Source organism: Jezberella sp., assembly GCF_964834465.1.
This window is the reverse complement of sequence record NZ_CBAZRM010000001.1, coordinates 1-230,686: the sequence shown is the minus strand read 5'-3', so window position 1 is coordinate 230,686 and position 230,686 is coordinate 1. Positions and strand designations below refer to the sequence as shown.

The following is a 230,686-nucleotide window of genomic DNA, read 5'->3' as shown; positions in this document are numbered from 1 at the left end:
AGCCTGTCCATCTGGTTCCGGATGTCGATGCAATGTTGATGATAGAGCCAGCACCTTGTGCCTCCATGATGGGCAAGACATACTTGCACGCCAGGAAGACGCTTTTAAGGTTGTGATTGATCTGGCTGTCGAAGACCTCTTCCGTCATCTCAACTGGGCCGCCAGCTGCAGAGCCACCCACATTGTTCACGAGAATATCAATCCGGCCGTATTGATCGAGGCATTGCTCAACGATGGTTTTGATTTGCAGACTTTGCGTCACATCGCATACGGCAGTAACCATTTGACCCCCGACGTCACTAACCCGAGCGACCGTTTCGGTCATACGCGTCAGCTCTCGGTCGATACCAAATAAGTGAGCGCCTTCTTCAGCGAATCTCACCGAGATGGCTCTGCCATTGCCCCAGCCGGGTCCGACTGATCCCGCCCCCATAATGAGAGCGATTTTTCCTGCTAGCCGACCACCCATTCATTATCCCTTTTTTGAGACGACTGCGTTGATTGCGAACGATTTAAAAATGGCAATACCATCAGCCGCTTTGACACCATTGCCTTCAGCGAACACAAAAAGTGGGTTGATTTCGCATTCGATCAAATGATCATCCAAACAGCTCACAAGTTCTGAAAACTGAACGATTGCTCGCACTAAGCTCATGACGTCACACTTTGGCCTGCCGCGATAACCATTCAAAAGAGGCCATGTTTTGAGCCCCTTGAGCATATCGAGCACCTCAGTTTCTTGTAGCACGGTACCGGGGGTGAGCAATCTGATACTCGTATCATTGAAAAGCTCAGCGGTAACGCCGCCCATGCCCACCAAAATGCCTGTGCCCAGAGGATCGCGGTGCATACCGATCATAAACTCGACGCCGTCTCGCGCCATTTCTTGAACCAAGACCTGGTCGATATTAACCCCAGCACGTATTCTCACGTCAGAAATCATGGTCGCCATTCGGTCCGGGATATCCTCCACCTCGAGGTTCAATGCGACGCCTCCCACCTCGGTTTTGTGCAGAATGCTGTTGGACACTATTTTCAGCACCAGTTGACCTTTAAATCCTTGCAGAGACTGCATGTGTGGATTCGCTGCGTCAAGAACCGCTTCTCTGACACTTGGGATGCCGAAGAGGGAAAACAGCTGCTTTGCTTCATGCTCATTAAGCGAGCCGCCCAGAGATGCTTTATCCAACCGTGGAGGCAACTGAGCCAAGCGCGGTTTGAGGGTGATACCCGCTTTCAGTTGATGCACGTGCAACATGCTCTTTAACGCGACACTGCAACTTTCTGGCTGGGTGTACGCTGGAATCCCTTGCTTGGTCATCAATGCGGCTGCCACCGGTGAGTGCGGACTGACATAGGCGATCACCGGTTTGTCGCTGGTTGCCATGCAATCCCGCACCGCGCTCGCCATGAGATCTGGCATGGCTAAACTGGATGAACCAAGGATGAGAATCAACGCGTCGTAGTTCGGGCTATCCAATAATGCACGAATCGCACCACGCAAAAGGTCGGGTTGTAGTCCAGCCAAGGTAACGTCAATGGGATTGCGATCCAGCACGGCTTGATCGCCTGGTTGTAAGGCACGCAGGCGCTCTGCTGTGATCTCATCTGGCGCCGGTGTTTCAAAACCGTTTAGGCCTAAACTGTCTGCCACCAATGTACCAGCGCCTCCTGTCGATGTGAGGATGGCAATGCGATTGCCCGCAAGGACTCGGCCTGAGGTCAACGCAGCTGGGATATCTAAGAAATCAGAGAATTTTTCTGCACGGATAATGCCGACCTCTTTGAAGAGTGCATCGTACATTTTGTCGGTGCCGGCTAACGCGCCTGTATGTGAAATCGCGGCTTTCATGCCCGCTTCTGATTTCCCAACTTTGTAGACAACGATGGGCTTGCCGGCCTGCTTAGCTCTGAGTGTCGCAGCCCGAAATTGTTGAGGACGTCGAATGCTTTCGACGTATAACAAAATCACGGTTGTGTGCGGGTCATCCGTCAGATAATCAACGAAATCGGCTAAACCCAGATCAGCTTCATTGCTGGTTGATACCAACTTGGCGAGGCCGATCCCTGCCGCAGCGGCACGTGACAGCAATGACCCCAAAATGCCACCACTTTGCGAGATCACACTGACTGAGCCTTTGGGGAAATCACTCATTTCAAGGGCGCTACTCGGCGATAGCGGGATGTCGTCAGTGACGTTGACCATGCCTATCGTATTAGGTCCGAGAATCCTCATGCTGCCCGCAGCGGCAACCAGCGCCTCTTGTCGCTTTAGACCCTCTGGCCCATGCTCTGCAAAGCCACTGGTTAGTGCGATCGCTACTTGCGTCCCCAGAGCGGCCAACTCGCTGACAGCATTCAGGGCTTTATCGGTTCCCACCAAGATGATCGCAACGTCAGGTATTTCGGGTAGTGAACCTATGTCTGGGTAACAAACCAGCCCGGCAATTTCTTTAACACGCGGATTGACGGGATAGATCTTGCCCCTGAAATGATGCTTTTGCAGATAGGCGATCGGGCGCCCAGCTGTTTTCTTGGGATCTGTTGATGCGCCAATGACCGCAATGCTGTTTGGCGCCATGAGCTTTCTGACTGCGTCCGTCATGTCACGACCCTATGCTTGACTGGCCACTGCGGCTTTATTTAAAAACGCCATCACCGCAGCTCGGTGTTCAGCACTTGTGTAGCAAATGCCCTGGGCCTGACTGCCTTGAGCAAAGACTTGAGCTGACGTCGTCTCGAACGTTTGGTTGAGAATGGTTTTGCCCAGCGCCAAAGCCGTCGGTGACCCCTTGCTTAATTCTGCAGCCCATGTTTGAGCGTCTCGCACAAGCGTCCCTGCGCTCGCGATGCGATCGATAAGACCGAGACGGCACGCTTCATCAAAGTCGACTGGCTTACCTGAAAAAATCAACTCCTTCGCTTTTGCCAAGCCTACGCGTCGGGGTAAAAAGTACATCCCGCCGCCATCAGGAATGATGCCGCGATTGATATAAGACCAGGTGAAATTCGCGGCTTCGCTGGCAATAATAAAATCACATGCCAGCGCGGTATCAGCACCCAGACCCGAGGCAGATCCGTTGACGGCCGCAATGACGGGCTTGGGCATTGTATGCAACAGAGACACCGCATGATGGACACGTTGTTGCCGGTGCCAGCCATTGAAACCGATCTCGCCGGGAGGCGCTTTCATGCGTTTTTCCATGCCTGAGATGTCTCCCCCTGCACAAAACCCCTTGCCCCGTCCAGTGAGCACCAGCGCACGAATATCTTTGGTGGCGGTAATCATTTCCAGCGCCTCAATAAGTTCACTTCGCATATCGTCATTCATAGCGTTGCGCTTGTCAGGCCGGTTTAGATAAAGTGTGGCGATACCCTCTTGCACGGTCAAATCAATTAGGGTGAAGCTCATCTCAATTCCTTCAGTGATTGGTTCAGTTTTGAATTTGGGTTCAATGATGTGCGGGTTAGTCTTCGGTGATGTGAGCGTCTTTGATGACTGCTCGCCAACGCACCTCTTCGGCTTTCTCGAACTGGTCGAAATCTTGGGGTGTCCCTGTTTTAATCACGAGTCCTTCGCTTTCCACCTGGTTTTTGAAATTGCCGGACTGCGCTGCCCGGGTAATCACGGTGTTCAGTCGATCGATCACGTCCTGGGGGGTACCCGCAGGCGCAAAGACGCCATACCAACTGCCCGCCGAGTAGCCCGGTACGCCACTTTCAGCAATCGTGGGTACTTTGGCTAGTACTGTACTGGATGATCTATCGATTGTTGTCACGCCGAGTGCACGTAGCTTGCCTGACTCGATCAAATTGCCAACGGCCGAGGAGGTCGCGAACATCATATCGACTTGACGCCCCATTAAGTCGGTCAACGCTGGAGCGGCGCCTTTGTACGGAACATGCAATAACGTCGTCCCCGAGAGGGAGGCAAACAATTCTCCTGCAAGGTGTGCAGACGTCCCGCTGCCTTGAGAGGCGTAGGATAGTTTCCCTGGATTCGCTTTTGCAGCCGCTAGCAATTGGTTGACCGTTCGATAGGGGCTGGCAGTGGCCACCACTAAAACGTTGGGCGAGATGCCGATTAAGCAAATGGGCGCAAAATCTCTATCTTGGCTGTACGGCAATTTGGCTTTGAGGCTTGAATTAACGGCATGGGCGAAGGTAGCCATGACTAGGGTGTATCCGTCGGGCTTGCTCTTCGCGAGCGCGTCAGTGCCAATAATCGTGCCGCCGCCCGGCTTATTTTCAATGATGACGGTTTGATGCAATTCGTCGGTCATGGCGCCACCGATCACACGCGCTATCAGGTCGGTACCGCCTCCTGCGGCAAACGGCACAATCAATTTAATAGGGCGGTCGGGATAGGCAGCCAATGCCAGGGTAGTGACCGCAGAGGTTGCGAGCACCAAAAGACTCTGCCAAATATGACGAAGTAGCGCGAAGAAAGACAAGCTCATTCTCGATCAGTAAAGTTGTTCAAAGGATGTGCTGTCAGTATGCGGCTTTGTCGAACAGAATCTATGATTTAATTCCACCAGATGGAATTAAAAAAAGACTACGACACCGCCAACCGATCGCTTCTCAGAGGGATCGAAATCCTGCGTTGCTTCAAACCAGGGATGGGTTTGCTGGGAAACGGTGAGATTTCAGAAAGAACGGGTCTGCCAGCCTCAACGGTTAGTCGCTTAACTCAAACACTCGTTCAAGCGGGGTTTTTAGAGCACGACTCACAGCAGGCTGCGTATCGGTTGGCTCCCCCTGTACTTAGTCTGGCGCGTGCATTTAAGACGGCGTCAACCGCCTTAGCCGTTGCCGAACCGTTAATGCGCACCGTGTCAGAAAGCTTAAAATTAAACGTCGGCCTCGCGGTCGCGGATCGTCTTGAAATGGTTTACCTTGAATCGATTCGCTACACGAGAAGTGTGGCGCTGCGAACGGTCGCGTCTGGTCAGCGGGTACCCATCGAACGAACGTCGCTGGGTCAGGCTTGGATTGCGCACTTAGATCCGCGCTCAAGGGCCGAACTATTGGCAGCACTAAGGCGACAAAAACTAAAAAACTGGATTCACATCGAGAATGAAATCAGCAACGCAATACAGTCTGTTGCTAACAAGGGCTATTGCACGGCGTCTTGGTTGCCCGAAGTTTCGGCAATTTCAACCCCCGTTCGGCTGTTAAATGGTGTGCGGGCTTCACTTAATTTAAGCACATCGCCTGATCGGATGCTGAAAGACGGGATTGAGATTTATGCGTCGGATTTGCTCGAACTAAAACATAAAATAGAAACCACGTTGCACCGAGATTAACGATCACGTTAAGCGGTTAAGCGATACAAGCGTTGCGGATTTTCGATCATGAGTCCATGTATTGACAGGATGCCTTGCGTCAAGTATTCGAGGCCAGCCAGGCCGAGTTTCACAAGGCCATCGACCGAACGTTCTTTTGGTTGATGACAGCAAATTACGGATCTTTGATGGGTTTGGTGGGGTTTCTAGGCAAGCATTTTGTCGAAAACCTGACCCGTTAGCATGGCTTCATGCCATTCTGCAGCTGTTTTCAGTATGATGCTGTAAGCCAGCGCTAGCTCGGCTCGAGTTGTAACACTTTGTTCAACTTTGTTAACAGATCCATTCTCCGCTTCTGAGCATCATCTCTATGATTTCATCGAAAACAGCGTTGCCTTTTCGCACCATTTTGCTGGGAACCCTGGTCGTACTGATGGCAATGGGTACGCGAGCAACCTTTGGTTTGTTCATTCAGCCCATGGGGCTAGCGCATGGATGGGGGCGCGAGATTTTTTCGATGGCGTTCGCTTTGCAAAACCTGACGTGGGGGTTTGGCGCAATTGGTGCTGGCATGATGGCGGATCGACTCGGCTCAGGCCGCACGATCGCGATGTGTGGCGCGCTGTACGCCGTCGGTTTGATCGCCAGTCGGTTTGCGATGACGCCGACTCAGCTCTACATGAGTGCCGGTTTTCTGGTGGGTCTCGGGCAGGCTGGGACGACGTTTGCAGTTATTCTTCCGGTGATTGCCCGAACGGTTGCGCCTTCTTCACGAAGCACGGCGATGGGGATTGCGAGCGCGGGTGGTTCGTTAGGCCAGTTTCTGGTGGTCCCGACAGGTCAGTTCCTGATCACGAATCTTGAATGGACGGGTGCTTACTGGGTTCTGGCCCTGTTTGTTTCTGTGTCTTTGCCTTTATCATGGTTTTTGAGAGGTAAGCCAGAGCAAGCAGAGGGTTCGGGGCCTAGGCAATCCATGTTGTCAGCAATTAAACAAGCATTCAGGCACCCGAGTTTTCATTTGATCTTCTGGGGCTATTTTGTTTGTGGATTTCACACGGCCTTTATCACGCTGCACCTTCCGTCCTTCGTCGTCGACGCGGGTCTCAATGCTGGGACAGGTGCGGTAGCCATTGGATTGATTGGCCTATTCAACGTGATAGGTTCGTTTAGTGCCGGCAAGCTGGGTGGTATCTACAGTAAGAAAAACCTGCTCGCGATTATTTATGCGATGAGAGCGTTGGGTATTCTGTGGATATTGTGTATGCCCATGAGCGTTTGGGTGGTCTATGTCTTCGCTGGTTGGATGGGATTGTTTTGGCTCGGCACTGTTCCGCTGACCCAAGGTTTAATCGGACAAATTTACGGTATGCAATTTGCCGCGACGTTATCTGGCATTGTTTTTCTTGGCCACCAACTCGGCAGCTTCACTGGGGTGTGGTTAGGCGGTCGTATCCAGGCGGTAACGGGCAGCTATGATTTAGTCTGGTGGATGGGCATTGCACTGGCATTGATGGCTGCTGTCCTTTGCCTGCCCGTCCGAGAAAAGCCACTCGGCGTTAAACCCTCCTCGGTCATGGCCTAGTCCGCTGCGTGTACCGATGCGAGTGAGAAACCTAGATCGTGAACAGGTAAAGAAAAGCTGGGTTCACTTTGCCGGTTATCTGTTGTTGTCGTTGGTCCTTGCCGTTGGTCTGTGGGCGTACACCAGCCCTGAAATGAGCCTTCACTGGGATAGCATCGCATCGATGTGCGGTTTTTAAGATGACCGATTTGCGTGTGGATCTGGCGATGCTGGGCGACGTTGAGCTTGATGCCTTGACAGGCGATACGGCTCGATCGACCGTCGTCCTCACCATTAACAATCGCCAGAGTCGTCGCTTGAGGACGTCCATGGCTGCTACGATGATAACGCCCGGCACAGTCATCGAAGTACCTACCGTGATGCCTTGGTCAAATTGGTTGCCTCACCTGTTGAGACAGGCAAGCTTTGAGGCTGACTTAGCTTCACCGGCAGCCGTTCTTGATAGCTTTGGGGCACTGGCGCTATGGGTGAAGACGATTGAAGAGGCAGAGGGCGAACAACGATTGTTGGATGTCAATCAAGCTGCAAAGTTAGCTCAACAGGCAGATACGCTGATCGATGATTGGGCGATAGAAGTCGCAGCAGAGGAGAGCACTGAAGAGCATGAAACGTTCTGTCGCTGGCAGGACTGTTATCGTCAGCAGCTTCATTCGATAGGCGCGCTTGATCGCAATACCTTGGTTCAACGGGTATTGTCATTGATTCAAGCGCGGGCTATAGGCTTGCCTAAAACGCTTGTTTTGGCTGGCTTTTCCGAGCTTTCGCCTCGGATGGTAGACGTACTAACTGCGTTGCAAGCACAAGGGGTTTCGTTAAGAAGGCTGACAGAACGAGCGCGCGTTGTCCAAACGCCAAGTTGTATAGTGCTTGAAACACATCAGGATGAATGGACGGCAGCTGCTCGCTGGGCAAAAGAACGTCTGCAATCTGATCCCCAGGGAAAGTTTGCAATCATCGCTGTCAGTCTTGACATGGACGCACCCTACGCAAGGCGCACGCTCGACGATGTACTTACGACAGACGTGGGCGTTCTACCCTATAACGTTGCAGTGGGTAGACCGCTGAGCGAATGGGTGCTGGGCCGAGCTATGTTGTTATGGCTTAAAACATTTGCACAGTTCTCTACTGCCTTGACGACATCCCCAAGGGATTTAGGTGCTGCCTTACTGGTGGGGCACTGTGCAGGCCATGCGGCTGAAGCCGGCACTCGCGCTGCGATTGACGTTCGCTGGCGCAATGCTGAAGAGCTCAGCATCACGCTGCAAGCCTGGCAAAAGCACATTGAAGTCGCCGAACAGCTGGCTACTGGTTGGAATATGGCGTTTCAGCAGTGGCAGAACGGTGAAACGCGGATGAATTGCCTGGGTTGGGGGCAACGATTCCGTCGCACGCTGGGGTTGCTCGGCTTCCCCGGGGAACGAACACAAAGTTCTGTGAATTACCAAGTAACAGAAGCGCTCGACACGTTAATTGATCGTTTCGCTCGGTTGAGTGCGACGCTTGGGGCCATTGATGCCCATGAGGCACTGTCTTGGTTGAGTCGTTTGGCGCGCGCCAGTATATTTCAACCGCAACACGATGCTGCCTCCCGGTTGGATGTACTTGGTTTGCTGGAAGCTGAGGGTGGGGATTGGGATGCCGTGTGGCTACTGGGATTGTCAGACGAAGCGTTTCCTGCAGCGCCCAATCCAAACCCATTTATTCCGGTGTCGGCACTGTCTCGAAGTTCAGCGCCCAGATCAACGGCTGAGCGTGAACTTCAATGGGCTCAACGCATGTTTGAACACCTCTGCTCTGTGGCGCCGGTCATCATGACCAGTTGTGCCAGCCGCGACGGCGAGCGAGAACTTCGGCCGTCACCCGTTCTTCAGCGAGCTATCAAATTTAAGAACGACTGGATCCAGGCTTCTGCTCAAAGCGTGCTGCTGGAATTAGAAACGTTTGAAGATCAACAAGGGCCGGCCGTTGCGGACGGCGAGAAGATTAAAGGCGGCGCTAATTTACTAGTGACCCAGGCACGCAATCCGTTGTGGGCGTTTTTTCAATATCGTCTCGGCGTTAAAGGGCTAAAGCCGTACGCTGAAGTGCCATCTAAAACGATACGAGGCAGCTTCATTCACAAAGTGCTTGAGCGGCTTTGGTCAGAATTAAAGGATCAAAATGCGTTAAGCAGTCGTATTGCTGACGATTCTCTGCATGATTTATTAAGAGACATTGCGACTGAGGCGGCCCACTCAGCTTTAGCTCAACTACCCAAGCGCTTGCAACAAATGGAAATCGAACGAGACCTTCCGTTGATTCGTCAATGGCTTGAAATAGAGTCTCAGCGTGTTCCGTTTCAAGTAAAAGGGGTTGAAGTGACTCAACAGTTGAGTCTCGGTGCTCACCAACTTGAGCTGGTGATTGATCGGATTGATTTGCTGGAAGATGGCACGCAAGTCATCATTGATTACAAGTCGAGTAGTGTCTTGACGTCTGTGCTGAAGGATTGGGATGGTGAGCGGCCGGTGAATGTTCAATTGCCAATTTACGCAGGTATTTTGGTCGAACAAGCCAACGATGCTAAGAGCGTGGCCGCCCTGATGCTGGTGCAAATACATTCAAAACAAACGCACGACATCGATCGTGATAAGACGAAAAGTGTGTCAGGGCTAGCGAGTGCTGATATTGGCATTGCTGGCTTGCTTGTCTTGCCTCACGAAAAAGAGTTTTCGGGTCGAAACTGGGAAAGCGCGATGACCAAGTTGCAGCAAGATGTTCAGGTGCTGATTCAAGAGTTCGTTTCAGGCTGCGCACGCAATGAATCCCTGGGTAAAGATGACCTGACCTATTGCGACATCAAACCCTTACTGCGTTGCTATGATCGCGATGAGGATGCAGATGGCTGAGCAGCAACCGCAAGATGCGCTGGCTCGTGCGCAGGCAATTGACCCTAGATATTCTTTTATTGTCCAGGCACCTGCTGGTTCGGGCAAAACCGAATTACTGACGGATCGAATTCTCGCGCTGTTAGCGACCGCATCCAGACCCGAAGAAATCATTGCGATCACGTTCACGCGCAAGGCGGCTGCGGAAATGCACGCGCGGGTGCTCAAAAAATTAGAGCTTGCGCGTGACAACGTTGAACCTAAAACCAGCTATGAGCAACGCAGCCTCACCCTGGCAAAGGCTGCCTTGGCACGCAGCGAAGAACAATGCTGGCAGCTGCTTGACCACCCAGCGCGGTTGTCAATTAAAACCATTGACTCGCTCTGTGCAAGTCTGGTGCGCAGCATGCCTTGGCGGTCTGGGCTGGGTGGGATGCCTAGGGTTGCAGAGGACCCTAATGAGCACTATCTCGCGGCTGCAACAGAGGTCTTTAACGCCGTCGACAGCAAACCTTCGGTCGCCAAGTTGCTTGACCACATGGATGTAGACGTTCAGGCGGCCTGCAGTGCTGTGGCAAAAATGCTCTCGCAAAGAGATCAATGGATGACATTGTTACCGACCAAGCTCGACGACAAGGACCGAACCACGTTAGAGCATCATTTCGCTCAAGCAGTTAATGAAGAACTCTCAAATATCCCCGCTTTGATGCCGATGGGGTACGCGCAAGAACTAGCCCCCTTGATTCGGCAAGCGGTGGCCAATCTGTCGACCAGCGAAAAATATCAAGCGGCCTACCAGCAGCTGCACTGTTTGCAGGATTGGGATGGGCAAGCGTTCAGAACTGATTGCTCTGATTTGCCTCGTTGGCGAGCCTTGGCTGAATTGCTGATCACAGGCTCAGGCACCGTCAGAAAAGTCATCAATGCGAGGCATGGCTTTGAACCTAAGACGGACTATTGCAGGGACTTTAACGCCTGGCTAGCCAGCAACGGCGGTGGAGACGAGCCAGCATGGGCACAAGCCCTGAATGCATTGGATCACCTGGTTGATGCAAAGTTTTCTGAGGCGCAGTGGGAGATCCTCAAGGCTCAGTTTGAATGCCTGTGGTCAGCTGTCGCTCACCTCAATATCCGATTTTCAGCCTTCGGCGAGGTGGATTTTACAGAGATCGCACAACGAGCGCTTTACGCGCTGGGTCATGCAGAAGATCCCACTGAGCTGCTGCTGAAGCTTGATTCGAGCATCCGGCATTTACTGATCGATGAGTTTCAAGATACCAGTTACACCCAACTTGAGTTGCTAAAGGGACTTACCTCTGGTTGGCAGGAGGGTGACGGCCGGACGCTGTTTTTAGTTGGTGATCCCATGCAATCGATCTATCGGTTTCGTAAAGCCGAAGTCGGCCTGTTTCTAAAAGTACGCGACGAGGGTTTGGGTGATTTGCAGCTCACGCCATTGCAGTTAACCGATAATTTTCGGTCCAGAGCGGGCATCGTGAGTTGGGTGAATTCGATGTTCACCAACGTTTTCCCTAAACAAGATGATCTGCTGGGTGGTGCCATCAAGTACGCGCCGTCGGTTGCTTTCAATGAAGGTGATGCTGAGCCGGCGGTACGTGAACACTTCATTATTTCGGATGATATTCAAGCGCCGACGAGGCAGCTTATTGGTCTGGTGAAAGGAGCTTTGGCGGCTGCGCCTGATAGCGAGCACCCCGTGGCAATTTTGGTGCGGACGAGGTCTAACTTGCGCGGCGCTACTGAACTGTTGGCCAAAGAGAAGTTGCCTTATCGGGCTGTCGAACTAGTCACCTTGAATCAAAGGGCCTATGTTGTTGACCTTGTACAAATCGTCCGTGCGCTTTGCCACGTCGGTGATCGAGCGGCGTGGTTGGCTGTGTTGCGGTCACCGTATTGCGGATTGACCCTGTCGAGCTTACACGCTTTGTTTGCCGGCGACAGGCGAGCCGTGATTGATATTTTAGAAGATGTGTTGGCGAAAGATCGTGATACGAGTCTTAGCCGGGCCGAGCAACTACTTGAGCCAGATCAATACGCCAGGCTGGTGTTTGTTGGCCAAGTCTTGATTGCAGCGGTTCGCGAAGAGACCGCGGAAGTGTTTGCTCGTCAGGTACAACGCGTCTGGTTGCAGCTCGGCGGGCCAGGGCTTGCTCGACAATCGGGTGATCTAAGCGACGCAGAAAGTGTCTTCAGGCTGATTGAACGACTTGCCCCCTACGGTGGTTTGGATCTGGACGTCTTTGAATTGCGCCTGACCAAGTTGTATGCATCGTCAGATGAGCAAAATGCTGACGCGTTAGACGATGGGCGATCTAAGGGTGTCATCGAGGTGATGACCATGCATAAATCTAAAGGATTGCAGTTTGACACCGTGATTCTTTTTGGCTTGCATGAAAAGGCAAAAGGTGATGACACACCGCTCGTGCGAGTTGAAAACGTTGATGGCCGTTTGCTCGTTGGCCCCATCAAATCCAGAGCAGAGGATACGGCTGACCCGTACTCCAATTTTTTGGGACAGCGAGAAAAACGTCGCGCAAGTCATGAGGTAGACCGGCTTCTGTATGTCGCGGCGACCCGCGCCAAAAAGATACTTCATTTGGTTGCTCGGGTAAAAGTCAATCCTAAGGACTCGACGATGGTAGCAGCACCCGAAGCGTCGAGTTTGCTGGCAAGGTTGTGGCCGTTTGTTCAGCAACCTGAGCCATCGCCTGAGCAACAGACGCAGGATATCCAAGCGCCAATGCCATTCCATCGCGTAGCTACGCTGCAGCGACGAGCGATCGTCCCAGTGATGCCGTTGGCGCAAGGGCCCGCGAGACCTCCTGTTGACCAAGACGACAACGGTATGCGTAAGAACAACCAAGCGTTTGTTTGGGGGGCAGAACCGGGTCGCGAAAGGCTGGTTGGCAGCGTCGTGCACGAATGGTTGGCTTATATCGGCGAGAGCGGTCTTGGACGCTGGACGACCGAACGCGTCGTCGGCAAGGCCGAGACGATTGCGCGTCAGTTGAGCGCCAGTGGATTAAGCCCTGAACAGTCGAATATCGGGGCCCAAGAAGTTGTCGAAATTTTGAAGGCGATGTTGACCCATGATCGTGGGCGACGCTTACTTGGATCAATGGCAGCAAGACGTGAGTGGGCTTTGCTCGATGAAACAGGTAAAGTTTCAATCATGGATCTGGCGCTGGATGCAGGCGATCACTGGTTGGTTGTGGACTACAAAACCGGCAGACCTGCCCAAGCAGAGCCGGTGTCAGTGTTTGAACAAAAAATGCTTGCCCGCTATAAACCTCAGTTGCAACGATACTGTGAACAGCTCTTTGCGTTTGATGGACGCCCGGCGAAGGCTGCCCTGTACTTCCCGATAGATGATCTTTGGGTAGAAATGGATTAGCCCTGTTAGAATGCTGGCTGGCGGGCCCCTTCGCATGGCTCGGCGGCAAACCTGGTCAGGTCGGGAACGAAGCAGCCATAGTCGTGCAGAGTTAGTGCCGAAGTCAGGCTCGCCTCCCTCTTTTTGTCGGTGTTAAGCAACGCCCATGTCATATCTCGTTTTAGCCCGTAAGTGGCGCCCTCGCACCTTTGAGACCCTGGTTGGCCAGGATCACGTTGTGCGGGCGCTCACGCATGCCCTCACGACCCAACGTCTTCATCACGCCTGGTTGTTTACCGGTACCCGTGGGGTCGGGAAGACCACGTTATCGCGAATTCTGGCTAAATCCCTGAACTGTGAAATCGGCATTACGGCCACCCCCTGTGGCGCCTGTCAGGCTTGTGTCGAAATCGACGCTGGTCGTTTCATTGATTATGTCGAACTGGATGCTGCCTCTAATCGTGGCGTCGACGAGATGACACAGTTGCTTGAGCAAGCCGTCTATTCCCCGAGCTCTGGCCGTTTCAAGGTATACATGATCGATGAGGTGCATATGCTCACCGGGCATGCGTTTAACGCCATGTTAAAGACCCTCGAAGAACCGCCGGCACACGTCAAGTTCATTTTGGCAACGACTGATCCGCAAAAGATCCCGGTCACTGTGCTTTCACGCTGCCTACAGTTCAATCTCAAGCAAATGTCGGGTGAGTCAATTGTTGGGCATTTGCAGTTTGTCTTGGGGCAAGAAAATATCCCGTTTGAGCTACCAGCGTTGCGCATGCTCGGTCAAGCGGCTTCTGGATCAATGCGCGATGCACTGTCTTTGACGGATCAGGCTATTGCCTATAGCGCAGGCGACTTGACCGAGGTCTCTGTTCGAGGGATGTTGGGGACAATCGATCAAAAACATTTGATTCGTCTGCTCGATGCCTTACGTGCTGGGCAAGCCGGGGCTGTGCTCGAAATTGCTGATGAATTGGCCACCCGGGGGCTGTCATATCGGGCAGCGCTGGCCGATCTCGCAATACTGTTGTCTCGTATTGCCATTGCACAAAGAGTGGGTAAAGTGGCTGACGAGTCAGATCCTTTGACCGATGATATCCGCCGGCTTTCGCAAGTGTTGCCTCACGATGCCGTTCAACTCTTTTATACCGTTGCCGTACATAGCCGGTCTGAGTTAGCGATTGCGCCGGATGAGTATGCCGGATTTGTGATGTCATGCTTGCGTATGTTGTCGCTTTATTCAGATCCATCAGCAGACACTCGTGCGACGACGGGCAACTCGAGCGTCGTTGCGGCTGAGGCTCAGTCGCCTGCCCCCGCGCAACCGCAAACCGCACCCACGCAAGCCGCACCCACGCAAGCCGCACCCACGCAAGCCACACCCACGCAAGCCGCACCCACGCAAGCCGCACCCACGCAAGCCACACCCAGGCAAGAGGTGCCACCTCCTCCTCGTGCGCAGGTCATTTCAGAGGTAGCTCAAGACGAACCACCTGCGTGGGTAACTGCTGCGTTTGAAGACACGATTGAGGCTGCGACAGATCCTGTCATCGAGCAGATCATCGACGCGACCATGTCACCGGCTGGTGAAGCACAGATAGTTGAACCAACGTCCAATCTGGCTGACGTGGCAATCAAAATGGATCAGCCTTGGGCTAGTTTATCGGCCTCATTGCAACTGTCTGGCATGGCGGCTCAACTTTCCAGACAATCTGAGTTCGTGAGCGTTTCGGGTAACACGTTGACCCTTAAAGTGGCGACGAAAGCGTTGTCTGAGGGGGCCGCTGTTGATCGGCTGAAATCTGCCTTGTCAGCTTATTTCGGTGTCAACGTGCAATTGCGCTTTGAAATTGGGGCTGGGTCTGGGCTATCTGCCCACGCCATCGATGTTGCTGCGCAGAACGCCCGCCAGAAAGCTGCAGAGGATATTGTGCAACAGGATGCGTTTGTACAAGTATTGGTCAAAGAATTTGGCGCTCAGGTGATACCGGGATCTGTTCAACCTGGCCCGACACTTCAGTAACTTCAATCTTATCTGGAAAAATAATCATGATGAAAGGACAAATTGCTGGCTTGATGAAACAAGCGCAGCAGATGCAGGAAAACATGAAAAAGGCGCAAGACGCGCTGGCTGACATGCTCGTTGAGGGCGCCTCCGGCGGTGGTCTGGTGAAAGTCTCAATGAGTTGCCGACACGACGTCAAACGTGTCACCATCGATCCCACGCTGTTAGCGGATGATAAAGATATGCTTGAGGATCTTGTAGCGGCCGCATTCAACGACGCGTTGCGTAAGGCGGAAGCAACCAGTAGCGAAAAAATGGCGTCCGTGACTGCCGGAATGCCATTGCCCCCCGGGATGAAGTTGCCGTTCTGATGGTGTCTCGTCTTTCAGAGCCTCAATCGCTGTTGGCTTTGGTCGAAGCGCTTCGTCGCCTGCCTGGTGTTGGTGAGCGGACGGCGAGCCGCATGGCATACCATCTGTTGCAACACGATCTGCAGGGCGCGCAACACCTTGGCCTTGCACTGAGTCATGCAGTGGCGCAACTTCGTCACTGTGAACAATGCAATAGTTTCACCGAATCCACCCTGTGTGGTACTTGTCAGCACCCCGAACGTGATTCAAGCTTGCTCTGTGTTGTTGAGACACCCGCTGACCAAAACTCGATTGAAGCGACACATGGCTACGCCGGGTTGTACTACGTTCTGATGGGGCGCCTGGCGCCCCTTGAAGGCATGGGCCCCACTGAACTCGATTTTGACCGCGCGCTGGCGCGAGCGACGAACGGTGTCGTCAAAGAAGTCATTCTTGCCACCAGTTTCACCGCGGAAGGTGAGACAACGGCTCATTACCTCTCCGAAGCCTTGAGATCTAAGGGATTAAAAGTCACTCGTCTAGCGCGAGGGGTGCCAGCGGGCAGTGAACTCGAATATGTCGATGCCGGCACGGTTGCGTGGGCGCTCATGGAGCGAAAACCCACCTAGACCAGTCTCGCGAGGTTAAGCGTGGGTTGCGATTTCCCTAAGGGTAAACGGCTAGGCAAATCAGAGAGACGTTATGCTCAAATAAGGACAGAAAAATTTAGAGAGGCTGATATGTCCATTTCACGCAGACAATTGATCAAATTAGCAGGTTCAGCGAGCCTTTTTTCGTTCGCGCCAGGTCTGGTGCTCGCGCAAAAGCTCGAAAAACCCAGCGTCCATATCGCGGTGGGCGGCAAAGTGGGCACCTACTATCAAGCACTGTCAATTGCCGAGCAACTCGGCTATTTCAAAGACGAAGGCTTAGACGTCAAAATTTCCGATTTCGCGGGCGGGTCAAAAGCGCTACAAGCGGTAGTTGGTGGTAGCGCAGATGTGGTCTCAGGGGCCTTTGAACACACCATTAATCTGCAGGCGAAAGGGCAGTTTTTTAGATGTGTTGTGCTGCAGGGACGCTGTCCCATGATGACACTGGCAGTCTCTCGAAAGAACATGCCAAACTTCAAAACTGGCGCAGACTTGCGAGGCAAGAAAATTGGTGTCACCGCACCTGGGTCTTCAACCAATATGCTGGCAAGTTTTTATCTGGCGAAAAATGGTCTCAAAGCGACCGATGCTTCGTATATCGGGGTGGGTACAGGCGCTGGTGCCATTTCAGCAATTAAGGAAGGCAATATTGATGCCATCTCTAATCTCGATCCAGTCATCACTGCACTTGAAGAGTCAAATGATATTCAGGTCATTGTAGACACTCGCCGCATGAAAGACTCTGCGGAGATCTTTGGCGGCAACATGCCTGCTGGTAGCCTGTATTTGCCGCAAAGTTATATTGACGCCAACCCTAAGACAGTTCAGGCGTTGGTTAATGCGATGGTGCGCGCGGATAAATGGATTGTCAAAGCTGGCCCTGCGGCAATCACTAAGGCGTTACCATCGAGCTACTTTCAGGGCCAACCCGACCTCTATACGAAAGCAGTTGAAAAGTGCATGGAGGCAATGTCTCCCGATGGTTTGATGCCAGCCGATGGCCCTGCGACCGCGTTAAAAGCGCTAATTGCCTTCAGTAACGATGTTCGTGACGCCAAAATCGATCTCGACAAAACATGGACCAATGACTTTGCCCAACTGGCGAACCAGAAATATCCTGAGGTGAAAGTCTAACTGACACACGATTCACTCTGATTGTCGCCGTCGAGATTTTGTTGAATATGAATCAGTCTCTTGCACCCGCCTTATCTTTAAAAGACATCACTTGCACGTTCGTATCTCGTGATGATCCGAAGGCAAGATATACCGCTGTCGCCAACACAACGCTGAATGTCGCACCGGGTGAGTTCGTGTCGGTTGTCGGACCGACGGGTTGCGGCAAGTCAACCCTGCTTAACGTGGGCGCTGGCTTGCTCAATCCTTCAACCGGGACGGTCGAGATCTTTGGCGAGCCATTGCAGGGCATTAATAGGCGCGCTGGCTACATGTTTCAAGGTGAGGCGTTGTTGCCTTGGCGCTCTGCTTTGGCTAACGTCACCGCCGGGTGCGAGTTTGCGGGTATGCCGAAGGCGCAGGCACAGGAAGAGGGGCGCTTGTGGCTTAAACGAGTTGGTCTCGGTGGGTTCGAAGACCGTTATCCACATCAAATGTCTGGAGGAATGCGCAAGCGTGCGATGTTGGCGCAAACGTTGATTCGCGACCCTGACATCATTTTGATGGATGAGCCATTCTCGGCGTTGGACATCCAAACTCGGCAATTGATGGAAAATGAAGTGCTGGAGTTGTGGATGGCCAAGCGCAAAGCGGTGCTCTTTATCACCCACGATCTGGATGAAGCCATTGCCATGAGTGACAGGGTCGTCGTGTTATCGGCAGGCCCGGGGACTCACCCAATCGGAGAGTTCGTCATCGACTTGCCTCGACCTAGAGATGTCGCCGAAGTGCGGATGCAGCCGCGCTTTATGGAATTACACACCGCCATTTGGGCGGTATTGCGTGAAGAAGTATTGAAGGGCTATGCCCAGCAAAAGCGGGCGTAACATGTGGGCGTTCATGAAACCAAATTCAAAACTATCGCTGCGCGTGTGGCAACTGGCAATACTGGTCGTCCTATTGGTCGTATGGCAAATCGCCTCCCAAGACCAGAAAATTGCTTTCTTTTTTGGCAAACCGTTGGGCGTTTGGCATCGAATTTGGGATTGGTTTTTTGCAAATGGCGATATCTATAGCCATTTGGCGATTACGTTGACTGAGACGATCCTCGCTTTTTTTATTGGCACATCATCTGGGCTGGGTGTGGGGCTTTGGCTTGGGCTCTCGCCGATGGCCAGCACCATTCTAGATCCGTTTATCAAAGCGGCGAACTCGATGCCTCGAGTCATTCTGGCACCGATTTTTGCCATGTGGTTTGGTCTGGGCATCTGGTCAAAAGTAGCGTTGGCCGTCACGCTCGTCTTCTTTATCGTCTTCTTCAACGTCTACCAAGGGGTACGCGAAGTCAGTCCAACGCTGTTGGATAATGCCCGAATGCTGGGAGCAGACAGACGTCAATTACTCAGACAGGTGTATTTGCCGTCAGCCACGAGCTGGGTTTTCTCAAGCCTTCATACCTCAGTGGGTTTGGCTTTTGTTGGTGCGGTGGTGGGTGAGTATCTTGGCTCTGCTTCAGGCGTGGGGTATCTGATCCTGCAAGCCGAAGGCAGTTTGGATGTTGATACCGTGATCGCCGGCATTATTGTCTTGACTGCATTTGCCGTGATTCTGGACACCCTTGTGGGTGCCCTTGAAAAGCATTTAATGAAGTGGCAACCTAAGTCCGGCGAAACTGAGAAACTTTAATCAAGTCGTCCAGTTTGCGCGAGTCGGCGACAAAAGCGCGGATTCCCTCAGACAGTTTGTCGCTGGCCATCGCATCTTCGTTCATCGCGAATCTGAAGTGTTTTTCATCGATCGTCAATTTGGCTGGCTTGTGCCTTAGCGCGAAGTCAGCGTTGAGTCGTGTTGTGACTTCGCCTTGTGTGTCTTGTAACTGGCGCAGCAATTCGGGGCTGATGGTGAGCAGATCGCAACCCGCCAGTGAGAGGATCTGACCCGTATTTCTAAAACTCGCGCCCATGATCTCTGTAGAAATGTCGAAAGTTTTGTAATAAGCGTAGATACGAGAGACGGAATTGACGCCTGGATCGTTGTCCCCCGACTGAGCCGCTTCATCCCACCGGTCACCTTGAGATTTCTTGGCCCAGTCGTAAATTCGGCCCACAAAGGGTGAAATCAACTGCACTTTCGCCTCGGCACAAGCCACGGCCTGTACCAATGAGAACAGAAGCGTCAGGTTGCATCGTACGCCTTCAGTCTGTAAGACACGCGCGGCTTCGATGCCTTCCCAGGTTGCGGCGATTTTGATCAAGACGCGGTTTCTCGAAAATCCGGCACTTTCGTACAGCCCGATGATGCGGCGAGCGCGTTCGACCGTTGCCCTTGTGTCAAACGAAAGCCTGGCGTCAACTTCTGTTGAAACCCGACCCGGAACGATCTTGAGAATTTCACTGCCGAACGCAACCAGCAGATGATCGACTAACTCATCTGTCTCTGCCTCGGGGTGGGCGATCACGCAGCGATCCAGCAGTGGACGGTAGGCTTGCTGTTGCACCGCTTTCAAAATAAGGGACGGGTTCGTGGTGGCGTCTGTCGGTTGGTATTGTTTCATGGCTTCAAAATCACCGGTATCGGCCACGACGGTGGTGTGAGTGCGAAGTGAGTCGAGTAAACTGGGCATCGGCTATAATTCCAAGGTTTGCTTACAGATTTTTGAGACCGGGGTGATTGTGTTGTCAAGACTATTTTCAGAGGTGGCTGGTGTGGCCACTGGTGGATTCTATCGGTTTCCACCTGCAATTCTAGCCTTGGCGGATGGCACCGTGTTCAGAGGGGTGTCGATTGGTGCCCCGGGCCATACAGTAGCCGAGATTGTTTTCAATACGGCGATGACGGGCTATCAAGAGATTTTGACGGATCCAAGCTACAGCGGGCAGGCCGTGACCCTGACCTATCCTCATATTGGTAACACGGGTATCAATCGAGAGGACGTCGAGTCAAACAAAGTACATGCAGCCGGGTTGATCGTTCGTGATTGCCCCGCACGTGTTTCAAATTTCCGGGCCACACAATCTTTGCCAGACTACCTGAAGGATCAGGGGGTGGTAGCCATCGCTGAAATTGATACGCGCAAGCTCACGCGCATTCTTCGTGAGGGCGGTGCGCAGGGTGGCTGCATTCTTGTGGGTGACGATGTTGAAAAAGCATTGGCGCTGGCGCGGGGTTTTTCTGGGATGGCCGGGCAAGATCTTGCCAAGGTAGTATCTTCAACCGAGGTGTCAACTTGGACAGAATCAGTTTGGCATCTGACCACAGGTTTTGGCAGCTTTGACGAGGTGGCAAAAGCCAAAGCTGGCGAGCACTTGCCACACGTTGTTGCTTACGACTTTGGCGTTAAATCCAATATTTTGCGGTTACTCACTGAGCGTGGCTGCCGGATCACGGTAGTGCCTGCGCAGACGACGGCAGACCAAGTCCTTGAACTGAAACCAGATGGGGTGTTCTTATCCAACGGCCCTGGCGATCCAGACCCTTGCGATTACGCGATTGAAGCCACGAAGGTGTTTTTAGCCCGCAAGCTGCCAGTCTTTGGGATTTGTCTCGGTCATCAAATCATGGGCTTAGCACTGGGCGCAAAGACCGTCAAAATGAAAACCGGTCATCACGGGTCAAACCATCCCGTGCAAGATTTGGCGACCGGTCGTGTTTTCATCACGGCGCAGAATCACGGTTTTGCGGTTGACGCAGCGACGCTGCCTGCCAATGCTCGGGTGAGCCATGTTTCGTTGTTTGACGGCACCTTACAAGGATTTGAATTGACTGATCGGCCTGCTTTTTGCTTTCAGGGCCACCCCGAAGCTAGCCCCGGCCCGCACGACATCATCGTCCTGTTCGACAAATTCATGGGCCTGATGGCCAACCAAAAGTAAAGATTTCAACATGCCTAAGCGTACCGACCTAAAAAGTATCCTCATCATTGGCGCTGGCCCGATCATCATTGGTCAGGCTTGCGAATTCGATTACTCAGGCGCTCAAGCGTGCAAAGCGTTGAAAGCCGAAGGTTATCGAACCATTTTGGTCAATAGCAATCCCGCGACGATCATGACCGATCCGGAGACGGCAGATGTCACCTACATCGAGCCAATCACCTGGCAAGTCGTCGAAAAAATCATTGAAAAAGAGCGCCCAGATGCGGTTTTGCCGACTATGGGTGGTCAGACAGCCTTGAATTGCGCACTCGATCTGGATAAGTTCGGTGTGCTCAAAAAATACAATGTCGAACTGATTGGCGCCAACGCTCACGCCATTGAGAAAGCTGAAGATCGTCAGAAGTTCAAGACCGCGATGACGGCAATTGGTCTCGAATCAGCCTACTCAGGGGTTGCTCACAGCCTCGAAGAGGCCTGGGAAGTACAAAAGAAGATTGCAGCCCAGACAGCCACCAGCGGGTTCCCCGCAGTGATACGCCCAAGCTTTACGCTAGGCGGCAGTGGCGGCGGCATTGCCTACAACGCAGAAGAGTTTGACACAATTTGCCGCCGTGGTCTTGAGGCTTCGCCCACAAAAGAGCTACTCATCGAAGAGTCGTTGTTAGGGTGGAAAGAATTTGAGATGGAAGTCGTGCGCGATAGCGCGGATAACTGCATTATTGTTTGTGCCATTGAAAATCTCGACCCAATGGGTGTTCACACGGGTGACTCAATTACCGTGGCCCCAGCGCAAACCTTGACTGATAAAGAATATCAGATCATGCGTAATGCATCGATTGCTGTGTTACGAGAAATCGGCGTTGACACGGGCGGCTCTAACGTTCAGTTTGCCTTGAATCCAACCAACGGTCGCATGATTGTGATCGAGATGAATCCTCGTGTGTCGAGATCGTCTGCGTTGGCCTCGAAAGCCACCGGTTTCCCGATTGCAAAAGTGGCGGCGCGTCTTGCGGTTGGTTACACCCTGGATGAGCTTAAAAATGAAATCACGGGTGGGGCGACACCTGCGTCGTTTGAGCCAACCATCGACTATGTTGTGACCAAAGTCCCCCGGTTTGCCTTTGAGAAGTTTCCGACAGCCGATGCACGACTGACCACACAGATGAAATCCGTGGGCGAAGTCATGGCAATTGGTCGTACCTTTCAAGAGTCGTTCCAAAAGGCCTTGAGAGGTCTCGAAGTCGGCGTTGATGGATTGAATCAGAAAACCATCGACCGCGAAAAAATCCAAATTGAATTGGGTGAACCCGGACCGGACCGGATCTGGTATGTGGGTGATGCCTTTGCACAAGGCTTTACCTTAGACGAAGTCCATCAATTGACCAAGATTGACCCCTGGTTTCTGGCGCAGATTAAAGAGATCGTCGATATTGAACTCGCCCTTGAGCAGAAAACAGTGGCCGACATTGATGCGGACATCATGCGGCAACTCAAGCGTCGTGGGTTCTCCGATCGTCGGCTTGCCTTCTTGCTCGACACCTCCGAGACCGAGATGCGCAAGTTGCGTCACCAGTTCAATGTTCGCCCCGTCTTTAAGCGCGTGGATACTTGCGCCGCTGAGTTTGCGACCAATACCGCCTACCTGTACTCGACCTATGAACAAGAGTGTGAGGCCAAACCAACCGATAAAAAGAAGATCATCGTGTTGGGCGGTGGCCCTAACCGAATCGGGCAGGGGATCGAGTTTGACTATTGTTGCGTGCATGCTTCACTTGCGCTGCGTAACGATGGTTTTGAAACGATCATGGTCAATTGCAATCCCGAGACCGTTTCAACCGACTACGACACATCAGATCGCTTGTATTTTGAGCCGGTGACACTTGAAGATGTGCTTGAGATTGTTCATGTCGAAAAGCCCGTCGGTATGATTGTGCAATACGGTGGTCAAACACCACTGAAACTTGCCCGCGCCCTTGAAGCAAACGGGGTGCCGATCATTGGAACAAGCCCTGAGTCGATTGACGTGGCAGAAGATCGTGAACGGTTTCAGAAGCTGTTGCATAAACTGGGTCTGCGTCAGCCGCCCAACCGCACTGCGCGCACTGAGGGTGAAGCGTTGGCTCATGCGCAAGATATCGGTTATCCCTTGGTGGTTCGCCCCAGTTATGTCTTAGGCGGTCGTGCAATGGAGATCGTGCATGAACAGGCTGACCTAGAGCGTTACATGCGCGAAGCTGTCAAAGTCAGTAATGACTCGCCCGTTTTGCTCGATCGTTTTTTGAATAACGCCACGGAAGTCGATGTCGACTGTTTGTCTGACGGTCAACAGGTCTTCATCGGTGGTGTCATGGAGCATATCGAACAAGCGGGTGTCCACTCGGGTGACTCGGCATGCTCCCTGCCGCCTTATTCCTTGTCGCAGGACGTGATTGAAGAAATCAAACGGCAAACCGCGTTGATGGCTCGAGCGTTAAACGTCAACGGGTTGATGAACGTGCAATTTGCGGTGCAAGATGGTGATGTTTACGTGCTCGAGGTCAATCCTCGCGCGTCCCGAACCGTGCCGTTTGTCTCGAAAGCGACGGGATTACAGTTAGCGAAAATTGCAGCACGAGCGATGGCCGGCCAAAGTTTGGCCTCCCAAGGGATTACGAAGGAAGTGATTCCACACTATTTCTCTGTCAAAGAGGCGGTTTTCCCCTTTGTCAAATTCCCTGGTGTGGATACTATTCTTGGCCCTGAGATGAAGTCCACTGGCGAGGTGATGGGGGTTGGGACCAGTTTTGGTGAAGCATTCGTCAAGTCACAGCTTGCTGCCAGTGTGAAGTTGCCTGAGACTGGGGTTGCGTTCATCAGTGTTAAAAATCAGGATAAGCCGCGGGCCATTGAAGTTGCCCAAGGATTGCACAAGCTGGGCTTCAAATTAACGGCAACCCGTGGCACGGCGGCGGCCATTGCGGCGGCAGGGGTTCCTGTCACGACCGTTAATAAGGTTGCTGAAGGCCGGCCGCATATTGTGGATATGCTGAAAAATGGCGAGGTCTCACTGGTGATCAACACCGTCGAAGAGCGTCGCAATGCCATTACCGATTCACGTGCCATACGCACGCAATCGTTGGCTGCGCGCGTCACCTATTACACGACGATCGCGGGCGCTTGGGCTGCGGTTGAAGGCATGCAATATCTTCGCGAAAGCCATGGTTTAAAAGTCTATTCATTGCAAGAGCTGCACAAGTCCCTGAACTCCTGACAACGCTAACCCTGATGATGTCATGAGCGAACTACCTTACAGCAATATTCGTATCCTTGACATCAGCCAAGGCATTGCCGGCCCTTACTGTGCACACGTGCTTTGGCAGCAGGGTGCAGACGTCATTAAGGTAGAGCCACCCGCAGGCGATTGGGGGCGTTATGTCGGCACCACATCCGGTTCGCAAAGTGCCGTCTCAATTCAGTTCAATGCTGGCAAGCGCGGCTTGGCGTTGGACGCCCGTTCAGCAGCAGGTCAAAAAGTATTAATTGAACTTGCGCTACAAGCAGATGTCGTGGTGCAGAATTTTCGGCCCGGTGTTGTTAACCGTTTGGGGATGGCGTACGACACGCTGAGTAAACTTAAGCCCGATTTAATCTATGTTTCTATCAGTGGTTATGGCGATGATGGCCCGTATGCGGATTTCCCGGCGACTGACTCAGTGATGCAAGCCGACAGCGGGCTCATGGTGAGTAACCAGGACGAGCACGGGGTTCCGAGAAGAATTGGTTTGCTCACGGCGGATATTGCCACAGGCTTGTATGCTTCACAGGCGCTTTCAACGGCACTTTATCAGCGCTTAGCGAAAGGCGTTGGTACGCACGTCAAAGTCAATTTGTTTGAAGCCTGCGCGGCGTTTCAAGGCATGATCTTTCTTGAACATGCGTTGACCGGTGGGCAACGGCCCTTTGGCGCTGTGACTGCGCCGAATGGGATTTTCAAGACCCGTGACGGCGTGCTGACGGTTGTCACGGTCGGGAATGAACATTTTGCACGACTCGCCAGAGCGCTAAAAAATCCAGAGTGGATCACGGATCCTCGTTACAAAGAAAATAGCGACCGCATGCAAAACCGCGATGTTTTACATTCAGCGGTAAGCGATCTGCTTTCAAGAGAGACCACAGAGTATTGGATGCGAGTGTTGTCAAGCAATGAAGTCTTGCATGCACCCGTTCGTCAATATGACGATGTCATCAATCATCCACAGGCCAAGCATTTAGGGACGTTCGGTTCGATCGTGCAAAATGGCATTGGTGAGTTGCCCTATCTTGGCTTGCCGACAACGCCCTACCGTCGTGGCACCACAAGTGCCCCTGGCATTGGTGAACACTCATTGCAAATTTTGCATGAAGCGAAGGTTGATTCGGCGACCATTGCGCAATTGCTCAAGGATGGCGTAATTGTTCAGTTGAATCAATAAGGAGACTTGCATGACAACGATTTTCTTGGCGACAAACTCTTTGAAGACCTTTGCCAAACCGATTGCTGCAGGATTGTTATTGATGACGGGATTTGCCGGCCTAGGCGCGCCAACTGACGCAGGGGCGCAGCCTTACCCCAACAAGCCCATCAGAATGATCGTGCCCTACCCCCCTGGTGGCCCCACAGATCTGACGGCGAGGGTGGTTGCGGCCGAGATGAATCAGTCGCTTGGACAGTCAATCGTCGTTGATAACCGCCCTGGCGCAAGTGGCATGATTGGCGCTGAGCAGGTGTCGAAGTCGGATCCAGATGGTTATGTATTTTTGGCAAATGCATCACTGCACGTCATTAATCCGTTTATTTATCCCGACATGCATTTTGATGCGCTAAGGGATTTTGTTCCGATCACCCAGTTAGCCTCAGTGCCATTGGTATTAGTGGTTCCGATGGATTCGCCCATTAAAACGGTCAAAGATCTTGCTGATTTTGCGAAAAAGAATCCGGGCAAATTGAATTTTGGTTCTTCTGGCAGCGCCTCTGCCCAGCAGTTAGCCGGAGAATCATTCAAGATTGCGGCAGGCGTTCAGATGCAGCACGTTCCCTACAAGGGAAGTGCGCCCGCCTTGGCTGATCTGGTCGGTGGCCAAATTCAATTGATGTTTGACTCGCTGCCCTCAGCCATGCCTTTCATTAAGTCCGGCAAACTTCGAGCGCTAGCAGTGACGACTGCTCAGCGCGCCAAAGCCCTACCTGATTTGCCAACAATTGCAGAGTCGGGTTATCCGGGTTTTGACATTGCTACGTGGTATGGCTATTGGGCACCCAAGGGTACGCCAGCGGCAATTGTTGATAAGCTCGCTCACGCAGCACAACTGGCGCTTCGTCAACCAGCAGTGATTCAGGCGTATACCAATATGGGTGCTGAACCGGTTGGGTCGACGCCTGCCGAGTTTGCACACTACAACGAGTCTGAAACAAAAAAATGGGAAGTTATTGTTCGTCAATCTGGCGCAAAGGCTGATTAATGTTTGTTTTCATTACCGGCGCCAGTAGCGGCCTAGGGCAAGCGTTAGCAAAGCGCTACGCAGCGCAAGGCGCGACGCTAGGGCTGGTGGCAAGACGAATCGACAAGCTCGAGCAACTTTTGGCCACGCTGGGTGAGCCAGCCACCTCAGGTCATCATTGTTATGGCCTGGATGTACGCGATCGAGTCGCTTTACATGAGGCGGCCAGAGACTTCATACAAAAAGCAGAGGCACTGGGTCAACAGGTGGACGTTGTGATTGCTAATGCGGGCATCAGCGCTGGCACACTCACTGACAAGCCAGAGGATTTCGCCGTATTTGAAGAGATCTTTGACACTAATGTGCTCGCCCTTGTTGCCACCTTCGAACCGTTTACGTCTGCGATGATTCGCACAGGTAAAGGTTGTCTCGTTGGGATGTCGAGTGTTGCCGGCGTCAGAGGATTGCCCGGTGCGGGGGCTTACAGTGCTTCTAAAGCGGCCGTCTCGGCGTATTGCGAAAGTTTGCGCTTAGAACTCAGACCAAAAGGCGTCCAAGTCGTCACGATAGCACCCGGTTATGTCAAAAGCGAAATGACTGCAAAAAATGCGTATCGCATGCCATTTCTGATGGAGGCAGACGCCTTTGCCGCTCAGGCGGTCCAAGCCATTGAGCAACGAAAGTCGTTCACCGTTATTCCGTGGCAGATGGGATGGGTTGCCAGCGTGTTACGCGTTTTACCGAATTGGCTCTATGACCGACTCTTGATGAACGCGCCACGTAAAGCGCGCAAGAGCAGTTAAACGCCTATCTCATCGCCCGTGGCTGTGTTGAGATGGGTGACTCGACCCCACTCGAGCATGCTCCAACCTTCAGGCGAAACTTGAATTCGATTGATGCTTGCGTTCAATAAAGACGCTTGGCGTGGTTCGCTGAGGCTCACTTGATTCGCCTGACGCCAGGCGATATCCAACGCACCGCCGTGACTCACGACTAGAACAACTTGCTCTGGATGCTTCGCCGCGATCTCTTCAAGGGTGTTGATGACTCGGTGATGGAATGCCTGAAGCGTTTCACCACCTTCTAGGTTGGCGTGCGACTCGCGGCTACGCCAAGCCTTTGCGGCGACTGGCTGGTATTGATCCATTTCGTCATACAACAGGTTCTGCAACACCCCAAAATGACGTTCACGCAGGCCTTGGTGCAGGATAGGCGAGAGGCCCAGGGGCAGTGCCGCAATGTGTGCGGTGTGCTGCGCGCGCTGCAGATCACTCGCATAGACCGCATGTATCGTTTTGCCCTGCGATTGAATTTTTGCCAAATAGTTGCCCAATGCAGCGGCTTGTTGTTCGCCCGTGATATTCAAAGGAATGTCTTCCCAGCCCTGAATACGTCTTTCGACGTTCCAGGAGGTCTCGCCGTGTCGGACTAACCAGATCTCGGTCATTGCGGGTATCTCATGTTTAAGAGTTATTGCTCAGCGAAGGCGCGTTCAATCACGAAGTCACCCGGTTTTGTGGTGTTGCCCTCATGAAACCCTTTCGCTTCAAGCATTACTTTCAGATCCTTGAGCATGCCGGGGCTACCGCAAATCATGACGCGATCAGCCGCAGGAGTTAACTCAGGCAACCCCAGATCCGAAAAAATCTTACCACTGTCAATTAAGTCTGTGATGCGACCCATGTGATGAAAAGGCTGACGAGTCACCGTTGGGTAATAGCGCAATTGCTTGCTGATTCGCTCGCCCAGCAATTCGTGTTGAGGTAGGTCGTTGACTAGCAGCTCGTGATAGGCAAGCTCATCGACCTCCCGGACGCCGTGAACCAACACGATTTCCTCGAATTTCTCATAGGTCTCAGGGTCGCGGATGATGCTCATAAAAGGCGCAAGGCCGGTCCCAGTCGCCAACAGATAAAGCCGTTTAGCGGGTAATAAATAATCAATGAGCAAGGTCCCTGTGGGTTTGCGACCCACAATGATTGTGTCGCCAACTTGTATATGTTGCAATCGTGAGGTTAGAGGCCCGTCTTGAACTTTGATACTAAGAAATTCAAGATGCTCTTCATAATTCGGGCTAACAATGCTGTAGGCCCTGAGCAGCGGTTTTCCGTTGACCCGCAAGCCAATCATCGTAAAGTGACCATTGCTGAATCTAAGCGATCGATCTCTTGTCGTAGTGAAGCTAAATAATCGATCAGTCCAATGGTGAACTGTCAGGACGCGTTCTTCGTTAAATGCACTCATAATGATCTTTAAGCTTTAAGGGTCGGGTGTAGAAGGGTGGCAGCCACGCTCGGATGCTAAGTTTAAAGGCGGGTTAGGGCAACGCATATTTAGTTATATGCTTCTAACCACGGCTTAGTCGTTGTCGTATTTTAGCCGTGTGCAACGAGATGACCGCATTACAATGCAGTTGATAATCTTAGGAGAATAAGATGCAAGGCAAGATGTTGAAAGGCTTGGCAACAACCTTCGTCGGCGTAACGCTGTTATGGTCAAGCGCGAGAGCTGCCGATGGCGTCATTAAAATCGGTGAAATCAATAGCTATAAGGCACAACCCGCTTTTCTTGAACCCTACAAAAAGGGGATGCAACTTGCCGTAGATCAGATCAACGCCACGGGGGGCTTGCTTGGAAAAAAAGTCGAATTAATCACGCGTGACGACAATGCGACCCCCGGTGATGCCGTTCGCGCTGCAGAAGAGCTGCTCTCTCGTGATCAAGTGGACGTGTTGACGGGGTCTTTTCTGTCGCATATCGGCCTGGCCTTGACGGATTTCGCCAAACAGAAAAAAGTCTTTTTTCTAGCCAGCGAGCCGCTCACTGACAAAATCGTTTGGGATAACGGTAATGACTACACGTTTCGACTGCGCACATCGACCTACATGCAAGTCGCCATGCTGGTGCCAGGTGCGGCGGCGATGAAGAAAAAGCGTTGGGCGATTGTCTATCCCAATTACGAATACGGTCAGTCAGCGGCAGCGACATTCAAAGCATTGCTCAAAAAGGCACAACCCGATGTCGAGTTCGTGACTGAACAAGCGCCTCCACTGGGTAAGCTAGATGCGGGTAGTGTCGTGCAAGCGTTGGCTGATGCAAAGCCAGACGCTATTTTCAACGTGTTGTTTGGTGCTGATTTAGCGAAATTCGTTCGTGAGGGCAACACACGCGAGATATTCAAAGGGCGTGAAGTGGTGAGTTTGCTCACGGGCGAGCCTGAATATCTTGATCCTCTGAAAGATGAATCGCCCACGGGTTGGCTCGTGACTGGCTATCCTTGGTACGGCATTCAAACGCCGGAACATGCCGCCTTTCTCAAAGCCTATCAGGATAAGTACAACGATTACCCGCGCATGGGATCCATCATTGGCTACAGCGCGATGATGTCGATTGCGCAAGGGATTAAACAAGCCAATGGGGTCTCAACCGACAAACTTATTGCCGCATTCAAAGGCTTGAAGGTCACGACGCCATTTGGCCCCATTACCTACCGTGCACAAGACCACCAGTCGACCATGGGTAGTTTTGTCGGTCGTACAAAAAACGAAGCCGGCAAAGGGATCATGGTTGACTTCGCCTATGCAGAGGGGGCAAGTTACCTACCTTCCGATGCAGACGTCAACCAGTTAAGACCCGCTCATTAATCACGGCCTGTCTACGATCAACGTGCCTTATCCATGATGGATGTGTCCAGTTTCGTTTTTCAATTATTGAACGGGCTGGCGTCCGCGTCGTCACTATTTTTGGTTGCAGCGGGTTTGTCCCTGATCTTCGGTGTGACGCGGGTGGTGAACTTCGCGCATGGCTCGTTTTTCATGCTGGGCGTCTATCTAGCCTATTCGTTCGTCAATCAATTCAGTTTTGCGTTCGGCTATTGGATCGGATTGTTGTTGGCGGCGACCGTCGTGGGCTTATTAGGCGCCGTTGTTGAACTTGCCTTAATGCGGCGCATCTATCGAGCGCCTGAACTGTTTCAACTGCTGGCTACGTTCGCATTGGTGCTCGTGTTGAAAGATGCTGTGTTGTGGATATGGGGACCGGAAGCGTTACTTGGCCCGCGCGCGCCAGGGTTTAAGGGCTCGATTGACATACTGGGCAGGTCGTTTCCTCAATACGATTTGCTGCTTATCCTGGCTGGCCCGCTTGTGCTGGTTATGCTCTGGTTGCTGTTGACGCGCACCCGCTGGGGAACACTGATTCGCGCTGCGACACAGGATAGAGAAATGCTCGCGGCCCTTGGCGTTAACCAAGTGTGGTTATTTACTTCGGTGTTTTTTTTAGGGGCTTTTCTTGCTGGTCTGGGTGGCGCATTGCAGCTGCCTCGCGAACCTGCCAGCCTTGACTTGGATCTCACGACTGTCACGGCAGCCTTTGTCGTGGTTGTGGTCGGCGGCATGGGTTCAATACCAGGCGCTTATATCGCGGCACTCTTACTGGCCGAATCAAAAGCTGTTTTTATCTGGTTGGGTAACGTTGAGTTACTGGGCATCACGCTTTCTTTCTCGAAACTGACCTTGGTGGTCGAGTTTCTGATCATGGCCTTGGTGTTGGTGATCAAACCCTGGGGCTTGCTTGGCCGCCCATTATCGCAGGTACGCGCATCAATGAATGCGGATCCGTCATTGACATTGACCAAGCCCGCTAGCAAGCTCATCTCTTGGCTATTGGTGCTTTGCCTCTTGATGCTACCTTTGATGGTCAGCGCAACATCCTACACGCTCGTGCTTGGCATTGACTTATTGACGGCAGCGTTATTTGCAACCAGTCTTCATTTCATGATGGGCCCCGCTGGGCTTCACTCTTTTGGCCATGCTGCCTATTTTGGTCTGGGCGCCTACGGTGCCGCATTGTTGGTGCGCGGTTTAGGTTTGCCCATGGAGGTTGCGCTGTTGACGGCACCGGTTGTGGCGACACTGGGTGCCTTATTGTTTGGCTGGTTCAGTGTGCGTTTGTCGGGTGTTTACCTTGCGATGTTGACCTTGGCGTTTGCGCAGATTATGTGGGCCGTTGTTTTTCAATGGGATGATTTCACCGGTGGTAGCAACGGTTTGACGGGGATCTGGCCTGCTCAGTGGTTATCGTCCAAACCTGCGTACTATCTGCTGACGCTCTTGACGGTTGGGGCGGCGATCTGGTTGCTGCGTCGAATACTCGTGACGCCCTTTGGGTTGTCCATGCGTGCCGCGAGAGACTCTGCCTTGCGGTCCGAAGCGATCGGTCTGAATGTCAGTCAAATACAGTGGCGCGCCTTTGTGGCAGCGGGTTGTTTTGCTGGCCTTGCAGGGTCTTTGTTTGCTTTCTCCAAAGGAAGCATTTCGCCGGATGTGATGTCCATTGGGCGTTCGGTCGACGTACTTGTCATGGTGTTGTTAGGTGGGCTGCAGGCATTGTCTGGTCCCATCGTCGGAGCAGTTGCATTTACCTGGTTGCATGATGTGATTGCACGCAATACAGAATATTGGCGTGCCCTGTTGGGCGCGGTCATCTTGTTGCTTGTCTTGCTGTTTCCGCAAGGGATCGCCGGATACGTTCAGCGATATTTCGCCAGGTGGCGCAGATGACATTGTTAACAGTCAAGGGTCTGACGAAGTCGTTTGGTGGTGTGACTGCGGTGGACGACGTTGATTTTGAGTTGCAGGCCGGCGAGATCCTGGCCTTGATTGGTCCGAATGGGGCCGGTAAGTCAACGATGTTTAACCTGTTGAATGGCCAACTGAAGCCAGACGCAGGATCCATTGTTCTCGACGGGCAACGTATTGTTGGACAGCCACCTCGTAAGATTTGGCGCCTTGGCGTCGGAAGAACTTTTCAAATCGCTCAGACCTTTGCCTCGATGACCATCCAAGAGAATGTGCAGATGGCCTTGCTGTCTGCGCATGGTAAAGCGGCTGATGTGCTGCAGACCGTTGGCGCTTATGCCTTAGAGCGAACCAATGTGCTCATTGAACAAGTCGGCTTGAGCGACAAAGCACAATGCTCGTGTGCGACGTTGGCCTATAGCGATTTAAAACGTGTTGAACTCGCCATGGCTATTGCCCACCAACCATCGTTGCTGTTGATGGATGAGCCCACGGCGGGCATGGCGCCATCAGAGCGACACCGTCTGATGACATTGGTCAAGCAATTAGCGGCCGAACAGAAGATGGCGGTCTTGTTCACGGAACACAGTATGGATGTGGTGTTTGCCTACGCAGATCGCGTCATGGTGCTTGCCCGAGGAAGGTTGATTGCTAATGGGTCGCCTCAAGCGATTCGAGGCGCCCCTGAGCTTGCGGAGGTCTATTTTGGGACTGGCGCTAGTTTTGAGGCATTGCCGACCGAGCAGGTTGTCGTCCCCAATTCGCTGCCGAATCAATCCGCAGCGATCGAATTACTCACAGTTCAGGGGTTATGTGCCTGGCACGATCAAGCGCAGACGCTGTTCAATATTGATTTGTCCGTCAGTCAGGGCGAAGTGATCGCGTTGATGGGACGCAATGGTGCTGGTAAATCCACGACGATGAAAGCAATGATGGGATTGATGGCGCGACGCACGGGGTCGGTCAAGCTACGAGGTGAGGATATTTCGAACTTGACAACCCACCAGATCGCCATGCGAGGGATTGGATTTGTTCCGGAAGATCGTCGGATTTTTACCGGATTGACTGTGCTCGAAAATCTTGAAACCGGCAGAAAAACCGCGCGCCAGGTAGCCAGTGACTGCTCGTCACAGCCAGTCGCTTGGACTCAGGAATCCCTCTTCGCGTTATTTCCCAACCTGGCTGAGATGCCTAATCGACTCGGCGGGCAGATGAGTGGCGGCGAGCAACAGATGTTGACCGTGGCTCGTACTTTGATGGGAAACCCTTGCCTGATACTGTTGGATGAGCCATCTGAAGGCATTTCGCCCGTCATCGCCGAGCAAATGATTAGCGCTATTTTGCGCTTGAAGGCGCTGGGTGTGGGCATATTACTGAGCGAGCAGAATATGCGGTTTGCAGAGCTTGTGGCTGATCGCGTCTACGTTCTTGACCACGGCAGTGTCTGCTTTGCTGGATCCATGAATGAGCTGTTGCAGAATCCAGAAGTTCAAAGAACCTCTTTGAGTCTCTGATTGGTGCAATTTTTAGGCTTGGTCAAGCTTGGCTTGCATTTAAGTCAAAGATTGCTCAAAATAGAGGGTCTGTTGATTGCCCCGGTTCCGACCAGAGCCGGGGTTTTGCTTTTTTGGATTTGATATGGCTACTATTCCTCTTACCGTACGCGGGGCCGAGCGTTTGCAGGCTGAGTTGCATCGCCTTAAGACGATTGAGCGTCCTGCTGTTATCAGTGCGATAGCCGAGGCCCGCTCTCACGGCGATTTGTCCGAAAACGCCGAATATGACGCAGCCCGCGAGCGTCAGGGTTTTATCGAAGGTCGTATTAGCGAGTTAGACGGCACCTTGTCCAATGCTCAGTTGATTGACCCTGCCGCCCATGATGCCGATGGGCGTGTCGTGTTCGGCTCTACCGTCGAAATTGAAGATTTGGATTCGGGCGACAAGGTCACGTATCAGATCGTCGGTGATGTCGAAGCTGACATCAAAGCTAACTTGATTTCGGTGTCGAGCCCGGTTGCTCGTGCCATGATCGGCAAATCAGAGGGCGACGTGGTGTCAGTCAACGCCCCGTCAGGCGTTCGCGAGTACGAGATTGTCAGCGTTAAGTACGTATAAGTTAAGGTCTTTTTACACCTGCGCGTTTGCGCGCAGGGGCACCACTTGCCAAGCCTCGACGCGCACCTGACTTCAGTGACATGGCACTACGACGCGGAATGTCGTGCGCTGAGCTTGTCTTGGCCGGTCGAGTAGAAGGTCGGCCAACGCGATCCCCAGAAAAAACGGCTGAATACGAAAATTTCGGTTTCTCTTCGGCAGCCGGTTGCTCTGATCGATTGGCCCGTCTGCTCGGTTTCGTCAGTTTTTTGCCGTTGGCCGCCATCTTCTTGGGTGTGTGAGGCTCGTTGGCTTTACGTTTCGTGCTAACGGGTTTCGGGGGGGCGAGGTAAGTGCTTTGCTCACCTGGCCGAAATAAAATCAGGGTTTTACCCAGATGATGGATAGAAGCGCAGGATAATGTGTCGCAAATGGTGACGAGCAATGTTTCACGATCGGCCCGCTCAGCACCATTGACTTTGACTTTGATCAGCTCATGGGAAACCAATGCTCGGTCGATTTCTTTGAGCACCGCCTCTGTCAAGCCGTTGTCGCCAATAAGGACGACAGGTTTCAAGGGATGGGCTGCGGCGCGCAGGGTGCTGCGTTCGCGTGGGGTGATATCCATAATAGTCATAAGGTAGATTGTACGGTAATGGCCAAAAATAAATTTTCAAAAGATTGGGTGATGCAACACATCAACGACCCATTCGTCAAACTCGCCACGCAAAAAGGCTATCGGGCCCGGGCTGCTTTCAAGCTCACTGAAATCCTTGATACTGAAAAGCTCATGCGCAAAGGCAATGTCATTGTGGATCTAGGCTCTGCACCCGGCAGCTGGAGTCAAGTTGCCCGGGAGAGGCTGATTGGCCCAGGCGGAGTCATCGACGGTAAAATAGTGGCAATCGACCTCTTGCCCATGGAGCCGATCGCGGGTGTGACGTTCATTTTAGGGGATTTTAGTGAAGATGGCCCCTTGCAAGAGGTCAATGCGGCCATTGAGGGGCTTGCAGTGGATCTGGTGATGTCCGATATGTCGCCGAATTTGTCGGGTGTGGGCAGTGCTGATGCTGCCCGCGTGCAACAAATTATTGAATTAGCCCTTGAATTTTCGCTTTTGCACCTCAAACCTGAGGGAGCACTGATTGTAAAAGCCTTTCACGGCAGCGGGTTTTCCCAAGTTGTTGAGAGTTTTAAACGACACTTCAAGAGAGTCGTCGAAATCAAGCCTAAAGCCTCGCGAAAACAGTCCTCTGAAACTTTTTTGGTCGCCAAAGGTCTGAAATAGGCATCGAGGTTAGAATTGAGTATTAATCTCTTTATAAATTTGCGATTTGATCACGGACATCGGTTCGTTTTGGTCGCAGGTCGGAACCACACGCAGGAGATCGACCTTGAATAACAATTTTTCGAAAGTCGCGGTCTGGCTAGTGATCGCTTTGGTGTTGTTCACTGTGTTTAAGCAGTTTGACGGCCGTGCCCCAGTGCAGGACAGCGTCAGCTACACCACTTTCATGGAAGAAGCTAAAGCAGGCAAAGTCAAGCGCGTTGATGTGCAGGGCGACACCTTGCACGTGACCCCCGACAGTGGTCGCCCTTACTCGTTGACAACACCTGGCGATCTTTGGATGGTGTCGGATCTGGTGAAAGCGGGGGTACAAGTTGCTGGTAAAGCGCGAGAAGAGCCCTCGTTATTAATGAGCATTTTTGTGTCATGGTTTCCGATGTTGCTATTGATCGGCGTATGGGTCTTTTTCATGCGTCAAATGCAGGGTGGTGGTAAGGGCGGTGCCTTCAGTTTCGGTAAGTCGCGAGCCAAGATGCTCGATGAAAGCACCAATGCGATTACCTTTGCCGATGTCGCTGGTTGTGATGAGGCCAAAGAAGACGTTCAAGAACTGGTTGATTTTCTGCGTGATCCCACCAAGTTTCAAAAGCTAGGCGGCCGCATTCCTCGCGGGGTGCTGATGGTGGGGTCTCCTGGCACTGGTAAGACCTTACTGGCTAAAGCAATTGCCGGCGAAGCGAAAGTGCCATTCTTCAGTATCTCTGGCTCTGATTTTGTTGAAATGTTTGTAGGCGTTGGCGCAGCACGTGTTCGCGATATGTTCGAGAACGCCAAGAAGCATGCCCCCTGCATTATCTTTATTGATGAAATTGATGCCGTTGGTCGCCAACGTGGCGCAGGTCTCGGTGGCGGTAACGATGAGCGCGAACAAACGTTGAACCAAATGCTGGTCGAAATGGATGGCTTTGAGTCAGGTCAAGGGGTCATTGTGATTGCTGCGACCAATCGGCCTGACGTGCTGGATCCAGCCCTTTTGCGCCCCGGTCGTTTCGATCGTCAGGTCGTTGTGCCGTTGCCTGATATCCGCGGTCGTGAGCAGATTCTTAAAGTGCACATGCGCAAGGTGCCGATTGCCCAGAATGTGGACGCCCATGTGTTGGCCCGGGGCTGCCCTGGTTTTTCTGGCGCTGATCTGGCGAACTTGGTCAACGAAGCAGCGTTGTTCGCGGCCAGACGCAACGGGCGCACGGTGGATATGTCGGACTTCGAGAAAGCCAAAGACAAGATCATCATGGGCGCAGAGCGTCGCTCGATGGTCATGCCAGAAGAAGAACGCCGCAATACTGCATATCACGAGTCCGGTCACGCGATTGTGGCGCGAATGCTGCCCAAAACTGACCCAGTGCATAAAGTCACGATTATCCCTCGCGGACGGGCATTGGGCGTCACGATGCAGTTGCCTGAAGGCGACCGCTACAGCATGGATAAAGAGCGCTTGCTGTGCACGATCGCCGTGTTGTTCGGTGGTCGTATCGCTGAAGAGTTGTTCATGAATCAGATGACCACTGGTGCGTCTAACGATTTTGAACGTGCGACCGCGATTGCGCGCGATATCGTCACTCGTTATGGCATGAGCGAGGTGCTTGGCCCGATGGTCTACGCTGAAAACGAGGGTGAAGTGTTCTTGGGGCGCAGTGTGACCAAGACGACCAATATGTCTGAAGCAACGATGCAAATGGTTGACAAAGAGATTCGGCAGATCATTGACGATCAGTACCGCGTGGCAAGAACGATCCTCGAGGGTAACCGTGAAAAAGTCGAAGCGATGACTCACGCGCTTTTAGAGTGGGAAACCATCGACTCGGATCAGATTAATGACATCATTGAGGGTCGTCCGCCACGTGCACCGAAAGTGATTCTGCCATCGCCAGACGCTTCTGATACGCCCACCGGCACAGCGCCTGGTGCGAAAAGTGATCCGGCGACCGTTGTCTGACCACGCTTTTTAGAGCGAAGATAGAAGCATGACGTTTAAGTGGGCCTGTGGTCGCTTTGAGTTTGATCTCGGCCAGACAGGCCCATTGCTTATGGGCATTATCAACGTCACGCCGGATTCATTCTCTGACGGCGGGATGTTCGCCCAAGCAGACGCTGCTATCGCCAAAGGGCTGGCCTTAGTGTCAGAAGGCGCAGATATTTTGGACGTGGGTGGAGAGTCGACACGTCCGGGCGCAGCGCCCATCTCACCACAAGAAGAAATTGCCCGCATTATGCCGGTGCTCGAGGTGTTTCGAGACCTGGACGTGGCAATCTCTGTCGACACCCGTCATGCTGCGGTCATGAAAGCTGCACTCGATGGTGGCGCAGACATGATTAATGACGTGTCAGGTTTTCGCGATGCCAGCGCCCAACAAGTGATTGCAGCACACCCGAATTGCGGTGTGTGCATCATGCATATGCAAGGCAATCCCCAGACCATGCAGCTTGAGCCGACCTACACAGATATCGTGTCCGAGGTGAAAGCGTATCTGATACAGCAGGCCCAACAACTTGAGTCACGTGGCATTGCCAGCACACGCATTTGCTTAGATCCTGGTTTCGGTTTTGGCAAAAGCATTGAACAGAACTATCAGTTGTTAGCAAAGTTGAGCGCGTTAACCGCAACCCGATATCCCATCCTCGTGGGGGCATCGCGCAAAACGATGGTGGGGATAGTGACACAAAAACCAGTTAAAGAGCGTGTGTTTGGCAGTGTGGCGGCGGCTGTTTGTGCGCTGGAGCGCGGTGCGTCGGTGCTGAGAGTTCACGATGTGGGTGCCACCCGCGACGCTTTAAAAGTTTGGCAGGCGGTTCAACACGGGGTTGCAATTGACTAAAAGAAAGTATTTCGGCACAGACGGTGTGCGCGGCAAGGTTGGCGGCCCAGTGATCAATGCAGAGTTCGCTTTGAGACTTGGCTATGCGGTTGGCAAGGTATTTAGTCAGCATGCGTCCAGTAAGCTCGGCAGAATCAGCAGGCCCACAGTTCTCATTGGTAAAGATACTCGTGTGAGCGGGTATATGCTCGAGTCGGCCCTAGAAGCAGGCCTTTCATCAGCGGGAGTTGACGTGCTGTTGGCTGGGCCGTTGCCGACACCAGCCGTCGCCTATCTCACCAGAACCTGGCGTTTGCGTGCTGGGATCGTCATCAGCGCCTCGCATAATCCCTATGATGACAATGGGATAAAGTTTTTTTCGACCAAGGGCATGAAGCTAGAGGACGACATTGAGGCGGCGATCGAAGCGGCGCTGGATGAGCCGATGGTCAGTGTGAATTCTGACAGTTTAGGGCGCGCCCGACGCATTGAAGACGCCGCAGGCCGCTACATCGAGTTTTGTAAAAGCACGTTTCCCTCTGATCTTGATCTTGCAGGATTAAAGCTCGTTGTTGATGCTGCCCATGGTGCCGCCTATCAGATTGCACCGCACGTCTTTAGAGAGCTTGGTGCTGAAGTGAGCTCAATCGGTTGTCAACCCGATGGTTTCAACATCAATAAAGATGTAGGTGCCATGCACCCAGAGGGTTTGGCGGTTGAAGTCCGAGCGCGTGCGGCTGATTTGGGTATCGCCTTGGATGGCGATGCAGATCGTATACAGATGGTTGATGCCAGTGGCCGGATCTTTAATGGCGATGAACTGCTGTACGCGTTGGTGCGTGAGCGGATGGCACGCGGGCCCGTGGCCGGTGTCGTGGGTACGCTGATGACGAACTTCGCTTTCGAGCGAGAAATGAAACGGCTTAATATTCCCTTTGTGCGGGCTCAGGTCGGAGACCGCTACGTCCTTGAACAATTACGAGAGCACGGTTGGATATTGGGCGGAGAGGGGTCGGGTCATCTACTCTGTCTCGATCATCACACGACGGGTGACGGCATCATCGCCGGCTTGCAGGTGTTAGCGGCGCTGCAACGCAGTGGTCAATCCTTGGCGGACTGGATTGCTGATCTGCAGCTGTACCCTCAGAAAATGGTCAATGTCCCGCTGAAACCGGGATCCGACTGGTCTGAACATACAGGCTTGCAACAGGCACGTGAAAAAGCTGAGTACATGTTGGGTGAACGAGGGCGCGTGTTGATTCGTGCCTCGGGCACAGAGCCGAAGTTGCGCCTGATGGTTGAGGCTGACGACGAGGCGCTGGCAGAAGCCTGTATTGAAATCCTTGCTGCTGTTGATCTCACGACGTAGCGCGACCCAACGGTGACGAGTGCACGGCGCGGCTCAAGGCAGGGTAGAATGAAGTCTGCTCATTCACTTAATTTATCTTAGCGGTAACATGTTCATCATAAAATTTTCACATGACAGTCACGTGATTGAAACTTAAAAGCCTCAAACTATCCTTATTGAACTGGAGATAGTCGATATGCTTGAATTAGTCCGCAGCACCACGAGTCTATTTACGTTGCCTTCATCAACCAGCGCGCCGAGTGGCTTGGTTGTTGGTTTAGCGCAGAATGACGAAGAGATCGAGCTGATTCAGCGACTGCGTTTTGACGTGTTTAGTGGCGAATATGGCGCAGTGCTGGGTGCTAATACGGATGGCATCGATCGCGACGATTTTGATCCCTTCTGTGAACACTTGATGGTTCGAGAGCTTGAGTCTGAGCGCGTTGTCGGCACCTACCGTGTGCTAACGCCACACCAAGCCAAACGTGCAGGCGGATATTATTCAGAGTCAGAGTTCGACCTTGCCGGCTTGGGTTCAATCAAAGACACTCTCGTTGAGTTTGGTCGCGCCTGTATTCACGAAGACTTTCGTCATGGCGGTGTGCTCATGATGCTCTGGTCTGGTTTGGCGGAAATTCTGAAACAAGGTCAATACCAACACGTGTTTGGCTGCGCCAGTGTGAGTTTGCGTGACGATGGCAACACGGCGGCCAGAGTCTGGCGACACGTCCGTCAAAGCGTCAATGCCCCCGGCAGTGCACGTGTTAGCCCATTGCATCGGTATCCTGTTGAGCAACTTGACAGCGAACTACCTGCCGAGATTCCCGCCTTGCTCAAAGGTTATTTGAAATTGGGTGCCAAGATTTGTGGTGAGCCCGCTTGGGATCCAGACTTCAATACAGCTGATTTCCCCATGCTTTTGTCGGTCAGCGAAATGGGTTCAAGATATCGCAAGCACTTCGGCTTTACCGACTAAGTTATTGAGACGTTAGTGCGGCAGGTAGAAGAACGCCGGATCCGGCTTTCTTCGTCAGACTGAAATTAATTCAAACGTAAAGTTCACTTTTGCCCATTCTTCCTCTTCACCGTGTAGCGAGAAATCGGTGAGAGGATGTTCGTTGAGCCAACCCTTATCCACTTTGACGACGATGGATGTGTTTTTAACACTGACCGTCAAGGGTATATTGGGTACATCCATCCGACGACGGCACAGCAACACCGCTAAACGCAAGCACAAAATTGCCAGCCATTGTTCTCGCTGTTTTACCCAGCTTTGCACTTTGGATAGCTTGCCTGTGTGAGCCAGCGTCAGCAGGGCAAGGGCAGACTGATCCACACGAGAAAATCCCGGCATGTCAGCGTTATTCAAAATATAAGCACCGTGTTTGTGATAACCCGCTTGTGCGATAGACAAGCCGATTTCATGCAAGTCAGCAGCCCAGCTCAATGCGTGCCTGACCTCATCTTGTTGTCCTCGGTCGGGCAGCAGCACAGAAAAAAGACTCAACGCAATCGTTTTGACTCGGGTGGCTTGTTTTGCGTCAATTCGGTAGCGCACCATAAATGCTTTGACTGACTCGTCGCGTCGGTCGTGAGCTTCTTCACGGCCTGCCAAGTCAACCAGCACACCGAGCCGTAACGCACCATCCCCAGTTTGCATCCGATCAACGCGCAGTTCGTCAAAAAATGCGCGCATGATAGCTAGCCCGCCGGGTAATACATCAGCCCTTTCAACCTTCATGCCAGGGAGGTCTTCAGGCACTGCTCGGCCTGCCTTGATCAGCTTGTCACGCAGGCGGGTGAGACCCTCGAACGTGATGCCACCCGAAGACATGCCGCCCTGTTCTAGAATGGCCAGCAGCGCCTTGGCGGTGCCAGACGAGCCATAGGCTGCTGACCAACCCAGCTTGCGGTAGGGTTTGGTGATGACTTCGAGCTCGCGGCGTGCGGCCACTTCAGCCATTTTCATCGAATAAGCATCAACCACGCCATCTGGGAAAAACTGCCGACTGTAACTGACGCAACCCATATAAAGTGACGAGATCAAGATGGGCTCATCACCCTTGCCGATAATGACCTCTGTCGAGCCACCCCCGATGTCGATCACCAGTCTTTTATCGATGGAGGCGGGCAGGGTGTGACTGACGCCCGTGTAAATTAACCGCGCTTCTTCGCGCCCGGAAATGACCTCAATCGGGAACCCGAGCGCAGCCTCAGCGCGAGGCAGGAAGTCGGGCACGTTTCTCGCCACACGAAAAGTGTTAGTGGCCACTGCCCTGACCCGATCAGGATGAAAGCTTCTTAAGCGCTCACCAAAGCGATGCAGGACTTCAATCGCCTTTTCAATCGTATCGTCATCGAGAATTTTCGCGGCGTTCAAGCCGGCTGCGAGCCTCACTGTCTCTTTGAGCCTATCGATTTGATAGATGTGCTTAACGCCGTTTTGGACGGTGACACGACCGATAGAGAGTCTGAAGCTGTTTGACCCAAGATCGACGGCAGCCAGAAGATGTTCCATTGCAACCCATAAAAATAAAAGTCGCCAAATTATAGATTCACTTCACCACGAAGATGTGACAAGGTCATGAATCCCTGGTTGGAAATTAGTGTATAAGAGGGCAGAGACCAATACATGACAAAAACGCAAATGGTTACCAGAACAAAGACAATAGATACTGACCCAAAGAAAACAGAAAATGTAGACAAGGAGATTGCAGCCGCCCACCCCCAGGCTGTGATCAAACGCGCGAGTGTGACGAAACCAATCCTGTTGAACCGAGAACTCTCTCTCGTCAAATTTAATCAACGTGTGTTGGCGATGGCCGAGCATGAGGATACGCCAGCACTGGAAAGACTTCGTTATATCTGTATTGTCAGCTCGAATCTGGATGAGTTTTTCGAAATCCGTGTCTCAAGTCTCAAAGAGCAGCAACGCCAGCATCCCTCGCTGGCCGGCCCAGATGGGCTGACGGCGACACAGGCCTTTGAACAGGTGCAGCAAGCAGTGCATCTGTTGGTACAGAAGCAATACGACCTGCTAGAAGATTCGGTCTGGCCCGCGCTTCGTGCAGAGGGGATTGTGGTTCATCACGCCTCTGAATGGAACTCAGCTCAAACCAAATGGGCGCACGGGGTGTTTACTCGGGATGTATTACCCTTACTTACCCCGATCGGGTTGGATCCTGCTCATCCGTTTCCCCGTGTCTATAACAAAAGCTTGAACTTTATTCTGCCGCTCGCTGGGCACGACGCATTTGGTCGTAAATCAACGATCGCCGTGGTGCAGGCCCCCAGAGCACTGCCGCGTTTAATCAAAATGCCACCGTCGGTGTCAGGGCAGCCCCACGGCTATATCCTCTTGACCTCCTTGCTTCGAGCTTTTGTTGGCGAATTGTTTCCGGGCATGCAATTGCAGGGATGCTATCAGTGGCGGGTGACCCGCAACAGCGACCTGTTTGTGGATGAGGAAGAGGTCACCAATTTACGTCATGCCTTGCAGGGTGAGCTTTCTCAGCGCAATTTCGGGTCAGCCGTCAGACTCGAGATCGACCAATCCATGCCAAGGCATATTGAAGAGTATTTGCAGAAAGAATTTTCGCTGTCTGATTCAGACACCTATCGCGTCAACGGCCCCGTTAATCTATCGAGACTGATGCAAATATGCTCGGCGGTTGAGCGACCTGATTTGCTGTTCCCAGAGTACGTTGCCCCGATACCCGCGCCATTTGACAGACCGTTGACTCGTCCGGGTGCTCTGTTTGAGGCCATTGCAGCCGGTGACCAGTTGTTGCATCACCCGTATCAATCTTTTCAACCAGTGATTGATTTTTTGACTGCCGCTGCGTTAGACCCAGAGGTAGTGGCGATCAAGCAGACGATCTACCGAACCGGTGAGGATTCTGAACTCATGCGCTTGCTGTTAGCTGCGGCGAGGGCCGGTAAAGAGGTGACCGTTGTCGTTGAATTAATGGCGCGCTTCGATGAACAGACCAATATCAATTGGGCAGCCAGGCTCGAAGAGGTCGGCGCGCACGTCGTTTATGGGGTCGTCGGGCATAAAACCCACGCCAAAATGGCGCTGGTGCTCAGACGTGAAAAGGGTCGGATTCGGCGCTATGGGCACCTTGGTACTGGCAATTACCACCCCAGAACGGCTGCACTCTATTCTGACTTTGGTTTGTTGACGGCCGATGTACGGCTTTGCGAAGACATGGATAAGGTTTTTTCGCAGCTGACAGGGCTGGGTGAACGCCGCAGCCTTAAGTTGCTGTTGCAATCCCCTTTCACGATGCATGAATCTGTCGTGCGGATGATCCGCGCTGAAGCGCGAGCCGCGAGAGCGGGTAAAAAGGCGCGGATTATGGCAAAGATGAACTCCTTGCTAGAGCCCATCGTTATCGACGAACTCTATAAGGCCAGTGCAGCCGGGGTCAAAATAGACCTGATCGTTCGTGGCGTCTGCGCGTTACGGGCAGGTGTCTCTGGGTTGTCTGACAACATCTCTGTCAGATCGATTATCGGGCGATTTCTCGAACATGCCCGTGTTTTTTACTTCTTTGCGGACGGTAAAGAGCACGTTTATGCCTCTTCTGCAGACTGGATGGATCGCAACTTCTTCAGACGCGTCGAAATCGCCTTCCCCATTCTCGACGAAAAATTAAAGAGAAGAGTGATCGAAGAGGCTTTCACGCTGGCGTTAAAAGATAATCAGTTGGCGTGGATTCAGCAAAAATCGGGCGATTACGTCAAACTAACAAGCCGCCGACCGGCCGCCAACTTGCACAACGCCCTGATGATGGCCAATCAGAGTCTTCTTTAACGACAATCTGTTTTGTTACTGTAACCAACTTGTCATACAAGCTGTCTACTATCTGACAGTTGCTGTAGTTGTTGCAACCCAATTTTTAACAACGACGAGGTAAGTTAAATGATCAAATCCGCCTTCGCGCGTCTCGTGGCTGGTGCAGCCCTGAGTTCTGTCGCTCTATCGGCTTTTGCAGTGAATATTACCGGTGCAGGTGCAACTTTCCCAGCACCCGTATACGCCAAATGGGCTGCTGAATTCAAGGCCAAGACGAACAACCAAGTTAACTATCAGGCGATTGGTTCTGGTGGTGGCATTCAGCAAATTACTGCCAAAACCGTTGACTTCGGTGCTACCGATGATCCAATGCCCGGCGAACAGCTGGACAAACTGTCGTTGATGCAATTTCCAGCGGTCATTGGTGGCACGGTAGCCGTCGTCAATATCGATGGCGTGAAACCTGGTGTCATGAAGCTGTCGGGCAAAGTACTGGCCGACGTGTTTCAGGGAAAAATCAAGAAATGGAATGATCCAGCGATTCAAGGCTTGAATACAGACATCAAATTACCAGCTGCTGACATCGTCGTGGTCTATCGCTCGGATGGCTCGGGTACGACAGCCGGTTTTACCAACTATCTGAGCAAAGTTTCGCCAGACTGGAAGTCTGCGGTTGGTGAAGGTAAATCGGTTCAGTGGCCAGTCGGTCAGGGCGGTAAGGGTAACGACGGTGTTGCAAACTACGTGCGTCAGTTGCAAAACTCGATCGGTTACGTTGAGTACGCGTATGCCAAAGGCAATGCGTTGGCATGGACTCAATTGATCAACAGCAACGGCAAAGCCGTCCAGCCTGAACAAAAGGCATTCGCTGCAGCAGCGGCTAATGCCAAATGGGACAGTGCACCCGGGATGGGCGTTGTGCTGACCAACCAGCCAGGCGATGACTCATGGCCCGTGACCAGTGCAACTTTCATTTTGGTTTACAAAACCCAAGAAAAGCCTGCCAACGGTAAAGCGGTGATCGACTTCTTTACCTGGTCGTTTGATCAAGGTGCCAAGTTAGCTTCTGATCTTGATTATGTTCCTCTTCCTAAAGAAGTGACAGACAAAATCAAAGCCGACTGGAAAGCAACCTTAAAGACTGCCGACGGTAAGCCACTGCTATAACTAGCCTTGATGTTTCACTATTGAGCCGCGATCGAATTTGTTTAATCGCGGCTCGTTAGTGAGCTGAAAGGTATTGAATGAGACTTGAGTCTCGGATGTTGCGATCATCGCTGTAGCCGTTGTGGATTGCGTTTCCCAAATGAAAAAAAACCAAAGCACCTTTCACGATGTTTTATTCCTGCAAACCACCAGACTGTTTGCATTTGTCGTGTTCAGTTTATTAGCGGCCATTCTGGTCTCGCTGATCATTGGCAGTAAAGAGACTTTGTTGCGCGACGGTATTCCGTTTTTTTGGCGCAGCGACTGGAATCCCAATAAAGACCTTTACGGCGCGTTAGTGCCCGTTGTGGGAACTTTACTGACCTCTGTGATTGCACTGGTCATTGCCATTCCTGTTTCTTTCGGCATTGCCGTCTTTTTGACAGAACTCGCGCCTTCTTGGCTGCGTCGTCCAATCGGTACTGCCGTTGAAATGCTCGCCGCTATTCCCTCGATCATCTATGGTATGTGGGGATTGTTTGTATTTGTTCCCTTTTTTCAACGCTATGTTCAACCCAGCCTCATTGATTGGTTAAGTCCAATCCCGGGTATCGGTTTTTTGTTTGCCGGGCCACCCTTCGGCAGCGGGATATTTACGGCTGGCCTCATTTTGTCCATCATGATTATTCCTTTCATTGCGTCGGTCATGCGTGATGTCTTTGAATTAGTGCCTCCGATGCTCAAAGAGTCAGCCTACGGGTTGGGTGGTACCACCTGGGAGGTCATGTCCAAAGTCGTGTTGCCTTTTACAAGGGCAGGCGTGATTGGCGGGGTGATGCTGGGTCTTGGCCGAGCGCTCGGTGAGACGATGGCAGTGACTTTTGTGATCGGCAACGCGTTTCGTATGCCAACGTCTGTTTTTTCTGCAGGTACGTCAATCGCTTCAGCGCTGGCAAACCAGTTCAACGAAGCGGCTGGCTTGCAGAAGTCAGCGTTGCTTGAATTAGGCCTTATCCTGTTCTTTATCACGACTGTCGTTCTGATCGCCTCCAAGCTGTTGCTGCAGCGGATGGCAAAATCCGAAGGAGCGAAATCGTGATCAGTCAACCTCACATGGCAACGAGCAAAACCGTGGAAAGCGCAATTCACTCCCGCAATAGCGTGTACAGGCGCCGTTACGTTACCAACAAAATTATGTTGACGCTGTCGATTGGCGCGTTGATTTTTGGTTTGTTCTGGCTGATTTGGATTCTTGAGACTTTGATCGTACGGGGCGGTGGGTCTTTGAGCCTCTCGCTGTTTACAGAGATGACCCCACCACCTGGTGGCAAAGGCGGATTGCTGAATGCGATTACAGGTAGTTTGGCCATGGTGGGTGTCGGCACGTTGATCGGCACACCAGTTGGTATTTTGGCGGGTACCTATTTGGCTGAGTACGGCCAACGAGGTTGGTTGGCGCCCGCCACCCGCTTCCTGAATGATGTCTTGCTATCAGCGCCTTCCATTGTGATTGGTTTGTTCATCTATGCGGCCTACGTGGCCCCCATTGGGCATTACTCTGGGTGGGCAGGCTCGTTAGCCCTGTCGATTTTGGTGATTCCAGTGGTGGTGCGAACGACCGACAATATGTTGATGTTGGTGCCGAACGGTCTGAGAGAAGCTTGTTTCGCGATTGGTTGTCCGAAATGGAGAATGATCGTGATGGTCTGCTATAAAGCTGCGCAAAGCGGCATCACCACTGGCATTCTTTTGGCCGTTGCCCGAATTGCGGGTGAGACGGCACCGTTGCTGTTCACCGCGTTAAATAATCAGTTTATGTCTTGGGACATGAACAAGCCTTTGTCTAATTTGCCGGTGGTGATCTACCAGTTTGCGTCGACGCCTTTTAAGGATTTGAACGATCTGGCTTGGGCGGGCGCGACCTTGATTACGCTAGCAGTTTTGGCGCTAAACATCTTTGCACGAAATTTCGTGAGTAAAAAATAATTGACTGGCTGCGATAGCTGCGATCTATAGGATATATGATGGAAAACACAACTTCCGCGAGCACGGCACTCACCAATTTGCAATCAAAGATTCAGGTAAATAACTTGAACTTTTATTATGGTGGGTTTCATGCATTGCGCAACGTCAACATGACGATTGCAGAAAATAAAGTGACGGCTTTCATTGGCCCATCGGGCTGTGGTAAGTCAACGCTGTTACGTACGTTCAACAGAATGTTTGAGCTCTATCCTGGGCAACGCGCTGAGGGCGAGATTTTGCTGGATGGTGAAAACTTGCTGACCACCAAGACAGATATCTCATTGATCCGCGCGAAAGTTGGCATGGTTTTTCAAAAGCCAACACCTTTCCCGATGAGCATCTATGACAACATCGCGTTCGGCGTGCGCTTGTTTGAGCAACTGTCCAAAGCAGACATGGATGAGCGAGTTCATTGGGCACTCTCAAAAGCGGCGCTTTGGACGGAAGTCAAAGATAAGTTGAATCAAAGCGGTCATAGCCTGTCAGGCGGGCAGCAGCAGCGGTTGTGTATTGCCCGTGGGGTTGCCATCAAACCACAGATTTTGTTGCTCGATGAGCCTTGTTCTGCACTTGATCCCATTTCGACGGCAAAAGTCGAAGAGCTCATCACCGAATTGAAAAACGATTACACCGTCGTGATTGTGACCCACAATATGCAACAGGCGGCGCGGTGTTCGGATTTCACCGCCTATATGTACTTGGGCGAGTTAATGGAATTTGGTGAAACGGATCAGATTTTCGTCAAACCCACGCGTAAAGAGACAGAAGACTACATCACAGGTCGTTTCGGTTAAAGTAAGTTAAGGCATTTGGTGGGTTCTAGGTGCGTTTACTAGGTCTCATCACTCAGCCTGTTGGCAAGAATTTCGCCAATCTGTTATAGTTCAAGGCTTCGGGGCGTAGCGCAGCCTGGTAGCGCATCTGCTTTGGGAGCAGAGGGTCGTGAGTTCGAATCCCACCGCCCCGACCAATATCAAAACGGGTCTTAGATGAAATGTCTAAGACCCGTTTTTCTATTTCCGGCCACCATTGGTCTTTTTCACTCGCTACTTGGGTGGCCGATGGTCTCGGCTGGCATCAGAGATATATTTCATATCTTTTTATTGTCATTGTTTTCATCTTCTTGTCACATTGAATCATTAATATCAAAGATTCATGAGTATTTACTAGAAATTAAAAATGACAAAACATAAGCCCTTTATCCGCAGCATCCTTTGTTTGATGGCAGCCTCATTTGTAACCGTTTCAATGGCCGGTCAAGATGATGACTCGCCATTCATGGGCGACGGCAAAGCTAGAAATGCGGCTGATCCCATCTATTTCGGTCAGAAACTAGCGGATTTCCCCATGAACGCAGAGCCGGAGTCAGGCCTGCGCATCATGCCGCCCACGCGAAGTGACCTTTTTGCAGGGCAACGATTTGATTTGCGCGTCGAAACACAGACCCCCGCGCAAACCCCACCTAAGTTGGTGAGCTTGCGGATTAATGGCAAAGACGTTGCTGGGCAGTTCAAGCAGAAAATTCAAAAGCAAGGCAAGGGGACAGATTCTGGGACACCGGCGTCTGAGCTGCTTTTTGGCGAGACAGCCAGAAATATGAGTTTCGATGCGCCTGGCCAATATGTCGTTGAAGCTGTCGTCAGTGTTGATGGGACGAACAGAACGATTAGCAATGTCTATGATGTCGCAGGTGCACCCAATCCTAAAGCACAAGGGGCCGCCAACAAACTCGTCTTCTTTTTAGGCGACGGTACTGGCGTCCCGATGAGAACCGCAGCACGTCTGATTAGCAAACGAATCGTCGAAGGCAGGGCAGAGCCCCTGGCTTTAGAGAAACTGTCGGCGCTCGGGATGAGTCGTACGACCTCATTCGATAGCATCATCACTGACTCAGCGCCCGGGATGTCGAGTTTGGTGAGTGGCGTCAAACAGTCAAACAATGCGGTCCAAGTGTCGATTGACAACACGCCTGAAGATGCACTTGATAATCCTCGGGTCGAAACGATCTTTGAATACATGAAGCGCGTGCACGGCTGGAAGATCGGTGTTGTGACGGATGCCTTCCTGGTCGACGCGACTCCAGCGAGCGCACAAGCGCACAACCGCGCTCGGCGCAACTATTTGAATATTGCCCAGCAAATGATTGGTTACTTCGACGACTCAAGCGAGTTGAAAAAGACGGGTAACGCTGGCTTGGCCGAATTGTCGCAGCCACTTGACGTGTTGATGGGCGGCGGCGCGGTTCACTGGATGAAACAAAACAATCCATTGCTGCAAGGGTTTTATCAATATCCAGAGGGTAGCGGCCGCAAGGACGTTGACCTCTTGGCCAATGTGGCACCGTCGCTAGGCTATAGCGTCGCCCACAATGTGGACGAATTACGCAATGCGCCTAACAACAAAAAACTGATTGGTATGTTCACCGGCGAGTTCCGTAAAACCTCAAGTGGTTTGGGGCCTGACAATATTCCCGGCGTTTTGGATCGCCTGGTGTCGAGAGACAGAGCCACCATCCGTGGTAAGAGCGCGCGTGACGCCGAGATCGGCATGAACGTCGCTCCGCCTTACGGTACGGCTTGTGGTGCTACGGTAGCAGACTGTTTCAGCAAAGTACCCATGAAACAAGAAATGATCGATAAGGCGATCAGCGTGCTGGACGGGTTGGCCAAAAAAGACAACCCCAAGAGCGATGGCGGTTGGATGTTGCTGGTTGAGCAGTCGCAATCAGACAAAATGGGGCACATCCTTGAATACGATCGGGCAATCTATGAGGTCGTTGAACTGGATCGTGCGGTAGAAAATACTGTCAAGCGCTTTGCTGACGATAAGCGTGCTTTGACCGTCGCAACATCAGATCATGCCCAACCGCAGACCATTATTGGCGTTGCCATGACCGGGGCGTTGATTGAAGGTGCTGGCAAATGCTTTCAGACGACCAATGGCAATTACCCCGTCATGCTCGGGTCGACTGCCGATCCCGATCGTCCATGCGCGTTGCAAGATGCCATCGGTACCTTTAACGACGCGACCTTTCCGACTTACGCTGACCTGAACCGTGATGGTTTTCCGGATGATCCAGACCCAGCGATTAAACTGATCATTGAGGATGGCGGTCGTCCGACTTACAGCACGACTTTCTTGACGAACTATCAACCACTCAAACCCAACAGTTCGAGAAAGACCGAAGACGGTAAGAAGATCGATCAGGCCGCTTTGCCCGATCCAGTCAGACAGCCTGACGGCTTGTTGATGACGGGCAATATGCCAACACGTAACGTGAAAGGTGGTGCAAATAAAACCGGCGGGGTCGTCGATATTGCACCGCACGCAGGTGACGACGTGCTGGTGGCTGCCGAAGGGGCAGGGGCACAGAATTTTGCTGGCTTCTACGACAACACCACCATCTTAACCAGACTGGTTCGTTCTTTCGGCGCTCGTGCTGCGGGTGACACGACGTCCACAGGTGGCTTGAAAGGATGGTAATGCGTCGACTGGGTGTTATCCGCGCCATCGCTGCTGTTGCCCTGCTCGCCGTCTTTGAGGCGGCTGGCGCGACAGATGTGGTGGGCCGAGTGGTTGATGTCGCTGACGCCCGCGTGTTTGATGGCGCCACCGTGAGCTTTAGGGCGGGTCAGACGCAAGGCCCGCAAGTGGCAACCGACGCTGGCGGCTTTTTTAGAGCCCCGGGTTTGGCAAAAGGCGCCTATGTGCTCGATATCCAGTTAGCCGACGGGCGCAACTTCGCCAGCCGTTTGCTGGTGAGTGAGCTATCAAAGACGCAGTTTGTCGAAATTGACTATAGCCGTTCTGTGTCACCCGATGACGAAGACGACTATTGAGCTCGCCGGTTTATCGATCTGTATGTTTAACTTCCCTTTATTCACCTCGTGACCATTTGAGCTATGACAACATCCGATCCTTCGAATGCACCTAAGCCGTCGTCTGCAAACCGTAAGACCATGGCAGAGCGGGCCCATGACGACTTGATCGATAGCTATGATGAAGAGCTCGAAATGGAAATTGATGACGACATGCTCGACGAGCTGTTGATGGATTCAACACCTGGCAGCGAAACCGATAGTCGGCATGCTGAAAGACGTCTGTACTTTCGCGAATTGCTGCGGTTGCAGGGTGAACTGGTTAAGTTGCAAGATTGGGTGGTTGCCAAGAAGCTCAAAGTGGTCGTGTTGTTCGAGGGCCGCGACGCGGCGGGCAAAGGCGGGTCTATCAAACGGATCACGCAACGGCTGAACCCGCGCGTCTGCCGAGTGGTCGCCTTGCCGGCACCGAACGAACGCGAAAAGACGCAGTGGTATTTTCAACGCTACGTACCGCATCTACCCGCAGGCGGTGAAATCGTTCTGTTCGATCGCAGCTGGTACAACCGGGCGGGCGTTGAACGTGTGATGGGGTTTTGTAATGATCAAGAGTACGAAGAGTTTTTCAGAACGGTGCCGGATTTCGAGCGGATGTTGGTCAGTTCAGGCATTATCCTGATCAAGTACTGGTTCTCGATTTCTGACGACGAACAGCACACACGATTTAGCATGCGCATCCGCGATCGCCTGAAGCAGTGGAAGCTCAGCCCGATGGATTTGGAATCACGCCGTCGGTGGGAAGATTACACTCAAGCGAAAGAAGTGATGCTCAAGCGAACGCATATCCCTGAGGCACGCTGGTGGGTTGTCGATGGTGATGACAAAAAACGAGCCCGTTTGAACTGTATTCATCACTTGCTTGGGCAAGTCCCTTACGAAGAAATCGAACATCCACCCGTCGTTTTACCTGAACGGGTTCATCACCCTGACTACGAGAGACACCCGGTCCCGGCCGATATGCATGTTCCTGTGGTGTACTGACTGATGAAGATCCTGATCGCCACAGAAGCTTGGGACCCGCAGGTCAACGGCGTCGTCCGTACCCTCAAGATGACGTCCAGAGAGCTGACGCGTTTGGGACACGAGGTGCTGGTCGTCAATCCGTCCATGTTCAAAAGTATTCCCTGCCCCACGTACCCTGAAATTCGTTTGCCGCTCGTGACCAGTAGGTCCGTTAAAAAAGTGATAGATGCCTTTGCGCCTGATGTGGTTCACATCGCAACCGAAGGGCCGCTGGGCTGGGCTATCCGAGGCTTGGCGATTGACCGTGGTTGGCGGTTCAGTACGGGTTACCACAGCCGTTTTCCTGAGTATGTTCAGATGCGCATTGGTCTGCCTGTGGGTTTGAGCTACGCATTGCTCAAGCATTTCCATAACGCCGGTGTGGCCACGCTCGTGCCCACACCCGCCATGATGTCGACCCTGCAGACAAGAGGGTTTACCAAACCTGTGATCTGGAGTCGCGGGGTAGACAGCGAGATCTTCGAACCCAAGGGCGACAAGTTACCGCGCACCGACAAGCCGGTGTTTTTGTATGTGGGTCGATTGGCGGTAGAAAAAAGTGTTGAAGATTTCTTGTCACTTGATTTACCAGGTGAGAAATGGGTCGCTGGTGAGGGCCCCAGTGCAGAAGCGTTACGCAAGAAATTCCCAGACGTTCGTTGGTTCGGCGTTTTGTCTGGGGCTGAACTCGCCACGCTCTATCGGAGCGCCGATGTGATGGTGTTCCCCAGCAAGACAGACACGTTTGGCTTAGTGATGATCGAGTCGATGGCGTGTGGCACCCCCGTTGCTGCCCTACCCGTGACTGGCCCCATTGATGTGCTGGGCGACTCAGAGGGGGGCGTGATGAATGACGATTTGCGGGCTGCCTGTTTAGAGGCGTTACACGTCGATCGTGACACAGTTGCAGAGTTTGGAAAAAAATACACTTGGGCGGCAGCAACTCAGCAGTTTTTGTCAGCGCTGAAACCGATTCACACGAACATCCCACTACAATAAACACCTGTAGGAAGGTGTTGATGAATTTGCGTGAAGGATGCTTGCATGGGTCGTTGTCGGTTGGTTTTTTTTCTGTTTTTTTTCTTGATCAACACGACAGCAAAGGCTTATGCGCCGCTAAACACGGATGACGCTGCGACCGTGGCAAAAGGCAGTCACCAGATAGAGCAATACTTTTTTCTGATTAGTGAATACAGTCCGTCTGCTACCCCCGAAGATGGGGTAAGTTCTGGCGAAAATTATGAGGGTACGGGTCTTGCACGAGGGTTTCCCTTTGCGTATGCCACGGGGTTAGCCGAGGCACTCGATGTGTCATTCAGCCCAACGGTATATGCAACGCCGACAGGCGACTTTTCACCGATCGGCAACTATACCTTTGCTACAAAATGGCGTTACCACGGCGATGGCGAGCACGGTTTCAATGCTGCGATTAAGCCGATGTTGATTTTGCCTGCCACTGCAGATCAGCAGGTCTATGGTATTGGTAATGCGAAACTCAACGCTGGTATTACCGCCATTTTTTCTTACTATTGGCCGGACGTCGAGTTGCATACGAATGCGAGCTATTTTCGCGCCCCTTACGACCCCAATAGTCAAGTAGGTTTTAGCCCGGATGCCAAACGAACCAATCTATATGCTGTCTCGGTAGCACCTGTCTGGCAGTTAGTGCCGAAATTTAAACTTGCGCTGGATGTTGGCATCAACACAAACCCGAATGAACCCGACCCCTCCTTAACAACCTATGCGATGTTGGCCTTCATCTACTCACCAACAAAAGATTGGGATCTTGGCTTGGCCTATCAACGTAACGCCACCAACTTCGGCGCCATGTTTTCTTCTGGCGAAACCAACACCACGCGTTTTCAAGCAGGCGTGACTTATCGCTTCGATTGAGAAGTGTGCGGTTGTCATCTAACTGCCATGATTTGGTCATACAACGTTCATGAGTTGCTGATGTAATATCGACTCATGAATCACTATCGCGCCATCTGGATTTCAGACATTCACCTGGGTACACCAGGATGCCAGGCTACCTACCTCCTGGATTTCTTGAAACACAACGAGGCAGATACTTTTTACTTGGTCGGCGACATCATCGACGGCTGGCGACTTCAAAAATCTTTCTACTGGCCTCAAACGCACAACGACGTTGTGCAAAAGCTGTTGCGTAAAGCGCGTAAAGGGACAGAGGTCATTTATATCCCAGGTAATCACGACGAAAGTGTTCGGCAATTTTTCGGTATGTCTTTTGGCGATGTCAAAGTCGTCGAAGAGTGGATTCATACGACCGCCGACGGCCGCAAACTTTGGGTGACTCACGGCGATTTATTTGACAGTGTGATGCAATACGCCAAATGGCTCGCCTATGTTGGTGATAGCCTGTATACCTTCATTTTGTTCCTGAACCGATACTTCAACCGCATTCGAATCCGTTTGGGATTTCAATATTGGTCCCTGTCGCAATACTTGAAGCATCAAGTCAAAAATGCGGTGAGTTTCATTACCGACTTTGAACACATCATGGCGCGCGAAGCGCGGATGCGTCAATGCGACGGCGTGGTGTGTGGTCACATTCATAATGCTGAAATTCGCGAAATTGACGGGTTACTGTACTGTAACGATGGTGATTGGGTCGAAAGTTTGACCGCCTTGGTCGAGACTCATGAAGGCGAACTAAAGATTGTCCATTGGACGCATATACACGGGGATCTGGCCACCGACGAAGCGGTTGAAGGCGTCACCGGCAAACGTGCACCTGCTCGCCCAGCAGAGGCGGTGCCAGCGTTAGAGCCTGCTATGCTTGAGTCATTGGCAAGTATGGCCATACAGCCCCGTAAGATTTGAGGACGATGATGCGAATTTCGATTATCACGGATGCTTGGGAACCCCAGGTAAACGGCGTTGTTAGAACCCTAAAGCAAACACTGACCGAATTGATTGCCATGGGGCATGAAGTGGATATGATCACGCCGAATGATTTTTTCACGGTGCCTTGCCCCACCTATCCAACGATTTCACTGGCCGTCTATCCTCGTCGAAAATTAGCTCAACGCCTGAAGGCATTTGCCCCTGATGCAATGCATATTGCGACGGAAGGTCCGTTAGGGATCGCTGCACGCAACTACGCGGTCAGAAATAAGTTGCCGTTCTCAACGGCCTATCACACGCGGTTTCCAGAGTATGTGAAGGCGCGTATCAACATACCCCTTCACTGGACGTACCGCTTCCTGAGATGGTTTCACGGGCCCGCTATGGCGGTGATGGCACCCACCTCTGTGGTCAAACGTGATCTTGAGATGCACGGGATTGACAATACCGTGCTGTGGTCCCGGGGCGTGGATCTCGATGTTTTTAAATTGCCGACCACTGAAGAAGCATCGGCAGATGCCTCGACGTTAATCCCAGATCATTCACCGTATCCGGTCTTTTTATATGTGGGACGTGTCGCCGTCGAAAAAAATATCGATGCGTTTTTGAAGCTCGATTTGCCAGGCACTAAATGGGTGGTGGGTGGCGGCCCCGGTCTTGCAGACATGAAGAAAAAGTATCCAGATGCAAAGTATTTCGGGGAATTGAACAAGTACGAATTGGCAAAGATTTATGCTGCTGCGGATGTCTTTGTGTTCCCCAGCAAAACGGATACGTTTGGTTTGGTGTTGCTCGAGGCGATGGCCTGTGGGCTGCCAGTTGCTGCATATCCTGTGACAGGGCCTATTGATGTATTGGGTGATTCAGGGGCCGGCGTCATGCATGATGACTTGCGCGAAGCCTGTCTGCAAGCGTTGCACATTGATCGTGCGATCGCTCGGGCACATGCCGAGACCTTTTCTTGGCGTGCAGCGACCGAGCAATTCGAGTTTTATTTAAGGCCAGCACCGATTGCGCCAAACCCGCTGATGGCCTTAGACTGATCGTGATTTGATGCCAGCGCTACCCCCAACCCCACCGCCTTACCATATCGATCAAAATCCGCACAAAGGCAATCGCGGGTTGGCCAGGGCGTGGCACGCGGCGAAAAACTCGTGGCGAGGTCTGGTCTTCGCTTTCAACGAAGAGAGTGCGTTTCGGCAAGAACTGACCTTGGCCGTCGTGTTGTCGCCTATCGCGATCTGGGCGCCTGTCTCTGCGCTTGATCGCGCGTTGATGTTCGCCACCCTGATACTCGTGCTGGTTGTCGAACTGTTGAACTCTAGCGTCGAAGCCGCCATCGATCGAATTTCGTTTGAGCAGCACGATCTATCCAAACGTGCCAAAGACTTCGGGTCTGCTGCTGTATTTTTGGCGTTGCTGCTAGCCTTGGTCATTTGGGCCACCATCCTTACCCCCGTGGTGATGGCAATCCTTAAGTTTTGATCCTGAGGATTTCTACCCCAACCCCTTCGCTGTCCGGATAAACATCGGGCTTCTCAGCCGAAATACCCACCGCACGGATCAACTTGTGTTGCATCAAGGTATCAGCAATCTTGTCACACAGGGTTTCAAGCAAATGGATATGCCCGACTGCGGCTATCGAGTGAATGGTGTCGCGCATCAAGTTGTAATCAACCACCTCGAGCAGTTTGTCTTCTTTAGGCGTATTGTCAGTCAGCGGGACGTACACGTCCACATTGATTAAGACACGCTGTGGCCCCTTTTTTTCAGACTCATAAACGCCGATATTCATCATAATTTCGAAATGACGTAGAAAAAGACGTCTGCAATCTGCGAGCGCGGGGTAAGTCAGAAGAGGTGAGTTCATGGCGAGCCGTTATTGAGTCAGGAACACGACATCGCGGTCCATGGGTTGTAGGTGCTGACCACCGTCGACAAACAGGGTGGTACCCGTTACTGCATGGGCAGTTGTCAAATAGAGGACGGCGGCCGCAATATCTTGAGGGGTTGATGAATAGCCCAACGGCGTCAGTTTGTTTGATGCGGCAAAACCCTGCTCAGTCTGATCCTTGGACATCATGGTGACGCCTGGCGCGATACCCACCACACGCAACGTCGGGGCGAGTGATTTTGCAAGCAAAGTCGTCGCATTGTTCAAGGCAACTTTTGATAGGGTGTAAGACAAGTAATCCGGATTCAAGTTTTCCAACTTTTGATCCAGCAGATTAATGACAAGACCAGGTTGGTCGGGTTGAGTGGTCAGCGCTCGTCGGGCGTGATAGAGCGCTCGCGACAAGGTCAGTGGCGCTGACAGGTTGATTCGCATGTGCTTATCTAAGTGGGCATAACTGAATTGCTGAATGTCATCGTAATCAAACAGTGAAGCATTGTTGACAATGCAGTCCGGTACGCCCAGTGCGCGATGACAGCTTGGCAGTAGCGCAACCACATCTGGCTCGTGCTCAAGGTCGGCCTGAAGGGTAATGGCACGTTGCCCCATCGTCCGAATTGTCGCCGCGGTTTCTTCGGCATCTTGGTGAGACACGCCATAGTGAATAGCAATATCCCAACCCGCACGGGCCAACTCGAGGGCGATAGCTCGCCCCAGGCGCTTGCCAGCACCCGTGATCAAGGCGATTTTTGAAGGTGTGATGGTCATGACAGCAACGGACTGCGAATTTTCGAATAACCGCTGGCGAGATCATAAGCGTGTGCCATTTTAAGCACTTCAAGATCCGCTTGGGCGGGGCCGATGATTTGAATGCCGGCGGGTAAACCATTGGGTCCGAACCCAGCGGGTGCGGACAGGGCTGGCAACCCGGCAAAGGTCGCCATGATGACCCCTTGCATCCAACGGTGATAGGTATCCATCTTTTGACCTGCGATCTCTGCGGGCCAGTGCTGTTCTGCTGCGAAAGGAAACACTTGTGCAGTTGGCATGACGAGATAATCGTAGGTTTCGAATAAGCGACGCAAGGTTTGATACCAGGCGGTCCTGACCCGAGCTGCCTCGTAGACGTCCAGGGCGGTGAGCTTTAAGCCATTTTCAATTTCCCAGATAGCCTCGGGTTTCAATAAGGCTCGTTTTTCAGGCACTTGATAGAGGGCCGCGTTTGCGCCTGTAAACATAAAGCCTCTGAGGGTGATCCAGGCCCGCCAGAGTTGATCGAGATCAAATTGAGGGATAACTTCTTCGACGTGACAACCCACCTGTGCAAAATGCTGCAACGCCTGTTGACATGTCTCGAGCATGCCAGGCTCGGTGGGCAAGTGCCCGTTCAAGTTACCTAGCCAGCCGATTCGTTTACCGCTCATGTTCTGATCGAGCGGTTGCGAAAATTTGCGGGCATCATCCTGCCGTCGAGTGAGGGGTACTTGCGGGTCGAAACCTGCTTGCACCGATAGCAATAAACCGAGGTCTGTGACGGTGCGTGCCATGGGCCCGACCACGCCAAATTGCTGAAAAAATACTTCATCGCCAGGCCCCGCAGGCACACAGCCAAACGAGGTACGAAAACCGAAGATATTATTGAAGCCGGCAGGCGTGCGCAGCGAACCCATCATGTCCGAGCCATCAGCCAAGGGCAACAGGTGAAGCGCCACCGAGACCGCTGCGCCGCCACTACTCCCCCCGGCAGAGACACGTTGGTCAAATGCATTGAGTGTCGTTCCGTAAACGGTGTTGTAGGTATGCCCACCTAAACCAAATTCAGGCGAATTTGTCCGAGCGACAAAAATTGCGCCTGCCGCTCTCACTTTCGCATTGGCGGCTGAATCAACCGTTGTTTGTTGGTTCTTAAAAATGGGCGAACCATTGGTGGTGATCATGCCAGCGACGGGTGCAAGATCTTTAGGTGCCTGTGGAAAGCCATGCAAGGGACCCATGCTCTCACCACGAGCGAGTTGCTGGTCTCTTTCTTGGGCGAGCCGCTTGACTGCATCCCTTTCGGCAAAGCCGACGAGCGCATTGACTGTCGGGTTTAACCGATCAATTTGAGTCAAGTAGGCATCCATGACCTCCACACAAGAGACTTGCCGCTGGTGGATTGCTTGGGACAGTTCGGTACCGTTGAGTTCGATAATGTCTGACATAGGAATCGTTATGGTCTAGTTGAGGGGGGACTCGTCAATGGATGAGCGGGGTCTGATTGATGCCGGCTGGCCCATGTGGCTGACCAGAATGCGCAGGCAAACAAGATGGCAGTCAAGCATACGCTGATAAGAACCACTTGATAAGAGTTGTTGATCGTCCAGAGGCTGGCTGCAGCGAGCGGACCAACGGCTCTGGCAATCATCGACGGGACAGTCAGCAAACCATTCAGAGCTCCGTAGGCATGTCGGCTAAGTAGCTCTGGCACGATCAAACTGCGCACAATTGTAAAAATGCCATTGGATAAGCCATAGCAGGTCACCAGCAGCGCGACCAGCCAGAAGTCGGGGCGCTCGATCCCGGCGAGCGTGCCGAAGATAAAGGGAAACACGCAGGCCACCGTCGAACCCAGTATCCGCATCGACGTGGTCTTTGCGAGATAGGCAATGACAACACGACCGAAAACCTGTGCGGGCCCTAACAGGGTGAGCGCAAGCACAACATCATCGGTGCTGAGGCCCTTTTCTTGCAAAATCGGGTAAGCGTGAAAGATAAACACAGTGAACATGATTGAATAGAGCGTCAGAGCCAGTAACAGGAGCCAGAAGACGCTAGTCTTGAGTGCGGCTCTCACGACCGCGTTATCTCTGGCTTTGTTGGCTTCATGCGCTTCACGGTGAGAGGCCTGCTCGTGATCGAATTGCGGTTTGATGCAGGACCAGTAGATAAGCGCCCAAAGGAGGTTGATTGTCGCCAGTATCATCAAGGATTGGCGCCAGCCAACATGATTGAGCAAAAATTGCTCTAGCGGAATAAATACCGTGCTGGCAAATCCGCCCCAAAGCGTGATAACAGTGATGAGTGGCCTCGCGTTGGCGGATCCGACTCGTCGTGCCATGACTGCAAAGGCGGGTTCATAAAGAATGCATGCTTGCAACGCGCCCAGTGCGGCACAAAGCCAATAAAAGCTCAGCAGGCGGTCGACATCCGACCAACAGAGCAGGATCAGTGCTGCAAGGACGGAGGCGCCAGCCATCAGCCACCTTCCATAGCCGCGATCTATCCCCAACCCCGCCGGATACGTGAATAAGGCCGTCACGAGCATGCTGATGGTGGCACCCGTGAAAATGGCTGGTTTCGACCACCCGAGGTCAGCACCCATAGCTGCGGCCAGAAGTGGGAAGCTGTAGTACAGAGAACCCCATGCACAGACTTGGCCTGCGCCGAGGATGTTGGCGAGCCAGTGAGCTGGAATCACGCCAGAGTTTTGTATCATTCTTGTTCGCTTGGACGATGCGCCAGTTTGACGGGCTTCTGACTTTTGATAGCAGACGTGATCGTACTAGTTTTTCTGTTCTAAGACACCCTGACCTACAATTAGCGATTGTTTGCAAAACTTAATCAATGAACAAGCTTCTAGAACAACTTTGGGTTTGGACGTTCAAGCCAACTGCCCAACGATGGCTCGCCCCATTGGTGACAATATGGCTAGCGTGTTTGGCATGGCTGCGGTTTCTGCATTTGCCAGACGAAGGTCGTTATGTTGGCGTTGCCTGGGATATGTTTCGGGCGGACAGTCTATGGGTGCCACTCATGAACGGGTTGCCCTATTTTCACAAGCCCCCGCTGTTCTACTGGCTCTGCGAATTGTCTTTCGTCCTGTTCGGGGTGCATGAGTGGTCGGCTCGTATCGCACCAGTGGTCGCCGCCGCGGCGGCGGCGATGACACTGTTTGTGTTCGTACGCAAACATAGCGGGATTAAGGTTGCTGTGCTCACGCTCGGCATGTTGGTGACCATGCCTTTGTTCTATGGTGGCGCGCAGTACGCAAACCTCGACATGCTAGTTGCGGGGATGATGACCTTGACCGTGCTGGCGGGCGCAGAAGCTGTCCTGCGTCATGAATCGGGCCAAGCGTGGCGAGTGATGTCGCTCTGGGCTGCGGTGTTTGCGGCTTTTGCGATTCTGGCAAAAGGGCTTATTGGGGTTGTCTTGCCAGGTGGCGTGCTTTTTTTCTGGCTGGTGTTCTCTGGCCGTTGGCGCAAACTGGGTGTGCTGCTTTGGCCACCCGCCATCATCGCATTTTTGATCGTCGTGCTGCCTTGGTTCTTGATGATGCAGCATTTATATCCAGGGTTCTTTCATTATTTCTTTGTCTATCAACATTTTGAGCGTTTCGTCAGCGAAAGCTTTAACAACACGCAGCCGTTCTGGTTTTATCTTCCCATCGTGTTTTGCTTAACGTTGCCATGGTCGATTGCGAGTCTCGGGTTTTTCATGCCCGTTTTCTGGCGAGGCCCAAAAGCAAAACTGAGTGGTCTCATGTGGTGTTGGTTGGCTGTGATAGGGTTGTTCTTTTCGGTGCCTGCCTCGAAGTTGATCGGCTACATCTTGCCAGTTTTATTTCCCCTGGCTGTACTTTTTGCCGAGGTGATTGTGTGTTGGTTGAGCACCGGCTCTGCTGCACTTGGTAAGCAGGTTCGCCAAGGGGTGAGAACATGTTTTGTCGTTGCCGTCTGCGTCTGCATCACGACATTGGTCATCTTTCGGTTTAATCAGAAAGACAGTGGTGCGAATATGGGTGAACGAATTGCCCTTGAGCTACAAGCAGAAGACACCTTCGTCTTTTTAAAAAGTTATCCTTTTGATTTGCCTCTCTATACAAAGATGCGCAAACCAGCTTGGGTTGTTGAGGATTGGCCCAATCTCGAACAGCGAGACAACTGGCGCAACGAACTTGCAGATGCGGCGCAATTTAACCCTGCTTTAGGTCGCGAAGTGCTGGTTAATAAGGATGCAGTGTTGCCCCGACTGTGCCAAACGGTAGATAAGGTGTTTTGGGTAAGAGCCGATGTTGACGAATGGCCTGCTTGGGCTTTTATCAAAGATGTGGCGCCGTTTGTCCGCGAAGAAAATGACGGTATGGTCTGGAAAATCACGACCAATCAGGCTTTTAAATCTAAATTTTGCCAATAATGATCAGATGGGTTGTGCCACGATGACCCTCAGGAGCCAGACAGATGAGTAACCGCGTCAAAAACCCAGAAGATTTACGCAGCGCACGCTGGTTTTCGCCTGACGATTTGCGCGCATTTGGACATCGATCCCGTGCGATGCAGATGGGCCTTGGTCCTGAGGATTGGGCGGGTAAGCCTGTGATCGGCATTATCAATACATGGTCTGATATCAATCCCTGCCACACGCATTTTAAGCAACGGGTTGATGACGTTAAAAAGGGTGTCTTGCAGGCTGGTGGATTTCCCATCGAACTGCCTGCCCAATCGCTTGCAGAGCAATTTGTGAAGCCGACGACCATGCTTTATCGAAATCTGCTCGCGATGGATGTGGAAGAGCTCTTACGCTGTCACCCCGTGGATGGGGTGGTGCTGATGGGGGGGTGTGACAAGACAACACCAGCGTTGCTGATGGGTGCAACGAGTGCAGGATACCCGGCCATTTACTTGCCAGCTGGGCCCATGTTGAGGGGTAACTGGCAAGGCAAGATATTAGGCTCGGGATCGGATGCCTGGAAGTATTGGGATGACCGGCGCGCTGGTTTGATCAATCAAAAGCAATGGTTGGAGATCGAAGGCGGCATCGCCCGCAGCCACGGAACCTGCATGACAATGGGCACTGCAAGTACCATGACCGCCATCGCTGAGGCGCTTGGCATGACTTTGCCAGGTGCCTCGTCTATCCCCGCCGCAGACTCCAACCATATCCGGATGTCAGCCGAAACGGGGCGCCGTATCGTGGATATGGTGTGGGAGGACCTCACCCCTCAAAAAATCCAAACCCATGGCGCCTTTGAGAATGCCATTGCGGTGGCGATGGCAATGGGATGCTCGACCAATGCCATCATTCATGTGATCGCTCAAGCGAAGCGGGCAGGCTGCAATATCGGTTTAGAGGACTTTGATCGGTTCAGCCGCATTGTCCCTGTCATTGCCAACGTTCGTCCCAGTGGTGACAAGTACCTGATGGAAGACTTTTTTTACGCGGGTGGATTGCTGGGATTGATGACGCAAATCAAACAGCATTTGCACCTCGATGCGTTGACCGTCACAGGCGCAACCGTGGGTGAAAACATTGCAGGCGCTGAGGTTTACAACGAGGATGTGATTAGATCGATCGATAACCCCATCTACGCGGAAGGGGCACTGGCTGTGCTAAAGGGTAATTTAGCGCCCGACGGTTGCGTGATTAAACCGAGTGCATGCCCGGCTCATTTACATCAGCATACTGGCCCCGCGTTAGTTTTTGATGATTATCCGTCGATGAAAGCGGTGATCGACCGTGATGATCTGGACGTCACGGCAGACCACGTGCTGATTCTTCGTAATGCCGGCCCGCTGGGTGGCCCCGGCATGCCAGAGTGGGGGATGTTGCCGATGCCCAAGAAGCTCTTAAAGCAGGGCGTAAGAGATATGTTGCGCCTATCGGACGCGCGAATGAGTGGCACGAGCTACGGCGCTTGCGTGCTGCATATTTCACCCGAGTCTTATGTTGGTGGCCCACTGGCACTCGTTCAGAATGGTGACTTAATCACTGTCGATGTGCCCGCACGGACCATCAGACTAGAGGTCACTGATGAAGAGCTTGCGCAACGCAGAGCGATCTGGAAGGCACCAGAACCGCGCTACGAAAGGGGCTACGGGTGGATGTTTTCTAAACACATCCAACAAGCCCATGAGGGCTGCGATTTCGACTTCTTGCGCACCGATTTTGGTGCACCAGTGCCTGAACCGGATATCTTCTAAAAATGGTGGGGTGACCGATGGGGCTCGAACCCACGACAACCAGAATCACAATCTGGGACTCTACCAACTGAGCTACGGCCACCGAAGAAGCAAAATTTTAGCATGTTTGCGTTGAGAGGGCATTAAGGTGTTCGCGACAGTGTTTGAAAGTTTCATGATCAGTTTCTGGCCGCACATACTTTTTGCGTTCACAACCGTTGCCAGTGCGCTCGCCGTCATACACGCCGCGATGACCAAACGAGATGTACGCGCGGCGATTGGTTGGGTCGCGTTGATTCTGTTTTCCCCTTTGCTTGGGGCAACCATCTATTTCATTGTTGGTATCAATCGCATTCGAAAAGAAAAGGTACTGCAGCAACTGGACAATGCTGTCCGTTTCGAAGAAATTAGGGATCGTCTGCTCGTGAGTGCGGTGAGTGCTTTTTCAGCGCCCCAATTTGCAGCTCAAAAAAAGTTGGGCGACGCCATTGGCCCTTTTCAATTGCTTGGATATAACCAGATTTCACTGATCCCCGGTGGCGACGAAACGTATGCGGCCATGATTCGTGTGATCGAGGGGGCGCAGCAATCGATTGCGGTGCAGTGCTACATCTTCGATCACGACTCGGTGGGTGTACGCATTGCCCAGGCGTTGATCGACGCGAAAGCGCGTGGAGTCGAGGTGCGAGTCTTGATTGATTCGGTGGGTTCCAAGTATTCGCGACCGGCAATTACCCAGATGCTGACCCAAGCAGGTGTAAAAACAGCTCTGTTCATGACCACGTTTTTCGGCTTGAGGCTGGCCTATTCCAACCTGCGTAGCCACCGAAAACTGTTGATTGTTGACGGCGTGCTCGCTCTGACGGGCGGCATGAATATTCGCAAAGCATTCTCGGCAAGTGAGATGGGCGATCACGTGATGCGTGATACGCATTTTGAAGTCCGCGGCCCTGCTGTTCATCAAATGATGTTGAGTTTTGCCCACGATTGGACGTTCACCACCAAGGAATCCCTCGCCGGAGAACCCTGGTTTTTCGCCAACGAACAACTCATCCCAGAGGTCGGCGTGCCGATTCGTTGTGTACCGTCGGGCCCTGACGATGCGAGTTTGTCACATAATCAGCGCATTTTGCTTGGGGCACTGTCCGTCGCTCGTCATCATGTGAGAATACAGTCGCCGTATTTTTTACCCGATCTACAGCTCATTGCTGCGTTATCGACGGCATCTTTGCGCGGTGTCACCGTGGATATCGTGGTGCCAGGTAGCAATAATTTGAAAATGGTGGATGCCGCGATGATGGCGCAATTCGATCAAGTTCTCGGTGCCGGTTGCCGTGTCTGGCGCGCCCAAGGTACCTTTGACCACTCTAAACTTTGCACGATTGACGGCGCTTGGTCGTATGTCGGATCTTCGAATCTCGATCCGCGAAGTCTGCGCTTAAACTTCGAGCTTGATCTTGAAGTATTTGATCAGGTGCTTGCACAGCAAATAGAACAACGCGTCGATGCACTGATCTCCAAGGCCGACCCCATCACAATTGACTTGATTCAAAGTCAAAGCTTCTTCATTCAGTTGCGCAATAAGATCGCATGGCTTTTCTCGCCGTATCTTTAAACCTGCGCTCATGAGCTGGGCAATCCGTACAGTTCGGCAGCCTTTCGTCAGCCAGCGTTTGCAGTGGCTCGTGAGCTAAATCAACGGATCTTGATCTGGGAGAGCTGTGGGTGCCACCGCTGCACCCTCGATGTTATGACGGGTCATCGAGTGTTTAACAAATCCTTCTGCTTTCATTTTTTCAACAAAATGACGTAAAAATGCGGCAGCAGCGGCGCCCCTTTCTTTTGGAATGCCCATGGCCTGGCGAATGACCATAAACCGCTCAGGTAGCAATCTGACCCCTTGAATGCCTTTGGTATCCAGTTGAAGTTGTTGCTTGACCCCGGCAGCCACGTCGATGTGCTGATCTAGAAACGTTGGGACGACCGCCTGAGACGAGTTCGCATGGACAATTTCTGCGTGTTTTAAATGCCGACTCAAAAACAAGTCGTAGGCACTCCCTTTACCAACGACGACTTTTTTGCCAATCACATCAACTTGATCATTTCGAGTGACAGGGTCTGCTGCCCGAACCAAATAAAAACCCTCAATGAGTACATAGGGCCAAGTGAAAGCGATTTCTTTGCCACGTTCGGGGTCGATCGCAAAAAAACCTATATCGGCACGCCCTGAGGTGACGGTTTCGACGGATTTGCCGGCAGTGTTGTTCACCACAAGCTCGACAGGTAAATTCAACTCAGCCCCCAAGGCTCGGGCTAAATCGATAGAAATGCCATAAGGCTGCCCATTACTGTCTACATTGGCAAGTACCGGGTTGCCCATGTTAAGTGACGCACGCAACACGCCAGTCGGTGCGAAGGCTTTCATCAGATCAGGCGTTAGTTTCATCAACAGTCCGATATTGTCAGGTCGTTTGCTTAAAATTAACTATCGAGATATTACCGCAAGGGTATACGATGACTGTCGTTAGTTGGGTATTGGATTAAAGATGCCATTAAATTACTCGAGAAGACTTGCTGGTAATGAGCGCACCAAGGATGCTGACCGCCAACTGGGTTTGATTTTGGCGTTTACCGCAGGGGCGATCAACGCTGGCGGTTTTTTGGCTGTGCAACAGTACACGTCACATATGACGGGGATTGTGTCGGCGATGGCCGACCATGTTGCCTTAGGGGCTTATGACCTCGCATTAGGCGGTGTAGGGGCACTTGGTTCATTTATCTGCGGTGCGGCCTTTTCGGCGCTACTGGTCAACTATTCACGAAGGCACCGCATGCAAAGTGAGTATGCGTTGCCGTTAACGGTAGAAGCGATTCTCTTACTTTGTTTTGGCATGATTGGCAGCTTGTTGACCGATATTCACGGTATTTTCGTGTCGGCAACGGTGATGCTGCTCTGCTTTATCATGGGCTTGCAAAACGCAGTGATCACGAAATTAAGTAATGCTGAAATTCGAACCACGCACATCACGGGGATCGTGACAGACATTGGCATTGAACTCGGTAAGCTGGTGTATCGCAATCAAAAAAAATTAATAGGTGTGCCGTTTGTGCAAGCCAGCCGTCCGAAGCTAAAAATGCTGGTGGCGATGGCCTCGAGTTTTTTTCTGGGGGGATTAACAGGTGCGCTAGGCTTCAAATATGTAGGCTACGCAGTCACCATGCCGCTTGCGACGGTGCTGTTTGCGCTTGTCGCGGTGCCTGTCACCGACGATATCACGCATTTTCTTAAGCATCGCAGGCGGACTTAAAGACGGGGTGGTGCCCGTCCAGCGTGCAACCGACAGCTAGTATTTGCAAGCCTTGCAGCGAAGCAGATACGCATGGTCAGCTAGTAGAGGCTGAGCAAAGCCCCGAGGCGTCAAGACAATATGCTCGCTTGCGCCGTGCATTCTACGATACTGTCAGCGAGCGCATGGGCATTACACCGACATATTTACCGAATATAAGCACGATGCAAAGGGGGCCATTCAAAGGCTAATACAAGAACAGGGTGGGGAGGCTCACGCCGCATTACATCATCCCGATGTTGGTGACATCGATTTGCCTTGGGGTGATGAAGGAACTGGCAAAAGCGACGGTTTCGGGCTGTCTAAACTGTTGAAACACCACCCAGAGGTGGTCAACGATTTGCAAGGCATTCTTTCTTAAATGCACATTGCAAACAAAAGTCAAAACAGAATAAATTTAATGTCTGACAAACACCGCGCAGGCGTTAGGCTGGATTTCGATGATAAAGCTAAAAAGTGGCTTGTCACCGCTTTTGAAAAAAACGAGGGAATCGGCTCTGGTACGAGGTCAGACATTACCAAGATTAGTAGTGGGGATGACACAGCTCGCCCCACTGCCGACTCAGAAAACAGTGTATCTAAGGTTCTTAATAAATACTGCTCATCCCCCGTTAATGGGGTAGAGCCTGAAATGTTTGCCGTGGGGTAGAGCCTATAACTTGATGGTGCCTCCGGCGAGAATCGAACTCACAACCGCCCGCTTAGAAGGCGGGTGCTCTATCCAATTGAGCTACGGAGACACAGAACCCCTATTCTAACTGGTAGTGAGCCCGATTGAAAAACTGAAATTCGTTGTATCGTGACGATATGGCTCAATTATTCACCTTACATCCGCAAAATCCACAAATTAGACTGTTAAAACAAGCCGCTCAGATGATTGACGAGGGTGGGTTGGTTGCGGTCCCGACGGATTCTAGTTATGCCGTGGTCGCAAGGCTGGATGATAAAAATGCGGCGGATAAACTGCGCAAATTGCGCGGATTAGACGATCGCCATCATCTCACCTTGTTGTGCAGAGATCTCACCGACATCAGCCAGTTTGCAAAGCTCGATAATGCACAATTCAGGTTGATCAAGCAAGCCACACCCGGCCCATGGACGTTCATTCTCGATGCATCCAAAGAAGTGCCTCGTCGCGTCTCGCATCCCTCGCGTAAGACCATCGGTATCCGTGTGCCGGATCACCCCATCACTCATGCGTTGCTTGAACAGGCTCAGTCCGCCTTGCTCTCAACGACGCTGATCCCTGAGGGAGAAGATGAGCCGCTGACAGATCCCGAAGAGATCCGTCAACGGTATCAGCATCAGCTGGCCGCCATTCTTGACGCAGGGATTTGCCCCCGACAGGCGACAACCGTTATCGATTTGACGGTGTTGCCGCCAGAGATTGTCAGGCTTGGCAAGGGCGATCCAACCTCACTTGGTCTCGAATAATTCACAGATCCTATGAACGAAATCATTCAAACCATCACGATTTGTGCGTTGCCCGTTATTTTTGCGATTACCTTGCACGAAGCCGCGCACGGCTACGTCGCTAGGCTGTTCGGAGACCCGACAGCTGCTTTGGCAGGCCGAGTGACCCTTAATCCGATGAAGCATATCGATCCCATCGGCACGCTGTTGGTCCCGCTTGGGACGCTGGTGATAGCGGGGTTGGCCGGTGGGGCACCGCTGATCTTCGGCTGGGCGAAGCCTGTCCCCGTTGATTTCGGTCGTCTGCGTCATCCCAAAAAGGACATGCTTTGGGTCGCACTGGCTGGGCCCGCGTCTAATTTGCTGATGGCGATTGCGTGGGCGATCGGACAACGCGTGCTGTTTGACTTAGGAAATCGCGACGAATTCTGGTTTGCGATGGCCTTGGCTGGCATCAAAATCAATCTCGTGCTGATGGCTTTGAATCTGTTCCCGATCCCACCGTTGGACGGTGGCCGGATCGTTTTCAGTTTGTTGCCGAACCGACTTGCTTGGCAATTCGGGCGAATTGAACCTTATGGCATGCTGATAGTCATTGTTCTATTGGCCACGGGAAGTCTGTGGGTCATATTAGAGCCGCTGATGCGTCTGGGTGAGGCGGTTGTCAGATTATTTCTCTGACAACGGTGTATATTTTCTCGTGTCTTGGCGGAATCCGTTAAACTCACCGACAAATTAAATAACACAAGCGCATTTTAGGCTTGCTTCATTATCTTGGACCCTCATATGGTTTCACCGAGCACATCCCCCCAGGGACCTCGTTTTACAGGCAGCATGGTCGCATTGGTTACCCCCATGCACCCTGACGGCAGTCTGGATTTAACCAGTTACCGTCAGCTGATTGACTGGCATGCGCAAGAAGGGACAAACGCCCTTGTTGTGGTTGGCACTTCGGGTGAATCTCCGACCGTGAATGTCGATGAGCACGCCGAGTTGATCAAGATAGCGGTTGAACATGCGGCAAGTCGGTTGCCCGTGATCGCAGGTGTTGGCGCAAACTCAACCAGCGAGGCCATACATTTGGCTGAACATGCTCGGCAAGTGGGTGCTCATGCTGGTTTATCAGTCGTGCCTTACTACAATAAGCCTTCTCAAGAGGGCATGTATCAGCACTTTAAAAAGATTCAAGAGGCAGTCGATTTGCCCACGGTGCTCTACAACGTACCTGGCCGAACGGTTGCGGATTTAGCGCACGACACGGTGCTGCGTCTTGCGCAGATTCCCGGCATTATCGGGATCAAAGATGCGACGGGTGATATTGGTCGCGGTGCGTTACTGATTCGTGATTTGCCTGCAGATTTTCAGGTCATGAGCGGTGATGATGCCACTGCGGCGGCTTTAATGTTGCTTGGCGGCTGCGGCAATATTTCTGTGACTGCCAACATTGCACCGCGTGCTATGAGTGCGTTGTGTGCGGCAGCGCTCGCGGGCGATGTTGCCCGAGTCAGGCAGATCAATGGGCAGCTTGCGCTGCTCAATAAATTGTTATTCGTGGAAGGCAATCCAGTGCCCGTGAAGTGGGCACTGGCGCAAATGGGGCGTATGCCCGGCGGATTAAGGCTGCCTTTGGTCGAATTGGGTTCTCAGTTTCATGCCCCTTTGCGGGCGGCAATGGTTCAGGCGGGGTTGCTTTAATATGAATTTCAAAAATCAAGTGGGTCGAGTGCCTTTGTTCGCACTCTCGTTGTTGGTCGTTACCCTATCGGGCTGCAACAGCTTTGGTCTGGATAGTTTGAAAAGTACCTTGGATGGTGATAATTCAATCAACTACAAAAGCGTTGTCCGAACGGATCCTTTAAGTGTGCCGCCAGACTTGACTCAAGCGGCAGGCGATCCTAAGTTCAAGGCACCAGCCGGTACGACGACTTATTCTCAATATACTCAGCAAACGAAGGCCGATGGTGCCGCCGCATCGTCGAACGCTCAGGCGGCCGTGTTGCCACAGTACAAGGATATACGTGTTGAGCGGGACGGCGACCTGCGTTGGTTGTCAACGACGATCCCACCTGATCAGTTGTATGCAAGAGTGACAGACTTCTTTACTGAGAATGGTTTCGGTATCGAGAATGCCAACCCGAAAGCTGGGCTGATGATCACCAATTGGGCAGAGAATCGGGCCAATATTCCCCAAGATGCTTTGCGCAATTTGCTGGGTGGCTTTCTGGATACGATATATGACAGCGGTACCCGCGATAAGTTTACGGCACGTATAGAACGCGCTGGCAATCGCTCAGAGGTCTATATCTCTCATCGGCATATGGTCGAAGAGAACGCCGGCGCAGCAGCTGAGAGTAGTACTGTCTGGAAAAACGGTCGCGAAGACCCCGGTCTGAACTCTGCCATGATCGCTCGTCTCATGGTGTTCTTGGGTGAAGATGTTGATACTGCTCGCAAAAAGATGGGCCAAGGGAGCGCCAGCCCTCAGACACCAACGGTCACGCCAGCGGGCGACAAAACCAGCCTCGTTATTGCTGACTCTTTTGAGCGTGCCTGGCGTCGTGTCGGTGTGGCCCTCGATTCAGGCGGGTTCACGGTAGATGATCGTGATCGTTCGACGGGCGATTACTTTGTGCGTTACGTCGACTCGGATACAGGTGCTAAACGTGAAGAACCTGGTTTCTTTGATCGACTGTTCGGTGCTAAAAACCCGGGTAAAGCACCAAGCTATCGCCTGCATCTGTCTCAAGGTGGTTCGACCACTGAGGTTACTGTGCTGGACGCCAACGGAAAGCGTGACACAAGCTCGACGGTGCAACGCATGATTGCGGTGTTGGCCGATAAGATCTAACGCTCAGTCGTTCACGCCTTCACTGGCGGGTTAGTAAAAAAAACCGAATCAGCTGATTGATTCGGTTTTTTTTCGAGGTACGAACGTGATCTGGTTAAGTTTCCTGACGTACCTTAGCGCCTACCCTGATGATTGACGTGCCACTTTCGTTAAGTGCTCGTCTCTTAGCATTTACCTCAACGCGTTGACCAACAACCCGAGCACTGCGCTCGCCAGAATGACGTGCATAACGTTTTGTTTAAAGCGGATGAGGGCGAGGCAAGCCAACACGGTCATCAGCACGGCGATCCAGTCGGGTTGAACGCTCAGGCCTTTGGGCCACCAGACATGGTAGGCAAAAAACAGAGCGAGATTCAACATCACACCGACCACTGCGGCAGTGATGGCCGTCAGCTGGGCTTTCAACTTAAGATTGTCATGCGTGCTTTCAATGAAAGGCCCGCCGCCCAGAATCAATAAGAACGACGGCAGAAAGGTAAACCAAGTCACCACGACAGCGGCTGCCGCACCTGCCAGAAACAGTAACTCTGAACCGAATAGCTGCTTGACATACCCACCCACAAAACCAACATAAGCGACCACGATGATCAGTGGGCCGGGCGTCGTCTCGCCGAGCGCCAAACCGTCAATCATTTGCGCAGGGGTCAGCCAGTTGAACGACTCGACCGCCCCTTGATAAACATAGGGCAGCACTGCATAGGCGCCGCCAAAAGTGAGTAGTGCCGCTTTGGTGAAGAACCAGCCCATCTGTGTGAGTGTGTGATCCCAACCCAAAGTCATGGTGAACAGCGCCATCGGGATAGCCCACAACGCCAACCCAACAGCAACGACCGTGCTCAAGCGGTACCAGGAAAATCTGGCGTGAACAGGCGTTGGCGTATCGTCATCAATGATCGCGGGGCCAATCGACACATTGGTTTGAGCGTGGCTATGGCTGCCACTAAAGACCGACGGTAAGCGCTGATTAACAACATAGCCGATGGTTGCCGCCCCGATAATGATCCAAGGAAAGGGCAGATTGGCTGCAAAAATGGCAAAGAAAGAACCTGCTGCGATGGCCCACAAAATGGGGTGCTTCAATGTCCTTGAGCCGATCCGGTAAACCGCTTGTAAGACGATGGCGGTGACGGCGGGTTTGATCCCATAAAACATTCCGCTGACTAAAGGGGTATGACCATAGCCAATATATACCCACGAGAGGCCAATCAGAATGAGAAGTGACGGTAAGACGAACAGGCTGCCCGCGACAATCCCACCCCAAGTCTTGTGCATGAGCCAGCCCATGTAGGTCGCTAACTGTTGAGCCTCAGGCCCAGGCAGCACCATACAATAGTTCAGCGCATGCAAAAATCGTTTCTCTGATATCCAACGGCGCTTTTCAACCAGCTCTTGGTGCATGAGCGCGATTTGACCTGCTGGCCCTCCAAAACTAATAAAACCAAGTTTGAACCAGAAAATAAGGGCATCTTTAAAAGAAATGCTTGACGGGGTTGAAGCCATTTTTGATCAGATCCATTTTGGTGCAAGCGCGGCTCGGCTGAAATTTTTTTGCATATTGCAAAAATAATGAGCATGATGATGCTTTGATCATAAATGATCAGCGGTTGTTTTTTGTGACGGTCACTGAGTTTTGATTAGCCGTGAGGTATTTAATGATGTTGATGGTGTTGGTTGATGCGTGTGATTGAACCCCTGGTAGGTCAGCAGTTCGGTGTAGTCGACTCGGCGGTCACGGGTGCGTTTGCCTCAACGCTTGAACCCATGTCGCCGGGCTGGGCGGCAAAACTTGAGCTGAACTTTGATCGAACCACTGCGGGGACAACTCGACTCAAGCACCAGCACTTGGGGCCGCTGAGAATTCAGAAGGCACTGTATCCCGAAGGCCCTGAGGTTTGTCACGCCATCATTGTGCATCCACCGGGCGGGATTGCTGGTGGTGACCATCTTGAAGTGAGCGGTCTGGTTGATCGCGATAGTCATGGGTTAGTCACCACGCCGTCGGCCGCGAAATGGTACGGATCGGATGCCCAACAGCGCGCGACGCAACGGGTAGACCTGCATATTCAGGGCGCTTTCGAGTGGTTGCCTCAAGAAACCATCGTGTTTGATCGTGCGCGCGTTGACTCGACCATCCAGTTCGATGTCGGGCATGAAGCGAGTCTGGTGGGGTGGGATCATTTGATTTTTGGTCGAAAGGCCTCTGGCGAGTCTTTCGTCACTGGCTGTTTTACGCAATCGCTGAAGCTGTTGCTCGATGGCGAGCTGATCTGGCATGATCGGTTGCGACTCAACGGTGCAGACCCTCTCTTTAATTCAGTCATCGGCTTGCGTGGTTATCATGCGTTTGCTACGGTCTGGGCAGTGCTGCCCGCTGAGCGACAATGGACAGAAGATTTGGTACAAAACTTGCGTGCACGCGATGAATCGATTGTCTGGACGTCAGTACACCCGCGGCTGATCGTGGGTCGTGTGTTGACAGATCCTTTGGTCATTAAATTGATTTTGCAGCAAGCCTGGGCGAATTTGCGTGCCTTGGTGTTTAATCTACCCGCGGTGCCCCCAAGATTGTGGGCGACGTGATTTCAATGACGGAGACCCCATGGATCTGACCCCAAGAGAAAAAGATAAGTTGTTGATTTTTACGGCAGCGCTATTGGCAGAGCGACGGCGTGCTCGTGGTTTGAAGCTGAACGTCCCAGAGTCGATTGCGTTGATTTCAGCCGCAATCATGGAAGGCGCACGTGACGGCAAAACGGTCGCGGTGTTAATGAGCGAGGGGCGCAGTGTGCTGGGGCGCGATGACGTCATGGAAGGCGTGCCTGAGATGATTCCCGACATTCAGATCGAGGCGACTTTCCCTGATGGGACGAAACTGGTGACGGTTCACCAACCCATTCAATAACGCAAGGACAATTCATGATTCCCGGTGAAATGATGGTTCAGGCAGGCGAGATAACAATCAATGTGGGTCGCCCTGTGATTGAAGTCAAAGTGGCGAACACGGGTGATCGTCCCGTGCAGATTGGCTCACATTATCACTTTGCAGAGACTAATGGTTCTTTGCTCTTTGATCGGCAAGCGGCGAGAGGGTTTAGGCTCAATATCCCAGCAGGGACAGCTGTGCGTTTCGAGCCTGGTCAAGAACGCGTCGTTGAACTGGTCGCCTTGGCGGGTGATCGCAAGGTGTATGGTTTTACTGCTGCCGTGATGGGGGCGTTGGACAAATGAAAATCTCACGACAAGCGTATGCAGAAATGTTTGGTCCAACGACCGGTGATCGTTTGCGCCTGGCCGATACGTCGCTGGTAGCCATGATTGAGAAAGACTTCACGATTTACGGGGAAGAGGTCAAATTCGGGGGCGGTAAAGTGATCCGTGATGGCATGGGTCAATCTCAGCGCATGAGCGCTGATTGTGTGGATACCGTGGTGACGAATGCGGTGATCATTGACTGGTGGGGCATTGTTAAAGCCGATATCGGGATCAAGAACGGTCGGATCAGCGGCATTGGCAAAGCAGGCAATCCAGATATTCAACCAGGCGTCACGATTGTGGTGGGGCCTGCGACCGAGGTCATTGCTGCGGAAGGCATGATTGTCACCGCGGGCGGTATCGATAGCCATATCCACTTTATTTGTCCACAACAAATTGAAGAAGCGCTGAGCTCAGGTGTGACCACGATGATTGGTGGTGGCACAGGGCCCGCAACCGGCACGTTTGCAACGACGGTGACCCCGGGCCCATGGCATTTGGCGCGTATGCTGCAAGCGATGGAATCCTACCCCATTAATGTCGGTTTACTGGGTAAAGGCAACGTGTCATTACCGGGCCCCTTGACCGAACAGATTGAAGCCGGCGCGGTTGGCTTAAAGCTTCATGAAGACTGGGGCAGCACGCCTGCCGCGATTGATAACTGCCTGACGGTCGCAGATCAAACGGATACCCAAGTGGCGATCCATACCGATACTCTGAACGAGTCTGGTTTTGTGGAAGCCACACTGGATGCGATTAAAGGTCGCGTGATTCACACGTACCACACCGAGGGTGCTGGTGGGGGGCATGCGCCTGACATTATTCGTGTCTGCGGCGAGTCGAACGTGTTGCCGTCGTCCACCAATCCGACGCGACCCTTCACGATTAATACCTTGGATGAGCATCTGGATATGTTGATGGTTTGCCATCATCTCGATGCTTCGATTGCCGAAGATATCGCGTTTGCTGAAAGCCGCATTCGCCGAGAAACGATCGCGGCTGAGGATATCCTGCATGATATCGGTGCGTTTTCGATGATTTCTTCTGATAGCCAGGCGATGGGGCGTGTGGGCGAGGTCATCATGCGGACGTGGCAGACTGCACACAAGATGCGCGAGCAACGCGGGTCGATGAGTGAGCCTGGTTTTTCAGATCCATCGACGAGTGACAACGCTCGTATCAAGCGCTACGTGGCGAAATACACCATCAATCCCGCGATCACCCACGGCATGGCGCATGAGATCGGCTCGATCGAGGTCGGTAAATTCGCAGATCTGGTTTTCTGGCGACCCGCCTTCTTTGGGGTGAAGCCATCGACGGTGGTCAAGGGGGGCATGATTGCGATGGCGGCGATGGGCGATCCCAATGCTTCGATCCCTACGCCCCAACCGGTGCACTATCGGCCACAATTTGGCGCGGCACCCAGCGCCATTGGGTCTAGTTGCATCACTTTCTTATCGCACGCCGCGATTGAGAAGGGATTACCTGAGCGCTTGGGTTTGCAGCGTCAGATTGCTGCGGTGCATGGCATCCGCCACATCAGCAAGGCCGATATGAAACTCAACGATGCGACACCCAAAATCACCGTTAGCCCGGAAAACTACAAAGTCTATGCCGATGGGGTGTTGCTCGATTGTCCACCGGCCGAGGTTTTGCCGATGGCTCAACGATACTTTCTCTTTTAATCCCCTGACCAATGAAGTGAGAGACTGACGACATGGCCTTGATGTTCAATACCCGCCGGTCAGCCATGGATCCTGAAATCCAGGCAGAAATGGATAAGCTGTCGACGCCTTGGCCGGTGCTATCGCTCACCTGGGCAGATAGACAGCGATCGCGACTGGCAGCGATGCTTCCCAACGGCAAAGCGGTCGCTGTCATTTTGCCCCGCGGTGAACAGCTGCAAGCGGGTGATCTGCTGTGTGGTGATGCCGGTGAACGACTGTGGATTCAGGCCGCAGAACAAGAGCTTTATAAGATCACTGCCCCCAATGCCTTTGAGTTGATGCGCACGGTTTACCATTTAGCTAATCGACACGTTAAAGCGATGCTGTCAGCCGAAGCGGTCTACATCGAGCCGGATTCAGTGCTAGCTGATATGGTGCGTGGGTTGGGTGGTCATGTTGAGATGGTGTATCAGGCTTTCTTGCCTGAAGGTGGGGCCTACGCCACAGGTCACGTGCATGGGCCACATTGCAACCATGGAGATCACCACGGCCACGGTGCATCAAGTAGTCACGGGCATCATCACGGCGACGACCCTGCCTTATCCGCAGAAGACCATGCGCGGGGCAACTTAGGTGAGCAATTGTCTATTGCAGCGCATGCCCGCAAATAAGCTCGATTCATTGTTGGCGGCTTTGCATCTAGCCAGTCCTGCCTTGCCTGTGGGCGGGTTTGCCTATTCACAGGGTCTTGAGCAAGCGGTAGAAGATCGTTGGGTCACGAATGCCGCCCAGGCGTTTACGTGGATCAGCGATGTCATGTTGCTTAGTCTGGCTCGGCAAGAACTACCTCTTTGGCGTTTGGTCTATCAAACGTGTTCAGATAATGAACTTGGCAAGCAGCAACCATCGGATCAGTCCTCAGCATCCGCCGTTGATGCATCGATGGTCGTTGAGCTAAATCAGCAACTGACGGCATTAAGAGAAACCTCAGAACTCAAGCTCGAATCCATGCAAATGGGGCACTCAATGGCTAAGCTGTTTAAACAGTGGTCACAAGGCACACAGCTGGTTGAGATGATGCCCGTGATCGAATGGACGTATCCGGCAGCACATGCCGCCCTGTCGGCGATAACGGGTATTGACGAAGAGATGGCTTTGACCGCCTATCTCTGGAGTTGGCTAGAGAACCAAGTACTTGCTGCCGTCAAAATCGTGCCGCTCGGGCAAATCGATGGTCAGTTGCTGTTACACCGTTTAAAGCCAGTCGTCTCTCAAGCCATGAGCATTGCCAAAAACACCTCACCCGATGAACTGGGCTCGGCCGCCATTGGTTTGGCGGTCACCAGCACCCGCCACGAAACTCAATATAGCAGACTATTCAGGAGCTAACACATGCAGTCCTCAAATCCTTTACGCGTTGGCGTCGGCGGGCCAGTGGGCTCTGGCAAGACCACCTTGGTCGAAGTGTTGTGCAAACGTATGCGCGATCAATACAAACTTGCAGTGGTCACCAACGACATCTATACGAAAGAGGATGAGAGACTCTTGGTGGCGGCTGGGGCGTTACCCGCAGAGCGCATCATGGGGGTTGAGACAGGGGGGTGTCCGCATACGGCTATCCGTGAGGATGCATCCATTAATCTCGAAGCCATTGATCGCATGCAAAAAAGGTTTCCCGATCTCGATCTGATTTTTATTGAATCCGGGGGCGACAACCTAGCTGCCACCTTTAGCCCAGATTTATCCGATCTGACCATTTATGTCATCGATGTCGCCGGTGGCGAGAAAATACCCCGTAAAGGTGGGCCCGGTATCACCCGCAGTGATCTGCTCGTGATCAATAAGACGGATTTGGCACCTTACGTTGGGGCTAACCTTGACGTGATGCGGCACGACACCGAACGCATGCGGGTTGATCGTCCGTGGGTGATGACCAATCTCAAAACAGGCGAGGGTGTTGATGAAGTTATCGCTTATATCGAGCGGGCGGGGTGTTTGAAGACCTAATGCTTGATTGTGATGTTCAATTCATGCGATCTGCTAAAACCACCCAACCAGCATTGACCCAATCATCGAGCGCATCTAGCGCTTGATTTGACAGAGTCGACGCTGCTCGCGTATCCATGGGCAAGACTCGTTGATCAGCAAGCAGTTTGAGCCCTGCTTCGGGTTTGCATGGCGCAACCTCACCGTTGACAAACAATTGATTGCCGCGATAAAGCATTCTTGTGCGTCGATCCAACAGCCAGTGAGTACCGAAATCCTCATCAATGTCATCCTGAGCAGCAAACACAGCAGCCTGATTGGGCTCAGTGAGCCAGCACCCTAAAAATCTTGTCGCCAGCGAGTCATCAAATTTGATCTTACTGACGGCTTGTACCGCCGCTTTGACCAATTGCTCGGGTAGCTCTGCGGGTTTGGCCGTGGCGGACTGCTTGGGATCGCGATACAGTTGTCCAAGGGCGGGGCCAGGCAACGCGGGCTCAGCATAGGGCCCGCCGCTTAACCCCAGCCGTGCAAGGACTTGATCGGCGGCGGCTTCGAGCATTCCCCTCGCCAAGGCAGCTTCGTCAGGTGCTCTGAAACCGATAGAGATGGTCATGCATTCATCCAAAGCGACACCATCGTGCGCCGCTTGAGGGGGCAGATACAGCATATCGCCGGGCTCAAGAATAAATGTTTGTTCTGGCTGAAATGACTGCAAAATTTTTAAAGGCAAATCAGGGACGAGGGTGAGGTCTTTTTGTTGCCCAAACTGCCAGCGACGATGACCATGCGCTTGCAACAAAAACACATCGTAGCTATCGAAATGCGGGCCGACACCGCCACCGGCGGTAGCCAGGCTGATCATCAGGTCATCCAGACGCGCGTCAGGTACAAACCGAAACTGATGCATCAGTGACGCCGCGGCATCGTCGTGAATGTCGACGCTCTGCACGAGCAGCGTCCAATCAGGTTCAGCCATTTTAGGTAATCGGCCAAAGGGGCCGTTCTCCATTTGCCATTGATCTGCTTCGCGCCAGATCAAACGTGATTCGACATCATCTTCTTTGGCCAATTTCTTTAAACCAGCGATGGAGACGGGCGGTTTAAAGGCCGGAAAAGCCTGCCGCACTAGCAGAGGTTTCTTCTGCCAATAGGTTTTCATGAACTCGGCGGGCGTGAGTCCACCAAGCAGGGCGAGCGGTTGGTTGGGATTCATTCGATGATCTTTTTCAGTTGATAAAGCGCCTCAAGCGCTTCGCGTGGGCTTAGCGTGTCAGGATCCAAAGCAGTCACGGCAGCTTGCAGGGCCTTGAACGTATCGGCTTGCTGTTGAGCCACGAGGTCGGATATTTCATCGGTTGGGGCGACGGTAAACAGACCGAGTTGTGGGGTGGGGGCCCCTTGCGACTCAAGCCTTTCAAGTTCGCGAGTGGCGTGTCGGATGACCGAAGCCGGAATGCCCGCGCGCTGAGCCACCTGTATCCCGTAACTGCGACTGGCCGGGCCATCTCTGACTTCATGCAAAAACACAATACCCGAGGGGGATTCAGCCGCGGCCAGGTGGACGTTGGCAGACGTGGCGTTCTCACTGGGTAACCGTGTGAGCTCAAAATAATGCGTCGCGAACAAGGTTAAGGCACGGTTATGGGTGAGCAACCGATAAGCAATCGCCCAAGCCAGAGACAAGCCGTCGTAGGTTGATGTGCCACGACCAATTTCGTCCATCAAGACAAGACTTTGAGGTGTGCTTGACGCCAGAATGGCAGCCGCTTCGGTCATCTCCATCATGAAGGTGGATCGTCCGCCCGCCAAATCATCAGCTGCCCCGATACGCGTGAAGATTCTGTCGATGGGGCCAATACGCACGCGTTTGGCTGGCACAAAACTGCCAATACGGGCTAACAACGCAATCAAAGCGATTTGGCGCATGTACGTTGATTTACCCCCCATATTGGGGCCGGTGATGATGAGCATGGCTCTTTGTTCGCTCAAAGCGCAGCTGTTAGGCGTGAAGCGTTCGATCGCTCGCTCAACCACCGGATGACGTCCGAGTTCGATGTCGATACCTGGCTTGTCGTCTAGCGCTGGTGACACCCAATCGTGATGCTGTGCATGATGTGCCAAGGCCACTAAGGTATCTAGCTCAGCGCAGGTGGCCGCACTCGTCGCCAACACTGACACCATGGGGGTGAGTTGCTCGAGCAAGGCATCGAACAACATTTTTTCTCTCGCCAGCGCGCGGTCTTGCGCTGATAGGACTTTATCTTCCCAAGCTTTCAGTTCGGGGGTGATATAACGTTCGGCGTTTTTGAGGGTCTGTCGTCGACGGTAATCGTCAGGTACCTTGTCGGCTTGAGCACGGCTGACTTCGATGAAAAAACCGTGTACCCGATTGAACTCGACTCTCAGTGTCGCAATGCCAGTGCGCTCACGCTCGCGAGCTTCAATTTGCAATAAATAACTACCGTTATCCGTCGAGATGGTTCTGAGCTCATCAAGGTCAGCATCGTAACCGGCAGCGATCACACCGCCATCTCGCACCATGGCCGCGGGTTCTTCTGCAATGGCACGTGACAATAACGGGTGCAGACCATCGGGTGGTAAGAGTGTTGAGGCTAACTGACTCAGGTGTTGTCCTGAAGGACCTTGCTGACTTGCTTTGAGCAACTGTTGCTCAATGATGGGCAACGCGGTTAGTGCGTCGCGCAGACTGGCAAGCTCTCGAGGACGAACCGAAAGCAGTGCGATTCGCGTGGCGATGCGTTCAAGATCGGGAAGCTTATTCAGCGAATCACGCAGCGATTGCAAAATCGGCATGGCATGCAGATGATCTGCCTCAGCGACATTGACTGACATCAAGCAAGCAATCGATTGTTGGCGCCTTCTGACAACCGGGTTGTCCCGCAACGGGTGATGCAACCAGCGTCTGAGCAGGCGACTGCCCATCGGTGTGCAGCACGTATCAAGAATCGAAAACAGGGTGGGTGACTCTTCGCCTGCCAAGGTCTGCGTCAATTCAAGATTGCGCCGTGTTTGCGGATCCATCAGCACATACTGACTGGCTCGGTCGGCTTGCAGCGCTTGGATGTGTGACAGTGCTTGCGTTTGTGTTCGTCCCGCATAGCGCAACAGCGCGCCAGCTGCGCATTGCGCCACCGGCAGATCGTCGATGTCAAAGCCTGAGAGGGATTGAGTCTTGAAGTGCGCTAACAAGGTTGCTTGTGCCTGCTCAGCCTCGAAGTGCCAGGGCGGGGCTTTGGCGATTGAGCAGTTAACCGTTAGTTGTTGCTCTGCGTCGTCAGCGAGGATGATTTCTGCGGGGTCGATGCGGTGCAGTTCTGAATCTAAGGCCTCGATCGCACACTCTGACAGCCTGAACTCGCCACTCGCCAAATTGAGCCAGGCGATCCCGGCGCGGGGTGTCTTGTAGCCCTTTCGCGGCACGAACACGGCAGCCAGTATCCGATCAGACTTTGCCGGCAACAACGCATCATCGGTGAGCGTGCCTGGTGTGACGATTCGCACAATCTTGCGCTCGACGGGCCCTTTGCTGGTCGCCGGGTCGCCGATCTGTTCGCAAATCGCCACCGACTCGCCTTGCGCCACGAGCTTGGCAAGGTAGCCTTCAGCCGCGTGGTAGGGCAAACCGGCCATGGGGATGGGTGAGCCGTTCGACGTACCGCGGCGAGTCAGCGTCAAGCCAAGCAGCTTTGCCCCTCGCTCAGCGTCTTCGTAGAACATTTCATAAAAGTCGCCCATCCGATACAGCAAAAGCAAGTGCCCCGCTTCGGCTTTAAGACGCAGGTACTGCTGCATCATCGGCGTATGAGCAATTGGCTCTTTTTCTTGTGATTTCAATTTGAAAAATCCGTTTAAAATCAAATAGTTACGTCATTTTAACCAAAAAATCATGCAACAGGTATAACGTATCCTATAGATAAAATCGATGGGCGACTTATTGGCTTGCAATGAAAGAAAAATATTGTTTTAAAACATCAACTTACGAAATTGCTCAAAATCAAGCTGCTCAAAAAATAGGCGATTTATATGGCAGACCGATGCAAAATGTGAGGCTGAAATGGGGACCGTAGGGGGACTAAATTTCGAATTCTGAAGCCGAGGAAATTTTAGTCCCCCTCAATTTTCATAGGGTCTTTCTGCCTGCTACTGAGGCTGCTCTCATGCTGCGATAAATCACCCAAAGGAGCGATTTCTCCTTTGATCGCGCTTGTCTCAAAGGTATTTGGTAATTTCTTTGAATTCGCGCACGGCTGTTTCAGCCGTTGCAGCATCGCGCACCGAACTATCCAAACAATGGTCAATATGGTCGTGGACCAAAGTTTTCTTGGCGTTGACGATGGCCTTTTCAACGGCCTGAAGCTGCTGGGCGATTTCTAAGCACCCACGGCCGTCCTCCAGCATTGTCACGATGCTTTTGAGGTGACCCTGAGCACGTTTGAGACGCTTGACAACTTCAGTATGGGGTGGATGATCCTGCATGCGCGCATCCTATCCTCCAGGGGGGGATATTGCAACTAGGGCATTCCCGTGGTAAATTCGAGGTTCTTCAACAACGGAGTTTGACCTGTGGACAGTTCCAGTTGTCGATCGCTGATCGACATCGCACAGGCAAGGCACTCCGGCGCGTGACAACCGCCGCTGCCCTGCCTAAAACGGCGGGCAGTGGCTCATTGGCGACCTAATAGGGTCTCCCCACTCCCAAAAACATCAATCGGCTGGGCTGTGCCCGGCCATGCCGCGTATGCGCGACGGCAGGGGGGGTAGTCATGAACAAAACGCACCGCATTGCGCCCATCCGGGGGGTAGAAGGCGCACGGACAAAAGGTCGGCCATTCGTTCCACGCGGTCGGGCTTCAAGCTCCGAACCCGGCGCCTAGTGCCCAATATTGAGCCGCACGTGAAATGACGCGGCCTGATCAATCCATTCACTTTGAATATCCAAATGAACCTTCCGTCTAGGCTGCCGCCGTCCTGATCACATGGGGACGGCGGCGAAACAAGGAGAAAAACATGCCAATGTCCTTTGTAAAAGAACTCTTCGCGGGCTTTGTCCGCACGCGCGGCATCGGCCGCCACTTCCGTCGCCTCGTCCTGCTTGAAGGGCTCGGCGGCCCCGCGGCCACTCACGAGGTCCCGCCCTCGCTGGCTCAGGAGTTGTCGGCCGCTTCCAAAAGTGAGCCGGCGGCGCTGCTGGATCGACTGCAGTCCCATTCAGATGGTCTGAGCGCCTCCCAGGCGGAACGGGTCCGCGAGCGTGTCGGTCCCAACGTGGTCGAACAGGAACGGTCACTGCCGTGGTGGCTGCACTTGTGGCACTGTTACAAAACCCCATTCGATCTGCTGCTGACCCTGCTTGCGGCGGTGTCCTTTGTGACCGAGGACATGAAGGCCACCATCGTGATCGGTTCGATGGTGGTGATTTCCGTGGCAATCCGCTTTTGGCAGGAGCGCAAGTCCAACATAGCTGCCGACAAACTCAAGGCGATGGTGAGCAACACCGCGACGGTCCTGCGCCGAGATGCGGCCGAAGATGCTGCAGAGGAAGCGCTGCGTTATTTCGAGGTTCAGTTGCATCCCAAGCCCGCGCGGCGCGTGGAGATCCCCATCGCCGATTTGGTTCCGGGAGACGTTGTCATGCTGTCGGCTGGCGACATGATTCCGGCCGATTGCCGTTTGCTTTCGGCCAAGGACCTGTTCGTCGCTCAATCGGCCATGACCGGAGAATCGCTCCCGGTGGAAAAGTTTGCGGCGCAACGCAACTTGGACGCGAGCAATCCCCTGGACCTGGAAAACATTCTCTTCATGGGCACAAATGTGGTCTCAGGTGCAGCTTCTGCAGTCGTGGTGAACACCGGCGCGCGCACGTATTTCGGCGCGCTTGCGCAACGGGTGACTGCCAGTGATCGCGCTCCCACCCAGTTTCAAGCGGGTGTCAACAAGGTCGCATGGCTTTTGATCCGCTTCATGTTCATCATGTCGCCGCTGGTGCTTTTCATCAACGGCTTCACCAAGGGCGATTGGACAGAAGCGTTTCTCTTCGCCATGTCAATCGCCGTGGGTTTGACCCCCGAGATGCTCCCCATGATCGTCACTTCGACGCTCGCCAAAGGCGCGGTGGCGCTCTCTCGCCGAAAGGTCATCGTCAAGCGCTTGGATGCCATTCAGAATTTTGGAGCGATGGATGTGCTTTGCACGGACAAGACCGGCACGCTCACCCAGGACAAGATTTTTCTCTCTCGCCACACCGACATTTGGGGAGAAGACTCGGACGATGTGCTGGAGGCGGCATATCTGAACAGCTATTACCAGACGGGTCTAAAAAATCTGCTGGATGTGGCCGTTCTGGAACACACCGATGTTCACAGGGAGCTCAACCCCGCCACGAATTTCCGAAAAGTCGATGAGATTCCTTTCGACTTCCAACGCCGACGCATGTCTGTGGTGGTCGCGGAGCACGAGGACCATCACATGCTGATCTGCAAAGGCGCTGTGGAAGAGATTCTGGCGGTGTGCGACAAGGCGCGCCATGGCGATGCCGACGAGCCGCTGACCCCTGAGTTGTTGGCCCGCGTGCGCGAGGTGACAGCCGACCTCAACGAAGATGGTTTGCGTGTGGTGGCGGTCGCAGCCAAAGAGCTGCCGCCGACGAAAGACTCTTATGGAGTGGCCGACGAGTCGGGCCTCACTCTGATTGGCTATGTCGCATTCCTCGACCCACCGAAAGAGACCACGCGGCCCGCTTTGGAGGCCTTGGCTGCCCATGGTGTGAAAGTCAAAGTGCTCACTGGCGATAACGGGCTGGTGACATCCAAGATTTGCCGGGAAGTGGGTTTGATCGATCAGACAGCGGTGTTGGGTTCTGACATCGAACACATGGATGACGCTGCTCTTGCCAAGACTGTCGAAGAGCATTCCATCTTCGCCAAACTCACTCCTACGCACAAGGAGCGGATCGTGCGCATGCTCAAAGCCAACGGGCACGTAGTCGGATTCATGGGCGACGGTATCAACGACGCGCCAGCGCTTCGCGCCGCCGACATCGGCATTTCGGTCGATTCAGCCGTGGACATTGCCAAGGAGGCGGCCGACATCATTCTGTTGGAGAAGAGCCTGATGGTGCTCGAAGAGGGTGTGATCGAAGGCCGCAAGACCTTTGCCAACATGCTCAAATACATCAAGATGACGGCCAGCTCGAATTTTGGCAACGTCTTCTCGGTGTTGGTAGCCAGCGCCTTCATACCTTTCCTGCCGATGCTGCCCATGCACTTGCTGGTCCAGAACCTGCTTTACGATTTCTCGCAAGTCGCCATCCCCTTTGACAATGTGGATGAGGAGCTGGTCACTGAACCGCAGAAGTGGAATCCCGCTGACATTGGCCGCTTCATGCTGTTCTTCGGCCCGGTCAGTTCAATATTCGACATCCTGACTTACCTGATGATGTGGTTTGTCTTTGGCGCCAATTCGGCTGAACACCAAACCCTGTTCCAGTCGGGCTGGTTCGTCGAGGGCTTGATGACCCAAACGCTGGTGGTTCACATGATTCGCACCCGCAAGATCCCGTTTTTGCAAAGCAGGCCAGGCACGCCGCTGTTGGTTGCCACCCTGGTCATCATGGCCATAGGCATCTTTATTCCGATGGGGCCGTTGGCGGGCTACTTCAAGATGCAAGAGCTGCCGTGGACGTATTTCCCGCTGCTTGCGCTCATGTTGGTGGGCTACATGATTCTGACGCAGATGATGAAGACGTATTACACGCGCCGTTTTGGCTGGCAGTGAAGCGGCTGGGGAAGCAATATGCAAATTGTCGAAAACCTCAATCTGGCGTCCGCCCTCGACACATGCGTCAGCCTTGCCGCTGCCTTTGTCTTGGGCGGGATCATCGGCCTGGAGCGCCAATACCGCCAGCGGACAGCAGGACTGCGCACGAATGTGCTGGTTGCGCCGGGCTCGGGTGTGATCATGCGCGAGGAAGGGAATGTGCGCGGACTCAATACAGCCGCAACCTTGTGGGGTTCGGCGGCGGTAGGGGCGTGCGCGGGCGCGGACCTGATTGTGGAGGCGATCCTGGCGACGGTGTTCGTCTTGGCCGCCAACACATTACTGCGCCCCGTGGTCAATCGGATCAATCGCCAGCCGATGGACACCAACGCAGTGGAAGTTACCAATACGGTCTACGTCATTGCACCGCGCACGCGTCAGAAAGAGGCCATGCAACGGCTTGAATCCGCGTTGGAGACCGCCGACTATCCGACGCGGGGTTTGGTGGTTCATGCCTTTGGCGAAGACGCCGTGGAAATAGAAGCCGTGTTGGCGGCTACTGCCATCGAAGGCGCGCAAATGGATGCGGTGATTCAAGAATTGTCATCTTTGGACTGTATTAGCCAAGCATTCTGGAGTCCCAGCACCACTGAATAGAGCGAACGAGGCTTGGTAAAGAATTTTCATAGGCTTCTTGGCGTCGCGGCAGGGATTCAAGCTGGCAGTTCAAAAGTTTTTGATTTGAACCGCAATCTCACTTGATCCAGGTGTCAACTTGCAACAAGGCCAGCACGCCCATCACAGCAAACATTGCCGCCGCGATGGAGTGCACCAGTTTCATCGGAATCTTTTTGGAGAAACGGTCGCCCACAAATACGGCTGGCACATCGGCGATCAGCATGCCAAGCGTGGTTCCAATCACCACCATAACTGGGTTGGGGAAATGGGCTGCCATGGCCACCGTGGCGATCTGCGTCTTGTCGCCCATCTCGGCAAGGGAGAAAGTCACGAGCGTCGCTCCGAAGACTCCCAGGTGATTGGCAACTTGGGTTTCCTCCTCTTCGATCTTGTCGGGGATCATGGTCCAAATGGCCATGCCAATGAACGAGAGGCCAACAACCCAACGCAAGGTCTCTGGGGTCAACGTAGAGGTGATCCAAGCGCCCACCGCACCGGCCAGACCGTGGTTGACGATGGTCGCGCAGAAGATAGCGGCGATGATGGGAAGGGGTTTCTTGAATCGTGCTGCCAGAACGAAGGCAAGCAGTTGGGTCTTGTCGCCGATTTCCGCGAGGGCGACGACGCCCATTGAAGTAAGTAGAGCTTCCATTTTTAGGTTCCCAGGCCAGGCGAAAAACAATTGACCACAAACCTCCCCGGCCAAACCGGAAGCTCATGGTCAAAGGTCTTGCTAAGTCGGATAACCGCTTACACCATGATCGCGAGATCAAGTATGTTGACGTAAGCACCGTCAGTGAATGACGGCAAGCTACTCCCCAGTGACGGGACGAATCATACTCGAAGAGGCTCAGTTCGCAGCGAGCTGCATCAAGGCTTGAATCCCCATGAGAGCCGCAACAAACGCCATCAAGCCGCTGGAAAGGCAGGGCATCTTGCGGGCCAGGTCACTGAACTTGCCATTGCCAGGGCGTTTGCCGAATGGGTGGACACCGCCAGACGGCGATCACACCAATGCTGATCAGCGAAATTGACAAGACAGGGCTAGAACTGGCGAGCATCAGCGCACCCAGTGCGAATCGCTTCAAGTGAAGGCAGATTGGGATGCCGATTTATGATCCCATGGGCGGTTCTTTCCCCCTTTTGTGTGAGAGGAGTCGCCGCCGAGCGGCAATTTTCTGAATGGCGGATTCAAAACGGGCACGTTGGCTCCTGACGAAGGTATAAGCGATGACACTCACTGCAACCAGAATAGCGGCCTCCCACCATTCAAAGGTTTCGCCAATTTCCGTAAATAGACACACAGTGATGACTGCATACCTTAACAAGTCTAATTTTGGCCGACTACTCCAAACGACCATGCGTGCGAGATGCATGAAGAACACCCATGCCACTGTGGCGGCGATTCCAATTACGACAAGCATCAGTTCAATTTCGTTCATATGGGCCTATCCATACAAGAGAAAGTTAAATACCACCTGTGATGGTTCAAATGCTTGGTTGCCCGGCAGAGCCTGAGTGACTTATATGATCGCCCTTCAACCCATCCCAACCTGAGAATATCCATCAAATCGCTGCTCGCCATTTTTGTGGCTTGGCATGCAGCACTCTCAGTCCATTAAACACGACCAGTAGGCTGGCTCCCATATCCGCGAAGACCGCCATCCACATGGTCGCGCCATTGAACAATGCGAGCAGCAGGAACACCGCCTTGATGCCCAGGGCCAACGCAATGTTCTGCCAAAGAATGGCTTGGGTCTTGCGCGAGAGCCGGATGGCCTCGGGAATACGCCGAAGGTCGTCGTTCATGATGACTACGTCCGCAGCTTCCATTGCCGTGTCTGTTCCCGCTCCACCCATTGCGAAACCAATGTTGGACCGGGCAAGCGCCGGGGCGTCGTTGATGCCATCACCGGTCATCGCGACATAGCCATATCGCTTTTGCATCTCCTCAATGGCGGCAAGTTTGTCCTCGGGTAGCAAATTGCCACGCGCATCGTCAATTCCTGCTTGCTTGGCGATGGCCTTGGCAGTGGCAACGTTGTCACCCGTGAGCATGACCGAAGCCACACCAAGGGCATGAAGTTCCGCGATGGCATCGCGCGAACTCTCCTTGATGGTGTCGGCAACTGCGAAGATCGCGAGAACTTGGGCGCTCGAAGCCAGCATCGTGACCGTGCGGCCCTGCGCTTCGTATTCGGCCAATCGTGCCTCGATCTGCGGGCTGCAAAGCCCACGGTCCTCGATCAGGCGGTGATTCCCCAAAATCAATGAAAGGCCATCGGCCTTGGCTTCAATGCCGCGACCCGGCAAGGCGGTGAAACCTTCGAGCTGTCCGTTGCCCTGAACCCCCAACCCTTGAGCGATCGCTTTGGATACGGGATGGTCAGAGTGCCCAGCCAAGTCCGATGCCCAGCGCAAAACTTGTGACTCCACCTGGTCAGTAGGCAGAACTTCGGTAGCCACCAGTTTGGGCTTGCCCATAGTGATGGTGCCGGTCTTGTCCAGAGCGATCGCCTTGATCTTGCGAGCTCCTTCCAGATGGACGCCGCCCTTGATCAAGATACCACGGCGCGCGGCCGCAGCCAGACCGCTCACAACCGTCACCGGGGTGGAGATCACCAACGCGCAGGGGCAAGCGATGACCAAAAGCACGAGTGCTTTGTATATGGCCTGCATCCAGGTCCAATCCATCAGCCAAGGCGTAAGGAGACACACGGCCAAAGCTAATGCAAAAACAGCAGGTGTATAGATGGAGGCAAAGCGGTCTACGAACTGTTGTGTGGGCGCGCGCGATCCTTGGGCCTGTTCGACCGCATGGATGATTCGGGCCAGCAAAGTGCCATTGGCCGCTGCGCTGACCTTTGCCTCGACCATGCCCGTGGTGTTGATGGTGCCCGCAAACAGGGGGTCGCCGATGGCCTTGTCAACGGGGATGCTTTCTCCGGTCACGGGAGATTGGTCCACGGAAGTAGAGCCAGCAACAATGACACCATCAAGCGGGACGCGCGCGCCGGGTTTGATCCGAACTATTGAGCCTATGGCGACTGTCTTGACCAGGTTCTCAACCCATGAACCGTCGGCTTGCTTGACCTCAGCCTTCTCAGGCGTCATGTCCAGCAGTCCTTTGATTGCATTGCGGGCGCGGTCCACTGACCGTGCTTCGATGAGTTCGGCAATCGCATACAGAGCCATCACCATGGCAGCTTCTGGCCATTGGCCAATGAGGAACGCGCCTGTGACTGCGACGGTCATCAATGCATTGATGTTCAAGCGGAGATTGCGCAGCGCGGCCAAGCCCTTCACATAGGTCGAAAACCCCGCTAATCCAATGGCGGCGGCCGAAAGAGCCATGCCAATGCCTGAAAAGGTCAATGTATCTGGGGCAAAGAAAGAAATGGATTCGGCGCCAAAGGCTAGAACCAACGCGAGGGCGTATCGGGGTAAGCCTTCGGGAAGCGCAAAGCCGCCATGGCTGTGCCCATGGTGATGATCACGTCCGTGGTCATGATCCTCGTGACGCCCCCCGGACTCTGACAATGGAACCGGTTTGAATCCGGCCTTACGGATGGCTGCCAGCGCTTGCGGAATGGACTCGGCGGGGGCGTCGATGGCAAGAGTTCTCGCACTCAGTTGAAAACTCAGGCCGCGAAGTCCCGGCAGCTTGGCCAAGGCGTGGCGAATTTCTCCCTCCTCCGCCGCGCAGTCCATAGTCGGTATTCGGAAAACTGGTATGCCTGCGGGTTCGGGCGTGGCGGCGGCGATGGCCACAGACTCGGAGCCGCAGCCGTGGTTGCACCCGCAGGCGTGTATTTTGTCGTTTTCTTCTGTATGCGGGTGGCTCATGGGGTGTCCTTGCTATGCGGCATTCGAGTAGTTACAGTATTTAAAACCCTGTAGTCGCTACAGAGTCAAGCTCAATGAGGAACTTCCTATGAAAATCGGCGAACTGGCCACACTCACCAATACTCAGGTGGAGACCATCCGTTTTTACGAGCGAGAAAAGCTTCTTGCCGAGCCTGGGCGCAGCGACGGGAACTACCGCATTTATGGGGATGCCCATGCGGAGCGGTTGTCCTTCATCCGGCATTGCCGAGGCTTGGACATGACGCTGGACGAGATTCGCGTGCTATTGCGGTTTAAAGACGCGCCGACTGAAAACTGCCTTGAAGTCAATGAACTCCTGGACGAGCACATCGGCCATGTGGCCGAGCGGATAAGGGAACTGCGTCAGTTGGAGAAGCAACTCAAGAGCCTGCGCGAAGCCTGCTTGGGCGGTCAGGAAGCCCAGCACTGCGGCATTCTCAATGAACTGACTGAAATTGCGAAAACGCCTGCATTGGGCCACGGTCGCGAGGGGCATGTTCATGGCGCCCACTCTGGAAGCTGCGCGATCAAGGCCATCCGTCGTCAGTGATGCCGACTTGATGCAAGTCATTGTGAATACCGATATGCAGGAGCAATATCAACCTCGAAGGAGCGTTCCATGGCAATGAAATACTCAGTTGGTCAGACCAGCGATGGTTTGCGCGTTGATGCAGCCGTTCCCGTTGAGCAACAAGCGAAGTTGTTGGTGGAGTTCGCAAAGTGCGCGGCGGGGACTTGCTCGTGCCCGTCGACCCAACACGAAAAGCTCGCCTCCATCGACGTGAAGCAGACCGACGTGGGCGTCAGTGTCGATTTGAAGGCGAAAGATGGCGAAACGATCGATCAGGACGACATCGCTCGTTGTCTGGACCACACAGCGAATTTGATCAACCCTTGATGACCGGCGGTGGGCAGAAGCGCTAGGCCGTTTTTCAAGGTTAGGCCCCGAGGGATTTGGGCATGAAGCAGGACCGAAAGATGCCGGGCTGCACCACTGAATGGGCGGTCATGCCGACAGCCAAAGCTTGATTCTGATGCGCATTTTGCACGGTCGTTTTTGGCATTCATACGTCGATAACGAATCGATGTTGGGGTGTCGCTTTGTGACTCAAAAAGGGCGCCCAATATGCCCTATTTTTTGGTCCCTCGATGGCCCTTCCAGCCATTGCCGCACACTGCCAGAAATCACCCCACACTGCCGTCTTTTACCTACGCCTCTTAGGGGGCCTATAGGGGGAGTAATGAATGACTTATAAGCAAAAACCGTTTAAAAACAACGCTAAACAATTCATGCGTGGGTAGTGCTGCATCATGGGGGTGTGTTTAGAATCCCCTGAGTCATCGAGCCGAGCATCGGTTTTTTCGATACCTGCCGAGTCTAGTCCTGTTTTCATGCGATCCATCGGTTAACGCTCATAGATCGCAAGTTTATCCCTTGCAGAGCGACCGCGTTTCGGATCTTTAGAATCGGGTCGTCAAGCTCGTCAGCCACGCTGGCGATACATTCACTAACCACGTCTCTACCGGCTTATCCAAGCCTGACAGAATGACGACAGCAAGCACGATCATGATGACACCGAGAATGGTCTTGCCGGATTTGCCCGCTTGCATCAGGTTGCCTCGCATTTTCATCATGGCGCTGCGCCCAACATAGGCCAATAGCACGACTGGCAAGGCTGCCCCAACCCCGAAGACGCCCATCAGTAAGGCAACTTGTGGCAAGTGCGCGCCTTGACTAGCCAGCACAACCGCTGCCCCAAGCGTGGGACCGACACAAGGGCTCCAGACCAATCCCAACAGTAAGCCAATGGCAAATTGCCCCCTCAGACCATCAAGATTCAGGCTTGAAATGAGACCATTACCTGTGTCGCCAATCCCCGCCGTGGCTGAGGCGAAACGTTGCTGCAGGTTCGATGACACCAGCACCAAGCCGAGCAAGCCAATAAAGACTGCCCCCAACGTTCGAAAAATTGACGTATCCAAGCCCAAGTTTGCACCGACCCACGCCAGTGCTGTACCAATGATGGCGTAAGAGAGCGCTAGACCACCGGCTAAAGCCAGAGGGGCCTGTGGATGAGCATTGGTTGCGGACCCCAGCAAAATTGGCACAATTGGCAGCACGCAAGGTGACAGTGTTGAGAGCAGGCCTGCCAAAAAACCAAAGCCGTAAGACCCGAAACCAAAATCCATCTTAGTTCACTGACTTTTTGAAGAGACTTTCAAGACCCGCTTGTGTTGTGTCGCCAGTCGAGCGAGCCACTTCTTTGTCGCCTTTAAAAGCAATCAGGGTACTTTGCTGGCTGACTTTGAAGGTTTTGAGCGTGGGCTTTGAAGAGTCAAAATCAATGGTTAACAAAGTGACGTCTTTATACGCAGGGTCTTTCGTGAGTGCGTCAACGATAGGCGCTTGAGCTTTACAGGTTGGGCACCAAGGCGCGCTGATATCCAGAACGACGGGTTTACCCGCTTGCGTCAACGTATCAAAATCTTGCTGCGTGAAAGGCTTGACTTCACCAGCAAGCGCCACAGAGGCGAGTGCGGTTAAGGTCAAAGAAAGGATGGTCTTGGCAAAAATTTTCATGGCTTCTATCCTTAATAATGAGTGAGAACGTCGATCCTGCGTTCGCCTGAGGTCTGTCTTGTGTCAACGCGACGTCGAGTGTAAGTGACGCCTGGGGGGCATCATCGTCTGATTCAAGCAGCCATGGATTGATGTTCGGTACAACCCCTCTTTTGGTTACAACTTTTTTGAAAAAAGTTGTCATTGACTCGCTGGCAAGCGATTTAAACTCGGTGGATCACGAAAAAGCCCCTCGAACGCACCGCACATACCCCACCATCAGAGACATCACCTCATGCAATTTATCCAGAATTTTGATCTTGTATCGATCACAGACACCTTTGTTAGCCTGTTCACGGCGTTTACGCTGGGTGGACTGATTGGTGCTGAGCGCCAATATCGCCAACGAACCGCGGGGCTGCGTACGAATATTCTGGTTGCCGTCGGGGCTGCGGTGTTTGTGGACTTGGGCAATCGATTACTTGGGCCAGAAGGCGCGACCCGCATCATTGCTTATGTGGTGTCGGGCATAGGGTTCCTCGGTGCAGGTGCCATCATGCGAGAGGAGGGCGGTGTCAAAGGGTTGAACACCGCGGCAACCCTCTGGTGCTCAGGCGCCGTCGGTGCCTGTGCCGGGGGTGACACGATCGGAGAGGCTGTGTTGGCAACGCTGTTCATTTTGGCCTCCAACACCGTCATGCGCCCAGTGATTAGTCTGATTAACCGACAGCCCATGGGGACTTCAGGAGGTGAGGTGAATCACTTGGTGACAGTCATCGCGCCCCGGTCGTTGCGCAAAGACGCGTTGAAACGCCTTGAGAAAGCGATCAAATCGTTGGGATTGCCCATTCAAGAGCTGATGATAGAGGCCTTTGGCGACGATGAGGTCGAAATCAAAGCCTTGCTCTCCGCTACCTCAGTGGCCGATACAACGCTCGAAATGCTTGTCGAAGAGCTGACTAATCTGCCCTGCGTCAGTCAGGCGTTCTGGACACCCCAGGCGGCCGAGTAGACGCTTGGTTGGTAAAACGTCGCCGATACGGTATGCTTTCTGACGACCTAGTTTGGGTGAAAAAATGATTTCGAAAATCGTAAACGATGTTCAGGCTGCCTTAGCGGGCGTGAAAGATGGTTCGACGGTGTTGCTTGGCGGATTCGGTGGCGCCGGTCAGGCTCACGAGTTGCTTGACGCTTTGATCGAGCAGGGTGCCAGAGACTTGACCATTGTCAGCAACAATGCTGGTTCAGGCACCACGGGTATTGCCGCTTTATTGGCAGCTGGTAAGGTGCGAAAAATTATTTGTTCGTTTCCGCGTCAAGCAGATTCGCACGTTTTTGATGGGCTGTACCGCGCTGGCAAGCTTGAGCTTGAGTTGGTGCCCCAGGGGACACTCGCCGAGCGTATTCGGGCTGGCGGGGCAGGTATCGGCGGTTTTTTTACAAAAACTGCAGTCGGCACTCAATTGGCCGAGGGCAAAGAAGTTCGCGTCATCGATGGCCAAGAGTATGTGTTCGAAGGCCCGATTAAAGCCGATGTGGCACTGATTAAGGCCTATAAAGCTGATCGGTGGGGCAATCTTGTTTATCGCAAGACGGCACGTAATTTTGGCCCCATCATGGCGACTGCAGCCACGCTGACAATCGCCCAAGTCGACGAAATTGTTGAGCTCGGTGAACTCGATCCTGAAGCAATCGTCACACCGAGCTTGTACGTTCAGCGTGTGGTTCGCGTCAACAAGAAGGCCGCCTGACATGAAAAGAATATCCAGAGAACAAATCGCCGAGAGATTGGCGCGTGACATCCCTGAAGGGGCTATCGTTAACTTGGGTATTGGCCTGCCGACACAGGTTGCCAATTACCTGCCTGCAGACAAAGAAATTTTTCTGCAGAGCGAGAATGGGGTGTTGGGCATGGGGCCTGCACCAGCCCCAGGTGAAGAAGATGAAGATTTGATCAATGCCGGTAAGCAACCTGTCACGTTATTAAAGGGAGGTAGCTTTTTTCATCACGCCGATTCGTTTGCAATGATGCGTGGCGGACATTTGGATATTTGTGTGCTGGGTGCCTTTCAAGTCTCTCGGTGGGGCGATTTGGCAAATTGGTCGACCGGTGAGCCCGGGGCTATTCCTGCTGTCGGCGGTGCGATGGATTTAGCTGCCGGCGCAAAAGATGTGTTCATCATGATGGAATTGCAAACTAAAGCGGGTGAGAGCAAGCTGGTTGACCAGTGTACCTATCCTCTCACGGGCTTGAAATGCGTTTCTCGCGTCTACACCGATGTTGCCGTCTTTCAGATAGAGGCGGGGGGCATCGTGCGGGTCGTTGATGATGTGTCGGGGGCGGGTCAAGAAGAACTCAAACGCATCACTGGGCTTGATCTGGTTTTTTAATCAACCATCTTATTGAGCTTTTCTTTATCAATCGGTTCTGACAAGACCTGCTTATGCGAGCCCATCGATTCAAGCGTGCGGCATAGCTGATTGATTCGCGCATCCTGTTCAGCCACGTGAGCAATGAGGGTCTGCATCACTTGCGAAATTGGGTCAGGCCCACGCGGGTCGACGGCATAGGCGGGGTTGTCTGTCATCGGTTTCAGCCCATGCTCTGACTCATCCGCTTCGATGATACGAGCGGGGTTACCCACCGCTGTTGCCCCAGCTGGGACTGGCTTGACGACCACTGCGTTTGATCCGATGCGCGCACCATCGCCGACGGCGAAGCCACCCAGCACTTGTGCACCAGCGCCCACCACGACCCCTTTGCCGAGGGTTGGATGGCGCTTTTCGCCCTTGTAGAGTTTGGTGCCGCCAAGCGTGACACCTTGGTAAATGGTGCAATCGTCACCAATTTCAGCTGTTTCGCCAATGACGACGCCAAAACCATGATCGATGAACACACGACGACCAATCTTGGCACCTGGGTGGATTTCAATGCCAGTCAACATTCTGGATAGATGAGAGACCACGCGACCGAGCCAGAAAAATCCTGCTCCCCACAAATGATGGGCCAGTCGATGAGCGACCACGGCGTGCAGACCCGGATAGCAGGTCAGGATCTCGAGTTTGCTGCGTGCCGCCGGATCGCGTTCGAGAATGCAGTCGACATTTTCGCGAAGTGTTTTAAACATGGTAAATCCATCGTAGCGCAGCGCGCCGCTGATGAACAGATTAACCCGTTGAGTGAGGAGGTTTTTTGACTGCTGTGCTTGACTCAGGCTCGGTGCGACGGCGAGCCGTTTTGATCATGGCGGTGCAGACGCCTCGCCACATATCAACCTCATCTTGCGTCATGGACAAGCGGCTAAATAAGTGCCGCATGCGTGGCATCAATTTTTTGGGATGTGCTGGGTCAAGAAACTCAACCTCAATCAGGGCTTGTTCAAGGTGAGCGATCAGCGCTTGGACTGCCTGTGTGCTGGCTGGCTTCCTTCCGGGATCTTTGTGTTCACCATTGCCCAGTGCAGCAGGCATCGCAACGGCGATGTCTGGGTGAATGAGGGCGTAGCGCAACTCCCAGGCAACTAATTGCATGGCCTGTGCCACATTCAATGAACTGTATGCGGGATTTGCCGGGATTTCGCAAACTCGATGGCAAAGATCGATTTGCTCATTGCTTAACCCTGAGCGTTCAGTCCCGAAAACCATGGCGACGACACCGTCGGGATGCTGGGCGAGATGCGCTTTCACGACCAGAGCCGCCTGTCGAATATCGCAAGACGGTGGCCCCAGATCACGTGGCCGTGCAGTCAAAGCGAAAGATAGTGTGACGGGTGACAGAGCCTCAGCAAGTTTAGTAAAAATCTCAGCGTTTTCAAGGACATCCGAGGCGCCGCTGGCCAGCGCAACCGCCTCGGGTTGCGTCGACATTTGGTCTGCTTTCGGGTTAACTAGCACCAAATCCTGAAAGCCCATCGTCTTGATTGCACGAGCAGCCGACCCCACGTTGCCAGGGTGGCTGGGTTCGGTCATGACGAAGCGAACACGTTGAAAATCAGAAACCAACTAAAATCCCGTTTTAGCCTGACAAAATGAAAGACGCACATGAATCCGATGCTTAATACCGCCATCAAGGCGGCCCGGCGAGCCGGCACGATTATTAACCGCGCCAGCCTTGATCTGGATAGACTTCAGGTCGCACGCAAAGGCCCCCGAGATTATGTCACGGAAGTCGATCGTACCGCGGAAGCCGCCATTATTGAAGTTCTCAGCGACGCCTATCCAGATCACGCCTTCTTGGCTGAAGAGTCTGGTCAGAGTGGATCGCAACGCGAAGGTGTTGCCGCTGATAACGAATGGGTCATTGATCCACTGGATGGCACGACTAACTTTATTCACGGTTTTCCCACTTACGCGATCTCAATTGCTCTTAGGCAGCGCGGTCAAATTTCGCAAGCCGTCATTTATGATCCGGCACGCAATGAGTTGTTCACCGCTAGCCGTGGGGGTGGTGCATTTCTTAACGATCGTCGTATCCGAGTCAGCTCGCAACTCAAGTTTTATGATGCACTGCTTGGTGGCTACTGGCCAGGGTCCACTGGGCCTGAGGCGGCACTGACGGGGCGTTTTGCTGAGATGACGAGAACCTGCGCAGGCGTTCGCCGTACGGGTTCTTCAGTGCTTGATATGGCCTATGTCGCAGCTGGCCGTCTGGATGGTTTTTGCGGCATTGGTTTAAAGCAATGGGATATGGCCGCCGCTAGCTTGCTCGTACTCGAGGCAGGCGGTTTGGTCAGTGATTTGCAAGGCGAGCAAACATGGATGCAAGAAGGCAATGTCTTAGCGGCGGCGCCTAAAATCTTTACACAAATGCTGAACCTGATTTCGCTTGATCCCCCCAAAGCCGTTTGATCTTGGCAAGATATCGCTTTTTTCGTTTACATTTACGGTCTTAGTCATCAACGGAGCCCTCAATGGAGTGGCTGCTTGACCCCACTCAGTGGGTCGGCCTCTTTACCCTAATCGTTCTCGAGATTGTTCTCGGTATCGACAATCTGATTTTTATCGCCATTCTGGCCGATAAACTGCCGCCCTCTCAGCGCGAGCGGGCGACCTTTGTCGGGTTGTCGGCAGCGCTGATCCTGCGACTGCTGATGTTGCTGGGTATCTCGTGGCTGGTCCAGTTGCAAGACCCTTTGCTGTCTTTTGGGTCTTCCAGCTTTTCTGGTCGTGACCTTATCCTGATGGTAGGCGGCCTATTTCTGCTGTTCAAAGGCACCATGGAGCTGCATGAGCGGCTTGAAGGCACGCAGCAGGGTGCTGGCCGACCGCGCGTCTATGCAACTTTCTGGGTCATCGTGACACAGATTGTGGTGCTGGATGCGGTGTTTTCAATCGACTCGGTGATCACTGCCGTCGGGATGGTCGAGCACCTGTTGATTATGGTGATTGCCATGGTGGCCGCGACGGTTGTCATGATTCTGGCTGCGAGACCGCTGACTCGTTTCATCAATGGCCATCCCACGGTCGTTGTTTTGTGCCTGGGTTTTCTATTGATGATTGGTTTTGCCTTGATGGCCGAAAGTTTTGGCGTCAAGGTGCCAAAAGACTATCTGTATGCAGCGATCGGTTTTTCAGTCATTGTTGAGTCTCTCAACCAGATCGCGAGACGCAACGGGCTAAGGGTGCAGGCGCGTCGCCCAATGCGAGAGCGCACGGCAGAAACCGTACTGTCACTGTTGGGTAAACGCCCGCCCGATGAGGTCGTAGAGACCGCGCCTGCCGATCCGGCAGAAATCCCTGGGCTGACGTTTGGGGTCGAAGAGCGCAACATGGTCAGCGGTGTCTTGACGCTCGCTGAGCGAAGCGTGCACTCGGTCATGACACCACGCACCGAAGTGTCGTGGATCAATCTGGATGAAGACCCAGCAAGTTTACGTGAGCAGATTGCTCGAACCCCACATAGTTTTTTTCCTGTTTGCCGCGGCACGCTGGATGAAGTCGTTGGTATCGGTCGAGCCAAGGACATGATTGCTGACGTCATCACAGGTGGGATTATCCAGCTTGACCGTCTGCGCGAACCAATCGTTGTGCATGACACGATAGGCATCATCAAGCTCATGGACACGTTGAAACGATCGCGAGGCCAACTGGTATTGGTGTCGGATGAATTTGGCACCATACAAGGCCTGGTGACCCCGATTGACGTCTTTGAGGCGATTGCCGGCGAATTTCCGGATGAGGATGAATTGCCGGATATTGTGAACGACGGCGAGGGGCGCTGGCGGGTAGATGGTGCGGCCGATTTGCACCATCTCGAACAAGTGCTTGAGACTGAAGGTCTGGTCGACGATGACGAAGATTACACGACACTCGCAGGCTACCTGTTGTCGCGCTTTGGTCAGTTGCCCTCACCCGGGGATGCCTGCGAATTCAAAGGTCAGTCTCACACATCGTTTCGGTTCTCAGTCAAACAGATTGATGGCCGGCGCATCGCCCAAGTGCTGATCGAAAAAATACCTGAAGACATGATGAATGCAGCTGGAGAAAATGCGTGACAGAATCAACCATCCAATTAATCAAAGCCTTCTTGCTCGGTATTGTCGAAGGCCTGACTGAGTTTTTACCAGTGTCGAGCACGGGTCATTTAATCATCGTTGGTGATTTGATCGACTTCGCGTCATCCGAAGGCAAAGTCTTCGAAGTGGTGATCCAGTTGGGTTCGATTCTCGCGGTGATGTGGATTTTTCGGCATCGGCTATTTCAGTTGATCGGCGGCACGCTGCGCCAAGAGCCGACTGAAATGGCCTTCACCCGCAACCTGATCATTGCATTTTTGCCATCCGCAATCATTGGCTTTATTTTTATCAAACGCATCAAAGCCTTGTTCTTTAACCCAGCGGTGGTGGTGGTGACGCTGGTTGTCGGCGGCTTGATCATGCTCTGGGTTGAGCGCAAACGGGGTCCAGGTCAAGCGCCGGGCATGCCCGTGGTTGCGAATACCCTCGAAGAGGTTTCGTGGAAGCAAGCGCTGGTGATTGGTTTTGCGCAATGTTTGGCGATGATCCCAGGCACCTCGCGGGCTGGTGCAACCATTATCGGAGGCATGTTGATGGGTATTCAACGTAAAACCGCCACCGAATTCTCTTTCTTTTTAGCCATGCCAACCATGCTGGCGGCCGCGGTCTATGACAGTTACAAACACGCTGGCGAGCTATCTCAGCACGATTTGTTTGCCATTGTGGTGGGGTTTGTCAGTGCCTTTTTCAGTGCACTGATTATTGTCAAGGCTGTTCTTGCCTTTGTCTCTCGTCACACGTACCGAGTCTTTGCGTGGTACAGAATCGTGTTGGGGATTGTCGTGGGGCTATTGCTCTACCTGAGAGCCTGACAACCTGAGAGAACGCCTGAGGTCGATCGCCTGACCTCAGGGGATGCTATCGATCAAGCGCCTTCGCGGTCTTCATCATTCATCGCCAGATCGTAGAGTGCCAAGCCATCCTCATCGATGATCAACCAACCGCCTCGTGGGGGGTGGCCGTCGGTCGCGTGATCGCAATCCCAGTCAGGCAACACCCACCGTTCGCACCGATTGCCGTCAACGGTCACGAGATAGCGACCCGGACGATGCGTATGCCCGTGGATCATCAAATTCACCTGACTAGCTCTCAATGCCTCGATGACGGCCAACTCATTCACATCCATGATTTCGCTGGATTTCTGCTGATTGGCAGCCATACTTTCACCGCGTGCCTGCGCCGCCATGGCCAGGCGCTCAGGGATACTCTTGGCAAGAAAGCCCGCTTGCCAAACCGGATTCCTGACCATGCTGCGAAACTGCTGATAGGCTGTGTCGTCAGTGCAGTACTCATCGCCGTGGCTAAGCAAGATAGACCCTGCCATCGTTTCAATGATGACTTGATCTGGCAATAGCTTGGCACCCAACCCAGCGGCCAAGGCTTCACCCATCAAAAAATCGCGATTACCACGACCTATCCATACGGGGATTTTGCCAGCGACCTGTTTGACGGCCAGTAAATCTTGGGCGAGCCAAGGCGGCGCCATTTGCGCCACGTCATCACCGATCCAGGCATCAAAAATATCGCCAGGCAAAACCAGCGCCTGCGCGTCAGTCGCGGCCAGTTTCAGAAAGTCTCTGAAGGCCTCTGACGTCGCCGGGGTGTTTGCCCCAAGATGCACGTCTGACGCTAGCCAGACCGTGCCTTTGATGTCTATCTTATTCAAGGGGAGCGGCTCTCGTGATGATGACGTCCGCGGTTGGGACGTTTTGATGGGGGCCTTTATTACCGGTTTTGACCGCTTTGATCTTATCAACCACGTCTTGGCCTTCTGTCACTTCACCAAAAACTGCATAGCCCCAACCTTGGGTCGTGGGCGCGCTGAAGTTCAAGAAGTCATTGTTGGCGACGTTGATGAAAAACTGGGCAGTCGCTGAGTGTGGATCACTGGTGCGAGCCATGGCGAGTGTGTATTTGTTGTTTTTCAAACCGTTGTTAGCTTCGTTTTCAACCGGTGGTTTGGTGGGTTTTTGCTTCATGCTCGCATCGAAACCGCCGCCCTGAATCATGAAACCGTCAATGACGCGATGAAAAATCGTACCGTCATAAAAACCGTCTTTCACATAAGCCAAGAAATTCGCTGCTGATTTAGGGGCTTTGTCTGTGTCGACCGTAATGACCATGTCGCCGTAGTTAGTGGAAATCAGGACGCGAGGATGGGTGCTCATTGGACTTTTACCTTGTGGTTGGTTCGGTGTTGAAACGGGAAAGCTATCCGCTGCGTTCGCTACATTCATGCTGCACGCCAATGCGGAAATCATACTCACCAATAAAAGACGGCGCCCTGCAAAGGGCTGAAACGAGTGCATTGTCATCTTGGCTTAAAACCCCTGGCTAACGTAATTTTTTCTGAGAAACCCATCAACAGCCGTCAGGATATTGATATTTTCTTGTGAGATCTTTCTGGCCATGCGCAACTCGCGAGCACCTGATAGTCTCGGGTTGGCAATCAACTCAGCAATCTGGATCTTTGCGCCAATACCTTCTACTTTATTGGCGGCGGCGACTTCGTATGCTCGCAGAGCCAACAACAGATTGATATCGCCAAGATTGGCTTGCGCCATCCCATAACTGGGGTTGATCATGAGCGACATCTCGAGCGCGCGGCGCGCCTGGTCGAGTTGACCGCGTTTAACGTACAGGGTCGCAAGATTGTTCCAGGGCTCTGGTAACTCTGGAAACTGGACCGTCATCTTCTGATAAACCTCTTCGGCCTCGGGCAGTTGGCCAGCTAGCGCCAAAGCACGCGCATGCAAAAACATTAGCTGGACATCCATCCCCGGCGTCTTGCGCAATTTTTCAGTCGCCAGCCGCTCTTCAATTTCTTTGAGCGCTTCTGTATACCGTAGGTTATCGAGCAGGTATTGATAACGCTGAGTGAGATCCGTCGGGGTAGGGGGGATGCGAGTATCCGTCGATGGCGCGATCGTGTCGAGCGCAGCGGCCAGGCCCTTCCAGCCCTTTTCCGGGGCTTTCTCGCCGTAGATATCGGAGAACTGCTTGCGAGGGACGTAGGGTGGTTTGGCTCTGTCTGTGCCACCCGCACTGTTGAGCGCATTAATTGGGTTGGAGTCTTGGATGAAACCGCCCAACGCTGCTGCGTTGTTTCCGTAGGCAGGATCGCTCGATGCGCCATAGCCTTGTTGCTGGCTGTAGGTGTCGTTGCTTTGATAATTGCCACTTGTTGACGAGCTCTGCGCTTGGACGCTTGTCCAGCCGCAGTTCAGCGCAACGATCAGGCTCACGTAAAAACCAGTTCTAAGGGGCAGGTTCAATTCGACACATCCTCAATTGCTATACTCACCGATCCGCATTTTAGCCCTGCTTTGACGCAACGGTTTTTTAGACGAACAGACATGCTGCAAATATACGACTCCCTGTCGCGAAGTAAACGCCCTTTTGACCCTCTGGTGGCCGGTAAGGCAGGCCTGTATGTCTGCGGCATGACAGTTTACGACTATTGCCATCTGGGGCATGCGCGGATGATGGTGAGTTTTGACGTCATCCAGCATTGGCTGCGCCTTGCAGGGTTTGATGTCAACTATGTCCGCAATATCACCGATGTTGACGACAAAATTATCAAAAAAGCCGTTGAAAGCAATCAGCCGATCAGCCAAGTTACATCTTTTTACATTGACGCCATGCATGCGGATGAGCGCGCTTTGGGGGTTCAAGCGCCCAATCACGAGCCTCGAGCCACTCAGTATGTGGGTGAAATGCTGTCGATGATTGACCAACTCGAACAAAACGGGCTGGCCTACCGAAGCGACGATGGTGACGTTAACTTTTCGGTACGTGATTTTGACGGGTACGGCAAATTATCGGGTAAATCCCTAGATGATTTGCGTGCTGGCGAACGGGTTGCCGTGTCAGCCAACAAACATGACCCGATGGATTTTGTACTCTGGAAGGCCGCCAAACCCACCGAGCCAGAGGGCACGCGCTGGGATTCGGCTTACGGCTGGGGCCGACCTGGTTGGCACATTGAATGCTCAGCGATGAGTAAGGCCTTGCTCGGCACGCCACTTGATATTCACGGGGGCGGCCCTGATTTGAAGTTTCCGCACCATGAAAATGAGATTGCACAGACCGAGGGGGCTTTCGGTGGGGTGCTGGCCAATACCTGGATGCATTGTGGCCCCATGATGGTGGATGCCGAGAAGATGTCCAAATCCTTGGGCAATTTTAAAACCATTCGACAGACCGTTGCGATGCCCGGTCAAGCTGACGATACCGCTGAGTATCTGGTGAATCCGCGTGAAGCAGAGATGCTGCGCTTTTTTATTGTTCGCAACCATTATCGCAGCCAGCAAAATTACGCCCCTGATAATTTGATCGATGCTCAAAGTGCGCTCGATCGGTTGTATCAAACTTTACAAAACGTGCCACCCACCGATTCGGCAGCGACCATTGATTGGGCCACACCAGTTGCAGTGGCCTTCCGGGAGGCGATGAACGACGATTTCAATACGGCTGGGGCAATTGCAGCTTTGTTTGAACTGGCGGGCCAGGCCAATCGTGACCAAGACGCCGCGATCAGCTCACAAATGAAGGCCCTAGCCGGTGTTCTCGGATTGTTGCAGCGAGACCCGGTCGTGTATTTTCAAAGCCCGACACGTTATAGCCGTCGCGCCATGGAAGCGTTCAGCCAGCGAGTGGATCAGACCGAGGGGGCAGGCGATGTCACGCTGTCAGAGGGCGACATTGAGGCGATGATCAAGGCGCGCCATGAGGCCAAGGTAGCGAGAAATTTTGCCCAAGCGGATGAGATTCGTGCGACACTTAAATCTGCTGGGGTTGAGCTTGAGGATAAACCCGGTGGCAACACTCAGTGGCGCCGCGCGTAAAAAAAAGACGAAAAACTGAATCGCCATGGCCACCCCCCCCACCCCTGCTGACTTGAAGCCCGATTATTGGGACGAGTCGATTGCGCACCTGATGAAGCGCGATCGAATTTTGCGAAAAATCATTCCTCGATATCCAGATATCTGGTTGCGCAATCGGGGTAATCCATTCATCACGCTGGCCCGGTCAATCGTCGGTCAGCAGATTTCGGTGAAAGCGGCAGATTCTGTTTGGGCCAAGTTTCAGTTGCAATGCGGCAAACGGCCGAGCCCGGCAAGTGTGCAGAAAGCAGGTCTGGCGAATTTGCGCACCTGTGGCCTGTCGCAACGCAAAGCAGAGTACATCCTCGATTTGTCAGTGCATTTCTCTGACAAGCTGGTGCATCCTCAAAAATGGGCCTCGATGGATGACGAGGCTGTCATCGGTGAATTAACGGCCATTCGCGGGATCGGTCGCTGGACGGCAGAGATGTTTCTCATCTTCAATTTACAGCGGCCCGATGTACTGCCGCTCGATGACGTAGGATTGCTCAACGCAATTTCGCTACACTACTTCAGCGGTGAGCCTGTTTCGCGCTTCGAAGCAAGAGAAGTTTCTCAAGCTTGGCAGCCCTGGCGCACCGTCGCAACCTGGTATCTTTGGCGCAGCCTAGAGCCGGTTCCTGTTGAATACTAAAGGCAATAGTTATTTTATGGCGACGACTTTTTTAGAGTTTGAACAACCCATTGGTGAGCTCGAGAGCAAGATCGAGCAGCTTCGTTATGTTCAAGCAGATTCAGCGGTTGATATTTCAGAAGAAATCAGCCGTCTCAGCCAAAAAAGCCAGCAGTTGGCGCGTGATATCTACGAAAAGCTAACTCCCTGGCAGACCACGCTGGTCGCTCGACATCCCCAGAGACCCTACACCTTGGATTACGTCCGCGATATTTTTACGGATTTTCACGAGCTGCATGGCGATCGCATGTTCGCAGATGATCAGTCCATTGTGGGCGGTTTAGCTCGTTTTACGGGCACTCCCTGCATGGTCATCGGTCATCAGAAAGGTCGGGATACGAAAGAGCGTGCCGCTCGCAACTTCGGGATGCCTCGTCCTGAGGGGTATCGCAAAGCACTCAGGCTCATGAGAATGGCCGAAAAATTTAATTTACCGGTTTTTACGTTTGTGGATACGCCAGGTGCTTATCCGGGTGTTGGTGCCGAAGAGCGCGGGCAATCCGAAGCAATCGGGCATAACTTGTACGCGATGGCTGAGCTGAAGGTGCCCATCATTTCAACCATCATTGGCGAGGGCGGTTCAGGCGGCGCCTTAGCGATTGCAGTCGGCAACGCTGTCATGATGTTGCAGTATTCGATTTACTCGGTGATTTCGCCCGAGGGATGCGCCTCGATTCTTTGGCGTAGCCCGGACAAGGTGGCCGCTGCCGCTGCCGCGCTGAACATTACAGCGCCCCAATTAAAAGAACTGGGTCTGATTGATCGTGTGATCAATGAACCGGTGGGGGGCGCTCACCGTGATCCACGCGTGATGGCTCGCTTGCTTCGCCGCTCGCTGGGCGATGCGCTCAGACAACTTTCTGGGCTAACGCCTCAGCAGCTGGTTGATCATCGCCTTGAGCGGCTGTTGTCTTTTGGTCGCTTCGAGCAGATCAAGTCAGCAAAAGGCAAAAAATAAGTTCTGAGGTTTTCTCATCGGGGGCGGTGTGTCCGCAAGTCCTGACTTTATCGAACGTGCCTTAACCCAAGCTCAGGCTTTCGAGCTTGAAACGTGCGTGGACGAAAGCATGGCTGTTTTGCCTGCCAACGGTTGTGTGGCGGTAGCCTTCAGTGGCGGAGGCGACTCGATGGCCATGGCGGCGGTTGCAACCCGAGTGGCTCGGCTGCGTGGTCTGGACATCAAACTGTTTCACATTCATCACGGCTTGTATGCGCAGGCCGATGAATGGGCTCGCCAAGTGAAAAGTGTGGCCGAGCAACTTGGCGTGTTTGCTGTCATCCAGCATGTTCAGGTAGATCAGCAGCTAGGCCTTGGGATTGAAGGCGCAGCGCGCGATGCGCGTTATGCCGCTTTTGCTGAGATGTCCAAAGAGCATGGGGTTGACGCCATCCTGCTGGGGCACCACCAGCAAGACCAGGCTGAGACAGTGCTGCTGAGGTTGTTGCGAGGGTCGGGCGTTCAGGGTCTGGCCGCCATGAAGTCTGACCATGTAAGGCTTGGTTTGCGGTTGCTGCGCCCCTGGTTGGAAATCAATCGTTCCGTCTTGTTAAGGTTTGTCCATGCCTTGACGAACGAAGTTGGTTGGCTGCCTGTTCAAGACCCCAGTAACACCGACAAACGGTATGCCAGGGGGGCTTTGCGTCAACAAGTCATCCCCGCGTTACAGCAGCGCTGGCCGACTTGGGTAGAGGCGTTGAGTCGGCATGCTCGGCAAGCTGCCGACGCAACGCAAATTCTCAATGACGTTGCGCAACAGGATCTCGCTCGACTCGAGGTGAACGCAGCCGATCACAGTTTCAGCCTCAAATGTTGGCGTGAATTAAATCCCGCACGGCAGACATTGGTCACACGATATTGGCTGCAACAACAAGGGATTCAGATGCCGAGCGAGCGCCGACTGGCCGAATTGATCCGTCAGTTAAGGCAACTTCATGCGCTGGGCCATGATCGCGGGTTGCAGTGGCAACACGGCAAGATAACGGTCACTTGCGCGCGCGGTCGGGTTGCCCTTCTCACGTCCTCACTCGCTCGGCCCTGAGGCCGGTGAACGCTTATCCCTGCTGACAGCTCGCCCGTGAGGTAAAATCAAGGGCTTTTCTGTCATTTTTGTATTGACCCAGATGTTTGCCTTAACCAAAGCTACCGCCTCTCGGTGCGGGCTTGTTTTCATGTTTAGATCATGTCACTGATTGTTCATAAATACGGCGGTACCTCAATGGGCTCTGTCGAGCGTATTCGAAACGTAGCCAAGCGTGTCGCCAAATGGCATGCCGCAGGTCATCAAGTTGTGGTGGTCCCCTCTGCGATGTCGGGTGAGACCAACCGATTGTTGGGTTTAGCGAAAGATCTCTGCGCTGACGCAGATGGTCGCGAGCTTGACATGATTGCCGCGACGGGCGAGCAGGCATCGAGTGGTTTGCTGGCGATTGCCTTGCAAGCACAGGGCCTAAAGGCACGTAGTTATGCGGGTTGGCAAGTGCCCGTCCGCACGGATTCGGCGTTTACTAAAGCCCGAATCACCTCCATTGACGACAAGCGTATCCGAGCCGATCTCGATGCTGGCATGGTCGTCGTGGTGACAGGGTTTCAAGGGGTGGATGACGATGGACACATCACCACCTTGGGACGTGGGGGGTCCGATACTTCTGCTGTGGCCATTGCGGCGGCATTGAAGGCCGATGAATGTCTGATTTACACCGACGTGGATGGTGTTTACACCACCGACCCTCGGGTCGAACCGGATGCACGGCGTCTGAGCGTGATCTCGTTTGAAGAAATGCTTGAAATGGCCTCGATGGGGTCAAAAGTTCTACAGATTCGATCGGTAGAATTTGCAGGCAAATATCGCGTGCCGACCCGCGTGCTGTCCTCGTTGACAGACACTGACATCCCGCTTGCCGAAGAAATGAAATCCGGCACCCTGATTACTTTTGAGGAAGACGAAAAAATGGAAGCAGCCGTTGTCTCGGGCATCGCCTTTAGCCGCGACGAAGCCAAAATCACTTTGCTGGGCGTACCCGACAAGCCTGGTATTGCTTATTCTATTCTTGGTCAGGTGGCCGAGGCCAACATCGATGTCGACATGATTTTGCAAAATCAGTCGGTCGATGGCACCACTGACTTTTCGTTCACTGTCCATCGCAATGAATTCGCACGTACCCTCGCTGTGATCAAAGACAACATTGCGCCGACTGTTAATCCCCGCGAGGTATTGTCCGATGACAAGGTTGCCAAGGTATCCATCGTTGGTATCGGGATGCGTTCACACGCGGGCGTCGCGAGTCTGATGTTCAAAACGCTTGCAGAAGAGGGGATCAACATTCAGATGATCACCACCAGCGAAATCAAGACCTCAGTTGTGATCAGCGACAAGTACATGGAGCTCGCTGTTCGTGCCCTGCACAAGGCATTTGGATTGGAGACTGCACCTGTTAAGGCCTGATGGTTGTTGCGCCGCTCAAGCATTTGCGACATAAAAATAGCCAAGCCGTGCTAAACTATTGGCTTGGTTTGGAGGCGTGCCCGAGCGGCTGAAGGGGCTCCCCTGCTAAGGGAGTATGTGAGCAAAAACTTGCATCCAGGGTTCGAATCCCTGCGCCTCCGCCAAAACTATTTCGATCTGATTCCAAGTCGTTCGAACAATTTCCAACCCGTGAGGGGGCACCTCGGGTGCGATCCTAGGATACTTTCCGGATCAGACAGGCTCCCGACCGAACCCGCCCGCACGGCAAAGTACGCGGTCCTCTCTGCATTTGGCTCAATCTGCGGTGCGTGCCTACCTGAATACCTTCTCAATACCTCGCAGCTTTACGAAAACTATCGTGCTGCTCAGAGTCATGCTGCGTCCTACATCTAGCCGTCAATAATTTTGTCAGCCATGAGTGCTAACTTGCCGGTCACATCGTAGTTGAGTGTTTTAAACGTGCGGCTGTTGAGGACGATCTGTATGTCATCTGCTTGCTCGATGGGCAATTGATTGATTCGATATCCCTTTAGGATTTTGTCGACATACTTGGCTGACTGCGCAAATATCTTAGGGTAGCTCACCCCGTAGCTACCCATAAAACCCGCAGTTGCGTAGACCTCAGCCTGACCAAGGCAAATCACGCGATGCTGTATGGCAAGCTGAGCGATTTCAGCGCCAATCGACACGTAATAAGGGGATTGAAGCACCAACAAGCATTTTTGATCGTTTGCAACCATCTGCTTGAAAGCATCGACGACGTCAGCGCTGTCTTGGCAAAAATAGACCTGATTCTCGATGCCAATTGATGCTGCCGCTCGAGTCAACCTATCAGTGACACGGCCGCTAGACGTACTCGACGGATTACTGAGTGTCGCTATTTTTTTAACGGTGGGGTCGATGTTCGCCAACAGCTCTAAAAGCTTCAGGCTAATGTCATCGAACAGAATCGATATCCCAGTCAAATTGGTATCGGGGTGAGCTAGGCTAGCCACTAACCCAGCGGCCAAGGGATCAACCATCCCTGCACCAACAATGGGCACGTGCATTTCGACTTTCAATGCTTCTCTAGCGGCAGATGCACCGGTTGTCACGATCACATCCACCTTGGCTTCTGTCAGTTCGGCCACTAATCCCGATACTTTTTGGTTTTGACCATGCGATCTTTTGGTGATGATTTCTAGATTATTTCCTTGAATCCAACCCAACTGCGCCAGGCTGGAAACGAGCTGTGCCCAGGCATCGTCATACCCTTCTCCCGACACCAAAAAGCCGAGCTTTTTTTTGAGACTTGAATTAATCGCGTGTGAGAAACCGCCATGCAATGACAAGACGGAGGTCGCGACAATCGATAGCTTTTGAAAAAAAGAGCGCCTAAGCATGGTTGATTCATCCAAACAGGTGTCAGCTCGATAGCTCGCTAAGACAGTCGTCGCAAGTTAGTCGCTATATTAAAGGCAATCTCACGTTGAGCAACGCTCTTTGACAAGTATTTTGCCCTCTTGGATATCTATCGCTTGAGTCAACCATCGATGATTTTGTCGGCCATCATTGAGAGCTCGCCACTCAATTGATAATTGAGTGATTTGAAGGTACTCATATTCAACACAATCTGCAAATCACTCGCCTGTTCTATCGGCAGTAGGCTTACCGAGGTCCCTTTTAAAATGCGGTCAACGTAAGTTGCTGCTTGCCCAAAAATCCTTGGGTAATTCACCCCGTAACTGGCAAGAAACCCTGCTTCTGCATAGACTTCAGCTTGCCCGAGGGCGATTATCTTGTGCTCAATGGCGAGTGCAGCAATTTGTTTGCTTGCTGCAATAAAGAAAGGCGCTTGAACCACTAGCAGTGCTTGTGGCTGAAGCTGACCAATTTCATCAAATACCCTTGGGATATGCGACTCTTCAGAACAATAGATAATTTGATTGTCGATCCCCATCGAACTAGCGACCTCTTTGAGCTTATTCGGTACTCGAGGGCTCGTTGTGCTAATCGGGCTGCATAACGTGGCAATACTGGTTACCGAAGGGTCGATTCGCACGAGAAGCTCTAATAGCTTGAGGCTGATGTCATCAAATAGTATCGATACGCCAGTCAAATTGACGTTTGGGTGGGCGAGGCTCGTCACAAGCCCGCCGACAACAGGGTCAACCAATCCGGCCCCGACAATGGGTACGTCGGTTTCGACCGTCAGTGCTGCTCTTGCAGATGAGGCACCTGTGGTCACGACCACCTCTACCCCTGCACCGACCAGCTCCGCAAACAGCCCAGGGATTTTCTGGCTTTGGCCGTGGGCTCTTTTGGTCAATATCTCGATGTTGTGCCCATCAAACCAGCCCAACTTATTCAAATGAAGCAAGAGTTGCTGCCATGCCTGATCATTGCCCTGAGCAGGTATCAAAAAACCAATTTTTCGCTTTTTACCTGTGTCACTAGGCGCTGCAGACCCTATCTCATGCACGCCTGACAGCGGCAATAGCGCGAGGCTTTGCACAAAACGGCGTCTCGTCCAGCTGCTGAACTCGTAGGTTTGATTGGCGAGTTTCAAGATAAGGGACACGAAAAGGTTCGCTATGTTGTTTGGGTGAGACTTTTTACGTCATTGGCAAATTATTCCTGAGGCCATTGTATGGCTTTTGACGGATATTATCGATAACTTGAGATAATGTGTTGCTTAACTCATCAACATTCGATCTTTTTCATGTGCTAACCAAGGATTCAAATGCGCTCATCTGTGTCAACTTGCCTGTTTGCCAGCAGCTTGTTCTTAGTCTGCTCTGCGTTCGGGAAAGAAAGCACCCCACGTGACGAGTTCTTTTGGCTTGGCCAGATCAATAAGGCAAGCCTCATCATCAATACGCAAGAAGGCCTATTGGATAAAAGCCTGACCGTGCAGTTCAAGACAGCGATACAAAAGGTGATTGATGACGGCAATAAGTCAGGTAGTCAGAGGCCATCGACAGTCATCACGTTTGAGCCGTTGCTCATCCAGGCCGCCGGTCCTGAAATTACCCTGTTGCATGCGGGTCGCTCAAGTCAAGATATGCATGCGACCGTTCGTTCGATGATGCTACGCGATGATTTGCTTGATTTGGCGAGACAGCTTAACCTGACTCAAACTTCTCTGATCGCGTTGGCTGAAAAAAATACGAAAACGATCGTACCGAATTACACCAATGGCGTAGCCGCCCAGCCTAATAGTTACGCTCACTATTTGTTGGGTTATGCCGCAGGCTTTGAACGTGATGCCCAGCGAATCCGAGAAGCCTATGCGCGGGTCGATCGTTCATCAATGGGTACCACGGTGCTCAATGGCACAAGTTGGCCTTTAAACCGGGTAAGAATGGCTGATTATTTGGGGTTCGCAGGGATAGTGGATAACGCTTATGACGCAGCGCAGATTTCATCCACTGAAGAACCCGTTGAGATTGGTGGTGTTCTCATTGGCACTGCCTTGCATATCGGCAGTTTTGTCGAAGACATAACGACGCAATATGCGCAATCGCGGCCTTGGATTTTATTGGCCGAAGGGGGGCGCAATACTTATGTATCGAGCGCCATGCCGCAAAAAAGGAATCCCGGCCTACTCATGAATACTCGCGCGGATGCATCCACGGCGATGACGCTAGCATTGGGCCCGATGATCCTCGCCCACAATACGCAGGCGGGTATGGGCGACGCAAAAAAACCAAAACAGAATAGAGCCATGATACGCAGTTCAATCACTGCGTTGAAAGAGTTGGATGAACTCATTAACGCGCTGGTCATCAACCCTGAGCGTGCACTGGAAGAACTGAACAGTGACTGGACAGCCTCTCAAGAACTCGCCGATGTGTTGATGCGTCAATACAAAATCCCTTTCAGAGTGGGGCATCACTTTGCGTCCGAGATGGTTGAGTACGCCAAAAAAGAAAACATCAAACCGCTTGATTTTCCCTACGTTGAGGCGCAGCGCATTTATCAGGGGACGGTCAAAGATCTGAAAGTGCCTCAGACACTACCCATGAGCGAGAAAGAATTTCGCAACACGCTTGATCCTGTGGCGATTGTTAATCACCGTATGACGATTGGGGGCTCGCAACCCGCCGAGATTGAGCGAATGCTGAAACTCGCAAAGGCTCAAATCGCCGATCAAACCAAGTGGATTGATGAGAAATCAAAGAAAGTCGCTGATGCACTCAGACGGCTCGACGCTGACTTTGGTCAGTTGCAGTGAGCGACCACTTTGGCGTTTCTATCCTCAAAAATCCGATCAATAGTCGTGCAACCTGATGTCTATTGTCGATACCCACTCGAAGTTCACCACAGTGACAAGCACCAGGGAAATCCAAGGCTTTTACGCAAGTTAACATCGCTTTCTTTCGTCACCCGCTAAGGTTGTGTCCGATTGAGCCATTCCTACTGTGAAGGACCTGATTCTTGATCTGTGCACCTGTAACTGGCGATGTTCAGAGCGAATCGAACCAGTAGATCTCAAAGTTACAATGTTTAACAATCACCCGTGATCGTTGTCGCTATGCTTTTAGCCAAATGTATTTCTGTTTGAGTAAGAACACTATCTTGCGAATGGAAATGTCATCCTAAAATCAATGAGAGACATTGGGTGCCTATCGTGTGCAGATATTTGAAGTTTTTAACGATACTGTTGGCGATGCTTGCCGCAATGCAGTTAGCCGGTTGCGCTTCGGTTGTCAATGGCGGCAATATGCAAGCAATTACCGTGGTTGCGCTTGATGATTCAGATCCGATTGACGGCGCAGACTGTGTGCTGGAAAACTCCGGCGGTAGGTGGTCGGTAAAGACCCCTGGGATGACTAAGGTCAACCGAACCAACGTTAGTCTGACAATCAACTGTAACAAAGAGGGATACCAGCCCGGAACACAAGTGTCTTCTCCTCGTGTGTCGGGCGCTCTATACGGGAACCTTCTGGTAGGGGGACTAATCGGTGTGGCCGTCGATATGACTACAGGTGCTGGCTTTGAGTATGACCGTACAGTCCAAGTGAAGATGACGAAAGTTAAAGATAGCCCTGTGGTTCCCTCCCCCAGTGCACCCACACCTAGCGTGACGTCAAATACCAGTCCCCCTATTCCCGTGCGCAGCGTCCCTTCGGGGGATACCCCCGTCAGAATTACTTTGTCGGACAGTGGATCCAGCAAGAGTCAGTCTGTTGCTGGTAACAACCAGCAACCGGCAGAATTGAATCGATTCGAAACTGCCAAGAAAACGTGCGAAGAGCTTGCTATTAAACCGCAGACTGAACAGTTTGGTCAGTGTGTCTTGCGGTTAAGTCGCTAAATTTTTCGGGAAACGAAAGGGGCTTGCTCTGACGAACGCCCCCAAGAGGGCATGACGCTTGAGCCTTGTGAGAATTTAATGAAAAGAAAAGCATTTTTTCGTTTTATGCAATCCGTATTGCTTGGACTGAGTTGTGTCATGAGCGTGGCTATTGCATCCGTTGGTGATCTACCCGTTGTTGGTTCGCAGATATCCGGTCGGATCGAGCTTGACTTTGATCAAGGTAGCAAGGTCATACCACTTCCCGCTGGTAACTGGAAGGTTCTCTATGCGGATGAAAACAAAGGTACATTTCACCGCGATTTATCACCGCCAGACCGGTTCGCAGTACTGATTCTTGTACAAGTTGAGGGCTCTACGTTAGTTAACCAACTGTATATTCGTACGAATATCACCAGCCAAACAAAACAGTACAGCGATCAGCTCTGTGATCGCAACGCAGCTCACTTTTTACTTGACAGTTTCGACTCCGCTGTTTATGACCAACGTTGTTTAAAAGCGAGTTTTCTCGTCGGTTATCTAGCCAATCCTCAGGGAGTGTGGGCTGATGTACGGTCGCGCCTAGTCAAGGCTGAGGTTAGTTTTCCCAATACAATCTTTCAGACGCGATACACCGAGTTTGATCATACAGGTCAGTGGCTCGACGTACAGCTTTACCTGAATCCAGTCGCGTTTGGGTTTCCTGATAACCAGACTGCCTGGGGACAAGCACCTTGGCATAAAGATTTTCTTATACATGATGCGGTGCGGACTGGTTTTGTTAACGACTGGGTCTCGTTCTCAATGTCTTATGGGCAATTGTTGCATGATGGGTTTGTTAATGGAAGGCAGTTGTTATTGCCCACTTTTACTTTTACTTCCGATGGCTCGCTACGGAGCGGTACAGTGAGCCTTGTACCTGCATTTAAGCCTCGCGCAACATCGCTGCCCGATCAGGGCTATGGTGTTGCCAGTGCAACGACCAACCGACCTACGGTCGATTACGAGAGTCAATGTGCCTCTATTGGTTTTAAATCAGGTAGTACTGCGTGGGATCAGTGCGTCAAAGAACTAAAGTCGCGGGACAAAAAATAAAGGTAACCAATTTTCGATGGTGCAATCGACAGTGAAAGCATATGTTCAGGTACTTCGGTACGGTTATTTCCAGATTCATATGATGCGGCTTTGTCGACGAACCTACATCGCATGTGCACTCTTGAATGCTGCGTTGGGTTTCTGGTCAGGTAACGTTTTGGCTGATCACGCAATGCCAGAGGTTGGCAGCAAAATCGAGAAGGCAGTGCTAATCGGTACAGACCAAGGTATCAGGTCTGTGCCGCTACCCGAAGGTGGTTGGACGGTGGTGTATGCCAAAGAAAAGCCAGCCGGTCATCACAACGATCTCTCCCCCTCCGATCTAAGAGCGACAGTGGTTTTGGTTCAAGCGGATGGGCAAAACTTACGTCATCATCTGTTGATTGAGCTGAATACGACGTTTACGTTGAGAGGAATCCGAACGGCTCAATTATGTGACCATAAACTACCTACCTTGTTCAAAGATGCTTATGGTTCTGGCACGTTTGAGCAGCGTTGTTTAACGGTCAATCACTCCTTCGGATATCTGAGTGATCCGCAGGGTATATGGACCGATGTTCGGCCATTTCTCTTAAAGGCTGCTTTGAATTATCCAACGACAATCTTTACAACAAAATACAGTCAGTACGATCGATGGGCGCATTACTTTGTGATAGAGATGATGACCAGCCCCGTGGCCTTTGGTTATCGCGACTCAACTGAATCTTTGAACCAGTCGCCTTGGCACGATGGTTTTCAAGCTGACGATAAAATGCGGGCAGCTTTTGTTGACGACTTGATTTCTTACTCAAAAAAATACGCAGATATTCTGAATAGCGCCTTCCCAACGTTTGACACCATATCGCCAGTTGCGGTGTTTATGCCAAGAGATGGTTCAATGCCAAGTCAGCGTGGACAGCTTGCTACCGCAGAAGTCAACTCAACCCCCGCCAGTTTTAAGGCGCAGTGCCTAGAAATTGGGTTCAAACCAGACACGAGTGCAATGAGAGATTGTATGAAAGAGCTGCAATCACGCATTAAAAAATGATCTATTTCGTGAGACGGTCAGGTCTAGCAAGAACGTTTGGCTAAACCAATTCACTTGTCTAACCAGGATACAGATCTATGGATAACCCACATTCGACGCTGACGATCGCAACAAACCAAGTCGCCACACTGACCATCTGCAACGCCGGCAGCATGAATATTCTTGGCACACCAGTCATCGACGCCTTGCTTGAAGCCTTACAAAGGGTTGCAGAAACGACATCGATTCGCGTGTTGATTATTCGAGGCGAAGGTGAAAAAGCCTTTGTGGGCGGGGCTGACATCAAAGAGATGGCGCGGCTTGACCAGCAAACAGCCGTCGTGTTCATTGATAAGTTGCGTCAGCTTTGTGAAGCTGTCCGGCAGTTGCCCATGCCTGTGATTGCCAGGATTCCCGGTTGGGCGCTGGGTGGTGGCCTTGAGTTCGCTTTGTGTTGCGACCTAAGGATAGCGTCACCAGCGGCTCGGCTTGGGATGCCTGAGGTGCTAGTGGGCATCCCCTCAGTGATTCATGCCGCTCTGATGCCCCGATTGATCGGCAAGGCTCGTACTGCGTGGTTGCTGCTGACCGGCGAAGTGATCGAGGCAGAGCAGGCGCTGGCTTGGGGCCTGCTTGATCGAGTGGTAGAAGCGACGGCGCTCGATCAGGAAGTGGCTCGCGTGGCAAACGGTTTGGCTGAGCTTGGTCCTCAGGTATTGGCGCAGCAAAAGCGGCTTTTACGTGAGTGGGAAGACGAACCGCTTGAAACCTCTATTCAAAATAGCGTTGCAGCGTTCGGCAAGGCATTTCTGACCGGTGAGCCTCAGCACTACATGGGCAAGTTTCTTGAGCGCAATTTGACGCGACGCTCGCGCTATAAATCTTTATAAGTTTTTTACACCTTTTTTCATAACATGGCCTCGTCTTAGTTACTTCGAGGCTGTTATGGATTTCATATTTCTCGGTTGCATTGCCGCCTTCTTCCTCTTGACGGTGGGGATGGCGCGTGGCTGCTCGCATTTGAAGGATAAGAAATGACCCTCATCCAAATCATCAGCGGCGCGGTCGCCCTCGGTCTTCTCATTTATCTCATCGCTGCTTTATTTCATCCTGAGGACTTCTCATGAGCACCCATGCCATTTTGACCATTGCGGTTTATGTCGGGGTTTTGCTGCTGCTGGCCTACCCGGTGGGCATTTACCTTGACCAAGTCATGAAGGGTGAGTCGGCGATCGTTAAGCCCTTTTCCTGGATTGAAAAAATTATCTTCAAGATTTGCGGGGTTGAGGCCAGCACTGAAATGACGTGGCTGAGTTATGCCGTTGGCTTGATTCTGTTCAATGCCATCGGCGCATTATTTGTGTATGGGCTTCAGTTGTTTCAAGGCTTATTACCGCTCAATCCGCAAGGGTTGCCAAATATCTCGCCGGATTCATCCTTCAACACGGCGATCAGTTTTGCGACCAATACTAATTGGCAAGCTTATGCGGGTGAGGGCACCATGAGTTATTTGACGCAAATGCTCGGGTTAAGCACGCAGAATTTTTTGTCGGCAGCCACAGGCATCGTGGTCGTTTTTGCCCTGATTCGCGGCTTTGCACGCCATAGCATAAAGACCATTGGTAACGTATGGGTAGATTTGACGCGGATCACGCTCTATGTGCTGATCCCCCTGTGCGTTGTGTATTCACTCTTCTTGGTCAGTCAAGGGTCGATTCAGAATCTTGATGCTTACAAAGACGTTAAAACCGTTGAAATCACCCATTTCGATAATCCCAAAGTCGGCGCCGATGGCCTGCCCTTGAAAGACGACAAGGGTGCGCCCATCACCGAGCCAGCAACGACAGATCAACAGACCTTGCCGATGGGGCCAGTGGCCTCGCAAGAGGCGATCAAAATGCTGGGAACCAACGGCGGTGGCTTCTTTAACGCCAACTCTGCCCATCCGTTCGAAAATCCTACACCCTTATCGAATTTCATCCAGATCCTTTCGATTTTCTTGCTCCCTGCCGCACTGTGCTTTAGCTTCGGTCGTATGGTCGGCGATAAGCGTCAAGGCTGGGTAGTCTTGGTGACCATGTTGCTGATTTTTCTGGTCGTCACCTTCGCCGCTGTCTATTTCGAGCAGCAAAGCAATCCACTGTTGACTGCCTTGGGCGTTGATGGCGGCGCAGGCAACATGGAAGGCAAAGAGACACGCTTCGGTATCGATGACTCAAGCATCTTTGCGAGCATCACCACACTCGCGTCCTGTGGTGCAGTGAACGCCATGCACGATTCTTTCAACCCCATGGGTGGCTTCATCCCCCTGTGGAACATGATGCTGGGTGAGGTCGTGTTTGGCGGGGTCGGCACAGGGTTGTATGGCATGCTGGTTTTCGCAATTTTGGCGGTGTTTATTTCTGGATTGATGATTGGTCGCACGCCAGAGTATCTCGGCAAAAAAATCGAAGCCTATGAAATGAAGATGGTTGCTATCGCCATTCTGGTCACGCCTATTTTGGCCCTTGCCGGGACGGCCATTGCGGTGTTGAGTGCAGAGGGTGTTGCCGGGGTCGCGAATCCTGGTGCCCATGGTTTTTCAGAAATTCTGTACGCCTTCACCTCTGCAGCCAACAATAACGGTAGTGCCTTTGCTGGGCTATCCGCCAATACACCTTTCTACAACACCTTGCTAGCAATCGCGATGTGGTTTGGGCGTTTCGGCGTGATTGTCCCCGTGCTGGCGCTGGCGGGTGCGTTTGTTGCTAAGAAGAAAATCGCCGTGAATGCGGGCACCATGCCTACACACGGTGTTCTGTTCATCGTCTTGCTCGCAGGGACGGTGATATTGGTCGGTGCGCTGAATTATGTCCCAGCGCTAGCGTTAGGCCCAATGGTCGAGCAGCTGATGCTTGGCATGGCTCACTAATCGCAATTGGAGAAAATCATGACCAAACGAAAACTAGGCATGTTTGATGCCGAGCTGGTCACGCCGGCAATCATCGATAGTTTTAGAAAACTGAATCCCGCGGTGCAATGGCGAAATCCAGTCATGTTCGTCGTCTATGTGGGTAGCATTCTCACCACCTTGCTTTGGATACAGTCACTGACTGGCCAAGGTGAAGCCTCCTCTGGTTTCATTCTCGGTGTTGTGTTGTGGCTCTGGTTTACGGTGCTGTTTGCTAATTTCGCTGAGGCGTTGGCAGAGGGGCGAAGCAAGGCACAGGCTGCCTCCCTGAGAGGGTTAAAGAAAGAGACCTTTGCCAAAAAAATATCGGCAAACCCTTTACCTGAAAACTGGGATATCAAACCTCAGGCGGTACTGACATCCGCCACTCAGCTGCGTAAAGGCGATGTCTTTATCGCTGAAGCAAACGATGTCATTGCTGCCGATGGGGAGGTCATTGCGGGTGTTGCTTCAGTTGACGAGTCAGCGATCACGGGTGAATCTGCGCCGGTCATCCGCGAGTCGGGGGGCGACTTCTCATCAGTGACAGGAGGGACTCGAGTCTTGTCAGACTGGATTATTGTCCGCGTGACGGTGAATCCTGGTGAGACCTTCATTGATCGAATGATTTCAATGGTTGAAAATGCGAAACGTCAAAAGACCCCGAACGAGATTGCATTGACGATCTTGCTGGTGGCCTTGACGATCGTATTTTTAGTCGTTGTCGCGACGTTGTTACCCTTCTCGATGTTCAGTGTCTCGGTCAATGGCAGCGGCTCACCGATTCAAATCACAGTGCTGATTGCGTTGCTGGTTTGTCTGATTCCTACCACCATCGCTGGGCTATTGTCCGCCATTGGCGTCGCAGGGATGAGCAGAATGATGGCCGCCAATGTGATTGCAACATCGGGTCGCGCCGTCGAGGCGGCTGGTGACGTTGACGTCTTGTTGTTGGATAAGACGGGCACAATTACCTTAGGCAATCGGCAGGCGTCCAGTTTTATCCCTGCCTTTGGTGTGACAGAGGCGGAACTGGCTGACGTTGCTCAGTTAGCGTCTCTTGCTGATGAAACCCCGGAAGGCAGAAGTATTGTCATTCTCGCCAAGCAAAAATTCGGGCTGCGCGAGCGCGATATTGCCGAGATTGGCGCCGTGTTTGTGCCATTTACCGCGCAGACCCGCATGAGTGGCGTCGACCTCAATGGCATCGAGGTTCGCAAAGGGGCTGCTACGGCGATTCAAAAACACATTGATGCGCTGGGTAGCGAATTCCCTGCTGATGTTCTTAAAGGGGTGGATGAAGTTTCTCGCCGAGGGAGCACCCCCCTGGTGGTGTCCCACGGTCAGCGCGTGCTGGGCGTTGTTGAATTGAAAGACATTGTTAAGGGTGGCATCAAAGAGCGCTTCAATGAGTTGCGTCAAATGGGTATCCGCACCATCATGATTACCGGTGACAACCGTTTAACCGCAGCGGCTATTGCAGCAGAAGCGGGGGTCGATGATTTTCTGGCTGAAGCAACCCCCGAAGATAAATTGGCACTGATCCGCCAGCATCAAGCTGAAGGTCGCTTGGTAGCCATGACTGGGGATGGTACGAACGATGCGCCTGCTTTGGCACAAGCTGACGTCGCGGTCGCCATGAACTCTGGCACGCAGGCGGCGAAAGAGGCGGGCAATATGGTGGATCTGGACTCCAATCCGACCAAGCTCATTGAAGTAGTCGAGACAGGCAAACAGATGCTGATGACACGTGGATCACTCACGACGTTTAGCATTGCCAATGACGTGGCGAAATATTTTGCCATTATCCCAGCGGCTTTTGTCGCCACGTATCCGCAACTTGAAGCCCTGAACATCATGCACCTGACGAGCCCAGCCTCAGCGATTCTGTCTGCGGTAATTTTTAACGCACTCATTATTATGTTTCTGATCCCGCTGGCCTTACAAGGGGTGACCTATAAGCCGATGGGGGCAGCCGCACTGTTAAGAAGAAACATGACGATTTACGGCTTAGGCGGTCTGATTGCGCCCTTTATTGGCATCAAGTTGATCGATATGATCATTGCAGTGATCTGATTGCGTCGCGGAGAAAAAAAAATGAAATCCATACTGAGAAGTTGTTTGGGACTATTTATTATCTTGACGGCCATCACTGGCGTGGTCTATCCCTTCGCCGTCACGGGGATTGCCAAAGCCGTTTTTCCACACCAGTCTGGCGGCAGTCTTCTTTATCAGGGTGATCAGGTGGTTGGTTCTGAACTCATTGGTCAAAACTTTACCGATCCGAAATATTTTTGGGGACGGCCTTCAGCAACAGCACCACAACCTAACAATAGTTTGGCCTCAGGTGGCTCAAATCAGGGGCCTTTGAATCCCGCGCTGGTTGATGCAGTCAAGGCGCGCGTTGAGGCGCTGAAAAGTGCCGATCCAGATAATAAGCAGACAATCCCAGCGGATTTGGTGATGGCGTCTGCCAGTGGGCTTGATCCGGACATCAGTCCGGCAGCGGCAACTTATCAAGCGGCCAGAGTTGCCAAGGCAAGAAACCTCACCGTCGATCACGTGGTGGCGTTGATCGCTGAACATACCCAAGGCAGACAGTTAGGCCTCTTTGGTGAACCGCGTGTTAACGTCTTACGGCTCAACCTCGCGTTGGATACCAAATAGTCATCATGCTTGACTCTCGACCAGACCCAGACCAGTTGCTTGCTCAAATTGAGCGCGAAAGAATCCAAGCTGATCGCGGACGGTTGAAGATCTTCTTCGGGGCAACGGCAGGGGTGGGTAAGACTTACGCCATGCTGTCGGCAGTGCATCAGCAATGTCAGCATAAAAAGGTGCTGATTGGCATCGTCGAGACGCACGGTCGCAAAGAGACGTTGGCCTTGCTGGATGGGCTCGCCATTCTTCCTATGAAAGAGGTCGAGTACAAAGGGCGGCAATTAAAAGAGTTTGATCTCGATCAAGCCTTGCTCGAGAAGCCAGATCTGATTCTCATCGACGAACTGGCACACTCGAATGTCCCAGGGTCTAGGCATCCCAAGCGTTGGCAAGATGTCGAAGAATTACTTTCGGCTGGCATTGACGTGTATTCGACCATCAATGTACAGCACCTTGAGACCCTGAACGATGTGGTGGGGGGGATCACTGGCGTACGGGTATGGGAGACTGTGCCGGATCATGTCTTTGACGCTGCGGACGAGGTCGTACTGGTCGATTTGCCGCCAGATGAATTGCTGCAGCGGTTAAAGGATGGCAAGGTCTATCTGCCCCAGCAGGCCGAGCGTGCGTCAAAGAACTTTTTCCGGAAAGGCAACCTCATTGCCTTAAGAGAGTTGGCGCTGCGTCGTTCAGCCGATCGTTTGGATCACGAAGTTATCAAGTATCGAAAAGAAAACGCGGTTGCCACTGTCTGGCAGACCCGTGAGTCGATTTTGGCTTGTATCGGGCCGGGAGAAGAGGCTGAGAAAGTCGTTCGAAGTGCTGCCAGAATTGCTTCACAGCTTCAAGTCCCTTGGCATGCGGTGTATGTCGAAACACCTGCTTTGCAAAATTTGCCCGCTAAAGCCAGAGAAAGAGTCTTAAAGGCCATCTCAATGGCAGAAGAAATGGGCGCGCGCGCAGTCACCATCGGTGGGCATGACGCCGCTGAAACGGTGGCCAATTACGCCCGAGAGCAAAATCTTTCACGCCTGATTGTCGGATCGAGTGCGAAAGGGCATTGGCGTTTCTGGCAGAAAACTTTTTTGGATGACGTGTCAGCGAAAGCCTCTGATCTGGATGTGTTGAAGATTGCCCGAGGGGTGGTCAGTCGCGTTGCTGAAGAGGGTTTGGAAACTGATGACTCATGGTTGAAGCAGTTACGTGCCCCTTGGCTTTCTTATGGTCTGAGCTTGCTGGTGTGCGGCTTAACGGGCTTAATTGCCGCACCACTGAGCGGGGCGATTGAGCTGCCAAATATTGCCATGTTCTTTTTGCTCGCCGTGGTCCTGGTGTCTGTGAAGTATGGGTTAGGGCCATCCATCATGGCCTCGCTGGTCAATGTGCTGGTCTTTGATTACTTTTTTGTACCACCGCGCTTTTCGTTTGCCGTATCTGACGTTCAGTATATTTTTACCTTCATCGTGATGTTCGTCGTTGGTCTCATTACCGCCAAGCTGACGACAGGGTTGACGTATCAGGCCAAAATCGCGAACCGTCGAGAGCAGCGAGTCAAATCGCTGTACGAAATGTCACGCGATTTATCCGGGGCGTTGGTGCGAGAGCAGGTTGCCGAAATCTCTCAGCACTTTGTCGCTGTTGAGTTCAAAGCAAAATCTGCTTTATTGCTGGCCGACGACAACGACCGCTTGGAGATCGTTAAAACGGTCAAAACTGATGACTTGCCTCTCGATCTTTCCATCGCACGCTGGTCGTTTGATCACGATAAAGAAGCGGGCAACGGGACAGACTCACTGCCAGGGGTTGGGCTACGTTACCTTCCCTTAAGAGCCCCGATGCGTACGCGCGGCGTTTTGGTGATTGATTCGCCTAGTACGACTCGCTTGAAGTCACCAGAGCAACGCCGCCTGCTGGATACTTTCGCACGCCTGCTGGCAATCTCTTTAGAACGTATTCACTACGTGTCCGTCGCTCAACAATCATCTATTCAAATCGAATCCGAGCGCTTGAGAAACTCGTTGCTCTCGGCGATTTCACATGATTTACGTACGCCGCTGACTGCGTTAGTGGGTTTAGCCGATTCGCTTGAAATGCTGGCTGCCCCGCTCACCGAAAAGCAGCTTGAGATCACTGCGCTCTTGCGCGAAAAAGCGTTGAAAATGAGCTCGCAAGTCAGTAATCTGTTGGATATGGCTCGCCTGCAGTCTGGCACGGTGAGGCTCAACCAGCAATGGCTGCCGATTGAAGAGGTCATTGGCACCGCGATTAAGTCAGCACAACCGCTGAGCGAGGGTAGAAAGGTCGAGGTGAATTTGTCGCCTGATTTTCCTCTGCTCAAGGTGGATCCGGTACTGCTAGAGCGAGTATTTATCAACTTGCTTGAAAACGCCTACAAATACACCCCTAGAGATAGTCTGATCTCAATCGGTGGAGGCCTCGCCTCTTCGAGCTTCGCCGAAATTTGGGTGCAAGACAATGGCCCCGGGCTTCCTTTAGGCAAAGAAGAAGAAATTTTCAGAAAATTTGAGCGTGGCCAGAAAGAAAGTGCTATATCGGGGGTCGGTTTGGGGTTAACGATTTGCAGGGCCATTATTGAAGCGCACGGCGGCAAAATTACCGGCCAAACATCGAATACTGGAGGCGCGCGGTTTACCCTTGTTCTGCCACTCGGCCAGCCCCCCAAGCTTCATTTAGACGACAATGAGCCACCAGCCTAGTCTCATTGCAAAGGGGTAACGTGTCTCAACCATTACCGGTCGCCCTGATTGTCGAGGATGAGCCCAACATTCGCCGAATGATCAAGATGTCGTTAGAGGCTGCGAACTTTACGGTGTTCGAAGCAGCGTCTGTTGCGCGAGGTTTGATCGAATCTGGTACACGGCAACCCGATGTTGTGCTGCTTGATCTGGGCTTGCCCGATGGCTCCGGCTTGAAAATCATTCATCAGATCCGATCCTGGTCGGATGTCCCTATCATTGTGATCTCGGCCCGCGCACTGGAAGATGACAAAATTGAAGCGCTAGATCTGGGGGCTGATGACTACCTCACGAAGCCGTTTAGTCCTGGCGAATTGTTAGCGAGGGTAAGAGCGCAATTGCGCCGACGATCGATGGTGTTTGAGCAGGGTCAAACGGTATTCAAATTCGGTAACCTGAGCGTTGATCTTACCAAGCGACTAGTGACGCGAAACAGTGAGACTTTGCACTTCACACCCACTGAGTATCGGTTGCTTGCGTACTTGATTACGCATGCCAATACCGTGCTTACCCATCGCCAGATCTTGCTTGGGGTCTGGGGCCCGAACCACACAGAAAGTGCACATTACGTACGGATTTTTATGGGTGTGTTGAGAAAAAAAATCGAACTAGATCCCGCACAACCGGTGCATATCGTGACCGAGACAGGGGTTGGCTACCGGTTTGTTCCTTAATGAAGCGAAACGTTCTTAGGCAAATACACACGACACAACGCCCCGCGATGGCTTAATATAAGCAAGAAGCATCATCTTTCTCTGCAGTTCTTTCAAACTGGGATCAAGCGTGCGCAAAATTGATGTCAATGAAGTTAGGGCGTTTATTGATGCCCAGGGGCCAGCGACAAAGATTTATATCGGGTGCGATTCAGAGCGGTTTGCGATTGGCAAAGAATGGTTCGCCGATTACACGCTAGCCGTGGTGGTTCACATCAACGGCAATCATGGTTGCAAACTGTTTGGAGAAGTGCAGAGAGAGCGAGATTGGGATGCCAAACAAGATAAACCTCGTATGCGCCTCATGAACGAAGCCTACAAAATTGCCGAGCTTTATCAAAAGCTCAACGAGGCGTTAAAAGGGCGTGAGGTGTCTGTGCATTTGGATATCAATCCTGACGAGGCGCACGGCAGTTCTTGCGTGGTGAATGAGGCGATTGGTTATATCCGAGGCATGTGCAACGTGATGCCGGTCGTTAAACCCAACGCCTTTGCTGCCACTAATGCGGCCGACAGGATGAAGTTTGTGCTGGCTGAAGCGGTCTAGCTTTGCACTCGACAATCAATTTTATAAATTTCGAACGGTCGGGCAAAACCCTTTAGCGTCATTTCACCGACCGTCTCGCTTTTATCTTGTTGAGACATTCTGGCGTGAGTTTTCAAGTCGAGCAGAATCTCGCCATCTTTGGCTTGATCACAGAGCCTGGCTGAAATATTACACACACTACCGATCGCGGCGTAGTCAAACCGACCGTCATAGCCAATCATGCCGAGGGTTGCATAGCCTCTTGCAACACCCACGCCAAACCCCAGCTGAAAGCCCATCTTTTTCCATTGTGTTTGCAACGCTGAGAACGCATGTTGCATGTCTATTGCCATCTCGACGGCAACCGTACTATGGTTTTCAATACTGATGGGGTCATTAAAGAATATCATGATGCCATCGCCCGCAAAATGTTCAAGCGTTCCGTTATGTTTGATAATGAGGCGACCCATTTCAGCGTGATAGGCGCTTAAGATTTCCATCACTTCTTCGGGTTCTGACGAGTCCACCAGGGTAGTGAAGCCGCGGATATCGATGAACACCACAGATATTTCTTTGCGATGCGGTTTGAAAATGGATTCATCGCCATCATTCATCATTTTGTCAGCGACTTGTTCTGGCAAGAAGCGTTGCAGGCTGGCTAGCTTGCTGAGCTCTTCTACTTGGGTGGCGACCTTGCTTTCTAGCGATGCATTTAATTCATTGAGGGCTTGGTTCTGTTCGATGATTTGCTGTTGCAAGTGCTTGATGCGCAGCAAAGATTTAAGTCTGGCAAAGAGTTCAGCTTGATTGATCGGTTTCGTCAGAAAATCGTCAGCGCCGACCTCTAGTCCTTTGACGCGCTCGCTTTCATCGAGAGAGGTCACCATGATGATGGGCAGCAAACTCGTTTCTGGTTGTGCTCTCAAGCGACGGCAAACCTCGTAGCCCGATATTTCCGGCATCATGACATCCAGCAACACGATATCTGGCTGCTGGGCATTTATTTTTTCAATCCCTTCCAGCCCATTGCTGGCCAGTGAAACCTCATATCCTTTGCTTTCAAGCAATGCAGCTAATAATTTAAGATTGACGACAGTGTCATCAATGACCAAAACGCGTGTGGCCTGCATGGGTTATCCGTTTTATTGAATCAATTTGTCTGCACGTAACTGCAATTCGTCGTTGATAGTAATGCCCAGTTTAGTTGCCGTTCTCAGATTAATGGCCAGCTCGAACACCGCGGATTGCTCAATAGGCACGTCCGCTGGGGATGCCCCCCGCAAGAGCTTATCGATAATCCTTGCCGTGTCGACATATGAGGCCGTGATGTCGTTGCCGTAGCTGGCCAAAACGCCTGCCTCGACAAATTTCGACCACTGTGCAAAGGTGGGGATCTTGTGCCTAAACCCGAGGTCAGCCAATTGCGCGCGATTTTCGACAAAAAACGGATGTTGTGTGATCACGACTGCATCGGTCTTTGCTTCTGCCATTTGTTCAAACGCACGGTCAATGTCTGCGACGGTGTTCAGAAAATAGTTGATGTTTTTAATGCCCATGAGTGGCGAGTTTTTGTCAAACAGGCTAACCAGGTACTGGCGAGTCACGGCCTGATCGTAAATGATGACAGAAATTTGCTTGGCTTTGGGCAGGATGAGGCGCAAAATTTCAAGCGTTTTTAGCGTGATGTCACCCGACAAATAAGATGATCCGGTGATGCGGCCGCCAGGCTTTGCCAAACTGTCGACCACACCTGCGCTCACTGGGTCGAACATGCCGACCCCGACAATGGGGATTTTATCGACTGCGTTTTTCGCCATCATGGCGCCGGCAGTACTTTGTGCCGCAATGAGGTCAACGTTGACCGCCGCCAGTTCTCTCGCCATCTGAGGAACGGCGGCGAGGTTGTTGCGCACGAGTTTGTAAACTATTTTTAGATTAGTGCCTTCCTTCCAACCATAAAACTCAAGCTGTTTCACCAAAGCATCCCATTGCTCTTCATACCCCGCACTTAGGATCAGAAAGCCGATGGTTCTGGTCGAAAACGGCGCCGACTGTGCCCAGTGGGCACCACTGAGCAGCAATCCGCCAGAGAGCAGCTTGAACCATTCACGACGTTGCATAATTTATACCGCCGCTGGTGAGTAATTATGTATGATGCCCCCATACTATAGGACTTTTGAAGCGCGTACCACATTGAAAAAAAATGCCCTCTTTTGGTCTTACTTTTTGCCAATCGTGTTGTTGGTGTGTGGTGTCGTCGGCGCTAATAGTGGTTTTGGTTTGTTTTTTTCTTATCAAGAGAACTTAGATGCGCAGAAAAGAATTCAGGTTGAAAAGGCCAAAGCTGCTTCTGGACGTGTTCAGGATTTTTTCTCGCAAATCGAAAAGTACCTGCTGATCGCTAGTCTTTCGCAGACCAGTGGTGAGGACACGCAACAACAGAAGCTCGCCTTTTTAAAAGTGCTTCGCGTTGCCCCGGCGCTGACTGACATACAACTGGTTGACCTCACTGGTGCGGAAAAGGTCTCAGTGTCTCGCTTGTCTTTGGACCGTTTCGACAGAAAACTGGATCGTTCCAAAGAACCTTTTTTTACTGAAACGCAAAAAGGCAAGGTTTGGTACAGCCCAGTGTTTTTTCTGAAAGAGACAGAGCCGTATATCACGATGTCTTTGCTCTCTTCAGGCAGAGACCCCGCGTTTGTCGTGGCGCACGTCAACCTCAAGTTTATCTACGAAGTCATCGGTCAATTGAAAATGGGCCAGACGGGCTATGCCTATGTCGTTGACACTCAGGGTGATTTGATCGCAAGTCCTGATACGAGTGCGGTGCTTAAGCAGACGAATCTGTCTCGCACGGAACCCGTGGCAATGGCCTTAGCAGCCAATGATGATGTTACGGGTAGCATCATGGCGAGTGGGGCAGACGGAAAGGGCACACTGACGACATTCACGACCATTACCCCCATGGGTTGGAAGGTGCTGGTCGAACAACCTGATAGTGAAATATATGCGGCCTTGAATCCAGCGATCGTGCGAACTGCAATATTGGTAGGGATCGGTTTTATTTGCTCGATTTTGGCGGGGTTATATTTTTCTAAAAAGATGGCGCAACCGATTCAGGCCATTCAAGTTCAGGCCCATAAGATTGCGAATAATGATTTTTCGGGCGATGCGCACTTTGGCCCGATTAAAGAACTTCGAGAACTCGCCCACGATTTCAATTTGATGTCTGACAAATTGAGAGAATCGCGCTTAGTACTCGAACGCAGTGTGAATAATCGAACCAAAGAATTGCTTGAAAAGTCCTTTCAGCTTGAAGTGGCGAACAAGCATAAATCCGACTTTCTCGCCAACATGTCACACGAGCTTCGTACACCGTTGAATGCCGTGATCGGGTTTTCTGAAATTCTGCTGGGTAAGTATTTTGGTGAACTGACAGAAAAGCAGTACGAATATGTCGATGATATTCATCGGTCCGGCAAACATCTTTTACTGCTGATCAACGATGTGCTCGATGTGTCAAAAATTGAAGCGGGAGAGCTTGAGCTGAATGTCTCGCGGTTCAACGTGCAGCAAATCTTGGATCAAGCCGTGACGCTGGTTAAAGCAAGAGCGGATTCTCAAGGGATTGAAATTATTTTCAATGAGCACTCACCATCGCTAGAAATTACTGCAGATGAAAGAAGATTTAAACAAATTGTTGTTAACCTATTGACGAATGCAGTGAAGTTTAGCTTTCCTGGGGGGAAGGTTTGGATATCTTATTCTCAGCAGTCCGACCGAACTAATTTCGAAATTAAAGACTTCGGCATTGGGATCGAACCTGCAAATCAGGCACAGATATTTGAACAGTTCAAGCAGGTTGGCAATGAGTACACAATTAAGGGCGAGGGGACTGGCTTAGGGCTGGCCATCACCAAAAATCTCGTGCAACTGCATGGCGGTGAAATTGGCGTGCACTCTGAGGCGAACCACGGCTCGACGTTTTACTTTTATATTCCAACCAATCATCAACAGGTAACGTAGATGCTCAGTGTATATTTTTGTGATGAGCCCTAGTCACCGTGAGCGCATTCTGGCAGATTACCCAGAGGCAGCCAGCAAAGTGCACTTGCTCGCTGAGTTCGCCACGGGTAACCCCACCGAAATTCTCGATGCGTATGGGCAAAACGCTGCTTTTTATGACAAAGTATTCAAACAAATCAGCGAACTTATTCCGCTAGCAATGGAAAAACTGCCCAAAAAATAGTAGCAATACCTTCGTTTGAATCCCGCCTTGTCAGGCTCTTCTTACTTGGTACACATGTAAAAAGAGCCCTGCTCGATCTCCATCATGTAAAAGTACTTGCCATTCGTCATGGATTCAACATAATTCGGCGTTTCAGCTGAGTTACTGCATGTCCAGTTGTCGACGTCCGTCACCGTGCACCGACGCAGATCAATGTCTTGAATCTGAGTGTCGCTGCGATAGACATGTTTGATAAGGTGCGAGTCTGATGGGTCAACGCTGATGTTTAGCGACATGGGGGCAAGCGATCGACAGCTTGCGTTGCATGCCTGCGCATCACTCTTTTTTTTGCAGATGGCCAGCGGCTTACCCAGTCTGGCCGCAGCCGCAAAATCCTCTGGGGTCGCCTGGGCAAAGGACAAATTTGTACCCATCACGGCTAAAATCAGCGAAAATGTCACACTTTTCATCGTTTTAAAGGCCTTTGATTCGGATGTCATCACAACTACAGGTGCTGGGCTGTAGCGGGGGTATTGGTGGTAATCTCCGCACGACATCATTGCTGCTTGATGATGACATATTGATTGATGCGGGCACAGGCGTCTGCGATCTTTCGCTTGAGGCCATGGCGAAAATCGACTGGGTATTTTTGACGCATAGTCATCTTGATCATATCCTCAGCCTGCCGCTGCTATTGGATTCTGTGGGTGCTGGCCGCAGCAAGCCCGTTCATTTGTTTGGATTGCCCGAGACCATCTCGACAATTAAGCAGCATATCTTCAACAATAAGATTTGGCCAGATTTCTCGGTGATCCCCAGTGTCGAACAACCGTTTCTGACGATCTCGACACTTCAAGTCGGTGAGGCGGTGACGCTGGGGGGCAGAACGATTCGAGCACTTCCCGCTCATCATACCGTCCATGCAGTGGGTTACTCGATGAGCGTCGGTGGGTCGACCATCGCCTTTACTGGTGACAGTGGGCCATGCCCCGCTTTTTGGGATGAAATTCAAGCGATAGACGGGCTCAAGCATTTGTTGATTGAAACATCGTTTACTGATGGCGATCAGTTTTTGGCAGAAATATCCAGACACTACTGTCCTGTGACGTTGGCTCAATCGATTAAACCCTTGCCCGCGCAAACTCAAATCTGGATTTCGCACTTAAAACCTGGTCAGGGTGAACAAATCATGGCCGAGCTCACAGACGCAAGCCGTTTGGAGAAAGTCCAACCACAACCTCTGGTCGCTGGTCAGATACTCACGTTCTGATATCGCTAAGCCGGGCTCGCGGTTGCCGCGCTTTTTCGCGCGGATATTTTTTCCCAAACCGCGTTGAGTTTGAGCTCAAGTTGCACCGGCGGAAAAGGCTTAACAATATAGTTCGAGACGCCAACCTTGATCGCTTGCATGACCTGATCACGCTGTCCCTCTGCGGTGACCATCACAAAGGGCAGGTTGCGTAACTTCTCAGATTGCCTGACTGCGGTCAACAGATCAATGCCCGCCATAATAGGCATGTTCCAGTCCGATAATACCAAGCCGATGGGGGTATGCTTATCGTATTCTTGATTGAGTAGCTCGAGAGCCTCTAGGCCATTTGACGCGGTCGAGATATCTTTAAAACCAAGGCTCGCCACTTGTGCGCTGACAATCTGACGCATTGTCGGCATATCGTCGACGACCAGGATGCGAGTGCTTTCAGGAAACATACGCGGCCTCTCTCTGGTTGCTGAGCGGTAAGCTAATATGCACAGTCGTCCCCTCACCAAGGGTGCTTTCAATGCGCAGGGATCCCGCCCTCGCCAAAACCAACTGATTCAGAGAGTCGAGGCCCACCCCGTAACCAGAATGACGTGTAACCACTGACGACGTGGTGAAACCCGGCAACAACAAGATCCGCCATAATTCACCGGATTGCTCATAGTCATTCACGGCTTGTTGGTTAACGTGGGGTTTGCTTCGTGCGATTGCTGGCAACCTGCTGAAGTCAATCCCTCGACCGTCGTCGCTGACAGAGATTTCAAGCCTGTTGTCGATCGTTGCGATATTGGCAGTAATCAAACCGTGGCGTAATTTGCCCTGATCTTCTCGGTCAGCAGGTAGTTCAATACCGTGATCAACGGCATTGTTCATGACATGAACCAATACACTGGCCAATTCACCAAATAGCTCTTTTTCGAGATGGCTACCGCCACCTTGCAATTCGAATTTCGCCGCTTTCGAAAGCGTCCGTGCCAGCAGCTCTGTTTTGATATTCCAGTTAGCGAAGAGCAGTTTTGCATCTCGAGCCTGTGCCGCATCGATGATTGCCATTGCTGGCTGCGTTTGCCCAGATTTGATCAAACTTCTCAAGTTATCAAAGTCGCTTTGAGAGAAAACGACCCCTTTTAATCGATTCAGTAGGGTCTCACCAATTTTGTTTTGTAAGTTGTTGGCTTGTTCGACTTCGCGCTTGAGCTTTGCCAGACCAACGCCGAAATCTTCCGTGAAACCTTTCAAAAGCGTTGGCACATCTTCGGCGGCATATTTACTCAAGTGCTGTTCGAGCTCTCGGATTTGAATCGCCATCTCATCACAGCAGCGGGCAACAGGTTCTAAGCCAAATAGCCCAGCCATCCCTTTGAGGCTATGCACCGAGCGCATCGTGACTTCAATTTGTTGACTCAGGCGTTTGCCCTCGCTCGCCAGACTTGAATCGTAGAAGTCATCGCAATCTGCGATGGCGACCGACATTAATTCGAGCATACTTAAGAAAGACTCGGGATCGCTATAAATACGGCCTAGAACAGCTTGTTCGTATTGAAGTGCTGCATTGGCAATTTCAAGCCGCTTTAATTCGGTCACATCTTCAATGCCGACGTCAACCGCTTCAAGCGTCCCTTGAGTGTTCATTGAGGGGTAGTACGTGAAGTTGAAATCACGGGCGACGCCGTCACTCTCAAATCGGCACTCTGTGGTCAAGAGGGCGGTGAGGTCGTCAAAAGGAAGCAGACTGTCCGTAAAGAGCATGTCATAGACTTCATGCCAGGATTGGTCTTCTTCTTGGTTAGTCAGTTTCAGTAATTCGGTAAACGATCTGCCTGATAAATCCTTTTCCCCAAAATATCTGACGCATTTTTCAGAATACTCTCGCGTGACGCGAGCAGATTTATCGAGCTTCATGAAGCCCTGGGGTACGTGAGCTAAGACTTCGCTCAAGCGTTTGTTCGAAGCGCTTAAGCGTTTGCTCATCTGCACGAACAGTGACTGCCAAAGCTTTGGGACGGTTGAAAGTACTTTTAAAAAGGGCTCTTGGTCAATGCGCAGAATTTTGCATTCATCAACAGCGGTAACGGTGGCCGAACAGGTGCTACCGGGGATGAGACAGGACATCTCACCAAAGCACTGCACTGTATCTACTTGCGCCACGATTTCGCCGTGTACGATGACGTGCACTGACCCCGAAACTAGCCAGAAAACGTGGCTGGCGAGTTCCCCCTGTACAAGCAGTTGTTCGCCGCGCGGTACTGTTAACTCAGATAAACAAGCAGCCAACAACCTGACTTCTTCATCTGTTAAATCTTTTAACAGAGCCGTCTGTCTGAGAATGTCGTAGCGGGACGCCAAGGAAGCCGATGACGCACTAAGTTTAGTATCCATAACCGTATGATATCCATTCGCCAAGCCGTGCGATATTGAAATAAACCTCGGTTTTGCCTCGCTACTTACGAGTATATCTGTTTGAACGTCGTATTGATTCGAAACCGTCAATCAATGGCGCCTAACTTAATCCAGCCGGCCACCAGCGCGTGCCAAATAGAACCATTCTTGCCCTGGTTGAGATTTGGCATTCGGAAAAACAATATAACAGTCTTGCTTTGCGAAAATTGTCGAGCCATCGGCCCGTGTACCAATCAGGGTGCCCTGAGGGATGGGGTCAAAGCTTTTCCAGGCTGCGGCAAATTGATCGTCACGGTGAAAACGATCAAACACATCGTACAAACCCAGCACTTGTGGGTTTGACGCGGGCGTCAATGTCTCGCCCTTGATTAAGCCAGTAAAAATAAGCGTGTTGATCATGGCTTGGTAGGCGACTTCGCGACCAGCGGTGTCATCGTGCTGTCCGCATTCAAGCGTGATTGCCCAGCCACCCGCCGATCGCATGTATTCGGTGGTTCCCACCCCATAGCTTGGGTCGATATCGACTTGTTGCGCATCAAAGCGACCTGCGGCGACTTCTTGCTGGCGGCGTGCAATGCCTTTCGCGTAAGTATCTAGCCACCCGTAGACGTAGCGTGAGCATCCAAGACGTTGCACCAACGCTTCTTCAAGGTCGGCTTGTTCGAAGGGCTCTAGTTCTTTTTGATTGTTTTCTGGGCCAAATAATGCGAAAGGCATGTCGCCCGTCTGAAACGAATGCAAATCCAGCAGACCGTCATGCTCGGCAAGAATCGGGCAGAGCCAGTTGGCGATGTGATCTTCATACTGTGTGGGTAACGCGGTTGGTGCTAGCCGGCGATTCAAGTTTCGATCGCCCATCCGTCTGCGAAGGCGGTAGGCTTTCGGATTCGTCACGGGGATCATTGTCAGGCTGCCCCTCATCAGCTTGATATCACCCGCTTCAATTTGATCTTTGAGACGATTGATGGCAAAAGTACCGTGCGTTTCGTTGCCATGCACGGCCGCGGTAATCAGAATGCGAGGACCCGGAAAAGGGCTCGTAAACCGGATTGCTTCAAAAGGTCGTTCGTCGGCCAGAGGAATATCCTCAGGCAAGGAAGTCAGAGCAGGCGAGGGAAGTGACATGTTCTTGTTAGCAAATGAGTATGCTTTAGTTTAACGTCAGTACAAACGCAGTGTGGGCCAAAAAAAGCCGCGACGCACAGAGGCGTGGCGGCTGTTTTTCACCGATGGTCAGTTAAGCTGTCACAGGCTTCCCAGCCCCTGCGGGATGACCTGCGTAATCAGGTTTGAAGGCCTGATCGATCACCCCACTCACCATGTCAGCGGTGACTGCCGATAATGTCCAGCCGAGGTGGCCGTGACCTGTGTTGTAGAACACGTTGGCTTGCTTGCCTCGCCCGATGCGTGGCATCAGGTTGGGCATCATGGGCCGCAGACCTGCCCACGGCACAACTTGTCGCGTGTTGACCCCAGGAAAGCACTTTTCGACCCATTCGATCAAGGGGCGAATTCGATCAGCACGAATGTCTTTGTTGTATCCATTGAACTCTGCCGTCCCGGCGACGCGAAAACGATCAAGCCCCAGACGACTGGTCACCAATTTGGTCTCGTCGTCCAGCAAACTGACCGTCGGCGCAGACGCCTGACTTTGGGCATCCAGCAGATTCACCGTGATCGAATAGCCTTTGACGGGATAAATGTTGACGCGATCACCGAGCTGCGCAGCGAACTGACGGCTGGCCACACCGGCACAGACAACCATGCCGTCAAATCGGGCCGTACTTGTTACACCGTGGTCTGTCACCGTGATGCTGGCCTGTTGACCATCGCTGGTGAGTGCGACAACATCCTGCCCATAGCGCATCGTGACGCCCAATCGTTGGGCAGCGGCGGCCATGCCCACCGTGAACTTGTGAATGTCACCCGTCGAATCACTCTCAGTAAAGTATCCGCCGTAGTAGCTACCGGCCAGCGTAGGCTCAATCGCTTTCATTTCGTCTGGGGTGACGGCACGTCTTGGCAGCCCGCCTTCAGCGAGTAACTCAGAGACTTTACCAGCGTGGTCAAACCCCTTTTTGTCGCGATAAATGTGCAAGATGCCTTGCTTCTTTAAGTCAAAATCGATACCTTCCGCGTCAGCCCAGGCAAATAAATGTTGACGTGCCGCAATCGCCAATCGAGTTGTCTCGATGGTGTTCTGCCGGTAATTGGGGATGTTGCCAATAAACTCAGCAAACCATGACAGCTTGTGCCAGCTAGGTTTTGGGTTAACGAGCAGAGGTGCATCGCTTTTAAGCATCCATTTCAAACCTTTGACAATGGTTGAGTGGTGGTTCCAGACCTCGGCATTTGAGGCCGAGAGCTGACCACCATTGGCGAATGAGGTTTCCATGGCCGAGTAGCGATGCTTCTCGAATAGGGTGACTGCATAGCCGCGCTTTGCAAGGGCATAGGCAGTCGTGACACCAGTAATGCCACCACCGATAACAGCGATTGATTTCATTTTGTGAGGCTCCAAACGTCGACGGGGGTAGGTGCGAATGCCATGATGGCTTCTGCACGCCCCCTCTGTTTGGTACCTGAGAGATTCACGACTGCCATTCACGGTTGAGTGAAGCAATCGTTTGCTCCTGCGGTGTGCCGGCTGACGAGATCCGGCAACTCTTCAGAGTTCACTGCACCCGTCGGTCCTTTTGCCTGAGAGTTTCCGGGGCGGTTGCTCCTTCGGCGCCGTGTCAGACATTATTTGCCTTCGACGGTCTCTCCCGATCTGGGTTACTGTACGCAAAATTATCGCACATGCAACTAAAGTTGGGGTTTATTTTGTCGATTGCTGATGCAATTCGGTTGTTTTTGTTAGCGGCTATTTGGGGCGGGTCGTTTTTATTAATGCGCATCGCGGCCCCAGTACTTGGCCCAGCATTTTTGATGGAAGGGCGCGTTTTTTTCGCCGCAAGTTTCTTGCTTGGGCTGGCGTTTGTTTTGAAAAAGAAGCATGCCATCCTCAAGCACTGGAAGCGTTTTTTCATCATGGGCTTGTTCAATTGCGCGCTGCCTTGGTACTTGTTCGGACAGGCTGCGATCAAGCTGACTACCGCACAATTGTCCATTATCAACGCGTTAGCCCCCCTCTTTGCCTTTGTCATCGGGCTAGCCATGAGAACCGAACGTTTAGAGGCTAAACGCGCGCTGGGTCTCTTGTTGGGTGTTGTGGGGGTGGCCGTACTTTTTGGTAAGGTAGACGGCTCAGAGGGTAGCGCTGATATTGCCTCCATTGTCATGGCCGTAGGCGCCTCTGTCGCCTACGGTATTGCCACAACCTACACCAAGGTCATCAAAGGGTTAGAGCCCTTTCACAATGCGTTAGGTAGCTTGTGGATGGCCTCTCTTATTTTGCTACCAACCTTGTTTTTTGTGCCGGTTCGAGGAGAAGTCACCCCATTGGTCGTGATGGCCACCGTTGCCATTGGTGTCGTATGCAGTGGCATAGCGTTTTTAATTTATTTCAAGCTGATCGAGAACGTCGGTGCCTCGTCAGCGCTGACAGTCAGTTTCTTGATTCCTGTCTTTAGTCTGCTCTTCGGGGTTGTGTTTCTGCACGAAGTGGTCACGCTAAGAACATTAGTCGGCATGCTGATTATTCTGGTCGGCACCGCCCTCGTGACAGGGTTTAATGTCAAAGGGATTTTTCAGACGAAATCCTGGGCGCGCTAGGGGCGATTTGTCAGATCGCACCGAGCGCCAGTTGCTTGACGGTCTTGATCAGTCTTCTTGCATGTGTGTGGCTTTCACAACGCTGCTGAGCTGTTCACGTTCTTGAGCCACGAATTTGTTGAAATCGGCGCGCGTGCCGCCGATGGGTTCGATGCCGACGCTTTTGAGGCTTTCAGCGATCGCCGGTGTCTTCATCGCCTTATCCACTGCAGCGGCAACTTTGTCCATGATCTCGTCTGGGGTGCCTTTTGGTGCATGCAGCCCAGCCCAATGAGCGATGTGCAAGTCTGGGTAACCTTGCTCGTTAGCGGTTGATAGGTCAGGGTAGGCAGAAATCCTGCTTGTCCAAGTGTCAGCCAAGGCTTTTAGCCGACCACTTTTTAAATGGGGGATGGCAACAATGCTTGCCTCTGACGTCGCGTCAACCTGTTTGCTCAAAACAGCTGTGATGGACTCAGAGCCGCTTTTATAAGGGATGATGTCGAGCTTGGCACCGTAGTTCGTTTGTAAAACGCCGGCCACAAAATGCGGGGTGCTACCTGTACCAGCAGTCGCCCAAGTAAAGCCGTTGTCTTTTTTAGAGGCCTCAATAAACTCTTTCAGTGTGTTGTAGGGCGAAGCTGAGTTGACCAGAACGACGGAAGGCGCAAGGCCGATCATGACCACGGGCACCAACGCTTCATCTTTGTAAGGCATCGTTTTTTTAATCATGCTGTTCGAGATGACCCCAGCCGCACTGATCAGAAACGTGTACCCGTCGGGTGCACTGCGTGCTACGGCATCTGCACCGATGGTGGTGCCACCGCCAGGTCTGTTTTCAACAATGATGGGTTGACCCAGTTCTTCAGAGGCCCCTTTGGCAGCCGCACGACCGAGTAAGTCGTTGGCACCACCGGCTGAAAACGGCACCACGAACTTGATCGGCTTATTAGGCCAAGGGCTTTCAGCCAGTGCTGAGAGTGAGGCAACGCTCATCAGAAGCCCTGCCAACACAGAAGACATCTGCTTTTGAAAATGACTGTTCATATATGATTGTGTTTTCGTAGACGAACACCGTCGCAGCTTGATTGTTTGATGCAACGAAATTGGTCGGGTTTTAAGTAGATTCAACATCATAAGCCTAAAAGGATATCCGTGAAACTCATCACTGCTGCCACTGCCCCTCCCGCGGGCGGTCATTACGCTCATGCGGTCGAATCCAATGGCTTGGTTTTTGTGTCGGGGGTGTTGCCGGGCAAGCTCGCTGAGGGCATGGTTGATAGTTTTGAGCGACAGACGCGCAGGGCGCTTGGGCATTGCTTGGCCATCCTCAACGAAGCTGGGTGCTCCTTTGAGCAGGTGGTGCAAACAACGGTTTATATCGTCGGTGTGGCCTACTGGGCTGAATTCAATATGATTTATCAGGAAGTGTTTGGCCAGCATCGGCCGGCCCGTGCTGTTGTGCCCGTGCCAGAGTTGCACCATGGGTTTCTGATCGAGATTCAGATGGTGGCCGAGGTGCCAGATAAGATAGTATCGACCGGCTAATACAACCTTGAAAATGATCGTCAACGAACCGAGGGACGCGCGATGTTAACTATCTGGGGCCGTAAAAATTCAATCAATGTACAGAAAGTGCTCTGGGTCTGCGACGAGCTGGGGTTGATGTTCGAACGCATCGACGCGGGGTTAACTTTCGGTGTCAATAACACCCCAGCCTACAAAGCGATGAATCCCAACGGTTTGGTGCCCGTTCTGAAAGAGGGCGACTTCGTCCTTTGGGAGTCGCACGCCATCGTTCGCTACCTGTCGCGAAAACACAGCTTGGGTGGCTTATGTCCAGAAAACCTGCAAGTCGCAGCCGATGCTGATCGTTGGATGGATTGGTTCGCAACAACCATGTGGATCAATTTGCGCCCTGTTTTCTGGGGACTGGTGAGAACGCCCCCAGAGAAGCGTGACCTGCAAGCGATTGAGCGAGCGACGGTTGTGCTGACAGGCAATTTCGAGGTGCTTGATGCGCAACTGTCCAAGCATCGGTATGTCGCAGGAAACGAGTTTACGATGGGCGACGTCCCAGTCGCTGTTGGGGCATTTCGCTGGTACAACCTACCGATCAACCGACCTGTCTTGCCAAATCTTGACCGGTGGTACGCACTGATTAGTCAACGACCCGCCTTTCAAACATGGTGCATGGATCCGCTGACTTGATGCGAAAACAGGGCCAACGGGGCTCATTGACCGAGAAATCAAAAAACTCACTATAATAAGAATAGTTATCATTAACTGTTGCTTCCACGTTTAAACGGTCTTGCACCCAAGTGCCAATATGCTCAACAAGCAGTTTTTGCACCAGATCCCGATTGGTCAATTAGCTCGAATCGTTTCAGTTCACTTTGACGATAAGATGCCAGACTGCGCGCGTCAGTTGGGTGAGTTGGGGTTTTTGCCAGATGAGACGATTGTGATGTTGCGTCGCACGATGCCCGGTGCAGACCCTTTAGTCGTGCGGATTGGCGTTTCAACGTTCGCCTTGCGTCAGGCAGAAGCCGCATGTGTCGAGGTCACTTTAGTTGCTGACGCCGAGACCGATAGTGTCACAAGCATTCAATGATGCGCGAAGAAAAAATTCATTTCCATCCCTCAGGTCCGCTGATCGCATTGGTGGGTAATCCTAACTGCGGTAAAACCGCGCTGTTTAACCGACTGACGGGTAGTTTTCAAAAAGTTGCCAATTACGTTGGGGTGACGGTTGAACGCAAAGAGGGTCGGCTGGTGACCTCAAGTCACGTTGCGCTGCGCATTCTGGATTTACCTGGCACCTATAGCCTCTACCCCCGGTCGCTCGACGAGCGCGTGACCTGCGACGTGCTCGCTGGCCGCGCCCAAGGTGAGAAGCGCCCAGACCTTGCGATTTGTGTTGTTGACGCGACGAATCTGCGTCGAAGTTTGCGCTTAGTGCTCGCTGTGCAGCGGCAGGGCTTGCCATGCATGGTCGCGCTCAACATGTCGGATGAAGCCCGAGCGAGGGGCATTCAGATCGACGAGCAAGCGCTCTCAGTTGCCCTGGGGATGCCAGTGGTCTCTACGGTGGCAACGGCTGTGAATGGGGATAAAGCGCTACGCGAGTTGTTAGATGATACTGGCATCTTGCAATTGAAAGCAGTCGCTCAGACGTCCGATGAGCCCAGCGAACAACAGACCCAAGCTGACCATGAGAAAGTTCAGACAATTCTGCGTGAACTCAATCTGGATCAGCTGGTCCCAGACCTTCAAACTGAACGGTTGGATCGCTTCTTATTGCACCCGGTGATTGGCCCGATCACCCTAGTCGTGCTGCTGTTTATGATTTTCCAGGCGATGTTCAGTTGGGCCCAATGGCCGATGGATTTCATCAAGGATTGTGCCGATAACTTGGCCTTATTCGTGGGTGACTTATTGCCTGACAATTGGTTAAGAAGTTTGATCGTTGATGGGGTCATCAAGGGGGCTGGATCGGTCATTGTTTTTCTCCCACAGATTTTGATTTTGTTTGCGTTTATTTTGTTGCTGGAAGAATCCGGCTACCTGCCCCGAGCGGCTTATCTGCTTGATCGATTAATGGGCTCAGTGGGTTTATCCGGCCGATCATTTATCCCTTTGTTGTCCAGTTTTGCCTGCGCGATTCCCGGCATTATCGCGACGCGGACGATTCCCAATCAGCGCGACCGGCTTGTCACGATGTTGATTGCCCCGCTCATGACGTGTTCAGCTCGTCTTCCCGTCTACGCGCTATTGATTAGTGCTTTCATCCCTAAACAAACCATCGGTGGGGTGTTCGAGCTGCAGGGGGTGGTCATTTTTATTTTGTACTTTGCAGGTATTTTGGGTGCGATGGGGGTGGCCTGGGTTCTGAAGCGTTTCACTGCGTCAGGCCGACAGATTCGACCCCTCATGATGGAGCTCCCGCCTTATCGAATGCCCGTGATACGTAATATCGTGATTGGGTTGTGGCAACGCACTCGTCTATTTATGAGTCGCGTGGGGGGGGTCATCATGGTACTGACGTTGACCCTATGGTTTTTAGCCAGTTTCCCCGGTGCCCCTGAGGGCGCGACAGGCCCCGCCATCGAGTACAGCATTGCCGGCATGATTGGTCATGCGCTGGCTTTCGTGCTCGCACCGATTGGGTTTAACTGGCAGATCTCGATTGCGTTAGTGCCGGGTTTGGCGGCTCGAGAAGTGGCGATCAGTTCGCTGGGGACGGTATACGCCCTATCTTCTGCTGGTGAAGTTGCCGACTCGCTTGCCCCGGTGATTGCGCAACAATGGAGCCTTCCCACCGCACTGTCGTTGCTTGCTTGGTACGTCTTTGCCCCACAATGCTTATCAACGATCGCGACGATTCGTCGAGAGAGCGGTACCTGGCAATTGCCGACTTTGGTACTTGTCTATCTCTTCGCGTTGGCTTATTTTGCGTCGTTTATTACCTTTCGCGTGGCAACCGCGCTTCTTTAACGCAAACTGGCAAATTGACGGGCATGCAAGACGTTGTCGTTTATATCCGCAGTATGGTGTTTCTGGGTACCCAGATTGTTGCCTTTCCCTTGCTGTATCAAATTAAGCAATTTTGGCCCGATTGCCATTTACGTGTGGTCGGGCAAGATGATCTGGCAAAACACTACGAATCCTTACCTTGGGTAGATGAGTATGTCAGAGCCAATCGGCTGAAACAAAATTATCGCGCCCTGGGGCGCAAACCAGATCTGGTAATTGCCTTGCATTTTGCAAGCGAACAATTCTCACTGGTCAGCCTAGTTAAAGGCGTTAAAGTCAGAGTGGGTTTTCGCAACGGTCGAATATCCGATATCTTCTGGACGCACACCTATAAGAAAGACTATTCAGAATATATGGGGGCGGCGAATCTAAAGCTTCTGGCAGCGTATCGCCCATTTGATATTGCTGTGGCAGCGAGAGCCTGTGTCGCTGCGATCGCTGAGCAAAGAGACCAAACCCCTGAGGCTGCAGATGTCGTTTTTATGCCCGGTGGAGGCGCGGGTGAGTACAAACGTTGGCCCGTCGAACGTTATGTTGAACTGGCAGATAAGCTGCGGCAGCGCATGGGTAACGACACAAGATTTTGCTTCGTGCTTGGGCCCGATGAACAGCTAGAATCTGACTGGTTGCAGCGATTAAACCGCGATGACTTTGTGCTGCTTGCGAACCGGCCCTTGCCAGAGCTCGCCTGGCTCGCGCTTCAGGCTAGATTGATTGTTGCGAACGACTGTGGCCCGTGTCACTACGGGCAATTCGCAGGCGTGCCCTACGTGGGTGTGTTTCATGAGCCCAACCCTGAATGGTTTTGGCAACGGGACAACACCGCCGACGTCGTCCCCAAGATGGCTAACCGAGACATTAAATCAATCGATTCATCAGATGTCTTTGATGCAGTGGTCAAGTTGCTGTTTTAACAGTATCGTATCGGGGTTGCGTAGGTGCTCGTCGGCGTGAGTGGTTGTCGATGCCCACCGGCGCTGCTCAATTAAAAACAACCGCCGGCTGATTCAAGACCGAGCGGGCAAACGAGACAGGCAACGAGATGACAAATCCAACAGACCCGACGCATCGGGCAATCACGCCCCTAGGTTTTACATTGACTGACAGTGTGGCGCACGCAGTGGTTAAAGCGTTGAAGCGACACGGGGTGCAACTCACCTTTGGGCAAAGCCTGCCCACGATGATTCATCTGGCTGCAGAGCAAGCTGGGCTCAAGCAAATTGTTTACCGCACTGAGAACGCCGGCGGATACATGGCAGATGCCTACGCAAGGTTGACCAACAGGCCGGCTGTCGTGACTGCACAGAACGGGCCCGCCGCAACCCTCTTGGTCGCGCCGCTCGCAGAGGCATTGAAGGTGTCGGTGCCCGTGATTGCCTTAGTGCAAGACGTGGCACGGCATCAGACCGATAAGAATGCCTTCCAAGATCTCGATCATCTCGGTTTATTTACGGCGGTGACGAAGTGGGTACGGCGAGTCACAGAGGCGAGTCGAATCGATGACTATATTGATCAGGCATTTGCCGTCGCCTGCTCTGGTCGGCCCGGCCCTGTTGTGTTGCTGTTTCCAGCTGATTTGTTGACCGAAGCTGCAGCGCCCGGCAGACGTGCAGCCAATCTAGGCTATTTTCCGCTGGATCCAACTGTCGCATCGCCGAACAGCATTGCTCAGGCAGCGAAGTTGCTCGCGTCGGCAGAACGTCCGTTGGTGATCGCAGGCGGTGGGGTGCATTTGTCGCAAGCCCACTTCGCCTTAACGCGCTTAATGGATGAAGTGCATTTGCCCGTTGCGACGACCGTGATGGGCAAAGGGACTGTGGACGAACATCACCCGCTGTCAGTTGGTGTGGTTGGATATTTCATGGGGCCAGAGAGCGCCAGCCGCTATCAACGTCAGCTGGTGAGAGATGCTGATGTGATCTTGCTGATCGGTAATCGAACGAATCAGAATGGCACAGACTCTTGGCAGTTGTATCCCGAGACAGCGCAATATATCCATCTCGATGTGGACGGCACTGAAGTGGGGCGAACTTATGAGGCCCTGAGATTGATAGGTGATGCCAGATTGACGCTTGAGGCGTTAATGGCCGCTGTTCTAAAGCTTGATTTAAGTAAACGCGCTAATAAAAGAGCCGAGACCGAATCACGAATACAGAACGCACGGCGTCAATATCTGCTCGAATCGAGCTCGGTGCGTGAAGACGACCACCAACCCATCAGACCAGAGCGTGTCATGCATGAGTTACAGCAACGGCTCAATCCCGCGTCGATCGTCGTGGCTGACGCGAGCTATTCGTCAATCTGGGTGGCGAATGGCTTGCGCTCATTGCGCAGTGGCATGCGCTTTATCACGCCTCGCGGGCTGGCCGGACTGGGGTGGGGGTTCCCCATGGCCTTGGGGGCAAAGGTGGCGAAGCCGCAAAGTGAGATTTATTGTGTGGTCGGCGATGGGGGGTTTGGGCATGTTTGGTCTGAGCTTGAAACCGCTCATCGCTTGGGTCTCAAGGTCATCCTGTTTGTCTTGAATAATGGCATTCTTGGATATCAAAAGCATGCTGAGAACGTCAAGTTTGGCGCGCACACCTCGGCTGTGCATTTCGCCAGCGTTGATCACGCTGCCATCGCCCGTAGCTGTGGTTGCAATGGCGTGAGGGTCAGCGATCCTGCTCAGATTGGCCAAGCCATTGACGCGGCGCGTCAGGCTGCGGCTACGACGCTCATCGAGATCATGACGGATCCCAACGCTTTCCCACCCATCACTGGGTATACCCCTGAGGCCGTCTGATGGATAAAAAAATTGCTTTGGTGACAGGTGCTGCAAAGGGCATCGGTTTGGCGACGACGCGCGCACTGGTGAGCGCGGGCAGGTTTGTGGTGATGGTTGATCGTGGCCCAATCGATACGCAAGCGCTTGAGCTTTCTGACAATCAGGTTCTGGCGTTTCAGGGCGACGTAACAGACCAAGATTTTCTGGCGAGACTGCATGAGCAAGTCAATGCTTCTCTGGGCAGGGTATCGATTCTGGTGAACAATGCAGGGGTGTCGCCCAAACGGGCCGACGGTCGCTCACATGGCGTCATGGATTTGCCCTTGAGCGAATGGAATCATGTGCTCAACGTCAATCTGACGTCCATCCTATTGATCTCTCAGTTGTTCTTAAAGGATATGCAAGCGTTAGGTTTCGGTCGGATCGTGAACGTATCGTCTCAAGCCGGGCGTACCCGCTCAATTGTTGCCGGACCAAGCTATATGGCGTCGAAAGCGGGCTTGCTTGGCCTGACCCGGGCAATCGCGTCAGAGATGGGGGCTTTTGGCATTACCGCAAATTGTGTCGCACCTGGCCGGATTCTGACTGAGATGGCCATGCAGGCAGGTGCTGAGGTGAATCGCCAATATGCTGAGCAAATTCCAGTCAAACGAATCGGTACGCCCGACGAAGTAGGGGCGGCTATTGCGTTTCTTAGTGCTGAGACGAGTGGTTTTATCAATGGCGCCACCCTGGATATCAATGGCGGCTTCTTCATGATCTGATATCCGGTTGTGATTCCAGAAAAAAAATGCTATAGTCTTGTGCTTTGCAGCGCCCGTAGCTCAGTTGGATAGAGTACTTGGCTACGAACCAAGGGGTCGTGGGTTCGAATCCTGCCGGGCGCACCAATACAGCTAGTGAATATAAGCCACTCTTGACAGAGTGGCTTATTTTTTTCAAAGCGTCTTGTTTGTCGCACACTTGGCGTGATGTATTTTTACGCGTTGATCATGGCCCAGAGAGCCAGCAATCCAGCCTCACTCAAGACACCGTTTTTCATAAAAAATCACTAAGAATTATTAAATATTGTAAATATTGATAACGATCAGTGCACGAGTTTCAGCATAGACTTTTCTTAAAAAATACTTGGTAGATGGCCTGCTAACTGGCTAAAACACAGGGTTTGCTCGCCAATTGAAAAAAAATTATCCGGCGTTGCTGACGTTTTTGGTGTCATGTGACTGTAGGGTGCTTCGTATAGAATAGTTGCCACATGAATAATGTTTGCTGATGCAATGTCATTGGCGACAACTAATTACAAGGCTCATCAATGAAATCAAGGATCGGTATTTCGGTGGCTGTCGTGCTCGTCGCGGCTGTCGCAGCTTGGGTTGGCGGGGGCATGTACGCTCAAAAAACATACCAAACGCAGGTTAAGGCCACGACAGACAAGATGTCTGCCAATCCTGTGCTGGCGGTGAAAGATGTCAAGCAAGATAGCGGGTTCTTGACCAGCTCTGGTGAGTTCACGATTGTGATCCACGATCCAAGTACCACCACGAGCTTCACTTTGGCCGCCCAATACAAAGCTTCACACTACCTGTTACCTGGGTCGATCACGCAGGTTACTTGGTTGATTAAACCTGCAGGCGATAATGCAAAAGAAATAGCCAATATGTTTGGTGATAATGCCCGCATGGATGGCGTCGCCACGATGGGTTACGACCGCCAGATGAGCTCAACCATTTCTATCCCGACGCTTGCGGCCAAAGAGGACGGCAGTTCGTTTCAGTTTGGCCCCGTCCGTGGCAGCATATCAGGTGGGGCTAAAGCATTACGCGCTGATATTCAAGTTGAACGTATGATGTTCAAACAGGAAGATGAGTCAGCAGATCTCAAGAACTTGAAGTATCAGATCAACATTACTGATCTTGACGCAGGTCTCTACAACGGCCAGATGACCGTTGACGAAATCAGTACCAAAGATGCAGCCGTCTCTGGTATCGCGATCAAGGTGGCATCGACTGCCCATGACGACCGTATTGATCTCACCATGTCTCCTTCAGTAAAGAGCTTTGCATATGAAGGATTGACGGTGACGGATGCGTCTTTCGATTTTGTATACAAAGACCTTGATGCCAAGAGCATTCAGACCATTTCGCGCATTCTGAACAACTCAGACCTCACCAACCTGACTGCTAACGAGAAGCAAGAGGTGCAAACAGCGGTGCGCAACTTGTTCTATCAAGGTTTCTCTGTTGGTATTTCCAAGCTGACGGCGACTTCTAAACAGGGCAGTGTTGACGGTAGTGTTTCAGTTGAGTTGAAAAAAAGTGCAACCACCACACCAGCAGATTTCAACTTAGTGAAGTTAGTTCGTTCATCGGGGCAGGTGGTGGTTAAGAATTTGGATCCTCAGTACAAAGGGATTGCCTTGTTGTCAGGGATGGCTTCAGAAACACCAGATGGTATTAAGGCTGGCTATGAGCTCACCGATGGCAAAGTCGCTTTCAACGGTCAAACCGTCGATGTAGCTGAAGAGTTTGCTGCCGCTCAAGAAGTGATGATCCGGATTTTGACAGAAAACCTCTTTGACTAAGTCGCCAGGGATGGGGAGTAGCAGTGTCGAATCCTATCCCTTGGTCTTCGTCTTTACAGATACTTGAGCAAAGGTTTGGTGATCGTGTTGCGGTCACCAATGGGGCTGATCGCTCGATCAGCTACACTCAGCTCAACCGGTATGCCCATCAGCTTGCGAACTACCTCATCCGTGTTGGGGTGACTTCGGGTCAATCCATTGCAGTGCTTTTGCCTAACAGTTGTGAGGCGGTCTGGGTGTCTTACGGCATTCGTCTGCTTGGCGCCTGTGAGACCCCTCTTGCATTTCACAGTACCGCTGAAGAACTGGCATGGTTCGCCAACGTTGCCCAATTTACCTGGGTGATTGCGACTGATGATAAAGAGGCCATGTTGGTTGCCTTGGGCTTTAAGGTGATAAAGCCTCAGCAGATTCTCGCCAGGTTAGGGCCGGATGTTCCTCGCCAGTTGCCTCCTGTTGAGGCAAATGCGTGGGGTCGATTGATCTTTACGTCCGGCACGACGGGTAAACCTAAAGGTGTTTTTTACACACACGGTGCGCGATGCGTGGGCGAACAACTACAAAAGGTGACGTTGCCGTTTACACCCCAACCGGGCGAGCGTATTGTCCTCATGACACCGTTTATCCATGGCGCGTCGCTGTTAACGTACGCTTGGTGTGATTTGGGTGGCGAAGTAGTGTTGTTACAGGGGGTCGATCTCGTTCGCCTGTCAACGCTCTTGAAAGAACACCAAGTAAGCGCAATCTTTGCGCCGCCAACCGTGTTGGCAAAAATGGTGACAGCGTTTGACGGGCAAACGTTTGAGGGGGTCAAGTGTATTTTCACTGGCACCCAGCCATTGATTGCGACGCTCTATCAGCGAGCCTGTGCCATGTTTGGGCCAGTTGTGCGCATTACCTACGGCAAATCTGAGTGCATCAATCCAATTACGGTACTCGATGCCGCAAGCACACACGCGCTTTTTACCGCTTCGGACCGAGCACCGGTTGGCGCCTGTGTCGGATGGCCAGCACCAGGTGTTGAAATCCGCATCGGCGAGCCAGCCGATGTGGGCGAGGGTCGAGAAATCACTGACGGTGAGATTTTTTTGCGCGCACCTCAAATGTCCTCAATGCTTATTTCTGCCGAGGGCTTGATCCCGCACGGGCCAGAGGGCTGGCATGCAACGGGTGATCTTGGTTTTTTTGATCACCAGGGTCGTCTCGTCCTCACCGGTCGAATGGCAGACGTGATTAAAACCGGTGGCTATCGAGTCAATCCCGATGAGATCGAGGCCTTGTTGTCCGGTGCGGTGTTGAGTGGGCAAATTTGTGTCACGTCGTTGCCGTCTGATTATTGGGGAGAGATCATGATTGCGGTGGGTGAACATACCCAAGACGGCTGGGTGCGAGCTTGCCAAGCGCGGGTCGCTGAATTGTCCAAATACAAGCAACCGAGGTTGTATCTTGAGCTCCCTGAGTTGCCACGTAATCCACAGGGTAAAATCAGCCGGCGCTTAGTGCGCGCTGCCGTGCTCCGCCGATATCAACTGACGGACGGGGCCTACCCCGCCCTTGAGGTCATCGGCTAGCGTTTACACTGCGACAGATATGTCGACACTGAATCTGCGCGTGTTGTCGGTGATTCCCCCGATGACGCAACTCAATACCCCTTATCCGTCAACCGCTTACCTGACGGGTTTTTTGCGTTCTCGCGATGTTCACGCTGTGCAAGAAGATCTTGCGTTGGCGTTGGTCTTAACGTTGCTCTCTAGTCATGGCCTGCAAAAGATTGGCCAATGTGTCGATGCCATCGCTGTTGACAAGCAAACGATCTCTGTCCGGTTTTTTACGGAGCAGCGGCAACAATATGTGAATACTATTGATCGCGTCATTGCCTTTCTGCAAGGTAAAGACCCGACTTTGGCACATCGCATCATGAGTCGCCATTATTTGCCTGAGGGGCCTCGTTTCGCAACGCTCGATGTCTATGTAGACGAAGAAGGCGGCGATCCACTCGGTTGGGCATTCGGTGCGTTAGGGCTGCACGACCGAGCCAAGCACTTGGCGACGCTTTATCTCAATGATCTCGCCGATGTCATTCGGGATGCCGTTGATCATCGATTTGAGTTTGTGCGCTATGCCGAGTCGATCGCCGCGAGTCAGGCAAGCTTCGATCCACTGGCGCAAGCCTTGTCCGAGGCAAAGAATCTCGTTGATGAGATTCTGGTTGAGTTGACACTCGCGGCTGTCGCTAAGCATCAGCCGAGCATCGTGTTGCTTTCGGTGCCATTTCCCGGGTCAGTCTATGGTGCCTTTCGGATTGCACAGGCGATCAAGATGCAGTACCCCGAGATGGTCACTTTGCTGGGTGGTGGGTTCGTGAATACCGAGTTACGTGAGCTCAGAGATCCCCGTGTTTTTGATTATTTTGATTACGTCACGCTAGATGCGGGCGAACGGCCGTTGTTAGCGCTATTTGAGTTTTTGGCGGGTAAACGTTCAAAACAAAGGCTGGTCAGGACTTTTCTGCGCGAGATCGATGCCACGACAGGTCAACCTTTCGTGAAATATGTCAATTTTGTCGAGCCCGATGTCCCCTTTGAAGAAGTCGGGACACCAACCTGGGATGGTTTGCCGCTCGATAAATATTTGTCTTTGTTGGACATGCTCAATCCCATGAACCGTCTTTGGAGTGATGGGCGCTGGAACAAATTGACGGTTGCGCACGGGTGCTACTGGAAGAAATGCAGTTTTTGTGACGTGAGCTTGGATTACATTGGCCGTTATGAAGCCGCGTCAGCCACGGTCTTGGTTGATCGGATTGACACCATCGTGGCAGAAACAGGCCAGACGGGGTTTCATTTTGTTGACGAGGCGGCACCGCCGAAATCACTGAAAGCGTTGGCAACTGAGCTCATCGCGCGCGACACAAACATCTCGTGGTGGGGCAATATTCGGTTTGAAAAAACGTTTACACCCGAGTTATGCGAGCTACTCGCTGACAGTGGCTGTATCGCGGTTTCTGGTGGTCTAGAGGTCGCCTCTGATCGCTTGCTTAAGCTCATGAAAAAGGGCGTCTCCGTCGATCAGGTTGCCCGAGTGACCCGAGCGTTTACCGATGCGGGTGTCATGGTTCATGCTTACTTGATGTACGGGTTTCCGACCCAGACCGTGCAGGATACGGTAGACGCGCTTGAATACGTGAGACAGCTGTTTGCCAACGGCTGTATTCAAAGTGGGTTTTTTCATCGCTTTACCTGCACCGTACATTCACCTGTTGGGTTGCACCCCCACGAATACGGCGTTGAACTGATTGCCTTGCCCGTCACGACATTCGCAAAAAATGACATTGGCTTTATTGATCCAACTGGCGTTGATCATGCCGTACTCGGTCTTGGGTTGAAAAAAGCCATTTACAACTTCATGCATGGAATTGGCTTGGATGAAGATGTTCGTTCTTGGTTTGACGTCAAAGTGCCGCGCACGACGGTCGCCCGCGACCGGATTGAGCGAGCGCTTAGACAAAGTTAAGTAATACTTTAATTAAGAAGAATTTAAGCTTAAAATATAAAGTATTACTTAATAAATTGGCTGAATTTGTGACCCGTTTGCTTTGTCTCTACAATGCGTCGTTTTAATCTCGATTAGATAAGTAACGTAAAAAGTAGCAAATGGCTGATCACAAAAAATATTCACTGGCATATTTAAAATTCCTCAATCTCATTCAAGCCATTAAAGAAATGCCAGCTTTCGGGTCAATTGATCCGGTCGAAGAGCGTTTGCTGAATATGCTTGCCGGTGTCTGGCATGCAGGCAAAAAAATCACAGTGCTCGAAGCGATGAATTTGTCGCCAGATATCTCAACCACGACAGCTCACCGTCGTCTCAAGACACTGAGGTCGAAAGGTCTGATCGCATTGAATACCGACGATATCGATAATCGAGTCAAATATGTGGTCGGTACTGCCCTTAGCGAAAAATATTTCGCCTCTTTGGGGCAAGCCATGGCCCGTGCGCAACAAGTGAGAAAATGACTCCAGAGTCTGATGACTCATACCGATCGTCCCGCTGGTGGGATAACGTTCTATACGTTGGTGTAGCAGCCACTGCTTGGGTGGTTGTTTTTGATCTCAATCGTTTGCTGTTTCAAGCGGGTCAAGTCAATTCGCATATCGACTGGGTTTTTTTACCCGCAGCGATTCGTGTGTTGTCAGTGCTTGTGCTTGGTTGGCCCGCTGTGATTGGTTTGTTTATCGGTGCCTCAATGACGGGCAGCTTTCAAACCTGGGGGGAGTATGAAGACGATCTGGTTATCATTGTCTTGTCTTCAATTGGTCCATGGATATCAGTGAAGTTCTGCACGAATTGGTTGAATTTGCCCCATGATCTGAAGGGATTAAAGCCAAGACAGCTCTCGTTGTTTGCGCTGTCTGGGGCTTTTTTGAATTCGGTCCCGCAAAATATCTATTTTTATATTTCCGGTGAAACCAGAACCTTGTTTTCCGGTTTGATCCCCATGTTCACCGGCGATCTGGTCGGGACTTTCATCATGCTATGGGTCACGAGTGTTGCGTTGCGATTCGTTTTGCGCACCCAAACGTGATGCCTGTCAGCCAGAATCAAGGTTGAAGCGTCAGTCATTATTGATCGATGGTGATGTGAGCGTCCTCGATCACTTTTTTCCAAGCAGCCGTGTCTGTCGCCATTTTTTCAGTACAGTTTTCGGGCGTGCCACCGCCCGCGTCAAAGCCGAGCTTTTGCAACTGGGCAAGCACGACCTCATCTTTTAACGTTTGATTTAGTGCGGTATTTAGCTTGTCAACGATTGGCCTTGGCATACCAGCTGGGCCAAATACCCCAAACCAGGTGAGAGATTCGTAGCTTGGTAGTGTTGCGATAATCGAGGGTACATTCGGTAACGCTGAAGAAGGGGTTGGAGACGTCACTGCTAGCGCTCTGACCTTGCCGTCATGAACATGAGGTGCCCCAGACGAGATACTGTCGAACATGAGGTCGATCCGCCCAGCGATCAAATCAGGTATCGCCAGTGCTGTACCCTTATAAGGTACATGCGTCAGCTCAATACCTGCCACCGAAGCAAAGCGCGCAGCCGACAGATGCGGGATCCCACCGCTGCCAGCAGAACTGTAATTTAGTTTGCCCGGATTTTTTTTCGCATAATCGATGAGTTCTTGAACGGTCTGGTAGGGGGCGCTCATCGGCACAACCAGCAACTGAGGCGATGAAGCTAAATAAATAATGGGCGTGAAATCTTTGGTGGGTGAGTAGGGAATGGCAGGGTTCAGCAGCGGCCCAATCGAGTGTGTGCTGGATGTGGTCATTACAATGGTGTAGCCGTCTGGCGCCGAGTGCGCGGCCAAATCAGACCCGATGACGCCAGCGGCACCAGCTCTGTTTTCAGCCACAACAGGTTGACCGATGACCACACTCAAGCGCTGAGCAACAACGCGCGCAATGATGTCTGTTGCCCCACCGGGTGGGAAGGGAACGATCAGCTTGATGGGTTTAGCCGGGTAAGTGCCGACCGCTTGGCACACGTTGCCAATCAATGCCAAGAGGCTCAATGCGAATACGTTTAAAAGTTTCATTGCAATTACTCTAACGATGAGGAATAAGATTGATTGTGCAGACGTTCAGCAAGTTCAGTCGAGACTTCGACGGGCATATCGAGTAGCCAGAAAGACAGACCTTTTCCGTGCGTATCCAGGTTCAGCGCGTCATTCACACCGCCATCAAGCACACCTTCGAGCACAAAATTCAAAGATGCGAGTTTTGGTAATACATAGCGCGTGACGTTGCGCGGATGCCGATGCCCAAACCAAGCTGCAACTGCGGTCTCAGTGACTTGCGCCAGCAATACTTGAAAGCACTCATGATCCCATGCAATCACACTGATATTAGACGTATTGCCTTTGTCGCCGGCTCGCCCGTGAGCTAAGTGATAAAGCGGCACTTGAACAGTCGTTTGCGTCAGCGTCATGCTTGATGTTCCTGCGCTAGGTGCCAGCCAGCATCGACGAACTCGCGAGGGATCGTGCACGACAAAGTATCCAGCCGAGGTTTGAGTGAAGAACGAACGCCTCCGCCGCCAGCAGGGCCGCAGCAATATAGTGACAACACCTCTCGCGATACCCTTTCAGCAATTTCTTTTCGCATGTGTACCCCAGCCACCCGCAGGCGGACATCCGTTGCAGGCATCGACAGCCCACGAGCGGCTAATTCACCCGCGTCGTCGCCAAAGATACTCATGGCCCCGATGATGTCGATGCGCAGTTTCAACAAATGACCGATCCGTTTGCGAACCGTTGCACCGGCTAATAGCGCACGCTCTTTCGCTTTAAAACCAGCGTAAGAGATTTCAGCCTCGCAAATCCAGCCGTTGTCGTAACAGATGTTCACTTTTAACTCTGCTGGCCGCTCATGACCTGTCACGCCTTCGATTTGGACACGATCAATACCCGTTTCAGTCACGCTCGCGTTGCTGATGTCGGCAGTGACATCGGGCGTTAAATATTTTGCTGGATCATGTACTTCATAGAGCAATTGCTCTTTGGCGGTTCGTTGATCAACTCGGCCACCTGTGTGAGCAGCTTTAAAGACTGAAAAATTGCCGGCTTGGTCGATTTCGGCAATCGGAAATCCAAGGCAATCCATCCCTTCGACGGGTTTCTGCCCTGGGATACAAAAATATCCCCCTGAGACCTGAGTGCCACATTCGAGCATGTGTCCCGCCATTGTCCCGCAGCCTAATCGGTGCCAATCGTCCATCGGCCAGTCAAAGTGAGCCAAAGCAGCGCCCAGTGCCAAGGAGGGGTCTGACACGCGACCCGTCACGACCACGTCTGCGCCGTCTTGCAGGGCCTCACGGATTTGTTGAGCACCCAAATAGGCATTGGCACTCACGACGCGCGCTGGGTCGATAGACGAGCCTAAGCGTTGAAGAAGGTACTCGATTTGATCCGGCTGATTGAGGTCATCACCGTGCACGACGGCGATCCGCGGTGTCCTGAGGCTTTGCGCCTTTGCTAGTGCAAAAATTCGTTGAGCGGCGGCTTGCGGGTTGGCCGCACCAAAATTACTGACGATCTTGATCGAGTGCTCAATGCAACGAGCAAGTACGGGGCTGACCAGATCATCTAAAAGCGGTTCATAACCAGCCAGAGGGTTCTTTCGCTTTTCGATTTGAGCCAAAGCAAGGGTTCGTTCAGCTAGCGTCTCAAACGTCAGAACGCCTCCGCCCAATGCAATCAAGGTGTCTACGACGGGGCCTGTGCCGTCAGTCCGGTCTCCCGAAAAACCCGTTGCACAGCCAATAAATAGGTTTTTTATCGTCAAGACTTAGCTCACCACGTTGATCGGATGCCCGTGCTTGAAAGCCTCCAGATTAGCCAAAATCCCTTGCTTCAAATTGTTAACACCGCTTTCACTGGCCCACGTGACGTGAGGGGTAACAATCAAGTTGTCTTGATCGTACTGCATCAGTGCTTGCTTTGCCGAGGGCGGCTCTACGGCGAGTACATCCAAGGCAACTGCGCCCAAATGTTTGCTGGTGAGGCCATCAAGCACGGCTTGCTCGTTAATGAGTGGGCCTCTTGCAGTGTTGATGAGCATGGCGCCTGGCTTCATCTGAGATATTTCTGCGTGGCCAATCATCCCCCGCGTCGCTTCGGTCAATGGACAATGCAAGCTAATGACATCGCTTTGGGTCAGCAGCGTCTCGAACCTCACGTAGCCTTCGCGAATGTCGTGACGACCGCGGTGTTCACCAAAAAGCACACGCATCCCCAAACTTTGCGCCAATCGGCCAACTTCGTTACCGATGGCTCCTTTTCCGAAAATCCCCAAGGTTGCACCGCCGATGTTCAGAATAGGGGCACCGTGAACACAAAATATCGAGGACGTGGGCCAGGCTTTTCTGGCAGTGGTCTGGTAGTAGGCCATGGATCGTCTCAGGGCGAAGATCAACCCGATCACGCCCTCGGCGACGCTTTGCTTTGAATAGCCTGGTACGTTAGAGACCGTAACGCCACGTTCTCGACACGCTTGCATATCGATACAGTCGTAACCAGTCGCGGCGACGCAGACAAAACGCAATTTTGGCAATTTTTCGAGCATTGCAGCGGTGATCTTGACTTTATTCGTGATGCAGATCGTCGCATCTCGCAGTGCGGCGACTGCTGAAGCAGTATCGGACGAAGTCGCTGGGCAATTGGTCCATCCCGTCGCCCATGCAGGCACAGGCAATGGATCGGGTATCGTGTCGCTATCTAAAAATACAATCTGCATGTCAGTCGATGAAGTCAAAAGCCATAGGCTTGGTGGATTGGTTGGGCGGCCATCGTAAAGACCGCCCGGCAACATATCCGCAAGTGCTCAAGGTAGCACGAATTTTGAGTCTTCATGGGAACCTATCCCTCAGATTACACTCAACAATGATGGCTTAATGATGGCGCTAAGCTGTTACTACTGGTTGAACGGGCAACGCAATTTGTTAAAGTTTAGCCCCTGACTCGCGATGATCAACGAAAAGGGTGATCAACTTGGATAGTGATAAACGAAATGCTCAAACTAACCGGGGCACCAGCATGATGCGCGCGGCGTTGTTCACCCTATTCATTTGCAGTGCCGCCAATGCACAGACCTATCAGCTTGCGGGTAAGGTGGTGAAGGTCGCGGATGGCGACACCATCACCTTACTCGTTGATCGTCAACAGCACCGAATTCGCTTGGCAAGCATTGATGCCCCTGAGACCTCGCACGGCAGTGATAAGCCAGGTCAACCTTTTGGTGAAGCAGCAGGCAAGTATCTCGCCACGCTCGTGGCAGGCAAGACGTTGACACTGACTTGTTTCGAGCACGATCTTTACGGCCGCGAAGTGTGTGATGTGCCAGTCGATACGACCACTGCCAATCGTATGCTTGTTCAAAGCGGCTACGCATGGGCGAATCAACAGGGCAATGGCAAGTATCTGAGAGATAAATCTTTGATTGCGTTGCAGTCACAAGCCCAAGCTGCTCGAACGGGCCTCTGGGCTCAACCCAACGCGATCGCCCCTTGGCTCTGGCGGTATCAATGTTGGAAGCAACACCAGTGTTGATGTTCCGACTCGTTCTACTGTGTTGTTTGCTGGTTGGCTGCAGGCCTCATGGCGACGATGCCACATCGCTGGCATCGGGGGCGCCCATTAATAGTCCGCGAGCGCGAGGCGCAGAACGTCTTAATACGCTCTACACAGCTTTTGCCCAACGGTCGCCAAAACATCTGGATCCCGCCAGTTCTTATTCGTCAGATGAAACGCCTTATACCTACAACATCTATGAACCTCTGTACGGCTATCACTATCTGAAACGTCCCTACGAATTAATCCCGCGCGCTGCGCAGGCGATCGCAGAGCCTGTTTTCGTGGGCAAACAGGGTCAGGTGTTGGCCCCAGATGCACCCCTCTCAGCGGTGTCCGAAAGTATTTACGATATCAAAATCCGACCCGGGATTTTGTTTCAACCTCATCCCGCTTTCGCCCGAGATAAAGAGGCGAATTATGTTTACTACCCTGTAGATCAATCAACTTTGAAAGAAAAATTTTCAATTGCAGATTTTGATCAAACGGGGACTCGTGAACTGACAGCCGCTGATTATGTTTACGGTTTGCGCCGACTGGCGAGCCCAAGAGTGGCTTCACCGATTTTTTCTACCCTCGCTCAGCACATTGTCGGTTTTGCGGAGTACGGCGCCCGTTTGCGCGAAATCGACACGGCGTTAAGGAAGGATGTGAGGCCAGGGCAGTTGGATTTACCTTGGTTGGATTTGCGATCCCTTGGCTTTTCCGGGATAGAGGCGCTTGATCCGTATACGCTTCGTATCCGCGTCAAGGGGGTTTATCCTCAGTTCAAATATTGGCTGGCGATGACTTTTGCTGCCCCAATACCCTGGGAGGCCGAGCGGTTCTATCACCAACCTGGGATGGCCAAACACAATTTGTCGTTAAACAGTTGGCCTGTGGGCACAGGTCCCTATTACTTATCCGAGTCGATTCAAGATCGACGTCATGTGTTGAGACGCAATCCAAATTTTCGCAATGAGCCCTATCCATGTGAAGGAGAACCAAGTGACGCTGCGGCCGATCTGCTCAAAGATTGTGGCAAGCCTACGCCTTTCATCGATCAGATTGTGTTCAATATGGAGAAAGAGGCTATCCCTTTGCAAGGCAAGTTTATGCAAGGGTATTACGACATCCCTCAGGTGGATCGAGGGGACTATGGGGTTGCGATGCTGGTGGCAGCCAGCGACTCAGCTGATAAAGCCAGTTTGTATGCTGCTCATGGGCTCAAACTACCCACGACCGTTGAAGCCCAGATGCAGTATTTCGGCTTTAACTGGAAAGACCCTGTCGTCGGCCGAGGCGACACCGCAGAGCAGCAAGAGCGCCATCGCAAACTTCGGCAGGCGTTAAGTATTGCCTTTAACTGGGAGGAATACACGACGATCTTCAAAGACGGTCAAGCGCAGGTTGCGCACGGTCCGATCCCCCCCGGTATTCTGGGATACCAAACCTTGCCCGCAGGCTATAACCCCGTTGTTTATGATCTCATTGACGGTAAACCCGTCCGAAAATCAATCGAAGTGGCAAAAAAAATGTTGGCAGAGGCCGGATACCCTGATGGTCGCGACGCCAAAACAGGTGAACCGCTCGTCTTGCATTTTGATTCAACAAGCAGTGGGGGCGCCAGTCCGCAGCTTGATTGGATGAGACGACAGTTTGGGTTACTGGGTATTCAACTGGATGTACGCGTGACGGATTACAACCGTTTTCAAGAAAAAATGCATCGTGGTGTGGTGCAGATGTATATGTGGGGATGGGATGCCGACTATCCGGATGCAGAAAACTTCTTGTTTCTTTTTTATGGCCCGAATGTAAAGGCTGAAAAGGGCGGTGAAAATGCAAGTAACTATATCAATCCTCAATACGATACCTTGTTTGAAACGATGCGTGATTTGCCAGACGGCCCAGAGAAAGAACAGGTCATTGGCAAGATGATCGAGATTCTGCGAATGGATAGCCCTTGGATGTTCGGTTTTTTTCCGAAATCTGCAGGCGTCTTCCAACAGTGGGTCGGCAATGCCAAACCAACGCAAATGGTTCGCAATACGCTGCAGTATCTGAAAATTGATCCTGAGTTACGACAACAGAAAATTGCGCAATGGAACCCACCTCGGTGGTGGCCGCTTGGTCTGTTGGGGTTGTTGCTCGTGTTGCTCTTCGTGCCAGCGTGGAAAGCACTGCAAAAACAAGACCAGCAAACGGCGTTTGATCGAGTGCAACCATGATTTCCTACCTCATTAGACGCTTACTGTATGGGGTGTTGATTCTGATTGGCGTCAATCTGGTGACGTTTTTGTTATTTTTTGCGGTCAATACGCCTGATGACATGGCACGCTTGTCAATCGGAGGGCAACGCGTCAGCGCAGATGCCATTGAAAAATGGAAAATCGAGCACGGCTACGACAAGCCCCTGTTTGTTAACGCGAAACATGATGGCTTGGCTCGCTACACCGATACGATCTTCTATCAGCGTTCGGTGACCTTGCTGGTTTTTGACTTTGGTGATGCCGACAGTGGGCAGGATATTGGCCGCGCAATTCACGACAGAATGGGCCCTAGTTTGGCCCTCGCTTTGCCGACATTTGTGTTGAGCCTCATGGCCAGCGTCGCCTTTGCGTTGATATTGATATTTTTCAGAACGACGACGCTTGATTTCTGGGGTGTCGTGCTCTGTGTGGTGATGTTGTCGATTTCAAGCTTGTTTTATATCATCGCAGGTCAGTGGTTGTTTTCGAAAGTTTTGCGTCTAGTTCCGTATTCAGGATTTTCGAACGGGCTTGATATCTTCAAGTTTTTGGCGCTACCTGTGGTGGTTGCGATTTGTTCTCGCCTGGGGCCAGAGGCCCGCTTCTATCGAACACTTTTTCTTGAAGAGATTGGCAAGGATTACGTTAGAACCGCTCGTGCAAAAGGGTTGGGCGAGCACGTTATTTTGTTTCGCCACGTGTTGCGAAACGCGATGTTGCCGATACTGACCGGGACAGTATCGGCACTGCCTTTGTTGTTTATGGGCAGTCTGATTTCAGAGTCGTTTTTTGGGATACCTGGTCTGGGCAGCTATACACTTGATGCGATCACCGCTCAAGATTTCTCGATTGTCAGAGCGATGGTTTTTCTTGGGTCTTCGCTCTATATCGTTGGTCTGATTTTGGCAGATGTCTCTTACACATTAGCCGATCCTCGTGTGAGATTTGACCAGTGATGATGCCTAAATTTGTGTTGTTATGGACCGATGCTGCCTTGTTCGCTTTGGTGGTGCTCGTCGGTGTTTATGCGTTGCGTGTATCAAGATCGAGGACACTACGTGCAACTTGGGCACGCGTCGTGCAGCGCGCACCGGCGATGTGTTCTGCTGTGATATTGAGTTTCTTTGTCTTGATTGGATTACTGGACTCCGTTCATTATCAACCCGCCCTAGCGCCCGTGGCAGGTGCTGCCCCAAATGCCACAACCATCTATGCGCCCAAGGTGCTTTCACTGCTTGATGCATTGTTCAGCGATACCTCTTTCGTCAAACCCGAAAAAACCTACTCTCGTCCTTTGGCCTATCTGCAGTTCAACAAGGAGTCGATGCTGGATGTAAATGGTCAACCGGTTAGAGACTTTCCGCGGTTGAAGTTTGGCGGCAGACATCTGCAAGTGCCGAGCTCGCAGTGGGGTGACGACGTCTGGCAACGGCTATTTCTTGGGTTTGGCGGTGGGGCTATCGCCGCCTTTGGGTTATTCAGCGCTTCGTTTTTGATGAAGTCTAAAACGAGCCGATTGCCTTGGCGAGCCATCTTGATCACTTTAACCGTGATTTGCCTGATGTTAGGGATGATCTTCAGTTTGTCTACCGGCTACCATGTGCTTGGCACTGATGGCACTGGTAATGATGTGCTTTGGCAGGCGCTAAAAAGCATTAGAACGGCATGGGTTATTGGCAGTTTGACGACCGCCGCGATGCTGCCTCCCGCATTGATCCTTGGTATTGCATCGGGCTACTTCAAAGGCTGGATTGATGATGCCATCCAATACCTCTACACGATGCTGACGTCGATACCTGGTGTCTTGCTCATTGCGGCGTGCGTTCTGATGATGCAAGTATTCATTGATACCCATGCCACTTCATTTCCTACGGCAGCACAACGCGCGGATATTCGGCTGTTTACTTTGTGCATGATTTTGGGCTTGACCGGCTGGTCCGGGTTATGTCGATTGCTGCGGGCCGAGTCTCTCAAGCTGAGAGAACTTGAGTATGTTCAAGCAGCAAAGGCTTTCGGCATTTCGAACTGGCGCATTATGTTCAGGCATTTGTTGCCTAATGTCATGCACATTGTCTTGATTACCGTCGTCTTAGAGTTCTCAAGCTTGGTGCTTTATGAGGCTGTTTTGTCATACCTCGGGATTGGGGTTGATCCGAGCATGAACTCATTCGGTTCAATGATTGAAAAATCCCGCCTGGAAATGTCACGTGATCCCATGATTTGGTGGAGTCTTGTCGCCGCCTTTGTGTTTATGTTGGCACTGGTGTTGTCGGCCAATTTGTTCTCAGATGGCGTGCGAGATGCCTTCGATCCTAAGTCTCGTCTATTTCGACCAAGGCGCTTTGGCAAAGTGTTAACCAAGGTGAGTTCACAGACAAATACAGCCGAGCCAAGCGCGTCTGACGCGGATGGGTCTGTTTTGTTAACGCTGACGGATCTTGAGGTTGGTATTGATGTGGACGATGGGATACGTTATGCGGTGCGCGCGCTTGCCCTGACGGTTAAGCGCGGTGAGACTTTTGCCCTCGTTGGTGAGTCGGGGTCAGGTAAGAGCGTCACCGCATTTGCGCTGATGCGTTTGTTGCCAGATGCGTTGAAAGTAACAGATGGTCAAATTTTTTTAGAGGGCGAGGATCTTAATCAACTGCCTGAGTCTCGCATGAGATCGGTACGAGGTGCGCGGATTGGGATGATTTTCCAAGAGCCGGGAACCAGTTTGAACCCAGTGATGCGCATTGGCGACCAGATTATCGAACCGATTGAACGGCACACGCCATTGCGTGGAAAGGCAGCGCGAGCGCGGGCAATCCAATGGTTAGACCGTGTTGGCATCCCCGAGGCTGCCGCCAGATTAAGCGATTATCCCTTTCAATTTTCAGGGGGACAAAAGCAACGAATCATGATCGCAATTGCGCTCGCAGCCGAGCCAACTTTGCTGGTGGCAGATGAACCTACAACGGCGCTGGATGTGACTGTCCAGGCGCAAGTGCTCGACTTAATCGGTCAGATTCAACAAGAACTTGGGATGGCAGTTTTGCTCATTACCCATGATCTTGCGGTGGTGCGGGGGGTGGCCGATACAGTCGCACTGATGCGTAACGGTCAAATGGTTGAAACGGCCTCTGCGGATGATTTCTTCAAAACACCGAAGCATCCCTATGCCAGGGAATTATTCGATGCTATCCCCACCTTTTCAAAACGCGGCAGACCCTTGTCACGATTGGTTTCATCTTCTGAGTGCCAAGCTGCAAGAGAGAGTCAACCCACCGATTGGTCCCATCGCCAAGAAGTTGTGCTGGTTGTGGATGATTTACACGTTCAGTATCCTGTTCGCGCGGGCCTTTTGCGGCGTACCATTGGTTGGACAAATATCGTAGAAGGCGTGAGCTTTCATTTGCACCGAGGTGAAACGCTTGCCGTGGTTGGTGGCTCTGGATGCGGTAAGACGACAATCGCAAAGGCGTTGCTCAGGTTGACAGACCCCAGTGCCTGCGTCGAGGGGCGTGTGCTTTTGCGCGGTGAGTCTGTGTTGAAGGCGAAGCGCTCAAAGCTGGCAACCTTGCGTCAGAAAATGCAGATCGTCTTTCAAGATCCCTATGCGTCGCTGAATCCTAGGATGCGGGTCAATGAAATTCTCACTGAAGGACTCGAAGCGTTGCGGGCTGATTTGTCTACGGCACATCAACGCGAGAGAATCGACTATTTGTTGAAACGAGTGGGTTTGCCGGAGGACGCGGGCTTCAGGTTCCCGCATGAGTTTTCTGGCGGGCAACGACAAAGAATAGCGATAGCGCGCGCGCTGGCCGTAGAGCCTCAGGTACTTGTATTGGACGAACCCACGTCGGCGTTGGATGTTTCAGTGCAAGCCCAGATTCTGGATCTGTTGAAAGAGCTGCAAGTCGAAACTGGGATGGCCTACGTTTTCATCACGCACAATTTTGGTGTCGTCGAGTACATCGCAGATCGCGTCGCCGTCATGGATGCAGGTCACCTCGTTGAAGTAGGTTCTGCAGAAGAGGTGCTTCATCATGCTAAACACGAAGTCACCAAAACGTTGCTAGCTGCCGTGCCTCGTTTGGAGGTAGGTCGATAGGTGCTGGTCATGCCAGGGGTATACTGCAGCTCTTGATTTATTCGTATTTGCCCCAATATCTTAGCCATGGGATTAAAAGTTTTCGATTTGCAATGCGGCAACCTTCATGTATTTGAGGGGTGGTTCGGCTCGCATGAAGATTACGACACACAGCAAAGCTTGGGCTTAGTGACTTGCCCCATGTGTCAGAATGACCAAATCACCAAGCGCTTATCTGCACCACGCCTAAACGTCTCAAATTTGCACGAAGTTGGGGCAACGAACAATCGTCGAGATGGGGATTTGACTGTCTCTACTGGTCAGGATGCACGACAAGTGATGGCACCGATGCCGATCTCGCCCGAGATGATGCAGTTGCAAGCAGCGGTCATGCAACAGATGCGAGAGTATGTGAAGCGCACTGAAAACGTAGGTCATCGCTTCGCAGAAGAGGCGCGAGCCATTCATGAAGGTGACGCGGTCGAGCGCCCCATTCGCGGGATAGCTAGCCCGGACGAGCAACGAGAATTGATCGAAGAAGGCATCAGTATTGTTGCCTTGCCTGATTTTCTGGATACTGACCGGCTACAGTGAATTGCCGACCCGATTGTGGGGCTTGTTGTATTGCCCCTTCGATTACTTCACCTATTCCCGGGATGCCACACGGAAAACCGGCAGGCACCCCTTGCGTTCAACTGCTCGCTGATATGCGTTGCGCTATTTTTGAGCATGTCAGCAGGCCAGCCTTTTGCACAGGCTTAAAGCCCGCCCAAGACATGTGCGGCGAGACCCGCGAGCACGCGTTGCTCTGGCTGGGTGACTTAGAGAAGGCCACCCGCTAATGCGACGTGACCCACCTGACGCAGGGTGGGCTTCATCAAACGCTCAAGCGCGTGCTTTCACTTTCAACCGCCAAGCATGTAAAAGTGGCTCGGTGTACCCACTCGGTTGCTCGAGACCTTTCATGACCAGATCCAACGCGGCTTGGTAGGCATATGAGGTAGCAAAGTTCGGTGCCATTGGCGTGTAGTGCGGATCATCGGCATTTTGACTATCTACCACTTTTGCCATACGCTCGAACGTTGCTGTCACCTGCGCCTCAGTCACGACCCCGTGCAGCAACCAGTTTGCAATGTGCTGGCTTGATATGCGCAAGGTTGCACGATCCTCCATCAAGCCAACGTTATGAATGTCAGGGACCTTAGAGCAACCGACGCCTTGATCAATCCAGCGCACCACGTAACCAAGGATGCCTTGTGCGTTGTTATCGAGCTCTTCGGCAATATCAGCTGCAGTCCAAGTGGCTTGCACCGCTTTGGTGGCCACGGGGACATGAAGAATGCCGTTCAAAAGATTTTCAATCTCCGCATCCGCATCAAGCTTTTCGAGTGCTTGCTGGATTGCCGCGACGTTGACCTGATGGTAGTGAAGGGCGTGCAACGTAGCTGCAGTCGGCGACGGTACCCAGGCCGTGTTGGCCCCGGCTTTGGGATGTGCAATTTTCTGTTGCAACATCGCGGCCATCAAATCAGGCATGGCCCACATGCCCTTACCGATTTGCGCACGCCCTCGTAAGCCACTTGATAGACCGACCAGTACGTTGCTGCGTTCGTAAGCAGCCAACCACTCGCTACTCTTCATGTCGCCTTTGCGAATCATGGGGCCGGCTCTCATTGCCGTGTGCATTTCGTCGCCGGTTCTATCCAGAAAACCAGTGTTGATAAAGGCAACCCGTGCTGTTGCTTCGTTGATGCAAGCCTTCAGATTGACGCTTGTGCGACGCTCTTCATCCATAATCCCCAGCTTGACGGTATTTTTGGGTAAACCTAGCAATTGTTCGACGCGACCGAACAGTTCATTGGCAAATGCGACTTCTGCAGGACCGTGCATCTTGGGTTTGACGATGTAAACCGAGCCCGTGCGTGAGTTGCAAATGGTTTGGTCTGCGGGGCGCTTGAGGTCGTGCAAGGCAATCGTTGTTGTGACAACTGCATCCAGAATGCCCTCGTAAATTTCGGCACCCTGGGCATCGAGAATGGCAGGATTGGTCATCAGGTGGCCAACATTGCGCAAGAACAGCATCGAACGCCCATGAAGCTTGATGAGACCCTCTTTAGCATCTTTCGCACCCGCTGCAGCGGTGTATTCGCGATCGGCATTCAAACTGCGGGTAAACGTTTTGCCACCCTTGCTGACGCTTTCAGTCAAGGTGCCTTTTAAGATGCCAAGCCAGTTACTGTAGGCGGCGACTTTATCTGCACCGTCAACGACGGCAACTGAGTCTTCAAGATCCAAGATGGTCGACAGCGCGGATTCGAGAATGACATCATTGACGCCTGCTAAATCATCTTTGCCAATCCCTTTGCTATTGTCGATACGAACGTCGATATGCAGGCCGTTATTGCAGAGCAAAACGCTTGACGGCGCATCTGCTAGACCTTGATAGCCCACCAATTTTTTGGGGTCAACAAGCTCAGAGGTGCTGCCGTCTTGCAGGTGAACCACCAATCTTGCATCACGCACAGCATAATGTTTTGCGGCATGATGTGACCCGCGAACAAGCGGCGCAGCCTGATCCAATAAGTCTCTTGCGAACGCAATGACCTTTGCCCCGCGGATTGGGTTGTAACCTTCGCCGTTGGGGCCTGCTTTCGTGGCGCCATCCGTTTCAGCAATTGCATCAGATCCATATAAAGCGTCGTACAACGAGCCCCAGCGAGCGTTGGCCGCATTCAACGCATAGCGAGCATTTAAGATAGGCACGACCAGTTGCGGCCCTGCTTGCACTGCGAGCTCGGCATCCACTTGAGTCGTCGTTGCTTGTACCTTACCGGGTGGGGGAACCAAGTATCCGATTTTTTCAAGGAAAGCTCGGTAGGCAGGCATATCTTGGATGGGACCAGGATTTGCGCGATGCCATGCATCCATTTCGGTCTGGAGTCGATCACGCTCAGCGAGCAACGCCTGATTCTTAGGTGATAAATCTCGGACGATCGCATCAAAGCCAAGCCAAAAGGCCGAACTATCCAAACCTGTGCCGGGTAGTACTTGATCCTCGATAAAGCGATAGAGAACGGTGTCGACCTGAAGGCCGTGAGTGGTAGTGCGTGCAGTCATGCTGAGATACCTTGCAAGGGTGGTGAATTAAGCCCTTGATTCTACAGCTTATTGAGCCTTGTTCGTCTAAATTTGCTGGTTTCAAAGCTGAGCAACGGCGTGTAAACTTCTGCCACAGAAAGATCAATCAAAATCAATCACTCGCGCAACATGTCGTCAGGGTGAAATTAGGGGCAGACAATATGACAGATAGAAGAGCTTTTATCCAATCTACCGGCACATTGCTGGCGACTGCCATGTTGCCAAGCCTGGCAGGTGCCGAGAGCGCGAAGTTTCCCAACCGTCCGATTAAGTATATCTGTCCTTGGCCTGCGGGCGGGGCAACTGACATCATTATGCGGTCTCTGGCGGAGAGCGTGAGCAAGACGCTTGGTCAAAACGTGGTGATCGAGAACAAGCCGGGCGCCGGCGGTACGCTTGGCGCCACCGAACTAGTCAACGACCGACCTGATGGCTACTCGCTCGCTCAAGTACCGCAAGGCGTGTTTAGGTTGCCGCATATGCAGAAAGTCAACTACGACACGCTCAACGATTTCACCTGGATCATTTGCCTCACTGGTTATATCTTCGGGTTGGCGGTCCCAGCTGACTCGCCCGTTAAAAGTATTGCCGACTTGGTCGCATTCGCTAAAAAGAACCCAAATGCGTTTACTTACGGCAGTCCTGGTACAGGGACGAGCCCACATTTGGCAATCGAAGAATTCGCGCAACGCGCCGGTATTGCGTTGACCCATATCCCCTTCAAAGGCAGTGCCCAAAATCTGCAAGGGACACTGGGCGGACATGTGATGTCGATGAGTGACTCTGGTCTTTGGGGCGAATATGTGGATTCAGGAAAAATGATTTTGCTGGCAACTTACGGTAGCAAGAGAACGAAACGATGGCCTACCGTGCCGACGTTGACTGAGCTTGGCTACGAAACGGTGTCCGATTCCCCTTATGGTGTCTGTGGCCCGAAGGGGATGGATCCGGCAGTGGTGAAAATTTTGCATGATGCGTTCAAAAAGACGCTCGATGACCCTCGTGTGCTGGCGACATTCGATAAACTAGATCAGCCAGTGATCTACATGGGCACCGAAGAGTACACAAAATTTGCTCACGATACTTTCTTTGCCGAAAAGGCGACGATTGAGCGATTGGGTATGGCTAAACCATCTTAAAGTAAAGGTAACAGTCGATGATGAGCATGATTAATTTGGACAATATTTGGGTCATTCTCGTGATGACCCTCTTGCTCATTATCGCAGTGCTTAATTCAGTGCATCAGGCAGAAGTGATCGCGCACAAGACGGGTGAACCGTTTGGCACGCTTGTCTTGGCCGTGGCAGTGACGATTATTGAAGTGGCTCTCATTATCTCTATCATGCTCGCAGCTGGGGAAGGTAGTGAGTTGATCGCACGCGATTCAGTCTTTGCAGCCATCATGATCGTCAGCAACGGGGTGATCGGTGCTTCGATTTTTTTTGGAGGCTTAAAGCACAATGAATTGCGCTTCCGGGTGGAAGGCACGAATTCGGGTTTGGCGGTACTGATCGCTCTGGCGACACTGACGCTTGTATTACCCGTGGTGACGACGAGCTCTCCAGGCCCAACATTCACCGAAGGCCAGTTGATTTTTGCTGGCGTTTCATCGCTGGTCTTGTACTTCACCTACGTTTTTATTCAGACCGTTCGGCATCGTGGTTACTTTTTGCCAATCGATGAGGACGACCGAGATGATCCTCGTGTTCATGCGGCACCTCCGTCGAACATGAAAACACTGATCAGCGGTGTTTTATTATTAATTTCTCTCGTTGCGGTAGTTGCCTTGGCCAAAGCCTTGAGCCCAGCGATTGAGCATGCCATCAGCAAAGCAGGTGCGCCCAGATCCGTGGTGGGCATCGTCATTGCGGCAATGGTGCTCTTGCCAGAAGGCGTGTCTGCGGTTCGTGCTGCCATCGCCAAGCGCCTGCAAACCAGTTTGAACCTTGCGCTTGGCTCTGCCTTAGCCAGTATCGGGTTGACTATCCCAGCCGTGGCAGTCGTTTCAGTTGTTTTTCATTTGCCATTGAGTTTAGGCCTCGATGCTTTGGGCATGACCTTCTTAGCGCTCACGTTTTTACTGGCAAGTCTGACGATTGCGATCGGTCGAACGACCGTCTTGCAAGGCGTCGTGCACTTAGTCGTATTTGCGGCTTACCTGTTTATGAGTCTCGTACCCTAACCCCCCCCACCATGAGCAAACTTCAAGCCGACGTTAGCGGCCGGATGTTAACGACAGGTGTGCGGGATTAGGTTTATTGGTCGAGTGTTGTTCACAAAACTGCTGATACAAAACGCTCATCACTGCCAGCGCTTCGTTGCTCGCCATAGCATAGTAAATTTGCTTGCCTGCTCGTCGTGTGTGGACCAGCTTTTCTTTTCGTAACACGCTGAGTTGTTGAGACAGGGTTGGTTGACCTATTTCAAGATGACGCTCTAAATCACCAACACAACATTCACCTTGACTGATCTGGCACAAAATCATCATTCGGTCGCGGTTCGCCAGAACTTTCATGAGGGCACACGCTTTGTCTGCCGACGAAAGCATTTGTTGCAGATTGAATTCTTTCATGGAGTCTACAGAACATTCAAGGGGATTTTCAAGTAAGCGGTGCCATTTGCCTCGGCCGCTGGCAGCTCACCCGCTCTGATGTTCACTTGTATGGCTGGCAACATCAGAGCGGGCATTTCTAGTGTTTTATCTCTAGCTGTTCTCATCAGCACAAACGCTTCTTCGGATATCCCGTCGTGAATATGGATGTTATTTGATGTTTGTTGCTCAACGGTGGTTTCGCATTGAGCTACCCGTCCGTTAGGTGGATAGTCATGGCACAAATAGAGCTTTGTGTCGGGGGGGTGATTCAATAATTTCTTTATGGATTGGTATAACTGATGGGCGTCGCCACCGGGGAAATCACATCGAGCTGTACCAACGTCTGGCATGAAAAGCGTGTCGCCGACAAAAATAGCGTTGTCGATATGGTAAGCCACACAGGCCGGCGTGTGCCCCGGAACAAAAAGACACTGCAAGCTTGAATCGCCAAAAGGGATGATGTCGTTATCTTTGAGCAGACAATCAAATTGTGACCCATCGGTCTTGAAACGATCACCCAAATTGAAAACGCCTTGAAACACTTTTTGTACTTGAGGGATGCGCTCGCCAATGGCGATCTTGCCGCCGAGCTTCGCTTTCAAATAGTGGGCTGCTGTCAGGTGGTCGGCATGTGCGTGGGTCTCGAGTATCCACTCAGTGTTGAGCTGTTGATCGTTGACAAAGGCAACGACCTCATCGGCTGACTGAGTGCTTGTCCGGCCAGATTTCGGGTCGTAGTTCAGAACGGGATCGATGATGATGCAGTGACCACTCGACGCATCACTCAAGGTATACGTGAAAGTAGATGTCGTTTGATCAAAAAAACTCTTGATATGAATAGTCATGATGTCTTTTTTCTATTTTAAAAATTAAAATAATTATATATTATAAAAATATATAGTATTATTTATCTTAATTAGCACTTGTTAAGCCGCTTAACCTAAAAAGGCAAATAGCAGCGTGGATATCGATTGGCAAGCATTTAGTCCCGTGCCATCCCTGATGGGAGGGGGAGTCATTGGTTTAGCCTGTGCGATTTTGATTGCTTTTCAAGGCAGAATCGCTGGTGTCAGTGGCATCTTAGGGGCACTTCTACAGCTTCAAAACACCCCTAAAAATCATTATTTGTGGCGCTTCTTATTTGTCTTGGGGTTGGTCAGTTCGAGTTTCTTCTACTCGCTATTTTCACCTTTGCCTAACATCAACATTGGCGCCAATTTCTATGCGCTTATCACCGCCGGGCTGTTGGTGGGCTTCGGCACTCGAATGGGGTCGGGTTGCACCAGCGGTCACGGGATCTGTGGTCTGGCCCGGTTGTCGATTCGTTCGCTGGTTGCGACGGTTTCGTTCATGGGCGCAGGCTTTGTTAGCTGCTATCTGTTTTTACACACTTTTTATCGATAAGCATGAAAAACATCCTCACCTTTATTGCAGGGTTAATTTTTGGTCTGGGGCTCATCTTGTCAGGCATGACTAATCCAGCCAAAGTGATCGGCTTTTTAGATCTGGGGGGTGATTGGGATCCAAGTCTGATGTTTGTGATGCTGGGCGCCATTCCGATCGCTTATATAGGTTTCCGGTGGATAGAAAAGCGACGAACAACTGTTTTTCACGAGACGCTCCATTTGGCAGGCACCAAACACATCAATCAATCACTGGTGATTGGCAGTCTAATTTTTGGGGTTGGTTGGGCACTGGCGGGATTTTGTCCTGGCCCGGCACTCGTTGCCCTCGGTGCAGGTCACTTCAAAGCGCTCATTTTTGTGATTGCCATGTTGCTAGGGATGGTGCTACACGATAAGTGGTACAAGCCCTTCTCAGACGCGCATGCAAGTTCAAGCTGACGACTTGTTCGATGCACTGAGCCTCAAAGACCATTAAGGGTGTTGCTCAAAAAAAAGATCTTCGAAAATCTCGAAGATCTTTTTTAATGATTGATCAAGGTGCTGACTAGCCCCAGACCTTTCACAACGAGCAATCAACGTCGATAAGTCGGTGGCGATTGCCACACAGCAGTTACATCACTCGGCTGCGATACTCACCGGTACGCGTGTCGATTTCGATCTTGTTACCAATTTCGCAAAAAAGCGGCACCGGCATTTCGTAACCCGTGTTGATCTTGGCAGGCTTCATCACCTTGCCAGAAGTGTCGCCACGAACGGCAGGTTCGGTGTAAATGATTTCACGAACGACAATGGTGGGTAATTCAACAGAGATCGCTCGCCCATCATAAAAAACCGCTTCGACAGGCATGCCTTCTTCGAGGTAATTCAAGGCATCGCCCATGCTCTCAGCTTCGATTTCGAACTGGTTGAAATCGGCATCCATAAAAACGTACATCGGGTCAGCGAAGTAAGAGTAATTGACTTCTTTCTTGTCTAGGACAACGATTTCGTACTTTTCGTCAGCCTTGGACACTGTTTCGCTACCTGAGCCAGTCAACAAGTTTTTGAACTTGAGTTTTACGACTGACGCGTTGCGGCCTGATTTGCTGTACTCTGCGCGCTGCACGACGAGGGGGTCTTTGCCGACCATCACTACGTTGCCCACGCGCAGTTCTTGTGCGGTTTTCATTGGTCAAAACTCCGGTAACTGAAGATCTGGCGCGCGCAACGCGCCAAGTTGATAGAAAATAGCCCTCTATTCTAGCCTTTCTGGCCTTTCGACGCAGATTGTTCGCAAAATTTGACCAGCGAGGTTGCTAAATCTAAGTGCTTTGCCTGCCTTTCACTGAATTTAATCATCGCCGAGCGCCACCGTTGAATCGATTCAGGGGCAAGCGCCGATGTGACGATATTGCTGAAATTTATGTTGTTGAGATCGGTGCTGGTTGATCCGGTATTCCATGTATGCACTAAATCAGCCACGTTGGCATCGAGCGATGCGAGCTTTAGCCACGCAGCTAATTTGATGAGATGGACACACTGTTCTTGAGGATAGATTTGCCAGACGAGGGGCTTTGCTGCCCATAGCGCCCTGACCATTGAATCTTCTCCTCGAACAAAATTAATATCTGATGTCCATAGAATCTTGTCGTAATCAGGCTGAGTAACAAACGGGATACGTTGAAGCTGGCATCGGCCAATCCAACCCGACGCCAATTCAGGCGCGATGCCTTCGGGCAATAACACTAAGAATGGTTTTCCTGTTGATGCTAACGCCTCGGTCAGGCCTTTGGTATTTGCTTGTGGATAACAAAATAAAGACACGATGGTTGGTGCGTTGATGGCTTGATCGCGCCACTCAAAGGCGGTCAGTGGATCAACGCCAAGTGATATGAGAAAGTTGCATTGATGATCTCGTGCCGAGCACCAATGATCCCTTTGCTCAGAAAGAGCACTCTCTCGCAGAAGCCCGCCTGTTTTATCCGTAAAACCGGGGAAGAAAAAATGCGAGGATAATCCATCGCTGCGCAAAGAGGGCAGGCCATGACATCCTTCGACCCAGTCCTCAGCACTGAGGTAATCAAGATTGATCCATAGGGTCTTGTGACTGTGCATTGCCGTCAACAACCCATCTGGCAAGTTACAGGAAAAAGAGGCGATGGTGATGTCTCGTGGGGTGATAGGGTGAGTCTCTTCATCCCATTGCACAACCTCGATATCATTGAGCCACTGGTGCTCTGAGGTATCGTCAATCTGCGGCTCTATTCGCTTAAAGCTTGCTAATTTATCGACCCATAGCCGGATTGCCCAATTAAATTCGTCACGTAACTGACGGACCAAACGGTAGGTGACACCGATGTCACCATAATTGTCGATGACCCGACAGAACACATCGGCTTTGATCATTAATGAAACTGTGTGGGGGCGGTTTGCGCATCCTCTGGCAGCTCAGCATGCACCATCTCACCTGCAGGATTGGGAAAGTACGGGGCACCGCAGTCATCGCAAAAATCCAGTGCCAGCATTGTTGGAAGTTGACGAACATCCTCCACCCCGCAAGACTTGATGAGTTCGCTGATCTCCGACGCGGTATCCCGGGCGGGGGCATCGGGCTCGTTGTTTAAGGCATCATCTTCTCTGCCATACATGGGCCAAAGGCACCCATAGACGACTTCGTTTTGATGCTTTTGTGTAAATCCGATCCGATACTCTTCTACTCGCTGTTCACCACAGCTCGCAATCACCACGCGCAGCTCACTTGGCTCAATCGCTAATGCGGCACACAGCCACGCGATGGCGGCTTTGACAGACAGGGGTCTGACCCGACGGTCAGCTTCGCGGTTGCTGACATAGAAAGCATCTGGGACAAGGATTTCAAAGCCGCATCCAGGGATTAAATCCGCGAAATAGTTTTTTGTCCCGGCTGCCCACTGCTCAAGACAAGTAGCGCGAGCTTCGCCCAATTCGCCGGGCTGTTCTTGCCAGCGAAACAGCGCCTGATTTTTCTCAACAGCAATCGCACCAACGAGGTAACGAGTATCCGCAAGCATATTGAAGCTATCCGGTACTTCATTGAGCACGGGTTGTTCTGCACCGTTGCCTAAAGCGCTTTCGCCTAAGCGGTGAAGCCACTGCCAGGTCTCGGAAAACCCCCGTGGCATTTGATCCAGACTGACTACTTGTGGAATAAACGAAATTTTTGTTTTTGTCGCTAGAACATGCTGCTGCATTTGTCCTACTAACCCGGTCAGGATATGAGACGAAATTGGCTGGGTAGGGATGCTGTAGCGCGTCCATGCGACCAACGGGGCAAGGATGAGTAGGACGTCGTAGCGAATACCGTCCTTCTCGATGACACAGGATTCGGATAGCGTCTCCGCCTGTTCCATCAATACTTCATATCCACCAAGATGATGTTGTGACAGATGATCGAGTGCGGCATTGATCGTTTGATCCTTGCCGGTTGCTAGCAATTTGCCGATCAGTTTGGCGAGCTCAACCTCCCAGAAACAATCTTCGATCCGGCTGCCCGAGCTGTGTAGCGCAAGCGAAAGCGCAACAAGACGTGAAGCTTCTCGACCTAGGCGGGAGGGTAACGATGCACGAGAACGGGGCATAACTTCAGCCAATTTATGAATTTAAGTAGACAGTGTACAGAATCTCATCGGTCGGCTGTGTACAGGGCATCAATGGGCAGGCAAATATCTCGCGATGTAAATGACGCCAGAAAACGCCCCACCCAAAACAGTGGTCATCCAGACAATCGTACGCCAGTTGTTCGCATGTATTTCTTTACCGATCGATCTGAGCTCTTGGTGAATAATGCCTGTTACTTTGAGTTCAAGATGGTTCATGTCCTCTTTAGAGGCCTGTCTCAATTTGCTTTCTAGATGATTCATGTCCTCTTTAGAGGCCTGTCTCAATTTGCTTTCAAGATGGTTCATGTCCTCTTTAGAGGCTCGTCGTAATTTGCTTTCTAGATTGTCCAGATCATCTTTGGTCGATTTTCTGAGTTTGTCTTCCAAATCATTGATATCTTTTTTGGAGGCGATTGTTAGATGGATCTCTAAATTTTTTAAATCTTCTTTGGTAGCGAGCGTCGGAAGAATCGTGTCGAAACGAGTTTCAAGTGCGGTCATTCGGGGTTCCATGTAGCGGTCCTGGGTTGTTGGAAAGCAGGCCCATCATAGGTGGGCCGGTCTCCGTTCAGGTAATCTACAGCGGGTTGTCAGCCATTCGCAATACTACCGATACAATTGCTTTCAAGTCAAAATGAGCGTTAAAAACCAAAACAGGCTGCCTCAAAAAAAGCAGCCTGCTGTGTCTTCAAACTATCTAGTCTGTGGTGATGGGTGAGCCTTTAAGCGTCGATGGCGTTTGCCACGTCGTTATAGTCGTCGATTTTGTCGAAATTGAGGTACTGATAAATTTTGTCACCATTTTCGGCAATCACACCCATGTCACCCATGTATTCTGCTTTGGTTGGGATCCGGCCCAGTTTTGAGCAGATCGCAGCCAATTCGGCGGAACCCAGGTAGACATTGGTATTTTTGCCCAGACGGTTGGGGAAGTTACGCGTACTCGTTGACATCACCGTCGCACCCTCACGCACTTGGGCTTGATTGCCCATACACAATGAGCAACCTGGCATTTCAGTGCGCGCGCCTGACGCACCGAACACACCGTAGTGACCTTCTTCAGTCAGTTTGGCAGCGTCCATTTTTGTTGGTGGTGCAATCCACAGTTTTACGGGGATATCCCGCTTGCCCTCAAGCAATTTGGAGGTTGCACGGAAGTGGCCAATGTTGGTCATGCAGCTACCGATGAAAACTTCGTCAATTTTTGAGCCAGCAACTTCAGACAACGATTTAACGTCGTCAGGATCGTTCGGGCAGCAAACGATAGGCTCGTGAATTTCAGCGAGATCAATGTCGATCACGGCAGCGTACTCAGCATCTGCGTCTGCTTCTAGCAGTTGTGGATTCGCCAGCCAAGCTTCCATTGCAGCGATGCGGCGTCGAATACTGCGCTCGTCTTCATAGCCACTTGCAATCATCCACTTCAACATGACAATGTTGCTCTGGATGTACTCAATGATGGGCTCTTTATTGAGCTTAATCGTGCAACCAGCAGCTGAACGCTCAGCAGAAGCATCAGATAATTCAAAAGCCTGTTCAGCCTTCAAATCTGGTAAACCTTCGATTTCGAGGATGCGGCCAGAGAAAATATTCTTTTTGTTTTGTTTGTCTACAGTCAGCAACCCGGCTTTTATCGCATACAGGGGGATTGCATGGACTAGATCACGTAAGGTGACGCCTGGTTGCATTTTGCCTTTGAAGCGCACTAGCACTGACTCAGGCATATCCAAAGGCATTACACCTGTGGCTGCAGCAAATGCAACTAACCCCGACCCGGCCGGGAAGCTGATCCCGATAGGAAAGCGAGTGTGTGAATCGCCACCCGTGCCTACCGTGTCAGGCAATAACATACGGTTGAGCCAAGAGTGGATGATGCCATCACCAGGTCGCAACGAAATACCACCACGGTTGCTCATGAAGTCAGGCAGGGTATGGTGTGTTTTGACATCGACAGGTTTTGGATAAGCCGCTGTGTGACAGAAGGACTGCATCACGAGATCGGCTGAGAAGCCTAAACAAGCCAAGTCTTTGAGCTCATCGCGCGTCATTGGGCCAGTCGTATCCTGACTGCCAACTGATGTCATTTTGGGTTCGCAGTAAGTATCAGGGCGAACGCCTTGACCTGCTGGCAGGCCGCATGCACGACCCACCATTTTTTGGGCAAGCGTGAAACCTTTGGTTGATGCGGCTGGCACGTGGGGCAGGCGGAATAAGGTTGAAGGTGGCAAGCCAAGCGCTTCGCGGGCCTTTCCTGTCAACCCTCGACCAACGATCAACGGAATGCGACCACCGGCACGAACCTCATCAAACAATACCTCCGATTTGACCGTGAACTCGGCAATCACCTTGCCGTCTTTCAGTGCTTTACCTTCGTAGGGGCGCAGTTCAACGGTGTCACCCATATTCATTTGCGAGACATCCAGCTCGATCGGCAAGGCACCCGCGTCTTCCATGGTGTTGTAGAAGATCGGTGCAATCTTGCTACCCAGACAGACGCCGCCAAAGCGTTTGTTCGGCACGAAAGGAATATCTTCACCGGTGAACCAGAGCACTGAATTGGTCGCGGATTTACGCGAAGAACCTGTGCCAACCACATCGCCGACGTAAGCAACAAGATTTCCCTTGTTGCGCAAGTTTTCGATGAACTTGATTGGACCGGTTTTGCCAGGCTCTTCAGGTTCAATGCCGGGGCGGGGGTTTTTCAACATGGCCAAGGCATGCAGCGGGATGTCTGGGCGACTCCAGGCGTCTGGCGCAGGCGATAAATCGTCGGTATTGGTTTCGCCAGTGACTTTAAAGATCGTGATGGTCAAACTTTGTGGCACTTCAGGGCGGCTGGTAAACCACTCGGCATCAGCCCAGCTCTGCATCACTGATTTGGCATTGGCGTTGCCGTGATCCGCTTTTTCTTTGACATCATGAAAGGCATCAAACATCAGCAAGGTCTTTTTGAGGCCTGCAGCAGCGACTTGCCCAACTTCAGCATCATCCAGCAATTGCACCATCGGCCCAATGTTGTAGCCACCCAGCATGGTACCTAAAAGCTCAGTTGCCTTCGCTCGCGAGATCAGGGCACACTTTTCGCTACCAAGCGCGACTGCTGCCAAATAGGATGCTTTTACTTTTGCTGCATCGTCAACACCGGCAGGGACCCGATGCGTCAGCAACTCAACCAGCGCCTCACCCTCGCCCGCTGGAGGCGACTTCAGCAGTTCGATCAGATCAGCCGTTTGCTGAGCAGACAGCGGCAGTGGGGGGATACCAAGTGCGGCACGTTCAGCGACGTGTTGACGATAGGCTTGGAGCATGATGACGCCTTTTAAAAAAGGAGGTGGTGAACAGGAAGAGTAATCGCAATAACAGCAAAAATAATAACTTGATTGTAGTCTCTGATCGGCATCTCATCAAGGTCTTATATCTTATATAAGACTTGGTTTTGACGATGATCCAATGAAATAATCAATCCAACGTTTTAAGTCAGGTGCTGATCATTGTCGCTTTAACGTCAGGTCTGCAAACGCAGGGTGCCGACGCAGATACGTAGCGACGTAAGAACAGGCAGGTATGACCTTCCAACCCTCGCGCATTGCCGTCTCAAGACTGAATTGCGTCAGCGCGGCGGCAATACCGCGTCCTGCTACTGCGTCTGGCACGCCCGTATGTACAAAAGTGGCTACATTATCGTCGAGCAAATACGTTAGCACGCATAGGTGACCGTCAACCGTTGTACTGAAACAGTGGTTTTGTAAGTCATGTGTGATAGGGAAGCTCATCGAGCACCTGCACTCATCAAGAGCACCCAAAGTGTGACCATGATTGGTGTCCCGATAAAGCAACTTGCCCATAAGCCCATAATCGGCCACTTGACGTCCATCGGCACTGACTTGGGGTCGACGTGCGCCAGCAAGTGGTTTGAGTTGGCGGCAAGCCAAACGTTCGATGTCGGGAAGGTAAGTCTGATGAAGTAATCGAGCAATATTTCAGTCCGGATATTGAGAGGGTATTGCCCATAAGCGCGATCGTTGAGATAGGGATGTTTCAAAAGGCGGTTAGCCTTTTTTATTTTGAACAGCAGCAGGTAGGCGCCTGACACGAAAAACGCGAACGCGCAGGCGATAAACAGGCTAAACGTAACAACAAGTGCCGCGGGAATGGTAGGTGACATGTAGGCTCGGGTAATAAAGAGGATCAATAGCGATCAGATGATATTACCTGGCACTCTCACCCAGCCTTCCATCAACACACGAGCACTTCGACTCATGATCGCTTTGGTGACTGTCCATTCGCCTGCAGTCTGATTGGCTTGTGCACCAACGCGAAGGGTGCCCGATGGGTGTCCAAACCGAACTGACTCAAGATAACCACCACCGGCCGCCAAGTTCACGAGCGTACCTGGTATTGCGGCGGCTGTACCGATGGCGACAGCGGCGGTTCCCATCATTGCGTGATGCAGCTTACCCATCGACATTGCCCTGACCAAAACGTTGACGTCGTTCGCAGCGATTTTTTTTCCGCTGGACGAAACGTAGTCAGTTGGTTTGGCGACGAAAGCAACTTTTGGGGTGTGCTGGCGCGTAACCGCTTCGCTGATATCGGAAATCAACCCCATTCGCACTGCACCATAGGCTCGAATCGTTTCGAACATGGCCAGCGCTTTTGGGTCGCCATTAATATCGTCCTGAAGCTCTGTGCCACGATAACCAATATCTTGTGCATTGACGAAAATGGTGGGAATCCCTGCGTTGATCATGGTCGCCTTGAAAGTCCCCAAGCCCGGCACCTCTAGCAGATCGACGACATTGCCGGTTGGAAACATCGATCCACCATCACCCTCGTCGTCCGCAGCGGGATCCATAAACTCAAGCTGAATTTCGGCCGCTGGGAAAGTCACCCCATCCAATTCGAAATCACCTGTCTCCTGCACCGCACCATCAGTCATTGGGACATGTGCAATGATGGTTTTGCCGATGTTTGCCTGCCAGATTCGCACGGTCGCCACACCGTTCTGGGGGATCCTGTCAGCGGCAACCAAACCATTGCTGATGCCAAAGGGCCCGACAGCGGCTGACAGATTGCCGCAGTTGCCGCTCCAATCGACAAATGGCTTGTCGATAGACACTTGCCCGAAAAGATAATCGATATCGTGATCGGGCTGCGTGCTTTTAGACAAGATGACCGTTTTACTGGTACTCGAAGTCGCACCGCCCATTCCATCCGTTTGTTTACCATAGGGATCGGGGCTGCCAATCACTCTCAACAACAAGGCGTCGCGGGCCAATCCAGGCACTTGCGCCGCAACCGGCAAATCCTCAAGTTTGAAAAATACCCCTTTACTGGTACCTCCGCGGATGTAGGTTGCGGGTACTTTGATTTGAGGTGCAAATGTCATCGTCTCTTCTCCGGTTTCTTGCAGTTGAGTCAATTCTTGTTAGGCTGAGGCACTTGACTCAAGAAAATCCTGCGCAAATCGCTGCAACACCCCACCCGCCTCGTAGATAGAGACTTCTTCTGCAGTATCGAGACGGCAGGTAACAGGGACGTCAACACGTTCGCCATTTTTGCGGGTGATGCGCAACAGCAAAGTAGCCAGCGGGGTTCGTTCACCAATGACGTCGTACACCTCGGTACCGTCGATGTTCAAGGTTTTACGGTTCACGCCGGGCTTGAACTCAAGCGGTAAAACACCCATGCCAACAAGATTTGTCCGGTGAATGCGTTCGAAACCCTGAGCAGCGATCGCTTCAACGCCCGCAAGTCTGACCCCTTTCGCGGCCCAATCTCTTGATGAACCTTGCCCGTAGTCTTCGCCTGCAATAATGATGAGGGGTTGTTTGCGATCCATATAGGTCTCAATGGCTTCCCACATACGGGTGACTTGACCTTCTGGCTCGATACGGGTGAGCGAGCCTTGCTTTACCTGGCCATCAATCACCGCCATTTCATTGATCAACTTAGGGTTAGCAAAGGTCGCCCGTTGAGCAGTGAGATGATCACCTCGATGGGTCGCGTAAGAATTGAAGTCTTCTTCTGGCAGGCCCATTTTTGCCAAATACTCACCCGCTGCACTGTCAAGCATGATGGCGTTTGAGGGCGACAGGTGATCGGTAGTGATGTTGTCACCAAGTACTGCTAACGGCCGCATCCCCGCGAGTGCACGAGTCCCTGCCAATGCTCCCTCCCAGTAAGGGGGGCGTCTGATGTAAGTACTCTGCGGACGCCAATCGTAAAGCGGGCTCAGCTTCTCTGTGGATGCCACGGTCGCGGCGAACATGGGCTCATATACTTTTCGGAACTGAGCCGGTTTGACGCTAGACGCCACTATCGCGTCAATCTCTTCGTCGGTAGGCCAGATATCTTTGAGCAAGACAGGCTTGCCCTCAAGGTCGAGTCCCAGGACATCTTTCTCAATATCAAAGCGAATAGTGCCAGCAATTGCGTAGGCCACGACCAGTGGAGGTGAAGCCAGAAACGCTTGCTTCGCATAAGGATGAATCCGTCCATCAAAATTTCGATTGCCTGATAAAACGGCAGTGGCATAAAGATCGCGATCGATGATTTCTTGTTGAATGACGGAATCCAATGCCCCGCTCATTCCGTTACACGTTGTGCACGCAAAGGCAACAATGCCGAATCCCAATTTTTGTAATTCAGCCATGAGCTTGGCTTCTTCGAGATATAGCTCAACCGTCTTGGATCCCGGCGCGAGCGAGCTCTTCACCCAAGGCTTACGCGTTAGGCCTTTGGCATTTGCGTTGCGCGCAAGTAGCCCCGCCGCGATGACGTTGCGCGGATTACTTGTATTGGTGCAGCTGGTGATTGCCGCGATGATCACAGCGCCATCCGGCATTTTTCCAGCTTCGTTCTCAACGATTCCAGAGATGCCTTGGGCAGCAAGATCCGAGGTCGCAACCCGGCGATGTGGGTTCGACGGCCCAGCAATGTTTCGGACCACCGTAGACAAATCAAAGTGCAGCACGCGCTCGTATTTGGCGGCTTTCAAACTATCAGCCCAAAGCCCTGTCTGCTTAGCATAGGTCTCCACCAATTTGACCTGCGCATCCTCACGGCCGGTCAAGGTGAGATAGTCGATCGTTTGTTGGTCAATGTAGAACATGGCAGCGGTAGCGCCATATTCAGGGGTCATATTGGAGATCGTTGCACGATCCCCGAGGGTTAACTGAGCAACACCTTCACCATAAAATTCTAGATAGGCTGACACCACTTTTTGATGGCGAAGAAACTCTGTCAAGGCGAGCACGAGATCAGTTGCCGTCATGCTCGGTTGTACTTTACCGGTAAGTTCAACCCCAATAATGTCGGGTAGTCGCATCCAGGAGGCACGGCCCAGCATGACAGATTCGGCTTCAAGGCCGCCGACACCAATGGCGATGACACCTAACGCATCCACATGTGGCGTATGACTGTCTGTGCCTACCAGCGTATCCGGGAAGGCAACCCCATCACGCGCGTGCACGACGGGCGACATCCGCTCAAGGTTGATCTGATGCATGATGCCATTGCCAGGCGGAATGACATCCACGTTTTTAAATGTCTTCTTAGTCCAATTGATGAAGTGAAAACGATCTTCGTTTCGTCGGTCTTCAATCGCCCGATTTTTTTCAAAGGCGTCTGGATCAAAACCACCGCATTCGACCGCGAGCGAGTGATCGACGATAAGTTGAGTCGGTACCACCGGATTCACCAACGCAGGATCACCGCCCTGCGCGGCAATAGCGTCACGCAGGCCAGCTAAGTCTACTAACGCGGTTTGTCCAAGAATGTCATGACAAACGACTCTCGCCGGAAACCACGGAAAATCCAAATCCCGCTTTCGCTCAATGAGCTGCTTTAAAGACGCCGTCAGCGAGGCCGGATCACAACGGCGCACGAGATTTTCTGCCAAAACACGGGAGGTGTACGGCAGGGTATCGTAAGCACCTGGCTGGATCGCGTCAATCGCTGCTCGCGCGTCGAAGTAATCGAGATGGGTGCCAGGTAGCGGCTTGCGGTTTTCTGTGTTCATGTCTTCTTGCTTATCTGCTTAATGGCTTATTTGCGCTTGGCGAGCGGGATAAACGTCTGATTCTCAGGGCCTGTGTAGTTTGCAGCTGGCCTGATAATCTTGTTATCTATCCGTTGTTCAATAATGTGAGCCGACCACCCCGCCGTGCGCGCAATGACGAACAGTGGCGTAAACATTGCCGTTGGCACGCCCATGACGTGATAGGACACGGCCGAGAACCAGTCGAGGTTCGCGAACATTTTCTTCGCATCCCACATGACTGCCTCAAGACGATCAGCAATGTCATACATTTTGGTCGAACCCGCCGTTTTCGATAAACGATGTGCTACAGCTTTGATGACATGATTGCGTGGATCTGAGATTGTATAAACCGGATGGCCGAATCCAATGACGACTTCTTTTGCTTCAACGCGGGCACGGATATCTGCTTCAGCTTCATCGGGTGTTTCGTAACGCTTTTGCACTTCGAAGGCGACTTCGTTAGCGCCGCCATGTTTAGGGCCTCGTAAGGCACCAATACCGCCCGTTATTGCCGAATACATATCAGAGCCAGTGCCTGCAATCACGCGGCAGGTGAACGTAGACGCATTGAATTCATGTTCTGCATAAAGAATCAATGAGGTGTGCATCGCACGAACCCATTCGTCGCTTGGGCTTTCGCCGTGCAACAGGTGTAGAAAGTGGCCACCAATACTTTCATCGTCGGTCTCGACATTGATAATGCGACCGTTATGGCTGTAGTGATACCAATAGAGCAAGGCAGAGCCAAGGCTAGCCATCAGTCGATCCGCAATGTCGCGAGCACCAGGGACGTTGTGATCCTCTTTTTCGGGGATGGTGCATCCAAGCACCGACGCCGCAGTGCGCATCACGTCCATCGGATGGCTGGCTGCTGGCAGTGACTCGAGTACAGCTTGCAAATTGGCCGGTAAACCACGCAAGGACTTGAGTTTCTTTTTGTATGCGGCCAATTCCGCTTTATTCGGCAGCTTTCCGTGAATCAGCAAATGAGCAATTTCTTCGAATTCGCAGCTGTCCGCAAAATCCAAGATGTCATAGCCCCGGTAGTGCAAGTCGTTGCCGCTGCGCCCAACAGTGCAGAGTGCCGTGTTGCCCGCCGTCACGCCCGACAGGGCAACTGACTTCTTCGGCTTAAACGCTGGCGCCGCTTGTTCGGCTGCCTCTGGCGCTGCTGTCTTAAGTACCGTTGACTTTGCGACTTCAGTGCCTGCTGCCGCTGCTTTTTTGGCCGGACTGGTTTTTGCTTTAGCCATTATGATGACTCCTGATATTAGGTTTGCGAAGATTATTTGACTTTGCCAGCGGCAAACAACTTGTCAATTTTGCTTTCAAATTCGTGATATCCGATGCGGTCGTACAGCTCATCGCGCGTCTGCATCATGTCGATCACGCTTCTTTGGTGACCATCGCGACGTACAGCCTCATAAACGGCTTCTGCGGCTTTATTACAGGCTCTGAAAGCGGACAAAGGGTTTAGCACCATGTCAACGCCCGTAGGCTTTAGGTCGGCGACGCTAAACAGAGGGGTCTTACCAAATTCGGTAATGTTGGCGAGGACAGGCACATTCACGGCACGGCGAAATTTTTCAAACGTCTCTAGGTCATATGCGGCTTCAGGGAAAATTGCATCCGCCCCGGCTTGCACGCACGCGATCGCTCGTTCAATGGCAAGATCAACACCCTCGGTCGCAATTGAATCGGTTCGGGCGATGATGTAAAAACTGTCATCGGTACGCGCGTCCGTCGCTGCCTTGACGCGATCAGCCATCTCTTGCAAAGAAACGATTTCTTTGCCTGGACGATGTCCGCAGCGCTTGGCGCCTACTTGGTCCTCGATGTGAAAACCAGCAGCCCCAAATTTGATCAGACTCTTTGTCGTTCGCGCGATATTGAAGGCCGATGGCCCAAATCCGGTGTCAACGTCGACAATCAGCGGTAGGTCACAGACATCGGTGATACGGCGTACATCGGTCAACACATCATCGAGCGTGTTGATGCCAAGATCTGGCAACCCGAGTGAACCCGCAGCGACACCACCGCCAGAGAGGTAAATCGCTTTGAAGCCAGCGCGCTTGGCAAGCAGTGCATGATGAGCGTTTAACGCGCCGATGATCTGTAGTGGCTTCTCTTCGATGAGCGCCTGACGAAAACGCTGGCCCGCAGTGACGATGGTTGACATGTAAGTCCTCTTCTTTATAGATAAAAAAATGGACCTGATCACAGGCCCATTTTGCTGAAATTTACTTCAGTAAGTCTGCAACGCCGTCGCGCTCTTCAAGCAGTTCTTTGAGTGTTAAATCCATGCGCTCACGCGAGTATGCATCGATTTCTAGACCAGTAACGCGATGATATTCGCCACCTTCGCAGGTAACCGGAACGCCATACATGATGCCTTCAGGAATGCCATAGGTGCCGTCTGAAGGAATCCCCATGGTGACCCACTTGCCGTTTGTACCGAGCACCCAGTCGTGGATGTGATCGATCGCAGCATTCGCAGCAGAGGCGGCAGATGACAAACCACGCGCCTCGATGATGGCAGCGCCACGCTTACCCACGGTTGGTAAGAACGTTTCGCGGTTCCAGGCTTCGTCATTGATGATGGCAGGCACGCTTTGGCCGCCAATCGTAGCGAAACGATAGTCTGGGTACATGGTGGGCGAGTGATTGCCCCAAACGGCGAGTTTTTGAATCTCTGCCACAGGCTTTGCCATCTTCGTCGCGAGTTGCGACAAGGCGCGATTGTGATCCAGGCGTAGCATTGCCGTGAAATTTTTGGCTGGCAAATCCGGTGCGGATTTCATCGCGATATACGCATTCGTGTTCGCTGGGTTGCCAACGACTAGTACTTTTACATTGCGGCTGGCAACTTGGTTCAGTGCTTTACCCTGTGCAGTAAAAATTTGCGCATTAATTGTCAGCAAATCTTTGCGTTCCATGCCTGGGCCACGAGGACGTGACCCAACCAGCAGAGCAATTTCAACACCTTTGAATGCTTCTAGTGGGTCGCTATGCGCAGTCATCGATTGCAATAGTGGGAAAGCGCAATCGTCGAGTTCCATCATGACGCCTTTCAGCGCTTTTTGAGCTTTTTCATCGGGGATCTCAAGTAGCTGCAAAATCACAGGCTGATCTTTACCAAGCATCTCGCCAGATGCAATACGGAACAGCAAGGCGTAACCAATCTGGCCGGCGGCACCGGTGACCGCAACGCGGATGGCGGGTTTAGACATAACAATCTCCGAGAGGACTCTATTGAAGGAAATGCAAATTATTGAACGGCAAGTTTAGCGTTTTTATCTGCGTGCGCTCGTTTATTGGTGCGTGCTTGAAATTGGATAGCATCTTAGGGTAAACGGAGTTGGTCGTCAAATAATCTTATATCTTATATAAGACATAAGATCAATGGACGATATAGCGCTTGTGTGCCAAAATACGGCTACTTGTATCCAAGATGGTGCCTATGTCCGATACTGATCGTCCACGAGCGGCAAGCAAGTCGAAAGCGACTGCAGCTTTTAGCCCTTTGTATCAGCAAATCAAGGCGATGCTGGTTCAGGCACTTGATGATGGCGAATGGAAGCCTGGCGAAGCCATCCCCAGCGAAATTGAGCTTGCGGCTCGGTTTCAGGTGAGCCAAGGTACCGTTCGTAAGGCGGTCGACGAACTAGCCGCAGATCACCTTTTAGTGAGACGCCAAGGTCGGGGCACGTTCGTTGCCACTCATCACGAGGCCAAAATTCGGTTCCGGTTTTTACGTTTGGCGCCCAACAGTGGTGAGCAGCAACCTCCTCAGAGCAAAATCATGAGTTGCCGGCGGCAGCGAGCCAATGCCGAGATGGCTCGTTCTCTCGGGTTGAAGGCGGGTGATCCCCTGATTGCCATCCGTCGGGTCCTCTCGTTTGCCGGCAAAGCAGCGGTGGTTGACGATATTTTTTTGCCCGCTGCGCTGTTCAATGGTTTGTCAGCAGATATTCTCACATCTTATGTAGGGCCTTTGTATGGGCTTCTTGAGTCAAAATTCGGGGTAAGCATGGTGCGGGCAGACGAAAAACTGACCGCCGTGGCAGGTGAGAGCGAGTTCTGTGAGCTGCTGGGCGTCAAAGTTCAAACTCCTTTATTAAGAGTCGACCGAATTTCGTATACTTACGCCGATCGACCAGTCGAGCTTAGAACTGGTCATTATCTTACTGATCATTATTACTACCGAAATAGCTTGATTTAGGTGCTTGTGTGGGGTGATTCGGCGCTTAATCTAGACCAAAGGGTGTGTATTTGAGATAGAAAGTGGCTTTTCTTAGGTTCGTCTTGTACCGAGGTTGTATATCGGCGAGAATATAGTGGTTTCCCCCTAGTGTAAAAAACGCTCACATTGAGGTCGTTATGTCAGATAAAGCGCAAAAACCGCGCCCGCAGTTCAAAAATATCAGTGTCCCCCAGATACTTTTTGCTTATCGGCTCCCGTTAGCCGGCAAGGTGTCGATTCTGCACCGCGTGAGCGGCGCATTGTTGTTTCTCGCTTTGCCTGTGTTGATCGGTTTATTCGCGATGAGCTTTACCTCTGAAGCAGGGTACAACGTGATTTCGGCAGCGACAAGCTACGTCATCGTCAAACTGATTCTCTTGGCGTTCATCTGGGGTTATCTCCATCATTTCTGTGCCGGCATTCGCTACCTGGTGCTTGACCTGCATATTGGTATGGACAAGCATTCAGCTCAAAAAAGCGCTGGCATTGTGATGGGGGTAAGTTTGGGCCTCACCTTTGTTTTTGCGCTCAAACTATTCGGAGCTTGGTAAATCATGGCACTTACAGAAAAAATTGGTACGAAACGCCTAGTTGTCGGTGCACATTACGGCACATTCGAATATTTGGCACAGCGGGTTACCGCCATCATCATGGCGGTCTACACCTTAGTCTTGTTGGTCGGTATTTTGACCATGTCCGGTTTCACGTACCAAGGCTGGCATGGCCTTTTTACCTTTACCGTCCTGATGATGCCCATCGGTCAGATACTGGCATCACTCACCATGATGTCGCTCGCATGGCACGCCTGGATCGGTGTTCGTGATATCTGGATGGATTACGTAGGCAACGTAGGTGTGCGTTTGTTTCTGATGGTCATGACCTTGCTCTGGCTTGTTGGTTCAGTCGTGTACTTCATTAATATCCTCTGGAGAAACTAAGCCGTGGTCGCTATCAACTCTTCTATTCCGCGCCGCCAGTTTGATGTGGTGGTCGTGGGTGCCGGCGGTGCTGGCATGCGCTGCTCGCTCCAGCTCGCCAACGCAGGCCTGTCTGTTGCTGTTCTGTCAAAAGTGTTTCCAACTCGTTCACACACGGTCGCCGCCCAAGGGGGGATAGGTGCATCGCTTGGCAACATGAGCGAAGACAAATGGCTGTGGCATATGTATGACACCGTCAAAGGCTCCGATTGGCTTGGTGATCAAGACGCCATCGAATTTATGTGCCGCGAAGCACCTAACGCCGTGTATGAGCTTGAGCATTTCGGTATGCCCTTCGACAGAAATCCCGACGGTACGATTTATCAGCGTCCGTTTGGTGGTCACAGTGCCAACTTTGGCGAAAAGCCGGTGCAACGCGCCTGTGCTGCTGCCGACCGTACTGGTCATGCATTGCTTCATACGTTATACCAACGCAACGTCGCCTCACGTACGCAGTTCTTTGTCGAATGGATGGCACTTGACCTGCTACGCAACGAAGCGGGTGATGTGTTGGGCGTTACTGCCCTCGAGATGGAAACCGGTGAAATCTTCATTTTTGAAGCCAAAACCACCGTAATCGCCACGGGTGGTGCTGGTCGCATTTGGGCCGCATCAACCAATGCCTTTATCAATACGGGCGACGGCATGGGTATGGCGGCACGTGCCGGTATCCCCATGATGGACATGGAGTTCTGGCAGTTTCACCCAACCGGTGTCGCTGGTGCTGGCGTTCTGATTACTGAAGGTGTGAGAGGTGAGGGCGGTATCCTGCTGAACAAGGATGGCGAGCGCTTCATGGAGCGTTATGCGCCAACCATGAAAGATCTCGCGCCACGTGATTTCATCTCCCGCTGTATGGATCAAGAGATTAAAGAAGGCCGCGGTTGTGGTCCAGAGGGCGCTTATGTCCATCTGAAACTGGATCACCTTGGCGCTGACGTTATCAACAAGCGCTTGCCTTCTATTCTTGAAATTGGTCACAAGTTTGCTAACGTTGACGCGACGAAAGAGCCTATTCCTGTTGTTCCAACCATCCATTATCAGATGGGTGGCATCCCGACCAACATTAATGGTCAGGTGACAACTTGGGCGAACGGTGAACTAAGTGTCGTGAACGGCCTTTACGCCATCGGAGAATGTTCGGCAACATCGGTTCACGGGGCCAATCGGTTGGGCACAAATTCGTTGCTAGATCTGATTGTGTTCGGTCGGGCTGCGGGCAATCACATTGTGAACGCTCATCCAGAGAAACAGCATCATCACCAGCCATTGCCACAAGCGTCTGTTGATTTTTCACTGGCGCGGGTCGATGCACTCGAGTCAAGAAAGGACGGTGAAAAAACTCAAGCCGTCGGTAACGAGATTCGAAATGCGATGCAGAAGCACTGTGGTGTGTTCCGCACGATCGCTTCGCTCAAAGAAGGCGTGACTAAAATTGATGCGTTGGCAGATAAGGTCGATAACATCGCTTTCAAAGACAAATCGAAAGTATTTAATACCGCACGTATTGAAGCCCTTGAGCTGTCGAACATGATCGAAGTCGCCCGCTCGACGATTCACTCTGCCGCTGCTCGCACTGAGAGCCGAGGCGCACATGCGCTTGACGATCATCCTGAGCGCGACGATGAAAACTGGATCAAGCACACGTTGTGGTACTCGGACGGTAATCGCTTGGACTACAAGCCTGTGAACTTGAAACCGCTGACGGTTGAAAGTTTCCCGCCCAAAGTACGTACCTTCTAAGACAGCATCGGGATAATTATCATGAGCACAAAGCGCATTGTTAAGTTTGAAATTTATCGCTACGATCCTGACAAGGACGAGCGTCCCTATATGCAAAAGCTCGAAGTTGAGCTGCAACCGACAGACAAGATGTTGCTTGACGCGTTGCAACGCATCAAGCTGGATGTGGATGATTCGTTGACGTTACGCCGCTCTTGCCGCGAGGGCGTCTGTGGCTCTGATGCGATGAACATCAATGGCAAGAATGGCTTGGCTTGTACCACTAACATGCTCGAACTGAAAGAGCCTGTTGTGCTTCGCCCATTGCCTGGGTTGCCAGTGATTCGTGACCTGGTCGTCGACATGACGCACTTCTTCAACCAATACCATTCAATTCATCCCTACCTGATTAACGACACGCCACCGCCAGAAAAAGAGCGCTTGCAATCGCCTGAGGCTCGCGAAGAGTTAGATGGTTTGTATGAGTGCATCTTGTGCGCTTGCTGTTCGACATCGTGCCCTTCATTTTGGTGGAATCCCGATAAGTTCGTCGGGCCCGCTGGCTTATTGCAAGCCTATCGTTTCATCGCAGATAGCCGTGATCAAGCCACAGGTGAGCGTCTCGATAACTTAGAAGATCCGTATCGGTTGTTCCGTTGTCACACCATCATGAATTGCGTTGATGTTTGTCCCAAGGGGTTAAATCCCTCGAAGGCGATCGGTAAAATCAAAGAGATGTTGGTTCGTCGCACGGTTTAACAGGATATACACTTTGACCAGTCTGACGGATTTAGACAGAACAAGGCTACGTTGGAGATCCCGGCGTGGCCTGTTGGAAAACGATCTGATTTTCACCGAGTATCTTGATGCATATCAGGATACGCTGACTGATGAAGACGTGGGCGCCTTGACGCAGTTGTTCGAGTTAGGTGACAACGAACTACTCGACTTGTTGCTTGGAAGGCTAGAACCGACTGGCGCACTCGACCGTAAACCAGTTCACGATGTGTTAAGTCAAATTCGTAAGCTCTAATTACAACTACAGGAAAAGTAGATGAAACTCGCAGATAACAAAGCCACGCTCTCGTTCTCGGACGGATCTCCGTCGGTAGAATTTCCGATGTACGACGGTACAGTGGGCCCCCAAGTCATTGATATCCGCAAGTTATACGGTCAAACAGGCAAGTTCACCTATGACCCCGGTTTTTTGTCTACGGCAGCCTGCGCGTCGAGCATTACCTATATCGATGGCGACAAGGGTGAATTGCTGTACCGCGGCTATCCGATCGAACAGTTGGCCGTCAACTGCGATTTCATGGATATTTGTTATCTGATTTTGAACGGCGACTTGCCTGACCAGAAAGAAAAACTTGCTTTTGATGACCTCATTACCCATCACACGATGGTCAATGAGCAAATGCACTTTTTTATGCGTGGGTTTCGTCGTGATGCGCACCCCATGGCTGTGCTGACTGGCTTGGTCAGTGCCATGTCTGCGTTTTATCATGATTCGACTGACATTACCGACGAGTACAGCCGTCACGTGTCAGCAATCCGCATGATTGCCAAGATGCCAACCCTGGTTGCCATGGCCTATAAGTACTCGCAAGGCCAGCCATTCATTTATCCACAAAATAATCTGTCGTATACCGGTAATTTCTTGCGGATGATGTTTGCCACGCCCTGCGAAGAGTATGTCGTCAATCCTGTGGTTGAGCGTGCGTTGGATCGGATTTTTATTCTTCACGCCGATCATGAGCAAAACGCATCGACCTCGACCGTTCGTTTGTGTGGCTCTTCGGGTACTAACCCTTTCGCAGCGATTGCGGCGGGTGTTGCTTGCCTGTGGGGGCCGGCTCACGGTGGTGCGAATGAAGCTTGCTTGAATATGCTGGAAGAGATTCAGGCGAAGGGCGGTATGTCTTACGTCGGCCAGTTCATGGAGCAAGTCAAAGACAAAAACTCAGGTGTTCGCCTGATGGGTTTTGGCCATCGTGTTTACAAAAACTACGATCCGCGTGCCAAATTGATGCAGCAGACATGTAAAGAAGTGCTTGCTTCACTTGGCTTGGAAAACGATCCTTTGTTCAAACTTGCGATGGAAGTCGAGCGTATCGCGCTTGAAGACCAGTACTTTGTGGATCGCAAGTTGTATCCAAACGTAGACTTCTATTCTGGTATTGTGCAGCGGGCAATCGGTGTTCCAACAGCACTTTTCACTGCTATTTTTGCGCTTGCCCGCACGGTTGGCTGGATCGCTCAATGGAACGAAATGATTTCTGATCCAGAGTACAAGATTGGTCGTCCACGGCAGTTGTTTGTAGGTTCAACTGAGCGTGATGTGAAGCGTTGATCGACGCCAGATCATAAATAAATGCCGCTGATAGCGGCATTTTTTTTTGAACTTTTCGAATTAAAGCGTTTCTAACGGTACTCATGTTGCAGTGCGGTATGTTGCGCCGTCGCGATTAACAATGAATCAAAATCACGGCCGAAAGAGGCGAAATAAAACGAACGTAATTTTGTATGTAAAAGGTTATACTTCGTTGCCGGCTTTTAAGGCTCCTTTAAACTGCCTTCTGCCTCGCTATCCGCGAATTGGTTTAGCCAAGTAAACGGAAGGTATCCCTGCATCGTAACGAGTGAAGCACTCGACAAGGTGAAGCGTCATATGTCAACGCAATTAGAATTCCTGCAAAACTCCTACCTCTTTGGGGGCAATGCACCATACGTAGAAGAACTCTACGAGTCGTATCTGGATAATCCAGGTTCAGTGCCAGAAAACTGGCGCAATTACTTTGACCAGTTGCAGCACATGCCTGCGACCGATGGCAAAGAAGCTACCCGCGACCAAGCGCACGCCCCTGTCGTAGAGTCTTTCGCGCAGCGCGCCAAGGCCAACGCCTTTGTGCAGCGCGGGGGTGAGCCAGACCTCGCCGTGGCGATGAAGCAAGTGCACGTCCAGAGCCTGATTGCAGCGTATCGCTCGCTCGGCTCACGTTGGGCAGACCTTGATCCGCTTAAGCGTCAAGATCGCCCCTCTATACAAGAACTTGACCCTGCTTTCTACGGGCTAACAGAAGCCGATTTAGATCAAACGTTTTCGGCAACCAACACCCACTTTACGTCCGCGACGACCATGACGTTGCGTGACATTCTCAAATGTTTGCGTGATACGTATTGCCGTTCTGTTGGCGCCGAATTCATGCACATTTCCGATCCAGGTATCAAGCGTTGGATCGTTGAGCGTCTTGAACCTGCACGTAGCGCACCCGAAGTGTCGTCAGAGCACAAGCGTCATTTGTTACAGCAACTGACTGAGGCTGAAGGCCTTGAGCGTTATCTGCATACAAAGTATGTCGGTCAAAAGCGGTTTTCGCTAGAAGGTGGCGAGAGCTTGATCGTTGCGATGGATGAACTCGTCAACCACGGTGGTAATTCTGGTGTCCAGGAAATCGTTGTCGGCATGGCTCATCGTGGCCGGCTCAACGTGCTGGTCAATATCATGGGTAAGATGCCAGGTGACCTGTTTGCCGAATTCGAAGGTAAACACACAGAAGGGTTGATCGATGGCGATGTGAAATACCATAACGGTTTTTCAAGTGATTTATCGACCCCAGGCGGCCCAGTTCATTTGTCATTAGCCTTCAATCCGTCTCACCTTGAAATTGTTAACCCAGTTGTTGAAGGCAGCGTACGTGCACGACAAGAGCGTCGGGGTGCAGCGGGTCATCGTCAAGTCTTGCCGGTGCTAGTCCACGGCGATGCTGCCTTTGCCGGCCAAGGTGTCGTCATGGAGACCTTGAACCTCGCTGAAACGCGTGGTTATGGTACGGGTGGTACGGTTCATTTAGTGGTGAACAATCAAATTGGCTTCACCACCTCCGATCCACGCGACACCCGTTCGACGATTTATTGTACCGACGTCTCTAAAATGATTGAGGCCCCGGTGTTTCACGTCAATGGTGACGACCCTGAAGCCGTCGCCTTTGTCACGCGCCTGGCGTTAGATTTCAGAATGCAGTTTGGCCGTGATGTGGTGGTCGATATTGTTTGCTTCCGCAAACTGGGTCATAACGAACAAGATACGCCGTCGTTAACTCAACCGTTAATGTACAAACGCATCGGCACCCACCCCGGTACTCGTAAGTTTTATGCTGACAAGTTGACCGCGCAGGGCGTGCTAAAAGAGGGAGAGGGCGATCAGCTTGTGAAAGACTATCGCCAGTATATGGAAGATGGTAAGCACACCATTGAGCCTGTGCTCACCGACTATAAGAGTAAGTTTGCGATTGACTGGTCGCCTTTCCTGACAGCGAAATGGACGGACCAGGCTGATACTGGCGTACCACTTGCTGAACTGAAACGGATCGGTGAAAAGCTCACCCAGATACCAGAGGGCTTTACGCCACACCAACTGGTCTCCAAGTTACTTAACGATCGCCGCAACATGGCTCGTGGCGAATTGAATCTGGATTGGGGAATGGGCGAGCATCTTGCTTTTGCCTCCTTGGTTTCGTCAGGCTTTTCAGTTCGCATCACGGGCCAAGATTCAGGGCGCGGTACTTTTGTGCATCGCCATGCTGTTTTGCATGATCAGAATCGTGAACGCTGGGACGACGGTACTTACATCCCTTTGCAAAATGTGTCGGCAGGTCAGGCTCCGTTCGTGGTGATTGACTCGGTACTGTCAGAAGAGGCCGTGTTGGGCTTTGAATACGGCTATTCGTGTGCAGACCCCAATACGTTGACCATATGGGAAGCTCAGTTCGGCGACTTCGTCAATGGCGCACAGGTGGTGATCGATCAGTTTATCGTCGCTGGTGAAGCGAAGTGGGGCCGTCAAAGTGGATTGACCATGATGCTGCCGCACGGCTACGAAGGTCAAGGTCCAGAACATTCATCTGCACGTATTGAGCGGTTCTTGCAATTGTGTGCCGACAATAATATTCAAGCCGTTCAGCCCACGAGTGCGGCGCAGATTTTCCACTTGCTTCGTCGTCAGATGATTCGCAAGTTCCGTAAACCGCTGGTCATTTTTACGCCGAAATCTTTACTTCGTAATAAGGACGCTAGTTCGCCGCTATCAGACCTGACCAAAGGTGGTTTCCAATCCATCATCGGTGAAGTAGATGAGACCGTGAATGCTGCCAATGTCAAACGCGTGCTGGTCTGCTCAGGCAAGGTTTATTACGATCTGGTCAACGGCCGTCGCGAGCGTGAAAACAAGACCACAGCCATTATTCGGATTGAGCAACTCTACCCATTTGCGCACAAGACCTTTGAGACTGAGCTGAAAAAGTATCCTAAGGCGACAGAAGTCGTCTGGGTACAAGATGAGCCGCAGAATCAAGGCCCTTGGTATTACGTCCAACATCACCTGTTTGAAAATATGAGCGAAGGGCAAAAGCTTGGTTACTCGGGCAGGGCTGCATCAGCCTCACCTGCTGCTGGATACATGGCCAAGCATCAAGAGCAGCAGAAAGCGCTGGTAGAGCAGGCGTTTGGCAAGTTCAAGAGCTTTGCCTTGACTAAATAATCTTACAAACTATCGTTAAAAAAAATACGGAAATCACATAATGGCTATCACCGACGTTGTCGTCCCGCAATTGTCCGAATCGGTTTCAGAAGCAACCCTGATGACCTGGAAGAAAAAACCAGGCGATGCGATCACTGCTGACGAAATTCTGATTGAAATCGAAACCGATAAAGTTGTCATGGAGGTCCCTGCGCCTGCTTCTGGCGTATTGGCTGAGATTGTTAAAGCTGACGGCAGTATGGTTACTTCAGGCGAACTGCTCGCCAAGATTGACACTGAGGGTAAAGCCTCGGCAGCTGCATCTGCAGCGGCTGCGGCACCTGCAGCGGCTGCGCTTGCTGCGCCCGCTGCGCCCGCTGCGCCCGCTGCGACAGCCTCAGCGATTGCCTCTCCCTCAGCCGCTAAAATTTTGGCGGAAAAAGGGATTTCTGCTGACGGTGTTGACGGTACCGGCCGTGGTGGTCGAGTGACAAAAGGTGATGCCATGGCAGCTGGATCTGCACCATCCGCTACGCCTGCCACCAAGGCTGCACCCCTGGTCAACCCGGTCATGCCAATGGGGCAATCATTGGATGGTCGCCCTGAACAACGCGTGCCAATGAGCCGTTTACGTGCTCGTGTGGCCGAACGACTGCTTCAGTCGCAACAAGACAACGCCATTCTGACGACGTTCAATGAAGTCAACATGAAGGCTGTCATCGATCTGCGTAATCAGTACAAGGACAAGTTTGAGAAAGAGCACGGCGTGAAACTCGGGTTCATGTCGTTCTTCGTGAAGGCCGCTGTGGCCGCGCTCAAGCGTTACCCAGTCGTCAATGCCTCAGTTGACGGTAAAGACATCATCTATCACGGATACTTCGACATTGGTATCGCAGTGGGCAGCCCCCGCGGATTGGTTGTGCCTATCCTGCGTAACGCAGACCAAATGACCATTGCCGACATTGAAAAAACGATTGCTGACTTCGGCAAACGCGCATCCGAAGGCAAACTTGGCATTGAAGAAATGACTGGCGGCACCTTCTCGATCTCAAACGGCGGTGTGTTTGGTTCGATGCTCTCCACGCCGATCATTAATCCACCTCAGTCGGCAATCTTAGGTGTCCATGCGACGAAAGATCGTCCGGTCGTCGAAAACGGTCAAATCGTGATCCGTCCGATCAATTACCTGGCACTGTCATACGATCATCGCATCATTGACGGACGCGAGGCTGTGCTTGCGCTGGTCGCGATGAAAGATGCGCTTGAAGATCCGCAGCGCATGTTGCTCGAAATTTAATACGAGATTTTTATGTCAAATCAATTTGATGTGGTAGTGATTGGTGCCGGCCCTGGGGGCTACATTGCTGCGATTCGTGCCGCCCAACTAGGTAAATCGGTCGCGTGTATTGATGCGTGGCAGAACGGTAGTGGTGGCCCTGCGCCCGGTGGTACCTGCACTAACGTGGGTTGTATACCGTCAAAAGCGTTGTTGCAGTCCTCTGAGCATTTCGATCAAGCCAATCATCACTTCGCCGAACATGGCATCGAAGTCAGTGGCGTTTCTCTCAAACTAGAGACGATGATTGGTCGTAAAAATAACGTCGTGAAGCAAAACAATGACGGTATTTTGTATCTGTTCAAGAAAAATAAAATTACCTTCTTTCATGGCAAAGGCGCGTTTAATGGCCAGGTAGACGGTAAGTGGGCAATCAAAGTGAGCGGCACGACTGACGCTGACTTGACCGCAACGCACGTCATTATTGCCACCGGTTCATCAGCACGCGAATTACCCGGGTTGCCGTTTGACGAACAGCAGATATTATCCAATGATGGGGCCTTGAATATTGGGGCAGTACCAAAAACACTGGGTGTCATTGGCGCTGGTGTGATTGGGCTCGAGATGGGCAGTGTTTGGCGCCGTCTGGGTGCAGAAGTCACCATCTTGGAAGCGATGCCCGAGTTCCTGGCAGCGGTCGACACCCAAGTTGCAAAAGAAGCCCACAAATTGTTTACCAAGCAAGGCTTGAAGATCAACATGGGCGTCAAAATCGGTGAGATCAAAAAGACGGCCAAGCAGGTTACCGTGCCGTACATTGATGCGGCTGGGGCAGAACAAAAGCTAGTCGTTGACAAACTGATTGTGTCGATTGGTCGCGTACCCTATACCGGCGGCTTGAATGTCGAGTCAGTCGGATTGAAGCTCGACCAACGGGGTTTCGTGGAAGTTGACGGTGATTGCAAAACCAATTTGGCCAACGTCTGGGCCGTCGGGGATGTGGTGCGAGGCCCGATGCTGGCTCACAAGGCCGAAGAAGAGGGTGTCGCTGTTGCTGAACGTATTGCGGGTCAGCATGGTCACGTTAATTTCAACACGATTCCTTGGGTCATCTACACCTCGCCAGAAATCGCTTGGGTCGGTCAAACCGAGCAGCAATTGAAAGCGGCTGGGCATGAATACAAGTCTGGCAGTTTTCCGTTTTTGGCCAATGGTCGCGCGCGAGCACTGGGTGACACGACGGGCTTCGTTAAGATTTTGGCGGATGCCAAGACTGACGAGGTACTGGGGGTTCATATCATCGGACCGATGGCGTCTGAGTTGATCGCCGAGGCGGTCACCATCATGGAATTCCGCGGGGCAGCTGAAGATATCGCCCGTATCTGTCACGCACACCCAACGTTGTCCGAGTCAATGAAAGAAGCGGCTTTGGCCGTTGATAAGCGCACGCTTAACTTCTGATTTGAGTGAGTTTGATCAAAGGTCTGGCTAGGCATCATCGCTTACCCAGGCCTTTGTTTTTCTGCTCGTTGAACACGAGTGTTTCTGATGTTGGCCCACGCGTATGAATGTCGTTGAATACTACGAAAACGTCTTAAAAGAACGCGGTTATCAATCTGATGCAGCTCAGTTGGCTGCGGTAGAACGCTTGCAAACCTATTACGATGACTGGATCGCTTTTAAGTCCAAGCGATCGAATGCCTTTAAAAAGTTGGTATCTAGGCCCGATGTCCCTAAGGGGGTTTATCTTTGGGGCGGTGTGGGGCGGGGTAAAAGCTTTTTGATGGATGCCTTTTACGCTAATGTTCCGGTAGATCGTAAGACCCGCTTGCACTTCCATGAGTTCATGCGAAGTGTGCATCGACAGTTGGACGAAGTAAAAGGGACACAAGATCCACTGGATGAAGTGGCAAAACGTCTGGCCAAGAGCTATCGGCTGATTTGTTTCGATGAGTTCCACGTCTCGGACGTTGCAGATGCAATGATTTTGCATCGCTTGCTATTAAAACTGTTTGAAAACGGTGTGTCTTTCATCATGACCTCCAATTACGAACCGTCCACACTGTATCCCGACGGTTTACACCGTGACCGTATTTTGCCAGCGATCGATTTGATCAAAGGCAAAATGGATGTCCTAAACGTGGATGCAGGCATCGACTACCGTCGCCGCACATTAGAGCAGGTCAAGTGCTATCACACCCCGTTGAATGCAGAGGCAGAAAACGCGTTAAGCGATACGTTTAACCAACTCGCGGACACCGCGCCGATCGATCCCGTGTTATTGATCGAACATAGAGAGATCCGTGCCAAACAACTGGCAGGGTCTGTCGTGTGGTTTGATTTTGCGACGCTATGTGGTGGGCCGAGATCACAAAATGATTATCTTGAGCTCGCAAGCCGTTTTCACGCGGTGATCTTGTCTGGCGTGCCCATCATGGGGCCGAGACAGGCATCAGAAGCCCGCCGCTTTACATGGTTGATTGACGTATTTTACGATCACAAAATCAAGTTGATCATGTCTGCAGCAGGCGAGCCCGAGGCGCTTTACACGACTGGCCCGATGGCCAATGAGTTTCATCGTACCGTGTCGCGTATTCTCGAAATGCAATCTAAAGAATATCTCGAGTCTGAGCGCCGTGATACTGTCAATCTTTAAACTCACCAATCAACATCGCTTATGAATTCACGCGTACTGACCGGCATCACTACTTCAGGTACTCCGCACCTCGGTAATTATGTCGGGGCCATTCGTCCCGCGATTGCGGCGAGTCAAAGCACAACGGTTGACGCGTTTTTTTTCTTAGCGGACTACCACGCACTCATTAAATGCGAAGACCCAGAGCGTATTGCCCGGTCGCGGCTTGAGATCGCCGCGACGTGGCTCGCTTGCGGGCTCGATCCGTCTCGGGTGACGTTTTATTGTCAGTCCGATATCCCAGAAATTCCAGAACTGAGTTGGATGCTGACTTGCGTGACGGCCAAAGGGATGATGAATCGCGCGCATGCCTATAAAGCCTCTGTCGATCAGAATCATGCCAAGGGCGTCGATGAGGACGATGGGATCACGATGGGGCTATTTTCTTACCCCGTTCTTATGGCAGCTGATATTTTGATGTTCAACGCACATCATGTGCCTGTTGGACGCGATCAGATCCAACATATTGAGATGACTCGAGATATTGCGCAACGATTCAATCATTTGTTTGGTCAGGGCAACTCTTTTTTTGTCTTACCTGAGGCGGTGATTGCAGAAGATGTGGCAACCTTACCCGGTCTCGATGGACGCAAGATGTCCAAGAGTTACAACAATACGATACCGTTATTCGAAGGCGGTGCGAAGGCCCTGAAAGCGGCCGTAGCTCGTATCGTGACTGATTCATTGGGCCCTGGTGAGCCTAAAGATGCTGACGCTTCACACCTCTACCTGATCTATAAGGCATTTGCTCGGCCAGAAGAATCGGCGGCGTTTCATGCAGACTTGGCGGCCGGACTCGGTTGGGGCGATGCCAAGCAACGATTGTGCGACCGTATTGAAGCTGAGCTTTCGCCGATGCGCGACAAGTATGAAGCTTTAATGCAAAATCCGGCTGCGATCGAAGAGTCGTTGGCCATTGGTGCCCAGAAAGCCCGCAAGATTGCCACGCCACTGATGCAAACGCTAAGACAGTCCGTCGGTATTCGCAAATTGTCGGGTAGCGCGAACAAAACGAGCGGCCAACCTTCGTCAGCCAACAAAGGTGGTAAGGGCGCGCGTTATGTGAGCTTTCGTGATGAGGCGGGACAGTTCAGATTTAGATTGCTGGCAGCCGATGGGGCAGAGTTGTTCTGCTCGATTGCTTACGCGGATCCTAAACAAGCGGGTGCTGTCCGTAAGCAGCTTGAGTTGAGATGGGCGGATGACTTTATTGTCTTGCAGGGCGACACAGGCTTTAATTTGTCTCTCGATGGGCAAATCGTCGCACACGGCCCAGCGACAACATCGCTGGTTGAAAGAGATCTCTTGTTGCAAACCTTGCGGGTTTCGATGGTGCCTGAAGTAGCCGAGTAACCCCAATGGGATACATCAGCCATTCATTCGCGAGTCTGCCACAACGTTCGATGATCAGCCGGTCACTAGTTCGTATCCGGCGCCTGCCGGCGAAACAACGGATACAAAAATCAGTGGTTCAGCCCCTGTGTTTAAAACGCCATGAACTTCACCACGGTGAGCGATCACCACGTCGCCGGCTTTAATCGGTCTGGTAGCGCCTGTCTTGTCGAATCGGTACTCACCTATACCTGACTGGATAATCCACGTGTCCTGTCCGACTGGATGAAGATGGGCACTGATACTTTGCCCCGGTTGCACGTACCACGCAATCACCGCTGAGTCCTCAGACTCAGTGACGACCGACCGAATTGGCTCACCCACATTGGGTTTAAGGAAAGCGCTGCTTTGGAAGATTCTTTCATGCATGATTCGCCTGCTCGATGAAGGGGTTAAGCGCGGAGTGCTGTTACTTCAATTTCGATCTTCATGCGAGGGTCTGCTAGCCCGGCCACGAACATCGTTGCGGCGGGTCGCACATTGCCGAAATAGCGTAGAAGGACCGGCCAGCAAGGTTCAAAGTCATCAGCCACCGGCAAGATATAGTGCACACGAACCACATCGGCTAACGATGCATGGGCCTGTTGCAGCGCGTGTTCAATGTTTTTCAGGCATTGCTCGGCTTGCTCTACCACAGAGTCAGAAATTGTCATCGTTGAGTAGTCGAACCCAGTCGTCCCAGACACAAAGATCCAAGGATCAGCGACTACCGCTCGCGAATACCCCATTTTCTCTTCAAAGGATGAACCACTACTAATAAGCTTTCGCGTCATGGATGACTCTCATAAAAAAGAACAACGTGGATACTTCACTGACGCTATTGGTGCTTGGCGCTTCTTCAAGCTCTCTAATCGTTAGCGCTTGAGTTTCGCAAAGGCAGCTGCCATTGCCCCACCCGTTGCCGTTTCAGATGGATTCATTGACCTTTGCTTGCCAGTATCTTGCCGCGTGCCTGCCGCCCGTTGATTGCCTGACCGAGGCCCAATAGAGCTTGCTGATCCAACAGATCTGGCTGGCGGGGTGTCATCGTTAAGACGCATCGTCAAAGCGACCCGCTTGCGTGCGACGTCGACTTCTTGAACCCGCACCTTCACCATCTGGCCGACACGCACCACATCACGTGGATCAGAAACAAATTTGTCCGCGAGCGCCGAGATATGCACCAGCCCATCCTGATGCACACCTATATCCACAAAGGCACCAAAATTGGCGACATTGGTGACAACTCCCTCAAGAATCATCCCCGGAATCAAATCCTTTAAGGTTTCAACGCCTTCCTTGAAGGTCGCCGTTTTGAATTCGGGGCGTGGGTCACGACCCGGCTTTTCAAGCTCTGCCAAAATATCGCGAACCGTCGGCACTCCAAATTTCTCATCCGTAAATTCTGACGGCGATAGCCCCTGTAGTTTTTCGCGATGCCCGATCACTTCTTTGACATTGGCAGCGATTTTTTTCAGAATTCTTTCTACGACAGGATAAGCCTCAGGGTGGACAGAAGATGCGTCCAAGGGATTGTCACCGTGAGCAATGCGTAAAAAACCTGCCGCCTGCTCAAATGCTTTTTCACCAAAACGGGACACCTCAAGCAATTGACGGCGGTTTCGGAAAGCACCTTGCTCATCGCGCTTAGCAACAATGTTTTTAGCTAAGGTGCTGTTAAGCCCTGAAACGCGGGTCAACAAAGCAACGGACGCTGTGTTGACATCCACCCCGACGCCGTTGACGCAATCTTCGACCACCGCATCGAGCGATCGCGCAAGTTCACGTTGATTTAAATCGTGTTGATATTGGCCGACGCCGATCGCTTTGGGATCAATCTTCACCAACTCAGCGAGTGGGTCTTGCAGACGGCGGGCAATCGACACTGCCCCGCGCAAACTCACATCGAGATCGGGAAACTCAAGCGCAGCCAATTCAGATGCTGAATAAACCGATGCGCCAGCTTCAGAGACGACAACGCGCGTCAATTTCAGGTCGGGATGTGCCGCCATCATGTCGCCAACCAATTTTTCTGTCTCGCGAGAGGCAGTACCGTTGCCGATCGCGACGAGTTCAATCTGATGTTTTCGAGCGATGTTCGCCAGGACGGCAATCGACCCCTCTCGGTCGAGACGAGGTTCGAACGGATAGACGGTGTGGGTTTCAACTACTTTACCCGTCTTGTCGATGGCAGCGACTTTGACCCCCGTGCGAATGCCGGGATCCAAACCCAGCACCGCCTTCGGCCCAGCCGGTGCAGCCAGCAAGAGATCTTTCAAATTTGCCGCGAACACTCGCACGGCCTCTGCTTCTGCAGTTTCACGCAAACGTGTCACCATTTCGCTCTCGAAACTGGTTAATAGTTTGACGCGCCAAGTCCAGCGACAGACGTCGGCTAACCATTTAGCGCGAGGCGAAGGTGACAACTCGAAAAGATCTTTGCCTAACTTTAGAAACTGGCCAATCCGCACCACGCACGGATGCGGCACGAGTGCATCAAGAGACGCCTCTAAACCGACGCGAATCTCAAGCATGCCCTGTTGTCGTCCGCGCAACAGCGCGAGTATTCGGTGTGATGGCAGTGTGCGCAATGGCTCGTTGAAATCAAACCAATCACGAAAATTTTCACCCTCGGCTTCTTTCTCCTCAATGACTTTTGAGTAAAGATAACCCGTTGCCCACAGATGAGTGCGCATGTCTTCGAGCAAGTCGGCATTTTCTGCATATCGCTCAGCCAAGATGTCTCGGGCACCGTCCAACGCGGCCTTGGCATCCGTGATGTTGGCGTCGACGTTCAAATAACCGGCAGCGATCGATAAAGGGTCGCATGTCAGGTCTGCAAGAATCTGATCAACCAGTGGTTCAAGCCCGGCCTCACGGGCAATCTGGGCGCGCGTGCGACGTTTGGGCTTGAATGGGGCATACAAATCTTCAAGGCGCTGTTTAGTATCGGCTTGATCAATCAGCGTATTGAGTTCGGGCGTCAGTTTTCCCTGTTCGGTAATCGACCCAAGGATGGCAGCGCGCCGCTCTTCTAGGTCACGCAAATAAAGCAATCTGACATCAAGATTTCGCAAAACGGTGTCATCTAACCCGCCAGTTGCTTCTTTACGGTATCTTGCAATAAAAGGGATCGTTGAGCCGTCATCGAGAAGTTCAATGACTGCTTGAATCTGGTTGGGGCGAATTGAAAGTTCGCTAGCGAGTTGGTTGATGACCCTAGTCAGGGCGGCGGCGGACAGATTTTCAGCAATGCTCATTGATCAGACTTAAAAGGTTGCGGCGAATCAGATGATTTTGCCACATCCAGAGAGAGGACAGCCTTTCAGGCAGTATGATCAAGCACCTGATAGGTTTTTGAATGCAAAATTCGTCGATTAAAGAAGTATTTTCAGCGCAAGGCCCGCTTGCACAACACGCACCGGGTTACCGGGTTCGCCCCGCTCAGATTGAGTTGGCCGAGCAGGTCGAGCTCACCATTGCATCACGCAGCACGCTGATCGCTGAGGCTGGCACGGGTACCGGCAAAACGTGGGCATACCTTGTACCAGCGTTATTGAGCGGCGGCAAGGTGTTGATTTCAACGGGCACTCGTACATTGCAAGATCAACTCTTTACGCGCGATTTGCCAAGAGTCAGAGACGCATTGTCGATGCCTGTGTCTATTGCACTCTTGAAAGGTCGTGGCAATTACGTTTGCCACTATCATCTTGCTCGTTTACAAGAAGAAGACCGAGGGTTGAGATCCCGAGCTGAAGTGCATCAACTGAGGCAGATTCACACCTTTACTAAACAATCGACGACAGGCGATCGGGCTGATTTGGGTGTCGTCCCAGAAGAGGCAGAAATCTGGCAACGCGTCACGTCGACCCGAGAAAATTGTCTTGGTCAAGATTGCCCGAATGTGAAAGATTGTTTTGTTCTAAAGGCCCGGCGTCAGGCGCAAGAGGCCGAAGTGGTGGTCATCAACCACGCGCTTTTCATGGCCGATGTCGTGCTCAGAGAAGAAGGGGTCACCGAACTGTTGCCAGAAGCTGACACGGTCATCTTTGACGAGGCACACCAATTGCCTGACACGGCCACACGGTTTCTCGGTTCGAGCATTTCGACGCATCAATTTCTTGATTTGGCCAAGCTGGTTGAGACTGCAGGTTTGGCCCATGCACGCGAGTCTTCGAACTGGTCTGAGCAGGCTCGCCGAATCGATCAAGCTGCAAAAGATTTGCGATTGTCATGCGCATCGCTCGAAAAGATCCCCTCGCGAAAGGTGACGTATGAGGCTTTTGTCGAGCGCAGTGAGTTTGATGATGCTCGATCAAAGCTCGCGCTCGCCTTATCTGATATCGGCGACATGCTCAAAGTGCTTGAGCAAAAGCATCCAGATCTGGCGATTGCTGCTCGAACCTGTCATGAGCTTGAACAAAGCATTCACGATTGGGATGCTGCGAGCCAACGAACCAGCAGCATTGATCATCAGATTGTGCGCTGGATAGAACTTGGACAGCATCACGTTCGTTTGCATGCAGCCCCTCTGTCGGTCGCCGAGGCCTTTGCAAAATACCGAGAAGCCTCACAAGCGTGGGTATTTACTTCAGCGACCCTGTCTGTCCAAGGTGACTTTGGCCACTTTATTGCTCGGTTAGGGCTCGAAGGTGCAACCACCTTGCGGATGGAATCCCCTTTCGATTACGCCAAACAGGCCTTGCTCTATGTACCAACTGAGCTGCCCCCCCCTCAGGCACACGATTTTTTACCCGCCTTTGTTGATTTGCTGTTCCCACTGATACAAGCAAGTCAGGGTGGGGCGTTGATTTTATGCACGACCTTGAGGGCCGTAGAACGTGTGGCTCTCTTGTTGGGTGATTTATATGAGGCGCAGGGGATCGATTGGCCTATTATGCGCCAGGGGTTCGGCACACGCCGTGACTTATTAGAGAAATTCCGAACCCTTGATCACGCCGTATTGGTTGGTAGCGCCAGTTTTTGGGAAGGCATAGACATTGCCGGTGAACGCTTGACGTTGGTAGCGATCGACAAACTACCATTTGCCCCCCCAGACGATCCGGTCTTGGAAGCGCGTCTGAGACATTGCCGTGAGCAAGGGGGGAACCCCTTTATGGAATATCAACTGCCCGAGGCAGCAATTTCGCTCAAACAGGGCGCCGGTCGTCTGATTCGCACTGAAACTGACTGGGGGGTACTGATGGTTGGGGACACCAGACTCGTCGACAAACCCTACGGTAAGCAACTCTGGAGGGGGTTGCCGCCGTTTGCTCGGACCAGAGAGCAGCAAACAGCGATTGACTTTTTAACCGAGAGAACCGGGTCGGGCAGCCAGTCTTGACCAGAGGCCCGAGTTTTTAACCGTGTTTTATGCGTGAATAGTCCCCGTTCATGGGGATCACGTCAAAATAGACTGAGCGGGTTGTACCAGGGGTATTTTTCCCCAAAACCTTCGGCGATTAAGCGCGTATTCGGGAAGTTTTTCAATAGAATCCGCTCTGTATCGTTGCGTAAGTCTGCCATCCCCAGTTTTTCGTAGGACATCATCATGATGTAAAGCGCAGGCTCGGCGGAGGGCACCCCCTCAAACTCGGTCACCACAATTTGCGCCCTGTTGATCGCTGCGACGTAGGCATAACGCTCATAGTAATAACGCGCAATGAAGAGCTCATTTTGCGCCATCGTGTCGACGAGCCAGATGACCCGTTTACGTGCGTCAGGTGTGTACTTACTGTCGGGGAAACGCGAGATGAGCTCATTGAAGGCTGCATAGGATTGGCGCATTGAGCGTTGGTCACGTTCACCAGGATTTTGCCCAGTCAGGTTTGCGAAGAGGGCGCTCGGCGGGGTAAAGGTAATTAACCCCTTCAAATAGAACATGTAATCCATGCTCGCATGCGCAGGGTACTGTTGCTGGAAGCGATTGATCGTCGCCAGCGCCTTTTCACTTTCTTTATCCTTCCATTCGCAATAGGCCAAGTCAATCATTGCCTGCTGGGCGTACGTGCCAAACGGGTATCGCGCTTCGATGGCTGAGAAGCGTTCTTTGGCGAGCTTCCAGTTGCCCTCTGACATTTCTGCTTTACCGTCAGTCAATAGTTTTTCGGCAGACCAGTTAGCAGTCGGGTCGTACTCTGTCCCTTTACTAGAACAACCCGTCAGCGCAATGGCGCAGAGAAGGACAAATAATCTGATAAACGCAGTTGCGTTCAGGTGCAGGTGGGGTAAGTTAAAACGGGTCTGTCCGATCACGTCACGATCCTTGGTGGTAGCATTCGCTTTCCATTATATGTCTAGTCTCATGATCCAATCTTTAGAAATTGCTGATAACTTGCCAGATGACGAGCCCCTTGTGTTTAAAGTGGTCGATGGCATGCCCTTGGATCGGCTCGACAAGTTGTTAGCGCAGCTCATTCCTCAACATTCGCGCAGCAGATTGCAGGCGTGGATAGAGGCGGGACACGTACAGGTTAACGGGAAAGTCGCCAAAATTCGCCAATCGCTGAGAGAGGACGACCTCGTGACCGTGTATGAGCAACCGGCCCCAGAGGATCAAGCGTTTTCTCCAGAACCCGTCGATTTTGAGGTGCTCGAAGAAAGCAACGAGTGGATTGTCGTGAATAAGCCCGTTGGTCTCGTTACCCACCCCGGTGCGGGCAACTGGAGCGGCACGCTCCTAAACGGTTTGCTGTTTCGGTATCCAGAGCTTGCTCACGTGGCGAGAGCCGGCATTGTGCATCGTTTGGACAAAGACACCTCAGGTTTGCTAGTGGTTGCGCGTAGCGAAGTCGCGCAAACCCATTTGGTAAGGCAGTTGCAAGCACGCACGATGGGACGCCGTTATCTCGCATTAGCTCATGGGCGTATGTTGTCTGCGAATACTGTGGATAAGCCGATTGGGCGCGACCCAAGGGTGCCTGTCAGAATGACCGTGGATAAACCGAGTGCACCGAAAACCGCCGTGACCCACTACGAATTGGCGCGAACGGGCGAATATCACGAGTCCAATGTCTCGCAGGTCATTTGCCGCCTTGAAACGGGGCGCACCCATCAAATTCGGGTGCACTTATCGAGCCTGGGGCATCCCTTGCTCGGTGACACGCTTTATGGCGGTCGCATACTCGGGCAGGCACAGCGACAAATGTTGCACGCCTACGAACTGGCATTTGACGATCCCGTCAGCGGCGACACGATCCAAGTCACCGCCCCAATACCCGCCGATATGAGCGTGGTATTGGATGCGGTTCGATGGCAGTGATAGGTTGAATTTCACGGGTTAGATTGCATGGTTCAGCATCAAACGGAAAACTCGATTGACGTCGTCAGGCCCAGCAAATCCTGGGCGGGTGTTGATTTGTTTTGTACGACACGTGCCGGCGGTGTGAGCATCCCGCCATTTGACAGTTTTAACTTAGGATTGGGGGCGGGTGATGACCCCGTGGCCGTTCACACGAATCGAGATCGGCTGATGACACTCGTCCCAGCCAAGCCCTACTGGTTGAAACAGGTGCATGGCGATGTGGTTCACCAAGTCGACTTGGTGCCCTCGGTCGCTGATTGGCAAACACCTGAAGGTGACGCGAGTGTGACCACACAGCCCGGCCGGGTGCTGGCAATACTTACCGCCGACTGTTTGCCTATCGTGCTTGCCGACGATCTTGGGAAGGTTTTAGGGGTCGCTCATGCAGGATGGCGCGGTCTGGCGTTGGGGGTATTAGACCGTACCGTCGAGGCGATGAGATTGTTGCAACCGGACTGTAAGTCCCTCAAAGCCTGGATTGGCCCTGCGATTAGTCAAACAGCCTTTCAAGTTGGGCAAGACGTGCACGATGCGTTCGTGCTGCCGGATCCCGATGCAAAAATGAGCTTTGCGATCGATCAGCGCGAACCCGGTAAATGGCTCGCTGATCTTCCAGGCCTAGCGCAGCGCCGTCTCGAAAGCATGGGCATTATGGATATTGAAAACGCGGCTCTCTGTTCCTTTTTAGATGCAGAAGCGCGTTTTTTTTCATATCGGCGAGACAAAATAACCGGTCGGATGGCCACATTGGCGTGGCTCACGAGAGGGTGAAGTAACATTCAGGACGACTGTTTACCCTGATTGACAGGCAAGATTTGCTAGATCAACATATGACTCATTCATTAACGCAGATCTGTCGTGCTTTGTCTTTTGAGGGTGTCAGCTTGAATTTACCATTGCCAACTGATTGGGTCGTACCGCCAGGTATCGAGCAGAAAGTCCTCGAGTCAATCCGCACAGAGTTTTTCAAGCGTTGGCACGAGTTGACGACCTCAGCTGCCGAGCAGCAACTGCCTTCCTTGTCAGATCGACGCTTCTCTAGTCCGGCCTGGTCGGCCAACCCGAACTATTTGATGATGGCGCATTTTTATCTGTTGTCTGCTGAGTCGATGCAGCGCATGGTCGAGGCGACGGACGGCCCGCCCGAGTTGAAAGAGCGGTTGCGCTTTTCAATCTCTCAGTGGCTTGATGCCATGTCACCTGCTAATTTTTTGGTGACTAACCCTGATGCCCAAGAAAAGTTGCTCAAGACCAGCGGCGAGTCGGTCGTGGCGGGTTTGAATAACCTGTTTGAAGACTTGCAAAAGGGGCGAATCACTCAGACTGATGAATCCAAATTCACGGTCGGTGAAAATGTGGCAACTACCCCTGGTAGTGTGGTTTTTCAAAACAAATATCTTCAACTCATCCACTATCAACCCGTCACCTCAACGGTTTATGCTCGCCCTATTTTGCTGGTGCCGCCCTGCATCAACAAGTTTTACGTGCTCGACTTGCAGCCTGAAAACTCTCTGGTTCAACATACGTTGGCGCAGGGGTTTAACGTGTTTCTGGTTTCATGGCGTAACCCTGTGCCCGAAGACAGCGATGGTATCGACAAGGCCACGTGGGATGAATATCTGGAAGAGGGCGTGTTGAAAGCCATTGAGGTTGTTCGAACCATTTCTGGTCAAAGCAAAATCAACACACTCGGGTTCTGCGTCGGCGGTACGATGTTAGCGACAGCACTGGCGGTTGCGGCCTCTCGTGGGCAAGAACCTGCAGCCTCCCTGACGCTGCTTACCTCGATGTTAGATTTTAGTGATACTGGTGTCTTAAATGTGTTCGTCGATCCCCAGCAGGTTTCAATGCGCGAGAAACAAATCGGGCAAGGCGGGTTAATGACCGCGCGCGAACTATCAACGACTTTTTCATTTTTACGCCCCAATGAGTTAGTGTGGAACTACGTCGTCTCTAACTATCTAAAAGGCGAGAAGCCCCCCGCGTTTGATTTGCTCTACTGGAACAGCGACAGCACCAATTTGCCTGGGCCATTTTTCACTTGGTATTTCCGCAATACCTATCTTGAAAACAACTTGCGTGAACCTGGCAAGTTGAAATGTTCGGGCGTGCCAGTGGATTTAAGCAAAATCAGGATTCCCGCGTACTTATACGGATCCAAGGAAGACCATATCGTGCCTTGGAAGACGTCCTACCTGTCTACCCAAGTCTTGCGCGGTGAGAAGCGATTCGTGCTCGGTGCCTCGGGCCATATCGCTGGGGTCATCAATCCACCAGCTAAAAATAAGCGTAGCTTCTGGGCTTGCAACGATAGCGTAGACCATGCGAGTGCAACGCAGTGGTTTGACAATGCCGTAGAAACACCGGGCAGCTGGTGGAACGATTGGACATCATGGTTGGCCAAACACTCGGGTCGAAAAATCAAAGTTTCTGCAAAGACTGGCAACGCAAGTTATCCAGAAATAGAGCCCGCACCTGGGTCTTATGTAAAAGTTAAAGCTATTTAAAAAAGGGGAACAAAATGAGTAAAAAAGTCGCTTATGTCACCGGTGGGATGGGAGGGATCGGAACAGCGATCTGTCAGCGTCTGGCCAAAGAGGGCATGACGGTGATCGCGGGATGCGGCCCCACGCGCAACTTTCAGCAATGGATTGACGAGCAAGCGGCGCTTGGCTACACGTTTCACGTATCGGTCGGTAACGTCTCTGATTGGGATTCAACGGAGGCCGCTTTTAAAAAAGCAGTCGCTGAACATGGCCCGATTGATGTGCTCGTGAACAATGCCGGTATCACCCGAGATGGGGTGTTTCGTAAAATGAATGTGCAGGATTGGCAAGCGGTGATGGACACGAACGTGACCAGTCTGTTCAATGTTACTAAACAAGTGATCGATCCGATGGTTGAACGGGGTTTTGGCCGTATCATCAATATCAGTTCGGTCAACGGTCAAAAGGGTCAGTTCGGTCAAACCAACTATGCGACCGCGAAAGCTGCCATTCACGGCTTTACAATGTCGCTAGCGCTTGAAGTTGCCAGTAAAGGGGTCACTGTCAACACGGTATCACCGGGTTATATCGGGACCGATATGGTGAAGTCAATCAGACCAGACGTCCTGGAGAAGATTGTTGCCACGATTCCAGTAAAACGCCTGGGGCGTCCCGAGGAAATCGCTTCGATTTGTGCGTGGATTGCGTCGGAAGATGCGGGTTTTTCAACCGGTGCAGATTTCTCGCTGAATGGCGGTTTGCATATGGGGTAAGCACATGCCTAACCGCATGATCGTCTCATGTGGTCAGGCCAAGCCCTTAGTCCGACAAAGAAGGTAACTAGAGAATCAGATGGCTGAAGCAGCAACGAACAGTGCAGTGCGGTTAATCAAAAAGTACCCAAACCGGCGTCTTTACGATACCCAAACCAGCACCTACATTACCTTGACCGACGTCAAACAACTCGTGCTGGATCAAGAGGTGTTTAAGGTCGTGGATGCCAAGTCCCATGAAGATCTGACACGTAGCATTTTGTTGCAAATTATTTTGGAAGAGGAGAGCGGCGGGGTGCCGATGTTCTCGTCAACCATGTTGGCTCAAGTCATCCGGTTTTATGGCCACGCCATGCAAAGTGTGATGGGATCTTATCTTGAAAAAAACATCCAAGCTTTCATGGATGTGCAAGACCGTATCGCAGAGCAATCCAAAGGGGTTTACGGCAATCAGTTTGGGCCTGAAACTTGGGCGCAGTTTTTGAATGCTCAAAATCCGGTGATGCAGAATTTGATGAACGGCTACGTTGAACAAAGTAAACATCTGTTCACCCAGATGCAAGACAAGATGCAAGATCAAACGCGCCAGCTCTTTAGTTCTTTTCCGTTCACGCCGACTGCTGGTGGCCCAAACGGAAAAGACGATAAGCCTAAATAATTACCCTTCTTTAATACGGGTGGCAATGTGATCCAACGCCTCTTGAACTTGATCGATCAAGATCAAACACAGATCTCCTGGCACTAAGTCTTGCAGTGCGGTATCGATGGCAAGAAATTCACCTCTGATCTCTTGAACTTCTTTTGTCCTCGATACCTTTTCCAATCCTTTGCGTAAAAGAAGCAGCACTTCGCCGTCTTCTCTTCCACGTTGGCACTGGTCTTGATACAGAATCGCTTTGTCGAAAACCTCTCCGAGTATTTCAGTTTGTCGAATGATGTCTTCGTCACGTCGGTCGCCCGCACCGCTGATGACAACGGTTCGGCGTTTGGCGGTCATACTTTCGATGGCTGGCACCAACGCTTCGATAGCGTCGGGGTTGTGCCCATAATCTGCGATGACCGTTGCGCCGCGATAATCGAAAACGTTGAACCGGCCCGGTGCAGTTTGCGCATCGTTGACGAAAGTCGACAAACCGGCCTGGATGGTGGTGAAGTCGACACCAAGTGCCCAAGTCGCAGCAATCGAGCACATGGCATTGTCGATTTGAAAACCGATGGTGCCACCGCGAGTGAGCGGAATGCTGCTCAATGGGATGCGATGCTCAAAAACACCCTCTGCACACACAAGGTGGTCTTGGTCTTTGAACACCACTCGTTTACCCTGAGCACGATGCGTGATCAGAACTGGGTGTTGAGGATCGATTGAGAAGTAAATGACCGAACCGGGGCAGCTCGCAGCCATCTTCGAGACTAGCGGGTCTGTGGCATTGAGCACGGCAGTTCCGTGCGGGGAAACGTTCTGAACGATGACTTGTTTGACTAACGCTAAGCCGTCAACGGTGTCGATGTAGTTCATGCCCAGGTGGTCACCCATCCCAATGTTGGTGACGATGGCGACGTCGCAGCGATCGAAGGCTAACCCTTCGCGCAGGATACCGCCACGAGCGGTCTCAAACACAGCGGCATCGACATAGGGATGCATCAAGACGTTTCTTGCGCTACGAGGCCCGCTACAGTCACCCGTATCGATACAACGATGCTCGATATAGACACCGTCAGAATTGGTCATGCCAACACGATGGCCTGCCGCCGTCATCAAATGAGCAGATAAACGTACGGTTGTCGTTTTGCCATTTGTCCCAGCCACTGCGATGACGGGGATTCTGCCATTCTCGCCTGCACTGAACATGGTCGAGATGATGGCTTCACCGACCGCCCGACCTTGTCCGAAGGATGGGTTCAGATGCATGCGTAAGCCTGGCGCAGCGTTGATTTCAACAATACCGGCGTGTTGTTCTTCCATGGGTTTATGCATGGTCTCAGCAACGAGATCAACCCCGGCGATGTCTAAGCCGACCATCTTGGCTGCGGTGACAATTCGAGCGGCCAATTCAGGGTGGACCTCATCTGTCACATCCGTGGCACTGCCGCCAGTGCTCAGGTTGGCGTTGTTTCGTAGCAGCACGCGTCTGCCTTTGGCAGGGATCGAATCGGCGGTTAGTTCCTGTTTGGCCAGTGTGGCTAAGGCAATGTCGTCAAACCGGATTTTCGTCAACGGCGTGGCGTGACCATCGCCACGCAGCGGGTCGAGATTGACTTGATCAACCAAGTGTCTGATGGTACTTTGACCGTCGCCGATGACATGTGGAGGGTCACGCCGGGCAGCTGCTATCAATCGATCGCCGACGACCAACATCCGAAAATCATGTCCGGGGATGTAACGTTCAACGATGACATCTCGGCTAATGTCGGCGGCAGTTGCAAAGGCGGCGATCAATTGTTCGTGCGTCTCAATATTGACCGCTACGCCTTTGCCTTGGTTGCCGTCTCTGGGCTTGACCACAACGGGTAGACCGATTTTTTTCGCAGTATCCCACGCCTCATCAACCGTTGAGACCACGTAACCGTGCGGCACAGGTACACCAGCTACATCCAGCAGCATCTTGGTTAAGTCTTTATCCTGAGCGATCGCTTCAGCGATTGCACTGGTATTGTCTGTTTCAGCGGCTTGAATTCGGCGTTGCTTACTCCCCCAGCCGAATTGCACCAAACTACCTTCAGTCAGGCGACGATAGGGAATGTCTCGCGCGATCGCCGCGTTGACGATTGAGCCGGTGCTGGGTCCAAGTCTGATGTCCTCGTCCAGTTCTCGAAGGGTTTTCAGTGATGAGGCGATGTCAAAGCCTTCATTATTCAGGGCTGCGAGACACAAGGATTCAGCCAACGTCAGGGCAAGTCGACCGACAGCCTCTTCCGAGTACTCGACCACCACTTGAAAGACCCCAGCTTCAGGCGTGCTGATCGTCTGAGCGAAAGCAACTGGGCAACCCGCGGCAGCCTGTAAGCCAAGGGCGACCGCCTCTATTGCATGTGCCATTGAGAGCGGATCTTTATGCCCTAAAGGGCGAAGCGCCCGGACGTCAGGAAACCTGGCACGAAGTCGAGTGGAAAAATCCGGAATTTGATCCAGATCACACTCAACACCTTCGCAGGTAACCACCGCCTCAATGGCGGTGTGTCCACTCCACAAATTGGGGCCGCGCAAGGCGCGAATACGTGAGACTTCCATGTTGGTTCCTCTGGGTATTGAGCGAGAGTATGGGTGATTTAACGCAGCGGGCTGAGTAGGCCCGCTGCAATGAGATCCGTCGACAAACCGAGTGCCCAAGAGGCGGCGGCCCCGGCTAGGGCGGTAGATCGCGTCTGATCCGATGGCGCTTGCAAAACAAAGGGGCATTGATCGACAGCCACTAACTTGATTCGATCATTGCCTTGTGCAAGCACGACTTGCCCTTGCTCAAGCAATACCGCACGATGCCCTTGCCGAAGGTGTTCTTGAATCAAAGTCTGCGTGGGATTCAGGCTGTAAAAGGTTACCGCCCCTTCGCAATACTCAGCCAGAGAAGCGACAATCGAATCGTCTGCGTTGAGTACTGCCGTACCGGTTTTCAATACCACGTCAACAAGTGTTCTAAAAATTTTGATCAGATCATCGCTATCCGAGAGATGATGCATGTCATACGCCTGAAACTCATCAGACCATTGAATGCGCGTGACCACGCTGACATCACACACCTCGAATGGCAAGCCGTTGGCAAGAATTTCGTGGCCGGTTGTCTCGATGACAGCTGCTTGTACTTCCCGATTCAATAGCAGTCTGCGAGCCTGATCGAAGTTTGCGCTATTGTCTGGGCTGATGCGACGACGACCCACTTGTAACCCTGTTTTCGCCGCAATCCCCGTTTCCCAGCCATTCAAGTTCATGAGCTTAAACAGTAGGGTGCTTAAATGGTCGAGGTTGTCCGTGCCACCGAGCCCAACGATCGGGATCAACCCGCTGTCGGTGGGGCCAAACATGTGATCCACAATGGCCCGGCCAACAGGGCGAGCCTGACCTTCTGCAGGTTTGATGTGCATAAGTAACCCAGGACCCGCGTTGACTTCAACGATCGCTCCGGCTTGTTGACTCAATGGCTGAGAGATATCTTTTGCGACCAGATCAATCCCTGCGATGTCTAAGCCCACAATGCGTGCCGCCATGGCAACGGTGTCGGCCACCTCGGGATGAACGTCGTCCGTACAATCGATCGCGACGTTGCCACTGCGTTGAATGATGACGGTACGGCCATCGTCAGGAATGGATTCTGGCGTCAGGCCTTGTTTTTCGAGTTCAAGTCGATTGGCTGAATCAAGGCGGATAAAGTTCAGCGGATGATCTTCGTTACGACCTCTGCGTGGGTCAGCATTGATCTGGCTTTCAATCAAATCGAGTACCGTCGATTTACCGTCACCGATAATGAAAGCCGTTGATCCCTTGGCAGCTGCCACCATCTTCCCACCGACCACAAGCAGGCGATGTTCTTCACCAAAAATGAACTTTTCGACGATGACGCCTGACCCCTCTTGAACGGCGATGGCGTAAGCGGCTTCTACTTCTCGTTGAGAAACCAAATTCGTGAACACGCCGCGACCGTGATTGCCATCGACGGGTTTGACAACCACAGGGATGCCCAGCTCTTGAGCGGCCTCCCAGGCCTGCGCGGCGTTTTCGACAGACTGCCCTTGCGGTACGGGTATGCCGCATGCTTGAAGCAATGATTTTGTTAAGTCTTTATCCCTAGAGGTGGTCTCTGCGATAGCACCCGTTTTGTCGGTTTCGGCAGTCCAGATTCGACGTTGGTTTGCGCCATAGCCCAATTGCAATATATTGCCGCTACTTAAGCGAATGATGGGGATGCGTCTGTCATACGCGGCCTCAACGATGGTTGCCGTACTTGGCCCCAAATAATACGATTCCATGAGGTCTTTCAAGTTTTCGACCATTTCAGGGATGTCGCAGTCGCGATCTTCGTAGGCGGCCATGACGACGTCGCGCCCAGCGTGCAATGCTGCCCGAGCGACGTGTTCGTCCCAAGCGGTAATGACGACGTTATAAACCCCTCGTTTTGGTGTTTCACGGGTTCTGCCAAATCCACCGCGCATGCCAGCGAGCGTCAGCAACTCAAGGGCAACATGCTCAAGAATATGACCAGGCCAAGTGCCTCTCTCGAGACGCGTTAAAAAACCACCGCGAACCCCTGGGCTGCACCGATGTTCGATTAACGTGGGCATCCACGCAGTGAGTCGCTTGTAAACACTTGGCACTGCATCCGACGGGAAGTCCTCGAGCTCGCCGATATCGACGATCGCTTCAATCACCGGGACAAATTGGAGGGTCCAGATATGCGGACCACGCAAGTGGATGATGCGCTCGATAACGATGTCGCGTTTATTCATATGTCTTGATCAGCCCTTTGAGTTGATTTTTCGCCTGCAACGATCGCCTGTGTCAGGACATGGATTCGTCAAGTGCTTAAAAGTTCATGCTGCAGTGCAATAATGTCGCGAATATGGCCTTATGGTAGCAAAAACGTATTTTGCTAAGCAGGTCATGCCCCTTCCTGCCGGTTTCCACCCTGCAGGCTCGTTATACTAGACGGGTCATGAAGTTGCCACTGAACGCCCAAACGAATAATAAACCGACGCTGCCCATTGCTTGGGCAAGCGCTCTGCATGGCGTGCTTGCGCCTGATGAGTCCGTCAAAGCTTGGCTTGAGCCCGATTTAGACGACAATCTTCGGTTTAACGCAAGCGTGATCGTGTTGACAGAGAGACGCGTGATTACACGCCACGCAGGTACTGAAAACTGGGTTTCTTGGGTTATTGGATCCAATCAGACACTCGAACATCGGGATTATGCAGGCCTTGGCGCCATTGAGTTGTTTGAGGATGGTCGACGAATTGCCATCTGGCACCACACCTTGGGGTTTGCTGCCGCGGTCAGCCGTCTCTGCGAAACTTTTTTGGTTTGCCAGACGTTGGAGGCAAACCCTAGCGCTGAAATCGATACGGCCCCTGCCACATGCCCGACTTGCGGTACCCCCTTCGCGCCAGATCAAGAAGAGTGCGCAGTCTGTAGTGGCGAGGCGCAGGGGCCTAATAACGGGTGGGCGTTGCTCAGACTGGTTCGATTTGCCAAGCCATATCGCGGTTTGCTGATGTTGGGGCTGATTCTGACCTTGATGTCCACAGGGGCAACCTTGGTACCGCCTTATCTCACCATGCCGTTAATGGATAGGATCTTGATTCCCTTTCAAAATGGCAAACCCATTGATTACGATCTTGTCGCTTTGCTATTGACAGGGTTGGTGGTGTCAGGCTTTCTGGCGTGGTTGCTGAGTTGGGCAAGAACGTATTTGTTGGCTTGGATCAGCGAACGTATTGGTGCTGATCTTCGTACCGCTACCTTTACGCATTTGCAAACCTTGTCTCTGCAATATTTTGGCGGAAAGCGAACGGGTGATTTGATGGCCCGGATTGGCAGTGAGACGGATCGCATTAATTTGTTTTTGTCTCTACACCTCCTTGATTTCGCCAACGATGTGTTGATGATCTTGATGACCGCGGGTATTCTGATTTCAATCGATGCCAAACTTGCGTTGACCACGTTGATCCCCCTGCCATTTATTGTGTGGATGATTAATTCGGTCAGGGGGCGGTTGCGTCACGGTTTCGAAAAAGTTGATCGAGCCTGGAGCGACGTCACCAACGTGTTAGCCGACACCATCCCCGGCATTCGCGTGGTCAAAGCATTTGCACAAGAGGATCGCGAAGTGGCACGCTTTCGCGATGCCAACAATCGCTATCTCGGGGTGAATGACAGGATCAACAAGGTCTGGGCCTTGTTTGCGCCGACGGTGACGTTCTTAACTGAAATTGGTCTGCTGGTCGTGTGGATTTTTGGGATTTCGCAGGTGGCCGCTCATGGCATCACCGTCGGCGTGCTGGCGGCGTTTTTGGCCTACATTGGTCGGTTCTACACCAGATTGGATTCCATGAGCCGTATCGTGTCCCACACGCAACAAGCGGCTGCGGGGGCAAAGCGCATTTTTGATATTCTTGATCATGTATCGAGCGTGCCGGACGCTACCCGTCCTGTACCGCTAGATCAGATCGAAGGTCGAATCGAGTTGCGTAACGTGGGGTTTCGATATGGCAGTCGCACGATTTTGCGCGGGATCGATTTGAATATTCGCGCCGGTGAGATGATTGGCCTGGTCGGCCATAGCGGATCGGGTAAAAGCTCGTTGGTCAATTTGATTTGCCGCTTTTACGATGTGACGGAGGGAGGGATACGAGTCGATGGCGTCGATATCAGATCGTATGCTTTGGCATCCTATCGTCGCCATATCGGGCTCGTGCTTCAAGAACCCTTTTTGTTTTTCGGTAGTATTGCTGAGAACATCGCCTACGGTAAACCTGAAGCGACGCGCGAAGAAATCGTGGCCGCCGCGCGAGCTGCCCGTGCTCATGAATTCATCTTAAGGTTGCCCCAAGGCTACGACTCGCTGGTGGGCGAACGGGGGCAAGCTTTGTCGGGCGGCGAACGTCAACGTATTTCGATCGCTCGAGCGTTGTTGATCGACCCGAAAATTCTGATTTTGGATGAAGCAACGTCGTCGGTGGACACAACGACTGAAATGGAGATCCAAGAGGCGTTGGATAATTTAATTCAGGGTCGCACGACAATTGCCATTGCGCATCGCCTAAGCACACTTCGTAAGGCCGACCGATTGGTGGTCTTGGATCGCGGCAAGGTGGTTGAGATTGGGCCCCACGACGAGCTCATTGAACGACAAGGTGCTTATCATGCACTCTATTTGGCGCAGACGCGTCAGACTGACGCAGCGGCTGAAGTCGTTTTGACAGACGCACCGGCCAAGCAGGAAGAGGCACATGTTTGATTTTAAATTGTCTCGTAGTCTGGCGGGTAAGCTTGTCCTGACAACGGCAACCGGTGAGACGCATGAGGGGGTTGTGCCAGTTCGAGCGTTTCCGGTGGGGGCGCCTGAGTTCTTTGTGGCCATGATGAGTTCAGAAGGCAAAGAAATTGTCTGGATTGACGATTTGCATAAGCTTCCTGACGAGACTCGCCAGTGCATTCTTGATGAGATCGCTTCACGTGAGCTAATCCCAGAGATTTTCAGCATCCTATCGGTTTCTACCTTTTCAACCCCCAGCGACTGGGTGGTGATGACAGACAAGGGCCGCACCACCTTCACACTCAAGGGTGAAGAGGACATTCGTCGCTTGGCCACTTGGACCTTGCTCATCACGGATAGTCACGGGCTTCGCTTTTATCTCAAAGACATTCAAGCCCTGGATAAAAATAGTCGAAAAATCCTAGACCGATTTTTATGAGCGCTTATTTGCCAGCATCGATGAATTGATTGATACGTTCAAGCGGAAAGAACCTATCCATCAGTTCAGTGGGTAAGAGATATTGTGGGAAGCAGGCCGACGAGTTCCTGCCATGCAGGAAATGAAGGCACAACCCAGATTTATCCATCAACCCGTCCAGCTTGAACTGCTCGGCTGCTTTGATCGCAAACGCACCATCTTCATTCCAATTAATATGAGGATAGGGGTTGCGTTGCCACACTTGTTTTTTGAAGATCCAACCAAAGCCATAGCCGAGATGAATGGTGAGAAGTTCTCCGCGGTTGCTTTCGTCAACAGCGATCGGGTGCAGGCCGACACGTGACAGTGAGAAATGCAATCCTTCTTTGATCATCATGTCCCAGTAAGCGAAACGCTTGGCCACACTACTATAAATAAAAAAGCCTCTTAAATTCAGTAGATCCGCTTGAGTGGTTTGTAGCGCCATCATTAACTGCGCGATGTACGTTGGCGCGTAATAATCATCGTCATCGAAATTGACGATGACATCGCCAGTCGATTGCTCGATCAGTAGGTTTCGCTTTTCGCCAATCGACATTCTTTTCTCGTTGTGTTGGTAAAAAATCCGATGGTTATTCAACCGTTGAAATTGGCTATTTGGACGGTCACTATCATCGAGGATACGCCATTCGATGTTTTGATAGGTTTGAGAGAGAAAACTTTTCAGCACTAACGCGAGCAGCTCTGCTCGATTAAAAGTGGGGGTGATGACGCTGACACGTTGCATGAGACAGGGACGCTAGGGGGGGCGAACGATGTTCGATAAAGGTAGATCAGCATCGTATCGATTGATCATTTGTAGATAGATTGCTTCGATACTTTTAGTCGTGCGTGGTGTATCGAACAGCGGCGTTTGCAAACGGTGATTGACAAGCTTCTGCTTGATCAGCCACAACCTCTCAGGGGCCTTTGCAAGTGCAATCGCTAAGGCGACGTATTCGGATGACGATTGCGTGATTAGTTCGGGCAACCCAACTGCTTGCAGAAGGCTGCTGGCCACGCGACTCGCAAAAGATTCGCCTATTTGCGTCAGCACCGGTAGCCCCGCCCAGAGCGCATCACTCGCGGTGGTGTGGGCGTTATAGGGCCGTGTGTCAAGAAACAAATCGGCGAGTCGGTGCCGTGCCAGATGGTCAGCAAGTGGCAGCCGTTGCGCAAAGACAAGTCTGGCCGGATCAACCCCCTGTTGAGAGGCCGCGCGCTTGAGATGCTTCATCGCAGCGTGGTTGTCTTCAAACAGCCACAACACGCTGTCCTCAACAGCCTTCAAAATCTTCATCCAATCTTCAAAACAAGCGGGTGTCATTTTAAAGTTGTTGTTGAAACAGCAGTACACAAAGCCGGTGGCAGGTAAACCGGCATCCGCCCTCGAGAAAGACAGATCCGACGGCTTGCGCTGCCGATCGTTCACTTGATAACTATTCGGTAAATAGACAAGCTTTTCAGAATAGTGTGCCTGCAACTGCGAGGGGATTAGCGTGGTGTCTGCGATGAGATAGTCGATAAATTCAGCGGCCATAGAGCCCGGATAACCGAGGTAACTGACTTGAATGGGCGCTGCCCGGTGGGCAAAAATCGCTGTCCTGCAATCGACGGTAAACCCCTTCAAATCAACGGCAATGTCAATGCCAAGGTCTCGGCTGAGCTGAGCGACAGCTTGGTCGGACTGGCTTTTTACGTCGATAAATTGATGAAAACTTTGTCTTAAACGCGCTCGCATCGGATCTTCTCGATCAGGCCCGAACGAGAATGCGTAGAGTTCAAACTGCGCTTTGTCGTGCAATTCAAAAAACTCTGCCATCAAATAAGCAGTGGCATGTTCTTGTAAATCTGCAGAGTAGTAGCCAAGCCGGATTTTTCCCCTTCTCTTACGTTTCGCTATCGGCCCTAGGGCACTCGTGAAGCGCAGCGTGTCAGTAATAAAGTTTTGGGCACAACGACGCTGGATCTCTGGTGAGTCAATCATCGCCAATAGCGGAAAGGGCATGCATGGACGCTCACCTGCCGCAATCTTTTGAGTGATCGCATCGAGCTGTTGATCAAACGCTTGCCAATCACACATCATCATCTTGGTGTGAAAAATCTGGCCGATTAAAAAGTCACGGTTGGGTGCGATTTGGTGAGCGCATTGATAGCTATCCAAAGCAGGCTCGAATCGCTTTAATCGCAGCAGAATGTTGCCGCGATTCATGTGCGCGTCAACGTAGTCGGGTCTGAGCTTGAGCGCAGCTTCATAGCGCATCAATGCTTCTTCAGGACGGCCTAACGCCTCAAGTGAAACCCCCAGATTATTATGGGCATCTGCGAAATCGGGTTTGAGCTTGATGGCTTGGGTATAACTGAATGACGCTTCTGCATATTGTCGACAGCGCTCGAGAGATACGCCTTGGTTGTTGAAGGCTTGAGCATTGTCTGGCTTCAGTGCAATGGCACGAGCGTAGCTTGCAAGCGCCCCATTTAAGTCACCAAGTTCAGCGAGCGCAACCCCACGATTGTTATAAGCCTCAGTGAAATCGGGTTGGATGAGAATGGCTTGATCGTAACTGGCGAGGGCGAGCTCGAACCGTGACAGGCTGGCGAGCGCAATCCCCCGATTGTGGTGCGCTTCTGCAAACCAAGGTTGACAGGCCAAGGCTTGGTCGTAGCTCAGTATGGCTTGCTCCACGCGACCAAGGTATTTGAGGGTATTGGCGAGATTGTGATGGGCTTCGCTATAGTCTGGCGCGTTCTCTGTCGCCAGCTTATAAGCGGCCGCCGCATCTTCGAATCGTTGAAGCTTTTGCAATACAGCGCCGCGGTTATTGTGGGAAATCGCGTGCTTTGGATTGATGCTGAGCGCCTTGTCATAGGCGGCAAGTGCTTTTTCGTGTTGATTCAGTGCCTGTAGTGCAACCCCTAGATTACTGACAATATCGGGATCGGTTGCGTTGATTTTTATGGCTCTACGGTAGAGCTCAACCGCTTTAGTGGGGTTGTTGGTAGCCAGAAAAATCGACGCTGATAATTGCAAAGCGTCAAAATGATCGGCTTGCAGCTTGAGTATCTGCCGGTAGCCGCTTTGTGCCTGTTTCAACTCACCCCGCTGATGCAGGGCAAACGAGCGTTGAAGTAAAACGCCGAGTTGCTGTTGAGGTGAGGCCGTGGGCATCGTGTGTGTCTCTATATTTTGTAATCTGCCCCGAAATCGTCTCCGACGGTAATTTGCTTCGAACCCGTGTCAGTGATAACACCGTTCATCCCAAAGCAGATCGCATCATTGAGGATAGGCAAACGTCGGTAAGGCGCTAGCGTGTCACTGATGACTGGCGATGACTGCGCCGTGTACGGGTCGATATCAATGACGGCGCATCTTGAACAAGGTTTGACAAGTTGCAGTTGCGGCCCTTTGGCAGCAGGGGTGAAGCGTAGGGTGTCGAGATGGTCTTCAGCGTGCGCTTGAAGGCCTTTGAGCACGATGTTTGGCCGAAAGCGGCTCATACCAGCAAGTTCGTGTTCATTTTTACTGAGTCGCTGATTTAACTCGTCTAGGGCAGATTGCGTCACAATGAGTGTTGCAAAACCATCGCTAAACATGTTGGGCCGATCGATACCTTGTGTCCAGTCTTTGTTGGATAGCCGGCTTGATTGTTGACCAAACCTGACAAGACGAAAGTTTTTACCAGGGATTTGCAGGAAACGATCAAGCCATTGAGCCACCTCATCTCCCATGTCATCGGCAGGCAGCGTGTCACGCCAAACCGTCACCAGAAGAGAACTTCCGCGATACGATAAGTCAACGCTGACGGGGCCTTGAGTGGGTGCTGATAGCGTCAGGTAATGGGCATCCAGTGAGGGGGTAATCCAGCCCATGTGAGGACACTGACGCTGGGTGAGAAACATCCCATGCTGATCGACAATGAGCCACTCTCGATCGAAGGCCAGGCCTGAGGGCGTCACTAACGAGGTTTGGATTTCAATGCCGCCACACGATTTGATCGGGTAGATGAATAGCTGGCTGACAATACCTTCGCAATCGCTCATGACACGGAACCTTAATAGAACCTAAAATGATGTGGACGCTTAAACTAACGAGTTGTGATCTTATCAGGGGTTTTGCCATGCCATCTTTTGACGTTGTCTCCGAAGTCGACAAACACGAACTGACCAACGCGGTTGATCAGGCGAATCGTGAGCTGGCCACGCGGTTCGATTTCAAAGGGACGCACGCCAAGTTCGAACTCGATGAGTTTGTGGTGACTCAAGTGGCTGGAAGCGCATTTCAATTAAAGCAGATGCTGGATATTCTTCGCAGTCGCTTGAGTGCACGAGGTATTGATGTCAGATGTCTGGATGTCGCCGATCCGCTTGAAAATCTGGGGGGAGCACGTCAAAAGGTCACGATCAAGCAGGGCATAGAACAACCAGTCTCCAAAAAGCTGATCGCCGCCATGAAAGAGGCCAAACTGAAAGTCGAGCATCAAATTACTGGCGAAAAGCTGCGCGTGACCGGTAAAAAGCGCGATGACTTGCAGGATGCCATCGCGTTACTTAAAAAGGTAGATGTACCCTTGCCGCTGCAGTTCAACAATTTCAGGGATTAAGTCACTCACGGTCTGCCGCCTTTGGGTCAGAGGCGGCAGAGCCTAGTCGGATTGCGTCTTACCGTGTTTAGCGGCCGCCAAATTTGGTGTCACGAAACAACGTTGACAAACCTCGTGGTTGCGAGCGCCAATACTGCGGGGCGGCCTCAACACTTGCACCCAGTTCTGCCGCCGCGTGCCAAGGCCAACGAGGGTCGTAGAGCATTCCTCGAGCTAAGGCGACCATGTCCGCCTCGCCATCGACAATAATTTGCTCGGCTTGCTTGGGATCTGTGATTAAGCCCACTGCCATGGTGGGCAGGCCAGTACCTTCTTTGATCTGCGTTGCAAAGGGGATTTGAAACTTCGGCCCCACCGGAATCTCTTGATTGGCGGCGACACCGCCGGTCGAGACGTGAATAAAGTCGCAGCCCAACGCTTTTAGCCGGTTACCAAAGTCGATATTGGCTTGCATGGGCTGGCCGTCTTCTACCCAATCAGTGCCTGAAATCCGGATCCCAAGTACCGTGTTTGGCGCAGCTTTTCGAACCGCCTCAAACACCTCGAGCGGGAAGCGCATTCTGTTCTCGGCAGATCCACCGTACTCGTCCGTTCGTTTATTTGCAACGGGCGACAAAAATTGATGCAATAAATAGCCATGAGCCCCATGCAGCTCTATCCCGTCGAACCCAAGCCGCATGGCGCGTAGCGCCGAATCGACAAAGGCCTTTTTGACCCGTTCAAGCGCAACCTTGTCCATGGCGAGTGGGTGCGACTCAGTCGACCCGTGAGGCACTGCAGAGGGCCCCTCGACTTGCCAGCCACCGTCTTTGATCGCAATCAGTTGACCGCCTTCCCAAGGACGAGCGCTTGATGCTTTGCGCCCCGCATGGCCAAGCTGAATCATGACCGGCATAGAAGAATATTGGCGAATGGCTGCTAATACAGGCTTTAGCGCCGCTTCATTTTCGTCAGACCAAAGGCCCAGGCAGCCATGCGTAATACGGCCAATGGCTTCTACCGCTGTTGCCTCTATGATCAATAACCCAGCCCCGGATAAGGCCATTTGACCGAGGTGGATCATGTGCCAGTCGGTCGCATTGCCGTTCTCGGCCGAGTACTGGCACATGGGGGCAATCACGATACGGTTATCCAGCGTCAACTGGCCAAGCTCGATGGGTGAAAACAATTTACTCATCTGGGTATCCTCAGGGCAAACAAAAGTGGGTTGCCCATGCTAATGGGTGAACCTCTGAACTGCAAGTTGAGACAGCGCGCTGGTGACGGGTAAACTACTCCTCAGAGAAGTTTTAATCTTCGGTGAGGGGTTTTTTATGATCAAAATCAGACGTTCACAGGATCGAGGCTATGCCGATCACGGGTGGTTAAAGTCTTTTCACAGTTTTTCGTTTGCTGGATATCACGACTCAGCCTTCATGGGGTGGGGCAATCTTCGAGTCATTAACGAAGACCGTATCGAGGCCGGTAGCGGGTTTGGCACTCACGGCCATCGCGACATGGAGATCATCAGTTACGTGCTTGAAGGTAACTTAGCCCACCGCGACAGCATGGGCAACGTAAAGGGTATCCCCCCGGGTGATGTACAACGCATGAGTGCAGGCCGAGGCGTTCAACATAGCGAATTTAATCACGCTGAAGGTCAGCTGACACATTTTTTGCAAATTTGGATCGAACCCAACGTCACTGGCATTGAGCCGAGCTACGAACAGAAGTCGGTAGCTGCTAGCGATAAGCGGGGCAAGCTGTGTTTGATTGCCTCGCCCAGTGGCGCAGGTCATTCGGTCACCATCCATGCAGACGCCTCGCTCTATGCGGGGTTGTTTGACGGGCAAGAGCGTGCCACCTTGTCCCTTGCCCCTGGTCGTCTGGCTTATGTTCATCTTGTCAAAGGAGAGCTGTCGGTCAATGGTGTCGCCCTCTCGGGCGGCGACGCGGTCATGATAGAAGCCGAGACCGTGCTGACCTTCGATGCTGGTCACGAGGCCGAGGTCCTTGTTTTTGACTTATCGGGCGTTTGATGAACACAATCCGACTTGGTTGTATTGCCGACGACTTCACGGGTGCAACAGATCTGGCCAATAACTTGGTTCGATCTGGGATGCGAGTTGTGCAAACGATTGGTGTGCCAACTGACCCGTTGCAAGTGGAGACTGACGCTGTCGTTGTCTCTCTCAAATCTCGCACCATCGATCCTCAAGACGCTGTCGCTCAAGCGCGAGCAGCTTTAACGTGGCTCAAAGCGCAAGGGGCTGAGCAGATTTACTTTAAATACTGCTCTACCTTTGATTCCACGCCTTTGGGCAACATCGGCCCGGTGATTGATGGGTTGATGGATGCGCTAGGCACCGATTTTACGATCGCGACGCCGGCGTTTCCGGATGCTGGCCGGACGGTTTTTAAAGGTCACTTGTTTGTCGGCGACGTGTTGCTCAATGAAAGTGGTATGCAAGATCACCCGTTAACCCCTATGACGGATCCGAATCTGGTTCGCGTATTGCAAGCGCAAACCAAGCGGCAGGTGGGTTTGATTGATTACATGACTGTTCTGAAAGGTGGGGCGGCGATCGAGACTCAAATGGCACAGCTCAAAACGCAAGGCGTACAGATTGCTATTGTTGACGCCATCAGCAACGATGATTTGTATCGGTTGGGCCCCGCGCTGTCCAAGATGCCACTGTTGACGGCCGGCTCAGGCGTAGCCATTGCGTTGGCCGCTAATTTTGGGATTGCGCCCAATGATCAGGCAGGGAAATTGCCGCCAGCTGAGGGTTTCAAGGCCATTGTTTCAGGTAGTTGCTCGCGCGCAACTAATGCGCAGGTCGCCAACTTCATCGCTCACGGCGGCAGCCATTTTGTGGTGAATCCTCTCGCTAACGAGGGAGTTGAGGCCGTTGTTGACAAGGCTTTGGATTGGGCTAAAGCGCATATGGGTCTTGCACCACTCTTGATTTATTCAACCGCGCAACCAGAAGATCTGAAAGCGGTGCAGCAGACCTTGGGCGTCGAGCAAGCGGGTGCTCTGGTTGAACAGACGCTCGCACGAATTGCCGTGGGATTAGTCCAGCTTGGCGTCAGACAGCTGGTCGTAGCGGGTGGGGAGACGTCTGGCGCGGTGGTGCAGGCGCTTGATATTGATCAGTTGCAGATTGGCAAGCAAATCGATCCGGGGGTTCCTTGGTGCGGGGGCTATGCCCGAGCCACGGGTGCACCGATGCACATCGCTTTGAAATCCGGTAATTTTGGTGCGGTGGGTTTTTTTACCCAAGCCTTTGAACGGCTAGCGTGATGTCGGTCGTGAAACCGAGAGATGAGATGACCGCCATTGAACACGCGCATGAGTTGTGCCGAGTCGGACGTAGTCTGTTTGACCGAGGATATGTGCACGGATCAACGGGCAATATCAGTGTTCGGTTGCCAGCGTCGGCAGGCGGTGGGGTGTTGATTACGCCAACGGATGCCTGCCTCGGTATGCTGGATCCAAACCGGTTAGCGCACCTGAATGCCGACGGACAGCAAATTGGCGGTGATCGTGCGAGTAAAACCGTACGCCTGCATCAGCAAATATATGCTGCGGCACCGTGGGCACACTGTGTGATTCACACGCATTCGTCTTGGCTGGTGGATTTGACCTTGAGGGGGGTGTGGTCGCCGCAAGATGTTGTGCCACCAATTACCCCCTACTATGTGATGAAAGTAGGCCATGTGCCCTTGATTCCTTATTGCCGCCCCGGCGATCCCCTCGTTGCAGACCGTGTTCAACAACTCATTGCTGAACATGAGTTGCGCACGCTCAAGCTGAGGGCTGTGATGTGTGAGCGTCTGGGGCCGCAAGTTTGGGGTGAAACGCCAGCCACCACCATGGCCACGCTAGAAGAACTCGAAGAAACGGCCAAACTGTGGCTGAGAGGTAATTGCAGTGCGACGCCTTTGACCCAAGCGCAAATTGACGATCTGTGTCAGCAGTTTAATCTTCATTGGTAAGCACTGATCGAGCGTCAAAGTCAAGAAAAACGATTGAGAGAGACCATGCATGCAACGAGATACTAGCGCGCAACGACAACAGCAGCGTCCCATCAGTGTTGAGGGGAAAGGCTTGGGGGCAATCCCCGCAGATTGTCGCCAGCAGGACATCGGTACATTGGGCTGGAACTTGTTAGCTGAAGATGTCAGTTTGCCCGTGGCGGTGTTGAGCCAAAGCCGCTTGCAACACAACCTGACGTGGATGCAACGCTTCATCGAACGTTACGGCGTGCAGTTTGCACCTCATGGTAAGACGACCATGAGCCCTTCTTTGTTTCATTTGCAGCTGGATCACGGCGCATGGGGGATCACCCTGGCGACGGCGTCGCAAGTTCAAGCGGCGTGGCGCAATGGGGTCAAGCGAATATTGATGGCGAATCAATTGGTGGGTCAGGGCAATATGGCCATCATTGCAGACATACAAGACCCTGAATTCAATTTCTGTTGCATTGTTGACTCAGCTGATAACGTTGATGCTTTGGGCCAGTATTTTGCTCGACGCGGTCAAACCATCCGAGTATTGCTTGAGTATGGCGTAACAGGTGGTCGCACAGGTATTCGTGACTTAGCGCAAGAGCAAGCCGTGCTGGATGCCGTGCAACGCTGGCCTCAATCAGTCAAACTCATCGGGGTTGAGGTCTATGAAGGTGTTTTAAAAGAAGATGCCGAGGTGCGCCGCTTTTTACGCCATGTCTTGAGCCGCACGGGCGCGCTGATCGCCCAGTCTTGTTTTGCTGAACCGACGGTTATCTTGTCTGGCGCAGGGTCAGCTTGGTATGACGTAGTTGCAGAAGAGTTTTCAAATCAATCGCTTGGACAGCCCTTGCAGGTCATTCTCAGGCCCGGGTGCTACCTGACTCACGATGTGGGTATCTATCGTGAAGCTGAAAAGCGCATTCACACCAGCAATGCGATTGCCCGCGAAATGGGTCAAAGTTTGCTACCAGCGCTGCAATTATGGGCCTACGTACAGTCGCGCCCAGAACCACAGCTGGCGATTATTGCTCTCGGAAAGCGCGATGCCGCGTTTGATGCGGGGTTTCCGGTACCTGCCTGGTCTTACCGACCCGGTGTTTCGATTGAGCCACAGGCGGTTGATTCTGAGTTAAAAATAACTGCCATGATGGATCAACATGCCTTCATGCAGGTGCCACTGGCCACGGATTTAAAGGTAGGGGACATGATTGCATTTGACGTGTCTCACCCCTGCCTGACATTTGATAAGTGGCGGCAGTTGCTGTTGATCGACGATCATTATCAAGTCGTTGGTGTTGTTGAGACGCTTTTCTAAAAGGGTGGAAATGGACGATATCAAACGCTATGGGGTCGAAGGCGGCTCAGGCACGGGTGGGCAGCAATTGCCTTTTGCTCGCGCCGTGGAAGCTGACGGCTGGTTGCACGTGTCAGGGCAGGTGCCCATGGTCAACGGTGAGATTGTCGAAGGGGGTATCGTTGCGCAATCACATCAAGCGATTAAAAACCTCATCGCCATTTTGAATGAAGCGGGCTATGGTCTAGAACACGTGGTTCGGTGCGGTGTCTGGCTCGATGACGCGCGTGATTTCATGTCGTTTAACCGCGTGTTCAAAACGTATTTCGGCGAACATCCGCCCGCGAGGGCGTGTGTTGTATCGAGCATGGTGGTGGATTGTCGCGTTGAAATTGACTGCGTTGCTTATAAAAAACCGGTTTAACTGAGAAAAAATATGAAAATATTAATCACTGGCGGGGCTGGCTTTTTGGGTAGTCTGTTGGCGCGAACCTTGTTAAAGGAGGGCACCTTGCAAGGCCGCATCATCGCGTCGATTACCCTTGCTGATTTGATTGCGCCAGCGCATCCCGAGTTAACCAGCGGTGCTTTCATCAAATACGACATAGGGGCGCTATTGGATAGGCTTCCCGAGCTGCTCAAAACCGATTTTGACGCTGTTTTTCATTTCGCCTCTGCCGTCTCCGGTGAGTGTGAAGCTGATTTTGAGCTGGGGCTTCGATCAAACCTCGACTCTACCCGTCAATTGTTAGATGGCCTGCGCGCGCAGCAGATGAGAACGGGCATTGCGCCTTTATTTTTCTTTTCAAGTTCGGTCGCAGTGTTTGGTTCTGACCCCTTGTTGCCTTTGGCGAGGGCAGTGACCGATACAACTCTGCCCACGCCACAATCCAGTTACGGGATTCAGAAGTTCATTTGCGAGCAATTGGTTGCTGACTATACGCGCAAGGGTTACATCGACGGCCGCGTGGCGAGGCTCATGACGGTATCAGTTCGACCTGGGCGGCCCAATGGTGCTGCCTCCAGTTTTCTGTCGGGGATTGTGCGTGAACCTTTAGCTGGGATTGACACGATCTGTCCTGTGGATTTAAGTACAGCCGTTGCGTTGGCATCACCACAAAATACGATCAAAGGGATCATGGCGGTGATGAATGCTTCGCGTGAGAAGTTTGCGGGCCGTACCGCCATTAATTTGCCTGCCTTGACGGTGACGGTGGCACAGATGTTGGACGCGCTCGAGGTGGTGGCCGGCAAAGAGGTGCGGGCACGTGTCAAACTCGAACCCAATCCCGACATCGCCAAGATAGTCGGTGGTTGGCCAGCTCGTTTCGAGTGCCAACGCACGATTGATTTTGGTCTAAAGGGCGACGCCTCGTACGAGGATATTATTCGTCAGCATATGGCGCTCAGTTGACAACGTGCCCTTAGACTTCTGACGACGATTAGTTCGACGTCATTGCCCCATAGACTAAATCTTGGATTTGTTCGCGATAATATTTGCGCAAGTCGCCGGGGGCAGCCGTCCCGAAGACGAGCACTAATTCTTGTTTGGGATCCAATACAAAACCAGTCCCGTAGGCGCCGTTCCAAGTGATCTCGCCCGCATCGCCAGGTATCGATGCCAGGCCATCACTCAACCTGACGGCGACACCCAACCCAAAACCGTAGCCATCACGGTGAGGTTCTACTTTTGCCACGTTGTTTTGAATTGAAGCGGTGAGATGGTTGGAAAGCATCAATTTGACAAACGCCGGGCTCAAAATTTGGGTGTTTTTAAAATTGCCTTTGTTTGCCAGCATTTGGCCAAACTTCAAATAATCTGGTACTGTCGTCAACGAACAACCACCACCACATTCAAACGTCGGATTTTTTTCGACGGTTAAGACTTTTTGCGGCTTGCCTGTCAGCGGGTCGTTAGAGAATGGCTTAGCTAAACGCCCCCTTTTCTCTTGAGGTACCGAAAACCCGGTATCGTTCATGCCCAAGGGTTTCCAAACCCCTTCGCGCAAGTATGTGCCCAGACCTCGTTGAGTCACTTTTTCGATGACAGAGCCCAGCATCTCAAACGATTCACTGTACTCGAAAGTGGTGCCTGGCTGATGCACCAGGGGCAGGGCAGTTA

203 protein-coding genes, 5 tRNA genes, 1 other RNA gene, 1 pseudogene and 3 riboswitches (1 of these 213 cut by a window edge) are annotated in these 230,686 nt (G+C 52.2%); of the genes and pseudogenes, 138 read left to right on the top strand and 72 right to left on the bottom strand.

Annotated features, from left to right (window positions below; all coding sequences use genetic code 11):
• The 4 genes in view from AC1W8Y_RS01050 to AC1W8Y_RS01035 are tightly spaced (at most 55 nt apart) and all read right to left on the bottom strand, a layout consistent with a single transcriptional unit that may run on beyond the window.
• Window positions 1-469: the 5' portion of an SDR family NAD(P)-dependent oxidoreductase gene (locus AC1W8Y_RS01050; RefSeq protein WP_482012593.1), read on the bottom strand. It extends 332 nt beyond the left edge of the window; 469 of the gene's 801 nt are visible here — the first part of the coding sequence; its start codon is at window positions 467-469; its stop codon lies off the left edge, out of view.
• Window positions 470-472: 3 nt separating this feature from the next.
• Window positions 473-2,605, bottom strand: a complete 2,133-nt coding sequence (locus AC1W8Y_RS01045) for an acetate--CoA ligase family protein (RefSeq protein WP_482012592.1) — start codon at window positions 2,603-2,605, stop codon at window positions 473-475.
• Window positions 2,606-2,614: 9 nt separating this feature from the next.
• Window positions 2,615-3,412, bottom strand: a complete 798-nt coding sequence (locus tag AC1W8Y_RS01040; protein WP_482012591.1) for an enoyl-CoA hydratase/isomerase family protein — start codon at window positions 3,410-3,412, stop codon at window positions 2,615-2,617.
• Window positions 3,413-3,467: 55 nt separating this feature from the next.
• A complete protein-coding gene (locus tag AC1W8Y_RS01035) occupies window positions 3,468-4,460 on the bottom strand; it encodes a Bug family tripartite tricarboxylate transporter substrate binding protein (RefSeq protein ID WP_482012590.1) in 993 nt (330 codons plus the stop codon).
• Between the two features lie 81 nt (window positions 4,461-4,541).
• On the opposite strand from AC1W8Y_RS01035, the gene AC1W8Y_RS01030 reads away from it, so the two are divergent.
• From AC1W8Y_RS01030 to AC1W8Y_RS00980, 11 genes are all read left to right on the top strand, one after another.
• Complete coding sequence (locus tag AC1W8Y_RS01030; protein WP_482012589.1) at window positions 4,542-5,309, top strand: IclR family transcriptional regulator; 768 nt, start codon at window positions 4,542-4,544, stop codon at window positions 5,307-5,309.
• A gap of 352 nt (window positions 5,310-5,661) precedes the next feature.
• Window positions 5,662-6,873 (top strand): MFS transporter, encoded by a 1,212-nt coding sequence (locus tag AC1W8Y_RS01025; protein WP_482012654.1) that lies wholly within the window; start codon window positions 5,662-5,664, stop codon window positions 6,871-6,873.
• A 179-nt stretch (window positions 6,874-7,052) separates the two neighbouring features.
• Window positions 7,053-9,761, top strand: a complete 2,709-nt coding sequence (locus tag AC1W8Y_RS01020) for a PD-(D/E)XK nuclease family protein (RefSeq protein ID WP_482012588.1) — start codon at window positions 7,053-7,055, stop codon at window positions 9,759-9,761.
• Window positions 9,748-13,155, top strand: coding sequence for a UvrD-helicase domain-containing protein (locus tag AC1W8Y_RS01015; protein ID WP_482012653.1), 3,408 nt, complete (start codon window positions 9,748-9,750; stop codon window positions 13,153-13,155). Before AC1W8Y_RS01020 ends, AC1W8Y_RS01015 begins: the two co-directional genes overlap by 14 nt.
• Window positions 13,156-13,174: 19 nt before the next feature.
• Window positions 13,175-13,272: signal recognition particle sRNA small type (gene ffs / locus AC1W8Y_RS01010), an RNA gene on the top strand.
• 28 nt (window positions 13,273-13,300) lie between these two features.
• A complete protein-coding gene (gene dnaX / locus AC1W8Y_RS01005) occupies window positions 13,301-15,160 on the top strand; it encodes a DNA polymerase III subunit gamma/tau (protein ID WP_482012587.1) in 1,860 nt (619 codons plus the stop codon).
• A 26-nt stretch (window positions 15,161-15,186) separates the two neighbouring features.
• Window positions 15,187-15,513: a YbaB/EbfC family nucleoid-associated protein gene (locus AC1W8Y_RS01000; protein WP_482012586.1), complete on the top strand. Its 327-nt coding sequence runs from the start codon at window positions 15,187-15,189 to the stop codon at window positions 15,511-15,513.
• Window positions 15,513-16,121, top strand: coding sequence for a recombination mediator RecR (gene recR, locus AC1W8Y_RS00995; protein ID WP_482012585.1), 609 nt, complete (start codon window positions 15,513-15,515; stop codon window positions 16,119-16,121). The genes AC1W8Y_RS01000 and recR overlap by 1 nt, the downstream gene beginning before the upstream one ends.
• Window positions 16,122-16,232: 111 nt before the next feature.
• On the top strand, window positions 16,233-17,279 hold the full coding sequence (locus tag AC1W8Y_RS00990; protein ID WP_482012584.1) for an ABC transporter substrate-binding protein: 1,047 nt from the start codon (window positions 16,233-16,235) through the stop codon (window positions 17,277-17,279).
• Window positions 17,280-17,326: 47 nt separating this feature from the next.
• Window positions 17,327-18,145 (top strand): ABC transporter ATP-binding protein, encoded by an 819-nt coding sequence (locus tag AC1W8Y_RS00985; protein ID WP_482012583.1) that lies wholly within the window; start codon window positions 17,327-17,329, stop codon window positions 18,143-18,145.
• Between the two features lie 13 nt (window positions 18,146-18,158).
• Complete coding sequence (locus AC1W8Y_RS00980; RefSeq protein WP_482012582.1) at window positions 18,159-18,944, top strand: ABC transporter permease; 786 nt, start codon at window positions 18,159-18,161, stop codon at window positions 18,942-18,944.
• Here the strand turns inward: AC1W8Y_RS00980 and tal are convergent.
• Entirely contained in the window at window positions 18,916-19,881 is a 966-nt protein-coding gene (gene tal / locus AC1W8Y_RS00975; protein WP_482012581.1) for a transaldolase, read from the bottom strand. The genes AC1W8Y_RS00980 and tal overlap by 29 nt on opposite strands.
• Window positions 19,882-19,930: 49 nt before the next feature.
• Between tal and carA the strand changes: the two genes are divergently transcribed.
• From carA to AC1W8Y_RS00950, 5 genes are read left to right on the top strand one after another with little or no spacing between them, the layout of a single operon-like run.
• Entirely contained in the window at window positions 19,931-21,130 is a 1,200-nt protein-coding gene (gene carA, locus AC1W8Y_RS00970; protein ID WP_482012652.1) for a glutamine-hydrolyzing carbamoyl-phosphate synthase small subunit, read from the top strand.
• Window positions 21,131-21,140: 10 nt separating this feature from the next.
• Complete coding sequence (gene carB / locus AC1W8Y_RS00965) at window positions 21,141-24,380, top strand: carbamoyl-phosphate synthase large subunit (protein ID WP_482012580.1); 3,240 nt, start codon at window positions 21,141-21,143, stop codon at window positions 24,378-24,380.
• A gap of 22 nt (window positions 24,381-24,402) precedes the next feature.
• A complete protein-coding gene (locus AC1W8Y_RS00960; protein ID WP_482012579.1) occupies window positions 24,403-25,581 on the top strand; it encodes a CaiB/BaiF CoA transferase family protein in 1,179 nt (392 codons plus the stop codon).
• 10 nt (window positions 25,582-25,591) lie between these two features.
• Window positions 25,592-26,608, top strand: coding sequence for a Bug family tripartite tricarboxylate transporter substrate binding protein (locus tag AC1W8Y_RS00955; protein WP_482012578.1), 1,017 nt, complete (start codon window positions 25,592-25,594; stop codon window positions 26,606-26,608).
• Window positions 26,608-27,390 (top strand): SDR family oxidoreductase, encoded by a 783-nt coding sequence (locus tag AC1W8Y_RS00950; RefSeq protein WP_482012577.1) that lies wholly within the window; start codon window positions 26,608-26,610, stop codon window positions 27,388-27,390. The genes AC1W8Y_RS00955 and AC1W8Y_RS00950 overlap by 1 nt, the downstream gene beginning before the upstream one ends.
• Here the strand turns inward: AC1W8Y_RS00950 and AC1W8Y_RS00945 are convergent.
• A complete protein-coding gene (locus AC1W8Y_RS00945) occupies window positions 27,387-28,034 on the bottom strand; it encodes a histidine phosphatase family protein (RefSeq protein ID WP_482012576.1) in 648 nt (215 codons plus the stop codon). The two genes, AC1W8Y_RS00950 and AC1W8Y_RS00945, sit on opposite strands and share 4 nt — an antisense overlap.
• A gap of 23 nt (window positions 28,035-28,057) precedes the next feature.
• The gene (locus tag AC1W8Y_RS00940; protein ID WP_482012575.1) at window positions 28,058-28,831 is read right to left on the bottom strand and encodes a ferredoxin--NADP reductase; all 774 of its coding nucleotides are present in this window, start codon (window positions 28,829-28,831) and stop codon (window positions 28,058-28,060) included.
• 191 nt (window positions 28,832-29,022) lie between these two features.
• Between AC1W8Y_RS00940 and AC1W8Y_RS00935 the strand changes: the two genes are divergently transcribed.
• The 4 genes from AC1W8Y_RS00935 (at window position 29,023) to greA (ending at window position 34,281) form a co-directional block, all read left to right on the top strand.
• Window positions 29,023-30,231 (top strand): ABC transporter substrate-binding protein, encoded by a 1,209-nt coding sequence (locus tag AC1W8Y_RS00935; protein WP_482012574.1) that lies wholly within the window; start codon window positions 29,023-29,025, stop codon window positions 30,229-30,231.
• A 36-nt stretch (window positions 30,232-30,267) separates the two neighbouring features.
• On the top strand, window positions 30,268-32,148 hold the full coding sequence (locus tag AC1W8Y_RS00930; RefSeq protein WP_482012651.1) for an ABC transporter permease: 1,881 nt from the start codon (window positions 30,268-30,270) through the stop codon (window positions 32,146-32,148).
• A complete protein-coding gene (locus tag AC1W8Y_RS00925) occupies window positions 32,145-33,680 on the top strand; it encodes an ATP-binding cassette domain-containing protein (protein ID WP_482012573.1) in 1,536 nt (511 codons plus the stop codon). The genes AC1W8Y_RS00930 and AC1W8Y_RS00925 overlap by 4 nt, the downstream gene beginning before the upstream one ends.
• A gap of 124 nt (window positions 33,681-33,804) precedes the next feature.
• Window positions 33,805-34,281, top strand: a complete 477-nt coding sequence (gene greA, locus AC1W8Y_RS00920) for a transcription elongation factor GreA (RefSeq protein WP_482012572.1) — start codon at window positions 33,805-33,807, stop codon at window positions 34,279-34,281.
• Window position 34,282: 1 nt separating this feature from the next.
• On the opposite strand, the gene AC1W8Y_RS00915 is transcribed toward greA, so the two are convergent.
• Complete coding sequence (locus tag AC1W8Y_RS00915; RefSeq protein ID WP_482012571.1) at window positions 34,283-34,897, bottom strand: YhbY family RNA-binding protein; 615 nt, start codon at window positions 34,895-34,897, stop codon at window positions 34,283-34,285.
• Window positions 34,898-34,915: 18 nt separating this feature from the next.
• Between AC1W8Y_RS00915 and AC1W8Y_RS00910 the strand changes: the two genes are divergently transcribed.
• From AC1W8Y_RS00910 to AC1W8Y_RS00890, 5 genes are all read left to right on the top strand, one after another.
• A complete protein-coding gene (locus tag AC1W8Y_RS00910) occupies window positions 34,916-35,548 on the top strand; it encodes an RlmE family RNA methyltransferase (protein ID WP_482012570.1) in 633 nt (210 codons plus the stop codon).
• A gap of 106 nt (window positions 35,549-35,654) precedes the next feature.
• Window positions 35,655-37,544, top strand: a complete 1,890-nt coding sequence (ftsH, locus tag AC1W8Y_RS00905; RefSeq protein ID WP_482012569.1) for an ATP-dependent zinc metalloprotease FtsH — start codon at window positions 35,655-35,657, stop codon at window positions 37,542-37,544.
• Between the two features lie 28 nt (window positions 37,545-37,572).
• The gene (gene folP, locus AC1W8Y_RS00900; protein ID WP_482012568.1) at window positions 37,573-38,424 is read left to right on the top strand and encodes a dihydropteroate synthase; all 852 of its coding nucleotides are present in this window, start codon (window positions 37,573-37,575) and stop codon (window positions 38,422-38,424) included.
• Window positions 38,417-39,772 (top strand): phosphoglucosamine mutase, encoded by a 1,356-nt coding sequence (gene glmM / locus AC1W8Y_RS00895; RefSeq protein WP_482012567.1) that lies wholly within the window; start codon window positions 38,417-38,419, stop codon window positions 39,770-39,772. The genes folP and glmM overlap by 8 nt, the downstream gene beginning before the upstream one ends.
• A gap of 175 nt (window positions 39,773-39,947) precedes the next feature.
• Window positions 39,948-40,727, top strand: coding sequence for a GNAT family N-acetyltransferase (locus AC1W8Y_RS00890; protein WP_482012566.1), 780 nt, complete (start codon window positions 39,948-39,950; stop codon window positions 40,725-40,727).
• Between the two features lie 54 nt (window positions 40,728-40,781).
• Here the strand turns inward: AC1W8Y_RS00890 and ppx are convergent, their stop codons facing one another.
• Entirely contained in the window at window positions 40,782-42,269 is a 1,488-nt protein-coding gene (gene ppx / locus AC1W8Y_RS00885; RefSeq protein ID WP_482012565.1) for an exopolyphosphatase, read from the bottom strand.
• Between the two features lie 114 nt (window positions 42,270-42,383).
• Between ppx and ppk1 the strand changes: the two genes are divergently transcribed.
• The 14 genes from ppk1 to AC1W8Y_RS00815 all read left to right on the top strand — a co-directional run bounded on the left by ppk1 (window position 42,384) and on the right by AC1W8Y_RS00815 (window position 56,956).
• Window positions 42,384-44,570 carry a polyphosphate kinase 1 gene (gene ppk1 / locus AC1W8Y_RS00880; RefSeq protein ID WP_482012564.1) on the top strand — a complete coding sequence of 729 codons (2,187 nt, stop codon included), beginning with the start codon at window positions 42,384-42,386 and terminating at the stop codon, window positions 44,568-44,570.
• 108 nt (window positions 44,571-44,678) lie between these two features.
• Window positions 44,679-45,719 carry a phosphate ABC transporter substrate-binding protein PstS gene (gene pstS / locus AC1W8Y_RS00875; RefSeq protein ID WP_482012563.1) on the top strand — a complete coding sequence of 347 codons (1,041 nt, stop codon included), beginning with the start codon at window positions 44,679-44,681 and terminating at the stop codon, window positions 45,717-45,719.
• A 139-nt stretch (window positions 45,720-45,858) separates the two neighbouring features.
• On the top strand, window positions 45,859-46,797 hold the full coding sequence (gene pstC, locus AC1W8Y_RS00870; RefSeq protein WP_482012562.1) for a phosphate ABC transporter permease subunit PstC: 939 nt from the start codon (window positions 45,859-45,861) through the stop codon (window positions 46,795-46,797).
• Window positions 46,798-46,811: 14 nt separating this feature from the next.
• Entirely contained in the window at window positions 46,812-47,684 is an 873-nt protein-coding gene (gene pstA, locus AC1W8Y_RS00865) for a phosphate ABC transporter permease PstA (protein WP_482012650.1), read from the top strand.
• Window positions 47,685-47,722: 38 nt separating this feature from the next.
• A complete protein-coding gene (pstB, locus tag AC1W8Y_RS00860) occupies window positions 47,723-48,517 on the top strand; it encodes a phosphate ABC transporter ATP-binding protein PstB (protein ID WP_482012561.1) in 795 nt (264 codons plus the stop codon).
• A 99-nt stretch (window positions 48,518-48,616) separates the two neighbouring features.
• A tRNA-Pro gene (locus AC1W8Y_RS00855) sits at window positions 48,617-48,693 on the top strand.
• 209 nt (window positions 48,694-48,902) lie between these two features.
• A complete protein-coding gene (locus tag AC1W8Y_RS00850; protein WP_482012560.1) occupies window positions 48,903-51,206 on the top strand; it encodes an alkaline phosphatase in 2,304 nt (767 codons plus the stop codon).
• A complete protein-coding gene (locus AC1W8Y_RS00845) occupies window positions 51,206-51,562 on the top strand; it encodes a carboxypeptidase-like regulatory domain-containing protein (protein WP_482012559.1) in 357 nt (118 codons plus the stop codon). The genes AC1W8Y_RS00850 and AC1W8Y_RS00845 overlap by 1 nt, the downstream gene beginning before the upstream one ends.
• Before the next feature lie 120 nt (window positions 51,563-51,682).
• Window positions 51,683-52,582, top strand: coding sequence for a polyphosphate kinase 2 (gene ppk2, locus AC1W8Y_RS00840; RefSeq protein WP_482012649.1), 900 nt, complete (start codon window positions 51,683-51,685; stop codon window positions 52,580-52,582).
• 3 nt (window positions 52,583-52,585) lie between these two features.
• Window positions 52,586-53,602, top strand: coding sequence for a glycosyltransferase family 4 protein (locus AC1W8Y_RS00835; RefSeq protein WP_482012558.1), 1,017 nt, complete (start codon window positions 52,586-52,588; stop codon window positions 53,600-53,602).
• A 45-nt stretch (window positions 53,603-53,647) separates the two neighbouring features.
• Complete coding sequence (locus AC1W8Y_RS00830) at window positions 53,648-54,496, top strand: hypothetical protein (protein ID WP_482012557.1); 849 nt, start codon at window positions 53,648-53,650, stop codon at window positions 54,494-54,496.
• Between the two features lie 75 nt (window positions 54,497-54,571).
• Window positions 54,572-55,447: a UDP-2,3-diacylglucosamine diphosphatase gene (locus tag AC1W8Y_RS00825; RefSeq protein WP_482012556.1), complete on the top strand. Its 876-nt coding sequence runs from the start codon at window positions 54,572-54,574 to the stop codon at window positions 55,445-55,447.
• An 8-nt stretch (window positions 55,448-55,455) separates the two neighbouring features.
• Complete coding sequence (locus AC1W8Y_RS00820) at window positions 55,456-56,514, top strand: glycosyltransferase family 4 protein (protein WP_482012648.1); 1,059 nt, start codon at window positions 55,456-55,458, stop codon at window positions 56,512-56,514.
• Window positions 56,515-56,524: 10 nt separating this feature from the next.
• Window positions 56,525-56,956 (top strand): diacylglycerol kinase, encoded by a 432-nt coding sequence (locus tag AC1W8Y_RS00815; protein ID WP_482012555.1) that lies wholly within the window; start codon window positions 56,525-56,527, stop codon window positions 56,954-56,956.
• Here AC1W8Y_RS00815 and AC1W8Y_RS00810 read toward each other — a convergent pair.
• The 4 genes from AC1W8Y_RS00810 to AC1W8Y_RS00795 are packed head-to-tail and all read right to left on the bottom strand — an operon-like array spanning window position 56,946 to window position 60,840.
• Entirely contained in the window at window positions 56,946-57,341 is a 396-nt protein-coding gene (locus AC1W8Y_RS00810; RefSeq protein ID WP_482012554.1) for a dihydroneopterin aldolase, read from the bottom strand. The two genes, AC1W8Y_RS00815 and AC1W8Y_RS00810, sit on opposite strands and share 11 nt — an antisense overlap.
• A 9-nt stretch (window positions 57,342-57,350) precedes the next feature.
• Window positions 57,351-58,133, bottom strand: coding sequence for an SDR family oxidoreductase (locus AC1W8Y_RS00805; protein ID WP_482012553.1), 783 nt, complete (start codon window positions 58,131-58,133; stop codon window positions 57,351-57,353).
• Window positions 58,130-59,566, bottom strand: a complete 1,437-nt coding sequence (locus AC1W8Y_RS00800; RefSeq protein WP_482012552.1) for an amidase — start codon at window positions 59,564-59,566, stop codon at window positions 58,130-58,132. The genes AC1W8Y_RS00805 and AC1W8Y_RS00800 overlap by 4 nt, the downstream gene beginning before the upstream one ends.
• 8 nt (window positions 59,567-59,574) lie before the next feature.
• Entirely contained in the window at window positions 59,575-60,840 is a 1,266-nt protein-coding gene (locus AC1W8Y_RS00795) for an MFS transporter (protein ID WP_482012551.1), read from the bottom strand.
• A gap of 128 nt (window positions 60,841-60,968) precedes the next feature.
• Here AC1W8Y_RS00795 and AC1W8Y_RS00790 point away from each other — a divergent pair, with 128 nt between their 5' ends.
• Both AC1W8Y_RS00790 and araD read left to right on the top strand, forming a co-directional pair.
• Entirely contained in the window at window positions 60,969-62,540 is a 1,572-nt protein-coding gene (locus AC1W8Y_RS00790) for an ArnT family glycosyltransferase (protein WP_482012550.1), read from the top strand.
• A gap of 44 nt (window positions 62,541-62,584) precedes the next feature.
• On the top strand, window positions 62,585-64,324 hold the full coding sequence (gene araD, locus AC1W8Y_RS00785) for an L-arabinonate dehydratase (protein ID WP_482012549.1): 1,740 nt from the start codon (window positions 62,585-62,587) through the stop codon (window positions 64,322-64,324).
• Between the two features lie 6 nt (window positions 64,325-64,330).
• Here araD and AC1W8Y_RS00780 read toward each other — a convergent pair.
• A tRNA-His gene (locus AC1W8Y_RS00780) sits at window positions 64,331-64,406 on the bottom strand.
• Between the two features lie 72 nt (window positions 64,407-64,478).
• Between AC1W8Y_RS00780 and AC1W8Y_RS00775 the strand changes: the two genes are divergently transcribed.
• A complete protein-coding gene (locus AC1W8Y_RS00775) occupies window positions 64,479-65,918 on the top strand; it encodes a phospholipase D-like domain-containing protein (RefSeq protein ID WP_482012548.1) in 1,440 nt (479 codons plus the stop codon).
• Between the two features lie 75 nt (window positions 65,919-65,993).
• Here AC1W8Y_RS00775 and AC1W8Y_RS00770 read toward each other — a convergent pair whose 3' ends face one another.
• Entirely contained in the window at window positions 65,994-66,749 is a 756-nt protein-coding gene (locus AC1W8Y_RS00770; protein WP_482012547.1) for an ABC transporter substrate-binding protein, read from the bottom strand.
• A 100-nt stretch (window positions 66,750-66,849) separates the two neighbouring features.
• Here AC1W8Y_RS00770 and AC1W8Y_RS00765 point away from each other — a divergent pair, with 100 nt between their 5' ends.
• Entirely contained in the window at window positions 66,850-67,611 is a 762-nt protein-coding gene (locus tag AC1W8Y_RS00765; protein WP_482012546.1) for a YoaK family protein, read from the top strand.
• Between the two features lie 262 nt (window positions 67,612-67,873).
• Here the strand turns inward: AC1W8Y_RS00765 and AC1W8Y_RS00760 are convergent, their stop codons facing one another.
• Both AC1W8Y_RS00760 and AC1W8Y_RS00755 read right to left on the bottom strand, forming a co-directional pair.
• Window positions 67,874-67,996: a hypothetical protein gene (locus AC1W8Y_RS00760; protein WP_482012545.1), complete on the bottom strand. Its 123-nt coding sequence runs from the start codon at window positions 67,994-67,996 to the stop codon at window positions 67,874-67,876.
• A gap of 317 nt (window positions 67,997-68,313) precedes the next feature.
• Window positions 68,314-68,390, bottom strand: a tRNA-Arg gene (locus AC1W8Y_RS00755).
• A gap of 67 nt (window positions 68,391-68,457) precedes the next feature.
• Here AC1W8Y_RS00755 and AC1W8Y_RS00750 point away from each other — a divergent pair.
• From AC1W8Y_RS00750 to bamC, 4 genes are all read left to right on the top strand, one after another.
• Window positions 68,458-69,084 carry an L-threonylcarbamoyladenylate synthase gene (locus AC1W8Y_RS00750; RefSeq protein WP_482012544.1) on the top strand — a complete coding sequence of 209 codons (627 nt, stop codon included), beginning with the start codon at window positions 68,458-68,460 and terminating at the stop codon, window positions 69,082-69,084.
• A gap of 12 nt (window positions 69,085-69,096) precedes the next feature.
• Window positions 69,097-69,744: a site-2 protease family protein gene (locus AC1W8Y_RS00745; RefSeq protein WP_482012543.1), complete on the top strand. Its 648-nt coding sequence runs from the start codon at window positions 69,097-69,099 to the stop codon at window positions 69,742-69,744.
• Between the two features lie 105 nt (window positions 69,745-69,849).
• Entirely contained in the window at window positions 69,850-70,758 is a 909-nt protein-coding gene (gene dapA, locus AC1W8Y_RS00740; protein ID WP_482012542.1) for a 4-hydroxy-tetrahydrodipicolinate synthase, read from the top strand.
• Window position 70,759: 1 nt separating this feature from the next.
• Entirely contained in the window at window positions 70,760-71,911 is a 1,152-nt protein-coding gene (bamC, locus tag AC1W8Y_RS00735; RefSeq protein WP_482012541.1) for an outer membrane protein assembly factor BamC, read from the top strand.
• A gap of 171 nt (window positions 71,912-72,082) precedes the next feature.
• Here bamC and chrA read toward each other — a convergent pair whose 3' ends face one another.
• The gene (gene chrA / locus AC1W8Y_RS00730; protein WP_482012540.1) at window positions 72,083-73,411 is read right to left on the bottom strand and encodes a chromate efflux transporter; all 1,329 of its coding nucleotides are present in this window, start codon (window positions 73,409-73,411) and stop codon (window positions 72,083-72,085) included.
• A gap of 174 nt (window positions 73,412-73,585) precedes the next feature.
• On the opposite strand from chrA, the gene AC1W8Y_RS00725 reads away from it, so the two are divergent.
• Genes AC1W8Y_RS00725 through ureG form a run of 7 tightly spaced genes read left to right on the top strand, consistent with a single transcriptional unit; the run spans window position 73,586 to window position 78,837 of the window.
• Window positions 73,586-74,491 carry an urease accessory protein UreD gene (locus tag AC1W8Y_RS00725; protein WP_482012539.1) on the top strand — a complete coding sequence of 302 codons (906 nt, stop codon included), beginning with the start codon at window positions 73,586-73,588 and terminating at the stop codon, window positions 74,489-74,491.
• Window positions 74,492-74,510: 19 nt separating this feature from the next.
• Window positions 74,511-74,813: an urease subunit gamma gene (locus AC1W8Y_RS00720; RefSeq protein ID WP_482012538.1), complete on the top strand. Its 303-nt coding sequence runs from the start codon at window positions 74,511-74,513 to the stop codon at window positions 74,811-74,813.
• A 14-nt stretch (window positions 74,814-74,827) separates the two neighbouring features.
• On the top strand, window positions 74,828-75,139 hold the full coding sequence (locus AC1W8Y_RS00715) for an urease subunit beta (protein ID WP_482012537.1): 312 nt from the start codon (window positions 74,828-74,830) through the stop codon (window positions 75,137-75,139).
• Complete coding sequence (ureC, locus tag AC1W8Y_RS00710; protein WP_482012536.1) at window positions 75,136-76,848, top strand: urease subunit alpha; 1,713 nt, start codon at window positions 75,136-75,138, stop codon at window positions 76,846-76,848. Before AC1W8Y_RS00715 ends, ureC begins: the two co-directional genes overlap by 4 nt.
• 32 nt (window positions 76,849-76,880) lie before the next feature.
• Window positions 76,881-77,501 carry an urease accessory protein UreE gene (locus tag AC1W8Y_RS00705; protein ID WP_482012535.1) on the top strand — a complete coding sequence of 207 codons (621 nt, stop codon included), beginning with the start codon at window positions 76,881-76,883 and terminating at the stop codon, window positions 77,499-77,501.
• Window positions 77,464-78,219, top strand: coding sequence for an urease accessory protein UreF (locus AC1W8Y_RS00700; protein WP_482012534.1), 756 nt, complete (start codon window positions 77,464-77,466; stop codon window positions 78,217-78,219). The genes AC1W8Y_RS00705 and AC1W8Y_RS00700 overlap by 38 nt, the downstream gene beginning before the upstream one ends.
• Before the next feature lie 3 nt (window positions 78,220-78,222).
• Entirely contained in the window at window positions 78,223-78,837 is a 615-nt protein-coding gene (gene ureG / locus AC1W8Y_RS00695) for an urease accessory protein UreG (RefSeq protein ID WP_482012533.1), read from the top strand.
• Between the two features lie 16 nt (window positions 78,838-78,853).
• Here the strand turns inward: ureG and AC1W8Y_RS00690 are convergent, their stop codons facing one another.
• The 3 genes from AC1W8Y_RS00690 to AC1W8Y_RS00680 all read right to left on the bottom strand — a co-directional run bounded on the left by AC1W8Y_RS00690 (window position 78,854) and on the right by AC1W8Y_RS00680 (window position 83,316).
• Window positions 78,854-80,032 (bottom strand): JmjC domain-containing protein, encoded by a 1,179-nt coding sequence (locus AC1W8Y_RS00690; protein WP_482012532.1) that lies wholly within the window; start codon window positions 80,030-80,032, stop codon window positions 78,854-78,856.
• Entirely contained in the window at window positions 80,029-82,635 is a 2,607-nt protein-coding gene (gene mutS, locus AC1W8Y_RS00685) for a DNA mismatch repair protein MutS (protein ID WP_482012647.1), read from the bottom strand. Before mutS ends, AC1W8Y_RS00690 begins: the two co-directional genes overlap by 4 nt.
• Window positions 82,636-83,049: 414 nt before the next feature.
• Complete coding sequence (locus tag AC1W8Y_RS00680; protein WP_482012531.1) at window positions 83,050-83,316, bottom strand: metal-sensing transcriptional repressor; 267 nt, start codon at window positions 83,314-83,316, stop codon at window positions 83,050-83,052.
• A gap of 531 nt (window positions 83,317-83,847) precedes the next feature.
• Here AC1W8Y_RS00680 and mgtA point away from each other — a divergent pair.
• Complete coding sequence (gene mgtA / locus AC1W8Y_RS00675) at window positions 83,848-86,613, top strand: magnesium-translocating P-type ATPase (RefSeq protein WP_482012530.1); 2,766 nt, start codon at window positions 83,848-83,850, stop codon at window positions 86,611-86,613.
• 18 nt (window positions 86,614-86,631) lie between these two features.
• Window positions 86,632-87,252, top strand: coding sequence for an MgtC/SapB family protein (locus AC1W8Y_RS00670; RefSeq protein ID WP_482012529.1), 621 nt, complete (start codon window positions 86,632-86,634; stop codon window positions 87,250-87,252).
• Between the two features lie 97 nt (window positions 87,253-87,349).
• Here AC1W8Y_RS00670 and AC1W8Y_RS00665 read toward each other — a convergent pair whose 3' ends face one another.
• Window positions 87,350-87,925, bottom strand: a complete 576-nt coding sequence (locus tag AC1W8Y_RS00665) for a TMEM165/GDT1 family protein (protein WP_482012528.1) — start codon at window positions 87,923-87,925, stop codon at window positions 87,350-87,352.
• Between the two features lie 4 nt (window positions 87,926-87,929).
• Window positions 87,930-88,105, bottom strand: a riboswitch (yybP-ykoY riboswitch).
• A 55-nt stretch (window positions 88,106-88,160) separates the two neighbouring features.
• On the opposite strand from AC1W8Y_RS00665, the gene AC1W8Y_RS00660 reads away from it, so the two are divergent.
• Window positions 88,161-88,307, top strand: coding sequence for a hypothetical protein (locus AC1W8Y_RS00660; RefSeq protein ID WP_482012527.1), 147 nt, complete (start codon window positions 88,161-88,163; stop codon window positions 88,305-88,307).
• Between the two features lie 78 nt (window positions 88,308-88,385).
• Here AC1W8Y_RS00660 and AC1W8Y_RS00655 read toward each other — a convergent pair whose 3' ends face one another.
• Both AC1W8Y_RS00655 and AC1W8Y_RS00650 read right to left on the bottom strand, forming a co-directional pair.
• A complete protein-coding gene (locus AC1W8Y_RS00655) occupies window positions 88,386-88,715 on the bottom strand; it encodes a hypothetical protein (protein WP_482012526.1) in 330 nt (109 codons plus the stop codon).
• A gap of 124 nt (window positions 88,716-88,839) precedes the next feature.
• Window positions 88,840-91,119: a heavy metal translocating P-type ATPase gene (locus AC1W8Y_RS00650; RefSeq protein WP_482012525.1), complete on the bottom strand. Its 2,280-nt coding sequence runs from the start codon at window positions 91,117-91,119 to the stop codon at window positions 88,840-88,842.
• An 88-nt stretch (window positions 91,120-91,207) separates the two neighbouring features.
• Here AC1W8Y_RS00650 and cadR point away from each other — a divergent pair, with 88 nt between their 5' ends.
• Both cadR and AC1W8Y_RS00640 read left to right on the top strand, forming a co-directional pair.
• The gene (gene cadR / locus AC1W8Y_RS00645) at window positions 91,208-91,690 is read left to right on the top strand and encodes a Cd(II)/Pb(II)-responsive transcriptional regulator (protein WP_482012524.1); all 483 of its coding nucleotides are present in this window, start codon (window positions 91,208-91,210) and stop codon (window positions 91,688-91,690) included.
• A gap of 69 nt (window positions 91,691-91,759) precedes the next feature.
• Entirely contained in the window at window positions 91,760-92,038 is a 279-nt protein-coding gene (locus tag AC1W8Y_RS00640; protein WP_482012523.1) for a hypothetical protein, read from the top strand.
• A 352-nt stretch (window positions 92,039-92,390) separates the two neighbouring features.
• Here AC1W8Y_RS00640 and AC1W8Y_RS00635 read toward each other — a convergent pair whose 3' ends face one another.
• From AC1W8Y_RS00635 to AC1W8Y_RS00625, 3 genes are read right to left on the bottom strand one after another with little or no spacing between them, the layout of a single operon-like run.
• On the bottom strand, window positions 92,391-92,543 hold the full coding sequence (locus AC1W8Y_RS00635; RefSeq protein ID WP_482012522.1) for a hypothetical protein: 153 nt from the start codon (window positions 92,541-92,543) through the stop codon (window positions 92,391-92,393).
• Between the two features lie 58 nt (window positions 92,544-92,601).
• A complete protein-coding gene (locus tag AC1W8Y_RS00630; protein ID WP_482012521.1) occupies window positions 92,602-93,330 on the bottom strand; it encodes a cytochrome c biogenesis CcdA family protein in 729 nt (242 codons plus the stop codon).
• Window position 93,331: 1 nt separating this feature from the next.
• Window positions 93,332-93,721, bottom strand: coding sequence for a thioredoxin family protein (locus AC1W8Y_RS00625; RefSeq protein WP_482012520.1), 390 nt, complete (start codon window positions 93,719-93,721; stop codon window positions 93,332-93,334).
• A gap of 274 nt (window positions 93,722-93,995) precedes the next feature.
• Here AC1W8Y_RS00625 and AC1W8Y_RS00620 point away from each other — a divergent pair, with 274 nt between their 5' ends.
• The 3 genes from AC1W8Y_RS00620 (at window position 93,996) to AC1W8Y_RS00610 (ending at window position 96,091) form a co-directional block, all read left to right on the top strand.
• On the top strand, window positions 93,996-94,712 hold the full coding sequence (locus tag AC1W8Y_RS00620; RefSeq protein WP_482012519.1) for an MgtC/SapB family protein: 717 nt from the start codon (window positions 93,996-93,998) through the stop codon (window positions 94,710-94,712).
• A 64-nt stretch (window positions 94,713-94,776) separates the two neighbouring features.
• Window positions 94,777-95,451: a 3-oxoacid CoA-transferase subunit A gene (locus tag AC1W8Y_RS00615; protein WP_482012518.1), complete on the top strand. Its 675-nt coding sequence runs from the start codon at window positions 94,777-94,779 to the stop codon at window positions 95,449-95,451.
• Window position 95,452: 1 nt separating this feature from the next.
• Window positions 95,453-96,091 (top strand): 3-oxoacid CoA-transferase subunit B, encoded by a 639-nt coding sequence (locus tag AC1W8Y_RS00610; protein WP_482012517.1) that lies wholly within the window; start codon window positions 95,453-95,455, stop codon window positions 96,089-96,091.
• On the opposite strand, the gene cysE is transcribed toward AC1W8Y_RS00610, so the two are convergent.
• Together cysE and AC1W8Y_RS00600 are read right to left on the bottom strand one after the other, a co-directional pair.
• Window positions 96,088-96,828: a serine O-acetyltransferase gene (gene cysE / locus AC1W8Y_RS00605; protein ID WP_482012516.1), complete on the bottom strand. Its 741-nt coding sequence runs from the start codon at window positions 96,826-96,828 to the stop codon at window positions 96,088-96,090. The genes AC1W8Y_RS00610 and cysE overlap by 4 nt on opposite strands.
• Before the next feature lie 40 nt (window positions 96,829-96,868).
• Complete coding sequence (locus AC1W8Y_RS00600) at window positions 96,869-97,702, bottom strand: RNA methyltransferase (protein ID WP_482012515.1); 834 nt, start codon at window positions 97,700-97,702, stop codon at window positions 96,869-96,871.
• 39 nt (window positions 97,703-97,741) lie between these two features.
• Between AC1W8Y_RS00600 and AC1W8Y_RS00595 the strand changes: the two genes are divergently transcribed.
• The 3 genes from AC1W8Y_RS00595 to AC1W8Y_RS00585 all read left to right on the top strand — a co-directional run bounded on the left by AC1W8Y_RS00595 (window position 97,742) and on the right by AC1W8Y_RS00585 (window position 101,027).
• Complete coding sequence (locus tag AC1W8Y_RS00595; protein ID WP_482012514.1) at window positions 97,742-98,548, top strand: inositol monophosphatase family protein; 807 nt, start codon at window positions 97,742-97,744, stop codon at window positions 98,546-98,548.
• Window positions 98,549-98,610: 62 nt separating this feature from the next.
• Window positions 98,611-100,194: a TerC family protein gene (locus AC1W8Y_RS00590; protein WP_482012513.1), complete on the top strand. Its 1,584-nt coding sequence runs from the start codon at window positions 98,611-98,613 to the stop codon at window positions 100,192-100,194.
• Window positions 100,191-101,027, top strand: a complete 837-nt coding sequence (locus AC1W8Y_RS00585) for an undecaprenyl-diphosphate phosphatase (RefSeq protein WP_482012512.1) — start codon at window positions 100,191-100,193, stop codon at window positions 101,025-101,027. Before AC1W8Y_RS00590 ends, AC1W8Y_RS00585 begins: the two co-directional genes overlap by 4 nt.
• A 53-nt stretch (window positions 101,028-101,080) precedes the next feature.
• On the opposite strand, the gene AC1W8Y_RS00580 is transcribed toward AC1W8Y_RS00585, so the two are convergent.
• The 3 genes from AC1W8Y_RS00580 to AC1W8Y_RS00570 all read right to left on the bottom strand — a co-directional run bounded on the left by AC1W8Y_RS00580 (window position 101,081) and on the right by AC1W8Y_RS00570 (window position 103,490).
• A complete protein-coding gene (locus tag AC1W8Y_RS00580; RefSeq protein ID WP_482012511.1) occupies window positions 101,081-101,881 on the bottom strand; it encodes a UDP-2,3-diacylglucosamine diphosphatase in 801 nt (266 codons plus the stop codon).
• The gene (locus AC1W8Y_RS00575; RefSeq protein WP_482012646.1) at window positions 101,874-102,383 is read right to left on the bottom strand and encodes a peptidylprolyl isomerase; all 510 of its coding nucleotides are present in this window, start codon (window positions 102,381-102,383) and stop codon (window positions 101,874-101,876) included. The genes AC1W8Y_RS00580 and AC1W8Y_RS00575 overlap by 8 nt, the downstream gene beginning before the upstream one ends.
• A gap of 153 nt (window positions 102,384-102,536) precedes the next feature.
• Window positions 102,537-103,490 (bottom strand): tetratricopeptide repeat protein, encoded by a 954-nt coding sequence (locus AC1W8Y_RS00570; RefSeq protein WP_482012510.1) that lies wholly within the window; start codon window positions 103,488-103,490, stop codon window positions 102,537-102,539.
• 81 nt (window positions 103,491-103,571) lie between these two features.
• Between AC1W8Y_RS00570 and cysS the strand changes: the two genes are divergently transcribed.
• The 6 genes from cysS to AC1W8Y_RS00540 all read left to right on the top strand — a co-directional run bounded on the left by cysS (window position 103,572) and on the right by AC1W8Y_RS00540 (window position 109,381).
• Entirely contained in the window at window positions 103,572-105,062 is a 1,491-nt protein-coding gene (gene cysS / locus AC1W8Y_RS00565) for a cysteine--tRNA ligase (RefSeq protein ID WP_482012509.1), read from the top strand.
• A 25-nt stretch (window positions 105,063-105,087) separates the two neighbouring features.
• Entirely contained in the window at window positions 105,088-105,735 is a 648-nt protein-coding gene (locus AC1W8Y_RS00560) for a DNA-3-methyladenine glycosylase family protein (RefSeq protein WP_482012508.1), read from the top strand.
• A gap of 16 nt (window positions 105,736-105,751) precedes the next feature.
• Window positions 105,752-106,732 (top strand): acetyl-CoA carboxylase carboxyltransferase subunit alpha, encoded by a 981-nt coding sequence (locus tag AC1W8Y_RS00555; RefSeq protein ID WP_482012507.1) that lies wholly within the window; start codon window positions 105,752-105,754, stop codon window positions 106,730-106,732.
• Between the two features lie 28 nt (window positions 106,733-106,760).
• On the top strand, window positions 106,761-107,813 hold the full coding sequence (tilS, locus tag AC1W8Y_RS00550) for a tRNA lysidine(34) synthetase TilS (protein ID WP_482012506.1): 1,053 nt from the start codon (window positions 106,761-106,763) through the stop codon (window positions 107,811-107,813).
• A 141-nt stretch (window positions 107,814-107,954) separates the two neighbouring features.
• Window positions 107,955-109,217 carry an aspartate kinase gene (locus AC1W8Y_RS00545; RefSeq protein WP_482012505.1) on the top strand — a complete coding sequence of 421 codons (1,263 nt, stop codon included), beginning with the start codon at window positions 107,955-107,957 and terminating at the stop codon, window positions 109,215-109,217.
• Window positions 109,218-109,287: 70 nt separating this feature from the next.
• A tRNA-Ser gene (locus AC1W8Y_RS00540) sits at window positions 109,288-109,381 on the top strand.
• 246 nt (window positions 109,382-109,627) lie between these two features.
• Here the strand turns inward: AC1W8Y_RS00540 and AC1W8Y_RS00535 are convergent.
• Both AC1W8Y_RS00535 and AC1W8Y_RS00530 read right to left on the bottom strand, forming a co-directional pair.
• Complete coding sequence (locus AC1W8Y_RS00535) at window positions 109,628-110,620, bottom strand: ABC transporter substrate-binding protein (protein ID WP_482012504.1); 993 nt, start codon at window positions 110,618-110,620, stop codon at window positions 109,628-109,630.
• A gap of 140 nt (window positions 110,621-110,760) precedes the next feature.
• Window positions 110,761-111,798 carry an ABC transporter substrate-binding protein gene (locus AC1W8Y_RS00530; RefSeq protein WP_482012503.1) on the bottom strand — a complete coding sequence of 346 codons (1,038 nt, stop codon included), beginning with the start codon at window positions 111,796-111,798 and terminating at the stop codon, window positions 110,761-110,763.
• 162 nt (window positions 111,799-111,960) lie between these two features.
• Between AC1W8Y_RS00530 and AC1W8Y_RS00525 the strand changes: the two genes are divergently transcribed.
• From AC1W8Y_RS00525 to AC1W8Y_RS00470, 12 genes are all read left to right on the top strand, one after another.
• Window positions 111,961-113,454 (top strand): lyase family protein, encoded by a 1,494-nt coding sequence (locus tag AC1W8Y_RS00525; RefSeq protein WP_482012502.1) that lies wholly within the window; start codon window positions 111,961-111,963, stop codon window positions 113,452-113,454.
• A gap of 435 nt (window positions 113,455-113,889) precedes the next feature.
• Window positions 113,890-114,537, top strand: coding sequence for a hypothetical protein (locus tag AC1W8Y_RS00520; protein WP_482012501.1), 648 nt, complete (start codon window positions 113,890-113,892; stop codon window positions 114,535-114,537).
• Window positions 114,538-114,615: 78 nt separating this feature from the next.
• Window positions 114,616-115,611 (top strand): hypothetical protein, encoded by a 996-nt coding sequence (locus tag AC1W8Y_RS00515; protein ID WP_482012500.1) that lies wholly within the window; start codon window positions 114,616-114,618, stop codon window positions 115,609-115,611.
• A gap of 16 nt (window positions 115,612-115,627) precedes the next feature.
• A complete protein-coding gene (locus AC1W8Y_RS00510) occupies window positions 115,628-116,638 on the top strand; it encodes a hypothetical protein (RefSeq protein WP_482012499.1) in 1,011 nt (336 codons plus the stop codon).
• A gap of 77 nt (window positions 116,639-116,715) precedes the next feature.
• Window positions 116,716-117,507 (top strand): enoyl-CoA hydratase, encoded by a 792-nt coding sequence (locus tag AC1W8Y_RS00505; protein ID WP_482012498.1) that lies wholly within the window; start codon window positions 116,716-116,718, stop codon window positions 117,505-117,507.
• A 144-nt stretch (window positions 117,508-117,651) separates the two neighbouring features.
• Window positions 117,652-117,744 carry a K(+)-transporting ATPase subunit F gene (kdpF, locus tag AC1W8Y_RS00500; protein ID WP_482012497.1) on the top strand — a complete coding sequence of 31 codons (93 nt, stop codon included), beginning with the start codon at window positions 117,652-117,654 and terminating at the stop codon, window positions 117,742-117,744.
• Window positions 117,741-119,528, top strand: coding sequence for a potassium-transporting ATPase subunit KdpA (gene kdpA / locus AC1W8Y_RS00495; RefSeq protein ID WP_482012496.1), 1,788 nt, complete (start codon window positions 117,741-117,743; stop codon window positions 119,526-119,528). The genes kdpF and kdpA overlap by 4 nt, the downstream gene beginning before the upstream one ends.
• A gap of 18 nt (window positions 119,529-119,546) precedes the next feature.
• Window positions 119,547-121,622 carry a potassium-transporting ATPase subunit KdpB gene (gene kdpB, locus AC1W8Y_RS00490; protein ID WP_482012495.1) on the top strand — a complete coding sequence of 692 codons (2,076 nt, stop codon included), beginning with the start codon at window positions 119,547-119,549 and terminating at the stop codon, window positions 121,620-121,622.
• Between the two features lie 21 nt (window positions 121,623-121,643).
• Window positions 121,644-122,213: a potassium-transporting ATPase subunit KdpC gene (gene kdpC, locus AC1W8Y_RS00485; RefSeq protein WP_482012494.1), complete on the top strand. Its 570-nt coding sequence runs from the start codon at window positions 121,644-121,646 to the stop codon at window positions 122,211-122,213.
• A gap of 5 nt (window positions 122,214-122,218) precedes the next feature.
• On the top strand, window positions 122,219-124,924 hold the full coding sequence (locus AC1W8Y_RS00480) for a DUF4118 domain-containing protein (protein ID WP_482012493.1): 2,706 nt from the start codon (window positions 122,219-122,221) through the stop codon (window positions 124,922-124,924).
• Window positions 124,925-124,944: 20 nt separating this feature from the next.
• Window positions 124,945-125,637: a response regulator gene (locus tag AC1W8Y_RS00475; RefSeq protein WP_482012492.1), complete on the top strand. Its 693-nt coding sequence runs from the start codon at window positions 124,945-124,947 to the stop codon at window positions 125,635-125,637.
• Between the two features lie 109 nt (window positions 125,638-125,746).
• Window positions 125,747-126,223, top strand: coding sequence for a ribonuclease H-like YkuK family protein (locus tag AC1W8Y_RS00470; protein ID WP_482012491.1), 477 nt, complete (start codon window positions 125,747-125,749; stop codon window positions 126,221-126,223).
• On the opposite strand, the gene AC1W8Y_RS00465 is transcribed toward AC1W8Y_RS00470, so the two are convergent.
• Window positions 126,220-127,332 (bottom strand): response regulator, encoded by a 1,113-nt coding sequence (locus AC1W8Y_RS00465; RefSeq protein ID WP_482012490.1) that lies wholly within the window; start codon window positions 127,330-127,332, stop codon window positions 126,220-126,222. The two genes, AC1W8Y_RS00470 and AC1W8Y_RS00465, sit on opposite strands and share 4 nt — an antisense overlap.
• Before the next feature lie 12 nt (window positions 127,333-127,344).
• Window positions 127,345-128,322 carry an ABC transporter substrate-binding protein gene (locus AC1W8Y_RS00460; protein WP_482012489.1) on the bottom strand — a complete coding sequence of 326 codons (978 nt, stop codon included), beginning with the start codon at window positions 128,320-128,322 and terminating at the stop codon, window positions 127,345-127,347.
• A gap of 73 nt (window positions 128,323-128,395) precedes the next feature.
• Between AC1W8Y_RS00460 and AC1W8Y_RS00455 the strand changes: the two genes are divergently transcribed.
• Together AC1W8Y_RS00455 and AC1W8Y_RS00450 are read left to right on the top strand one after the other, a co-directional pair.
• Window positions 128,396-130,228 (top strand): ATP-binding protein, encoded by a 1,833-nt coding sequence (locus AC1W8Y_RS00455; protein WP_482012488.1) that lies wholly within the window; start codon window positions 128,396-128,398, stop codon window positions 130,226-130,228.
• Between the two features lie 22 nt (window positions 130,229-130,250).
• Window positions 130,251-130,451 (top strand): low molecular weight phosphatase family protein, encoded by a 201-nt coding sequence (locus tag AC1W8Y_RS00450; RefSeq protein ID WP_482012487.1) that lies wholly within the window; start codon window positions 130,251-130,253, stop codon window positions 130,449-130,451.
• Window positions 130,452-130,492: 41 nt separating this feature from the next.
• Here AC1W8Y_RS00450 and AC1W8Y_RS00445 read toward each other — a convergent pair whose 3' ends face one another.
• Window positions 130,493-130,930 (bottom strand): hypothetical protein, encoded by a 438-nt coding sequence (locus tag AC1W8Y_RS00445; RefSeq protein WP_482012486.1) that lies wholly within the window; start codon window positions 130,928-130,930, stop codon window positions 130,493-130,495.
• On the opposite strand from AC1W8Y_RS00445, the gene AC1W8Y_RS00440 reads away from it, so the two are divergent.
• Window positions 130,924-131,700, top strand: coding sequence for an MBL fold metallo-hydrolase (locus tag AC1W8Y_RS00440; protein ID WP_482012485.1), 777 nt, complete (start codon window positions 130,924-130,926; stop codon window positions 131,698-131,700). The two genes, AC1W8Y_RS00445 and AC1W8Y_RS00440, sit on opposite strands and share 7 nt — an antisense overlap.
• Window positions 131,701-131,705: 5 nt before the next feature.
• Here AC1W8Y_RS00440 and AC1W8Y_RS00435 read toward each other — a convergent pair whose 3' ends face one another.
• The 4 genes from AC1W8Y_RS00435 to AC1W8Y_RS00420 all read right to left on the bottom strand — a co-directional run bounded on the left by AC1W8Y_RS00435 (window position 131,706) and on the right by AC1W8Y_RS00420 (window position 136,597).
• Entirely contained in the window at window positions 131,706-132,140 is a 435-nt protein-coding gene (locus AC1W8Y_RS00435; protein WP_482012484.1) for a response regulator, read from the bottom strand.
• A complete protein-coding gene (locus AC1W8Y_RS00430) occupies window positions 132,130-134,070 on the bottom strand; it encodes an ATP-binding protein (RefSeq protein WP_482012483.1) in 1,941 nt (646 codons plus the stop codon). Before AC1W8Y_RS00430 ends, AC1W8Y_RS00435 begins: the two co-directional genes overlap by 11 nt.
• A gap of 126 nt (window positions 134,071-134,196) precedes the next feature.
• Window positions 134,197-135,216 carry a M14 family metallopeptidase gene (locus AC1W8Y_RS00425; protein WP_482012482.1) on the bottom strand — a complete coding sequence of 340 codons (1,020 nt, stop codon included), beginning with the start codon at window positions 135,214-135,216 and terminating at the stop codon, window positions 134,197-134,199.
• 112 nt (window positions 135,217-135,328) lie between these two features.
• A complete protein-coding gene (locus tag AC1W8Y_RS00420) occupies window positions 135,329-136,597 on the bottom strand; it encodes a D-amino acid dehydrogenase (protein ID WP_482012481.1) in 1,269 nt (422 codons plus the stop codon).
• 55 nt (window positions 136,598-136,652) lie between these two features.
• A riboswitch (glycine riboswitch) is annotated at window positions 136,653-136,769 on the bottom strand.
• A riboswitch (glycine riboswitch) is annotated at window positions 136,770-136,872 on the bottom strand.
• Window positions 136,873-136,893: 21 nt separating this feature from the next.
• On the opposite strand from AC1W8Y_RS00420, the gene AC1W8Y_RS00415 reads away from it, so the two are divergent.
• Window positions 136,894-137,808 (top strand): DMT family transporter, encoded by a 915-nt coding sequence (locus tag AC1W8Y_RS00415; protein WP_482012480.1) that lies wholly within the window; start codon window positions 136,894-136,896, stop codon window positions 137,806-137,808.
• A 48-nt stretch (window positions 137,809-137,856) separates the two neighbouring features.
• On the opposite strand, the gene AC1W8Y_RS00410 is transcribed toward AC1W8Y_RS00415, so the two are convergent.
• Window positions 137,857-138,834 (bottom strand): tripartite tricarboxylate transporter substrate binding protein, encoded by a 978-nt coding sequence (locus tag AC1W8Y_RS00410; RefSeq protein ID WP_482012479.1) that lies wholly within the window; start codon window positions 138,832-138,834, stop codon window positions 137,857-137,859.
• 108 nt (window positions 138,835-138,942) lie between these two features.
• Between AC1W8Y_RS00410 and AC1W8Y_RS00405 the strand changes: the two genes are divergently transcribed.
• The 13 genes from AC1W8Y_RS00405 to AC1W8Y_RS00345 all read left to right on the top strand — a co-directional run bounded on the left by AC1W8Y_RS00405 (window position 138,943) and on the right by AC1W8Y_RS00345 (window position 152,256).
• Window positions 138,943-139,335 (top strand): RidA family protein, encoded by a 393-nt coding sequence (locus AC1W8Y_RS00405; protein ID WP_482012478.1) that lies wholly within the window; start codon window positions 138,943-138,945, stop codon window positions 139,333-139,335.
• Between the two features lie 42 nt (window positions 139,336-139,377).
• On the top strand, window positions 139,378-139,998 hold the full coding sequence (locus AC1W8Y_RS00400) for a glutathione S-transferase family protein (protein WP_482012477.1): 621 nt from the start codon (window positions 139,378-139,380) through the stop codon (window positions 139,996-139,998).
• A 118-nt stretch (window positions 139,999-140,116) separates the two neighbouring features.
• On the top strand, window positions 140,117-140,401 hold the full coding sequence (locus AC1W8Y_RS00395) for a FeoA family protein (protein WP_482012476.1): 285 nt from the start codon (window positions 140,117-140,119) through the stop codon (window positions 140,399-140,401).
• Window positions 140,401-142,284 carry a ferrous iron transporter B gene (gene feoB, locus AC1W8Y_RS00390; RefSeq protein ID WP_482012645.1) on the top strand — a complete coding sequence of 628 codons (1,884 nt, stop codon included), beginning with the start codon at window positions 140,401-140,403 and terminating at the stop codon, window positions 142,282-142,284. Before AC1W8Y_RS00395 ends, feoB begins: the two co-directional genes overlap by 1 nt.
• Window positions 142,285-142,307: 23 nt before the next feature.
• Window positions 142,308-143,237: a glycosyltransferase family 9 protein gene (locus tag AC1W8Y_RS00385; protein WP_482012475.1), complete on the top strand. Its 930-nt coding sequence runs from the start codon at window positions 142,308-142,310 to the stop codon at window positions 143,235-143,237.
• 128 nt (window positions 143,238-143,365) lie between these two features.
• On the top strand, window positions 143,366-145,108 hold the full coding sequence (locus tag AC1W8Y_RS00380) for an acetolactate synthase catalytic subunit (protein ID WP_482012474.1): 1,743 nt from the start codon (window positions 143,366-143,368) through the stop codon (window positions 145,106-145,108).
• Window positions 145,108-145,854, top strand: coding sequence for a 3-oxoacyl-ACP reductase (locus AC1W8Y_RS00375; protein ID WP_482012473.1), 747 nt, complete (start codon window positions 145,108-145,110; stop codon window positions 145,852-145,854). The genes AC1W8Y_RS00380 and AC1W8Y_RS00375 overlap by 1 nt, the downstream gene beginning before the upstream one ends.
• A 49-nt stretch (window positions 145,855-145,903) precedes the next feature.
• Window positions 145,904-145,980 (top strand) — tRNA-Arg (locus tag AC1W8Y_RS00370).
• A 422-nt stretch (window positions 145,981-146,402) separates the two neighbouring features.
• On the top strand, window positions 146,403-147,671 hold the full coding sequence (locus AC1W8Y_RS00365) for a DUF945 family protein (protein ID WP_482012472.1): 1,269 nt from the start codon (window positions 146,403-146,405) through the stop codon (window positions 147,669-147,671).
• Window positions 147,672-147,694: 23 nt separating this feature from the next.
• Window positions 147,695-149,242, top strand: coding sequence for a class I adenylate-forming enzyme family protein (locus tag AC1W8Y_RS00360; protein ID WP_482012471.1), 1,548 nt, complete (start codon window positions 147,695-147,697; stop codon window positions 149,240-149,242).
• Between the two features lie 19 nt (window positions 149,243-149,261).
• Entirely contained in the window at window positions 149,262-151,184 is a 1,923-nt protein-coding gene (locus AC1W8Y_RS00355; protein WP_482012470.1) for a B12-binding domain-containing radical SAM protein, read from the top strand.
• A 140-nt stretch (window positions 151,185-151,324) separates the two neighbouring features.
• Window positions 151,325-151,687, top strand: a complete 363-nt coding sequence (locus AC1W8Y_RS00350) for a hypothetical protein (protein ID WP_482012469.1) — start codon at window positions 151,325-151,327, stop codon at window positions 151,685-151,687.
• Window positions 151,684-152,256 (top strand): hypothetical protein, encoded by a 573-nt coding sequence (locus AC1W8Y_RS00345; protein WP_482012468.1) that lies wholly within the window; start codon window positions 151,684-151,686, stop codon window positions 152,254-152,256. The genes AC1W8Y_RS00350 and AC1W8Y_RS00345 overlap by 4 nt, the downstream gene beginning before the upstream one ends.
• Before the next feature lie 37 nt (window positions 152,257-152,293).
• On the opposite strand, the gene AC1W8Y_RS00340 is transcribed toward AC1W8Y_RS00345, so the two are convergent.
• The 4 genes from AC1W8Y_RS00340 to AC1W8Y_RS00325 are packed head-to-tail and all read right to left on the bottom strand — an operon-like array spanning window position 152,294 to window position 155,960.
• Window positions 152,294-153,262 (bottom strand): Bug family tripartite tricarboxylate transporter substrate binding protein, encoded by a 969-nt coding sequence (locus AC1W8Y_RS00340; RefSeq protein WP_482012467.1) that lies wholly within the window; start codon window positions 153,260-153,262, stop codon window positions 152,294-152,296.
• A 5-nt stretch (window positions 153,263-153,267) separates the two neighbouring features.
• Window positions 153,268-153,654, bottom strand: coding sequence for an AtuA-related protein (locus AC1W8Y_RS00335; protein WP_482012466.1), 387 nt, complete (start codon window positions 153,652-153,654; stop codon window positions 153,268-153,270).
• Window positions 153,651-155,009 (bottom strand): acyclic terpene utilization AtuA family protein, encoded by a 1,359-nt coding sequence (locus AC1W8Y_RS00330; protein ID WP_482012465.1) that lies wholly within the window; start codon window positions 155,007-155,009, stop codon window positions 153,651-153,653. The genes AC1W8Y_RS00335 and AC1W8Y_RS00330 overlap by 4 nt, the downstream gene beginning before the upstream one ends.
• 3 nt (window positions 155,010-155,012) lie before the next feature.
• Complete coding sequence (locus AC1W8Y_RS00325; protein WP_482012464.1) at window positions 155,013-155,960, bottom strand: D-2-hydroxyacid dehydrogenase; 948 nt, start codon at window positions 155,958-155,960, stop codon at window positions 155,013-155,015.
• 254 nt (window positions 155,961-156,214) lie between these two features.
• Here AC1W8Y_RS00325 and AC1W8Y_RS00320 point away from each other — a divergent pair, with 254 nt between their 5' ends.
• The 7 genes and pseudogenes from AC1W8Y_RS00320 to AC1W8Y_RS00290 all read left to right on the top strand — a co-directional run bounded on the left by AC1W8Y_RS00320 (window position 156,215) and on the right by AC1W8Y_RS00290 (window position 163,935).
• A complete protein-coding gene (locus AC1W8Y_RS00320; RefSeq protein WP_482012463.1) occupies window positions 156,215-156,772 on the top strand; it encodes a thermonuclease family protein in 558 nt (185 codons plus the stop codon).
• The gene (locus tag AC1W8Y_RS00315) at window positions 156,748-159,000 is read left to right on the top strand and encodes an ABC transporter substrate-binding protein (RefSeq protein WP_482012462.1); all 2,253 of its coding nucleotides are present in this window, start codon (window positions 156,748-156,750) and stop codon (window positions 158,998-159,000) included. Before AC1W8Y_RS00320 ends, AC1W8Y_RS00315 begins: the two co-directional genes overlap by 25 nt.
• On the top strand, window positions 158,997-159,977 hold the full coding sequence (locus AC1W8Y_RS00310) for an ABC transporter permease (RefSeq protein WP_482012461.1): 981 nt from the start codon (window positions 158,997-158,999) through the stop codon (window positions 159,975-159,977). Before AC1W8Y_RS00315 ends, AC1W8Y_RS00310 begins: the two co-directional genes overlap by 4 nt.
• Window positions 159,978-159,979: 2 nt before the next feature.
• Window positions 159,980-161,362: pseudogene (locus AC1W8Y_RS00305) on the top strand (ABC transporter permease); the annotation flags it as partial.
• 78 nt (window positions 161,363-161,440) lie between these two features.
• The gene (locus AC1W8Y_RS00300; protein WP_482012644.1) at window positions 161,441-163,114 is read left to right on the top strand and encodes an ABC transporter ATP-binding protein; all 1,674 of its coding nucleotides are present in this window, start codon (window positions 161,441-161,443) and stop codon (window positions 163,112-163,114) included.
• 66 nt (window positions 163,115-163,180) lie between these two features.
• Window positions 163,181-163,687, top strand: a complete 507-nt coding sequence (locus tag AC1W8Y_RS00295; protein WP_482012460.1) for a DUF1178 family protein — start codon at window positions 163,181-163,183, stop codon at window positions 163,685-163,687.
• Window positions 163,684-163,935 carry a YkgJ family cysteine cluster protein gene (locus AC1W8Y_RS00290; RefSeq protein ID WP_482012459.1) on the top strand — a complete coding sequence of 84 codons (252 nt, stop codon included), beginning with the start codon at window positions 163,684-163,686 and terminating at the stop codon, window positions 163,933-163,935. The genes AC1W8Y_RS00295 and AC1W8Y_RS00290 overlap by 4 nt, the downstream gene beginning before the upstream one ends.
• Window positions 163,936-163,978: 43 nt before the next feature.
• Here the strand turns inward: AC1W8Y_RS00290 and AC1W8Y_RS00285 are convergent, their stop codons facing one another.
• Entirely contained in the window at window positions 163,979-166,210 is a 2,232-nt protein-coding gene (locus AC1W8Y_RS00285) for a malate synthase G (RefSeq protein ID WP_482012458.1), read from the bottom strand.
• 182 nt (window positions 166,211-166,392) lie between these two features.
• Here AC1W8Y_RS00285 and AC1W8Y_RS00280 point away from each other — a divergent pair, with 182 nt between their 5' ends.
• Complete coding sequence (locus AC1W8Y_RS00280) at window positions 166,393-167,370, top strand: tripartite tricarboxylate transporter substrate binding protein (RefSeq protein WP_482012457.1); 978 nt, start codon at window positions 166,393-166,395, stop codon at window positions 167,368-167,370.
• A gap of 17 nt (window positions 167,371-167,387) precedes the next feature.
• Window positions 167,388-168,413 (top strand): calcium:cation antiporter, encoded by a 1,026-nt coding sequence (locus tag AC1W8Y_RS00275; protein ID WP_482012456.1) that lies wholly within the window; start codon window positions 167,388-167,390, stop codon window positions 168,411-168,413.
• Between the two features lie 33 nt (window positions 168,414-168,446).
• Here AC1W8Y_RS00275 and AC1W8Y_RS00270 read toward each other — a convergent pair whose 3' ends face one another.
• A complete protein-coding gene (locus AC1W8Y_RS00270; protein ID WP_482012455.1) occupies window positions 168,447-168,803 on the bottom strand; it encodes an ArsR/SmtB family transcription factor in 357 nt (118 codons plus the stop codon).
• Between the two features lie 5 nt (window positions 168,804-168,808).
• Window positions 168,809-169,669 carry an MBL fold metallo-hydrolase gene (locus tag AC1W8Y_RS00265; protein WP_482012454.1) on the bottom strand — a complete coding sequence of 287 codons (861 nt, stop codon included), beginning with the start codon at window positions 169,667-169,669 and terminating at the stop codon, window positions 168,809-168,811.
• Window positions 169,670-169,784: 115 nt separating this feature from the next.
• Between AC1W8Y_RS00265 and AC1W8Y_RS00260 the strand changes: the two genes are divergently transcribed.
• Entirely contained in the window at window positions 169,785-170,228 is a 444-nt protein-coding gene (locus AC1W8Y_RS00260; protein WP_482012453.1) for a YeeE/YedE family protein, read from the top strand.
• Between the two features lie 2 nt (window positions 170,229-170,230).
• On the top strand, window positions 170,231-170,668 hold the full coding sequence (locus AC1W8Y_RS00255; RefSeq protein WP_482012452.1) for a DUF6691 family protein: 438 nt from the start codon (window positions 170,231-170,233) through the stop codon (window positions 170,666-170,668).
• A 172-nt stretch (window positions 170,669-170,840) separates the two neighbouring features.
• On the opposite strand, the gene efp is transcribed toward AC1W8Y_RS00255, so the two are convergent.
• The 12 genes from efp to AC1W8Y_RS00195 form a co-directional block, all read right to left on the bottom strand.
• Window positions 170,841-171,398, bottom strand: a complete 558-nt coding sequence (gene efp / locus AC1W8Y_RS00250) for an elongation factor P (protein WP_482012451.1) — start codon at window positions 171,396-171,398, stop codon at window positions 170,841-170,843.
• A 71-nt stretch (window positions 171,399-171,469) separates the two neighbouring features.
• The gene (earP, locus tag AC1W8Y_RS00245; RefSeq protein ID WP_482012450.1) at window positions 171,470-172,615 is read right to left on the bottom strand and encodes an elongation factor P maturation arginine rhamnosyltransferase EarP; all 1,146 of its coding nucleotides are present in this window, start codon (window positions 172,613-172,615) and stop codon (window positions 171,470-171,472) included.
• Window positions 172,615-173,826, bottom strand: a complete 1,212-nt coding sequence (locus AC1W8Y_RS00240; RefSeq protein WP_482012449.1) for a DUF2863 family protein — start codon at window positions 173,824-173,826, stop codon at window positions 172,615-172,617. Before AC1W8Y_RS00240 ends, earP begins: the two co-directional genes overlap by 1 nt.
• Before the next feature lie 69 nt (window positions 173,827-173,895).
• Window positions 173,896-174,348, bottom strand: coding sequence for a hypothetical protein (locus tag AC1W8Y_RS00235; RefSeq protein ID WP_482012448.1), 453 nt, complete (start codon window positions 174,346-174,348; stop codon window positions 173,896-173,898).
• A gap of 221 nt (window positions 174,349-174,569) precedes the next feature.
• Window positions 174,570-177,155: a bifunctional aconitate hydratase 2/2-methylisocitrate dehydratase gene (acnB, locus tag AC1W8Y_RS00230; protein ID WP_482012447.1), complete on the bottom strand. Its 2,586-nt coding sequence runs from the start codon at window positions 177,153-177,155 to the stop codon at window positions 174,570-174,572.
• Window positions 177,156-177,335: 180 nt separating this feature from the next.
• Window positions 177,336-177,620: a GNAT family N-acetyltransferase gene (locus AC1W8Y_RS00225; protein WP_482012446.1), complete on the bottom strand. Its 285-nt coding sequence runs from the start codon at window positions 177,618-177,620 to the stop codon at window positions 177,336-177,338.
• Window positions 177,617-178,012 carry a hypothetical protein gene (locus AC1W8Y_RS00220; protein WP_482012445.1) on the bottom strand — a complete coding sequence of 132 codons (396 nt, stop codon included), beginning with the start codon at window positions 178,010-178,012 and terminating at the stop codon, window positions 177,617-177,619. Before AC1W8Y_RS00220 ends, AC1W8Y_RS00225 begins: the two co-directional genes overlap by 4 nt.
• 33 nt (window positions 178,013-178,045) lie before the next feature.
• Complete coding sequence (gene prpF, locus AC1W8Y_RS00215) at window positions 178,046-179,236, bottom strand: 2-methylaconitate cis-trans isomerase PrpF (RefSeq protein ID WP_482012444.1); 1,191 nt, start codon at window positions 179,234-179,236, stop codon at window positions 178,046-178,048.
• A 39-nt stretch (window positions 179,237-179,275) separates the two neighbouring features.
• Entirely contained in the window at window positions 179,276-181,870 is a 2,595-nt protein-coding gene (gene acnD, locus AC1W8Y_RS00210; RefSeq protein WP_482012443.1) for a Fe/S-dependent 2-methylisocitrate dehydratase AcnD, read from the bottom strand.
• A gap of 26 nt (window positions 181,871-181,896) precedes the next feature.
• A complete protein-coding gene (gene prpC / locus AC1W8Y_RS00205) occupies window positions 181,897-183,144 on the bottom strand; it encodes a bifunctional 2-methylcitrate synthase/citrate synthase (RefSeq protein ID WP_482012442.1) in 1,248 nt (415 codons plus the stop codon).
• Between the two features lie 32 nt (window positions 183,145-183,176).
• Complete coding sequence (gene prpB / locus AC1W8Y_RS00200; RefSeq protein WP_482012441.1) at window positions 183,177-184,070, bottom strand: methylisocitrate lyase; 894 nt, start codon at window positions 184,068-184,070, stop codon at window positions 183,177-183,179.
• Between the two features lie 61 nt (window positions 184,071-184,131).
• A complete protein-coding gene (locus AC1W8Y_RS00195) occupies window positions 184,132-185,121 on the bottom strand; it encodes a malate dehydrogenase (RefSeq protein WP_482012440.1) in 990 nt (329 codons plus the stop codon).
• Between the two features lie 230 nt (window positions 185,122-185,351).
• On the opposite strand from AC1W8Y_RS00195, the gene AC1W8Y_RS00190 reads away from it, so the two are divergent.
• The 12 genes from AC1W8Y_RS00190 (at window position 185,352) to AC1W8Y_RS00135 (ending at window position 199,675) form a co-directional block, all read left to right on the top strand.
• On the top strand, window positions 185,352-186,113 hold the full coding sequence (locus tag AC1W8Y_RS00190) for a GntR family transcriptional regulator (protein ID WP_482012439.1): 762 nt from the start codon (window positions 185,352-185,354) through the stop codon (window positions 186,111-186,113).
• Window positions 186,114-186,271: 158 nt separating this feature from the next.
• Window positions 186,272-186,685 (top strand): succinate dehydrogenase, cytochrome b556 subunit, encoded by a 414-nt coding sequence (sdhC, locus tag AC1W8Y_RS00185; protein ID WP_482012438.1) that lies wholly within the window; start codon window positions 186,272-186,274, stop codon window positions 186,683-186,685.
• 3 nt (window positions 186,686-186,688) lie between these two features.
• Window positions 186,689-187,072 (top strand): succinate dehydrogenase, hydrophobic membrane anchor protein, encoded by a 384-nt coding sequence (gene sdhD / locus AC1W8Y_RS00180; protein WP_482012437.1) that lies wholly within the window; start codon window positions 186,689-186,691, stop codon window positions 187,070-187,072.
• Between the two features lie 3 nt (window positions 187,073-187,075).
• Window positions 187,076-188,854 carry a succinate dehydrogenase flavoprotein subunit gene (sdhA, locus tag AC1W8Y_RS00175; RefSeq protein ID WP_482012436.1) on the top strand — a complete coding sequence of 593 codons (1,779 nt, stop codon included), beginning with the start codon at window positions 187,076-187,078 and terminating at the stop codon, window positions 188,852-188,854.
• 21 nt (window positions 188,855-188,875) lie between these two features.
• Window positions 188,876-189,592, top strand: a complete 717-nt coding sequence (locus AC1W8Y_RS00170) for a succinate dehydrogenase iron-sulfur subunit (RefSeq protein WP_482012435.1) — start codon at window positions 188,876-188,878, stop codon at window positions 189,590-189,592.
• Between the two features lie 13 nt (window positions 189,593-189,605).
• Complete coding sequence (locus AC1W8Y_RS00165) at window positions 189,606-189,866, top strand: succinate dehydrogenase assembly factor 2 (RefSeq protein ID WP_482012434.1); 261 nt, start codon at window positions 189,606-189,608, stop codon at window positions 189,864-189,866.
• 21 nt (window positions 189,867-189,887) lie between these two features.
• Complete coding sequence (locus AC1W8Y_RS00160) at window positions 189,888-191,186, top strand: citrate synthase (protein WP_482012433.1); 1,299 nt, start codon at window positions 189,888-189,890, stop codon at window positions 191,184-191,186.
• Window positions 191,187-191,504: 318 nt separating this feature from the next.
• Complete coding sequence (locus tag AC1W8Y_RS00155; protein WP_482012432.1) at window positions 191,505-194,372, top strand: 2-oxoglutarate dehydrogenase E1 component; 2,868 nt, start codon at window positions 191,505-191,507, stop codon at window positions 194,370-194,372.
• A 40-nt stretch (window positions 194,373-194,412) separates the two neighbouring features.
• A complete protein-coding gene (odhB, locus tag AC1W8Y_RS00150) occupies window positions 194,413-195,648 on the top strand; it encodes a 2-oxoglutarate dehydrogenase complex dihydrolipoyllysine-residue succinyltransferase (protein ID WP_482012431.1) in 1,236 nt (411 codons plus the stop codon).
• 12 nt (window positions 195,649-195,660) lie between these two features.
• Window positions 195,661-197,088: a dihydrolipoyl dehydrogenase gene (lpdA, locus tag AC1W8Y_RS00145; RefSeq protein ID WP_482012430.1), complete on the top strand. Its 1,428-nt coding sequence runs from the start codon at window positions 195,661-195,663 to the stop codon at window positions 197,086-197,088.
• 103 nt (window positions 197,089-197,191) lie between these two features.
• The gene (gene zapE / locus AC1W8Y_RS00140; RefSeq protein ID WP_482012429.1) at window positions 197,192-198,283 is read left to right on the top strand and encodes a cell division protein ZapE; all 1,092 of its coding nucleotides are present in this window, start codon (window positions 197,192-197,194) and stop codon (window positions 198,281-198,283) included.
• Between the two features lie 21 nt (window positions 198,284-198,304).
• The gene (locus AC1W8Y_RS00135) at window positions 198,305-199,675 is read left to right on the top strand and encodes a tryptophan--tRNA ligase (RefSeq protein ID WP_482012428.1); all 1,371 of its coding nucleotides are present in this window, start codon (window positions 198,305-198,307) and stop codon (window positions 199,673-199,675) included.
• Between the two features lie 54 nt (window positions 199,676-199,729).
• On the opposite strand, the gene AC1W8Y_RS00130 is transcribed toward AC1W8Y_RS00135, so the two are convergent.
• The 3 genes from AC1W8Y_RS00130 to AC1W8Y_RS00120 all read right to left on the bottom strand — a co-directional run bounded on the left by AC1W8Y_RS00130 (window position 199,730) and on the right by AC1W8Y_RS00120 (window position 202,953).
• Window positions 199,730-200,083 carry a cupin domain-containing protein gene (locus AC1W8Y_RS00130; protein ID WP_482012427.1) on the bottom strand — a complete coding sequence of 118 codons (354 nt, stop codon included), beginning with the start codon at window positions 200,081-200,083 and terminating at the stop codon, window positions 199,730-199,732.
• 23 nt (window positions 200,084-200,106) lie between these two features.
• A complete protein-coding gene (locus AC1W8Y_RS00125; protein ID WP_482012426.1) occupies window positions 200,107-200,487 on the bottom strand; it encodes a RidA family protein in 381 nt (126 codons plus the stop codon).
• Between the two features lie 81 nt (window positions 200,488-200,568).
• The gene (locus AC1W8Y_RS00120; RefSeq protein ID WP_482012425.1) at window positions 200,569-202,953 is read right to left on the bottom strand and encodes a Tex family protein; all 2,385 of its coding nucleotides are present in this window, start codon (window positions 202,951-202,953) and stop codon (window positions 200,569-200,571) included.
• 101 nt (window positions 202,954-203,054) lie between these two features.
• Between AC1W8Y_RS00120 and yoaA the strand changes: the two genes are divergently transcribed.
• Window positions 203,055-205,037, top strand: coding sequence for a DNA repair helicase YoaA (yoaA, locus tag AC1W8Y_RS00115; protein WP_482012424.1), 1,983 nt, complete (start codon window positions 203,055-203,057; stop codon window positions 205,035-205,037).
• Between the two features lie 62 nt (window positions 205,038-205,099).
• Here yoaA and AC1W8Y_RS00110 read toward each other — a convergent pair whose 3' ends face one another.
• Entirely contained in the window at window positions 205,100-205,891 is a 792-nt protein-coding gene (locus tag AC1W8Y_RS00110; protein WP_482012643.1) for an outer membrane protein assembly factor BamD, read from the bottom strand.
• Between the two features lie 106 nt (window positions 205,892-205,997).
• Between AC1W8Y_RS00110 and AC1W8Y_RS00105 the strand changes: the two genes are divergently transcribed.
• The 5 genes from AC1W8Y_RS00105 (at window position 205,998) to phaR (ending at window position 210,913) form a co-directional block, all read left to right on the top strand.
• Complete coding sequence (locus tag AC1W8Y_RS00105) at window positions 205,998-206,954, top strand: RluA family pseudouridine synthase (protein WP_482012423.1); 957 nt, start codon at window positions 205,998-206,000, stop codon at window positions 206,952-206,954.
• A gap of 27 nt (window positions 206,955-206,981) precedes the next feature.
• Entirely contained in the window at window positions 206,982-207,767 is a 786-nt protein-coding gene (gene pgeF / locus AC1W8Y_RS00100) for a peptidoglycan editing factor PgeF (RefSeq protein WP_482012422.1), read from the top strand.
• A 113-nt stretch (window positions 207,768-207,880) separates the two neighbouring features.
• Window positions 207,881-209,503 (top strand): class I poly(R)-hydroxyalkanoic acid synthase, encoded by a 1,623-nt coding sequence (phaC, locus tag AC1W8Y_RS00095; RefSeq protein WP_482012642.1) that lies wholly within the window; start codon window positions 207,881-207,883, stop codon window positions 209,501-209,503.
• Window positions 209,504-209,517: 14 nt separating this feature from the next.
• On the top strand, window positions 209,518-210,255 hold the full coding sequence (gene phbB / locus AC1W8Y_RS00090) for an acetoacetyl-CoA reductase (protein ID WP_482012421.1): 738 nt from the start codon (window positions 209,518-209,520) through the stop codon (window positions 210,253-210,255).
• 79 nt (window positions 210,256-210,334) lie between these two features.
• Window positions 210,335-210,913, top strand: coding sequence for a polyhydroxyalkanoate synthesis repressor PhaR (phaR, locus tag AC1W8Y_RS00085; RefSeq protein WP_482012420.1), 579 nt, complete (start codon window positions 210,335-210,337; stop codon window positions 210,911-210,913).
• Here the strand turns inward: phaR and cphA are convergent, their stop codons facing one another.
• Window positions 210,914-213,484 carry a cyanophycin synthetase gene (gene cphA / locus AC1W8Y_RS00080; protein ID WP_482012419.1) on the bottom strand — a complete coding sequence of 857 codons (2,571 nt, stop codon included), beginning with the start codon at window positions 213,482-213,484 and terminating at the stop codon, window positions 210,914-210,916.
• A 38-nt stretch (window positions 213,485-213,522) separates the two neighbouring features.
• Window positions 213,523-215,691 (bottom strand): cyanophycin synthetase, encoded by a 2,169-nt coding sequence (locus tag AC1W8Y_RS00075; RefSeq protein ID WP_482012418.1) that lies wholly within the window; start codon window positions 215,689-215,691, stop codon window positions 213,523-213,525.
• 206 nt (window positions 215,692-215,897) lie between these two features.
• Here AC1W8Y_RS00075 and AC1W8Y_RS00070 point away from each other — a divergent pair, with 206 nt between their 5' ends.
• Both AC1W8Y_RS00070 and AC1W8Y_RS00065 read left to right on the top strand, forming a co-directional pair.
• Window positions 215,898-218,198: a cyanophycin metabolism-associated ABC transporter gene (locus tag AC1W8Y_RS00070; protein WP_482012417.1), complete on the top strand. Its 2,301-nt coding sequence runs from the start codon at window positions 215,898-215,900 to the stop codon at window positions 218,196-218,198.
• Window positions 218,191-218,655 carry a cyanophycin metabolism-associated DUF1854 family protein gene (locus AC1W8Y_RS00065; protein WP_482012416.1) on the top strand — a complete coding sequence of 155 codons (465 nt, stop codon included), beginning with the start codon at window positions 218,191-218,193 and terminating at the stop codon, window positions 218,653-218,655. Before AC1W8Y_RS00070 ends, AC1W8Y_RS00065 begins: the two co-directional genes overlap by 8 nt.
• Before the next feature lie 4 nt (window positions 218,656-218,659).
• On the opposite strand, the gene AC1W8Y_RS00060 is transcribed toward AC1W8Y_RS00065, so the two are convergent.
• Genes AC1W8Y_RS00060 through AC1W8Y_RS00050 form a run of 3 tightly spaced genes read right to left on the bottom strand, consistent with a single transcriptional unit; the run spans window position 218,660 to window position 222,714 of the window.
• A complete protein-coding gene (locus AC1W8Y_RS00060) occupies window positions 218,660-219,421 on the bottom strand; it encodes a glycosyltransferase family 2 protein (RefSeq protein WP_482012415.1) in 762 nt (253 codons plus the stop codon).
• Window positions 219,422-219,433: 12 nt separating this feature from the next.
• The gene (locus AC1W8Y_RS00055) at window positions 219,434-221,842 is read right to left on the bottom strand and encodes a tetratricopeptide repeat protein (protein WP_482012414.1); all 2,409 of its coding nucleotides are present in this window, start codon (window positions 221,840-221,842) and stop codon (window positions 219,434-219,436) included.
• Between the two features lie 11 nt (window positions 221,843-221,853).
• Window positions 221,854-222,714 (bottom strand): MOSC domain-containing protein, encoded by an 861-nt coding sequence (locus AC1W8Y_RS00050; RefSeq protein ID WP_482012413.1) that lies wholly within the window; start codon window positions 222,712-222,714, stop codon window positions 221,854-221,856.
• Between the two features lie 77 nt (window positions 222,715-222,791).
• On the opposite strand from AC1W8Y_RS00050, the gene AC1W8Y_RS00045 reads away from it, so the two are divergent.
• A complete protein-coding gene (locus AC1W8Y_RS00045; RefSeq protein ID WP_482012412.1) occupies window positions 222,792-223,274 on the top strand; it encodes a YajQ family cyclic di-GMP-binding protein in 483 nt (160 codons plus the stop codon).
• Between the two features lie 67 nt (window positions 223,275-223,341).
• Here the strand turns inward: AC1W8Y_RS00045 and AC1W8Y_RS00040 are convergent, their stop codons facing one another.
• A complete protein-coding gene (locus tag AC1W8Y_RS00040; RefSeq protein ID WP_482012411.1) occupies window positions 223,342-224,451 on the bottom strand; it encodes an NADH:flavin oxidoreductase/NADH oxidase in 1,110 nt (369 codons plus the stop codon).
• Between the two features lie 136 nt (window positions 224,452-224,587).
• Between AC1W8Y_RS00040 and AC1W8Y_RS00035 the strand changes: the two genes are divergently transcribed.
• The 6 genes from AC1W8Y_RS00035 to denD are packed head-to-tail and all read left to right on the top strand — an operon-like array spanning window position 224,588 to window position 229,978.
• Window positions 224,588-225,292: a pirin family protein gene (locus AC1W8Y_RS00035; RefSeq protein WP_482012410.1), complete on the top strand. Its 705-nt coding sequence runs from the start codon at window positions 224,588-224,590 to the stop codon at window positions 225,290-225,292.
• Window positions 225,292-226,560 (top strand): 3-oxo-tetronate kinase, encoded by a 1,269-nt coding sequence (otnK, locus tag AC1W8Y_RS00030; protein ID WP_482012409.1) that lies wholly within the window; start codon window positions 225,292-225,294, stop codon window positions 226,558-226,560. The genes AC1W8Y_RS00035 and otnK overlap by 1 nt, the downstream gene beginning before the upstream one ends.
• Window positions 226,561-226,586: 26 nt before the next feature.
• Window positions 226,587-227,255, top strand: a complete 669-nt coding sequence (locus AC1W8Y_RS00025; protein ID WP_482012641.1) for a class II aldolase/adducin family protein — start codon at window positions 226,587-226,589, stop codon at window positions 227,253-227,255.
• Between the two features lie 49 nt (window positions 227,256-227,304).
• Entirely contained in the window at window positions 227,305-228,585 is a 1,281-nt protein-coding gene (locus tag AC1W8Y_RS00020; RefSeq protein ID WP_482012408.1) for an amino acid deaminase, read from the top strand.
• A gap of 19 nt (window positions 228,586-228,604) precedes the next feature.
• Window positions 228,605-228,988 carry a RidA family protein gene (locus AC1W8Y_RS00015; RefSeq protein ID WP_482012640.1) on the top strand — a complete coding sequence of 128 codons (384 nt, stop codon included), beginning with the start codon at window positions 228,605-228,607 and terminating at the stop codon, window positions 228,986-228,988.
• A gap of 12 nt (window positions 228,989-229,000) precedes the next feature.
• On the top strand, window positions 229,001-229,978 hold the full coding sequence (denD, locus tag AC1W8Y_RS00010) for a D-erythronate dehydrogenase (RefSeq protein ID WP_482012407.1): 978 nt from the start codon (window positions 229,001-229,003) through the stop codon (window positions 229,976-229,978).
• 28 nt (window positions 229,979-230,006) lie between these two features.
• Here the strand turns inward: denD and AC1W8Y_RS00005 are convergent.
• Window positions 230,007-230,686: serine hydrolase domain-containing protein (locus tag AC1W8Y_RS00005; protein ID WP_482012406.1), on the bottom strand; the 680-nt coding region annotated here is incomplete at its 5' end.

Excerpts from the sequence above, each read along its gene's own strand:
- prpF (WP_482012444.1), bottom strand. The coding sequence starts at position 179,236 with ATGACATTTGCACCTCAAATCAAAGTACCCGCAACCTACATCCGCGGA.
- AC1W8Y_RS00060 (WP_482012415.1), bottom strand. The coding sequence starts at position 219,421 with ATGCAACGTGTCAGCGTCATCACCCCCACTTTTAATCGAGCAGAGCTG.
- AC1W8Y_RS00545 (WP_482012505.1), top strand. The coding sequence starts at position 107,955 with ATGTCACTGATTGTTCATAAATACGGCGGTACCTCAATGGGCTCTGTC.
- AC1W8Y_RS00640 (WP_482012523.1), top strand. The coding sequence starts at position 91,760 with ATGGCAATGAAATACTCAGTTGGTCAGACCAGCGATGGTTTGCGCGTT.
- AC1W8Y_RS00915 (WP_482012571.1), bottom strand. The coding sequence starts at position 34,897 with ATGACTATTATGGATATCACCCCACGCGAACGCAGCACCCTGCGCGCC.
- AC1W8Y_RS00440 (WP_482012485.1), top strand. The coding sequence starts at position 130,924 with ATGTCATCACAACTACAGGTGCTGGGCTGTAGCGGGGGTATTGGTGGT.
- AC1W8Y_RS00745 (WP_482012543.1), top strand. The coding sequence starts at position 69,097 with ATGAACGAAATCATTCAAACCATCACGATTTGTGCGTTGCCCGTTATT.
- AC1W8Y_RS00750 (WP_482012544.1), top strand. The coding sequence starts at position 68,458 with ATGGCTCAATTATTCACCTTACATCCGCAAAATCCACAAATTAGACTG.
- AC1W8Y_RS00835 (WP_482012558.1), top strand. The coding sequence starts at position 52,586 with ATGAAGATCCTGATCGCCACAGAAGCTTGGGACCCGCAGGTCAACGGC.
- AC1W8Y_RS00660 (WP_482012527.1), top strand. The coding sequence starts at position 88,161 with ATGAGAGCCGCAACAAACGCCATCAAGCCGCTGGAAAGGCAGGGCATC.
- chrA (WP_482012540.1), bottom strand. The coding sequence starts at position 73,411 with ATGGCTTCAACCCCGTCAAGCATTTCTTTTAAAGATGCCCTTATTTTC.
- AC1W8Y_RS01040 (WP_482012591.1), bottom strand. The coding sequence starts at position 3,412 with ATGAGCTTCACCCTAATTGATTTGACCGTGCAAGAGGGTATCGCCACA.
- AC1W8Y_RS00425 (WP_482012482.1), bottom strand. The coding sequence starts at position 135,216 with ATGTCACTTCCCTCGCCTGCTCTGACTTCCTTGCCTGAGGATATTCCT.
- greA (WP_482012572.1), top strand. The coding sequence starts at position 33,805 with ATGGCTACTATTCCTCTTACCGTACGCGGGGCCGAGCGTTTGCAGGCT.
- acnB (WP_482012447.1), bottom strand. The coding sequence starts at position 177,155 with ATGCTCCAAGCCTATCGTCAACACGTCGCTGAACGTGCCGCACTTGGT.
- tal (WP_482012581.1), bottom strand. The coding sequence starts at position 19,881 with ATGCCCAGTTTACTCGACTCACTTCGCACTCACACCACCGTCGTGGCC.
- AC1W8Y_RS00075 (WP_482012418.1), bottom strand. The coding sequence starts at position 215,691 with ATGAATAAACGCGACATCGTTATCGAGCGCATCATCCACTTGCGTGGT.
- AC1W8Y_RS00025 (WP_482012641.1), top strand. The coding sequence starts at position 226,587 with ATGACCGCCATTGAACACGCGCATGAGTTGTGCCGAGTCGGACGTAGT.
- AC1W8Y_RS00615 (WP_482012518.1), top strand. The coding sequence starts at position 94,777 with ATGATTTCGAAAATCGTAAACGATGTTCAGGCTGCCTTAGCGGGCGTG.
- AC1W8Y_RS00680 (WP_482012531.1), bottom strand. The coding sequence starts at position 83,316 with ATGCAGGATCATCCACCCCATACTGAAGTTGTCAAGCGTCTCAAACGT.
- earP (WP_482012450.1), bottom strand. The coding sequence starts at position 172,615 with ATGATCAAAGCCGATGTGTTCTGTCGGGTCATCGACAATTATGGTGAC.
- AC1W8Y_RS00050 (WP_482012413.1), bottom strand. The coding sequence starts at position 222,714 with ATGAGCGATTGCGAAGGTATTGTCAGCCAGCTATTCATCTACCCGATC.
- AC1W8Y_RS00720 (WP_482012538.1), top strand. The coding sequence starts at position 74,511 with ATGGATCTGACCCCAAGAGAAAAAGATAAGTTGTTGATTTTTACGGCA.
- kdpF (WP_482012497.1), top strand. The coding sequence starts at position 117,652 with ATGACCCTCATCCAAATCATCAGCGGCGCGGTCGCCCTCGGTCTTCTC.
- AC1W8Y_RS00505 (WP_482012498.1), top strand. The coding sequence starts at position 116,716 with ATGGATAACCCACATTCGACGCTGACGATCGCAACAAACCAAGTCGCC.
- AC1W8Y_RS00800 (WP_482012552.1), bottom strand. The coding sequence starts at position 59,566 with ATGTCAGACATTATCGAACTCAACGGTACCGAACTGTCCCAAGCAATC.
- otnK (WP_482012409.1), top strand. The coding sequence starts at position 225,292 with ATGAACACAATCCGACTTGGTTGTATTGCCGACGACTTCACGGGTGCA.
- AC1W8Y_RS00845 (WP_482012559.1), top strand. The coding sequence starts at position 51,206 with ATGCGTCGACTGGGTGTTATCCGCGCCATCGCTGCTGTTGCCCTGCTC.
- AC1W8Y_RS00575 (WP_482012646.1), bottom strand. The coding sequence starts at position 102,383 with ATGAGCACCCATCCTCGCGTCCTGATTTCCACTAACTACGGCGACATG.
- AC1W8Y_RS00265 (WP_482012454.1), bottom strand. The coding sequence starts at position 169,669 with ATGACTATTCATATCAAGAGTTTTTTTGATCAAACGACATCTACTTTC.
- cadR (WP_482012524.1), top strand. The coding sequence starts at position 91,208 with ATGAAAATCGGCGAACTGGCCACACTCACCAATACTCAGGTGGAGACC.
- pstC (WP_482012562.1), top strand. The coding sequence starts at position 45,859 with ATGAAAAAAAACCAAAGCACCTTTCACGATGTTTTATTCCTGCAAACC.
- AC1W8Y_RS00665 (WP_482012528.1), bottom strand. The coding sequence starts at position 87,925 with ATGGAAGCTCTACTTACTTCAATGGGCGTCGTCGCCCTCGCGGAAATC.
- AC1W8Y_RS00610 (WP_482012517.1), top strand. The coding sequence starts at position 95,453 with ATGAAAAGAATATCCAGAGAACAAATCGCCGAGAGATTGGCGCGTGAC.
- AC1W8Y_RS01000 (WP_482012586.1), top strand. The coding sequence starts at position 15,187 with ATGATGAAAGGACAAATTGCTGGCTTGATGAAACAAGCGCAGCAGATG.
- pstB (WP_482012561.1), top strand. The coding sequence starts at position 47,723 with ATGGAAAACACAACTTCCGCGAGCACGGCACTCACCAATTTGCAATCA.
- denD (WP_482012407.1), top strand. The coding sequence starts at position 229,001 with ATGAAAATATTAATCACTGGCGGGGCTGGCTTTTTGGGTAGTCTGTTG.
- phaR (WP_482012420.1), top strand. The coding sequence starts at position 210,335 with ATGGCTGAAGCAGCAACGAACAGTGCAGTGCGGTTAATCAAAAAGTAC.
- AC1W8Y_RS00340 (WP_482012467.1), bottom strand. The coding sequence starts at position 153,262 with ATGAAACTTTTAAACGTATTCGCATTGAGCCTCTTGGCATTGATTGGC.
- bamC (WP_482012541.1), top strand. The coding sequence starts at position 70,760 with ATGAATTTCAAAAATCAAGTGGGTCGAGTGCCTTTGTTCGCACTCTCG.
- cphA (WP_482012419.1), bottom strand. The coding sequence starts at position 213,484 with ATGGAAGTCTCACGTATTCGCGCCTTGCGCGGCCCCAATTTGTGGAGT.
- AC1W8Y_RS00415 (WP_482012480.1), top strand. The coding sequence starts at position 136,894 with ATGCAACTAAAGTTGGGGTTTATTTTGTCGATTGCTGATGCAATTCGG.
- AC1W8Y_RS01015 (WP_482012653.1), top strand. The coding sequence starts at position 9,748 with ATGCAGATGGCTGAGCAGCAACCGCAAGATGCGCTGGCTCGTGCGCAG.
- AC1W8Y_RS00335 (WP_482012466.1), bottom strand. The coding sequence starts at position 153,654 with ATGACGCTGACGCAAACGACTGTTCAAGTGCCGCTTTATCACTTAGCT.
- AC1W8Y_RS00815 (WP_482012555.1), top strand. The coding sequence starts at position 56,525 with ATGCCAGCGCTACCCCCAACCCCACCGCCTTACCATATCGATCAAAAT.
- AC1W8Y_RS00400 (WP_482012477.1), top strand. The coding sequence starts at position 139,378 with ATGTTAACTATCTGGGGCCGTAAAAATTCAATCAATGTACAGAAAGTG.
- odhB (WP_482012431.1), top strand. The coding sequence starts at position 194,413 with ATGGCTATCACCGACGTTGTCGTCCCGCAATTGTCCGAATCGGTTTCA.
- AC1W8Y_RS00960 (WP_482012579.1), top strand. The coding sequence starts at position 24,403 with ATGAGCGAACTACCTTACAGCAATATTCGTATCCTTGACATCAGCCAA.
- AC1W8Y_RS00705 (WP_482012535.1), top strand. The coding sequence starts at position 76,881 with ATGGCCTTGATGTTCAATACCCGCCGGTCAGCCATGGATCCTGAAATC.
- AC1W8Y_RS00510 (WP_482012499.1), top strand. The coding sequence starts at position 115,628 with ATGGTGCAATCGACAGTGAAAGCATATGTTCAGGTACTTCGGTACGGT.
- kdpB (WP_482012495.1), top strand. The coding sequence starts at position 119,547 with ATGACCAAACGAAAACTAGGCATGTTTGATGCCGAGCTGGTCACGCCG.
- AC1W8Y_RS00155 (WP_482012432.1), top strand. The coding sequence starts at position 191,505 with ATGTCAACGCAATTAGAATTCCTGCAAAACTCCTACCTCTTTGGGGGC.
- AC1W8Y_RS00595 (WP_482012514.1), top strand. The coding sequence starts at position 97,742 with ATGAATCCGATGCTTAATACCGCCATCAAGGCGGCCCGGCGAGCCGGC.
- ppk1 (WP_482012564.1), top strand. The coding sequence starts at position 42,384 with ATGACAAAAACGCAAATGGTTACCAGAACAAAGACAATAGATACTGAC.
- yoaA (WP_482012424.1), top strand. The coding sequence starts at position 203,055 with ATGCAAAATTCGTCGATTAAAGAAGTATTTTCAGCGCAAGGCCCGCTT.
- AC1W8Y_RS00065 (WP_482012416.1), top strand. The coding sequence starts at position 218,191 with ATGTTTGATTTTAAATTGTCTCGTAGTCTGGCGGGTAAGCTTGTCCTG.
- AC1W8Y_RS00460 (WP_482012489.1), bottom strand. The coding sequence starts at position 128,322 with ATGCAACGTCGTGAATGGTTCAAGCTGCTCTCTGGCGGATTGCTGCTC.
- sdhD (WP_482012437.1), top strand. The coding sequence starts at position 186,689 with ATGGCACTTACAGAAAAAATTGGTACGAAACGCCTAGTTGTCGGTGCA.
- AC1W8Y_RS01035 (WP_482012590.1), bottom strand. The coding sequence starts at position 4,460 with ATGAGCTTGTCTTTCTTCGCGCTACTTCGTCATATTTGGCAGAGTCTT.
- AC1W8Y_RS00990 (WP_482012584.1), top strand. The coding sequence starts at position 16,233 with ATGTCCATTTCACGCAGACAATTGATCAAATTAGCAGGTTCAGCGAGC.
- AC1W8Y_RS00280 (WP_482012457.1), top strand. The coding sequence starts at position 166,393 with ATGACAGATAGAAGAGCTTTTATCCAATCTACCGGCACATTGCTGGCG.
- AC1W8Y_RS00365 (WP_482012472.1), top strand. The coding sequence starts at position 146,403 with ATGAAATCAAGGATCGGTATTTCGGTGGCTGTCGTGCTCGTCGCGGCT.
- AC1W8Y_RS00135 (WP_482012428.1), top strand. The coding sequence starts at position 198,305 with ATGAATTCACGCGTACTGACCGGCATCACTACTTCAGGTACTCCGCAC.
- AC1W8Y_RS00560 (WP_482012508.1), top strand. The coding sequence starts at position 105,088 with ATGGCCACCCCCCCCACCCCTGCTGACTTGAAGCCCGATTATTGGGAC.
- AC1W8Y_RS00515 (WP_482012500.1), top strand. The coding sequence starts at position 114,616 with ATGAAAAGAAAAGCATTTTTTCGTTTTATGCAATCCGTATTGCTTGGA.
- AC1W8Y_RS00120 (WP_482012425.1), bottom strand. The coding sequence starts at position 202,953 with ATGAGCATTGCTGAAAATCTGTCCGCCGCCGCCCTGACTAGGGTCATC.
- AC1W8Y_RS00170 (WP_482012435.1), top strand. The coding sequence starts at position 188,876 with ATGAGCACAAAGCGCATTGTTAAGTTTGAAATTTATCGCTACGATCCT.
- AC1W8Y_RS00380 (WP_482012474.1), top strand. The coding sequence starts at position 143,366 with ATGACAAATCCAACAGACCCGACGCATCGGGCAATCACGCCCCTAGGT.
- AC1W8Y_RS00310 (WP_482012461.1), top strand. The coding sequence starts at position 158,997 with ATGATTTCCTACCTCATTAGACGCTTACTGTATGGGGTGTTGATTCTG.
- recR (WP_482012585.1), top strand. The coding sequence starts at position 15,513 with ATGGTGTCTCGTCTTTCAGAGCCTCAATCGCTGTTGGCTTTGGTCGAA.
- AC1W8Y_RS00045 (WP_482012412.1), top strand. The coding sequence starts at position 222,792 with ATGCCATCTTTTGACGTTGTCTCCGAAGTCGACAAACACGAACTGACC.
- AC1W8Y_RS00590 (WP_482012513.1), top strand. The coding sequence starts at position 98,611 with ATGGAGTGGCTGCTTGACCCCACTCAGTGGGTCGGCCTCTTTACCCTA.
- AC1W8Y_RS00125 (WP_482012426.1), bottom strand. The coding sequence starts at position 200,487 with ATGACGCGAAAGCTTATTAGTAGTGGTTCATCCTTTGAAGAGAAAATG.
- AC1W8Y_RS00935 (WP_482012574.1), top strand. The coding sequence starts at position 29,023 with ATGCAAGGCAAGATGTTGAAAGGCTTGGCAACAACCTTCGTCGGCGTA.
- pstS (WP_482012563.1), top strand. The coding sequence starts at position 44,679 with ATGATCAAATCCGCCTTCGCGCGTCTCGTGGCTGGTGCAGCCCTGAGT.
- AC1W8Y_RS00555 (WP_482012507.1), top strand. The coding sequence starts at position 105,752 with ATGGCGACGACTTTTTTAGAGTTTGAACAACCCATTGGTGAGCTCGAG.
- AC1W8Y_RS00035 (WP_482012410.1), top strand. The coding sequence starts at position 224,588 with ATGATCAAAATCAGACGTTCACAGGATCGAGGCTATGCCGATCACGGG.
- AC1W8Y_RS00325 (WP_482012464.1), bottom strand. The coding sequence starts at position 155,960 with ATGCAGATTGTATTTTTAGATAGCGACACGATACCCGATCCATTGCCT.
- araD (WP_482012549.1), top strand. The coding sequence starts at position 62,585 with ATGAGTAACCGCGTCAAAAACCCAGAAGATTTACGCAGCGCACGCTGG.
- pgeF (WP_482012422.1), top strand. The coding sequence starts at position 206,982 with ATGGTTCAGCATCAAACGGAAAACTCGATTGACGTCGTCAGGCCCAGC.
- AC1W8Y_RS00160 (WP_482012433.1), top strand. The coding sequence starts at position 189,888 with ATGAAACTCGCAGATAACAAAGCCACGCTCTCGTTCTCGGACGGATCT.
- pstA (WP_482012650.1), top strand. The coding sequence starts at position 46,812 with ATGGCAACGAGCAAAACCGTGGAAAGCGCAATTCACTCCCGCAATAGC.
- AC1W8Y_RS00420 (WP_482012481.1), bottom strand. The coding sequence starts at position 136,597 with ATGAAATCAATCGCTGTTATCGGTGGTGGCATTACTGGTGTCACGACT.
- AC1W8Y_RS00910 (WP_482012570.1), top strand. The coding sequence starts at position 34,916 with ATGGCCAAAAATAAATTTTCAAAAGATTGGGTGATGCAACACATCAAC.
- sdhC (WP_482012438.1), top strand. The coding sequence starts at position 186,272 with ATGTCAGATAAAGCGCAAAAACCGCGCCCGCAGTTCAAAAATATCAGT.
- AC1W8Y_RS00955 (WP_482012578.1), top strand. The coding sequence starts at position 25,592 with ATGACAACGATTTTCTTGGCGACAAACTCTTTGAAGACCTTTGCCAAA.
- AC1W8Y_RS00635 (WP_482012522.1), bottom strand. The coding sequence starts at position 92,543 with ATGGATCGCATGAAAACAGGACTAGACTCGGCAGGTATCGAAAAAACC.
- AC1W8Y_RS00830 (WP_482012557.1), top strand. The coding sequence starts at position 53,648 with ATGGGTCGTTGTCGGTTGGTTTTTTTTCTGTTTTTTTTCTTGATCAAC.
- AC1W8Y_RS00980 (WP_482012582.1), top strand. The coding sequence starts at position 18,159 with ATGAAACCAAATTCAAAACTATCGCTGCGCGTGTGGCAACTGGCAATA.
- AC1W8Y_RS00725 (WP_482012539.1), top strand. The coding sequence starts at position 73,586 with ATGCGTGTGATTGAACCCCTGGTAGGTCAGCAGTTCGGTGTAGTCGAC.
- AC1W8Y_RS00055 (WP_482012414.1), bottom strand. The coding sequence starts at position 221,842 with ATGCCCACGGCCTCACCTCAACAGCAACTCGGCGTTTTACTTCAACGC.
- AC1W8Y_RS00825 (WP_482012556.1), top strand. The coding sequence starts at position 54,572 with ATGAATCACTATCGCGCCATCTGGATTTCAGACATTCACCTGGGTACA.
- cysS (WP_482012509.1), top strand. The coding sequence starts at position 103,572 with ATGCTGCAAATATACGACTCCCTGTCGCGAAGTAAACGCCCTTTTGAC.
- AC1W8Y_RS00355 (WP_482012470.1), top strand. The coding sequence starts at position 149,262 with ATGTCGACACTGAATCTGCGCGTGTTGTCGGTGATTCCCCCGATGACG.
- AC1W8Y_RS00255 (WP_482012452.1), top strand. The coding sequence starts at position 170,231 with ATGAAAAACATCCTCACCTTTATTGCAGGGTTAATTTTTGGTCTGGGG.
- AC1W8Y_RS01020 (WP_482012588.1), top strand. The coding sequence starts at position 7,053 with ATGACCGATTTGCGTGTGGATCTGGCGATGCTGGGCGACGTTGAGCTT.
- AC1W8Y_RS00775 (WP_482012548.1), top strand. The coding sequence starts at position 64,479 with ATGATCAGTTTCTGGCCGCACATACTTTTTGCGTTCACAACCGTTGCC.
- phbB (WP_482012421.1), top strand. The coding sequence starts at position 209,518 with ATGAGTAAAAAAGTCGCTTATGTCACCGGTGGGATGGGAGGGATCGGA.
- feoB (WP_482012645.1), top strand. The coding sequence starts at position 140,401 with ATGCGCGAAGAAAAAATTCATTTCCATCCCTCAGGTCCGCTGATCGCA.
- AC1W8Y_RS00690 (WP_482012532.1), bottom strand. The coding sequence starts at position 80,032 with ATGAATCCCAACCAACCGCTCGCCCTGCTTGGTGGACTCACGCCCGCC.
- AC1W8Y_RS00945 (WP_482012576.1), bottom strand. The coding sequence starts at position 28,034 with ATGACCGAGATCTGGTTAGTCCGACACGGCGAGACCTCCTGGAACGTC.
- AC1W8Y_RS00225 (WP_482012446.1), bottom strand. The coding sequence starts at position 177,620 with ATGAGCTTCCCTATCACACATGACTTACAAAACCACTGTTTCAGTACA.
- AC1W8Y_RS00535 (WP_482012504.1), bottom strand. The coding sequence starts at position 110,620 with ATGCTTAGGCGCTCTTTTTTTCAAAAGCTATCGATTGTCGCGACCTCC.
- AC1W8Y_RS00235 (WP_482012448.1), bottom strand. The coding sequence starts at position 174,348 with ATGACCGCACTTGAAACTCGTTTCGACACGATTCTTCCGACGCTCGCT.
- prpB (WP_482012441.1), bottom strand. The coding sequence starts at position 184,070 with ATGTCAACCATCGTCACTGCGGGCCAGCGTTTTCGTCAGGCGCTCATC.
- dapA (WP_482012542.1), top strand. The coding sequence starts at position 69,850 with ATGGTTTCACCGAGCACATCCCCCCAGGGACCTCGTTTTACAGGCAGC.
- mgtA (WP_482012530.1), top strand. The coding sequence starts at position 83,848 with ATGCCAATGTCCTTTGTAAAAGAACTCTTCGCGGGCTTTGTCCGCACG.
- AC1W8Y_RS00070 (WP_482012417.1), top strand. The coding sequence starts at position 215,898 with ATGAAGTTGCCACTGAACGCCCAAACGAATAATAAACCGACGCTGCCC.
- AC1W8Y_RS00520 (WP_482012501.1), top strand. The coding sequence starts at position 113,890 with ATGCTTGCCGCAATGCAGTTAGCCGGTTGCGCTTCGGTTGTCAATGGC.
- AC1W8Y_RS00930 (WP_482012651.1), top strand. The coding sequence starts at position 30,268 with ATGGATGTGTCCAGTTTCGTTTTTCAATTATTGAACGGGCTGGCGTCC.
- acnD (WP_482012443.1), bottom strand. The coding sequence starts at position 181,870 with ATGAACACAGAAAACCGCAAGCCGCTACCTGGCACCCATCTCGATTAC.
- AC1W8Y_RS00445 (WP_482012486.1), bottom strand. The coding sequence starts at position 130,930 with ATGACATCCGAATCAAAGGCCTTTAAAACGATGAAAAGTGTGACATTT.
- AC1W8Y_RS00715 (WP_482012537.1), top strand. The coding sequence starts at position 74,828 with ATGATTCCCGGTGAAATGATGGTTCAGGCAGGCGAGATAACAATCAAT.
- AC1W8Y_RS00350 (WP_482012469.1), top strand. The coding sequence starts at position 151,325 with ATGGCTGATCACAAAAAATATTCACTGGCATATTTAAAATTCCTCAAT.
- AC1W8Y_RS01030 (WP_482012589.1), top strand. The coding sequence starts at position 4,542 with ATGGAATTAAAAAAAGACTACGACACCGCCAACCGATCGCTTCTCAGA.
- carB (WP_482012580.1), top strand. The coding sequence starts at position 21,141 with ATGCCTAAGCGTACCGACCTAAAAAGTATCCTCATCATTGGCGCTGGC.
- AC1W8Y_RS00820 (WP_482012648.1), top strand. The coding sequence starts at position 55,456 with ATGCGAATTTCGATTATCACGGATGCTTGGGAACCCCAGGTAAACGGC.
- ppk2 (WP_482012649.1), top strand. The coding sequence starts at position 51,683 with ATGGCAGAGCGGGCCCATGACGACTTGATCGATAGCTATGATGAAGAG.
- AC1W8Y_RS00525 (WP_482012502.1), top strand. The coding sequence starts at position 111,961 with ATGCGCTCATCTGTGTCAACTTGCCTGTTTGCCAGCAGCTTGTTCTTA.
- AC1W8Y_RS00790 (WP_482012550.1), top strand. The coding sequence starts at position 60,969 with ATGAACAAGCTTCTAGAACAACTTTGGGTTTGGACGTTCAAGCCAACT.
- AC1W8Y_RS00480 (WP_482012493.1), top strand. The coding sequence starts at position 122,219 with ATGCTTGACTCTCGACCAGACCCAGACCAGTTGCTTGCTCAAATTGAG.
- mutS (WP_482012647.1), bottom strand. The coding sequence starts at position 82,635 with ATGATGCAGCAGTACCTGCGTCTTAAAGCCGAAGCGGGGCACTTGCTT.
- AC1W8Y_RS00275 (WP_482012456.1), top strand. The coding sequence starts at position 167,388 with ATGATGAGCATGATTAATTTGGACAATATTTGGGTCATTCTCGTGATG.
- efp (WP_482012451.1), bottom strand. The coding sequence starts at position 171,398 with ATGAAAACCGCACAAGAACTGCGCGTGGGCAACGTAGTGATGGTCGGC.
- lpdA (WP_482012430.1), top strand. The coding sequence starts at position 195,661 with ATGTCAAATCAATTTGATGTGGTAGTGATTGGTGCCGGCCCTGGGGGC.
- AC1W8Y_RS00890 (WP_482012566.1), top strand. The coding sequence starts at position 39,948 with ATGCTTGAATTAGTCCGCAGCACCACGAGTCTATTTACGTTGCCTTCA.
- AC1W8Y_RS00795 (WP_482012551.1), bottom strand. The coding sequence starts at position 60,840 with ATGATACAAAACTCTGGCGTGATTCCAGCTCACTGGCTCGCCAACATC.
- prpC (WP_482012442.1), bottom strand. The coding sequence starts at position 183,144 with ATGGCTAAAGCAAAAACCAGTCCGGCCAAAAAAGCAGCGGCAGCAGGC.
- zapE (WP_482012429.1), top strand. The coding sequence starts at position 197,192 with ATGAATGTCGTTGAATACTACGAAAACGTCTTAAAAGAACGCGGTTAT.
- AC1W8Y_RS00620 (WP_482012519.1), top strand. The coding sequence starts at position 93,996 with ATGCAATTTATCCAGAATTTTGATCTTGTATCGATCACAGACACCTTT.
- cysE (WP_482012516.1), bottom strand. The coding sequence starts at position 96,828 with ATGTTTAAAACACTTCGCGAAAATGTCGACTGCATTCTCGAACGCGAT.
- AC1W8Y_RS00295 (WP_482012460.1), top strand. The coding sequence starts at position 163,181 with ATGGGATTAAAAGTTTTCGATTTGCAATGCGGCAACCTTCATGTATTT.
- AC1W8Y_RS00950 (WP_482012577.1), top strand. The coding sequence starts at position 26,608 with ATGTTTGTTTTCATTACCGGCGCCAGTAGCGGCCTAGGGCAAGCGTTA.
- AC1W8Y_RS00285 (WP_482012458.1), bottom strand. The coding sequence starts at position 166,210 with ATGACTGCACGCACTACCACTCACGGCCTTCAGGTCGACACCGTTCTC.
- AC1W8Y_RS00450 (WP_482012487.1), top strand. The coding sequence starts at position 130,251 with ATGAGCCCTAGTCACCGTGAGCGCATTCTGGCAGATTACCCAGAGGCA.
- AC1W8Y_RS00345 (WP_482012468.1), top strand. The coding sequence starts at position 151,684 with ATGACTCCAGAGTCTGATGACTCATACCGATCGTCCCGCTGGTGGGAT.
- AC1W8Y_RS00925 (WP_482012573.1), top strand. The coding sequence starts at position 32,145 with ATGACATTGTTAACAGTCAAGGGTCTGACGAAGTCGTTTGGTGGTGTG.
- AC1W8Y_RS00435 (WP_482012484.1), bottom strand. The coding sequence starts at position 132,140 with ATGTTTCCTGAAAGCACTCGCATCCTGGTCGTCGACGATATGCCGACA.
- ureG (WP_482012533.1), top strand. The coding sequence starts at position 78,223 with ATGCAGTCCTCAAATCCTTTACGCGTTGGCGTCGGCGGGCCAGTGGGC.
- AC1W8Y_RS00040 (WP_482012411.1), bottom strand. The coding sequence starts at position 224,451 with ATGAGTAAATTGTTTTCACCCATCGAGCTTGGCCAGTTGACGCTGGAT.
- AC1W8Y_RS00810 (WP_482012554.1), bottom strand. The coding sequence starts at position 57,341 with ATGAACTCACCTCTTCTGACTTACCCCGCGCTCGCAGATTGCAGACGT.
- AC1W8Y_RS00315 (WP_482012462.1), top strand. The coding sequence starts at position 156,748 with ATGTTGGAAGCAACACCAGTGTTGATGTTCCGACTCGTTCTACTGTGT.
- AC1W8Y_RS00655 (WP_482012526.1), bottom strand. The coding sequence starts at position 88,715 with ATGAACGAAATTGAACTGATGCTTGTCGTAATTGGAATCGCCGCCACA.
- folP (WP_482012568.1), top strand. The coding sequence starts at position 37,573 with ATGACGTTTAAGTGGGCCTGTGGTCGCTTTGAGTTTGATCTCGGCCAG.
- AC1W8Y_RS00020 (WP_482012408.1), top strand. The coding sequence starts at position 227,305 with ATGCAACGAGATACTAGCGCGCAACGACAACAGCAGCGTCCCATCAGT.
- AC1W8Y_RS00670 (WP_482012529.1), top strand. The coding sequence starts at position 86,632 with ATGCAAATTGTCGAAAACCTCAATCTGGCGTCCGCCCTCGACACATGC.
- AC1W8Y_RS00270 (WP_482012455.1), bottom strand. The coding sequence starts at position 168,803 with ATGAAAGAATTCAATCTGCAACAAATGCTTTCGTCGGCAGACAAAGCG.
- AC1W8Y_RS00385 (WP_482012475.1), top strand. The coding sequence starts at position 142,308 with ATGCAAGACGTTGTCGTTTATATCCGCAGTATGGTGTTTCTGGGTACC.
- AC1W8Y_RS00195 (WP_482012440.1), bottom strand. The coding sequence starts at position 185,121 with ATGTCTAAACCCGCCATCCGCGTTGCGGTCACCGGTGCCGCCGGCCAG.
- AC1W8Y_RS00105 (WP_482012423.1), top strand. The coding sequence starts at position 205,998 with ATGATCCAATCTTTAGAAATTGCTGATAACTTGCCAGATGACGAGCCC.
- AC1W8Y_RS00940 (WP_482012575.1), bottom strand. The coding sequence starts at position 28,831 with ATGAGTGCATTTAACGAAGAACGCGTCCTGACAGTTCACCATTGGACT.
- AC1W8Y_RS00625 (WP_482012520.1), bottom strand. The coding sequence starts at position 93,721 with ATGAAAATTTTTGCCAAGACCATCCTTTCTTTGACCTTAACCGCACTC.
- AC1W8Y_RS00430 (WP_482012483.1), bottom strand. The coding sequence starts at position 134,070 with ATGGATACTAAACTTAGTGCGTCATCGGCTTCCTTGGCGTCCCGCTAC.
- ppx (WP_482012565.1), bottom strand. The coding sequence starts at position 42,269 with ATGGAACATCTTCTGGCTGCCGTCGATCTTGGGTCAAACAGCTTCAGA.
- AC1W8Y_RS00410 (WP_482012479.1), bottom strand. The coding sequence starts at position 138,834 with ATGAACAGTCATTTTCAAAAGCAGATGTCTTCTGTGTTGGCAGGGCTT.
- AC1W8Y_RS00985 (WP_482012583.1), top strand. The coding sequence starts at position 17,327 with ATGAATCAGTCTCTTGCACCCGCCTTATCTTTAAAAGACATCACTTGC.
- AC1W8Y_RS00220 (WP_482012445.1), bottom strand. The coding sequence starts at position 178,012 with ATGTCACCTACCATTCCCGCGGCACTTGTTGTTACGTTTAGCCTGTTT.
- AC1W8Y_RS00240 (WP_482012449.1), bottom strand. The coding sequence starts at position 173,826 with ATGCCCCGTTCTCGTGCATCGTTACCCTCCCGCCTAGGTCGAGAAGCT.
- AC1W8Y_RS00770 (WP_482012547.1), bottom strand. The coding sequence starts at position 66,749 with ATGAAACTAACGCCTGATCTGATGAAAGCCTTCGCACCGACTGGCGTG.
- dnaX (WP_482012587.1), top strand. The coding sequence starts at position 13,301 with ATGTCATATCTCGTTTTAGCCCGTAAGTGGCGCCCTCGCACCTTTGAG.
- AC1W8Y_RS00850 (WP_482012560.1), top strand. The coding sequence starts at position 48,903 with ATGACAAAACATAAGCCCTTTATCCGCAGCATCCTTTGTTTGATGGCA.
- AC1W8Y_RS00395 (WP_482012476.1), top strand. The coding sequence starts at position 140,117 with ATGCTCAACAAGCAGTTTTTGCACCAGATCCCGATTGGTCAATTAGCT.
- AC1W8Y_RS00130 (WP_482012427.1), bottom strand. The coding sequence starts at position 200,083 with ATGCATGAAAGAATCTTCCAAAGCAGCGCTTTCCTTAAACCCAATGTG.
- AC1W8Y_RS01045 (WP_482012592.1), bottom strand. The coding sequence starts at position 2,605 with ATGACGGACGCAGTCAGAAAGCTCATGGCGCCAAACAGCATTGCGGTC.
- AC1W8Y_RS00650 (WP_482012525.1), bottom strand. The coding sequence starts at position 91,119 with ATGAGCCACCCGCATACAGAAGAAAACGACAAAATACACGCCTGCGGG.
- AC1W8Y_RS00630 (WP_482012521.1), bottom strand. The coding sequence starts at position 93,330 with ATGGATTTTGGTTTCGGGTCTTACGGCTTTGGTTTTTTGGCAGGCCTG.
- AC1W8Y_RS00465 (WP_482012490.1), bottom strand. The coding sequence starts at position 127,332 with ATGCAGGCCACACGCGTTTTGGTCATTGATGACACTGTCGTCAATCTT.
- kdpC (WP_482012494.1), top strand. The coding sequence starts at position 121,644 with ATGAAATCCATACTGAGAAGTTGTTTGGGACTATTTATTATCTTGACG.
- AC1W8Y_RS00190 (WP_482012439.1), top strand. The coding sequence starts at position 185,352 with ATGTCCGATACTGATCGTCCACGAGCGGCAAGCAAGTCGAAAGCGACT.
- kdpA (WP_482012496.1), top strand. The coding sequence starts at position 117,741 with ATGAGCACCCATGCCATTTTGACCATTGCGGTTTATGTCGGGGTTTTG.
- AC1W8Y_RS00805 (WP_482012553.1), bottom strand. The coding sequence starts at position 58,133 with ATGACCATCACACCTTCAAAAATCGCCTTGATCACGGGTGCTGGCAAG.
- ureC (WP_482012536.1), top strand. The coding sequence starts at position 75,136 with ATGAAAATCTCACGACAAGCGTATGCAGAAATGTTTGGTCCAACGACC.
- AC1W8Y_RS00765 (WP_482012546.1), top strand. The coding sequence starts at position 66,850 with ATGCCATTAAATTACTCGAGAAGACTTGCTGGTAATGAGCGCACCAAG.
- AC1W8Y_RS00375 (WP_482012473.1), top strand. The coding sequence starts at position 145,108 with ATGGATAAAAAAATTGCTTTGGTGACAGGTGCTGCAAAGGGCATCGGT.